Origin of the sequence: Sphingobium sp. DC-2, assembly GCF_000722555.1 — a bacterium.
Lineage (GTDB): Bacteria > Pseudomonadota > Alphaproteobacteria > Sphingomonadales > Sphingomonadaceae > Sphingobium > Sphingobium quisquiliarum.
In genome coordinates this window covers 170744-365968 of the sequence record NZ_JNAC01000114.1, presented here as the reverse complement: position 1 = coordinate 365968, position 195225 = coordinate 170744, and the positions used below count along the sequence as shown (strand labels likewise).

Genomic DNA, 195225 nt, shown 5'->3' with positions numbered 1-195225 from the left:
AATCTCCGCCAAGCATGCTCAAGCTTCACGATTTTTGCAACAGAGCCCGCGTGCCTATGCCCGCTGGGCGGGCAAGGCGCTGCCGACCGAGGCGGAATGGGAATATGCCGCGCGCGGCGGGCTGGACGGACAGGAATATGCGTGGGGGGATCAGCTCGCGCCCGAAGGACGCATGCTGGCCAATTATTGGCAGGGCGCCTTTCCCTTCGCGAACACGCTGGAGGATGGCTGGGAAAGGACCTCGCCCGTGCGCAGCTACCCGGCCAACGGCTTTGGCCTCTATGACATGATCGGCAATGTGTGGGAGTGGACCGCCGACTGGTATGCCCAGCCGAAGGTTGAGGCGAAGGCGCGAGGCAGTTGCTGCGTGCCCGCCAATCCGCGCGGCGCCACCCGGCACGAGAGCCTTGAAAAGGATTCTTCGCCCGTGCCGATCCCGCGCAAGGTGCTGAAAGGCGGATCGCATCTTTGCGCGCCCAGCTATTGCCAGCGTTACCGGCCTGCCGCGCGGCACCCGCAGGCGATCGATTCCTCTACCAGCCATATCGGCTTTCGATGCGTGGTGCGGGCGGCAGGCTGAACGCGTCCTTCCCAGTCAGTGCTGGCGGCATTCATGTCCAGCGCGCCTGCGCCTGCATCGCGAACGGGCCATCGGGCCTTGCGCTCCAAAGGTCCATTCTGTCCCCGGTGCGGGGTCCGGCATGCAGGCAAAGCGCCTCATTCGAATAGAGGGGCGAAACGCTTTTGAAGGTGAAGCCGTCAGGCGCGCGCCCGCCCTGTTCGCTCGCGGCAAGATGCAGGAGGAGGGTCGCCTGGAGCGGACCGTGCACCACCAGACCCGGATAGCCTTCGACCTCAGTCGCATAGGGGTGATCGTAATGAATGCGATGGGCGTTGAAGGTCAGCGCCGAATAGCGAAAGAGCAAGGTGGGTTGGGGGTCGATCGATTGGACCGTGCTTCCCGCCGGAGCCGTCTCTGCCGGGCGTGCCGGGGCCGATGTAGCTTCCCGGTAGACGATCGTCTGGCGGTCATTGATGCTGCCGCCTGATGCGCCGGTGATGCGATGATCCACAGTGACGAAGCAGAGGGTGCCCGTCCGGCCCGGCTTCACCGCGACGTCGCTGATCCGCGACACGCGCCGCACTTCTTCTCCGACGATCAGGTCGCCTGCAAATATGATATCGCTCCCGGCCCACATGCGGTTGGGCAGCGGTACGGGAGGCAGGAAGCCCCCGCGGGCGGGATGGCCGTCCTCCGCCAGCGTGCTCGTCGGCACGATGGGCTGCGCCAGGCAGAAATGGATCAATCGCGGAGCCGCGACGCCGGTTCGATATTCCTGTGCCGGAAGCCCCAGGGTCGCGCTGAAACGGCTGGCGAGACCAGGGGTCAGCATATCGTCCGCCGCCTCCTCCGTCCCGATCCAGCGGCGAAGATGGTCAATGTCGACCTGTTCGGGCATCCATTTTCTCCTTCACTCCGATTGGCGCGGAGATAATCTCCCCCGCCGGGGAAAGCGCAGCCTGTGAATGGTCATAGCGCCGCTGTGGGCAAACTCAATTTCGGATGTCTTTACGCGAAAAGTGATTCAGGGATGTCATTTTTGCAAAGTGGCTGTATGCCTACGGGGTAATGAGAGCCGCCGATGGTGCTTCGGCGGCGAGGGGATGTACATTTTACAAGGTGATGCATGAAGCGCTTGTACCAGTCGGCGTCCCGCTTAGCTGTCGCTCTGACATTCGCATTGCCCCTTGCCGGGGCCTCCGGCGTCGCGGCGCAGGGTGCGCCTGCTGAAACGGGCATGCCCGCGCCCCCCCCACGCCGGTGCTCGACAAGCTTGCGGCGGGCGGCGCGCGATACAACCGCTTTCACACCACGTCCATCTGTTCGCCTTCGCGCGCGGCGCTGCTGACGGGGCGCAATGCGCATCAGGCCGGTCAGGGATCGGTCGGCGAAATAGGTTATCCGGGCTATACCGGCATCTGGAGCAAGGATACCGTCTCCATGGCCGAAGTGCTGCGGCGCAATGGCTATGGCACCGCGATCTTCGGCAAGTGGCACAACACGCCGTTCCGCGAAATCTCCCCCGCCGGGCCGTTCGACCGCTGGCCCACGAACCTGGGCTTCGAGCATTTCTACGGCAATATGCTGGGCGCGGCGAGCCAGTGGACGCCGCTGCTCTGGAACGATACCCAGATGGTGCCGCAGCCCAAGAGCCGGGCTGAGGGCTATCATTTCACTACGGATATCGTCGACCGGTCGATCGACTGGATTCAGACCCGCAAGGGACTTGCGCCGGAAAAGCCCTATTTCCTCTATTTCGCGCCGCTCGCCGCCCATATGCCGCATGACGTGCCCGCCGAATGGATGGCGCGGTACAAGGGCAAGTTCGATGGCGGCTGGGACAGGCTGCGCGAGGAAATCTTCGCCCGGCAGAAGCGGCTGGGCGTCATTCCCAAGGATGCGAAGCTGACGCCGCGTCCCGCCGAACTCCCCGCCTGGGACAGCTTGCCGGAAAAGCAGCGCGCGGTGCTCGCCACGCAGATGGAAGCCTATGCGGCCTTCATCTCGCATACCGATCATGAGATCGGCCGTCTTCTGGACGCGGTGCGCAAGGCGCCGGGCGGGGAAAATACGATCGTCATCTACATTGTCGGTGACAATGGCAGCGCTGGCGAGATGGACACGCAGCGCGCCTTTACCATGGCGGCCCTGCAACCGCAGATGAAGGATTCCTTTTACGCCGCGGGCTGGGCCTGGGCGGGGAGTACGCCGTTCCAATGGTCGAAGGGCGTCGCTTCGCATCTGGGCGGCACGCGCAACCCCATGGTCGTGTCCTGGCCGGGCCATATCAAGAATAGCGGCGCGATGCGGACCCAGTTCACGCATCTCAACGACATCGCGGCGACCATCTATGACATCACCGGCATTCAGATGCCCGACATCGTGGATGGCGTGAAGCAGAAGCCGCTGGAAGGCAGCAGCTTTGCCGACAGCTTCGCCAATCCCAAGGCTTCTTCCCATCACCGGACGCAATATTTCGAAGTCTGGGGCAATCGCGCCATCTATCAGGACGGCTGGATGGCGTCCGCGCGGCATGGGGTGCCGTGGCAGATGAAGGAATATCACCAGCCGCTCGATCCGCAGGACTCTTTCGCGCGCGACAGGTGGGAACTGTACGACCTCGACCATGATTACAGCCAGGCGACCGATCTTGCCGCGCGCTACCCCGACAAGCTGGCGGCGATGAAGACGCTGTTCGATAAGGAAGCGCGGCGCAACAATGTCTATCCGCTGATCTCCAACAATATGTACGGCGCTTATCCGCCCGCGCCGGGCAAGCCCGCCAATGTCACCTTCGGGCCGGGCATGCCCACTATCCTGGCGCTTTCCGCTCCCGACTTCGGCGGCAAGTCCTTCGCCATCAAGGCCGATGTGGTCGTGCCGCCGCAGGGCGCGCAGGGGGTGATCTTCTCCCATGGCGGAACCTTCAGCCTGTATATGGACAAGGGCGACGTGGTGGTGGAAGGATTGCCGATGATGGGCACCAAGGCGTTGCGCGCGCCGCTCTCGCCCGGCGCGCACAGGATTTCCTATGCCTTCACCATCAATCCGGGGATGAAGCCGGGCGCCTATATGCCTGCTGCGGGCGTGGGCACGCTCAGCATCGACGGCAAGGCGGTGGATGAAGGGAAGATGGGCATTTTGCACTCATCGATGCAGGAGATCGACATCGGCAAGGACACGGCCGCCCCCGCCAGCCGAAACTATACCGCGCCCTTCCCCTTCACCGGAGAATTGTCCGGCGTGCGGATTGAAACACAGCCTGAAAAGTGAATGCCCCGGCAGGACGCACGCCTGCCCTGCCCCTCTTCTAAATGTCCTTGCGACCGAAAGTCTTCATCAACCGGCCTGAAAGGTCCCGCCATGATTTCCCGCGCTTTTGCCAAGTCCTTGCCGGTGGTGTTGACCGCCTTCGCCATTCTGCCCCCAGCAGCAGCGGAGCCCGCCCAGCCAGTGGCGCAGGGCATGTGCACGCAGAGCCGCTTCACCGGCGATCCCGACATTGCGGAGATGCGCGACGCCATCCTGTCGCCCGAAGGCCCGGCGGCGATGGCGAAGGCTGCTCCGAAGCTGCTGCCCAAGCTGGCGGACATCGGCAAGGAAATGCAGCAGCGCAAGGAACAGGATTGGCCGTTCCTGTGCCGTTACCGCGCCGAAAATGCGAAACTGCTCCAGTCGGGCGCGCGTCCCGCCGTGATCTTCCTGGGCGATTCCATCACCGAGTTCTGGAGCTATGGCGATCCCGTGCTGTTCGGCAAGGGTGTGGTCGATCGCGGCATCAGCGCGCAGACGAGCGGGCAGATCCTGTTGCGCTTCTATCAGGATGTGGTGGCGTTGAAGCCCGCCGTCCTTCACCTGAATGCTGGGACCAATGACATTGGCGGCAATGGCGGACCGGCGATCACTGACGATGACATCATCAACAATCTGAGCGCCATGACCGACATGGCCAAGGCGCACGGCATCCGCGTCGTGCTGTCGAGCATCTTGCCCTCGACCGCTTCGGCGCAATATCAGGGCGCGGGACAAACGGCGCGGATCGTCGCACTCAACAAGCGCATCCGCGCGCTCGCGGCGCAGCGCGGTGCTGGCTATGCCGATTATCACAGCGTTCTGGCCGACGCCCAAGGGCGCATACGGCCGGAAATGTCGAATGACGGCGTGCACCCCAACCGGCGCGGCTACGACGCCATGCGTCCGATCGCGCAGGCGGCTTTGGCCAAGGCAAAGCGATAAGGGCAGTAACAACTTCTGTCCCGGAGCCGGAATGCCGCGAGGTCCGGGACTATGATCAACATATGTCAGTAATGGGAGAGCATCATCATGGCGACTTCATCGGGCCAATCCTGCCTTGCCACCAAGCATCCTGAAATGGTGGCCAACCTGATGCGCAGCAGCGCCACGGCGATGATCGCCGCAGCGTTGATGGCGTCCACTCCGGCCAGCGCGCAAGATGCGCCCGTGGCGGCCGAAGGCAGCTTCGCCAATCCCGCCATGCCGGATCGCCCGATGTACCGTTTCTGGAACAATGGCGGCATGATGACGCCTACCTCCATCACGGAGCAGGTGGCGCAGATCAGGTCGTCGGGCGCTGGCGGTTTCGAAGCCAACCAGTTGAGCGGCGTTCCTTCGGTCAGCAAGGTTCCGGGCTATGATCCGCAGCGCCACGGGTTCGGCACGCCGGAATGGACCCGCGCCTGGACGCAATTGTTCAAGGCCGGGAAGGCGCAAGGGTTGCGCGTCGATCAGATCTACACGCCCGGCTGGTCGGCGGGCATTCAGGGCCTGTCGCCCGACGCGCCGGGGACGGCGAAGGAAATCACCTTTGGCTCCGTCTTCGTGAACGGCGGGGAAAGCTATGAAGGCGTGGTTCCTGAGGCCAAGCTGCCCGCCGGAGTCACCAAGCGCACCCTGCTGGGCGTGGTCGCCTATCGCTGCGACAGCAATTGCGAAGCGGGATCGAAATCGCCGCCGATGCTGGACGCGAGCACGGCCTTGGACCGCACGGCCAGCGTCAAGGACGGCCGCATCCGCTTTGCCGCGCCCGCCGGGCCGGGCCGCTATGTGCTGGTCGCGTCGTGGATGAACGGCACGGGTCAGGTGATCGAACTCGCCCAGACCCCCACGCCCAGCTACATGGTCGATCACTTCGCTTCCTCCGGCGCGCAGGCGATCGTCGATTATTGGGAGACGAAGGTCCTGAACCCCGAATTGCGGCAAGCGTTCAGGGATAGCGGCGGATCGCTATTCTTCGATTCCTTTGAACTCAACCGCCATGGTGAGGAGGTCCGCCATTGGACCGATAATTTCCTGAGCGAATTCCGCAAGCGGCGCGGCTATTCGCTGGTGCCGTATCTGGCGGCGATATCCAATTCGTCCAATCCCATGTTCGAATTCAGCAATGGCGTCGGCACGCGCATTCGCGAGGATTACCGCCAGACCCTGTCGGAACTGTTTGTCGGCAACCATATCCTGCCGCTCAAGCAATGGGCCCATTCCTACGGCATGACCTTGCGCGCGCAGGGCTATGCCGGGTGGGGTCCGACAGCGGTAAACAATTCCGACGCCGCGGCCGCTATCGACATACCGGAGCAGGAAGCGAACAACCGCAGCAAGCCGATGTTTTCCACCGATGCTTCCGACGCCTGGCGGCAGGTGGTGAGCGCGAACGCGCAGATGGGCAGGACCATCGTATCGAGCGAGATGGGCACATTCGGCCGCACGGATGGGCTTTCGCGCGTGTCGCTGGTCATGCGAATGAATGAGGTTATCGGCCTTGGCATGAACAAGGTCGTCTATCATGGCTGGCCGGACCAGACGCCGGGCGGTTCCAGCAGATGGCCGGGCTATATGCCCTTTGGCAATGCGGTGGGCGACAATTATGGCGTCCAGATCCCGACCTTTGCCGATGACGTGACGATCAACGACTATGTCGCGCGCCTGCAAACCGTCCTCCGCCGGGGCGAGCTTCGCAACGAAATCGCCATGTATTGGGGCGGCCCGGACGAAGCGCGCTATGGCGATCTGGGGCTGGAGCGTTCCGGCTATACCTACGGCTTCATGAGCGATGCTCTCATGGCGCACCCATCGGCGAAGATCGTGGACGGCCGCCTGACGAATATGGGCTACAAGGCGTTCGTGCTGGACGCCCAAGGGTCCGGCATTCCAATGAACCTCGCATCGGCCAGGCGGCTTCTCAGCTGGGCGCGCAGCGGCTTTCCGATCTTTGTCATCGGCGAGCTTCCGGCGCGGGTGAGCGGCTATCATCCCGCTGACGACGCCGCACTGCGCAAGGTCGTAGCGGCGCTGTTCGCCCAGAAATCGGTGACGCGGGTTGCGGATCGCGCGGGCGTCGTGAACGCGTTGAAAGCGGCGGGCATCGGTTCGGCCGCTTCTTACGACGCCAAGCCGCTCGTGACGTTGCACCGGCAGTCGGAGGACAGCGACTATTATTATCTGTTCAACGCGGCAGCGGACAGGACCAAGGCGGAGGTGACGCTGGAAGGAAAGGGCCTCCCCTACCGCTATGACGCCTGGACAGGTCAGGTGCGGCCCATCAGCCTGTTCACCCGGACAGACAATGGGGTGAAGATTGAGGTTGATCTGGCGTCGGGCGACAGCACGCTCATCGCCCTCACTCCCGGCAATCAGGACACGCCCAAGCCCGTCTGCAAAACCGCGGCGGTAAGCACGAACGCCGATGAGCTACTCAGCCTGGACGGCGGCGACCCGGTCCTGCGCGACACGGCGGCGGGCCGATATGCCACCACCCTGGCCGACGGGCGGCAGGTCAGCAGCGAGATCGCGGCGGTGGGCGCCAGAAAGACGCCTGCCTCCTGGACGCTCCAGGTCACATCCTGGCAGGCTGGCGCTGGCGTGAACGACATTGCGAAGGTCGCGCTCACGCCCATCACCCTGACCCCCGGCGCAGACGGAAAGCTGCCGGATTGGCAGCATGTGCCGGGCCTGGAAAACAAGTCGGGCACGTCCACCTACAAGGCTTCGGTCGATATTGGCTCTGGCTGGACCGGCGGCACGCGTGCCTATCTCGACCTTGGCGCTTTTTACGGCACCGCGCAGGTCAGCGTGAATGGAAAACGCCTGCCCCCCATCGATCAGGCCGATGTCAGCCGCATCGACCTGGGCGGTTATTTGCGGCCGGGCGTCAACGACCTTCAAGTGCATATCGCGACGCCGATCTACAACGCCGCCTACAAGACCAAGAGTCCCTATGGGCTGGTGGGCCCGGTGACCGTCATTCCCTATGGCCAGGTGACCGTTCCCATGGGATGTGGGGGCAATTGACGCCTTCGGCGTGATGGATCAGGGATGAGCCGAGATTGCCATCCGAGGCGTTGGGAGTGCACGAGTCAGCACTCCCAACGCCCTCGTGGCATGTCATTGAAAAGGCGCGTCGTTCTTCAACATCGATCCTGCTCTACAATGCCATGGACTGGGCGGGGCATGATGCCGCTCACCATTTCAACGTAAATGCGTCGGCCAGGGCCTGCTGCACCGCTGCTTCGAACCGCTGGGAAATGCCTGCCTTGGGAGCAGCGCCTTCGAAGCCGTGGAACGCGCCGGGAACCACGACAAGCTGGGTCGGAATGCCCTCTGCCATCAGGCGATTGGCATATTCCACATCTTCCTGCACGAACAGGTCGATCGAGCCCACGCCGATGAATGCCGGCGGCAATCCCTTGAGGCTCTCCACCCGCGCAGGCACCGCTCCCTTGGGCGGACGCGGCGAGCCAGCCTGCATGCCGAGGAAGGACGACCAGCCGAAGCGGTTGGCGGCAGCGTTCCAGGTGATCGCGCCCATAGGCGGCGGCACCGCGCGGCTGCTACCCGTGCGATCATCGAGCATGGGGTAGATCAGCATCTGGAAGAGGATAGGCACCTCCCCCCGGTCGCGCGCGGCGATGGCCAGCATGGCGGCGAGCCCGCCGCCCGCGCTGCCGCCCATCACGGCGATCCGGCCGGTATCGACGCCCAGCGTGCCTGCATTGCCGTGGACCCATTTGAGAGCGGCGTAGCAATCCTCAAGCGGGCCGGGGAATGGCGTTTCAGGCGACAGCCGGTATTCGACAGTCACGATCACGCAGTCGAGCGCCTTGGCCAGTTTCAGCAGCTTGCCCGTTTCCGAAGCCGCATTGCCCGCGATGAAGCCGCCGCCATGGATGTGAAGGATGGCAGGGCGGCCGGATGCGCCCGCCCGCTCGTTCAGGACATAGACGGGGACGTCCGGCGCGCCATGGCCGCCGGGAACGCGCACCATGCGCGCGGCAGGGTTGGCAGGGCCGCCGCCCAGCATCTTGCGCAAGCCGGGCAGCGCCGCGCTCGTCATTTCGCCTGCCGACTGATATTTGAGGAAAATCGGAACAAGGAAGCGGAGTTCGGGATGAACGAATGGCGTGATGTCGGCGGGCGTAGCAGGCCCGGCGGCGGACGTCGCCGCTTCGGCCAATTTGCCCTGCCCCGCCAGCGACAGCAGCCCCGCTCCCGCGAGCAGCCCCATTTCCCTGCGACTGAAGTTCATGAATCTGATCCTTGTGATAACTGGATGGAGCATCGTTAGAGATTAGTCAGCCGCCGCGTCCAGCGATCCCGGCAGCTTTTCGACATTGTTTCGAAAAGAGGCCGCGCATTCGGACGAAGAAGGGGACCGGAAGCAAGCTCCCGGTCCCCGAATGCGAAGTTATCGCAATGCTCAGTCGCTGCCGAAGACGAAACGGGCCGTGATCCCGATTTCCCGCGGTGCGCCGTAGCGGACTTCATGATAGCCGGTGTTGATCAGCGGGTCACTGGCTGACGACCCCGGAACGCTGGTAACGATATCGGAGCCCCTGAACGTCAGCTTCCGCGTATCGAACAGGTTTCTGGCGAACAGCGTGAGTTCCAGACCTGGAACGATTTCGCGAGCGCCGACATAGAGGTTCAGGATCGGTTCTGCGGCATAAGTATAAGCCCCGGACACATCGGACCTCTTCCCCTGATAGGTGAACAGTCCACGAATGAACCCTTCCGTGTTGCCGGAAAGGGGATGCGTATATTCCGACTGAACGGTGAAGTTCCACTTGGGGACTTCGGATATCGGCCCATTCGAGGTTTGGAAGAAGATCGGATTAGCGGCAGTCAGGGCACCCGCCAATTCGTCGTTGGTATCGGGTATGCCATCGGGAGTCCCGCTAGGACCGGTCAGGTCAGGGCGGTATGGCACTTGCGCATTTTTGAAGTTCGACTTGGCATAGGCCACAGTACCGGACGCTGTCCATCGGTCAGTGATATTGGCAGAAAGCTCCGCTTCGAACCCGCGGACACGAGCATTGCCAGAGAAGACAACCTGTCCAAAGCCTACGCCTGCCGGAGTTCCGCAGGTTCCTTGAGCTTGTCCTGAACCGGTGCAGAACGGAACGTCACCCACGACACTGTTAAAGCCCTTATAATCCTGCTGGAAGACGTCGAAGTTAAACCGGATGCGCCTGTCGAAGAAATCACCTTTGAAGCCGATTTCATAGGAGTCGCTCTTTTCCGGCGGCAGGACGCGGAGGAAATCGAGCGCTGGAAGGTCAACGCCGCGATTGGCTCCGGGGCCTCGAAAACCACGGCCGTAGGAAAAGTATATGATCTTGTCGTCGTCAAGATGCTGCACGACCTTGGCGTCATATACCCACGCCTTGATGCTTCTGCTTGAGGGAGAGTCGAGCAGCGGCTGGGTCGGCGTTTGAAGAACCAGCGGCGGCAGCGGCGGCGGCAGCGGAATGGCGAGCGTGTCGCGCACGCCATCCGTGGTCAGCCATAGCTGAAAGCCCTGATCGCGTTTAAAATGCAGTCGGCGGGCGCCAAAGGTAATGTCCGTGCGCGTCGGCAGGTGAAGAGTGGCGCTGGCAAAAGCCGACTTATCCACACGGTTTTCCGGGATCAGAATGTCAGTGCCCAGCAATGTTGCCGGGCCAGACGGCGGATTGACCCCCGGAATGACTGCATAGCCGCGATTGGACCCAACGTTGGTTGGCTTCCGATTTGCGGTTTTCAGATAATTCACGCCGATTGAATAGTCGAATAGACGGTCGCCACCCATGGAATCAAGGCGCAATTCATGCATTGTGCCCTTGCTGTCGGTATGGAAAAGCTGACCAGGAGAGTAATTGAGAACAGCGTTGCCGGTGTCAGTATCGCCGGAATTAAGACCGGTGAAGGACTTGAACTGGGAATAGCCGAAAATGTAGCTGAGCGAAGCCTCATCGGCGATGTTCAGCTTGGCATTGATCGAAGCATTGTTCGACATGAACTGCCGCAGTGTGACGTTTTCCTGAACGGCGATCCCATCACGGCCGTCCCTGATGACAGGACCATTATAGCCCGCCGGGAAAGGCTGATCCGCGGTCGGCACGAAGCCGGTTCCTTCGACACGGGTAAGGTCGTACCTGTTGGCGCGCATATATTGATAATAAGCGAAGATGCTGAGCGGGTTGATCGGCTGGAACAGCACCGAAGCGCGGATGCTCTTGGTGTCGGCGCGCGACTTCACGTCAGTTACGGGGTTATGAAGATCGCCATTACGGTTGACATCGAACAGTCCGGCGATACGGACCGCGAGCTTTTCCTTGATGATTGGCACGTTGACGGCCGCTTGGCCGTTGAAACTTGGTTGATCGGTGCCGGTTGCTATGAAAGTGCCGCCATAATCGTTGAGATCGGGCCGCCGCGTGCCGATGGTGATCGAACCGACCGGAGCCGCTACGCCGCGAAGCGTACCCTGGGGACCGCGCAGCACTTCGATCTGGCCTATGTCGTAAATGCCCTGGAAGGCCACGAAATCGTTGATCGGTACTTCGTTGAGGTAGATGACGACTGCGGCCGGGGCGGAGGTGGTCACCGTACTGCTGATGCCACGCAGCGACGTCACAGTACCTTGTGTGCCGGATTCGCGGAAGGACAGGCCGGGCGAAAGCACCTGGACATCCTGGAAATTCTTGATTTGCAGATTTTCGATCTGCGCGCTGGTGATTGCGGTGACCGTCACCGGAACATCTTGCAGACGCTCGTTCCGGCGGGTTGCCGTGACGATGATGTCGGAACTGGCAGTCTGATCCGAGGCAGAATTTACGGGTGCGACGTCAGCCCCGCTGGCGGGTTGGCCAACCTGGGCCTGCGCAGCCGCCGCAGACGCCAATGTCCAAAGCGCAACACCGGAAAGACGTGCTGCGGCTCTGCTTATTCCTATGGTCATAACATCCCCTCCTAATCGGCTGATTCAGCCGTCGATCTCCGCGAGATCGTGCCTCCAGAAAGCGGTGCAGCCGGTGGTCGGCTTTTCTCCCGCACAGTCAGAAATACTCTGACATAATAGAAAGGGCAACTCATTTAAACGGAACAGGTGCGTAGTAATTTTAGCCGGGTTGCCCGCATTCTGTAGGGAATGTTTCTGACCGTTAGTCAAATTCGTTAGAATGTCACCTTGGCCGCGTCCCGGATGGCAGCATCCGCATCGGCTTTCTGGAGAATGCCCTCCCGTTCCGCCTTGCGTGCTGATTCAGTGAATTTCCTCAAATAGTTACTGGGGGTGCCATAGAGGGATTTCAGCTTGGCCTTGTCGAACCAGAAAGTCCTACCGGCGGTGCCAAGACAGGTGCCGCCAATGTCATAGCGCGCGATAGGCACATCCACCCAGGGCGTTCGAATGCCGCCCGCCATATTGCCATGCTCATCCTCTTTACCGGCCTCGACCGGCGGGAAATGCGGCGCAGGCGGCCCCCCATTCATCCATCGATGCACCCACATGATTGCGCTGCCGGAAATATATTGCACCGGAAAATTATTGGCGAAGTCCGCTGCACAAGGCTGCGTATCGTTTGAGAGAGCGCCCGGAAGGTCGCGCGCACTGGTCTTCGCCACCCTTTGCATATAAGGTCCGGTGGTGTGGCCCGACCCAGCCGCATTCCATACGCGCAGCATTGGCCCTTCCGCTAGGGGAACATGGAGGGGTCCGGCTGCCCAGAACTGGATCACCGGCACGTTCACGTCGGTGCGAAGCTGCGCCTCCTTCATTTGTTCGGTGCCGCCGAGACGCAGAGGGTTCATCGCGTCCTTGATGACGAAACCGTTGATGGCGCGGGCGCTTTGCTGCACGCCGTTAATGTAGGTGGTCAGCCGGGCTCCCGCGATCGTGTCACCCACGGCCATGACATGGCGGACCTGCAATCCCTGAAATGGATCGACGCCCGTGCGCGGCCGATCCGGCCCGACCGCGCGCGCGACCTGGCTCAAAATGTCATAGGACATTTCGGAATCCGGGATGGACAGCGATCCATAGCGCGCCGGGTCCCATTTCGTCAGCGCCGGGCCGAGGGGGATCTTAATGCTCTGGTTCGATCCGGTATAGTTGGCGAATTCCACCCCCGGCGGCGGGCCGTTCACGCCCTCGCGATGCAGCGAGACCCCTACCCAGCCGAATCCGTTGCGCAGGAAGGTTTCGGCGTTCCACCGGAAATTGGTGTCGGCTTCGCGGCTGAAATATTCCTGCATGAATTCGATGACGACGGTGCCGTTGAACTTGGCCGCTGGCGGCCTCCGGACGATCATCCGCGTGCGATAGGGCTGGTCGGGACCGGCGGGGACGAATGTCCAGCGGCCGTCTGCCGTCAGGCTGGTGCCCGGTGCGGGTTGAAAGGCGTGCGCCTTGCCGGAGATGAGATATTCCTGTTCGGTGTAGCCATAGGGTTTGAGGTCCACTGCCGACGCCGCGAAGATGCGGCCGTTGCCGCCGGTGATCAGCCCTTCGACTTTCGCGGCGGGACCCGCCATCTCCTGCTGGGCCGGGGATGCGATGGACAGGCCAGCCGTTGCGGCGGCAGCGAAAACGAGGGAGGCGCCAAGGAACCTGCGGCGATGCTCAAAAATCATCTTCCTCTCCTATTTTCATGATCGGGAATGTCGTGTGGCCGCTAAGCCGGTATCTCCGAAGCGAACGCCTCCAGATCGATGATGGAGGAGATCGCAACCGAGCCGGGCGCTGGAAGGCTGTCGGGCAGGAATGTCCCATCCTTCGGCCAGATCATCACGACCGCCTCGCATATCGAGCCCACCGGCTTGCAGGCGAGAATGTCCTCGATCGGGCCGGATTGCATATAGAGGCTGATGCGGTCGCTTGCCGCACCGAAGCTCTGCGCCACTGCCGCCGCGAACTGGGCAGCTCCCTGGGCGAAGACGTCCGCAGAGGCGTCGACCGGCCGCCGCAGCAGGATCGCGCGCTTGAGCACCGGCCCTTTCTGGAAGGGCAATGGCGCGCCGGAGATCAGGGTTTCGCGGACCTCCATCACATGGCTGCTTTTCCAATTCGGATCGTTCGGCTTGCCGCACATGCTGGGCTTCGTCGCGCCGGGGCGGGAGCCGAATTCAGAAATGACGTCGAATGGCGGCCGGGTGCCCACCGAGCGGCGGACATAGTTCCGCTCATAATGAACGATGCCCCATTTCGCGAAGATGGCCACCGCACCTGGAGCATGCTGGCCCTCATAGCCCTGAAAGAGTTGGGTCGCGCTGATTTCTGGACGTTTGGCGATGAAGGACCAGCCGATCGTGAGATTGGGTTGCGCCACCCCCATCGCCGGGGCGGCCGCTGTCAGTCTGGACGCCAAGGGCAAGGTCGCGAGAGCCATTCCCCCGCGCAAGAACTGACGGCGCGTGCCATCCGGCAAAGCCCCTTCTTCCATTCCTCACTCTCCCCTATTTTCATGTGCTTACATTATCGGCACGGCAAGAGAATGCCGCCTAAAATAATAATTGGCCAGCATTATTCATATTCAGACTGAAAATATGAAGACGCAGGCAGGAGCGATGGAAGCAAAGGAACGGGATGAAGCCGTTACCGCGCAGCCCATGTCACAGCGCGGCTTGGCTCAATTCATAGCATCAGGGTTCCCCCGATCAGCCCAGTGTAACGCTCCCATCGCGCAAGCCCTTGGCGGAGACCCTTATGCTGACCCGCCCGGATTTCCCCTGCCCGCGCAGGATCGCAAGCGCCCGGCCGCGAAAAGCGGCAGTTTCGGGTGACTTGACCGATCCTGTCCATTTGGGGTCGGCACTGCCGAAAGCGAGAAGTTCGGCAGGCCCCTTGACGGTTATGGCAAGGCGGTCCTGCGCTACCGGAACGATCCTGCCTGAAGCATCGAGTATTTCGATCTGCACATAGGAAAGCTCATCCTGTCCGCCCTGCCATTGCCCTTGCTCGGCGGTGCAGCGTATCGCCGCAGGCGCGCCGGTCGTGGTGAGGCGGCGGCGGCCGATCACTGTTCCGCCGCGATAGGCGACCGCTTCGATCGTGCCCGGCGCGTAGGGAACAGCGTATTCCGCGCGCATCTTGTCAGGCGAAACCTTGGCCTCGCCGATCTTTGAGCCGTTGAGCAGCACCTCCACCCTGTCGCCGGGCGTATAGAAGCGCACCGTCAGCGGCTTGCCTTCCTGCCCTTCCCAGTTCCAGCTCATCCTCTCGTCGGGCCAGCCCCAGCTCGTCACATATTCATACATGCCTTCGGGCACGGGATAGTGGACCGTCATTTCCAGCTGGCTGAGCCCCCAGACGACATCGCGCGCCAGCGAAGCAGCCTTTTGATGGCCGATCAGGTCGATATCGCCGCACCATGCATTGACCCATGGCCAGCCCGTACTGCCGAAGGGCGGCGTGCCGTTCTTCAATTGAACGGTGGCGCCAATGCCCGCTTCGCCGATATAGTCCATCGCCGTCCACAGGAACTCACCCAGGAACCAGGGCTCCCGCTCCATCAGCCGGGCATAGTCCACCATGTTGCTGGCGAAGGTTTCGGAGGCATAGACGACGCGCTCAGGATACTGCTTGCGCTCGCGCTGGATATCGTTGAGCCGGTAATTATAGCCGGGGATGTCCAGGAAGATGGTGGAGGCATTGTCCACTTTCCCCGCCCTGCCCGGCCGCGCCGTTCCTTGGGCGGCGATCATCGGCGCGCCCAGTGACCCGTTAATGCCCGCAGTAACGGGCCGGGTGGCGTCGAGACGCTTGACCGCATTGGCGAGCATCCATTGCCACTTCACCCCTTCATCGGTCGACCGGTCCGGGATTTCGTTGCCGATGCTCCACATGATGACGGAGGGGCTGTTGCGCGCAGGCAGGACCATCGCGCGGATCACTTCCTCCCAATGGGCAGGGAATTGCGTGGCGAAATCCTGCGGCAGCTTCGCCACGTGCCAGGCGTCGAACGCTTCCTCGATCAGGAACATGCCCAGCCTGTCGCAGGCTTCGCGCAGATGAGGGGAGGAGGGATTGTGCGAACTGCGGATTGCGTTGAAGCCGCGCTCCTTGAGCAGGCGTACGCGCCGGTCCGCCGCGTCGGCGAAGCTGCATGCGCCCAGCAGGCCGTTATCATGGTGGACGCAGCCGCCGCGCAGCTTCACCGGATCGCCATTCACGCACATGCCGCGTTGCGTATCGAATGTGATGATACGGATGCCGAAAGGCTGCGTCACCAGATCGACGGTCTTGTCACCATCCAGCAGCACAGTTTCCAGTGTATAGAGCGAAGGCTGAGCCGCCGACCATAATTTCGGCCCCCGAACCGAAAGCGACTGTTCGACTTGCGCTGCGGCGGGCGAAATCGCCTGCGCCACCACCTTGCCATTGTCGTCGCGCAGGCGCGTCGCGACCTTCAACCTGGCATCGGGCTGATCGACGCGTGTCGAAAGGGCGATGTCTGCGCGCCCGCCGCTCAGGCTCCGCGTCCAGGCGCTTACCCCCCACCGCGCAAGCCGCGCACCGCCTGGCAATATGTTCAGCTTCACCGGCAGATAGATGCCGGACCCCGAATACCAGCGGCTGTTCTTGCCCGGATTGCGCACCCGTACAGCCAGAACATTGTCGCCGGTGCGGTCGAGGAAAGGCGTCAGGTCGAAGGCGAAGGGAATATAGCCGTGAACATTGCGGCCCAGATGCCGGCCATTCAGCCAGACATCGCTTTCCAGATAGGCGCCTTCGAACAAAATCTCGATCCGGCGGCCGGCCGGAAACTGATCGACACGGAAATGCTTGCGATACCAGCCCTCGCCGCCGGTGGTGAACCCTGTGGCCGTGCCTGCAAGGGCCTTTTTGTCGAAAGGCGTATCGCGGCCCGGCAGATCCTCGACGCTCCAGTCATGAGGCAAGGTGAGCTTGCGCCATCCGGCGTCATCCAGCGCGACGGCCTCCAGCCCCTGCCCTTCGCCCCGTTGGAACAGCCAGCCATCATCGAAGGAAAGCGCGCGCTCCGATACCTCCGGCCGGCGGCTGCGCGCCAGAGCCGCATGGGCCGCGCTCTCGACGCCGGCGGCAATCGCGACGCCACCCGCCGTCAGGGCCAGCGCGGTACGGCGGTCTGCCATCACCGGCCCGCTCACCGGCTTTTCTCCAGCGTGGCGAGTTGCTGGTCGATAGCGGAAATCCCATCCTCCTTCATCAGGCCGATATGCACCAGATCCCATAAGGTCAGATTGCCCAGATGGGGCTGCATGTCGGGGATTTTCATCAGGAAATTCATGGCGGGAATCTGCTTGAGGATGGTCTCCTTCACCCCGGCGATCGCCATCAGATCGGCAATGGCGACATCATGCGTATTGAGCGCTCGCGGCTGACGGATGGGCGCGGCGAACTGTTCCGCTGGCATGTAGATTGGGGCGTCCAAGCTGTTCTCCATCCGCAAGAAATGCGCTTCGCCTCCGGTCAGGCGATGCTGACGGCGGGAAGGTTATATTTCGATAACCTGCGGCATCGGAGCGGACCAGTGCCTTTTTGCGCATCTCCTATGCCGGGAGGCGCATCGCTCGGTGCGAATGGCCGCGCAGTTCACAGCAAGGCGCGGAGGAAGGGGATTATGGCCGCGTTGAACGCGCCGGGCTGCTCCTGCTGCACGAAATGCCCGGCGCCTTCGATAGGGACGATGTCTCTCAGGCCCGGAACCCGCCGCCGGAGCCGTTCCTCCCATTCAGGGAAGAAGCCGAAAGAGGGGTCCCGCGCGCCATAGACGAACAGGGTGGGCACAGTGACATCGGCATCCGCCCAGGCGTGCCCGATTTCCCAGTTGGCATCGGCAGTGCGATAGGAATTGAGGCCGCCGATGAAGCGGCGCGCCGGGTCGGGATGGTCGTAACCCTTCACTAACGCCGCGAACTCCTGCTCTGAAAGCCACGGCCATGGCAGCGGCGGCGCATCCGGCAGGGCGTCCAGATATCCATTCCCTTGCGAAGATACAGCCTTCCACGCCCAAAGATCGCCTTGCGCGCTCAAGGCATGGAACAGGCGCTGGAGGAATTCGGCGCTCCGTCCGGCGAGTTCCTCTTCGGCCGGACCGATCGTCTGGAAATAATGCAGGTGCAGGAAATGGTTGCGCGCCATCGCGGCGAAGCGATCGGTGGGCCGGTAGTCGGGAGACGCGGCTTCCAACGGAACGGGCGCTCCCGGCGGAAGGCGCTGCGCGCTGCCCAGCATGGCCCGTCCGGCCATATCATAATCATAGGGAATGGTAGCGATCAGGCCCCGAACCCGCTCAGGACTGCGCACGGCCATGTTCCAGGCATATTGCGCGCCGAAGTCCTGCCCGATGATGAAGGCCCGGTCCGCGCCATAGGCGTCGAGCAGGGCCAATAGATAGGCGTTCATGCGGTCAGCGGTGTAGCAGTGCTGCGCGGCGGGCCGGTCGCTGCCGCCATAGCCCAGGCTGTCGATCGCCACCGCGCGGAACCCTGCGGCGGCAAGAGGCGCCATCTGATGCCGCCAGGAATAGCCGAGACCGGGGAACCCGTGGATCATCAGGACGAGGGGCCCCTCCCCCTGCTCCATCGCGTGCAGCGTTACGCCGCCAGCATCGATCTTGCGCTCTTGCCAGCCCGGCTCGTCCATCATCCTCTCCCAGCATGTTGCGCGGCGCTTGTAGCAGCAGCGCAGCGGTTCCGCATGAGGATTTGGGAAGGGCGGACGGACGCCTTCACACCATCGGCTGCGAGACGCGCAGCCTCAACCGGCCCACCTTGCGGCGTATTTCCCTGGGATCGTGAAGCGCCACCTCGCCATTGCGCCAGCTAAGTTCGCCAGCCTGCCGAGCCTGTTGCAGGGTGCGGTTGACATGCACGGGGGTGAGGCCCAGCGCATCGGCCAGCATTTCCTGCGTGAGCGGCGTCGAAAACCGCCCGTCTTGCGCCATGCCTGCCAGTTCCAGCCGGTCAGACAGTTCCAGCAGCAGATCCTGAATCCGCTCATGCGCGCTCAACCGGCCCAGCCGCATGATCTGCCCCAGCAGATAGGCTTCATCGAGCGCATGGCTTACGGCATAGGCGGCCCTTAATGCTGGGAAGGCGGAAGGGTCCGGGGCGGCGCAGAACTTGCCGTCGGTAAGCGCGGTGACGGCCGATGATGCGATCGGCCGGTCAGCGGTGGCGACGGCGATGAAGTCCCCCGGCAGCAGGAAATGGATGATCTGGCGGCGGCCGTCTTCCAGGCAGCGGGTCCGCGCTGCCCATCCCTGCACGAGCAGGAGAGAGTGTTGAATTTCCGCCCCTTCGCGCACCAGTTCCTGCCGGGCGCTGAAGGATGCCGCGCCATCGACCGCCTCCTGCAAGGCCGTGACCGCAGGCCCATCCAATGGAGCAAGGGACCCAAGCCTGCGGATGACTGGCTCCACGGTGACATTGTTTTTGCCCAGCGGTTTCATAGCGGCCGCTCCAGGCCGGGCGAGGCTCGTCTTAAATAGGGCGGAAGACAGGGATTGCGTTTATGCAGGATGCGGGTTGCGGCGGCTTTATCGAACCTTGCATATGCGCCAGTCATGTCCGGCCTCATTCCGGGCGGGAGCGTGCCGCCCGGCCATGAAGCACAGCAGGGAAGAACACGCGTCCCGCCCCCACAATGTTCAATGCGACCATAGTTCAGGCGTCTGGATGCGCCGCCATCCGAAACGGCCAAGCGCGCCTGATCGATCCATCAGGCACGCAAAAAATATTGGGTTATCGCGGGATTGCCGGACGTGATCTCCTCCGCAGGCCTTTAGCTGCCAGCCTGCGTATTGACGGGCGGCGCAAGCGGATTGGGATCGCTATCTTCGCCCTTCTCCAGCTTTCTGCTTGCTTCGCCTGGAGCCATTTCCTCACCCTTTTGCGGTGATCCCTGTTCCGGCGCAGGGCTGTCATCATGTTCATCCTTGGGCTGATCAGGGGACCGGCGCTTTTCCTGTTCCTGGGTCATGAATGGCTCCGTCGCGGCAGGTGGTGCGGGTTCAACGCCCTGCCCAGCGGCAGGGTTTCGCTCGCCCCGCCTGTCCTGCGTCCGATCGCGCGACTTGCGCGTTCACCCGGACATGGCTCCGTCCCTGAAAGTGTTCCGCACGCCGATCGGCTTTCACGACGCCTATGTCGCCGCGCCGAGCCAGAAGGCCGCGCTTGAGGCATGGGGTGCGGACGCCAATCTCTTCGCGCGCGGCGTGGCGGAGCGGGTGACTGACGCCGAGTTGATCAAGGAGCCGCTCGCCCGGCCGGGTGTCGTCATAAAGCGGCGCAGGGCGAGCATGGCCGAACATTTCGCGTCGCTGGCCAAAGAGAAAGCACCCAGCCGGTCAGAGGAAAAGCCAAGGCCCGCCCGCCCGCGCAGGAAACCGCCTGCGCCCAAGCCACGGCCCAGCCGCGACGCTCTGGACAGGGCCGAACAGGCGTTGGCTGACGAGCAGCTTCGGGCAAGGGAAGAACTGGCCGTGCTGGAAAAGGAACAGGCGCGTATCCAGGCCGAAATCAGCAAGTTGCGGGCGAAGCAGGGGAAGCAGGCCGAGCGGCTGGAACGCCGTGTCGAGCAGGAGCGCCGCCGCCACGACGCCGCTCTTGACCGCTGGCGCGGATCGTGACCGGCTACGGCCGCTTCATCCAGATTTTTTCGGCGATGGTGCAGCAGCTTGGCACCAGATGGCGGCTGCATCGTTACCCGATCAGGAGGGTCGTCAATGGACACCCATGAAGATATTGTCGCCATCGGACTTTTGACGCAGGACGACATCCGCCGTCTGGGGAATAATTTTTCGCGCCTTTTTCCAGTGCCCCGCGATGGGGCCTTCGATGACCTCATCAAGGCGATCGATAACGCGGATCGCGAGCGGCAGCAGCGGGTTCCCGGCTGAGCGGTCTTGTCCAATTAACAGGCGGGTCCGGCTGTATGGCGCGGGGATATGGCGGGGCAGCCGGACCCGATCGCTTGACCTGGGGGGAGCCAGCGATAGCCGCCAGCGCCCCGAACGCCAGCGACTGACCTGATCCTATCGCGCCGCCGCTCACCCCGCATCTGCCCTTAATGCTGGCGGGCCTGCCATTAGGAGGAAGGTCTTGGCCCTTTAGGGTCATTGACGTCGATCTGGCTCATCTCCATGAAATTCCGGGGTAAAAGATCTGCGCGGCATTCGGGCGCTCGCAGTCTTGAGTTATCCCGCGCGCTCGCGTTATGGGCGGATGATGACCTTGCTTGCCCGCTTCACCCCGGTCCTTGCCTTGCTGATCGCCGGATGCGCCTCCTACCAGCCGGTCGCCGACAGCCCGGTGCGGATCGGGCCGCCCTACCGCGTCAAGGGGACGACATATGTCCCCGCCGACCAGCCCGGCTATGACGAGGTGGGCTATGCCAGCTGGTATGGATCGGAATCCGGCAACCGCACAGCGCGCGGAGAGAAGTTCCGGCCGAAGTGGATCACCGCCGCCCATACCACCCTGCCCCTGCCCAGCTATGTGGAGGTCACCAACCTGCTGACGGGACGAACCGCGCTGGTGCGGGTGAATGACCGTGGCCCCTTCGCCAGAGGACGTATCATCGATCTGTCGCGGGGCGCGGCCGATCTGCTGGGCATCAGGTCGCAGGGACATGCGCCGGTCCGCGTCCGCCACGTGGACCCGCCGGAAAAGGACCGCAAGAAGCTGCGCAAGGGAAAACCGGCGCGGCAACGCCCGGCCCTGACCGGCGAGGCGCTGGAAATGCAGCGCGCCCGCATCCGCTGACAGGCCGGTAAACGCCAGCAGCGTCGGGGCGGCCAGGTGCAAATAAGCGGTCGCTTGTCACGGCCAACGCTGTATACGATCCTATATGTTTCTTAAGGGGTCATCCGTGCGCCGGTACATTCATCTGCCCTTGCTCATGATAGCAGCCTTTGCCGCTGTTCCGGCGTCGGCGCGATCGAAGGGGCCCCTGGTGCTTGCCGCCGCCAGCCTTCAGGAATCGCTGAGCGCCGCCGCCGATGCCTGGGCAGCGATGGGGCATGATCGTCCCATCCTGTCCTTTGCCGCTTCCTCCGCCCTTGCCCGCCAGATCGAGGCTGGCGCGCCTGCCGACCTGTTCCTTTCGGCTGACGAGGATTGGATGAATGCCGTCGCGGCCAAGGGGTTGTTGCGGCCGGGAACGCGATCCGATTTCCTTGCCAACCGGCTGGTGCTGATCGCGCCTGCGGGCAGCAAGGGCGGCATGGTGATCCGGCGGGGGTTTCCGCTGGCGCGGGCGCTGGGCAAGGGGCGGCTCGCCATGGCCGATCCCGGCAGCGTTCCCGCCGGAAAATATGGCAAGGCGGCGCTGATGGCGATGGGCGTCTGGCCATCCGTTTCCAACCGGATCGCCGCCGCCGAAAATGTGCGCGGCGCGCTGGCAATGGTGGAGCGGCGGCAGGCGCCTTATGGCATCGTCTACATGACGGACGCGCGCGCCGCTTCCGCGGTTCGCGTGGCAGGTGTCTTTCCTGCTTCGAGCCATCCGCCGATCGTCTATCCATTGGCGATCCTTGCCCGATCAACCCATGCCGATGCGAACGGCTTCCGTCGCTTCCTGCTGTCCGCGCGGGGCAAGGCGATTTTCCGCCGCTACGGCTTTGGCGTGAAGTGACTTCGCCATGCTGCTGAGCGATGCCGATTGGGAGATTGTGCGGCTGTCGCTCAAGGTCAGTCTGGCCGGAGTGATCGTGATCCTGCCCTTCGCCTTCATGCTGGCGTGGTTGCTGGCGCGCGGGCGCTTTCCGGGCAAGCTGCTGCTCGACGCGGCGATCCATCTGCCTCTGGTGTTGCCCCCTGTGGTCATCGGCTGGCTGCTGCTGCTGGCGCTGGGGCCTGCGGGGCCAGTCGGCGCTCTCCTCGACCGCTGGTTCGGAGTCAGCGTCATGTTCCGCTGGACTGGCGCGGCGATTGCGGCCGCCATCATGGCGCTGCCGCTGATGGTGCGCGCTATGCGGCTGTCGATCGAAGCGGTGGATCGGCGTGTCGAAGATGCCGCGCGCACCTTGGGCGCGGGGCCGGGCTGGTGCTTCCTGACCATCCTGCTGCCTTTGTCGCTGCCCGGCATCGTCACCGGATTCATCCTGGGCTTTGCGCGGTCCATCGGCGAGTTCGGCGCGACGATCACCTTTGTGTCGAACATTCCGGGCGAGACGCAGACACTCTCCCTCGCAATCTACAGCGCCTTGCAGGTGCCGGGCAGCGATGCGGCGGTTTGGCGGCTGGCGCTGGTTTCCGTGGCTCTGTCGCTGGGCGCGCTCGTCGCATCGGAAGCGCTGAGCCAGCGGCAGCGCGCCGGGCGGAGCGGTCATGTCCTTTGAAGTTGAGGTGCGCAAGACGCTGGGCGACCGGATGATCGAGGCCTGCTTCGCCGCGCCCTCCGGCCTTACGGTCCTGCGCGGCGTGTCGGGGGCGGGCAAGACATCGGTGCTGAACATGGTCGCCGGGCTGCTGACGCCGGATCAGGGGCGCATCATCGTGAATGGGCAGACGCTGTTCGACGGAGCGGCGGGCACGAACCTGCCGCCGCATCGCCGCCGCCTGGGCTATGTCTTCCAGGACGCGCGCCTGTTTCCGCATATGCGGGTGCGGGCCAATCTGCTCTACGGCTATCGCCTCGCGCCAGTCGATGATCGGTGGATGACCTTGGACGAGGTCGTCGCCTTTCTTGGTATCGCGCCGCTGCTCGATCGCTGGCCGCGCTCCCTTTCGGGCGGGGAGGCGCAGCGGGTCGCCCTTGGGCGTGCACTGCTATCGGGCGCGCGCGCCTTGCTGATGGACGAGCCGCTAGCCTCGATCGATCCCGCGCGCCGCAGCGGCATCATCGAAGCGATTTTGCGTATTCGCAACGAGCTGAACCTGCCGATGCTCTATGTCACTCATGACCCGGCGGAGGCGGAGCAGTTGGCAACGCAACTGGTGACGATTGGCGGTTGAACGCCGCTGTCAGTTGCTTTGAAACATTCCAGAATGAGAAGAAGCCCGCCGCGATCCAGCGCGCCGGGCTTTCTCTCTTGTCCTTGAACCGCAGGGAATCAGTGCAGACCCGATCCGCCGCCGCTGAGTTCCTTGGCGATGGAGCCGACCATATCCTTGGCGTCGCCGAACAGCATCTGGGTGTTGCTGTTATAATAGATCGGATTGTCGATCCCGGCGAAGCCAGCGTTCATAGAGCGCTTGATGATGAAGACCGACTTGGCCTTGTCCGCTTCGATGATCGGCATGCCAGCGATGGCGCTCTGCGGATCGTCACGAGCAGACGGGTTCACCGTGTCGTTCGCGCCGATGATCACCGCCACGTCCGCCTGCGGCAGTTCGGGGTTGATGTCGTCCAGATCGACCAGCTGCTCATAGGGCACATTGGCTTCGGCCAGCAACACGTTCATGTGGCCGGGCATACGGCCCGCCACGGGGTGGATCGCGAACTTCACGTCCACGCCCTTCTTTGTGAGCGCCTGATAGAGTTCGCTGACCTTGTGCTGCGCCTGGGCGACGGCCATGCCGTAGCCGGGCACGATCACGACGCTGCTGGCGTTTTCAAGCTGCATCGCGGCTTCTTCGGCGGAGGCGGAGCGGACGACGCGGTCGTCCTTCCCGCCCGCAGCGCCAGCAACCACATTGCCGAAGCCGCCGAACATGACGTTGGCGAAGCTGCGGTTCATCGCCTTGCACATGATGACCGCCAGGATGAAGCCCGAAGCGCCGTCCAGCGCTCCCGCGACGATCAGCAGCTTGTTGCCCAGCGCAAAGCCCATGGCGGATGCGGCAAGACCGGCATAGCTGTTGAGCAGCGCGATGACGGTCGGCATGTCCGCGCCGCCGATCGGAATGACCAGCAAGATGCCGAACAGCAGCGCCAGCGCCACGAAAGCGGGGAACAGCCAGGTCTGTGTCGGGTCGAGCGCCAGCATGGTGCCGATCACCACTGCGCCCAGCGCCACCGCGCCGTTGACGATGCGCTGACCGGGGAAGGACACCGGACGGCTGCCCATCAATTCCTGTAACTTGGCGAAGGCGATGACCGATGCGGTGCAGGTGAGGAAACCCAGCAGCATTTCGAACATCAGCGCCCACATGATGAAGCCGCCCGCATATTCGGCATGGGCATGCTTGTAATATTCGGCGGCGCCGATCAGGCCGACGGCCAGCGCGCCGAAGGCGTGCGAGATGGCGGTCCGCTGCGGGATGGCCGTCATCGGCATCAGCAGCGCCATGGGAATGCCTACGGCCGCGCCTGCGATCATCGCGATGATGATCAGGTCGTAACTGACCACCTCATGCTGGACCAGCGCGCCGATAATGGCGATGACCATGCCGATCTCGCCCGCGCGCACGCCGCGCCGGGCAGTCGAAGGATGGCTCATCCACATCAGGGAGAGGATGAACAAAGCCGATGCGGCAATCGCCGCGAAGGGTACGAAAGCGTCCATCTGTTACTTCCCCCGCGGCTTGAACATCTTGAGCATGCGGTCCGTGATCATGAAACCGCTGACCAGATTCACCGTCGCGCAAAAAACGGCGATGAAGCCGAGGGTGCGGGCAAGCGGCGTTGCGCCTTCCTCACCCGTGATCGTAATCGCGCCGACAATCACCACAGCCGCGATCGCATTGGTCAGCGACATCAGCGGCGAATGGAGCAGCGGCGATACCTTCTTGATCAGCTGAAAGCCGAGAAAAGCCGCCAGAATGAAGACGAAAAGATAATCTGCATTAAGAGCGTTCACTGTTACATCCCCTGTTCAGGAGCCAGCATTCCGGCCCTTCCCGTGCCGAAATCTTCCAAGGTCGCGCACGCCGCACGCGGTGCGGCCGCATCATTCAGAATCGCTGATTCCCCTCAATCCCCTCCAGAATTGACCCTGCCCCTTATGGCCACCAGCCATTGCAGGCAAAGCAGAAAATGCATCGGGAAGGCATAGAGTGCAATTTTTCTATAGCGGAACGGCCGTCGAATGTTCGTTTCCAATAGTTTGCGCGTTTCATTTCTTGAGCGTCAGGGGAAGTCCCGCAGCCACAAGGACGGCTTCGTCGCACACCGCCGCCATCTGCTGATTCAGCCATCCGGCTTCGTCCCGAAACCGGCGGGCAAGCGCATTGTCCGGGACAATCGACAGGCCGACCTCGTTCGCGACCAGCACGAGCGGCACGGTACAGGAGCGCACGGCCTTCGCCAGTTCAGCGCTCCACGCCGCTATATCCTCATCGGCCAGCAGCATATTGGAAAGCCAGAGGGTGAGGCAATCCACCAGGATCGCGCCCGCCGTGCCAGCCGATGCCCGGATGGCGTCAGGCAATTCCAGCGGCGCTTCGATTGTCAGCCACCGCTCGCCCCTGTCAGCCCGATGACGGGCGATGCGGTCGGCCATCTCATGGTCATAGGCCTGCGCCGTGGCGATGTAGGCGAGTTGGCCGGAAATGGCTTCGCACCGCCCCTGCGCATAGCGGCTCTTGCCCGATCGCGCGCCGCCCAGCACCAGCAAATGATGGGCATGGTTCACAGGCTCAACTCCCACAATGCCGCCAGCACCCACAGCAAGGCGCAGGCGCGCAGGAAAATGCGCATCGCGCGGCGCACATCTACCGCACGGATGTGGCGTCCGCCTTCACCGATCCATGGCTTGTCGTTCAGCACGCCATCATAGCGGAGCGGACCGCCCAGGCGCACGTCAAGCGCGCCCGCCATCGCGGCTTCCGGCCAGCCCGCATTGGGGGAGGCATGCCGCCCATGGTCGCGCCACATCACCCGCCATCCCCCCTGACCCGCAAGGCAGATGAGCAGCGCCGCCAGCCGCGCAGGCACAAGGTTCATGACGTCGTCCAGCCGGGCGGCCGCCCATCCGAATGGACCATAGGGCTCCTCCCGATGACCGATCAGGCTGTCGGCCGTATTCACCGCCTTATAAGCCCAGATGCCCGGCAAGCCGCCCAGCAGCAGCCAGAAGAGGGGCGCGGTTACGCCGTCGCAGAAGCTTTCGGCGAGGCTCTCCACCGCTGCGCGCGCTACCCCCGCTTCGTCGAGGCTGGCCGTGTCGCGGCCGACGATCCAGCCAACGGCGCGGCGCGCCTTGCTCAATCTGCCAGCGTCCAGTTCCCGTGCGACCGCCAGCACATGCTGATAGAGGCTGCGCTGCGCCAGCGCGGGCCATGCCGCGAACGCCATGCCCGCCCAGGCCCACTGCCCCAGGCTCCACCGGATCAGTTTCTCGGCGGCGTAGCCGCATCCCGCGGCGGCTGCCAGCAACAGCAGCACGGTCGCGATGCCGCCTGCCCGCCGCACATAATTGCTGCAATGACGGCTGTTCCAACGCCGCTCGCAAAAGGCGATGATCCGCGCGAAGCCGCCCACGGGATGGCCGATGCGCGCATGCACGCGGGCGGGCCAGCCCAGTGCCGCATCAAGACCCAGCGCTCCCAAGGCGACCGGCTCAACCATCGGCAAGCGCCCTGTCCAGCCTTTCCATCGCGGCGTCATCTGCTGGCAGGCCGAAGCGGAGCCAGTCTGGCCGATATTCGAACGGCCGGGTAAGGATCGAGCGGCGGGCGAGGCGATCGAAGACCTGCGGCGCATCGTCATGCTCGATCAGGCGGAAAAGCGGACAATGCCCTTTCGCTTCCAGACCGTGGCGGGCGAGCAGCCTGTCCATCTGCCTCGCGCGTTCGCCCAATGCGTCTATGGCGGCATCGATCCACGTCCGATCGCGATAGGCAGCACTGCCAAAGGCGATCGCCGCTGCTGAAACCGGCCAGTCGCCCAGCATCCTGCGGCAAGCGGCGATGATGTGCGCAGGGCCAAGGATGAAGCCGAGCCTGACGCCCGCCAGCCCGAAAAACTTGCCGAAGGATCGCAGCACGATCAGCTTGCGTCCGTCCCCAATCTGGGATGCGACGCTGATATGCGGCATGCAATCGGCGAAGGCTTCGTCGACGATCAGCCATTGCGCACGATCCTCCCACACCCGCAATTGCTCGCGCATATGAATGCGCCCATCGGGATTGTTGGGATTGGCGAGCAGCATGATCGCGCCAGCGGGCGCCTGACCGGGATCAGTCACCGGCGCCGCCCGCGCGAAGGCTGCGCCATGGGTGCGATAACCGGGCGTCAGGTAACAGGCGGGCCCGTCCAGCAACTGCCCCATCATCCGCAACCCGGTCTCGCTCCCCGGCACGGCGCAGACATGCGCGGAAGCAAGGCCGAAATGCGCAGCGGCGGCATCCTCCAGTTCCGCCAGGGCGGACGGATCGGGCAAGGATCGCCAGTCCACGTTGATCGTGGACGCACCGGCCCATGGGACGGGGTTGATGCCGGTGGACAGGTCCATCCACGCTTCCGCGCCGCCGCCATAGTGCGCCCGCGCCGCGTCCAGCCTGCCGCCATGCCAATGAAAAGCGTCGCTCATCGCGCGACGATCAGCGCCGCCAGCAGGGCGCTCTCCATAATCTCTATTCCCGCGCCATGCCCGTCGCCGGAAATGCCGCCGACCCGCGCGCGCAGCCACCATGTCCATAAGGGGATCAGCGCCGCAGCCATCAGCAGGCCGGGCATCCACCAGCCGAGCGCCAAGGCCAGCGCGCTCCATCCCAGCAGGTGCATTGGTGTGACACGGCCGCGAAACCGGCTCGCCAGTCCTTCATGCAGCGGCGGGAGCCAGCGCGCCCAGAAGAGTGGTCCCATTCGCGCAATCATGGCGACGCCGATCAGCCACCAGGCCGGGAAAGAACCAACGCTCATCCGCAAAAGCACCAGCTTCGTCAGCAATTGCAACACCACCGCCACGACGCCGAAGCTGCCGACATGCGGATCGGCAAGCACCAGGGAAAGCCGCGTCTTGTCGCCATGCGCCGCGCCCGCCGCATCGGCGATGTCGGCAAGGCCATCCAGATGCAGCGCCCCGGTCACGCCTGCCCACAGCAGCAGCGCCAGCAGCGCCCCTGCCCACGGATCGACCCTGCCGCCCAGCGAAAGGCCGCCAGCGATGCAGGCGCCCACCACGATCCCCGCTGCGGGGAACCAGCGGATGGCGGCGGCGAAATCCTGCTCATCCGCCTTGACCTGCGGCAACGGCAGGCGGGTCATCAGCTGCATCGCCAGCACCAGCCGCCTCATGCCGCAAGGCCCGTGATCTGCGCCCCCGATCCGTCCGGCCAAAGCCGGAGGCTCAACAGTGCGCCATGGGGAAGGTCGAAGGTCCAGACCTGGCGATGATCCAGCCCGCACAGCACCGAAAGCGCTGCTCGCATCGCGCCCGCATGAGTAAGGACCAGTGCCGGGGCGTCGATCTCGCCCAAGGCCGCGCTGACGCGCGCGCGCAGGCTTGACCAGCACTCCCCGCCCGGCGGCGGGCTGCCATCCGGGTCGGCCCAGAAATCGGTGAGCGCCCCGGCGGGAAGATCGGCCGCATCGGCGCAATCCCACGCGCCGAAGTCCAGTTCCCGCCAGCGCGGATCGACGTGGAGAGCCGCCTGCTTTTCGGCGGCGATGAATTCAGCGGGAATGCGCGCCCGTGACAGATCGGACGTCAGGATGCGGCCGCAGTCGATGGGGCGCGCGCGATCGACGCAGAGCGCGACGCCATCCGGGTGCGGCGGCGCATCATGATGTCCCAGCAGCCGGCCCGTCATCCCGGTAATCCCGTGCCGCATCAGGTGGAGCGTGATGCCCGTCATAGGCCGCCAGCAACGGCCGCTTCGGCGAAGGTCGCCATGCCCGCATGCGCGGCAAGGGCGGACCGGACGATCTGCGCCGCCACCGCAGCGCCGCTCGCTTCGCCCAGCCGCATGTCCAGCCGCAGCAGCGGATCGAGACCCAATGCTTCGAGCAACCGGGCATGCCCTGCTTCGGCCGAACAATGAGCGGCAAGGCAATGGCCGGTGATTTCTGCATTGTCGCGCGCGAGGGGCACGACCGCCGCGCCGCAGATGAAGCCGTCCAGCAGCACCGGCACATGATCCATCCGCGCCGCCAGCACCGCGCCCGCAATGGCGGCGATTTCCCGACCGCCAAGGCGGCGCAGCGTTTCGAACGCGCCGCTGCATGCTTCCCCATGAAGCGCCAGCGCGCGACGCACCGCCTCCTGCTTGCGCTCCAGCCCGCGCGCATCGAGTCCGGTGCCCCGGCCTGCCCATTGCTTGGCTTCCCCGCCCAGTACCTGCGCGCAAATGGCGGCGGCTGGCGTCGTGTTGCCGATGCCCATCTCGCCCAGCAGCAGCAGGTCGATGTCTGGCCGCACCGCCGCCGCACCGGCATTTATCGCCGCCAGGCATTCCGCTTCGGCCATCGCCGGGCCGTCGCAAATATCAGCAGTCGGCCGGTCCAGATCGATCGGCACGATCACCAGCTCCGCCCCGCACGCGGCGGCGAGCGCATTGATCGCCGCGCCGCCATTGTGGAAATTCGCGACCATCTGCGATGTCACTTCCGGCGGAAAGGCGCTCACCCCGCGCGCCGCAACGCCGTGGTTGCCAGCGAACAGGGCGGCACGGATGCGCTCTGCCCGTGGCCGTTCGCGCCCCTGCCATCCCGCCATGAACAGCGCGATCGCCTCCAGCCGCCCTAGCGATCCCGCAGGCTTCGTCAGCGACGCCTGACGGCTCGCGGCCGCCTCCCTCGCCAGCATGTCGGGGCCGGGCAAGGCCGCCAGCGCCCGGTCGAATGCCGCGCGATCGCGAAAACGGGTCATGTGCAGACAAATCCCTCAGGCGGGGTCCGCACGATGAAGTGGCCCTTCACCCCTTGCGGCCAGTCGGCATAGCGCACCACGCCTTCGTCGCTGGCGGCATGGCGGATGGCATAGTCGAGTATCGCCCGCGCGGCTTCTTCATCCGGCGTGAAGTCACCCAGCACATAGCCCACCTTGCCAGGCGCGCGCAGATGCACCGTGCAGTGGCGCTGGCAGGCGAAGAGGCAGGGCATTTCCTGGACCTCCACGGCGGCATAGCTGCTGTCGCTTGCCTGGACGGAACGCAGCGCCTGCGCCAGCAAAGCGCCGCCGCGCCGCCCTTCCCCATCTTCCCTTTGGCCGGCGGACAGGCGGCAGGTCGAACAGACCACCACCGCCGCCCCGGCCTCAACCCGGCGCAGCATCAGCCGCGCCCCCGCGTCACATCATGGATCGTCATTTCCGGCTCCCCGCTTCGACCGCAAACAGCCTTGCGGACGGACGAAGCAGGGGCGCACAGCGATACGCGTCCTGCACGGCCGCACCGGCAAGGCGATGGCTGTCGCTCAGCGAGGGATATCCCCGTTCGTCCGGCACACCCTGTCCGGTCGAAGAACGACTGCGGCAGGCAGGTCTCCTGGCTCGCGGGTCGGTGCGTCCGGCCGCCTTCTCGGAAAGCCCCTGCGGGGGGTTCCAATGGCATGATGGCCGTACGCTCTCCGCTTACAGTTGCAGGGGCAGCGCGGGCTTTGACCCGACTTCCCTTTTCATCCCCTTGATGGGGAACCTGTCGCGGCGCTGCTGATAATGCGGACGGGCTGACGCCGCAAGCGGCTAGATGCGGGGCACGGGCCCTGCCCGGCCATGCCCCGCCGGATCAGAAGTCCAGTTCGGCGCGCCAGCCCACGACATTTGCGCTGTAATCGCGGTCGGTGCCCGCCGGAATGGCCGCATCGGTGTAGCGCAGATGGGCGTAGTTGAGGTTGAAGCGGAGATATTCGATCGGCGTCCATACCAGGCCCAAAATCCAGGCATTTTGGGTGCCGCCCACGATATCCTTGTCATTCAGGTCCAGATAGTCATAGCGCGCGGTGAGTTGCAGCGCGCCCATCCCGCCGTCGCCAAAGGCCTGCCTGGGCTTGGTGCTGCCGAAAATGCCGTTCTTGTAGGCGCGTGTCTCGCCGGTCAGGAAATAGCCGACCTCAGCATAGCCGCCGAAGAATGTCGGGTCCGAAAGGCCGGGCCGCTTCGTCCGCAGCCAGTGCGTTTCACCGGCCCAATAGAGCGGCCCGCGCGTCCCCGCGAGCTCCAGCCCATAATGGCTTTCGCCCGTAGCATCGATTGCTGGCGTCGCGAGGAAACGCGTGTTGACCGTGTGCAGATAGGGGCGCTGGCGGTAGCGCAGTGGCTCATCCGACAGACGGTTGAGGTCCCGCCAATGGCCGGATGCGCCGAAATGCAGCTGAGTCTTGCCGATGCGCGGCGCAAGCACGATCCGTCCGTCGACGCTGTAGCTGTCATTCTCGTCGCCATCCTCGTCATTGGTCAGCGAATCGGCGCTGTCGGAAAACAGGCCTAGCTGGGCCAGCAGAATGCCCGACTTATATTGCGCAGACAGGCCGATGCGGCGTTCGAAGTTGAAGGCGTCGGTGAAGGCAGCGCGCTCCATCACTGATCCCGTGGTGTCGCCGATCAGTTCGTCCAGCGACTGAAACTGGTTATGATTGCCCAGCGTGATCAGCCACTTGCCCTTTTCATAGGTGATGAACGTGTCGACCAGATCGACGCTGTTGTCCGACAGTTCGACCTCAAGCTTGTATCCAAAGCCCGCGCCCAATTGCCCTTCGGCCCCCAGCCGCAGGCGGCGAAGCTCGTTCGAATAGCCTTTGGCGCGATCCGATACACTTTCCGGCGCCATCAGCAGACCGGCGTCATATTGGATCCGGCCCTTCACCTTGAACTTGGCGTCGTCGCTGGCGAAAACCGGGCTGCCCTTCCAGCTGATGTCCGTTTCCGGCTTGGCCTTGTTCTCAGGCTTGGACGCAGCCGCCAGCGCCTTGGGCGCGGCGGCCGGAGCGGAACCCGAAGCTGCGGCGGGCGCTGCGGAATCGAGCCGGGCCTCCAGCATCTCCACCTGCGCCTTCAACGTGGCGATCTGCGCGCGCAACTGTTCGGCTTCGGCCTGGCTGATCGTCTGGGCGTTCGCCCATGACGGGGCGCTGATCTGGAGCATCGCGATCGCGATCGCCCAACGGCTGGCTTTCATTGCTTGATCCCTTCTCATGGGTGGCGCCGCTATGTCAGTTCAGTGACTATCGCGTGACGATAATATTACCATTTTATTTCATTCGGCGTTTCCAACCGCCCGCTTCCTTTTTGCCGCAGGCCGCTCTATGCACGTCGGCGAAGGCCTGCCCCAAGGGCGGTCTTCATTGATCGCGCCGGTGCCCCGAAGGGGGCTTGAATGGGAATGCGGTGCGGATGTCCTTTCCTTTTAGGGCGTCCAAATCCGCGGCTGTCCCTGCAACTGTGAGCGGCGAGCGAGACACATATCGACCTTCCATGACATGGGAGGGTCAGCCACTGGGCCGGACGCTAAATCCTGCGAGGCCTGGGAAGGCCATGTGCCGAGCGACGACCCGCAAGCCAGGAGACCTGCCGGCGTCTGGTCGCTCTTGCTTTGGTCCAGGGGATGGCCGGGGCACGGTGTTCCGTCTGAGCGACGCTTCGTGCGGCGGGAGCCGCACCGGCATGCGTGCCGGGCGCACTGGCGTCCGTCCGGCGCGCGCCGCCGGCCGCTTTGCGGAGGCTCCCGTTCCGGTTCGCTGACGCCAACGGACTGGCTCATGAATGCTCTTTCTCCAACTCTCGACCCTCCACCGCAGGGGTCCATACGCCGCCGCGCCACCTGGATGTTTGCCGGGCTGATCGCGGCCAACATCCTTTTGTGGATATGGGCTGGCCTTCTGTTCGCGGGCGACGTGGCGATGCTGGGCACGGCCCTGCTCGCCTGGAGCCTGGGCCTGCGCCATGCGGTGGACGCAGACCATATCGCCGCGATCGACAATGTGACCCGCAAGCTGATGCAAAATGGCGAGCGCCCGCTGACGGTGGGCTTCTGGTTCGCGATCGGCCATAGCGGCATCGTGCTGATCGGCGCGGTGCTGATCGCCACCGCCGCCAGCGCGCTCAGCCGGGTGGAAGCGGCTGGGGAGATTGGCGGCGTCATCGCCACCATCATCTCCGCGACCTTCCTCTTCGCCATCGCCGCCGTGAACCTGATCATCCTGAAATCGGTCTGGTCGGCTTTCAACCATGTCCGCAGGGGCGGCGCCTATACCAGCGAGGACATGGACATGCTGCTGGGGAACCGGGGACTGCTCGCCCGGATTTTCAAGCCGCTTTTCCGGCTGGTGACGCGCAGCTGGCACATGGCGCCGCTCGGTTTCCTGTTCGGCCTGGGCTTCGACACGGCGACGGAGATCGCCATTCTGGGCTTGTCCGCCGGGCACGCGGCGAGCGGCCTTGCGCTCTCCACCGTCCTTATCTTCCCGCTGCTTTTCGCTGCGGGCATGGCGCTGGTGGACACGGCTGATGGGGCGCTGATGATGGGGGCCTATCAATGGGCGTTCGTGAAACCCATCCGCAAGCTCTATTACAACATCACCATCACGCTGGTGTCGGCGATCGTCGCCATCGTCATCGGCGGGATAGAGGTGATCGCGCTTCTGGGGAACAAGCTCGGCTTTACGGGAGGCCTCTGGTCGCTGGCCGCCAGCCTTGGCGAGCATTTCAACAGCCTGGGCTTCTTCATCGTCGGCCTGTTCGCCGCCTGCTGGCTGATCAGCTGGGCGATCTACCGCTGGAAGCGCTTCGACGAGATCGATGTCCCCCTCGCACCGCAAGGAAGCATATCATGAACAAGATTCCCGCCACCGTCATCACCGGCTTTCTGGGCGCGGGCAAGACGACCCTGATCCGTCACCTCATCGAAAATGCGGGCGGCCGCCGCATCGCCCTTGTCATCAACGAATTCGGCGATGTCGGCGTGGACGGCGCGCTGGTGAAGGGCTGCGGCGATGAAGCCTGCCCGGACGACGATATAATCGAGCTTGCCAATGGCTGCATCTGCTGCACCGTGGCGGACGATTTCCTGCCGACCATGCAGCGGCTGCTCGACCGGCCTGTGCCGCCCGACCACATCATCATCGAAACGTCCGGGCTTGCCTTGCCCAAGCCTCTGGTGAAGGCGTTCCAATGGCCCGGCATCCGCACGCGCGCGACCGTGGACGGCGTGGTCGCGCTTGTGGATGCCGACGCGCTCGCCGCAGGGCGCTTCGCCCATGACGAAGCCGCGTTGGCCGCCGCCCGCGCCGCCGATCCCACGCTGGATCATGACAGCCCGATCGAGGAACTGTTCGAAGACCAGCTTGCCTGCGCCGACCTTGTCCTCCTCAACAAGACCGACCTCGTGGATGCGGCGCGGCTGGAGGAAGTGGAGGACGGGCTGCGGCAGGAAATCCGGTCCGGCGTCAGCATCGTGCGCACCTCCATGGGCCGCGTCGATCCGGCGGCTCTGCTGGGCATAGATGCCGCGGTGGAGGATCAGATCGATGGCCGGCCGTCGCATCATGACGGTGAGGAGGATCATGATCATGATGACTTCGACAGCTTCGTGCTGGACCTTGGCGAACTGGAGAGTGCGGAACCGCTGCTCGCCGCATTGAACCGGGCCATTGCGGAGCATGACCTGTTGCGCGTCAAGGGCTTCCTGGCGGTCCGGGGCCGTCCCGCCCGCCTCGTCCTCCAATCGGTGGGGCCGCGCGTGCAGCATCATTATGACCGCGCGTGGCAGCCGGACGAGCAGCGCGCTTCCCGGCTCGTCATCATCGGCCAGAGCGGTCTTGACCGCAATGCCATCGCTGCGATGCTCGGTGCAGGGCCGGTCCCCGCCTGATGCATCTGCTGACCGCCACGCCCGGCACCGTTTCGAACGGCGATGAAGCCATCGATCTTGGCCAATCGCCGGGTGATATCGTCGTGCTTACCGTGGCGGACAGCGACCTTGCCTGCCTCGCCAGCGCGGCGGCGGCATTGGGGGATGATGCTCCCTCAGTGCGGCTCGCCAACCTGCTCCAGCTGCGCCACCCCTATTCCGTCGACCTCTATGTCGAAAAGGTCATCGCCCACGCGCGCTTCGTCTGCGTCATCCTGCTAGGCGGCAGGAGCTATTGGCCCTATGGCATTGATGAAATTGCCAGAATGGCGCGGGAGAAGGGGATCGCCTTCGCCGCGATCGCCGACGGGCAGGAACAGGACCCCGATCTGGTTCAGGCCTCGACCCTCCCTCAAGCCAGTTGCGAGCGGCTGCGCGACTATATCCGTCAGGGCGGCATCGCCAATGCCGTCAGCTTCCTGAGGGAGGCCGCGCGCCTTGCCGGACTTGATGCAGGAGAAGCGGACGCTCCCGTCCCGGTGGCGGATGCCGGGCTTTATTGGCCCGGTGCGGAGCGCGTGACGCTGGACGAGGTGAAAAGCCGGTGGCGCGAGGGACAACCGACGGTCCTTTTCCTCTTCTATCGCGCCTTGCTGATCGCCGGGACGATGGATGCGGTCGATGCCATGATCTTTCAACTACAAGCCCATGGTCTCAATGTCTTACCAGTGCATGTTCGCGCGCTTCGCGAACCCTTTGCAAGGGATTTCCTGCGTGCGGCGATGACGCAGACGCCGCCGGATGTCATCCTCAATGCCACCGCCTTCGCCGCGTCGGCTCCGGGCGAACCGCGCACGCCGTCCATTCTTGAGCAAGCCGATTGCCCGATCCTCCAGACCGTCTTCGCCAGCGCCGAGGAGCAGGCATGGCAGGCGAGCGCGCGGGGACTTGGCCCCCGCGACCTCGCCATGCATATTGCGCTTCCAGAGGTGGACGGGCGGCTTTTCACCCGCGCCGTGGCGTTCAAGGCGGCCGCTCGCTTCGATGAACGCACCCAGTGCAGCATCATCGTGCCCCAAATTCTTGAAGATCGTGCGAGCTTCACTGCCCAACTCACTGTAAATTGGGCAAAGCTGCGCAAAACCAGCCCCGGTAAGCGCAGGATCGCCCTTATCCTCGCCAACTATCCGGGCCGGGCCGGACGTATCGGCAATGGCGTGGGGCTTGATACGCCTGCGAGCGCTGCCGCAATCCTGGATGCGCTCGCCGAAGCTGGCTACGATGCCGCTGGAGCGCCGGGCGATGGCGCGGAGCTGATGCAGCGGCTCACCGCAACCGCGCCGCCGGAACGACTGCCCCTGCCGGACTATCAAACAGCCTTTGCAGCTCTACCCCAAGCCGTGCAGGACGCGGTCATATCTCGCTGGGGCCCACCTGAGGCCGACCCGGCCCTGCGCGATGGAGCTTTTTCGATTGCCGTCCATCGCTTCGGCAAGCTGGCCGTGGCTGTTCAGCCCTCGCGCGGCTATGATGTGGACCCGAAATCCAGCTATCACGATCCGGCCCTGCCGCCGCCGCATGCTTATCTGGCCTTCCACTTCTGGCTGGCCAGTCGTTTCAAGGCGCATGCCGTCGTGCATGTCGGCAAACATGGAAATCTGGAATGGTTGCCCGGCAAGGCGATCGCCTTATCCGAAAACTGCTTCCCCGAAATCTGCGCCGGGCCGGTCCCGCAAATCTATCCCTTCATCGTCAATGATCCGGGCGAGGGCACGCAGGCGAAACGGCGCATCGGCGCTTGCATCATCGATCATCTGACGCCGCCCTTGACCCGCGCCGAAAGCTACGGCCCGCTCAAGGAACTGGAGGCGCTGGTCGATGAATATTATCTCGCCGCCGGCATGGACCCTCGCCGGTTGGAGACGCTGCGCAAGGATATATTGGCGCTCGCCGCGTCACAGGGGCTGGACAAGGATGCGGGCGCGGAAGGCGGCGGAGACGATGCCTTGGCAGCGATCGACAACTATCTGTGTGACCTCAAGGAAATGCAGATCCGCGATGGGCTGCATGTCTTCACCCGGTCGCCAGAAGGAACGCAACGCCGGGACCTGCTGATCGCGCTCGCCCGTTGCCCGCGCGGATTGGAGGATGGCGAAGGATCGCTGCTTACCGCATTGGCTGACGATCTTTCCCTTGGTTTCAATCCATTGGATTTTGTCATGGGGACGCCGTGGCAAGGTGCCCGCCCGCCGGAGCTTGGCTCTCTGACGCCAGCGCCCTGGCGAACAACGGGCGATACGGTGGAGCGGCTCGAACTACTCGCTATCCATCTGCTCGATACCAAGGGCGATGCGCCTGGTCCAAAAAGCGCCGCTATCATCGAGGCGTTGTACAGCGGGCTCGCCCCGCGCGTCGACGCCAGCGGACCGGCCGAGAAAGCGGCGCTTTTGGCGGCGCTTGACGGGCGTTTCGTCCTCCCCGGCCCTTCCGGCGCGCCCACGCGCGGGCGGCCCGATGTATTGCCGACCGGCCGCAACTTCTACTCGGTGGACACGCGCGCCGTCCCCACCGTAGCGGCCTGGAATCTGGGGCAGCGATCCGCCGAACTGCTGGTCCAGGACTATCTCCAGCGGCAGGGAGAATATCCGCGCGCGATGGCGATTTCCGCGTGGGGCACCGCCAATATGCGCACCGGAGGCGATGATATCGCCCAGGCGCTGGCATTGATGGGCGTGCGTCCGCGCTGGGAATGGTCATCGGGCCGGGTCATCGGCTTTGAGGTGATGAAGATCGCGGAACTCAATCGCCCAAGGGTCGACGTCACCCTGCGCATATCGGGCTTCTTCCGCGACGCCTTCCCTGAACAGGCCGATCTGGTCGACAGCGCCGCCCGCGCGGTGATGGCACTGGACGAGCCGGAGGAGGATAATCCCGCCGCCGCCCGCCACCGTGCCGAAACCGCCCTTCTGATGGCGGAGGGCGCGTCCGAAAAGGCGGCGCTCCGCCGCGCGGGGGCGCGTGTTTTCGGTTCCGCGCCGGGAACTTACGGCACGGGTTTGCAGGCGATGATCGATGAAAGCATCTGGCACGACCGGTCCGACCTTGCGAATATCTATCTCGATTGGGGCGGTCATGCCTATGGCGGCGGCGTGGAGGGAGAGACCGATCGCGCCCTGTTCGCGCGGCGGCTGGCCGAAGCGGACGCACTTATCCAGAATCAGGACAATCGCGAGCATGACCTGCTCGACAGCGATGATTATTACCAGTTCGAAGGCGGGATCGCGGCGGCGGTGGAGCATCTCTCCGGCAAGACGCCGCTCAGCTATCATAATGACCATAGCCGCCCGGAACGGCCGGTCGTACGCACGCTGGAGGATGAGATCGGCCGCGTCGTGCGCGCCCGCGTGACCAATCCCAAGTGGATCGCGGGCATGATGCGCCACGGCTACAAGGGCGCGTTCGAAATCGCCGCCTCGGTCGATTATCTCTTCGCCTTTGCCGCCACCACCCATGGCGTCAAGGATCATCATTTCGACGCCGTCCACGCCGCCTTCATCGAGGATGAAGCCGTCCGCGCCTTCATGGCGGAGGTGAACCCCGCCGCCCTGCGCGAAACCGCCGCCCGCCTGTCGGAAGCGCTTGATCGCGGCCTTTGGCGGCCCCGGTCCAATAGCGCCGCCATGCTCCTTTCCAGCCTCAAGGAAGACCGACCATGATCGAACGCACTCCGGAACAACATGCCGAGAAGATGAAGAAGAAGCAGGCCGCCCATGACAAGATCATGGCGACCAAGACGCAGGAAAAGGGCCTGCTGATCGTCCATACCGGCAAGGGCAAGGGCAAGACGACCGCCGCGCTCGGCATGGTGGTGCGCGCGATCGGCCATGGCAAGAAGGTCGGCGTCGTGCAGTTCGTCAAGGGTGCGATGACCACCGGAGAAAAAGCGGTGTTCGACGCGTTTCCCGATAATGTCACGTTCAAGCCGATGGGCGAAGGCTTCACCTGGAACACGCAGGACCGCACGCGCGATATCGCGCTCACCCGCGAGGCATGGGACGAGGTGAAGCGGATGATCGCCGATCCCGCCTATGACATGGTGCTTGCCGACGAGCTGAACATCGTGCTGCGGTACGACTATCTGCCGCTTGACGAAGTGCTGGAGGCCGTCGCAGGACGTGACCCGATGAAGCATGTCATTGTCACCGGCCGCAACGCTCCCGATGCATTGGTGGAGGCGGCCGATCTGGTCACCGAAATGACGCTGATCAGGCATCCTTTCCGCAGCGGGGTGAAGGCGCAGCCGGGGATAGAATTCTGACATGAGCGGTCCCGCCATCACGCCCATTGACAGCGCTGCGTTCGAAGCGCTGGTCCGGGCGCGGCGGGATGTTCGCCATTTCCGCACTGACCCGCTTGACGAGAGCGACGTGGAATGGCTGCTGAGCATGGCGCATCGCGCGCCGTCTGTCGGCTTGTCGCAGCCCTGGCGCTTCGTGCGGATCGAAACCGCCGGACTTCGCGAACGGCTCGCCCGCCACGTCGATGCTCAGGTCAGCGCGGCGGGAGAGGCGTATGAAGGCGATCAGGACCGCCTTTACCGCAGCCTCAAGCTGCACGGCCTGCGCGAAGCCCCGGTGCTGTTCGCCGTCTACTGCGACGACGGCACGGAAACCGGACACCATCTGGGCGCGGTCACCATGCCAGAAGCGCGGCGCTATAGCTGCGTAATGGCCGTTCATACGCTCTGGCTGGCGGCCCGGACCCGTGGCATCGGCATGGGCTGGGTATCCATCATGGAGTCCGAAGACGTAGACGCGATGCTGGATATTCCCGCGAACTGGGCTTGTCTTGGGTTGCTATGCCTGGGCCGCCCGGAAAGCGAAGAGGACGCGCCAGAGCTGGAACGGCGCGGCTGGGAACAGCGGACGGGTTGGCGTTCGGTGGTGATGAAACGCTAGGGATGCGCCGTGCTCCTGCACAGGCAGAAGCGCCAAGTCTCCGATCGCGCCAAGCCTGCCGAAGCCCCTTCCCTTTCACCGGCGAGCGCTCTAAGAGGCGAAGCGGACCGGCCTGCCGGTCCATCGATCGCGTCGGTGTCCCTTTTGGGGCTTAAATGGGAACGCGGTGCGGGAGCTTGCTCCCTAATCCGTGGCTGTCCCTGCAACTGTGAGCGGCGAGCGAGACATGGACGATCGTGTACCGGGCGATCAGCCACTGGAGCAATCCGGGAAGGCCCATGCTTCACGCATTGACCCGCAAGCCAGGAGACCTGCCGCCGCAAAGGTCGCTCTTGCCATGATCCAGGGGATGGTCACGGCTCGGTTCTCCGTTTGAGCGACGAATTTTCGTGCGGCTGCGGCCGTGCCCGGCTGCGTCTCATCACGCACGGGCGCACCGCCGCCATCGTTGCTTGACACCTGGAGGGCTTTAAAAGTGCAGGACTGGCCGGGGCGCGCGTCCGCTGATCAATCGCCTCATCCTGCGGTGCGGGGATGGTGTCCGACCGCATGGCGGCCGATGATGGCGGGAGACGGCCTGCTGGTCCGTGTCCGACCCCGCCTTGGCCGGATGAGCCGCATGCAAGTGCTTGGCCTGTGCGATGCGGCGCTGCGCCATGGCAACGGCCATATCGACCTGACCAATCGCGCGGGGCTACAGATCCGGGGCGTGAAGGAGCGTGACCACGGGGAGCTGGTGCAGGCATTGGCCGCGCTGGGCCTGGTCAATCCAGATGCCAGCCGGGAAGCTGCCGCGCCGGTCATACTGACGCCCGACTGGATGCCTGACGATGCGTCGGATATGATCGCCCGCGCGCTGCTGGACCGGATGGGCGAATTGCCCCCTCTGCCGCCCAAGGTGGGCATCGCCATCGACGCAGGCCCTGCGCCCGCCCTCGCCCACAGCCCCGCCGATTTCCGCATCGAACGGAGCGAGCACGGAGAATTGATTCTCCGGGCCGAGGGGCGGGACAAGGGCATGGCGACGAGCGTGGAAAAGGCCGTGGACAACCTGATCGCGCTCGCCCACTGGTTTGTCCGCAGCGGCGGCGTGAAGGCGGGCCGGATGGCCCGGCATACAGCGCTCCTTCCGCACCCTGCGTCCCATATTCCTGCCGGGTCCCGCTCCCCCTCCGCTGTGATCGAGTTTTGTCCTGGCCGCTTCCATGGCGTGCCCTTTGGCCGGATCGAGGCCGATGCCTTGCGCGGCCTGATGGACCGAGCACACCATGTCCGCCTGACGCCGTGGCGCGGCATCATCCTGGAAGGGGATGATGGACCATCGGACGGCCCCGCCGGTCCCTTGCTGAGCGCCGATGCCTGCCCCGGCGCGCCCGCCTGCCCGCAGGCGAGCGTCGGCACCCGCGATCTGGCGGCGCGGCTGGCGCCCTTTGCCTCTGACCTGCATGTGTCGGGCTGCGCCAAGGGCTGCGCGCGGCCGGGCCCGGCAGCCACGGTTCTCACCGGGCGCAATGGCTGCTTCGATCTGGCGTTCAACGCCCGTGCGGGATCGCCGCCCGCTCGCTCCGGCCTTGACCCTCAGCAGCTATTTACCCTCTTCGGAGCCTCCTGATGCCGCATGTCTATGAAACCGACGGAGCGGCCATTTACCGCCAATCCTTCCGCACCATCCGGGCGGAGGCGGATCTCGCCCGCTTTGCCGCGGAAGAGGAGCGCGTGGCGGTGCGGATGATCCACGCCGCCGGGCTGGTCGGCCTTGAGGCGCATATCCGCTTTTCTCCTGCCTTCACCCAGTCGGCCATCGGCGCGCTGAATGCCGGAGCGCCCATATTGTGCGACGCGCGCATGGTTTCGGAAGGGATCACCCGCACCCGGCTGCCTGCGGCCAACCCTGTCCTGTGCACGCTGCACGACGCGCGGGTGCCCGCCCTTGCCCAAGCCATGGACAACACCCGGTCCGCCGCCGCGCTGGAGCTGTGGCGGCCTCATCTGGCGGGCGCGATCGTCGCGATCGGCAATGCACCGACTGCGCTTTTCCATCTGCTCAACATGCTGGAGGACCTCGCCTGCCCTCGCCCGGCAGCGATCATCGGCTGCCCGGTCGGCTTCGTCGGCGCGGCGGAATCCAAGGACGCGCTGTGGCAGGCGCAGCCCGTTCCCTGCTGCATCGTCGAAGGACGGCTGGGCGGCAGCGCCATCACCGTGGCGGCCCTCAACGCACTGGCGAGCGCTGCCGAATGAGCGGGACCATCCATGGCGTGGGCCTCGGCCCCGGCGCGCAGGACCTGATGAGCGTTCGCGCGGATCGCCTGATCCGGCAGGCGCGTCACATCGCCTATTTCCGCAAGGCGGGCCGCCCCGGCCACGCCCGGCGCATCGTTGAAGGGATGCTGCGGCCCGACGCGGTGGAATTTGCGATGGAATATCCGGTGACGACGGAAATTCCCTTTTCCGATCCGCGCTACAATGCCTGCCTTGCCCCCTTCTATGCGGACTGCGCCGCGCATCTGCACGGCCTGGCGATGCAGGGAGAGGATGTGGTCGTCCTGTGCGAAGGCGACCCCTTTTTCTACGGCAGTTTCATGCATCTGCACAGCCGCCTTTCCGCGCGCGCGCCCGTGCAGATCGTGCCGGGCATCACCGGCATGTCGGGGGCGTGGACGGCCAGCGGCATGCCTATCAGCTGGGGCGATGACGTGCTGACCGTGCTGATGGCGACCCTGTCCGAAGAGGAGCTTGCCCGGCGCATCCGCGACACCAACGCGCTGGTCGTCATGAAGATCGGCCGCAACCTCGCCAAGCTCCGCCGTGCCGTCGAAAGCGCAGGCAGGCGGGACTGCGCCTGGCTGGTCGAATATGCCACCATGGCGGACCAGCGGGTCACGCCGCTGGCGCAGGCGGAAGCCGTCACGGGATATTTTTCCATCCTGCTGATCCATGGACAGGGACGGCGGCCATGAGCGGATGGGTGGCTGTCGCTGGACTTGGGCCCGGCGCGGACGCGCTGATCACGCCGGAAGTCACCATGGCGCTGGAGGAAGCGACCGACCTGATCGGCTATGCGCCCTATGTGTCGCGGGTGGCCGAGCGGTCCGGCCTGACGCGGCACCCGTCCGACAACCGCGTCGAGCTTGATCGCGCCGCGCATGCGCTGGAGCTTGCCGCAGCGGGGCATCGCGTAGTCGTGGCGTCGTCGGGCGACCCCGGCGTCTTCGCCATGGCATCGGCCTTGTTCGAAGCGCTGGAAGCTGGTCCCGCCGCCTGGCGCGCGATCGACATTCGCGTCCTGCCCGGCATTACGGCGATGCTCGCCGCTGCCGCGCGGGCGGGCGCGCCGCTGGGCCATGATTTCTGCGCGATCAACCTGTCGGACAATCTGAAGCCATGGGCGTTGATCGAGCGCAGGCTGCGCCTTGCCGTCGAAGCGGACTTCGCCATCGCCTTCTACAACCCCCGCTCCCGATCGCGTCCCGAAGGGTTCGCCCGGACCCTCGCCATATTGCGGGAAACATGCGAACCAGGCCGCCTGATCCTCTTCGCGCGTGCTGTCTCGACGCCTCAAGAGAAATTGCGCATCGTCCCGCTGGAGCAGGCTACGCCCGAAACGGCGGACATGCGCACGATGGTGATCGTCGGGTCCAGCCGAACCCGCATGATCGATCGCGCCGCCGGACCAATCCTCTACACGCCACGCTGGGCCGAATGAGCGAGCCAATAGAGTACATCAGCGACGCTGTGCGTTACCCTGACGTCCGGCAGGGGCGGCCGGTCGATCATCAGCACCGGGATGTCCAGCTCCCGCGCCGCATCCAGCTTGGCTCGCGCGCCCTCGCCGCCCGCGTTTTTGGCGACGACCAGCTCGACCTCATGCGCCCGCATCAGCGCAACTTCGCTCTCCACGGCGAACGGCCCCCGATCCACCAGCAGATGATGACGCGGCAGAGCAGGCGGAACAACGGGCCGATCGATGAAGCGCAGCAGATAATGATGCTGCGGCTGCGCGGCGAAGGCATCCACATGCATCCTTCCGAGCGCCAGCATCACGCGCTGCGCCCTCCCTGCCAGCGCGGCGACGGCCCCCGCAATATCCGCCACATGGCTCCATCGGTCGCCTTCCCCCGCCTCCCATTGCGGGCGAGTGAGCATGATATGGCCGATGCCCGCAAGCCGCGCCGCTTCGGCGGCATGGCGGCTCATCGTCGCGGCAAAGGGATGGGTCGCGTCGACCAGATGCGTCACCCCTTCCAGCCGGAGATAGCGCGTCAGCCCTTCAACCCCGCCAAAGCCGCCTATGCGGAGCGGCACCGGCTGGGCGCGGGGCCGTTCCGTACGTCCCGCATAGCTCAAGGTGGCGCGCAAGCCCCTTTGCGCCGCTGCGGCGGCCAGAGCGCTCGCCTCGGTCGTGCCGCCCAGGATCAGGATGTTGGTCATGGCCGCTGATACTCCCTGGCTGACGATCATCGGTATCGGCGAGGATGGCGTGACCGGCCTGCCCTCCATCGCGCGCGCGGCGCTGGAGGAAGCACAGTTCATCACCGGCGCGCCTCGCCACCTTGCGCTGCTGCCGCCCCTTAAAGCTGAATGCCATGCCTGGCCAGCGCCGTTCGAGGATGGCGTTGCGCCGCTGCTGACGCGCCGGGGACAGCCAACGGTCATGCTTGCGTCAGGCGATCCCTTCTGGTTCGGCGCGGGCGCCAGCATCACCCGCCATCTTGGGGCCGGAGAGTGGATCGCCTATCCCGGCCCTTCCACCTTCTCGCTCGCCGCCGCGCGGCTTGGCTGGGCCTTGCAGGACACGCTTTGCCATGGACTCCATGCCGCGCCTCTTGCGCGCCTGCGTCCCGATCTGGCGCCGGGGGGCCATGCCATAGTGCTGCTGCGGGACGGGGCGGCGGTGGGGGAGCTTGCGGCATTTCTGACGCGCGAGAGCTTTGGCGCTTCGACCCTCCATGTGATGGAAGCGCTGGGCGGTCCGCGCGAACGTATCCGGCAGGTTCGGGCGGATGACTATGACCTGTCAGATGTCGCTCATCCTGTCGCTGTCGGCATCGACATTGCCGGAGATGGCGGCGTCATGCCGCGCGCCAGCGGCATCGGCGACCAATGGTTCGACCATGACGGCCAAATCACCAAGCGCCCGGTCCGCGCGCTGACCGTGTCTGCACTTGCTCCACGGCCCGGCGAGACATTGTGGGACATTGGCTGCGGGTCCGGCTCTGTCGCGATCGAATGGCTGCTAAGCCATCCCTCGACACAGGCCGTTGCCTTCGAAGCCGATCCTGCCCGCGCCGCTCGCGCCCGCGTCAATGCGGACCGGCTGGGCGTGGACCGGCTGACGATCATCGAGGGCCGTGCTCCAGCGGTGCTCCACGGCCGCGCCCGTCCCGACGCCATTTTCATCGGCGGGGGGCTCAGCAATGAACTGCTGGAAAGGATCATGGATCTAAGGGGCAAACCCACGCGCCTCGTGGCCAATGCGGTGACGCTGGAATCCGAAAGCCTGCTGGCCCATTGGCATGCACGGATCGGGGGAGATCTGCTGCGGATAGAGCTTGCCACAGCCGTACGGCTCGGCACGCGTCGCGGCTGGCGGTCCTCCTATCCACTTGTGCAGTGGAGCGTCATCCTATGATCGTCGCCGGTTTCGGTTGCCGGGACAGCGTAAGCCCTGACGCCCTGCGCGCCGCGCTGGACCTCGCCATTGGAAAGGCTCAGCCTCCCACCGCCCTCGCGACCCTGACGCACAAGGCGGATCTGATCGCCCCGCTCGCGGAAGCGATGGGCCTGCCCCTCCTTTCCATCGATCCTTCCGCCATCACCGGCGTATCGACGCCCACATCTTCCGCCGCCAGCCTTGCCGCCTATCGCACTGGCAGCGTTGCCGAAGCGGTGGCGATGGCCGCTGCGGGCAACGGATCGCGCCTGCTTACACTGCGCGCCATAGCGCCCGGTGGCGGCGCGACATGCGCGCTCGCACAAGGATTTCCCGCATGACAATCCATTTCATCGGCGCGGGTCCCGGCGCGCCCGATCTCATCACCCTGCGCGGGCGCGACCTGATCGCCGCCTCGCCCATATGCCTCTATGCCGGGTCATTGGTCCCCCCCAGCCTGCTCGACCATTGCCCGCCCGGCGCGCGCATCGTCAACAGCGCGCCCATGACGCTGGACGAGATCACGGGCGTGCTCGCGCAGGCGCATGCCGATGGGCTGGATGTCGCCCGCCTGCATTCGGGCGACCTGTCCGTCTGGTCGGCGATGGGCGAACAATTGCGCCGGTTGAAGGCGCTCGGCATTCCCTACAGCATCACGCCCGGCGTCCCGTCCTTCGCCGCCGCTGCCGCCGCGCTGGGCACGGAACTGACTTTGCCCGGCGTCGGCCAGTCAGTGGTCCTCACCCGCACCTCCGGCAGGGCAAGCGCCATGCCGCCGCGCGAAACCCTGGCGGCCTTCGGCGCGAGTGGAGCGACGCTGGCCATCCACCTGTCGATACATGCGCTGGATCGGGTCGTTGCGGATCTTGTGCCGCTCTACGGTCGCGATTGTCCCGCCGCCGTCGTCTGGCGAGCAAGCTGGCCCGATGAAAAGATCGTCCGCGCCACTTTGGGCACCATGGTGGAGGCGGCTGAGGGCGGGCCTGAACGCACTGCCCTGATCCTGGTCGGACCAGTGCTGGACGACAGCGGCTTTGCCGACAGCAGCCTTTATGCGCCGGGCTATGACCGCCGTTTCCGCCCGGCGTCCACGGACTCGCGCTTTGCCGGTCCGCAGGAATGACTCCCGGCCTTCTCATCGCGGCGCCGCGCTCAGGCTCCGGCAAGACAGTCGTCACGCTGGGCCTGATCCGCGCCTTGACGCGAGCAGGCATCAGAGTGCAGGCCTATAAATGCGGGCCTGACTATATCGACACGGCCTTTCACTCTCAGGCAAGCGGCCGGCCCGCCTTCAACCTCGATAGCTGGGCGATGGACGGCCCGCTGATCCATTCGCTCGCCGCGCGGGCACAGGATGCAGACCTCGCCATAGCCGAAGGCGTGATGGGCCTGTTCGACGGAGCCGAGGCTCCCGGCATCAGCGGAAACGGCAGCAGCGCAGATATCGCCGCCATGCTGGGCTGGCCGGTCCTGCTCGTCATCGACGTGACCGGGCAGAGCCAGTCGGCCGCCGCCCTTGCCCATGGTTTCCGCACCATGCACCCGGACATAAGGGTCGCCGGAGTGATCCTGAACCGGGTGGGAAGCGATCGCCATGACCGCATGATCCGCCGTGCCATGGAAGCGATCGCCATGCCGGTGCTTGGTTCCATCCCCCGCGATGCCAGCCTCGGCCTGCCCGAACGGCATCTCGGTCTGGTTCAGGCGGGCGAGTTGGCTGAGTTGGAGGCACGCATGGACGCACTTGCCGACCACCTCGCCACCCATGTCGATCTTGCTGGGTTACGCTCCCTTGCTGGCGCACGTCCACTCGCTCCGGCGAGCGCTCTCTGCCCTCCACCGGGCCAGCGCATCGCACTGGCGCAGGACGCGGCTTTCTCCTTCACCTATGCCCATATGGTCCAGGGATGGCTGGAAGCGGGAGCGGAAATCCTGCCCTTCTCTCCCCTCGCCGACGAAGCGCCTGCTGCCCATGCCGATACGGTGTGGCTGCCGGGCGGCTATCCTGAGCTGCATGCTCCCGCGCTTGCCGGTGCTCATCGGTTCCTTGCGGGCCTGCGCCGCCATGCACAGGATCGCCCCATCCATGGCGAATGCGGCGGCTATATGGCGCTGGGCGAAGCGCTGATCGATGCTGATGGGCATGCCCATGCGCTGGCGGGACTGCTGGGCCTTGTCACCAGCTTCGCGCAACGCCGTCTGCACCTTGGCTATCGCCTCGCAAAGCTGCTCGCGCCGATGGGCGGCTATGCAGCGGGCACGCTACTGAATGGCCATGAGTTTCATTACTCAATGGTTATGGAACAGCCCGACGAACCGCTCGCCCATGTCACCGATGCTGCGGGAAAGGACATCGCCTCCACTGGATCGCGGCGAGGCCATGTCACTGGCAGCTTTTTTCACCTGATGGCAGGCGCGGCATGATCCGGCTGCTATTGATCGGCATCGGCACGGGCAATCCCGATCACCTCACGCGCGCGGCGGTCAAGGCGATGAATGAGGCCGACCTCATCCTCCTCCCCCGCAAGGGCGATGCGAAATCGGACCTGATCGATCTGCGCCGAGCGATCTGCGCGCAGGTGCTGACCGGCCCCACCCGGATCGTCGAATTCGACATGCCCGTACGCGCGGCGGAGCCTGCCTATCTCGACGCCGTTGCCGCCTGGCACGACGCCATCGCCGACCGATGGATGGAGCAGGCTGCGCTTCACCTGCCCGGCGGCGGCACGCTGGCATTGCTGGTCTGGGGCGATCCGTCCCTTTATGACAGCAGCCTGCGGATCGCCGCGCGTCTGGGCGGCCAGGTCAGCATCCGCGTCATTCCCGGCATCACCAGCATCCAGGCGCTGACGGCGGCCCATGGCATATGCTTCAATCGCCTCGCGGAGCCAGTGCTGATCTCAACGGGCCGCCGCCTGCGGGACGATGGATGGCCAGCGGGGGTGGACGACATTGTCGTGATGCTGGATGCGCATTGCGCCTTCCGCACGCTTCCGCCCGAAGGCATTCATATCTGGTGGGGCGCTTATCTGGGCATGGAGTGCGAGGAACTGGCGGAAGGACCGTTAAGCGAAACCGGCCCATCCATCATCGAAAGGCGCGCAGCGCTGCGCGAGCGCCATGGCTGGATCATGGACGTCTATCTGCTGCGCCGTGCCGGATTCAACTGACCGGCGAGCAGAGTTCGGCCATCGGCTTGTTGATGACGGCACGCGCCGCGTCGAACGATCCCATGACGGCGCGGCGGCGAAACTCGGCCGCCATCGCCTGATGCATGGTGCGGGCATAAGGGTCAGCCGTCGTCGCCGCCAACTGCTCGTGCATTCTGGCCCGCTCCAGACATTCCTGTGCGCTAAGGGCATTGGTCATGAACCGCACTCCTGCTGTCCTGCCGCCATGGGAGAGACTCGGAGGCCAGCGCCGACCGGACCACGAGCATCGCCATATCGCGCGGAATTTACGCCTCCCGCAGGACGATTGGAAATGGAATCTTGATGTGCCCGCGCCGCATGGCCGCATCCCGCACCGCTTCAACGCATCCAGTCGTCCTGCGGATTGCAGCGGTGGCTTTTCAGCTCCTTTCGCGTCTCCGCATCGACCTCGCTCAGCGCCACTTCATAGCCCCACAGATTGGCAAGGCTCTGCAAGACCAGCAACGCATCCGATGAGTCGAGCACCACACCATCATTCACCGCATGCTCCAGCATCAGCGTCCGGTCCCCGGCCAGGTCGACATCGACCACCTGGATATCCGGCTCCTGCCGCGCAATATCATATTCGCGGGCGAGCGCGCGGCGGATGCGCCTGTAGCCGCGCTCGTCATGAATGGCGTCGACCCGCACCTCTGCTTCGCCTTCATGGTCCAATATCTTGAACAGCCGCCACTGCCGGATCAGATGGGGGCTGAGGAACTGCGACACGAAACTTTCATCGCGATAATTGGCCCAGATATCCTTCAGCACCTCGACGGGATCGCCTGACCCGGCGATGTCGCCGAACCATTCGCGGTCCTCCTGCGTCGGATCGATGCAGATCCGCTCCACGTCCGACATGATGCCGAAACCCAGCGCATAGGGGTTGAACCCGCCAAATTGCCCGGAATCATAAGTCGGCTGATAGACGACATTGGTGTGCGACTGGAGAAACTCCATGAACGCGCCGTCAGTGATCCAGCCGCGATCATGCAGCGCCGTCATGATGCGGTAATGGGTATAGGTGGCCGCGCCCTCGTTCATCGCCTTCGTCTGGCGCTGCGGATAGAAATATTGCGCGATCAGGCGGACGATGCGCAGCACCTCGCGCTGCCAGCTTTCCAGGCGCGGGCCGGTCTTTTCTAGGAAATAGAGGATATTTTCCTGCGGCAGGCCGAGCGCGGCGCGGCGCTGGTCGGCGGGCACCGTATCGGCCCTAGTCCCAACCGGCACTGTCCGCCACAGATCATCATAGATGCGATCGCGATAGGCCTGCCGCTCCGCCTCGCGCGCGGCTTCCGCCTTCAGGTCGCGCGGGCGCACGCGGGGATAGCGGTGCACGCCCTGGTTCATCAGCGCGTGGGCGGCGTCCAGCACCCGCTCCACCGCCAACTGGCCATAGCGCTCCTCGCAACTGGCGATGTAGCGCTTGGCGAACTCCAGATAATCCAGAATGCCGTCCGCATCGGTCCACTGCCGGAACACATAATTATTCTTGAAGAAATGATTATGCCCGAATGCCGCATGGGCGATGACCAGCGTCTGCATGGTCGCGCTATTTTCCTGCATCAGATAGTTGATGCATGGATTGCTGTTGATCACCAGTTCATAGGCAAGGCCGCGCAGCCCCTTGCGATACAGCATTTCATTGGTCACGAACTGCTTGCCGAACGACCAATGCTTGTAGAAAAGCGGCATGCCGATGGACGAATAGGCGTCCAGCATCTGTTCGGCGCTGATCACTTCTATCTGGTTGGGATAGATGTCGAGCTTCATTTCCTGAAGCGCGATCGGTTCCACCGTGTCATAGATGCGGTTGATCAGCGTGAAGTCCCAGTCGCTGCCGGTAAACAGCGGTTCGGGCGCGATCGCCGCCTTCAACTCCGCGCCCTTTCGCTGACGCCCCTGCGCTGGAACAGCTCCCGGAACACGGGATAGATTTCGCGGCGGTGCGACACCTTGCGCATCGCGAAATGCGGATTCGCCGCCATGACGGGTGCATAGGCGTCCCACAGACCAGTGGTTGACGTCGCGCTTTCGAACGACGCGAACTCTTCGCGCCCGACTTCCAGATAGGCGACATATTGGGCGATCGGCAGGATTTCGTCCTGCATCAGGCTCACCACCCGCGCATTGTCCGACGCCAGCGTGTCGCCGTCAGATGCCTGCGCCACATAGATGTTCCAGTCGGCGGGATTATAGCGCTCCTTGATCACCTCCAGCAGCTTGTCGAGCGCGCTCGACACCAGCGTCCCGCCGGTGACGGTGCTGTAGAAGAAAGTCTGCTCGTCCACCTCCGCCGCACGGTCGGTATGATGGATGAACACCACCTCGACATGCTCATAGCAGCGCGACAGGAACAGGTGCAGCAGCGCGAAGAAGCGCTTCGCCAGATCCTTCATATGCGCCGTCATGGAGCCTGACACGTCCATCAGGCAGAACATGACCGCCTGCGCCACTGGCCGGGGGACTGGTTCGAACCGGCGGAAACGCAGGTCCACCGGATCGATATAGGCGATCAGGTTGCGGCGGCGGATGACATGGGCGCGCTCCTCGCGCAGCCGTTCCAGCGTCACCGCATCGTCGGGCAGCGGCGGTTTGCGTGCCTCGATTTCCGCAATCTCCTCGTCCAGCCTGCGCAGTTCGCCGCTGCTGGGCCGCCGCAGCGCCAGCCTGCGGGACAGGGCCTTTTGCATGGTGCGCGGGACGGACAGGTTGGACGGGTTGCCGATGGTCGAATAGCCAGCGCGCCTTATGCCTTCGATCTTGCCGGCCACCAGCCGCTTCTTGGCCATGTCCGGCAGTTCCAGATCATCGAGAAACAGGTCCAGAAATTCCTCGCGGGACAGGGCGAAGCGGAAATCATCCTCACCCTCTCCTTCGCCCGGCTGAGAACCGCCGCCCGATCCGCCGTCCGGCCGCTTGATCCTGTCGCCTTCCACGAATTCGCGATTGCCCGGCAGCACCCTTTCCCTGTTGCCGCCCTTGGCAGCGCGATGGAGCGTAGGTTCGTGGATGGCGTCGCGGCGGATGGTGATCTGGCCCTCCTTGGCCAGATCCTTGATGCTGCGGTCCTTCAGGCTCTCGCGCACCGCCTGACTGACATAGGCCCTGGCCCGCCGCAGGAAGCGTTGCCGGTTGACCAGGCTCTTGCCCCCAGGGTTCAGCCGTCTGTCGACTATGTGCATGCGCGCCCGAGCGCCTCCTTCAACCAGCCTGCTTGACGCGGATATACCATTCGACCAGCCGCCGGACCTGCCGCTCCGTATAGCCGCGTTCGACCATGCGGGAAACGAACTCGTCATGCTTCATCGCGGTTTCGCCGTCACGCTTCGACCCGAAGCTGATCACCGGCAACAGGTCCTCCACCTGGCTGAACATCCGCTTTTCAATGACTTCGCGGATCTTCTCGTAAGATGTCCAGCTTGGATTGCGCCCATCATTGCTGGCCCGCATGCGCAGCGCGAACTTCACTACCTCGTTACGGAAATCCTTGGGGTTGGCAATGCCTGCGGGCTTCTCCGTCTTCGTCAGTTCCTGGTTGATGACCTCCCGGTCGAGCAATTGTCCGGTGTCCGGGTCCTTGAAGTCCAGATCCTCTATCCACGCATCGGCATAGGCGACATATCGGTCGAACAGATTCTGGCCATAGTCGTTGTAGGATTCCAGATAGGCTTTCTGGATTTCATTGCCGATGAACTCGGCATAGCGTGGCGCCAGTTCGCCCTTGATGAACTCCAGATATTTGGCTTCGGTCTCGGCCGGGAACTGTTCCTGCCGCACCATGCCTTCCAGCACATACATGAGGTGGACGGGGTCGGCCGCGATCTCGCTGGTGTCGTGGTTGAAGGTCGCCGACAGGGCCTTGAAGGCGAAGCGGGTGGAAATGCCCGACATGCCCTCGTCCACGCCAGCGGCATCGCGATATTCCTGGATGCTTTTCGCGCGCGGATCGATCTCCCGCAGCATCTCGCCGTCATAGACGCGCATCTTCGAATAGAGGTTGCTGTTCTCATGCTCGCGCAATCGCGTCAGCACTGAAAAGCGCGCCAGCATGTCCAGCGTGCCGGGCGCGCAAGGGGCCTTGTTCAGGTCGGATTCGCGCAGCAGCTTTTCATAAACGTGCCGCTCCTCGGTCGCTTGCAGCGAATAGGGCACCTTGATCACATAGATGCGGTCGATGAAGGCTTCGTTATTCTTGTTGTTCTTGAAATTGGCCCATTCCGATTCATTGCTATGGGCCATGATGATGCCGGTGAAGGGGATCGCGCCGATATTCTCGGTGCCGATATAATTGCCCTCCTGCGTCGCCGTCAGCAGCGGGTGCAGCATCTTGATCGGCGCCTTGAACATCTCGACGAACTCAAGCATGCCCTGATTGGCGCGGTTAAGCCCGCCCGAATAGCTGTAGGCGTCGGGATCGTTCTGCGACAGCATTTCCAGCTTGCGGATGTCGACCTTGCCGACGAGCGAACTGATGTCCTGGTTGTTCTCGTCGCCCGGTTCGGTCTTGGCGATGGCGATCTGCCGCATGCGCGATGGCATCAGGCGGATGACCTTGAACTGGGAGATATCGCCGGAAAACTCGTCCAGCCGCTTGCGCGCCCATGGGCTGATCATGCCGGTCAGGCGGCGGCGCGGGATGCCGTAATTATCCTCGATAAACGCCCCATGCGTCTCCGCGTCGAACAGGGCGAGCGGACTTTCGAAAATGGGGCTGATCTCGTCCCCGGCCTTCAACGCATAGATGGGGTAGCTTTCCATCAGCGCCTTCAACCGTTCGGCCAGCGACGATTTGCCGCCACCGACAGGTCCGAGCAGGTAGAGGATCTGCTTGCGCTCCTCCAGGCCCTGGCTCGCGTGGCGCAGGAAGCTGACGATATATTCGATCGTCGCTTCCATGCCGTAGAAATTGGCGAAGCTCTTGTAGCGGCGGATGGTACGGTTCATGAAGATCCGTCCAAGCCGCTGGTCGCGCGATGTATCGATGATTTCCGGCTCGCCTATGGCAGCCAGCAATCGCTCCGGTGCTGATGCATGCATCAAAGGATCACTGCGGCATCCCAGCAAATAATCCTCGATCGACATCTCGGCCTGACGCCGTTCGTCAAAGTTCCGCGTGAAGCTCGAAAACAGTTCGTTTTTCGTCACTGACGACTCCCGCCGCAGTAGTCATATGACGAATATAATATGTATGGGCCTGTAAAAACAGGCCTATACGGAGAGAGGACCGGAAAAAATTATCCCTGCACATTCGAAGAGTTTGCGACAAAGGGGTAGGCGGTCCCGATTTCGGCTCCCTTCCGGCTTTGGTGTAAAAGCCGTTCACCCCGAATGCGAAAAAGGATAAGATAGGCGGCGAGGCCAAAGGGCATGGAGGCGCGTGATGACATCCATCCTGCTTCACATCCACGACGACAGCGGCGCGGAAAGCCGGCTTCAGGCGGCTTGCGACATCGCCCGCGCGGCGCATGCGCATATCAATTGCGTGCAGGTGACATCCATGCCGGGCCTGATCGCATCCGACCTTTATGGCGGCGCGTCGATGGCGCCCGCGATTGCGGCGGAACTGCAAGAGATCGATGCCCGGCTGCGTACCCGCATGGAGGACAGGCTGCGGCGCGAAGGCGTCAGTTGGGACTGGCGTCAGGCCGAAGGCGACCTGGTGCATGGGCTGCTGTCCGCCTCCGCGCTCAGCGACCTCATGATCGTCACCCTTCCGGCCGGGCCAAGGCGCGAGATGAGCGACCCGCCGCACATCGTCGATGATCTGGCGCTGGGCGGCCGCACGCCGGTGCTGGCGGTTCCGCAGGCGGCGCGAGGCATGGCGGTCACCGGCCGCGCGCTCGTCGCCTGGGACGGGTCCCAGCAAGCGTCCGCCGCGCTGCGCATGGCCGTGCCTTTCCTCAAGCTGGCGGAGGAGGTGAATGTCGTTACCGTGGAGGAAGCGGGCAAATATCCCTTTCCGTCCACCGATGCGCCGGAATATCTCGCCCGCCACGGCATCAAGTCGCAGCTTCATGTCTGGCCGCGCGAAGGGCGGTCCGTCGAGACGGCGCTCCAGGCCGCGATCGGCGTGCTCAGCCCCGACTGGATGGCGATGGGCGCATATGGCCACAGCCGCCTGCGCGAACTGGTCTTTGGCGGCGTTACCCGGTCGATGCTGCGGCAGGCGCGCGTTCCCCTGCTGCTCGCGCACTAAGGCTATTGCGGCGAACGCGCTCGTCAACTGCAACCAAAATGGATCGGCCATTTACGCCTTCGAACCGGCCCGTGGACCTTTGCGCCTTCGCGGGTGCGCAAAAAGGAGCCGGAAGCCGCGCATTTCCGCCCTTAATCGCGATTAATCTTCCTATCCTTCCTGGGACCAAAATGGCTTCATCTGCCGTCCCCTTATCCCTTCGGAATCTTTAGGAAATCTCCTTGTGGAGCGGTTGTGTCAAAAGTCCTGCCGCTCCGGGGCAAGCAGGGCTTTGCGTAGGCGCAAGCCCCAAGGGGATCGATATGCAATTGGGGGCGAAAGCCAGGCTGATGATGATCGCGGGAACGCTCGCCGCGCTCCTGTTCCTTGCGCTTGGCATCCGTGAGTTGCAGCGCGCCTCCGCTGCGTCCCGCCCGCCCCTCGCCGCTGCCGGAGCAGCGTCCAGCGCCGCCCCGGCCGCCGTGCTGGCCGCCGCCGCGCGCGCGATAGAGATCGGGGAGACGATCACGCCCGGCATGATCCGCAACATGACCGCCGATCCGGGCCGCCATCCCCTTGTCGCAACGCCCGCCGAACTGGTCGGCAAGGTCGCCACCCGCGCCATCCCTTCGGGAGCTCCCATCCCTCGCGACGCCATCGGCGGAGAGGCCAAGCTCGCCATCCGCGTTCCGGTCGGCATGCGCGCGGTCAGCATCGACACGACCGCAGAGATCGCCGTCGCAGGGCTGGTGAGGCCAGGGGACCGTGTCGACGTACAGGTCGTCTATCCCGGCGCCGATGCGATCAGCGGCGCGCGCGGCGCGGGGCGCAGCCGGGCCCAGACGCTGCTTCAGATGGTTCAGGTTCTGGCGGTCGGCGAAACCGTCGTCGGGACGCAGCCTGCCAGCAGCAGCGATCCTTCCACGCCCCCGCCCCCGGCGCGGACCGTCACCCTCGCCTTGTCGCCCGGCCAGGTGTCCACCCTTTCGCTCGCCAAGAGCACGGGCGCGCTCACCCTTTCGCTGCGCAACCCGGTGGACAAGGCGCAGACCGCGACCGCCGACGCGACATCGCGCGCGCCCGACCCTGCTCCGCAAACAATCGTCGCGGCGCCCGTGCGCAAGGTGTCCGCACCGCCCGTCCGCCACCCTTCCCACGCCATCCAGCTCGTCGTCGGCGACCGCCATGAAACCATCTATTCCGGGGGAGAAGCGCGTTGATCAGGACATTGGCCGCCGCCCTCCTGCTGGCCGCCTCGACAGGGTCGGCCACTGCGCAGGACGCTATCCTCCCGCTACAGGGAAAGCGCACCATGACCTTCCCCCAGCCGATCGGCCGCGTGGAAGTGGATCAGGACGACATCATCTCCGTCACCGCGCCCAGCGCGCGGTCCTTGCGCCTGACCGGCATCGGCGCAGGTTCCGCCACGCTCAGCGTCTATGGCGTGAACGGCGCGCTGATGACGGAAACCCAGGTCAAGGTCGGCCGCGCCTCATCAGCCTCCGCTGGCACCGAAGAAGGACGCCTGACCAGTGCCGATCGGGTCGTCGCTGGCGAGCAGGTGGTGGCGGTCGATGTGCAATTCGCCGCCATCTCCACCTCCACGCTCCAGGCGCTGGGCTTCAACTTCGCCAAGCTCAGCGGCGATTTGCAGGGAGCGGTCGTCTCGCCCAGCACGCTCAACAGCTTCAAATTCGCGCCGGGCGGCTCGTCCATCGACGCCAGCGCGCCGATCCAGAACGCGTTCAACCTGTTCCTCTCCTCCCCCAATCGCGGGATCAACGCGGTGCTGAGCGCCCTGTCCTCGAACGGCCTGTCGGAACTGCTCGCGCAACCGACCTTGCTCGTCCGGTCGGGCGAGCAGGCGAGTTTCCTTGCTGGCGGAGAGATACCCGTGCCGGTGCCGCAGGCATCCGCCGGGTCGGGCAGCGCCATTTCCATCCAATATAAGGAATTTGGCGTGCGCCTCTCCGTCACTCCCTTCGTGCTGTCCAAGGACAATATCGTTCTCAAGATCGCGCCGGAGGTCAGCGAGCTTGACTATGTCAATGGCGTGCAGTTGCAGGGCTATGTCGTGCCGGGCCTGCGCCGCCGGTCCGCCGAAACGACGGTGGAGCTGGGCAGCGGGCAGAGCTTCGTCATCGCGGGGCTCAGCTATTCCAGCCAGTCGGTCACGCGCGACAGGACCCCGCTGCTGGGCGACATTCCCGTGCTGGGCGCATTTTTTCGCCGCCAGCAGAGCCAGAAGGAGCGGCAGGAGCTGGTCATCGTCGCCACGCCGCGTCTGGTGGGACCAGTTCAGGCCGCCAGCATGCCGCCGCTGCCCGGCGCGTCGACGGATGCCGTGACGTCCAGCGCCCCATCCTTCGGCGTAGTGAGGCGGTGACCATGGCAAAGATCATCCTGCTGTCCGTGGACCGCAGCCTTGCCGAACGCATCGAACAGGCGATGAACGGCCGCGCCGCTGTCGAAATGAGCCAGTCGATCGCGCCGGACATGCTCGCCGGTCCGGCCGTGATCGTCATCGACCGCGACGCCATCGCGCCCGAACGCTCGCTCGCCGCCGCCATTTCGGCCGTCAGCGAAGGGGCAGGCGGCCGCTCCATCGTGCTGGCGACGCCGGATTACGGCGCTGACGATATCTTGCAGGCGGTGCGCGCTGGCGCTCAGGACATCATCCCCCGCGACGGACCGGGCGACGAGGTGGCGAGCATATTGTGGCGGCTGCTCAACGGAGCCGCCGCTGCTGGACAGGGCAATGGCGGACGCCTGACATTGGTGCTGGGCGCGGATCAGGAAGCAGCCGCCATGGCCGCCACCGACATGGCGATCACCCGCGCACGGGAACGCGCGCCCACGCTGCTGATCGATTGCACCATGCCGACCAGCGCCGCTCAGGCCTATCTTGATCTGCCGGTCAGCTACGGCATCGCCGCCGCCGTGGGCGACATGGACCGGCTGGACGCCAGCCTGCTGTCGAGCGCCCTTGCCCGCCATGGGCCAAGCGGACTGCTGCTGCTGACTTTTGACGGCGGCACGGGGACGGAGCCCGTGGGCGTCGGCCCCGGCGACATCGCCGGGCTCATCCGCCTGCTCCGCACCTGCTGCGCCGAAATCGTGCTCTGCGCCGGAAGCCTGCGCCATGCCGGGCTGCTGCGCGAACTCGGCGCGCAGGCCGACCGCATAGACCTGCTCTGCGCGCAATCCATCCGGGAGCTTGAAACCTCGCGCCGCCTGCTCGACCGGCTGGGAAGCGACGATGCCGTCAAGGCAAAAACGCGGCTGTTGGTGTGGGATCATCAACCTTCCGTGCTGCTCGACAGCCGCCGCATGGGGGATGTGCTGGGCATCTCCGCCGTCCATCCGCTGCCGGTCGATCATGCCCGCGCCCGCAACGCGCTGAACGCGGGCCAGCCGATCGCGATGGAGAAGGACGGCGGCCCCTATATGCAGGCGATCCGCAAGATAAGCGGTATTCAGCCGCCCGCGCCCCGCATGGCCTTCGCGGGCCTCGACCGCATGCGCCGCGCGGTCCGCCGATCGCTGGAGCGCACCTCATGAGCCTGCTCACGGAGGAAAGCCTCCCGCTCAGCCCCGCGCGCCCTGCTCCCGTCGCCCAGCCCGCGACCCAGCGGATGAGCGACAGCTATCAGGCGGTGAAGGCACAGATTTGCCAGCAGGTGATTGAGCAGTTGGAAGCGCGCGGCAGCACCGCCGACATGCTGGCCTTTCGCGCGCTGCGCGAAGAGATCGAGCAGGTCATCACCAGCCGCAGCAGGCGCGGCCAACTGGCGCTCAACGCTGCCGAACGCCTGCTGCTGATCGAGGATGTAGAGGACGAGGTCGCGGGCCTCGGCCCCCTCGCCCCGCTGCTGCGGGATCCCGGCATAGACGACATCATCGTCAACGGCCCGGCCTCCATCTATGTCGAGCGGAGCGGCCTGCTGGAGAAGGTCGACACGCGCTTTCGCGACAATGCCCATCTCATGAACATCATCCAGCGGATCGTCGGACCCATCGGCCGCCGCGTGGATGAAGCCAGCCCCTATGTCGATGCGCGCCTGCCGGACGGGTCGCGGGTCAACATCGTCATTCCGCCGGTCGCGCTCGACGGCCCGCTGCTCTCCATCCGCAAGTTCCGCATGCAGGCGCTCGGCATCGACGATTTCGTCGAGCGGCAGGTGATGAGCGCTGACATGGCCGCCTATCTCGCCGCTGCCGTCCGTTCGCGCCTGAACATCCTCATCTGCGGCGGCACCGGCGCGGGCAAGTCCACGCTGCTCAACATGCTGTCCACCTTCATCAGCGACCGGGAGCGCCTGATCACCATAGAGGACGCGGCCGAATTGCAGTTGCGGCAGGATCATGTCGTCCGGCTGGAAACGCGCCCGCCCAATGTCGACGGCAGCCGGGAAGTCAGCGCGCGCGAACTGGTTCGCAACGCGCTGCGCATGCGGCCCGACCGCATCATCCTGGGCGAAGTGCGCGGGATCGAAGTGGTGGAGATGCTTCAGGCCATGTCCACCGGCCATGACGGTTCGATGGCGACGCTGCACGGCAACAGCCCGCGCGACGCCTTTGCCCGGCTGGAAATGCTGCTGGGCTTTGCGGGGTTGCAGAACGACATCCGCGCCATTCGCCGCTTCATCGCCAGCAGCGTCCATGTTGTCGTCCACATCCAGCGCCTCGCCAATGGCAGCCGCCGCATCGTCAGCATTACGGAGGTTACCGGGCTGGAGGGTGAGGCCTATTCGCTCAACGAACTGTTCAGTTTTCAGGAACAGCCCGCCATGTCCGGCCTTGGCGAGTTCCGCACCCTCTCGCCCCGGCCTTTCTTCAGCGGCCGCCTGCGCGACTATGCGGGCGTAGCGGCGGAGCCATTATGCTGAGGGGCGCGGCTTTCCTGATGCTGGCCCTTCTGATCCTGCTGGCGGTGGCAGGGCATTGGCTGGCGCAGCGCAGTGCGGCGCATGCGCGGCTGGACCGCCGCCTCGCTGTCTTGTCGCGGGCCGGATCGGCTCCCCCGCGCCTCGCCCTTCCCCTTTCCGTGCCGGAACGGATGGCGCCCCTGCTGGCGCGCGCGCAGTTGGAGGTCACGCCCCGCTCCGCCGGAATATTGGCGGGCAGCCTCGTGCTGATCGCCCTTTTCCTGCTGCTGCTCTCCGGCCCGGTGGCGGTGCTGGCCCTGATCATCGGCGCGCCCTTGCTGCTGTTCGCCTGGATCAGGCAGCGTGCGCATCGGCGGATCGAGGCGCTGGTCGACGCCCTGCCCTTCTACATCGACGCCGTGCGGCAGATGCAAACGGTGGGTAATTCCCTCTCGCAGGCGCTGGAACGCGCCCTGGGCGACGCGCCCGCCATCGTGCGCGCCTATCTTGCGCCGGTGGGCCGCCGCCTTGAACTGGGCGCGCCCGTGGGCGATGCGATGCAGCAGCTGGCGGACCGGCTGCGCGTTCCTGAAATATCGATGCTCGCTGCCGCGATCCGCACCAATCTGCGCTATGGCGGCTCCATCACGGCCGTGCTGTCCAACCTCGCCACGATCCTGCGCGAACGCATCCGTATCAAGCGCGAATTGAGGGCCGCCACGTCCGAAGCGAAGGTCAGTTCGCGCGTCCTGATCGCCATGCCGCTGGTCGCGATGGCGCTGCTCATGTCGATGAACCCCTCCTATATCGATTTCTTCCTCGCCGACCCCCGCGGCCACAGGCTGGCCGTGGTGGCCATCGGCCTGCAAGCGGCGGGCATGCTGGTGATGCGGCGCGACATGAGGCTGGCCTTCTGATGCCTTCGCCGCTGATCTTCTTCTGCGCCGCCGTGTTTCTGGTGGCCGTGACCTTTGCGGCGCACGGTGTCCGGCTCCTGCGCGCGGACCAGCGGCTGGAAGCCCGTCTGTCGTCCCTTGCGCCCGCCGCGCCGCCCTCCGGCCTGCGCCTGCCCGCCTTCATCATCGCGAGAGGGCGTGACCGGTCGGAACTGGAAAGCAAGTTGCACCTTGCGGGATTCCGCGATCCGCGCGCGCTCAACCGCTTCGTCTGGCTCCGCCTTCTCGCCACGGGCGGGACGGCGCTGACGATCATGCTGCTGTCCCGCATCATCTGGGGCGGATGGCTCGCCCGGCCGCTGCTGATCATCATTGGCGGGGGGCTGGTCTATGTCGGCGCGAAGCAGGCGTTGCACATGCTGGCGTCATCCCGCGCGCGCCGGGTGACGGCGGAATTTCCCTTCTTCCTCGACCTCATGCTGATGATGCTGGAAAGCGGCGTGTCGCTCGACCAATGCTTCCGCTCGATCGCGCGCGACGAACAGGTGGCGGTGCCCGAACATGGGCCGATGATCGCGCTGCTGGTCGCCGATCTCGATCGCGGCATGCGCTACGAACAGGCGCTGGACCGCTGGGCGGCGCGCGTGGCGGTCAGTGGCGCGCGGGAACTGGCGGCGCTGTTCCGTCAGGCCATGTTCCAGGGGGTCGAACTCGCCCCCGCCCTGCGCGAATTTGCGCGCGAATTCACCCAGCGCCGCGTCGCTCGCGCCCGCGAAGCCATGGGCGGCATCACCGTGCGCATGGTGGTGCTGATGATCCTCTTCTTCATGCCCGCTTTGTTCATCGTGCTTGGCGGGCCGCCGGTCGTCGCGATCTTCGATACATTGCGGGGGGCAGCGCGATGATCCGCGCCGCCGCCGCCTTGCCCCTGGCCGCCGCGCTGCTGATCGCGGCCGCGCCAAAGGCCGACCCCACCCGCAACCTCTATCTCCAACTGATCGATCAGGCGCGCGCGGACGGCCGTCCGCGCGCCGCCATCGCCTATCTCGACGATTTCGACCGCCGCTATCCCGGCGATGTCCAGGCGCGGGTCCTGCGGGTGAACAGCCTGCTCGACCTCAACGACGTCAGCGGAGCCGAAGCGGCCGCGGCATCTCTGCCCGGCGGCCCGGAAAGCAGCGCCGTGCGCGGCCATCTGCTCTGTGCGCGCGGACGGTGGGCGGAGGCGGCGGCGCTCTACCGCCAGGCGATAGGGGCAAGCCCCGCCGACGCGCTGCTGCGCAATGCGCTGGGCTATGCCCTGCTGCGCGCTGGCGAAACCGCACCCGCAGTCGAGGCGCTGCGCGGCGCGCTCGACCTTGCGCCTGCCGACCGGGCCATCCGCAACAACCTGCTGCTGGCGCTCACCGTCAGCGGCCAGCGCGCCGAAGCGGACGCCATCCTCCGCCAGATCCGCGACGGCGGCGAGCAGGAAAGCCTGCGCCGCCATCTCGCCGCCGAAGCCGCCCGCATCATCAGGAAATAAGCCGATGTTTTCCCTGCTCCTTGCCGCCGCCGTTCCCGTCGCTCCCGCCGCTGACCAGGCTCGCCGCGTCATCGAATGGCAGCTACGCTCTCCCCCGCGCGAAGGCGACACCGCCGGGCTGTCGGCCGAAGAGGCGGAGGCCGTCCGCCAACGCTATCTCCAGTCGATCGGCGAGCGCCCGCCCCGGCCCGCCAGCGCCGATCGGGATGGCCGATGACCGCCATCCGCCGTCCCGCGCTCTGGCGTGACCGGCGCGGCGCGGTTGCGCCGATGATTGCCGCGCTGGGTGCTTCGCTCGTCGGCGCGGCGGGCTTCGCGCTGGATGCCGGGCTCTATTATACCGCCAATCGCGAATTGCGCGTCGCGACAGAGGCTGCCGCGCTCGCCGCCGCGATGAACCCTGCGCGGGCCACCGCCCGCGCCCGCGACGCGCTCAGCCGCAACGGCTATAATCCCGCGATCCTCCAGTCGGTCGAGCTTGGGCAATATTGCCCGGACGCCGCCCTTCCCTCCGCTCAGCGTTTCGATCCGGGCTTCACCCGCTGCCCCGGCAACGGCCGCGCCAATGCCGTGCGCGTGCGGACCGGAAAGCCCAGCCGCCAGTTCCTCACGCGCGTCCTGGGCAGCGCCAACCCCATTCCCGCGCTGGCCGCCACCGCAACCGCCGCCCGCATAGACGAGGCTGGCATCGGCATCTCGTCCGGCATCCTCACCGTCACCAATTCGCTGGTGAACAGCGTAAACGACCTGCTCGGCGCGCTGCTGGGCATCAAGCTCAGGCTCAGCACGGCGGATGTCGAAGCGCTGATGAGCAGCAACATCGACGCAGGCCGCTTCTTCGACGCACTGGCGGAGCGCGTAGGTGAAACCGGCACCTATTCGGATCTGACCGCGCGCACCGCCGGGCTTCGCGACCTGCTGCTCGCGGCGGCAAGCGCGGCGGATGATCCCGCGACGGCGGCGGCGCTGACGCTGGTGGCGGGGCAGATTGGCGGCGGCTATCCCGTGCCGCTCTCCGGCCTGTTCGGCCTTGGCGTGTGGAAGGACATGCCGGTGGGCGAAGCAGGCGACAGGCCCGCCCTGCGCGCCGGGATGAACGCCTATCAGCTTCTGACATTCGCCGTTCAATCGGGCGGCGGGGCGATCGACGCATCCGACGCGCTCAGCCGCGTGGTTTCCGGCACCACCGTCAGCATCGCCGCCGTCGCGACCGGCCCCATGGATCGCCCGCGCTTCTCCTTCGGCCCAGCGGGGGAAACCAGCGTCGGCACCTCCGCCCTCCGGCTGAAACTGGACCTGGGGCTGAACCTGTCCATCCTCGGCATCGGGGTCGAGCCGGTTTCCGTGCTGATCGACATAGCCGCCGCGCGCGCGGACATCAGCGCGATCGACTGCCCGGACACGGCCGAACAGGCGCGCGACACGCGGGTCAGCCTTCTCGCCAGTTCCGGGCTGGTCAACGCCTATATCGGCCGCCCGCCCGCCAATGCGATGAGCAAGCCCATGCCCCCTCTCTCCGCCGATGACATTGCTCCGGCGCGCATCCTGACGGTGCTCGGCCTCATAAACGCCGATGTGCGCGCCGTGGCCCAGCCAGTGATGGGAAATAGCGGCACCTTGACCTTCGGCCCCGGCGGCCAGGGCACCATCGGCAAACCCGGCATGCCGGGCATATCGGCCAGCATCGGCAATGGATCGCAACTCGGCACGCTCATCGCCTCGCTGACCAGCAGCCTTACCGCGTCGAACGGGCTTCAGGTGACCGTCCTGAACCTCTGCATCCCGCCGCTGTGCAGCGTGTCAGGCACCCGCTCGGCACTGATCGCCGCGATCACCGCGCCGCTTACGGGGCTTGTCGGCACCACCGCCGACCCGCTGCTCGACAATCTGCTCAGGGCGCTCGGCATCCAGCTTGGCCATGCGACCCTGTGGGTCACGGGCGCGCGCTGCGGCGTGCCCGTACTCGTCTAGCGAGCTTGGCGGCGCGGCTTGTCCCTCCCCCGCGCCGCCAAACCTTCAACGGGAGGAATAAGGAAATGACCATGATCACCAAAGCCCGGAACTTCATCAATCGTCTGAAGAACGATCAGAAAGGCCTTACCGCCGTTGAATATGCGGTGCTTGGCGCTGTCGTCGTCGCCGCCATCGCGGCGGTCGGTGACAGTTTCAAAACAGAGCTGACCGGCGCATTCACCGCCCTGTTCAACGAAGTGAACTGGTCGCCGGCATGCGCTCGCGCCCTATGCTTGCCTGCGAAAAGGGCATGGCAGCCCTGGAGTTCGCCCTCGTCGCTCCAGCGCTGCTGATGCTCGTCTTCGCCATCATCATCTATGCCTTCTGGTTTTCCGCGCTGATGGGCGTCCGCCACGCCGCCGCCGAAGGCGCGCGGGCGGCGATGGCGGGTCTGTCAACTGCCGAACGCACGACCCTCGCCCGCGACAGGGCGCAGGCGGTGATCGACGGCTATGGCTCGCTGCTCTCATCGGGCAGCGCGCCGCGAATAGAGGCCGCCGCTGATGGAACCGGCATGTTCAGGGTGCGCGTCCGCTATGACATGAGCGGATCGGCGCTGCTGCGCTATGCCGCCTTCATCCCGATGCCATCGACCAGCATCGACGCCACCGTTCTGGTGACGAACGGAAGCTATTGAGGGGGTTGCGCATACGCAATGCGCGGCAGTTCAGGCCGGGCGCGCCGCCAGCACCGCCGCGCGCACCTGGCCCAGCACATGGTCCAGATCGGCTTCGCCGGCGATGTTAAGGTCGACCGTCAAACCGCCCTCGCCGGTCTTCACCCGCCCGATCTGCTCGCCATTGATCACTATCGGCACATCGCCGCGTTGCTCGCGGCGCGGCGCGGCGGCATCGCGCAACCGCGCCAGCACGGCCGCTGACGGGATCATGCTCTTGTCCTGCGCCGCCAGCGCCTGTTGTTCGGCACCAATCTTCCGCGCCTCGGCAATCATGTCCGCCCGCTGCTCCGGCCGCCGCAGCAAGGGGGTCAGCAGTTCCGAATAGCGCACCTTCAATTCAGCGCGTGTGGCGAAGGCATCGATCACCTCAGCTGGCAATTGCGCCAGCGCGAGCAAGCGGCTCAATTGACTGTTGGACAGGCTGAGCGCTTCGGCCATGCGTGACTGGACGCCGCCATAGAATCGATCGACCGCCGCCTGATAGCTGCGGGCGCGGTCCAGGTCGCAAATATCGGCTCGCTCGCGATTTTCAATGTCGGCCAGCCGGAACGCCTCCTCATCGGGCATGTCGACGATCAGCGCGCTAAGGCGCAGTTCCGGCCGTCCATTATGGTTGAGCCAGTCGATCGCGAACCGCCGCCTGCTGCCGACCAGCAACTGGTAGGGCAGTTCCGCGTCCGGCGGGTTCAGGCGCACCAGCGCAGGAATCCGGTTTCCTCCCTCCGCCGCGATGGACTCGATCAGGGAGCGGCAGCTTTCAGCGGTAAGTCCCGGCTGATCGCGGGGATTGCCGTCCCATACCGCGCAGTCGGCGGCGCGGATCAGCAGGGGCGCTGCGCCCTGAACCCTGCTTTCGGCAAAGCTGGTCAGCCGCTCGTCCAGCCGGGTCAGCGCGTCCTGCTCGCCCCGCTCCGGCCGCGCTGGCTCATGGGAAAGGGTGGTCAAGATGTCGCGGATGAAGCTTGCCATCATCAATCCCTGATCAATGTCCAACCGCTGCTGCATAGCGGGTCAGGCGGACCGGCGCGCCAGCAACTAGGTTCGCTTCGGTGCAAACACGCAAAAAGGGCCTCTTGCGTGCACGCAACATCGTCAGTTCGGCAGGCGCTGTCCCCCCGAGTCCGCCGCCTGAAATGCGCTGTTGAACGCCGTCAGCGACGCGACCGTGGCGCTGTAACCGGCGTTCAGCCATCCGCGCCGCAGGCTGGGTCTGCCCAGATGCGATCCAGCGACCCATTGCGCCTCTTCCTCTCTGGCGATGTGCAGGTGCCAGGGCGATTCCACCCCGTCCAGTATGACGATGGGACTCATGGTCCGCGCCAGGCCGATCAGGTGACTGACGCGCGCGCGGTTGCGGCCGGACTGATAGGCGGTGTGCATGAACGCGCTGTCGATCTTTATCGCATCGGGTGACAGCGCCATCAACTGACCGATGGATGCATGGCCCGACCCGAACCGGCCGATGGCGATGCGCACGCCGAGTTCGCGCAGGCCGCGCACGAACGCGACGGCATCGCGAAAATGGGGCATGCCGCCATTGTCGGCAATCTCGATCACCAGCCTGCGGGCAAGGCCGGGATCGCGCTTCAGCCGCTCAATCATGTCATTCCACCCCGTCTCCTCGCCCAGCAGGTTCAGTGACAGGCTCTGGCTGGAAATGGCGACGTTCAGGCAGGCCGCGGGGTCGCCTTCCAGTTCATCGATCACATCCGACAGCATCCGCCGGTCGAGCAGATAGGCCATGCCCAGCCGGTCCAGCGCGGCATAGCCGTCCGCGCAATCGATCTGCTCACCCATATGGCCGACCCGGCGCAGCATCGCTTCATAATAGAGGATAAGGCCGGGGTCGTCAGGCTGCGCAACCGGACGCCAGGTGAAGAAGGCCGCGCCGCGCCGCACCAGCCGCATCAATCCGGCGGCGGCCGCCATATCCTTGCGATACTGCGCCACCGCCTCGTGCGAACGGCTGAAGATCTGCGCGCCTTGAAGGCAGGACAAGGCCAGCCGCCCTCGCGCCTCCGCCAGACTGTCGTCCAGCGGGTCCTCCATCGCGCTGACCGCCGCGCTTGCTGCCGACACGGACAATAATATCTCTTCGTCGCCCCATCGATATGGCTGCTCCATCAGCACGGAACAGAGCGTCTCCGCCGCCGATCCGCCGGGCAGGCATCGCAGCGGCGCATGGCTCACCAGCAATTGCATCTCATGCCGGTGGACGCTGCGCAGCGTGGCGCGTCCGAAATGCCGTTCCGCCGTCCGCCGCAGATGCTCCATCGCGCTGCGCGCGGCCTCCGCGCCATAGGCGGCCTCGACGGCAAGATAATTGTTGAGGCTGATGACCATCAGCTGGCCGGTGCGGTGTGCCGTCGCGGTCTGCAAGGCGATCCCTTTCCTGATGATATTGGCGCGCCGTCCCGCGCGCATGAAGAAGGGTTTGAGGAGGCGGCACCAGCCGCCCCCTCGCCCCGCCTCCGCCCTTTGGCCTCGCAAGGGCATGGAGGCTTGGAAAACGCGCGCGATCCTGTGGGGCAAGGCCGCGCGCGCCCTCGTCACTTGCCCAGCAAGCCGCCGAGAAGGCCGGTCACCGGCGCAGCCGGGCTGCTCCCGCCGCCGCCTGCTCCTCCGGTGATCGGTGCCAGCAGGCCGCCCACCACGCCGGTCACTGGCGCGAGCACGCCGCCCACAGGGCCTTCGGGGCTCAGCACCGGCTTGAGCACGCCCGTGACGGGCGCCAGCGGCGATTCGCCGGTCGCTCCTCCGGGCAGCGCCGGAGCCAGGCCATTGACCGCGTCCAGCACGGGCGAAACCACGCTGTCCACCACCGCCGTGGCCGTGGCGACGACTGGCGCGACGGCCGCCGACACCTGATCGACCGCGCTCCCGGCTTGCGGCCCCAGAAGCGCTCCGGCCAGGTTGCCCACGGGCGCAAGGCCCGCTTCCACCCCCGCCGCAGTCGTCGGCACGGTGACATCGACGATGGCGCTGGACGTCAGCACATCGGCGGTCAGCAGTTGGCCTTGCACCGGCTGCGCTGCGGACGGCAGCAGGTTGACGCCGATCACGCTGTCAGTGGAAGATCCGCCGCTCAGCACATTGCCGCCGATATTGGTGGCGACCAATGGGCCCGTCAGCGCCGATCCGGCCGCTCCTCCCCCCTGGAGCGATCCGGTGAGGCCGCCCACGACGCCCTCGACAAGGCCGGTGACAGGCGCCAGCGCGCCATTCTCTCCCACCAGCGGGGACAGGACGGGAGACAAGGCGCCGTTTACGGCTTCCAGCAGCGGCCCCGTCACCTGGTCGGCGGTCGAGGTGGCGGCCGCCACGACCGGCGAAACGCCGTTCGTGATCTGCGTCACGGCTCCGCCAACCTCGCTTCCCAGCAGCGCTCCGGTGAGCGTGCCGACGGGCGCCAGCCCCTGCTGAACCGCGCCGGGCGTCGTGGGCAGCGCGACCTGCACCACAGTGCCGTCGCCCGTCAGCAGATCGACGGTGGCGACCGTCCCGGCCGCTGGCGTCTGGCCCGGCAGGATATTGACGCCGATCACCGTATCCGTCCCGCTCGGTCCCGCAATGACCTGATTGCCCAGGTTCGCTCCGATCAATGGACCATTGAGGGTTGGACCAGCGGGATTCCCCGGCCCGCCGGGACCAGTCGGCCCACCCGGCCCAGTAGGACCTCCCGGACCGGTAGGACCACCCGGACCAGTAGGACCGCCGGGGCCCGTGGGACCGCTGGGGCCGGTCGGACCACCAGGACCGGCAGGGCCGCCAGGGCCAGTAGGACCACCAGGACCAGTCGGGCCTCCGGGTCCAGCAGGGCCACTCGGTCCGCTGGGACCATTCGGGCCGGACGGACCGCCCGGACCATCGGGACCGTTTGGACCAGCCGGGCCGGTGGGACCAGTGGGTCCTCCGGGACTTGTCGGGCCGGAAGGACCAGACGGACCAGACGGATTTTTCCCGCCGCCCGCGCCGATGTCGAACCCGACACCGTCAGCGCAGGCGCTCAGGAGGAAAAGAGGTATCGCCGTGGCGCATAAAAGGGTGCGCCGGACGGAGTGAATCGGCCCCACAAAGGACATGGAATAATCTCCCTGTTGCATCGCGAACGTCTCGCAATGCGCACAGGCTAAGCACGGCAATCCCTTCCCGCTCGTTCATAAAAGGCCGATCTGGTTACATCCGTTCAGGACCGTGCGCGGCAGCGGAAACGCCCTCCGCAATGCCCGCATCAGAACACGCAAAGCTCTATAACGGCCTCGGCAAACCCGCAATCACAGACATATACCGTGGGAACCCCAGCCGATCCGGGCGCTTCATACGCAACCGGAGCGAAATCGCCCAGATCAGGCTTTGATCCATAACGGTTATATCTCTATCGCCAGCGGGGACCTTCGACCCATGTCACCAGGCTCCGCCGCACCCCGCTCGTAACAGGCAGCACGCGATGCTGGAGGAAGGAGGGGAAGATCAGCAGGCTCCCGCGCGGCGCGAAGGTCATGCCGGGCTGCTGCACCTGATAAAATTCGAACGCGCCGCCCTCATAATCGCCCGGGTCGGAAAGCTGCACCACCACCGACAGCTTCCGGTCGAACGGCCGCGAGGATTCCAGCCAGACATCATGGTGCCAATCATATTTGCCATGCTGGTCGCCATGATATTCGGTGAACTGCACCTCATAGGGCGCAACGATGTCGATGCCGAAATTCGTCCGGTTGGACGCGTCGACAAATTGCATCAGCCGCTGGACGATATCCTTTTCGCGATGCGGGTCCAGCCAGCGGATGAGCGACGAACGATAGTGCGCATCGCTGCGGCTGCTATGGTCGAAACCGACGGTCGCCGCCTGATCCGCGTAAGCCGACGCGCGCTTGATGATGGCGTCGCATTCGGCCGGGGTCAGCGCGGACGGCCAGACCTCCCACACATTGTTCATGGCTGTCTCCTCTCAACCTCCGAACGGACTTCCCGCTCAAGCACGCGTAGCGCCGGCCATCGGCGGCGCAGCGGGAATCCATTTGCGCACACGCAAGATCGCGCTCGTCAGAAGGCGCGCCCCAATCCAAAGAAGAATTGCGCCCGGCCGCTATGGGCGCGATCGGGATGCTTCACCGGCACCGCCACTTCGGCGCTCGCCCGCCATTTGCCGCCCAGCGCCACCCGCACCCCGCCACCGGCAGACGCTAGCGAATAATCCTCCGCAGCAAGGCGGTAGAAGGGCCGCGCGACCGCATGAGCGACCGCGCCATCGGCATAGGCGAACAAGGCAGCCTCCTTGAACGGCACGGTCTTGGGCGGCAATGTCCAGTTCACCTCCGCCGATGCGGCAGCGGCTTGCTCCGCCGTGCGCACGCCAAGACGGAACGCCATGCCCGCGCCCCTGCCGCCCAGAGCGAAACGCTCCGTCACGGGCAGCCTGTCGCGGCTATATTGGCCCTTCACCGAAATCTTGACGGACAGCCGCTTCGACAGGCTGCGCACGGCAACCGCCTGCATGTTCGCCTTTGTAAAGCCGACCTCGGAAAATCCCGCAAACGCCTTCGCGCCCAAAATCCCCACGCCCTGGCTGACCACGGTGGAAGCGGCCTCTCCGCTGGCCCCATCGGCGTGGGACCAGGACGCGCCCAGCCTCACCGCGCGCGACTTATAATCGCCAAAGCGCACGTCCAGATAATAGTTGCTGCTGTCAACGCCATCGATGGAAGCGTTCACCGTCAGGTTGCTCTTGTTCGACCGGATGACCGGGTGGCTGATCGCAATCCCTGCCAGCGTCGCTTCCCCCTCTATCATGCCGTCGCGCTGGCGCGATTTCACATGCGCCGCATTGGCCGACAGGGTCATTCCGTTGGTGCCGATGGGCGTGCTGTGGCTCAACGAATAAAGCTGATAGCGTTCAGGATAGAAGGGCAGATATCCCGCGACGCGCGTGCTGTCTCCTTCGCGCAGCACGCCATTGGCGGTCACGGAAAGCTGCGCCTGCACGCCGTCCACCACATTGCTGACGCCGCTATTGTCGATCATCACGCCGATCTGCAACTGCTTGCGCTTGACGATCAGGTCGATGATCAGGTCGCCAGCCTTCACCCCCTGCCGCACACGCGCATCGACCGTCTGCCCCGGAATATCGCGCATCAGCGACAGGGCGCGCTCCAGCACCGACTTGCGCAGCGGCGCGCCCGCCATCACCCGCTTCATATGCGTGTCGATCAGCCTGACCGGCAGGCTGGGCGACAGGCCCGCGAGGCGATAGTCCGTCACCCGCCCTTCCACCACCCGCACGATCAACTGGCCAGCGGCGGGAATTTGCGCGGGGATAGACACGGCATAAAAGGCGATGTCGCTGCGCGCATAGGCCGCGCTGACCGCGCCTGCCACCCCCTGCAACGTCTCGCGCGTCAACGGCCGCCCCGTGAAGGGCGCGACCGCCTTGTCCAGTTCCGCAGCGGGCAGCGACGCGCCCATATATATGACGCGGGCCAGACGGACGCTGGCTGCGGGCTCCGCACCGGGTGAAAGGTTGACGGACGGCGCGGGCGGGCGCGGCGTGGCGGGCGGCGCTGACGGAATGCCGGGCTCGACGCGATCGGCCCGCTCCCGGTCAATCGCTGGCGCGCTCGCAGCGCCGGTTCCCGGATTGGCGATCTGCGCCCCGGCGGCCGGAGCAGCGGACAGCAGGCAAGCCGCCGCCGCCACGCTCAGCCAGTCCCACATTCGCCCCCATCGCATGCCTTGGCCCTGCCCCCTGCATATCACGTCCCTGAAGCAGCAGGCGTAGGCCAATCCCCTTGCGATTCATCCCGAACTGTAACCGCAACGGTGAGGTTTAAGGCCGAAAGCATCCCGAAAGGGGGCAATCTCCACCGAAATGGAGGGAGTAGGGCGCGTCAGAGCGCGATCAGGGCGTAGGGCCGCTCAAAACGCTCCGAAACGACGAATTGCGCGCAATTGTAAACGGGAATTCCGCGCGGCGTTTTTCCTTCGAAAGCGCCCCTGTGCGCATGGCCATGCACGGCGAAGCGCACATTGTCGAAACGGTCGATCGCTTCGGCCAGACGCGAAGATCCCAGAAAAGGAAAGATTTCGGGCGGCTCCCCCTGAACGGTGTCGGGCACGGGCGAATAATGCAGCACCGCCACGCATTTGTCGGTGCGCAGCGACCGCAGCGCATTTTCCAGCTTGCGCGCCTCATTGATCGACTCTTCGACAAATCCCTTGATGGCCTTTTCACCAAACGCGCCCAGTTCGCCCCGGCCAAAGCCGCCGACAAAACCCTTCACGCCCGCAAAGCCGATGCCCTTTATCTCCACCGCCTGATCGTCCAGCACGGTGACGCCAGCGCCATGCAGGATGCGCGCGACCTCTTCGGGCTGGCCGCATTCATAATCGTGATTGCCCAGCACGGCGACCGTGGGGATGCTGCATGCGTGCAGGTCCTCCGCCAATATCTCCGCCTCGCGCGTTTTGCCGAAATTGGTGAGATCGCCGCACAGCGCCAATATGTCGGCCTGTTGCGAAATCTCCTCGAACATTGCGCGGTAGCGATGCTCGGATGTGTCGGTCACATGCAGGTCGCCGATCGCCGCCAGCGTCAGGCCGCTGTGGCGCGGCGCGTCATTTGTTCCGGTCATGGCTCTCCTCAAGCCCTTTTCCAACCACGTCGGCAAAGCCCCATTCGGTGATGTCCACCAGATAATCGCGCGGGCTCAGCAATCTTCCCCGGCATACGCGGATGTTGGGCACCGGCAGTTCCGATCGCGTCTGCAACCGTCCCAGCAGTTCCTCGAACAGCCACAGGGGAACGCAATGCCGCTCCGTCGGATAGATGAAGCGGAAGTTCAGAAGATGGATCAGCAGCAATTCCCAATGCAGTTCCACCGCATCCAGCAATCTTTGCCAGTCGATTCGGTCATGCTGTTTCAGGATGACATGGACGACATCGGCCCCATCATAGCGGTAGCGATCCTGTATGAAGATCTTCGACAGGATGAACTCTGTCGGCGGGGTGATCCGAACATCCACGCCATAGACTTCGGCATAGGAGACATCGCGAAACCATTCTTCCGTGACCGGCAGGCTGGCCGAGGATATATTGTAGATGACGTCGAAGAAGTTCTTGTCGCGCCAGACTTTTCCGATCCAGCGCTCATCCTCGAACTCGACCTCATGCCCCAGATGCTTGAAATAGGCCAGGATGCGCGGCGCGTCGCCCGCCTTGCAGAAGACATCCAGATCCTTGGTCGGCCGCACGATGCCGGTATGGCACCCCAGCGCATAAGTGCCCGAAAGCATGAAGGGGATGCCGGAATCGACCAGATGCTGGAGGCTTTCCGTATAGAATGCGACCGAATCCGGCGGCGGGTCGAAAATGGCGGGATCGCTTATCATGAATTGATGGAACGGGTGAGTGACGGGACTGTTCCCCCCCCCCTCACCCGCGCTCCATCCGGCTTATTTCTTGTCCGATCCCGGTTCAGCCATATGCCGGTGCTGTTCGGCCAGCATGGATGCTGGCGCGACATGGGCGGCGGCGGCCTGCACCTTGTTCTTCCATCCTGAAATGATGTGCGCCTTGCCCGCCATCAGCGCGTCCCAGCCGTCTTGGGCAACCTTGGCCGGATCGTCCTTTTCCTGCTGCCCGACCTTGGTGTCCAGCATGTCGGCGCGTTCGAAAAATTCCGTATCCGTCGCGCCGGGCATCAATGTGGTGACGGTCACGCCTTCGCTGTCCTTTATCTCGTTGCGGATGGCGTCGGCGAAGCTGTCGATGAAGGCCTTGCTGCCATTATAGACGGCGTGGAACGCGCCGGGGATGAAGCCAGCGATCGACCCGGTGATCAGCACCTTGCCATCGTTCCGCGCCACCATCGGCCGCAGCACCTTCTGCAACAGATAGAGCGTGCCGGTGATATTCGTATCGATCACCTTGCGCCAATCCGCCACATCCTGTTCCAGAAAGGCATGGCCGACCCCGCGCCCTGCATTGGCGCACAGCAGGTCGATCTGCCGCCCGCCCGCCGCGTTCAGCAGCCGGTCGACGCCTTCCAGCGTGGACAGGTCGGCCTCCACCGCCTCCACCTGCGTTCCATGCTGCCTGAAATCCTTGGCGGCGGCCTCGATCAGCGGTTCATCCGCGACGACGATCAGGTCATATCCATCCTTCGCCGCGACATGGGCCAGTTCAAAACCAATCCCGGTCGACGCGCCGGTAACGATCGCCAGTTTTCCTGAAGTCATGATCCTCTTTCCTTTCAAGCCGCCGGGGCCTGATCCATGCCGGGTTTCAGCACGATCTTGGTCACTTCATTCTGCTGGTCGTGGAACATCTTATATCCTTCGGCCGCCTGCTCCAAAGGCATGCGGTGACTGATCAGGAAGGTGGTATCGACCTTGTCCTCCATGATCGCGTTCAGAAGGCCCGGCATATAATGCTGCACATGGGTCTGGCCGGTTTTCAGCGTCAGCCCCTTTTCCATGAAGGCGCCCAGCGGGAACTTGTCCACGAAGCCGCCATAGACGGCGGGCATGGACACGCGGCCGCCCTTGCGGCAGGCGATGATCGCCTGACGGATGGAATGGGCGCGGTCGGTGCCCATGAAGGTCGACACCTTGATCTGGTCCCACACATTGTCGGCGAAGAAACCATGCGCCTCCAGCCCGACCGCGTCGATGCAGGCGTCCGGGCCGATGCCGCCCGTCATCTCCATCAGCGCCTCATAGGTGCGGCTTTCCTCATAGTTGATCGTTTCCGCACCGAAACGTTTCGCCAGTTCCAGCCTGCGCGGGAAATGGTCGATCGCGATCACCCGCTCGGCGCCCATCAGGAAGGCGGACTGGACCGCGAACAGGCCCACAGGCCCGCATCCCCACACCGCGACCGTATCGCCCGGCTCGATCTCCGCATTCTCCGCCGCCATCCAGCCGGTGGGCAGAATGTCGGACAGGAACAGCACCTTGTCGTCATCCACGCCGTCCGGGATCACGATCGGTCCCACGTCGGAAAAGGGTACGCGCACATATTCCGCCTGACCGCCCGCATAGCCGCCGGTCATATGGCTGTACCCGAACAGGCCCGCCATGGGCTGGCCGTAGATCGGCTGGGCGATGTCCTGATTGTCGGCGGGCAGCCCATTGTCGCAGGCGGAATATTGATGCTTGCTGCAATGAAAACAACTGCCGCACGAAATGGTGAAGGGCACCACGACGCGCTGCCCTTTCTTCAATGTCGAACCGGGCCCGATATCGACTACTTCACCCATGAATTCGTGGCCCAATATGTCGCCCTTCTGCAATGTCGGGATATAGGCGTCATACAGGTGAAGGTCGGACCCGCAGATGGCGGTCGACGTGATCTTGATGATGGCATCGCGGGGGTTGACGATCTCAGGATCATCGACCGTTTCGACGCGGACGTCATGCTTGCCGTGCCAGGTGAGCGCGCGCATCAGTTCTGCTCCTCTTCATATTGCCGCCGGTTGCGGGCGGCCGTCGCGATTTCCCCGGTTTCCAGAAACTGCTTCAGGCGGCGCAGGTCGCGCCGCGCCTGGATCGCCGGTTCGCGCTGGAACATCTTGGCGATCACCTTGCCGATGAAACCGGCGGGCGGATCGTAGAGGATGGTCGCGCTGACCCATGTGCCGCGTCCGCCCGGAGCGTCGCGAAACTCTATGCTGCCGCTGTTCGGCACCTCCGCGCCCTCTTCGGAGGCCCAGGCGATCAGTTCGCCGGGTCTGTCCTCTGTGATCACCGATATCCATTCGACCGTGCCGCCGCCCGGTGCCTTCACCACCCATCGCGAACGCTGACCGTCCACGGCGTTGACCGACACCAGATTTTCCATCACCTTGGGCAGGTTGGTCACGTCACGCCAGAAGTCGTATATTTCCTGCCGCGGCCGGTTGATCGTGACCGTCTTGCCGGACACGGCATCGCCCTTGGCCTCGTCCAGGCCGCTCGCGGCCTGCTCTCTCCTGTCCGCTTGCTTCGCCGTTGCGAGGGGCGCGTCGTCATGCTCCCCTGGCGCGAGATGATCGGCCATGCTGACCTCCTTCATTGTCAGGCTTGTGTTGACGTGTGGCCAACCAGCAGCCGCGCGGGCCGTTCCGAACTTTGTCGCGAAACCATCGCAAAAACGCAGCTTGCTAACATGGGTAACTCTCTTCCCCGCCTTTGGCCGCGACGGGGAACAGCACCCGCTGGCGCTCGTTTTTCAAGGAAATATCTGCATTGGAGGATGACATTATGGGCGCACAGGCGACGTTCCACCGTATTACGCACAGCGGCAGCCGTGACGCGCTGATCGGCGCGGGCATTGGCGCTGGCCTTGCCCTGATCGGGGCTGTTGGCCGAAAGTTCGCCGTTCAGGCTCCGACCGCTCTTGCAGGCGATTGGGACAAGGCGCTGGCCCTTGAACATAAGATGGCACTGGCCCTGTTCGACAAGCTGCAACAGACCGGCCCCGAAGCCAATGGCCGCCGCGCCACGCTGCTGACCCAGCTCAAACATGCGCTGGGCAAGCACGCGATGGAGGAGGAGAATGCCATCTATGCCGCGATGCGCCTGGCAGGCATGAAGGAAGAGGCCGACACGCTCACCGGAGAGCATGGCTATGTGAAGCAGTATCTCTATGAACTGGGCGACCTGTTGAAGGACCATGCTGCCTTCCAGGCCAAGCTCGCCAGCTTCCGCGCGGATATCGAAGCGCATATGCGCCGCGAGGAGGATGAACTCTTCCCGCGGCTCAAGGAAGGGCTTGACCGCGCGGCTAACGGCACCCTGACGCGCCGGATGAACCAGGAAGGGCTGAAACTGGCCTGAGGAGAGGAAAATGACTGATCCTGATCGCAGCGAAAGGACGCTGCCGACGCAGCAGACCCGCAACCCCAACATCTCGACGGAAAATCAGCCGGAGGGTTCCGCCCGGCGGCCGAGCGATACGCTCGACCGCGAGCCTGATCGCGATCCGCTGAGTGGCGGCGCAATTCCGTCCAACTATAATCCGCAGACCATGACCCGGCGCGGAGAGGAAGACGACAGCCGCGCCGGACAGGAGGGCGCTGGCGAAAGAGGGCGCGGGTCCGATGAATGACAAGCGCTCGGATGACCTTTCCGCACCGATCTACCAGGGCGATGAGGACACCAATATCGCCAAAGCCAAGCCGCTGCCCCTTTCCACTGGACGCGACGATAATCGCGGCCACCGCGCCCGTGGCGGATCTGGCGTGGTCGAAGGCAGCGGCGCGGGAGCGGGTGGCGGCGGCAACCCGGAAGACTTTGACAGCGATCCGGTAGCAGGGGGACCGGCTCAGCAGCAACAGGACAAGGATGATGAACCAGCAAAACCGAAGTGAAGGCAGAGACGACAGCGACCTTCATGACGAACCGTCCATCGGCGGCCAGTCAGGGGCGGGCGGCGGCAACACCGCACACGACATCGGGTCGCGGGACGAGGAAAAGTCCGCGCGTGGCGGCGATCCCGAACCTACGCGCGCCACCAAGCAGGACAAGCCGCAGCCGGACACCGGCACCCGGTCAGATCATGAAGGCGCGCAAGGCCTGGGGAACAGCAAGTTGTGATCGCCGGTCAGGCGGCCATTCCCTGCGTGCGCAGGGCTGCCGCCTGTCGTAAGGCGCGCAGGTCCGGTATGCGCAGCCACTTCGCCTGAAGCTCGACCAAGCCGCGAGTCCGCATCACCTGGAGCGTCCGGTTGACATGAACAGGGGTTAGCCCGGTCAGATCGGCAATCTCCATCTGGGTGAGCGGCATCGCGCATTGCTGGCCATAAGTCAGGCCGGACATGCGCAGCCGTTCGAACAGTTCCAGCAGCAGATGCGCGACCTTTTCCAGCGCGGTCTTGCGGCCCAGCGTGACCAACCAGTTGGTCTGCCGCTCTATCATGTCGCTCAGGCTCCGCCAGAATGCCTGCTGACCTTCGCCGGATGTCGCAGACGGCGGAACGCAGGGCAAGCGAGTCGCCCTCACATTGGTCAAGGCAACGATGGGCTGAGACGGCTTTCCGCCCAACGCCCAATGCGGGTCGCAATAATCGCCCGGCAGATAGAGCGCTGTGATCTGGCGCCGTCCATCGGGCAACAAGCGATATCGGCAGGCCCAGCCTTCATCGATGCGAAAGATCGCGACAGGTTTCTCATCCTCCCGCGCCAGAAATTGATGCGGACGGAAATGGGCATGTAATTCGCTGGATGCGACTTGGCTCAACATGGACACTTCCCTGTTCAGCCCCCCGGCTCATCCTTCTCACTCAAATCTGTGTGAGTCCTCTTTTACCTATGTTGGCATTTCGCCCTGTGCGCGACGAAATGGCTTTTAGAAGCGGTGAACGTGCACTGCTGTTCATCATCGGTCCAGCCGCGCCGGTATGTCCGCTGATGCATGTTATGCTGTTCCCTCGCCTTGGCTGGAACCTGGGCTGATGGTGAGCGCTGAACGGAAGAGAGGAGAATTCCATGACTGCCAGAACATGCTTCATTGCCGTCTCGCTGCTTGCCGCGCTTCCCGCCGCTGCCGCCGCTCAGACCCCCAGTACCTATGTGGCCAGTGCGGGCGCGAGCGACCTGTTCGAAAAGACCTCCAGCCAGCTCGTGCTGCGGTCCACTAAGGACGCCAAGGTGCGTTCCTTCGCCACGATGATGGTGCAGGACCATAGTAAGAGCACCGCGATGGTGAAGGCTGCCGCCGCGAAGGCGCAGGTCAAGGCTCCGCCGCCGCAGATGACGCCCGACCAGCGCAGCAAGATCGCTGCGCTCACCAAGGCCAGCGGCGAAGCGCGCGACAAGCTTTATTGGGATCAGCAGAAAGCCGCGCACGCTCAGGCGCTGGCCCTGCATCAGGGTTATGCAACGTCGGGATCGTCCGAACCGCTGAAATCCGCGGCCGCGAAGATCGTGCCCGTGGTCCAGCATCATATCGACATGCTGAACGGAGGCGGCGAGGGCGCGATGCGCCATCAAGGCCATTGATCATCAGCAAAGGAGCCGAAGGCCATGATGAGCATGGACGTTCATCCTGCCGCGAACAGCGGGGAACCACCCGTTCCGCGCGACCTGAAGCATGTGGGGCTGAAGACGGATCTGGAGGTCCAATATTGGTCGCAGCGCCTGCAAGCGTCTCGCAGCCAGCTTGAGGAAGCCGTCGAAATGGTCGGCCATAGCGTCAGCGCCGTGACCGATTATCTCGATCGCAACCGCTGACCGGCAGAATGAACCGTGCCGATCCACCAACCCCGCGCAAACGCGGCAAGGCCGCGGCGATCATCATCGCCATCCTTGCCGCGATCATCTTCGTCATCTTCATTGCCCGCAATGTCTGGCATGGAGAGGAATTGCAGGAAAACCAGACCACCGGCAACAATGTCGCGGACAGCTATCAAGGCCAGCCCCAATATTAATGACAGGCATTCCCGGAAGGGATAAGCTCCCGCCACGCCGCGATCGTCTTCAGGACCAAGCGGCGTCACCGGGTTTGTCGCCCATCCTCGCGCCAGCCTTGCTCGCCGATCAGTGGCACGAACATGACCGCGCCCAGCGACTGCCCTTCATAGCCGTCCTGGCCCACCCGCGTGATCTTGCGCAGCTGCTGATTGCCCGGATCGCCGACCGGCATGAGCAGATGTCCGCCAATCGCCAGCTGCTCCTTGAGCGAAACGGGAACCACCGGTCCGCCCGCGGCCACCAATATCGCATCGAAGGGCGCTTCTTCCGGTAAGCCTAGCGTGCCGTCGCCAACCCTGATGTCGACATTGTCATAGCCCAGCATGGCCATCCGTTTGCGCGCGATTCTGGCGAGCGGCTCATGACGCTCGATCGCGAACACCTCGGCGGCGATCTGCCCCAGCACAGCGGCGGCATAGCCCGACCCCGCGCCGACCTCCAGCACCCGGTCACCCGCCACAATCTCCGCCGCCTCTATCATGGCGGCGACGATATAGGGTTGGGAAATGGTCTGCTGTTCCTCGATGGGAAGGGCCGCATCCTCATAGGCGAACTCTTCCATGCCTTCGCCGACGAATCGCTCTCTTGGCACTGCGCGCATCGCTTTCAGTACGCGCGGGTCGCGAATGCCGCGCCCGGCTATCTGGACATCGACCATCTGGCGGCGGCGCTTTTCATAGTCGCCCATCATCCTCTCCCTTCCCTTCCACAGGGACCGGGCCGCCGCAGTCGAGAAACGGCCGCATGGCGTTAGAACCGTGCGGGTATGAGGCGGATCGGCACTGGATCGTCGAGCGCATTCCAGCCGCGATCGGCGATCACGTCATTGCTTTCCACGGCCGCGCGGCCCCGGCTGCGGTCCAGCGACCAGGTGATGTGATAGGTGCCGCCATCGGGACGGCCGGTGGTGCCCCCGATGGCCACGATCAGCGCCTGAAGCCCGGCTCCGTCACTGATGCTGCCGACAATGTGGGCGCTGCTTTCATCGGGCAGCGGGTCCTGCTCGCTCGCCTTCGCGTCCAGCGTCACATGGTCGGCGATGATGTCGGGCCACAGGGGTGGAAAACGCTCCAGCAGCACCTTGCGCTCCTCCGCGTCCAGTTTCCAACCCGTGACCGGCATATCCTCTTCCTTGAGCGTTGTCTCGCTACACTCCCGGCGGATCATGCGGCGCGGGCATGGTGACGGGCCGCAGGCTCTCACGGTCGGACGCACTGACCGTAGCAGTCGGGTCAGGCCGGAAATGCTCGTCCGCTCGGCTTGAGCCGTCCGGGTGGCGATCGCCCGAAAGATCGGTCGGCCGGTGGCCCGGAGATGAGGCGGCCTTATCTTCGCGCGATCTGTCGAACAGCTTTTTGGCAAGGAAACCGGCGCCGGCGAGCAGGGCGAGTTTGCGAATCATAATATATTTCTCCTCCGGCTGGTGCCGTCAATGATGGGTCACTTCCGGCGCGCGGACAAAGGGCATGTCGTCCGGCTCGATGGTCGTGGCATGGCCAATGGATGACGGGTGCTGCTGCGCCATATGGCCATTGGCAGAGGATGCGCCGTCGCCGCGCCATGGATAGGCTCGGCCGGTCTGACGATCGAGCGAGCGCGCAACCAGAGCATCGATCACCGCCACGCCCGTGACGAATGCGATCGCACCCCACACCGCGCCCCGTCGTGGCGCACGGCCCGCAGCCAGTCCAAGCGCCGCAAGATCCAGCGCATCGCCCGCAACCCGGCCCCACATCAGCGTAGAGTGCGCAGGCGCTGCCACCAGCCCTGCTCCAGCCAACATCTCACGCGCGCCGAATGCGCGCAAAGTGGCGCGTCCAGTCCGATGATCATTGCCAAGGGCACGAGCGATGCGGCGTGTTGCCGCAATCTCCGCAATGCCCAGCGCGATCGAAAAAACGCCAAGGCCAAGGCTGATGCGCCTGGGGTCCATAAGAGCCTCCTGTGCTGCGTCCTTTCAGTCCAACGGTCGCGTCAGCCGCCCGTTCCCGCTCCCCGGCCGTCAACGGCAAAATGACGGGAAAGCGCGTCCGGCCGCAACGCAGAACTGCCTCATCAGGCCGGTTAGCCTTCCGCTCTCCTGCCAATGTCTCCCAGCGCTTCGTCCAGCTCATCCAGCCAGACCGTCGCCTTGCTGTCGGATGGCGCGCGCCAGTCGCCGCGTGGCGACAGGGCTCCGCCGGACGATACCTTGGGGCCGTTGGGAAGCGCCGATCGCTTGAACTGGCTGATCGTGAAGAAGCGGTAGAGGAAATTATCCAGCCAACGCCGGATTGTCGGCAGGTCATATCCTACCTTCGCGCTGTCAGGATAGCCGGGCGGCCATGCGCCTGCATCCGGGTCGCGCCACGCATGCCATGCCAGAAAGGCGACCTTCGACGGCGGCAGTCCCGCGCGGGTGATATGGTGAAGAAAAAAATCATTGAGCGCATAGGGACCGACGCGGCTTTCCGTGCTCTGCATCGCACCCGATGCATCGGCGGGCACCAGTTCGGGCGAGATTTCCGTGTCCAATATCGCCTGCAATATGGCGTCGGTCTGCGGATCGAACTGATCCGTCGCAATACACCAGCGGATCAGATATTGGATCAGCGTCTTGGGCACGCCGCTGTTCACGGCATAATGGCTCATCTGGTCGCCCACGCCATAGGTACACCAGCCGAGTGCCAGTTCGGAAAGATCGCCCGTCCCCACCACGAAGCCGCCATGCCGGTTGGCGAGACGGAACAGATAATCGGTGCGCAGCCCCGCCTGAACATTTTCGAACGTCACGTCATAGACCGGCTCGCCCCGCGCATAGGGATGATCCATATCGGCCAGCATCTGCCGCGCCGCAGGGCGGATGTCTATCTCCTCGCCCTTGACGCCCAGCGCATTCATGAGCGCCCATGCGTTGGACTTTGTATGCTCGCCCGTCGCGAAGCCCGGCATGGTGTAGCCAAGGATCGCCGATCGGGGCAGTCCCAACCGATCGCATGCCTTCGCCGCGACAATCAGCGCATGGGTGGAATCAAGGCCGCCCGACACGCCGATAACGAAATGCTCGCCCGCCGTTGCGCGAAAACGCGTGATCAGTCCCTCGACCTGGATATTGAATGCTTCATAACAGTCGGCGTCCAGCAACAGCGGGTCCGCCGGAACGAAGGGAAAACGCTTGACGGGCTGGTACAGCTTCTCCCGGTCGCCCTGCGGCGTGTAGGGAAAACCGACGCGGCGGAACCGCTGTTCGGGATGCCCCATCGCTGCCGCCGTGTCGTTGAAGGTGCCGTTGCGCATCCGCTCCAGCCGCAGTCTTTGCACATCTATGTCGGCATAGGTCAGTTCAGGGTCCTCGCCGAAACGGGTCGACTGCGCCAGCACCACGCCCATTTCATGCACCATTGCCTGGCCGTCCCAGGCCATGTCAGTCGTGCTTTCGCCCGGTCCCGCCGCCGAATAAGCGTAGGCGGCCGCGCAGCGGACGGACTGCGCCGCCGACAGCAGGTCACGGTCGCGCGCCTTGCCCACGGTGATGTTCGATGCCGAAAGATTGCACAGGATCAGCGCTCCGGCGAGCGCGCCCAGGGTGGAGGGCGGCACGGGTCCCCAATAATCCTCGCAAATCTCGACATGAAATATGAAGTCGGCGCGATTGTCTGCGGCAAAGATCAGGTCCGCCCCGAAAGGCGCCCGATGCCCGGCCAGGCTGATGTCCATTCCCGTCAATCCGGCGCCCGGCGCGAACCAGCGCTTTTCATAATATTCGCGATAATTGGGAAGATAGCTTTTTGGTACGACGCCCAGCAGCCTGCCGTCCGCGATCACGAGAGCGGCATTATAGAGCCGCCCCGCCCTGCGGACAGGCGCGCCCACCAGCATGACGGGCAGGCCCTTGCTCGCCTCAATCAGGCGGCCGGCCTCCGCCTCGACCCGTTCCAGCAGCGCATCCTGCAAGTGGAGGTCATCGATCGCATAGGATGAGAGGCACAGTTCAGGAAAAAGGATGATGTCAGCGCCTGCGGCAGCCGCTGCACGCGCTTGCCCCAATATCGCCTGGGCGTTGGCGGGTACATCGGCGACGCTTGCGAGTGGAGTGGCGCAGGCCAGCCGCACCAATCCCTGATTTTCGATCGCCATGAAGCGCTCCGCCGCTGTCATCCGTCATTCTCCCATCCAACGTCTTCCCAACGAAATGCTCGCATGTCGCGTTCCGCGAGGAAAGGCGCATCGAAGATGTTCGTGAAAGTCGTGCTTAACGGCGCGCTACCGACGTTGTTGCACGATTGGAAAAGGATGGCGGGGTAGAGCATCCCTTGGGGAAATGGAGGTTTTCTTGGTCAGCATCAATTCCAGCAGCAATGCCTGGGCTAACTGGAACAGTCGCAATCCCACACCGCCAGTGGACTCCACCAGTACCAGCGGCAGTACGGCTACGACACCGCCGGAAACCACATCTCCTGCGCCGTCGCCTGCACTGGCCGCTAACGACGCGTCACCTGTGATAACGGCAACGCCGCAGCCAGCTTTAGTCTATACTCCACACGCCCCGACTGAAATCGGGCAAGCCGTCAAGGCTAGCCAATCTCTGGACGGCCTGCTCACCAATGCGGGTTTCTTCACGCGTAGCGCCGCCGCACAGACAATGGATGCGGGACCCGCCAGCCAGGCGGCGGGCAGCGTGCTTCCCGCCGCGCTCAGCCAGTCGGAGGTAATAGCCCGTGCCGCCTATGCGCTGGTCGCCGAAGCAGGTACGGAAAGCTCCACCGCCTCGGTCATAAAACAGTTCGGCTGACTTCCTCCGCCTACCTTGCTTATGCAGCCTTCGCCAGCCTCATGAGTTGTGCGCAGGATGGAAGATATAGCAGGGTGGGTCGCGCCGGTTGCGACAATGATCGCCGCGATGATGACCGCCGCCAATCTGGGCGCTCGCATCACTGGCTGGGGGTTCGTGGTCTTCACGGTGGGCTCGATCGCATGGTCCACCGTGGGCTTTTCGACCGGACAGACCAATCTGCTCGCGACCAACCTGTTCCTCACGCTGGTGAACGCCGTCGGCATCTGGCGCTGGCTGGGGCGGCAACGCGCTTATGAGGATGGTGGAAAAGCCGCGCAGGAAGCAAGCCGCCGCTCATCCGCATCCACCCTCTTCACCGCCACCGGCGTCGCTGGCATGCCGGTACATGGCCAATCAGGCGAAGCCGTGGGCAAGGCGGTCGAAGCACTGGTCGAATGTGAGAGCGGCAATGTCAGCTATGTGGTCGTGGCCTCAGGCGGCATTGGCGGCATACAGGAAACGTTGCGCGCCGTAGCCCGCAACGACATTGGCTTTGAATGCGACAAGCTGACCCTGCGGATTGATGACGACACCTTCCAACGCCTGCCAGTGCTGGAGGATGACGCTTGGCCTGCCAAGGCTCCAGTCGCGCTCGCCGAAGCCTGCTGACGATCTTAGCGATCGCGATCTATATGCGCGATCCAGTCGTCCAGAGACAGGTCATCCGTCTTCGCCGTTTCAGCGCCCATGCTATTGGCCATGATCTCCAGCGCCCAGCGCCCCCGCTCGTCCGTCTCTGCCGCGACCGCATTCGCGGGCACCCATAGCTTGTAATCCCGCATATGCGCGTCCGCCGCCGTGAACAGCACGCAGATATCGGTGGCGATCCCGGTCAGGACCAGCTTGGTGACGCCCAGCTTGGGCAGCAAAACAGGGAGGTTAGTGGAATAGAAACCTGAAAATTGCGGCTTGATGATGAAAAAGTCGTCATCGTCCGGCCTCAGAAAGGCGGTGACCGGATTGTCATGTTCCAGCGCCCGTTCGACCAGCTTCGACCGTTCCGAATGCCACTCGCCGAAATTGTCGTTGACATAGATGACAGGCCAGCCACGCTGCTCCATCTGCTTCCGAAAGCGGGCGATCGCCTTCGCCGCCTCCAAAGCGCGCGGCCGAACGGCCTCGGCCCCGGCGAAATCAAAGCAGTTCACCATGTCGATGATCAGGAGGGCGGCACGATCCCCCTCCTGATCCCGGTCCGGCGCGGTCGGCGTCCTTTCGTTCACTCCATCCTCGTGCCTGTGTCAGGGCGCGCTGGTCGATGGGCGCGCTATGCTGGTCTTCTCCGCAAGCGTCTGCTGCACCATGCGGCGCTTCGACATGCGCCGGTAGGTGGCGAGCGCTTGTCCTACGACCTGGTCCATATTGTAATAGCGGTATGTGGCCAGCCGACCCACGAATGTCACGTCCGCCTGCACCATCGCCAGCGCTTCATAGCGTTTGAACAGCGCCTGATTTTCAGCCCGAGGGATGGGATAATAGGGGTCGCCCTCAGCCGCGGGATATTCGTAGGTGATGCTGGTTTTCGGCGCTTGCTGGCCAGTCAGATGCTTATATTCAGTAATTCGCGTATAGGGGACATCGGGCGATGGATAGTTCACCACCGCGACATCCTGAAACCGCTCCATATCCAGCCGCTCATGCTGGAAATGCAGTGAGCGGTAGGGCAGCTTGCCGAAGCGGAAGCCGAAATATTCGTCGATCGGTCCGGTGAACACCAGATGATCATGCGGATAGGCGTCCCGCGCCTCGCAATAATCGACGCCCAGCAGGACATCGATATTGGGATGGTCCAGCATGCGCTCGAACATGCGGGTATAGCCTTCCAGTGGCATCGCCTGGAACGTGTCGGTGAAATAGCGATCGTCCACATTGGTTCGGGTAGGCACGCGGGAAGTGACCGCCTTGTCCAACTCCGAAGGGTCGAGGCCCCATTGTTTGCGGGTATAGCCCTGGAAGAATTTCTCATATAGCTCACGCCCGATGGCGGAGATGACTACATCCTCCGATGTGCGCACCACCGAAACCGGCTCCGCCTTCGCCGCCAGGAAGGCGGCAACCTCTTCCTCCGTCTTCATGTCCAAGCCGTAGAGAAGGTTCAGCGTGGTGCGGTTGATCGGCATCGGCACCAGCATGCCATCCACCGACGCCAGAACCCGATGCTCATAGGGCCGCCATTTGGTGAAGCGAGACAGATAATCGAATATCTCTTCCGAATTGGTGTGGAAGATATGCGGACCGTAGCGGTGGATCAGCACGCCCGCTTCGTCATATTCGTCGAAGGCATTGCCGGCGACGTGTGGACGACGATCGACCACCAGCACTCGCTTGCCGCCATCCGCCGCCAGCCGTTCCGCCATGACTGCGCCTGCAAAGCCCGCGCCCACGACCATTACATCATAATGATCCGGCTGACTGCTTTTCCAGCAGGTCGGCGACACAATGGGATGTGCGTGCATTCCCTTGGAAATGGCTTCCTTGATCAGCGTGGACATCTGCTGGAAGCTCTTGTCCCATGACATGCCCGCCAGCACCTTGTCCGCCTGTTGCAGCCAATGGCCGCCGCCGGACCGCGCAAGGGCAAGCGCCTTATCGCAAGCGGCGATGAACGCGTCCCCGCGCTCGGCGATGCGAACCGCTTCGATCTCGCCATAATGGCGCACCACATCAGTGATCGGCGTCGAGACGACCGGCTTGCCCGCAGCCAGATATTCCGGCGTCTTGGTAGGGCTGATGAAGCGGGTCGCGTCATTGATGGCGAAGGGCATCAGCGCCACGTCCCATCCAGCGATGCAGGCGGGAAGCTCCTCATAGGCCCTGCCGCCCAGAAAGTGCAGATTGGGCCGCTGCGGCAGGTCATCCGGGCTGATCTTCACCACGGGGCCGATGATTTCCACCTGCCAGTCCGGCCGGGCATCGGCCAGGATGGAGAGCAGTTCCACATCCATCCGTTCGTCCACCACGCCATAGAAGCCCAGGCGCGGCAGGCCGTCCTCATGCCGCGGCCTCACCGGCCGGGCGGTGGCGAAATGCGCGGCATCGACGCTGGAGGGGAAAGGGTAGACATTGGCATGCTTCCCCTTCTTCGCCTCGTACAGACTGTATCCACCGGTGAAGACGAGGTCCGCCTGCGACAGCAGCCGTTGCTCCAGAGGCAGCAGTTCGGGCGGCGCGCCCTTGAAATTGGCAAGCTCATCCATGCAGTCATAGACGATGCAGTCGGCCATGACATGCTCGGAAAAGGGCAGCATCATCGGGGTATAATACCAGCGGACGACCGGCCCCGTTTCCCCGGCGAGATACAGGTCGAGCAGCTGCTTGAGTGTCTCGCCTTCCTGTTCGCGCGGCGCATCGGCGCGGATGCGGGGCGTGATCACCGTCACGCCGCTCTGCGCGCAATTTTCGACATGCAGGCCGGGGGCTTCCAATCCCTCAACATGGATCGGTTCTTCCCAGAACAGGACGCGGCCCTGCGCGGCGAAGCGGCTCATCAGATGCTGGGGGCGCTGGAAAACGAAATTCCAGCGAAGATGGCTAAAGCAGATCAGGGTGTGCGTCGAACCTTGTCCAGTTCCATGCCATGACGTTGAATGGGGCCGGACCATGAGCAAACCTTTCTGCTGTGTGAACGGCGTCTAAACCCGGCGCGGGGGTATAACGTTCCTGAAATAGCGGCTGATCTAGATTGCTTCGTTGCCGGAAATGGGAACGACCCGGGTTGAATATCCGTTCGGATGCGAAATAATTGTCCGCTGCGCTGCCGCAGGCGGCATCAGCAGACGCGGAGGACCCTATGTCGAAGCAGCCGGAGCTTTGGGGCGGGCTGGAATGCACGGTCAACCGGGTGGGAGAACGCTTTGGCGATCAGATCCATGCGACCGGACACCAGCACCGGGTGGAGGATATCGGCCATTTCGCCGCGATCGGGCTTCAAGCTATCCGCTATCCGCTGCTATGGGAGCGGATCAGCCCGGACAGCCCGGACCGGTGCGACTGGAGCTGGACCGACGAACGGCTCGCCCGGCTGAGGCAGCTGGACCTGCGCGTGATCGCCGGGCTTGTCCATCATGGCAGCGGTCCGCGCTATACCAGCCTGGTCGATGACGATTTTGCTTCCGGGCTGGCGGAGCATGCGCGCCGCACCGCCGAACGCTATCCCTGGATCAGCGACTGGACGCCGGTCAACGAGCCGCTGACCACGGCGCGCTTTTCGGCGCTCTATGCCCATTGGTATCCGCATGCGCGGTCGGAAAGGCTGTTCTGGCTGGCGCTGCTCAACCAGATCGACGGGACGCGGCTGGCGATGCGGGAGATCAGGCGCGTCAATCCGGCGGCCCGGCTGATCCAGACCGACGACCTTGGCCGCACCTACGCCACCGCGTCGCTGCGCGAGCAGGCGCGGTTCGACAATATACGGCGCTGGGCGGGCTGGGACCTGCTTTGCGGCATGGTGACGCGCGATCATCCCCTGTGGGATCGCATGGCCGCTTGCGGGCTGGGAGACAGGCTGAGCGCCATAGCGGACGACCCCTGCCCGCCAGACGTGATCGGCATCAATCATTATCTGACCAGCGACCGGTTCCTCGACCATCGCTTGCAGCGCTATCCGCATCATGTCCATGGCGGCAGCGAGGTACAGTTGTACGCCGATGTCGAGGCCGTGCGCGTGCTGGAACCGCCGCCGCAGGGGCTGGAAGGCGCGGTGCGGGAGGCGTGGGAGCGTTATCGCCTGCCCGTCGCCGTGACGGAAGTGCATAATGGCTGCACCCGCGAGGAACAGTTGCGCTGGGTCGCCCAGGCCTGGGACGTCGCCACGCGGCTGAACGGCGAAGGCATGTCCGTGGAGGCGGTGACGATCTGGTCGCTGCTGGGGAGCGTGGGATGGAACACGCTGCTCACCCGGCCCGGCCATTATGAACCGGGCGTCTGGGACGTCAGCAGCGGACGGCCCCGGCCAACGGCCATGATCCCCCTGCTCCGGTCCCTGCGCGGCATGGCGGAGCGGCCGCTGGCGGCGGCCGGCGCAGGATGGTGGCAGCGGCCCGAACGCATGGTGCATCCGCCGGTCGCGCGGCCAGCGCCGATGGCGCAGCATATTGGGCTTGGCCGCGAGGTTCGCGCCATCAAGCCCCTGCTGATCTGCGGCGCGACCGGCACGCTGGGTCAGGCGATCGCTGGCGCCTGCCGCCTGCGGAACATCCCCTATGTGCTGACGCACCGGGCCGACCTGGACCTGTCCGACGGCCGCAGCATAGAGGCGGCGCTGGACCGCATTCAGCCCTGGGCCGTCGCGAACGCGGCCGGATGGGTGCGCGTCGATGATGCGGAGGATGAGGAAGGCCCCTGCCTGACCGCCAACGCGGCCGGAGCGATCGCGCTCGCTAGGGCCTGTGGCGAACGGCGCATCCCCACCCTGTCCTTCTCCAGCGACCTGGTGTTCGGCGGGGACAAGGGCGCGCCCTATGTCGAAGGCGACGCCATCCGCCCGTGCAACAATTACGGGATCAGCAAGGCGCGGATGGAGGAAGGCATCGCCGCGCTGGACGGGGCGCACCTGATCATCCGCACCGCCGCCTTCTTCTCGCCGCACGACCAGTTCAACTTCGCCCATGCGGTGATCCAGACGCTGCGCAGCGGCAGGCCCTTTGCCGCCGCCGACGATCTGGTGATCACGCCCACCTATGTCCCGCACCTGACATCGACCGCGCTGGACCTGTTGATCGACGGCGAAACCGGCATCTGGCACCTGAGCAACGGCGAAGCGCTGTCCTGGGCGGAGTTCGCCCGGCGCGTGGCGCAGCGGTGCGGCCATGATCCCGCGCTGATCCAGGGCGTTCCGCATGCGGGCTTTGGCTGGAAGGCGGCGCGGCCAGCCAATGCCGCGCTGGCCAGCGACAGAGGCGCGCACCTTCCGCCCCTGTCCTGCGCCATCGATCATTTCGCCGATCATCTTGCGCCGCAGATCGCCTTGCAGGCCGCCTGATCGCATCACGGGGCAACCAGCGGGAAAGCGGCGCGTTGGCTTACAAGTCGTTGCGCCGGGGCAGCACGCTTGCGGGTGAAGCATCGCTATGGCCAATTTCATGTTCTGCACGGGGATCGAAAACAGCATCCCCACCATCAACGGCGGGCGGACTCGTGTCGACCAGATGGAGGCGTGCGGTCATTATGAAAGATGGCGCGAAGATTTCGATCTGGTCGAAGATCTGGGCATCCGCTATCTGCGTTTCGGCCCGCCATTGCACCGGACCTTGCTGGGCCCCGGAAAATATGACTGGGAATTTTCCGACCTGACGTTGAACGATCTGCGCCGCCGCGACATCACGCCGATCGTCGACCTTTGCCACTTCGGCGTTCCCGACTGGATCGGCAATTTCCAGAACCCCGACTTCCCTGAACATTTCGCTGGCTATGCGGCCGCCTTTGCCGAACGCTATCATTGGGTTCAGCTTTATACGCCGATCAACGAGATGTTCATCTGCGCGGTATTTTCCGCCCTTTACGGCTGGTGGAACGAGCAGATGACCAGCGACCGGGCTTTCGTCACCGCGCTCAAGCATATCGTCAAGGCCAATGTGCTGGCGATGCGCGCGGTGCTGGAGCGCAGACCGGACGCCATTTTCATCCAGAGCGAATCTTCGGAATATTTCCACGCCGACAGTCCCGCCGCCATCGGCCCTGCCGAAATCATGAATTCGCGCCGGTTCCTGAGCCTCGACCTCAATTATGGCCGCCGGGTCGACAGCGAGATGTACGAATATCTGATGGATAACGGCATGACGCGGGAGGAATATCATTTCTTCCTGGGCAACCGGCTGAAGCAGCATTGCATATTGGGCAATGACTATTATTGCACCAACGAACATCGCGTGCATCAGGACGGCCGCACATGGGCCGCCGGGGAAGTCTTCGGTTATAGCGAGATTACGCGCCAATATTATGGCCGCTACGGCCTGCCGGTCATGCATACGGAAACCAACCTGTCGGAAGGGCCGCGCGGCGACGAGGCGGTGAACTGGCTGTGGAAGGAATGGGCCAATGTTTTGCGCCTACGCAATGTCGGCATTCCGACGGTAGGCTTCACCTGGTATTCGCTGACCGACCAGATGGATTGGGACACGGCGCTGCGCGAACAGAATGGCCGTGTCAGCCCTGTCGGCCTTTACGATCTGGACCGCAAGATCAGGCCGGTGGGCAAGGCCTATAAGCAATTGATCGCGGACTGGCGCGACGTGCTGCCCGCGCAGAGCGTCTGCCTAGTCGTGCCGGTCGTGCCGCCGTCCCACAGCGGGCGGATCGACGCGCGCGAACAAGAACAAAGCGCGGGAGAAATGCTGGGGCGCACCCCTTCGCAAGCGCAGTCGAGCGAGGGCGTAGGCCGGTAATAGAAGAGGCACAATAAAACCGTTGACGTAACGATTTAAAACAAGCCGCCAATTGATGAAGAAATCTGATTACTCAGATCCGGTTAAGTATCTTGCCCTATAATTTCCTGATCCCTAATGGCCCGCCACGGGGGTGGGACAAAGGGGAATGGGGTCGTGAGCGGGATAGTTATGGGCGAACGTTGGACGCCGGAAGCGGCGCATGCTTGGTTCAAGGCGCAGCCTTGGCTGGTGGGGTGCAATTTCACCCCGTCAAATGCAATCAATCAGTTGGAAATGTGGCAGGGCAGCACATTCGACCTTGCCACGATAGACCGGGAACTGGCGCTGGCGGCGTCGGTCGGAATGAACTCCGTGCGCGTCTATCTCCATGATCTTCTGTGGCTTGAGGGGAGCGAGGATTTCCTCAGCCGGGTCGATGCCTTCCTGTCCGTCGCGGATGGTCATGGCATTCGCACCATGCTGGTGCTGTTCGATTCCTGCTGGCATCCCGAACCTTCGCTTGGGCCGCAGCCGCAGCCGCGCGAAGGCGTCCACAATAGCGGCTGGGTGCAGTCTCCCGGCATTCGCGCGCTTGAGAATATCGGCGAGCATAGCCGACTGGAGGAATATGTCCGCGGCGTCGTCAGCCGCTTTGGACAGGACCCGCGCGTGATTGCGTGGGACATCTGGAACGAGCCGGACAATGGCCCGGAGGTCGCGCTGTGCGATCCCGTCGCGCTCAAGGCGAAGGCCGATCTGGTGGTGCCATTGCTGGTTGCCGCGTTCGGATGGGCGCGGGAGATGAACCCGGTGCAGCCGCTGACCAGCGGTATCTGGCTTGGCGACTGGTCGGCCCCCGACCTGCTAAGCCCCATCCAGCGGGCGCAGACGGGCAATTCGGACATCATTTCCTTCCACAATTATGGCATTGCCGAAGATTTCGCCCAGCGCGTCAAATGGCTGAAAGCCATGGGGCGGCCTTTGCTGTGCACCGAATATATGGCGCGCCCGGCGGGAAGCACCTTCCAGTCGATCCTGCCGGTGGCGAAGGAGCATGATGTCGGCACCTTCTGCTGGGGACTGGTCAAGGGCAAGACGCAGACGCACCTGCCATGGGACAAGTGGGAGAACCCCAATCTGGAAGGGCTGAGGGAACGCTGGTTCCACGACATCTTCCATGAAGACGGCACGCCGCATGATGAGGATGAGGTGGAATTCCTGCGGCTGATCAGCCAGCTCGACAGGATCGCGGCCTGAGAAGAAAGGGACGCTGCGCGCTGGGTAACTGCGGCGTCATCTTTCCTGCGCCCAATATTCGAGTGTGCGCGCAGAGACTCCATTCGCGCATCTATGTTAGACGGCTCGCCGATTAACGGCTGATTGGCCGGAACCCTGCGTCCTCCCTGCTGTTCAGCGATGACCGTTGACACAGGGAGGACAGCTTATGCAGCCGGAAACATCGGGTGATTTGCGCGAGGAACTGCGCGACGACGCCCAGAAACTTTCAACCACGGCGGCCGAGCGCGTCCATAGCGAAGTGGATGCGCGCAAGAGCCCTGTCGTGGAGCAGGCGCGATCGGTTTCATCGGCGCTGGACAGTGCCGCACGGGAATTGTCGGGCGGTCAGACGCCCGGCTGGCTCAATTCCCTGTTCGAACAGGGCGCGCAGCAGATCCGGCAACTGGCCAATACGCTGGAGCAGAAGGATTCGCGCCAGTTAATGGACGATGTCCGCAGCATCGCGCGCAACAATCCGGGCACTTTCCTGGCCGCCTGCGCCGCAGCGGGCTTCGCCGCCAGCCGGGTGCTGCGGGCCGGGCCTGAGACGGGCAGCGGGAGCGTGCAACCGGGTGCGCAGCCGGGCGGATCGCCCCCGGCCCCCGCCTATGGCGACCCCCAGACGGCGGGCATCGGGGGCGCGCCATGAACGAGCAGGACATGCGCCCTTCCTCCCCGCCCATTGGTTCGCCGGGAGGAACCGGCAGCGGGAGGGACGATAATATCGTTTCCCTGATGCGCGACCTCGCCAATCAGGGATCGCACCTGGCCGAGCAGCAACTGGCGCTGTTCAAGGCGGAAGTGCGGGAGTCCGCCACCAGCGTGAAGGCGGCCGTGGGCGCCATGGCGGGCGCTGCGGTGGTCGGCATAGCGGGCCTGGGCGTGCTGCTCATGGGCCTTGCCTATCTGCTGGCGGACGCCATCGATCATCTGGGGCTTGCGACGCTGATCGTCGGCCTTGTGACGCTGGTGGCCGCCTACATCCTCTACAAGGGCGCGGCGGCCAAATTGCGGGCGAGCGAACTTGCGCCCGAACGGAGCCAGCACAGCCTTGAACGCACGCCCGCCGCGCTGCGCGGGGATCTCACATCGGAGCATAAACTATGACCGGCACATTCGAACGGGACCCCGACGCCATCGAGCGGGACATCCGCCGCACGCAGGAGGATATGAGCCGCACGATTGACAGGATCGGCGATCAACTGACTCCCCGCAACCTGTTCAACGCGCTGCTCGACAAGGCGGACGAGAGCAATGTCGATGCGCGCATGCTGCTGGACGGGGCGCGCCGCAATCCGATTGCGCTGGGGCTGATCGCCGCAGGTACGCTCTGGCTGATCAGCGACAAGGATTCTAGGATACCGTCCATGCCGTCCTTCCGGTCAGGCAAGGGGCAGGCGAACGGCCATGACGATCCGCATCATCGCGATTATGTGGACTATATGTCCTCGGTCGAGATGCGCGATGGCGAGGATGTGCTTGCCTATCAGCGGCGCCGCGACGCCGCGCGCGCCAACTATCTGATGGTGGAGCGCCGCCATGACGAGGATGAAGGCAGCTTCCGCCAGCGGCTTGACGATCTGACCGACAAGTTCCGGGAGAAACGGCATGCCTTGTCGGAGCGGTCGGGCGATGCGATGCACGCTACTTCGCAAAAGGCTGCGCAGACCTATTCGCGAGCGCAGGACCTGTATGACAGCAATCCTCTGGTCGGCGGGCTGATCGCGGCGGCGATCGGCGCGGCTGTGGGGTCGGCCCTGCCGCTCAGCCGGACCGAGCAGGAAAAGCTGGGGCAACTGGGCGAGAAGGCCCGCGCGATGGCAAATGAGCAGAAGGATAATCTGACCGGCACGCTGCGGGAAAAGAAGGACGAGCTTGTCAACAAGGCGGATGATCGTCTGCAACAAGGCGGGCAGTCGCAAGGCAGCGCACCGGCAGGTTCCGGGGCGCAGCCTCAGGTGACGGGATCGAATGTGGCGGAGGGTCAGCTTTTCCCGCCGCCTGAGGGAACGACCCCGCGCATGGGCTGAACAAGGTGCTGCGGCTCCTGCGGAGGCGGGAGCCCAGTCCAGTCCTGTACGATTCAAAAGCGGCGCAGGATATGTTCCACGCTGTCGTCGGCGGTGGCGGCCTTTCCCTGATGCCCTTCCACTTCCTTTTCTATGGCGGCGCGGATCGCTTCCACTTCGGCTACGGATCGATGTTCTATGCCGATGAACTGCTCGCGAGCGGTATCGAGCGCGCGGATGATCTCGTCCAGCTTCGCCTGCATGGCGGCGGCGTCGCGATTCTGGCTGTTCTGGATCAGGAACACCATCAGGAAAGTGACGATGGTCGTGCCGGTGTTTATGATGAGCTGCCATGTGTCCGAATAGGCGAACAGTGGCCCCGTGACGCCCCAGACGATGATCGTGCCAAGCGCCAGCGCAAAGGTCAGCGGCTGTCCCGCCGCGGAAGCGATCCGCGTCGCGATAAGCGTGAAAATGCGATCCATCATAGGCGTCGTCCTTATATCTGCTTGCGAAACGGAACCGGCAACATTCGGAAACATTTTACAAGGCGAAATGATCAGCAACGCATCGATAAAGACCGCCGGATACGCCATTTCGACATGCAGCGTCATATTGCTGGGCTTTGTGTCGCTGAAAACCGCGGAAACCGATCCCCTGCTGGCGCTATGCCTGATCATGGGCATGGCGACGTCGATCGCGGGCATGTTCCTGCGGTGGCTGTCCTATATCCGCAAGGAGGACCATGCCGACCGGCCTTCCCGTCAGCCTTCCAAGTCGACGTAAAAAGGATTGCCGTCCAGCATATCGGCAACCAGCATGGGCGACGGCATGGCCAACGCACTGTCGCCCCACCAGTCACGCGGCGGGGTAAGCGATTGCCCGCCAAGCAGCGCCGGGGCGGCGCGCAGTTGCACGACGCAGAGCAAGCGCGTTCCCTCATGAGACCGGGTGAAGGCGAGCACATGGTCCGCGCGATCGCCTTTCACGTCCACGGGAACATAATCGCCGTCTGCGAACAGTTCCGGCCTGTCCCGGCGCAGACCGAGCAGCCGGGCGATCAGGCGCAGCTTGGCATCGTGCGCGCCGCCGCCCGCCAATAGATCCTGCCGCGCCTGATAGTCCACCGGCCGCCGGTTATCGGGATCGACAAGGCTGAAATCCGGCAATTCCGTGCCCTGATAGATGTCAGGGACGCCCGGAATGGTCAGCTTGAGGCAGGTCTGAACCAGCATATTGGCTTGCGTTGCCGGATCGATCAGTCGCACGAAGCCGCTCACCGCGTCCCGGAACGCCCGGCCATCGAACAGCAGGCCCCGCAGCAGCGACACGCAGCTTTGTTCATAGGCGAGGTCAGGTTCTTCCCAGGATGACCGCAGCTTGGCTTCGCGGAGCATCTTGACGATCCACTGTTCCATCCGTCCCGCCAGATCCTCAAGGTCCGCTGGCATGCCCGCATCGGGCCATGCGCCGATCAGGCCCTGCATGATCTGATAGCGGTCCGCCGCCCGGACGCCCGCATCCCGCGCCTGCGCCAGCCGATCCCATTCGCGCCAGCGCTCCGCCCACAGATGGGGAATTTCGCTCAGAACCGCCAGCCGCGCGCGGGCATCTTCACCGCGCTTATGGTCATGGGTGGCGCTGGCCAGCATGGCGTGGGGAAATGCCGCGTGGCGGTCGAGAACCCGCTGATGGAAGGTGGCGGGGTCGATCGCGGGCTGATCAGGCGCGAAGCCCACATCATTGGCCGACAGCAGCACGCCGTGGCGATAGAAGGCGGTGTCCTCCACCCCCTTGGCCGCGACGGGAGCGCTCAATTGCTGGAAGCGGCGCGCGGCGTCCGCAGCAAGGGGAGGATCGCCCGCTCCTTTCCCGGCGAGCCAATCAAGGACGAGCCGCGCCACCCATGCCTCACCCGGAGGCAAATGGGGCCGAACATCGCGCCAGACCTGTTCCAGCACCGGCCTGTCCGTCGCAGCGCCGCCACCGGCCGCTGCGTAGGTCCGGTAAACCGGGAATACCCATAGCAGCCGCTCCATCGCGCGCCGCAGCATGGCGGGGGTGATCGCTTCCAGCGGCGGGTCTTCCGCTACGGCCTGCGCCAAGGCCTTCATGCCCGCATCCACGCAGGCGGAAAGTTGCCCTTCAAACTGCCATGCAAGCATCTGCTGGCGTGATCGCAAAACCTCTTCATCGAAGGAGAGCGCCTTCGGCTCCACCTCCCGCCACAAGGATTCCAGCGTGCCCATTCCCGTGGCGCTGTGGAGCAGGCCGGTGAGATCGCGCATCGCGTCATAGCCGCTGGTGCCGTCCACGTTCCAATCGCTGGCCAGATGCTCGTGAGCGCCAAGGATCTTTTCCACGACGACATAGGGCCTGCGTCCGCCGCCCGCAGCGTCCAGCCCGGAGCGCAAGGCGCGGCAATAGCTTGCGGGATCAGCGAGGCCGTCGACATGGTCGACCCGGACGCCATCGATCAATCCCTGCCCGAACAGGTCGAAATAAAGACTGTGGGTCGCGGCGAAGACCTGAGGGTCCTCCACCCTGACGGCGGCAAGATCGTTGATCGAAAAGAAGCGCCGCCAGTTCAAACTGTCATTGGCCGTCCGCCAGTGCACCAGCCGGTAATGCTGCGCATCGGCGAAGGCGCGCAGGCTGGCTGCATCGGGATCGGCAGGGAAGGAAGCGGCCGTCCAGCCGAACGGCTCGCCCGATCCCGGCCGCACGGGAAGGCGCTGTTCCCCGTAAAGTTGCAGGAACAGTTCGCCGCCTTCGCTGATCAGGCGCAGATCGCCCGCCGCGATAACCTCCCCCAGTGTCGCGCCCAGGATGGGCAGGACCAATGGCCCCGGCCAGTCGATGTCGAAGAAGGGCGCATAGCGGCTGTCCTGGCCCAGCCGCAGCACGTCGTTCCAATATGCGTTCTCACCGCCCGCCACGCCCATATGGTTGGGCACGATGTCGATGATGATGCCCATCTGATGACGGCGCAGGGCCTCGACCAGATCCCGAAACCCCTGATCGCCGCCCAGCTCAGGGTTGATCATCGTGGGATCGACGACATCATAGCCGTGGGTAGACCCCGTGCGAGCACGTGTGATGGGCGACGCATAGATATGGCTGACGCCGAGCGCCGCCAGATAGGGAATGTTCGCGCGCGCATCGGCGAAGGTGAAACCGGCGTGGAATTGCAGCCGGTATGTCGCGCGGGGGATCATTGGCTACGCTTCCTGTCGATCAGCGCCGTGCGATGCGTGATCGCTGGGTCGTCCAACATCTGGTCCACCGGAGCGGGCATCCGCCGCCGCCAGTTGGGATGCTCGTCCACCGTGCCCGGCAGGTTCGGCTGCTCCTCCAGCGCGGCGAGATCTTCCAGCGGAACGATCGCCAGCGATGCGGGCGAGGATGCGACATGCGCCAGCGCGGCGTCCACAACAGGGGCGGGATCGTTTGGAGCAGGCGGCGAATTGCCATCCCCTACGGCTCTCCACAGCGCTTCCCGTTCTTCGTCGCGACGCGCCTCATCCGCGCCGCTTCGCCCTAGCGCCCGGTTCCATTCGATGTCACGGCCAGTCCACCAGCCCGCCACGGTGGGCGTGTCGTGCGTGCCGGTCATCGCAACGCTGTCTTCCGGCACCTGCGCGGCGGAGCGGAAAGCGCCCGTCTCGTCCCGCTCGAACCACAGCACGCGCATGCCGTAGATGCCGCGCGCGGACATGGCGTCGCGGAAGCCCGGCGGCATGGTGCCCAAATCCTCCGCAATGATGGCCGCGCTCGCGCGGTGGGATTCGATCGCGATCACGCGCAGCAGATCGTCGAAGGGGAAAGAGACATAAGCCCCGTCCGCCGCGCTACCGCCCTGCGGTACGACCCACAGGCGCTTTAGCCCGAAGCCATGATCGATGCGCAACGCTCCGGCATGGCGCAGGGCGGTGCGCAGGGTTTCGATGAAGGGCTGGAAGGCGCTGCGCTTGAGGCCTGCGGGCGAAAAGCTGGTCAGGCCCCAATTCTGGCCGTCCGGCCCCAGCGGATCGGGCGGCGCGCCGATCGACAGGCCGGATAGCAGCAGGCCGGGCATGGCCCATGCGTCGCTCCCGGCCGGATCGACCCCCACGGCAAGGTCGGCGATCAGCCCGACAGCCATGCCCGCCGCCTTCGCTTCGCGCTGCGCTGCGTCCAGGCTTTGGTCAGCCAGCCATTGAACGAAGATGTGGAAATCCAACTCCTTCGCATATGTCCGGGCAAAGGCGCGGGTGGCGTCACTGTCTGGATGGTCATAGACAGTGGGCCATGCGCGGCCGAAATGCAGGTACAGGCTGTCGAACAAGGCATGGGTGGTGAGAGCCGTCCCTTGCTCATCCGCCCAGTGGCGGACGCGCGCGCGGAGTTCCGGCGTCAGGCCGTCGAACAAGGTCCGAAGATAGGCCAGCCGCTCCGGGATCGCGCGTTCCCAATCGATCAGCGGTCCGTCCTCGCCGAAGGGAGGACCGGGCAGGCCCAGCAATACGGGACTGGCCAGCGCGCCGTTCAGGAAGCGGCGGCTGGAGGGCGAATAGGGGCTGAAGCGCGATCCGTCGCCGGGATAGAGCGCATGGACCGGGCTGATCGCCAGCGCGTCCGCTCCGGCGCCTGCCAAGGTGCGTGCCGCCTGCGCGACATCGCCGAAATCGCCGTAAGATGTGGGTGTTTCGCCACGCAGCGCGGGAATCTGCACGGCAGCGCCCCATAGCCGCCCGTTCGCCGCCAGGGTAACGCATCGCGGCGGCGCGACCGCCAGGGTGAGCCGTTCCCCTTCTATGTTCAGCCGGTAATAGCCAGCCTGCCGCAAGGGCGACAGCGCACCGTTATCCACCGTCAGGGGGATGGCCGGGCCATCCTCTCCCACCGCCTCCGCACGCACGGCTGCGGCAAGGGACGGCGGCAGGGCGATCGCTGCGCCTGCCTCTGCCGACAGGAAGGCGGGAACCTCCAGCGCCTCCGCCTGTATCAGGGCGAGGCTTTCGGCGATGGCGCGCTCCGTGTCCGTCCGGTGGCCCAGCGCTTCCAATATCGCTTGCAGGGCGTCGTCCGCGACCGTCTGCGCGCGCCCTTCCGCATCCTGCCAGCAGCGCGCCACGCCTGCGGCCTCCGCCAGCTGGTGCAGCGCTCTCACGGCTCCAGGCACCATGCGGCGAAGCTGCCCGGCTCGCCGGTCACGCCTTCCAGATGGATCAACCTTCCCTGTCCGGGCGGTACGGTGACGGCCTGCTTTCCTAGGTTAATGGCCAGCGTCAGCATCGTCTTGTCCGAGAGGCACCAGCGGGCGCGCACCGCCCCCTCCCCCAGCACGTCCGCGCCCAGCGAGTAGGCCGACGACAGACGCGGCGCGAGCAGCCGGGCGCGCAACTGGAGCAGATGGCGATAGAGCGCTTCCCACTCCGCAGCATCCTCCGGCCTTTCCGGGCGGGAGGCGGCGAAGGTCGCATGCGCGTTTGGATCGGGAATGCGTTCGCGGGCCTGCGCGTCGCTGAACGCGGCGAACTTCGCGAACTCCCGCCGCCGCCCTTCCCGCACCGCGTCGGCAAGCGCATCGTGAAAATCGGTGAAGAAGAGGAAAGGCGTGCGCGCGCCATATTCGTCACCCATGAACAGCAGCGGCGTTTGCGGGCAGAGCAGCAGCAGCGCGGTGGCTGACCGCAGCCATGCGTGATCGGTGAGCAAGGTCAGCCGCTCGCCCAACGCGCGATTGCCGATCTGGTCGTGATTTTGCAGGAAGGACACGAAGCGCCATGGGGGAAGATGACCGCTGCGGCTGCCGCGCGGTTTGCCATTATGGTTGGCGGACGGCTCGCCCTGATAGATGAAGCCCTGCTCCAGGCATCGGGCAAGGCGCTGCGTCGGATCGTCGGCGAAGTCGCTGTAATAAGCGCTGGTCTCGCCGGTCAGCAGCACATGGACGACATTGTGGAAATCGTCATTCCACTGCGCGTCATACAGGGTGGGGCCTAGCCGCGCCGCATCATTTTCTTCATTTTCCAGGATCAGGTGGATTTCCCGATCACCCTTCACGCCTGCCCGGATCGACCGCGCCAGCCAGTCGAGGAAACCGGCATTGCCGATCGCGTGGACGGCATCGAACCGCAGCCCGTCCAGGTGGTAGTCGTTGAGCCACATCAGCGCATTTTCAAGGAAATAGGCGGCGACTTCCGGCCGGTCGACGGCCACGGCTCCGCCCCAGGGGGTCTGCGCGTCCGCGTGGAAGAAGCCCGGCGCATAGGCGGCGATATAATTGCCGTCGGGGCCGAAATGATTATAGACCACGTCCAGCAACACCATCATGCCCAGCCCGTGCGCCGCATCCACCAGCGCCTTCAAATCTTCCGGCGATCCGTAGCTTTCGGCCGGGGCGAAGGGCAGCACCCCATCATAGCCCCAGTTGCGATCACCGCTGAAGGCGCCGACAGGCATCAGTTCGATCGCGGTGATGCCCAGCTCCGCAAGGCGGGGCAGATCGTCCGCCAGCGCGCGAAAACCTCCGGCGAGCCCCACATGCACTTCCTGGATCACGGCGCTGGTCCAGGGAAGGCCCCGCCAATCACCGGCTTGCCAGGGATAATCGGCGGGCGGCACGATGCTCCAGCCATGGACGCCGCCCTGCTGCTGGCGGGATGCGGGATCAGGCACCGCAAGTCCGTCATCCAGCCGGAAGCGGTAGAGCGATCCGGGCGGCGCAGGCGCTTTCGCCTGGAACCAGCCTGCATCGCCGCGCTCCATCGGCAGGGTCTTGTCCGCCAGTTCAAGATCGACGGCCGACCGGGCGGGCGCCCATAGCCGGAACAGCGTTTCCCCCGACGGCAGGGGCTGCGGCCCCCACAGGCGGCCGGTCATTGCGGAAACTCCGCCACCGTCAGGATCAGGGCAGCGCTGTGCGCGGCGAGCTGATAATGCCCTTCGACCGGCTCGTCTCCGGCATCGGGCCGGGCGCTGTCGATCAACAGCGACCGTTCGACAAATTGCTCCGGCAATTCGAAATCGACAGGCGCATCGCCCGCATTCAGCAGCAGGTCGATCGCTTCCACCGCGCCGTCTTCACGGCGGATGGCGCGGCGCATGGCCAGCGCCCGCCCTTCGGGATTCTGCCAGTCGTCAGGCGATAATGGCCCGCGCCGTTCATCCCACCATTCGATATCGTTGATCCCCGCGCCCGGAGAATCCTGCCCATAGAGGAACGCAGGCGCGCGCAGCACCGCGTGATCCTTGCGCAGGGCGATCAGGCGCGACACGAAGTTCATGAGCGCGCTGCCTTCGGCGGTGTCCAGCAGCGACCAGTCGATCCAGCTGATTTCATTATCCTGGCAATAGGCATTGTTGTTGCCGCCCTGCGTGCGCCCGAATTCGTCGCCAGCCACCAGCATCGGCGTGCCAAGTGAGGCGAACAGCGTCAGCAGCATCGCCCTTTGCACATTCGCGCGTAGCTGGTTGACGCCTTCGTCATCCGTTGGTCCTTCCACGCCCCAGTTCCGCGACAGATTATTGTCATGGCCGTCGCGATTGTCTTCGCCATTGGCATCATTATGCCTCTGTTCGTAGGACACAAGATCGGCCAGCGTATAGCCGTCATGGCTGGTGAGGAAATTGACGCTGGCCCAGGGGCGGCGCGCCCGCCGGTCGAACAGGTCGCCGGACCCGGAAAGGCGCGCGGCAAGGTCGGGCCGCTGCCCCGGATCGCCGCGCCAATATCTGCGCACCGTATCGCGATAGCGGTCGTTCCATTCGGCAAAGCCCGGCGGGAAGTTGCCAAGCTGATAGCCGCCCATGCCCACGTCCCATGGCTCCGCGATCAGCTTGACGCGGCCCAGCACAGGGTCCTGCCGCAGCACGTCGAAAAAGCCCGCACCCGGATCGAAGCCATGATCGGTCCGCCCCAGCGTCAGCCCCAGGTCGAAACGGAAACCGTCTATGCCGAAGGATGTCGTCCAGTAACGCAGCGAGTCCGCCACCATCTGGATCACCCGCGCATGGCCCAGGTTGAAGCTGTTCCCCGTGCCAGTGTCGTTCAGGCAGTGGCGTGGATTGTCAGGTAGCAGCCGGTAATAGGTGGCATTGTCCAGCCCGCGCCAGCAAAGCGTCGGGCCAAGCTCGCTTCCTTCGCAGCTATGATTATAGACCACGTCCAATATGACTTCGATCCCCGCCGCATGCAGGCGGCGGACCGCGACGCGCAGTTCATCCTGCATGTCGGACGCAAAATAGCCGGGTTCGGGCGTGAAGAAGTTCAGGCTGTTATAGCCCCAATAGTTGCGCAGCCCCTTTTCCTGCAAGAAGCGGTCCTGCACGAAAGCATGGATCGGCATGAGTTCCAGCGCGGTGACGCCCAGCCGCTTCAGATGATCGATCACCCTGGGGTGGGCAAGCCCGGCGAATGTACCGCGTTCTTCCGGCGGAACATGCTCCATCAGCTTCGTCAGCCCCTTCGCATGGGCTTCGTAGATGACCGTTTCCGACCAGGGCGTGTTGGGGCGCACATCGCGCGACCAGTCGAATATGTCATGGGTGACAACCGCCTTGGGCATGGCGGGTGCGCTGTCCCGCTTGTCGAAGCCAAGATCGGCCCGCCTTCCGCGCACAGGATAGCCGTGCAGCGCGTCGGTCCATTTCAGCGTGCCCGCCAATTTGCGCGCATAGGGGTCCAGCAGCAGCTTGTTGGGATTGAAACGGTGCCCGCGTTCCGGCTCATAGGGGCCATAGGCGCGATAGCCGTAGAGCAGCCCCGGCCACGCATCGGGCAGATAGCCGTGCCACACCTCGTCCGTGCATTCCGGCAGCACGAAACGCGCGATTTCCCGCCGTCCGCCGGGGTCGAACAGGCAAAGTTCGATCTTTTCCGCATGCGCTGAAAAGACGGCGAAATTTACCCCCAGGCCGTCAAAGGTCGCGCCCAGGGGATAGGAAGATCCGCCGTCCAGGCGGTCAGGAAGCCGGTTCAAGCGCAGCCCTTTTCGTTCAGCTTGGCATCGTCAGGAAAAGGCTATTGGCTGGCAGGTCCTGCCTTGCGCCGGGGCGCCGCCTTCTGGGGGGAAGCTGCACTTCCTCCCTCCGGCACCGCTCCGGCCGCGCTTGAATCAGCGGGAGCGGTTTCTTCCGCTATCGCCTGTTCCGCGCGCAACCAATGGTCTTCGTCCCGGCCCGGCGGGCATCCCTCCTCCTCCCAAATTCTATAGGCGCGCGCCTTTACAGCTTCGTGCCGGTCGTCTTTTTCCTGACCCATGAGCTTCCTCCTGGCGGCCGGTTGGGAGGCCGCATGAAGAAATGCGCGAAGCCGCAATTGGATGCGCGTCTCCGGCATGAAAAATGATGGCGGATTTTCAGTCGAGAACAACGCTATAGGGCGGGTTACTGTCCTTTCCTTTTGCCTTCCGTAACAATCTTCCGGGAACCACAGCTTCCATACATCCGTTTGCACCATCTCTGGAGGAGGATTGTGATGGCTGAAGTGCATCGAGACCCTTATACTGGCGACCGCGTGGTCGTTCACAAGAACCGGACGGGCCGCACTCTTGCGATCGTCCTGGTCGTCATTCTGGCAATTGTCGGCATCCTGTTCGCCACCGGCTTCTGGAAGGCCGATGTCAAGGGCGGCGACATGCCGGAGGTCAGCGTCGATGGCGGCGCCCTGCCCAAGGTGGATGTCGATTCCAAGGAGGTCGTCGTCGGCACCAAGCAGGAAACCGTCGAGGTTCCCACCGTGGGCGTCAAGGATAATGGCGAGGAGTAAGCCCGGTCTGGCTTAGTTCCGCTGGAACAGGCAAATGAAAGTGGATCTCCGCCCAGGAGGTCCACTTTTTTCATGCCTGCTTTCCGTCACGAGCGCCTCATTTCGCCCTGTCGATACCCGAATATGCGACGGCGATGCCGATCTGATCTCCGCGTACGCCGGTGCGGCGTGACGCGCCGGAAGTGGGGTACAGCGCATTTTCCCCCTTGCCCCGGCGGCGATCCCATGCACAAAGCTTGCCAATTGCATGGCGGCGTTCCTATTTTATCGCGCTGAGCCATGTGGCGGCAAGGATGAGCGATGGACAATGTGACGATCCAGGACAGAACAGCCCCGGCATCGCGCCTTTCTCCCAAGGAGGTGGGCGAAGGGCTGTCCGTGATCTCGATTGCGAAAAGCTATGACAAGCGCGTCGTGCTGGCCGATGTGTCGCTGACGGTGGGCAAGGGCGAGGTGGTCGGCCTGCTGGGACCCAACGGCGCGGGCAAGACGACATGCTTCTATTCGGTGATGGGGCTGGTGCGCCCCGACCATGGCCGCATCATCCTGGACGGGCAGGATGTCACTGGCCTGCCCATGTATCGCCGCGCGATATTGGGCCTGGGCTATCTGCCGCAGGAAACCTCCATCTTCCGCGGCCTTACGGTCGCCCAGAATATCAGCGCGGTGCTGGAACTGGCGGAGCCGGACAAGGCGGCGCGCGAGGCGCGGCTGGCGCAACTGCTGGACGAATTCGGCCTGACGAAGCTGCGCGACTCATCGGCCATGGCGCTATCGGGCGGCGAGCGGCGGCGGTGCGAAATCGCGCGGGCGCTGGCGGCGGACCCGTCCATCGTGCTGCTGGACGAGCCTTTCGCGGGCATCGATCCGCTGTCCATCGCCGACATTCGCGACCTTGTGAAGCAGCTCAAGACACGCGGGATCGGCGTGCTGATCACCGACCATAATGTGCGCGAGACGCTGGACATCGTGGACCGCGCCTGCATCATCTATGGCGGCCAGGTGCTGTTTGCGGGCAGTCCGACCGAACTGGTCGCCGACCCCGACGTCCGCAGGCTCTATCTGGGCGAGAATTTCTCGCTCTGACATGACGGGCCGATCCTTCCTTCCTGCCGGTGGTGAGGGGAGAGGCTGATGGCGCTTGGGCCGCGCCTCGACATACGGCAGAGCCAGTCGCTGGTGATGACGCCGCAGCTTCAGCAGGCGATCAAGCTGCTGGCGCTCAGCAATCTGGAACTGGACGCCTTTGTGGCGGGGGAGCTTGAGAAGAATCCGTTGCTGGAAACGGGCGCGCCGGTCGATCCCGCGCCTGACGCCAGCGGGATCGACGCGCAGGCCGGGCCGCCGGTGCTTCCAGCCGAAACCGGCGGGGTGGATCAGCTGATCGGGCAAGGCCGGGGCGAAGCGGACGCGCCCCTGGATGTCGATCATGGCGCGGACATCTTCATCGACGATGGCCCGGCTGACCGGGTGGCGGCCGTTGGATCGGGCGGCATGGACCCGCTGCCTGGCGGCGGCGGGGAAGCGATCGACTTCGACAGCTTCGCCAACCCCGAACAGGGCTTGCAGGAACATCTGATGGATCAGGCGCGGGCCGCCCTGTCAGGCACGGACCTGCTGATCGCCACGCAGTTGATCGGCCAGATCAGCGAGGCCGGTTATCTGGAGGCGAACCTGCTGGAAACCGCCCATGCGCTGGGCGTGCCGCTCGCGCAGGTGGAGGCGGTGCTTGCGGTCATCCACGGTTTCGATCCTTCGGGCGTGGGCGCGCGGTCGCTGGCCGAATGCCTGGCGTTGCAGGCGAAGGAAGCGGATCGATACGACCCGTGCATGGCGAAGCTGCTCGACAATCTGGACCTGCTGGCGAAGGGCGCGCTGCCGCAGTTGCGCAGGATCTGCGGCGTGGATGAAGAAGATATGGCGGACATGATCCGCGAATTGCGCGGCTATGATCCCAAGCCGGGCCTGCGCTATTCGGCCGATCGCGCGCCGCCGGTCACGCCCGACCTGTTCGTCAATCCCGCGCGCGGCGGCTGGTCGATCGAGATCAATAGCGCCACCCTGCCGCGCCTGCTGGTCAACCGCAGCTATTATGTGGAACTGGCGTCCGGTCCGCAGAACCGAGCATCCAAGGCCTGGCTGGCCGATTGCTTCGCCAGCGCCAACTGGCTGGTCAAGGCGCTGGACCAGAGGCAGAAGACGATCATCAAGGTCGCCAGCGAAATCGTCCGCTGTCAGGAGGATTTCTTCAACAAGGGCGTCGCGCACCTCAAGCCCCTGACGCTCAGGACCGTGGCGGATGCGATCGGCATGCATGAATCGACGGTCAGCCGCGTGACGTCGAACAAATATCTGTCCTGTCCGCGCGGGGTCTATGAACTGAAATATTTCTTCACCAGCGGCGTGGCGGCGGCGGGCGGCGAAGGCGCTGTGTCGGCCGAGGCGGTCAAGAGCCACATCAAGGCGCTGATCGCGGCCGAAGCGCCCGAAGCGATCCTGTCCGACGATACGCTGGTCGACATGCTGCGCGCCAAGGGCATGGACATAGCGCGGCGAACGGTGGCCAAATATCGCGAGTCACTGGGGATAGGCTCATCCGTCCAGAGGCGGCGGCAGAAGGCGCTGCGGGGGAAAGCGGCTTAGGATTTCTGGCGCACTGCCACGGTCCCCGCCGCGCCGGACGCAGAGACACCTCACTGCGTTCGGTGGCGCCTTCGGCAGGCTCAGGGTGAACGGAAGTCTGGGGCGGCGGTGCGGGGATATTCCTCAAACCAATCCCAGCCGCGTCAGTTCGCCCAGCATGGCGCGGGGCATGGCGTCGAGGTCGTCCGCCTCCCCTTCGCCCAGGTCAGGCGGCACATCCTGTTCTTCCAGATAGCGCCAGCCCTGATGCGCGCGCTTGGGCGTGCCGCGCACGGCGATCAGCCGGGGTTGCAGCCTGATCCAGAAGCGGCCCTGCCCTGTTTCCTGAAATCCGATCAGCGGGCTGCGGCCGACCAGCCGGTGGCCGTGAATCCAGAACAGCGAGCCGCCCTCCATCTCGCTCACTCGCTTGGGCAGATAGCGGGTGGTCAGGCGCGCTTCGGTTTCATGACTTTCCAGCCATGCGCGCAGCGACGCAGGGCTTTCGCTCTGGAAGGCGATCTTGGCGAGGTGCAATGGCATCGGCGGGATAGATGGGCGGCGATGGCGGCCGGATCAATGCGTCACGTCAGGAAGATGGTCGCCAGCCCAAGGAAGGTGAGGAAGCCCAGGGAATCGGTCATCATTGTGACGAACACGGCTGATGAGACAGCCGGGTCGATATTGTTGCGGTCCAGCGTTATGGGGATCAGCACGCCCGCCAGCCCCGCGACCATATTGTTGATGAGGATCGCCGCGGCGAAGACGAGGGACAGTCCCAACTGGCCGTAGATCAGGTAGGAACCGATGCCGATCAACGTTCCCAGCACCGTGCCGTTGGTGGCGGCGATGCGGAATTCACGCGCGATCATGCGCAGCGTGTTCGAACTCGTCACCTGATTGGTGGCGATGGCGCGCACCATCACCGCCAGCGTCTGCGTGCCCGCATTGCCCCCCATTCCCGACACAATGCCCATCAGCGCCGCCAGCAGCGCCAGACGTTCGATCGTGCTTTCGAACAGGCCGACGACGGACGCGGCGATCATCGCCGTGCCCAGATTGACGATCAGCCAGACAAGGCGCGTGCGCACCGTCATCAGGATCGGCTGGTTGATATCGCCCTCGCCCGCGCCCGACAGGCGCAGGATGTCCTCGCCCGCTTCCTCGGAAATGATGTGGACGATGTCGTCGACCGTGATCATGCCGACCAGCCGCCCATTGCCGTCCACCACGGCGGCGGAGATCAGCGCATATTTCTGGAAGCGCAGCGCCACTTCCTCCTGGTCCATGTCGACCGGGATCAGCGTCTGTTCGCGCTTCATGAGGTCGGCCATGGCGATGGGGCGCGGGCAGGTCAGCAGCCAGCTCAACTGGCACGTCCCAATCGGCTTGTGCGCTTCATCGACCACGAAGATTTCCCAGAAATCCTTGGTCAGGTCCTGATTGTCGCGCAGATAGTCGATGACCTGCCCTACGGTCATATGCTCAGGCACCGCGACCAGGTCGCGCTGCATCAGGCGGCCGGCGGATTCCTCAGGATAAGCGAGCGCGCTTTCGATCGCGGCGCGGTCTTCGGGGTCCAGCGCATCGAGGACGGCCTGCTGATCGGCCTCCTCCATATCCTCGATGATGGCGACGGCGTCGTCGGTATCGAGTTCGGCGGCGAACTCCGCCACCTGCTCGGGCGCGAGCGAGTCGAGCAGGTCGTCGCGGACATAGTCATTAAGTTCGGAAAGAACCTCCGCCCCTACCAGGTCGCCCAGCGCCGCCGCCACTTCCCCGCGCCGTTCGGAAGGGGTCAATTCCAGAAGGTCGGCAATGTCGGCCGGGTGCAGCGGCGACACGAGATCCCGCGCGCGTTCCCGGTCGCCATCTTCCACCGCGTCCAGCACGGCGGAGACGAAATCGGGCTTTAGCCGGTCATCCTCATCATGGCGGGATTCGGCCTGATCGACGGAATTGCCGTCAAATTCTTCGTCCGGCCGGGGTTCGGCCGTATCGGCTCGCTCGCTCATCGCGTCCCCTACTGTCCGGTTCCTGTAACATTTCGCTGCTTTTGCCGATGAACGGGATAAATGCAATGCCTCAAGGGTTGATGAGGCGCTTCCATCCCTGACCTAACGCTTTATAGGGACGAACATCTCCACGCCCGGCAAGAGAGGACTTCCATGGCCGACGAAACGCTTACCCTCACCCTCGACAGCGGCGGCGACGTCGTGATCAAGCTGCGCCCCGATCTGGCCCCCGGCCATGTCGAACGCATCGCCCAGCTTGCCAAGGAAGGCTTTTACGACGGCGTGGTCTTCCACCGCGTCATCCCCGGCTTCATGGCGCAGGGCGGCGACCCGACCGGCACCGGCATGGGCGGCTCGCAACTGCCGGACCTGAAGGCCGAATTCAGCCGCGAACCGCATGTGCGCGGCGTCTGCTCGATGGCGCGCGCGTCCAACCCGAACAGCGCGAACAGCCAGTTCTTCATTTGCTTCGACGATGCGACCTTCCTCGACGGCCAATATACCGTCTGGGGTGAAGTGACGTCCGGCATGGAGCATGTCGACGCCCTGCCCAAGGGCGAGCCGCCGCGCACGCCGGGCAAGATCGTGAAAGCGACAGTTTCCTGATGGGGCCGGGGTCTGACTCCAAGGGTCGGCCCCCGCTTCTTCATTCGTCATGCTGAACTTTTTCAGCATTCATCCGCCTTCGGCATGATCCGAGCTTAATGGCACGATGGATGCTGAAACGAGTTCAGCATGACCAAGATTGATTACGGCTTTTCCGAAACATTCCCGGCAGCATTATCAGCCTCGCCCTCTTCAGGCGCGACATAGGGGCCGATCGATTCGATGTGCCAGCGGCGATCCGCCTCGCTTGAACCGGGCACGTCATTGGCGCGGCGCAGCGTCACCTGACGCAGCGCATACCAGGGCTTTCCATTGGCGGCGATGCGGCCATAGACCTGCACCGGCACCACGACATAGAGCGATCCCGCCGCGCCTTCCACTGCCCCCGGCGCGCCGACATTGGCGTGGATTTCGCTGAATCCGCGGAAGCGCCGGGCGAACCGTTCATCATCCTCCGCCCCGATCGCGCTTTCATCGTTCCAAAGGTCCTGCGCATCATCGAAGCGGCGTTCCTCCAGCAGGCCGTAATAGCCCTGCACGACCTTCGCCGCGCCCTGAGGTCCCTTGGGATCGACCGTCTCTTCCTCCTCAACGGGCTTGCTGTCGGCGGGAAGTCCGCCGGGCGTGCCGGGAGCAGGCGGCGCGAGCGGCTCCATCACCGATCGCGCCTCCGCGCGGAAGGCGTTTTCCACCTGCGCGGCGTTCGCGCCATTGGCGAGGTTGTCGATGGCGCTTTCCTCCCGCCCGTCACAAGCGGCGAGCGAGAGGCATGCGATAATGGCGGCGGCGCTGGTCCGTGCCCGCATCAGTTACGCCAGCCCCGCTGGCCATCGCGGCTGGTGCGCTCTCCGCTGCGTTGCGCGCCGGGCCACCAGTCGCGCACGCTGCGATCCGAACGGGATTCGTTGCGCACCACCGGAGGCCTGCTGGGCGGCGTCGCGGTGGCATTGCCTTCCCGCCGTCCGCGCCAGCCTTCGCGATTGGCGTCGCGGCTGCCCTGCCATTGACGTTGCTGGCCATCGCGCCAGCGCCGACCGCCATCTTCGCGGCGGGCCTGCCGGTAATTTTCCCAATAGCGGCGCTGACCATCGTTCCAGCGGTGGCGGCGGCCGCCCCGGTCATAGACATAATAGCCTGAACCCGGATAATAATAGCCGTTGTACCAGCCGCCATAGGAGCCCGGCGAATAATAGCCCGGACCCCAATAATCGTCATAATAGCCGCCGCCATAATAGCCGCTGCCGACGCTCACACCGCCATAATAGCCATCATCATAGGCGCAACCGCCCAAGGCGAGCGCGCCGGCAAGGCCTATCGCAGCCAGAAACCTGTGTCCGGTCCACGTCATCGCCTTTCTCCTTATCTCCATCTTCCTTGCACGATAACGCAGGCCGGTTGAATTGGTTGTGAATGAATGGCGGGGCGAGGCAGATGGGGCTTGTCCCGGCTCCCGCGCCCGGCCATGAAGGGCGCGGGTTCGGGGCGGCATCAGGACTGCGCCGCTCCGGGCTTCCCGCCTGCCGTGCCTGTCCTAGCCGCTGTTGCGCAGCGCGGTGGCGATGGCGTTGATGGACAATTCTATTCCTTCCTTGATGCGCGCATCCTGCTCCCCGCTCCGGTGGCGCTTGAGCAATTCGATCTGGAGCAGGTTCAGCGGCTCGATATAGGGCAGGCGCAGGCGGATGGACGCGTCCAGCTTCGGGCTCTTGTCCAGCAGGCGCGACTGGCCGGTCGCCTCCAGCAGGCCGTCATGGGTGAGGCTCCACCCCTCGCGGATGCGGTCGAAGATCGCCCGCCCCCTCTCCTGATCCTTGACCAGCGGCAGGTAATGGGCCGCGATGCCGAGGTCCGATTTCGCCAGCACCATCTCCAGATTGGCGAGCGCCGACCGCAGGAAGGACCAGCTTTGCGCCATGTCGGCCAGCAGCGCCTTGTCCTCGAACGCCGCCAGCGCATGGCCCACGCCATACCAGCCGGGCAACATCACCCGCGCCTGCGACCAGCTGAACACCCAGGGGATGGCGCGCAGATCCTCGATCCGCGTGCTCTTGGTGCGGCTGGCCGGGCGCGATCCGATCTTGAGGCCCGATATTTCCTGAATCGGCGTCAGCTCGCGGAAGAATTCGCGGAAGCCTTCCGTGCCGTACACCAGGTCGCGATAGGCGGCGAAAGCGGTCTGCGACAATTTGTCCATGCCATCGGCAAAGCGCGCGGCGTCGCGGTCGGAAATGCCTTCTGGCTCCAGCGTGGCGAGCAGGGTGGCGCTGGTCATCGCCTCCAGGTTGGTCATGGCGACATCGCGCGTGCCAAACTTGGCGGCGATCACTTCCCCCTGTTCGGTGATGCGGATGCGCCCCTGCACCGTGCCCTTGGGCTGCGCCTGGATTGCCGCGAAGGAGGAGCCGCCGCCGCGCCCCACCGCTCCGCCGCGCCCGTGGAACAGCTGCATCGCCGCGCCCGTCTGCGCGAATACGGGGGCAAGCGCCTTGCTCGCCTGATACAGGCCCCAGGTCGAGGTGATGTAGCCGCCGTCCTTGTTGCTGTCGGAATAGCCGATCATCACTTCCTGATGGCCGCGCTGCTTCACCACGCCCGCAATTTCCGGCAGCGCGAAATAGGCGGACATGATCGCGGGCGCGGCTTCAAGATCGGCGATCGTTTCGAACAGCGGCACGGCCATGATCGCGGCGCGCGGAGCGCCGCCGTCGCGGGCCGCGCGCCACAGACCGGCTTCCTTGAGCAGGATGTTCACCTCCAGCAGGTCGGACACGCTTTCCGCCTTGGAGATGATATAGTGGGTGATGCATTGCGGGCCGTAGATGCGGTGCGATTCCGCCGCCGCCTGGACGATCGCGAGTTCGGACGCGGTTTCTTCCGAATATTCCTCGAAACGGGAACCCAGCGGGCGGTTGCTCGCCAGTTCCCGGCGCAGCAGGGCGATGCGGGCAGGTTCGTCCAGCGCGGCATAGTCCGCCTCCACCCCGGCAACCTTCAACAGTTCGGCGACGACGCGCTGATGTACGTCGCTATTCTGCCGCATGTCGAGCGTGGCGAGGTGGAAGCCGAAGGTTTCGACGGCGCGGATCAGCCGCCCCAGCGCGCCGCCGCTCGCCAGCGCGCCATTGCCCTCGCTCGCCAGCCCCTGCGCGACGGTGACCAGATCGCGCCGCAGGTCAGCGGGGCTTGCATAGGCCTCCCCCCTCAATGGCGAGGGACGGGGCGGCTCCTTGCCGGTCAGGGCGCGGTAAGTGGCGGCAAGCCGGGCGTAGATGCCGGAAATCGCGCGGCGATAGGGCTCGTCCCTGCGGCTGGCGGAAAGGTCCCCGCTCCGGTCGGCAAGGTCCATCACGCTTTGCGGCACATGGGCAAGCTCGGTGGACAGCGACAGTTCCGCCCCCAGCGCATGCAGGTCGTCCATATAATGGGCCAGCGCCGCCTCGCATCCGCGCGCCAGCGCCGATCGCAGCTGCGGCGCCTGGACGAAGGGATTGCCGTCGCGGTCGCCGCCGATCCAGTTGCCCACGCGCAGGAAGCTGGGCGGGCGCGTGCCCAGCACCCGTTCCCATCGCGCGTAGAGCGCGGGCAGGACCGGCAGGAACACGTCGCGGAAATAGGTCAGGACATTGTCGATCTCATCCTGAACGAACAGCTTTTCGCGGCGCAGCGGCCGCGTCTGCCACAGCAGCGCGATCTGGCGGAAGATCGCCTCGTCCAGATTTTCGCCATCGGGCGTTTCGGCCTTCCCCGTATCCTTGAGCAGCATGAGTTCGGCGATGCGGTTGCGGTGATCGATCATGCTCTTGCGCCGCACCTCGGTCGGGTGGGCGGTGAGCACCGGGACGATCAGGGCGTGGGAGAGCAGGTCGGCCACGGCTTCGCGGCCGATGCCGTGCGCTTGCAACTGCTCCAGCGCGGAGGCGACGTCCGCGCCGGGCTCGGCGGCCACGCCCTGACGGTCCTCCGCCAGATTGGCGAGCATCGAAAACAGCATGAAGCCGCGCACGAAGGACAAGGTGTCGTCCAGGCTGAGCGCTTCCAGCCCCGTGTCCACCACATCGGCGCCATGCAGCCCGCGCGCCCGATCGACGGAGGCGGACCGGATATATTCGGTCTGGCGATAGAGGCTTTCCCCGCCATAGGCGCGGATGACATCACCCAGCAGCCGGGCGAGATAGCGGATATCCGGGTTCTGCGCGATCGCGGGCGCGCCGTTGGAAGCAGTGGCCATGGGGCGATGCTGCTCTGCAACAAAGCCGGGGTCAAGCGTCTTCAAATGGACAGCGCCCTTGCGCGAATCCCACCGGCTGGGCCAAAGGAACGGCGTGACCGCCAGCATCAGCATAGGGACCGACGGAAGCGGCAACGCCGTTCTGGTCGATGTCGAGGAATTGCTCGCCACCCGTCTGCTCGTCCAGGGCAATTCGGGGTCGGGCAAATCCCACCTTCTGCGCCGCCTGCTGGAGGAGAGCGCCGCGCTGGTCCAGCAGGTGGTGATCGACCCGGAAGGCGATTTCGTCACGCTGGCGGACGAATATGGCCATGTGGTGATCGATGCGGGCGACTATAACGAGCGGGAGATCGTCAAGATGGCGATGCGCATCCGCGAACATCGCGCATCAGTCGTGCTCAGCCTGGAGTCGCTGGAGCTGGAGGCGCAGATGAAATGCGCCGCCACCTTCCTTTCGACCCTGTTCGACGCGCCGCGCGATCATTGGTATCCCGCGCTGGTCGCGGTCGACGAAGCGCAGATGTTCGCGCCGGTCGCTGCGGGCGACGTGTCGGACGAAGCGCGGCGGCTGAGCCTGGCGGCGATGACCAACCTTATGTGCCGGGGGCGCAAGCGCGGCCTTGCGGGCGTGATCGCGACGCAGCGGCTGGCGAAGCTGGCCAAGAATGTCGCGGCGGAGGCTTCCAACTTCCTGATGGGGCGCACCTTCCTGGACATCGACATGGCGCGCGCGGCGGACCTGCTGGGGATGGAGCGGCGGCAGGCGGAGCAGATTCGCGATCTGGAGCGCGGCCGGTTCCTAGCGCTGGGCCCCGCCATCTGCCGCCGTCCGGTCGCGGTGAAGATCGGCGCGGTGAAGACCAGCACGCGCGGGGGAACCCACAAGCTGATGCCGCCACCCGTCGCGGCGACGGAGGACTTGCAGGAACTGCTGTTCGCCGCGGCGGGCGAGGAAGAGGCGCTTGCGCCCCCCGCTCCGCCCCGCGCGGAACCGCCGCCGCTGCCCGCCGAGGAATTGATGCGCGCGCTGGCCGCTGCTCCATCGGCCAAGCCAGCCGCGCCCGAACTGGACTTCGGGCAGAATGAGCCGGTCGTCATCGCCGTGCTGGAGGAGATCGTCGCCGATCTGGGGGAAGCGCAGCCGAGCCTGTCCACCCTGTTCCAGGATTTCGGCGTCCGCTGCCGCATGAAGGGCCTGCGGACCCCGCCGCTCGACCTGCCCGCCTTCCGCAAGCGCTTCGCCATGGCGCAGGCAGGCATGTTCGATGCCGCAGACCGCCGCTGGGAGGACGCGATGCGCGCGGCGGAACCGCTGCCCGAAGACATGCTCGCCCCCTTCCTGCTGATTGCCCGTGCGGCGATGGAGGGCCTGCCCTGCCCCGGCGATGCGTCGCTGGCGCGGGCCTATGGCACCAGTTCCCCCGGCCGGGTGCGGCGGCTGATCGATTATATGGAGAAACTTGGCGTGATCGTGGCGCGAACGGATTTCGGCGGCCGGCGCTCCATCGGCGTTCCCCAGCTTGGGCTCAGCACGGCGGCGGCCGAAGGATGAGCGCGTCGGTCCTGTTCGTGTGCCTGGGCAATATCTGCCGGTCGCCCATGGCCGAAGCCGCGCTGCGGGCAGAAGCAGAGCGCGCCCGGATCAGCATCGAAGTGGATTCGGCGGGCACGGGCGACTGGCATGTCGGCCGCCCGCCCGATCCGCGCGCGCAGGCCGTGGCGCTGCGCAACGGCTTCGACATTTCCGGCTATAGCGGCAGGCAGGTCACCGTGCAGGATTTCCACCGCTTCGACTTCATCTTTGCGCTGGACAGCGAAAACCTCGCCAACCTGCGGCGGTTGCAACCCGCGACGGGCAAGGCTGAACTGCGCCTGCTGATGGACCTCGTCCCCGGCCGCGAAGGGACCGATGTCACCGATCCCTATTTTGGCGACGCGGCCGGGTTCGACGTCACCTGGGACGATGTGACGCGGGCAGCGAGAGCGATCGTCCAGCGGCTGACGGCCTGAACCCGTCAGGAGGCGAACGCCGATCCCGCCCGCTTTGCCTGCGCGCGGAAGCGGTGCAGCAGCGGCTCGGTATAGCCGTTGGGCTGTGCCACCCCTTCGAAGATCAATGCCCGCGCCGCCTGGAAGGCCAGGCTCCTGTCCTCATTCCCACTCATCGGCTGATAGAGCGGATCGGCGGCATTTTGCGCATCCACCTTCGCCGCCATACGCCGCAGGGCCGCATCGGCATCCTCCGGCGAACAGACACCGTGCAGCAGCCAGTTGGCGATATGCTGCGACGAGATGCGCAGCGTCGCCCGGTCCTCCATCAATCCGATGTCGTGAATGTCGGGCACCTTGGAACAGCCCACGCCCTGATCGATCCAGCGCACGACATAGCCCAATATGCCTTGCGCATTATTGTCCAGTTCCTCGCGGATTTCGTCAGCGGACCAGTTGCGCCCGTCCGCCAGCGGCACGGTGAGCAGCGCGTCCAGGCTGGCGACGGGTTCGGACCGGCGCTCCTGCTGCCGGGCGAAGACATCAACCTTGTGATAATGGGTCGCGTGCAGCGTGGCGGCGGTGGGCGACGGCACCCAGGCGGTGTTCGCGCCGGTCAGCGGATGGCCGATCTTCTGTTCCATCATGTCGGCCATGCGATCGGGCGCGGCCCACATGCCCTTGCCGATCTGCGCCCGGCCGGACAGGCCGCAGGCAAGGCCGATCTGGACGTTGCGGTCCTCATAGGCCTTGATCCACGCTGCGGCCTTCATGTCGCCCTTGCGGATCATCGGCCCGGCCTGCATCGACGTGTGGATTTCATCGCCCGTGCGATCGAGGAAGCCGGTGTTGATGAAGACGATCCGGTCCCGCACCGCATGGATGCAGGCGGCAAGGTTGGCGGATGTCCGCCGTTCCTCGTCCATCACCCCGACCTTCAGCAGATGGCGCTCCAGCCCCAACAGGTCCTCGACCGCGTCGAACAGATCATTGGTGAACGCCGCCTCTTCCGGCCCGTGCATCTTCGGCTTGACGATATAGATGCTGCCCGCGCGGCTGTTGACGTAACGGCCGGTACGCTTGAGGTCATGCAGCCCGATCAGGCTGGTGACGATGCCGTCCAATATGCCTTCGGGCGCTTCCTCGCCGCCGGGCAGGAGGATGGCGGGGGTCGTCATCAAATGGCCGACATTGCGCACGAACAGCAGCGACCGGCCCGGCAGGGTGAAGCTGCCACCATCGGGCGCGACATAGCTGCGATCGCTATTCAGGCGGCGGGTCATCATCTCGCCATTCTTTTCGAAACTGTCCTCCAGATCGCCCTTCATCAGCCCCAGCCAGTTGGCATAGGCCGCAACCTTGTCAGCGGCGTCAACCGCCGCGACGGAATCCTCCAGATCGCAGATGGTGGACAGAGCAGATTCCAGAATGACATCGGCCAGATGCGCCGGATCGTCGCGTCCCACGGGATGATCGGGGTCGATCACCAGTTCGATATGCAGGCCGTTGTGGCGCAGCAGGATATTGCCGCCTGACCGGCCTGCAAGTTGCGCGGGATCGCGCAGGGCGGGAACGCCGCCGGTCCATTGAGTCCAACTGCCGCTCGAAAGGGGAACGGCGTTGTCCAGAAACGCCTTTGCCCAGGCAATGACCTGCGCACCCCGCGCCGGATCATATCCCTTGCCCGCCGCCGCACCCGCAATCACATCCGTGCCGTAGAGCGCGTCATACAGGCTGCCCCAGCGCGCATTGGCGGCATTCAGCAGGAAGCGGGCGTTGAGGATGGGAACGACCAGTTGTGGCCCGGCCAGCCGCGCCAGTTCATCATCGACCTTTGTCGAACCGATGGTGAAGGGCGCTGGCTCCGGCACCAGATAGCCGATTTCGGTTAGGAAAGCGCGATAGCCGTCCGGGTCCATCGGTTGACCGGCGCGTTCGCGATGCCAGCCATCGATCCGCGCCTGAATATCGTCGCGCTTCCTTAGCAATTCCGCGTTGCGTGGCGCGAAGCGGGCGAAAATCTCCGCGACGCCGGTCCAGAAGCGGCCGCTCTCCAGCCCCGTTCCGGGCAGCGCCTGCTCGTCGATGAAGCGCGCCAGCTCCGGCGCGACGTGCAAGCCAGCCTTTTCGATCCGCTCGTGCATTCCATTCTCCATCGTCACGCTGAGCCAAGCTATAGACCCGCCGCAATCATCGCACTAGAGGACAAAAGGGAGAGAGATATTTTCCTGTAAGGAAAAGATGGATGATGGACCCGGACTATGAACTGTTCGCCAGAGCGGTGGAGGCGGGAAGCCTTTCAGCCGCAGGGCGAATGCTGATGATCTCCCCCGCCATGATGTCGAAGCGGATCGCGCGGCTGGAGGCGAGGCTGGGCGTCCGGCTGGTCCACCGCACCACCCGGAGGCTTGCGCTGACGGAGGAAGGCGCGATCCTGCACCGCGACATCGTGGCAATCCTTGAAGCCATAGCGCAGGCTGAAGATCGGGTGACCAACCGCCTGCGATCCGCAATCGGGCCGCTGCGCGTTTCCGCTCCCACCTCCTTCGGCCGCCTGCATGTCGCGCCGCATGTCGGCGGCTTTCTGGCGGCCTATCCCGCCATTGAGCTGGAGCTGAACCTCACCGACGCCTATGTGGACCTGCTGGCGGAACAGATCGACGTTGCGATCCGCATCACCAGCGACATTCCCGCCAGTCTGGACGCGCAACTGCTCGCGGCCAACCGGCGGATATTATGCGCCAGTCCAGCCTATGTGGCGGAGCATGGCGCGCCGGAGCGGATCGAGGATCTGGCCCGCCACCGCCTGCTCGCCGCGGACGGGCAATTGCCCTGGCGGCTGGTCAACGGACGGGGACGCAAGCTGGTCGACGGGCGAAGCCATGTCCGCACCAACAGCAGCGAGATCGTGCGCGAACTCGCGCTCTCCGGCGTCGGGATCGCCCTGCGTTCCTTGTGGGACGTCGGGCCGCAACTGGCGGAAGGGCAGCTTGTCCGGCTGCTGTATGGCTGGGAGGGACCGGGCGACCTTGGCGTTCACGCCGTCTATCCCCGCGCTGCCTTCCGGCCGCCAGTGGTCGATGCGTTCGTCGGTTTCCTGCGCGACCGTTTTGAAGGCGCGCCCTGGAATGCGGCCGGATCGCGCGAGCGGTCTTAGCTCAACAGCTTCGGGCGAGCGCGAGCCGGGCCTCGGGCGTGATCGTGTAAACCGCCTCCCGCTGCGCGCCGCGATTGGGATGATCCACCCGGTAACCCTGATAATGCCGCCGCAGCAATCCCGCGCGCACCAGATCCGAAACCGCGCGGCTGATGTTGGTGCGGCCGGAACGCAGGATGCGGGATTGCACCTCTTCCTCCACCCGGCGCTCCGCCTCTTCGGTATCGAGCGGAGAGCCCAGCGCCAGCTCCGCCCGCACGGTTTCCACCATGGCGAGACGGCGGCAGTCCCGATTCGCGAGCGGCGCAAGCGCCTGGCACAGCCAGTCGCGGACCGGCACCAGCCCTCCGTCGCTGGCGACATAAGGACCCAGGCTGCCATTCGTCCCTGCCGCCTTGGCGATCAGATTGAGGACCAGCAGAGCATAGCGAGGCCTCTTTGAAACAAGCGAGATGCGTTCAACCATGGCGGGCAGATCGGGGGCCGGGGTGGCGCGGCGAGGCTGTTCGAAAAGATCGGGCTGGTGGAACATATCAGGAATCTAGCACATCGCGACTCGATGTGAATCCCTGTTGGAGCCGCCGCTTCACAAAAATCACCCATGTCACTTTACCCGGTTGACGAGGCGATGAGGGCCTCCTTCCCATCTGAACACTCTATGCATCGAGATGCGGAGAGAAGCACCAGTGTCACTTTGCCGCGAGGATGCTGGTAAAGTGACATGAATGGCACTTTTCATGTGGTTTCAGGACCGTCCGGCAGAGGCTTCTTCAAGCGGCTCAGCCGGACTGGATCATGTCCCGTATCCGCGTGGCCAGCGCTTCCATCGCGAAGGGCTTGGTGATCATCTCCATCCCCGGTTCAAGGAAGCCGGACGCCAGCGCAGCATTTTCCGCATAGCCTGTCATGAACAGCACCTTAAGGTCAGGGCGATGCGCGCGTCCACCGTCAGCGACCTGCCGCCCGTTAAGGCCGGGCAAGCCGATGTCGGTGACCAGAAGGTCGATGCGCCGCCGGGATTGAAGCACTTGCAGGCCGGATGGGCCGTCGACCGCCTCGATCGCGCGATAGCCGAGCTCGCTCAGCACTTCGACGATAAGGCCGCGTACGATCGGCTCATCCTCCACCACAAGCACCGTTTCGCCGGTTTCGGACACATGCTCGCCGCTCAGTTGCGGCACTTCTTCCTCATCGGCCGCCTCGCCGCGATGGCGGGGGAGGTAGAGCTTGATCGTCGTCCCCTTCCCTACCTCGCTATAAATTTTGACATAGCCTTCCGATTGCCGGGCGAAGCCGTAGATCATCGACAGGCCAAGGCCGGTGCCCTGCCCCAGCGGCTTGGTGGTGAAGAAGGGCTCAAAGGCGCGCGCCGCCGTGTCCGCATCCATGCCGACGCCGGTATCGCTGACGCAGATGCAGACATATTGGCCCGGCCGCACTTCCCGCTGGCGCGCGGCATAGGCGCTGTCGAGATGGGCGTTGCAGGTTTCCACGATCAGCTTGCCGCCCTGCGGCATTGCGTCGCGGGCGTTGATCGCCAGGTTCAATATGGCGCTTTCCAACTGGTTGGGGTCGCACTTCGTCAGCCACAGGCCGCCCGCAAGCACCAGTTCCAGCTCGATATTCTCGCCCAAGGTGCGGCGCAGCATGTCCTCCATCGACGCGACCAGCGGATTGGTGCGCACCGCGCGCGGGTCGAGCGGCTGGCGGCGGGAAAAGGCGAGCAGCCGGTGCGTCAGCGCGGACGCCCGGCTGGCTGAATTCGCCGCGCCCTTGATGAACCGCTCCAGCCCATCCAGGCGCCCCTGTTCCAGCCGGTGTTGCAGCAGTTCGAGATTGCCGGTGACGCCTTGCAGCAGATTGTTGAAATCGTGGGCGATGCCGCCTGTGAGCTGGCCCACCGCTTCCATCTTCTGGCTCTGGCGCAGTGCTTCCTCCGCGCCCCGCTGTTCGGTCACGTCGCGGCCGAAGCCATAGAGCGCGCCGCCTTCGGCGACGAAGTTCCAGGCGATCTGGCGCACCCCGCCCTCGCTGGTGCGGAAGGCATATTCCTCGTCCGTGCGCACGCCGCCCAGCATCAGCCTTTCCAGAGCCGCGCCCGCCGCCATGCTGTCGGTTTCGGCCACAAAGTCGATCAGGGGGCGACCGGATGTCTGCTCCTGCGTCCATCCCAGCGCATCGGTCCAGGCCGGGTTGATCTTCTCGATCGTCCCGTTGGGCTGGGCCACCAGCTTGAGCACAGGAGACAAGGTCCATATCCGTTCCTGATCGCGCGCGATCGAGCGGTTTTCCGTGATGTCGCGGCCGATGCCGTGGATGCGGTCGCCATCGGGCACCGCCGTCCAGTCAAGCAGCCGGTAGTCGCCCGATTTGGTGCGATACCTGTTTTCGAACGCAATCGTGGTCGCGCCGCTGCCCAGCCTTTCCATTTCCGCGCGGGAGCTTTCGCGGTCGGCGGGGTGGATGAATTCAAGGATGGGATGGCCGATCATCTCGGCCGCCTCCCATCCCAGCATGCGCGTGGCGGACGGGTTGACGTCCGTGATCACGCCGTCCCGATCGCATACGAGCAGCAGGTCCTGCGACATCGACCACATGCGGTCGCGATCGCGGGCATTTTCCACCTCCGCCTGCTTTTGTTCGTGGATGTCGGTGTTGGTGCCGATCCACCGCATGATCGCGCCACCGCCAGAGCGGATGGGAATGGCGCGGGAAAGATGCCAGCGATATTCGCCGTCATGGCGGCGCAGGCGGAATTCCGCTTCATAGGTTTCGCCGCTCGCCAGCGCAGACGCCCAGCGATCCTGGGCAAGCCCCACATCTTCGGGATGAACGATATTCGCCCAGCCCGTGCCCCTCAATTCCTCTTCCGTGCGGCCGCTATAGGCAAAGACGCGTTCGTTGAACCAATCGAGCTTGCCATCGGGTGGCGCGGTCCACACCTGGTTCGGCATGGATTGGGCGAAGGTGCGGAACTGCGCCTCGCTTTCCTCCAGTGCCCGCTGCACTGCCCGGCGCTCTGTGATGTCCAGAACGACGCCCACCATCCGCACGGGGCGGCCATTTTCGTCATGCTCATATTCGCCCTTCCGGGCGATGGTGCGGATTTCCCCCGTGTCCGCGCGCCTGATCCTGTATTCGACGTCCAGCGCAGCCGTGCCTTCCCGCCGCCGGTCAGTGTCCGAAATCAGGGTGGCATCTTCGGGAAGGACCAGTTTCTGCACCTCGGCCGCTGGCAGGTTTTCGCATTGATCCAATCCGAAGATGCGGCAGAATTCGGGCGTTCCGTGGATCAGGTCCTGATCGATATCGACGCTGAATATGCCGATGCCGCCCGCCTCCTGCGCGCGACGCAACCGCGCTTCCGATGCGCGCAGGGTTTCCTGCGACCGCACCCGCTCCACATGCACCCAGGACCGTTCGGTGACTTCGCGAATGATACTCAGTTCATAGTCGGACCATATGTGCGGCGCGCGGTCATGGATCGCCATCAGCGCGATCAGCCGCCCATCCTTGATCAGCGGCATGCAGATGGTCGCGGCGATCCCGATATCCTGGAACGTCTTCGCTTCCGCTGGCGGCAGTTCGCGCGCATTGTCGTTCACGATCAGCGGCCGCCCGGCATTCAGTTCCTGCACCGCCAGCGTTCCGAAATCGGCCAGGCTGTAATGGCCGACGATGGAGGGCGATCCCGGCGCGTGCCAGTCGCCGCGGATGGTGAAGCCGTCGCCATCCTCATCCATGTCGGCATAGGCGCAGTGGGAAACGCCCAGATGCTGGGCGGTCATCCGCGCCGTCACGCTCAGAACATCATCGGCGCTGCCCAGCGTCGCGGTGGCATTGTTCAGCCCATCGAGGAAACGCAGCCGCCGCTCGCTTTCCTCCAGCGCCTGCCGCGTGCGGTGAACGGCGGTGGTTTCCACGACGATGGCGATGACGCCGATCGGCTTGCCCTCATCATCCACGACCGGCGAATAATCCAGGTCCATCCATACCTGTTCGGGAATGCCGTTGCGATGCAGCGTCAGTTCATGACCCACATAGGTCAAGGTGCCGCCCGCCAGGCCCACCTTCATCACATTGTCGTTGAAGTCGGCGACTTCGGGCCATCCTTCCCGCACGTTGGACCCAAGCAGTTGCGGATGCCGCCTTCCGGCGAATACGGCATAGGCGTCATTGTAGATCATGACGCCGGGCTCTCCCCACAGGCTGACCATCGGGACCGGCGACCGCAGCATCAGGGCGACGGTCGCCTTCAGGTTTCGCGGCCATTGATCGATCGGGCCGATCGCCGTTCGCGACCAGTCCAGCGCCGCTATCAGCCGGGCAAGTTCGCCATCGGCGCGCAGAACAGGATCGGCAATGTCATCATGCACGCTGGGGCATCCATTTTCTTGATCAGGGCCAGTGCAGGCCGGGACTATGGGACTGGCTTCAGCCAGCGCTACAGGGAGATGGCGGTGGCCGCAAGGAGCCGGTCAGACCGGCGCGTCACCATGATTTGCTGTAAAGCCAGAACATATCCCCATGCATTCCCTGATCCCTTTCGCCACATAACCGGGCGAAACGATTTCAGGGCGAGACCGTTCCCGCCCGCCTGTCAGCCCGCTCCGGCTTAACGCCTGATAGGCAAAAGTCCGCAGGGACGAAGGAACCCGACCGGACCGCCGCCCATTCCCCCTTGCATGCGGATCATTCCAGGACCGCTGAACTTCAAAAAGGGGACAAGATGGTTGATGAAGGGCGTTCCGCCACAAGCCCATGGAAAATGCCAGCGCGCGCGTGGAAGGACGTGCTTGTCAGGACGTGGAAGGAAACGTCGCGCGACAATATCAGCCTGGTGGCGGCGGGGGTTTCCTTCTACGCCTTCCTGGCTTTGCTGCCGCTGCTGGGCGCGATCGTGCTGACCTATGGCCTGCTCGCCGATCCTCAGGCAGTGACGGAGAATATGACCGCGATCACGCGGGTCATGCCGCCCGACGCTGCGAAGTTCATCGGCGAACAGCTTATGTATGTGGTCCAGACCTCCGGCAGCAAGAAGGGGCTGGCCGTCTTCCTGGCTCTGGCGCTGGCTCTGTTCAGCGCCCGCAACGGCGCGGCGGCGATCATCACAGCGCTCAACATCGCCTATGAGGAGGAGGAGAAGCGCGGGTTCCTGACGGTCAATCTGCTCGCGCTTCTGATCACGGGCGGCGCTGTGCTCATGGCCGTGGCGGCGCTGCTTTCCGTCACCATCTTCGCCTATGTCGAGGCGCTGTTGCCGTCCATGCCGGTCATAGCGGCGCTGTCCAAAATCCTGTCCTACCTCATGCTGGGCTGCGCGGCGGCGGCGGTGGCGGCGACCCTGTTCCGCTACGGCCCCTCGCGCAGGAAGGCGCGCTGGGTATGGCTGACGCCCGGATCGCTGTTCTTCGCATTCGGGTGGGTGCTGCTGACACTGGGTTTCGCGGTCTATGTCTCACAGTTCGGCAATTACAATGCGACCTATGGATCGCTGGCGACGATCGTAATCCTGCTGACCTGGATATATATGACCAGCTACATTTTGATGTTCGGCGCGGAGCTGAATTCGGAACTGGAGCATCAGACGGCGCGCGACAGCACCAAGGGCGCGGAAAAGCCGATCGGCGCGCGCGGAGCCTGGGCGGCGGACCATGTCGCGAAGGGCACGAAGACCGAAGAGGACGGCAAGGCCGGGATCAATGATCGCCCATGACCGCGGGATCAGGAAAAATCGTGCCGCAGCCGAAATCCATGGCACCGCGCGGCTCGCGGCTGGTTGGTGCTGCCTGGAGCATGGCCATGGCGCGAAAACCCATATTGATCGGCAATCTTGCGCATCACGATCTGACGACGATCGGGAAGATGCTGCGCCGCAAATTCCCACTGGCCAAGGATGATCCGTTCCGGGGCGTGATGGAAAGGCTGAGCCAGGTGCCCTTCCCCGCCAGCGGAAGGGACAAGGGCCGTGGCTGACCTGCGGGCCAAGCGGAAATCCTGCCTGTTCGTCATCGCGATCCTGCTGGGACTGATCCTCCTCATCGGGGTGATCATCTATACCAGCGACAGGGCGCCCGATCCGGCGTCCCGCCCGCCGCGGGGCGCGATGCCGCCGCAAGGCGAGCCAATGCGTCCCGCTAGCGCAGAGGCCGACAGCCCGGAACCAGACGGGTAAGGAGCGCCTTGACGAGAGTGCTCCTCCACCGGAATTGCCTTTTCCCACCCCCGCGCTAAGGGCCGGACCATGATCGCCAGTCACCCCGCTTCATGACGCTTCCCCAATGGCTTTCCATAGCGACGCTGGCGGGCATGATGGGCCTCTTCATCTGGGGCCGCTTCCGCTATGATGTGACGGCGGTGATCGCCTTGCTGACGGCGCTGCTAATCGGCATCGTAAAACCCAAGGACGCCTTTTCGGGCTTTTCCGACGATATCGTCATCATCGTGGGATCGGCGCTGGTGCTGTCCGCGGCGGTGCAGCGGTCCGGGGCGATAGAGACGGCGCTGGGCTTCGTTTCCCAGCATGTCCGCCGCGTCAGTTCGCAACTGCTGGTGCTGACCGCGTCGGTCGGCGTCGCATCCGCCCTGATCAAGAATGTGGGCGCCCTGGCCATGCTGATGCCCGCGGCATTGCAGATGGCGAAGAAGAATGACGCCAGCGCATCGGTCTACCTGATGCCCATGTCTTTCGCATCGCTTCTGGGCGGCCTGATGACATTGGTGGGCACGTCGCCCAACATCATCGTCAGCCGCGTGCGGCAGGATATGACGGGCGAACCCTTTCATATGTTCGATTTCTTTCCCACCGGCTTCGGGCTGCTGCTGATCGGGCTGATCTTTCTGCGCTTCGGCTACAGGCTGCTGCCCCGGAACCGGCAAGGCGCGCCGACGATGGGCGAGGCGCTCAACATTTCCGACTATGTGACCGAAGCGAAGGTGCCCGAAGGCTCCCCCGCGATCGGCGACACGATCGAACAGTTTCTGAACCGCCATGAACAGCAGATTACGGTGACCAGCCTGTTGCGCGGCGACATGCACGGCGCGGTCGAACCGCAAGTCCATCTTCAGGAAGGCGACGTGCTGATCCTGGGCGGGGAACCCGACGCGCTGGAGCGGGTGATCGCGCGCGACAAGCTGGCGCTGACCGGAACCGATCGCGAAACGGACGATGACAGCGACGACATCGGCGTGATCGAAGCGGTGGTCACGACGGACTCGGCTCTGATCGGCCGCACGGCGGGCCGCCTTCAACTGCGGGAACGATTCGGCATCAACCTGATCGGGGTGGCGCGTTCAGGCGAGACGCTGACGCGCAAGCTGGGGCAGATCGTGCTGCGCGCGGGCGATGTGCTGGTGTTGCAGGGGTCGCTGGCGCAGTTGCCCAACCGCCTGAACCAGCTTGGCGCGCTTCCTCTGGCGCAACGGCCGATCCGGCTTGGCCTGTCGAAACAGGGATGGTTGCCGCTCGCCATATTGGCGATCGCGATGACGGCGACCGCGACGGGCCTCGTCCCGGTCGCCGTCGCCTTCTTCGCGGCTGCCGGAGCCGTGGTCATCACCGGCGCACTGCCGGTACGCGAAGCCTATGAGGCGGTGGAATGGCCCATCCTCATCATGCTGGGCGCATTGATCCCGGTCAGCGAGTCGCTTCAAGGCACGGGCGCATCGGACGTAATCGCGACCGGCCTGGCGCACACCGCTGCGGTGCTGCCGCCCTGGGGCGCGGTGGCGCTGATCCTGGTGACGGCCATGGCGGTGACGCCCTTCCTCAACAATGCGGCCACCGTGCTGGTCATGGCTCCCATTGCCGCCGTGTTCGCCCATGACCTTGGCTATCGGCCCGAAGCCTTTCTGATCGCCACCGCCGTGGGCGCGGGGTGCGATTTCCTGACGCCGATCGGGCATCAGTGCAACACGCTGGTGCTGGGGCCGGGAGGATATAAATTCAGCGACTATGCCCGGCTGGGCGCGCCGCTGTCGCTGCTGGTGGTTCTGCTGGGCACGCCGCTGATCCTCTGGGTTTGGCCGCTCTGAAAGGATAATCGGCCTCCCCTTTTGGCCCGCTTGCGTTCGGGCCGGTTTAGGAGGAACATCGCCTCTCCACACGGCCATCCCCGCCGAAGGGACGGATGAGTTGGAGGAGAGCCAGGATGAGCGGCAGCAGATTGCGAGCCGTCGCGCTCGCAGGACCCGCCGGAGCGGGCAAGACCAGCCTTGCCGAAGCCCTGCTGTTCGTCGCTGGCACCATCCCGCGTCAGGGATCGGTGCAGGCGGGCAGCAGCATCGGCGACTCAAGCCCCGAAGCGCGCGAGCGCGGCAGTTCGACCGAACTCAACCTGATGCAGTTCGAATGGATGGGCGATGGTTTCTGCCTGATCGACATCCCCGGCTCCCCCGGTTTCGCGGCCGATGGCGCGGCGGCGCTTCGCCTGGCCGACCTCGCCATCGTGGTGGCCGATCCCGATCCGGCCCGCGCGCCCCTGATCGAACCAGCGCTCAGGATGTTGGAACAGGCGGGCATTCCCCATGCCCTGTTCGTCAACAAGATCGATCAGGCGCGCGGCAGCATCGAAGAACTGCTCGCCGCGCTCGCGCCCATGAGCAAGGCGGCGCTGGTCGCCCGCCAGATCCCGATCCGCGATGGGGAACGGGTGGTGGGCTTCGTCGACCTCGCCCATGAACGCGCCTATCTTTATGGTCAGGGCAAGGCTTCCACGCTGGTGGCGCTGCCGCCAGAGCAGGCGGGGGAGGAAGCGGCGGCCCGTTTCCACATGCTGGAACAACTGGCCGATCATGACGACGCGCTGCTCGAACAGCTTTTATCCGATGAGCAGCCAAGGCTGGACACGATCTTCGCTGATCTCGCCAGGGAAACGGCGAGCGGGCTGATCGTCCCGGTGCTGTTCGGATCGGCCGCCAGCGGCTTCGGAATCAGGCGGTTGCTCAAGATGTTGCGGCACGACACGCCACATGAGGCGCAGACGGCGGCGCGCCTTGGACTGGATGGCGAATGCGCGCAGGTCTTCAAGATATCGCATGCGGCGGCGGTCGGGCGGCTGGCGCTGGCGCGGCTGTTCGGAGGGCCGCTTGCCGATGGGGCTGAGTTGATCGACGCTCACGGCCAGCCCATGAGAGCAGGGGGATTGTTCACTCTGCAAGGCGGATCGACGGCCAAGGCGGCGTCCGCCGCGCCGGGATCGATCACCGGCATCGCAAAGGTCGACACCGTCCGGGCCGGGGACACGCTGGGCACTGGTGGAAAGCCGGTCAAGGCAGACCTTCACGGCGAAAAGCCCGTGGCCAATTGCGCCATCGCCATCGCGGCCAAGGATCACAAGGACGAAGTGCGCCTGTCGGCCGCGCTCAACCGCCTGACCGAAGAAGATCCGGGGCTTGGCTGGGATCAGGACGCAATGTCGCATGAGGCGTTGCTCCACGGCATGAGCGAGGAGCATCTGGCGGTGGCGATCAACCGCCTGAAGCGCCGCTATGGCGTGGCGCTAAGCGTGCAGCGTCCGTCAATCGCCTACCGCGAATCCATCCGCAAGCCGGTGACGCAGCGCGGCCGTCACCGCAAGCAGTCGGGCGGTCACGGCCAATATGGCGACGTGGTGCTGGAGGTCCGCCCGCTCGAGCGCGGCGAAGGCATCATGTTCGAGGAGCGGATCACCGGCGGCGCTGTTCCCAGGCAGTGGATACCGGCGGTCGAAAAAGGCATGATGGATGCGCTGGCGAAAGGCCCCCTTGGCTTTCCGGTGGTGGACGTGGCGGCGGCGCTGGTCGATGGTTCATTCCACAGCGTGGACAGTTCCGAACTCGCGTTCCGCACCGCCGGGCGGATCGCCATGGCCGACGCGCTTGCCGCCGCCTCGCCCTATCTGCTGGAGCCGGTGGCGCATGTGACCATCACCACGCCCGGCAACGCGACGTCGCGCATCACCTCCGCCATCGCGAGCAGGCGCGGGCAGATGCTGCGGCTGGGTACGCTGGAGGGCTGGTCGAACTGGGAGGTGATCGAAGCACTGCTGCCCGAAGCGGGGCTGCACGGACTGGAAGCGGAAATCCGGTCGATGAGCCAGGGAATGGCCCATTATATTTCACGCTTCGATCATCTTGCCGAAGTCGCCCCGAAAGTCGCTGGCACGATCGTCCAGGCAGCGCGGCAGACCGCCTGACACGCTGGACACGGGCCGCTATGCAGCCTTCGGGAAAAGCAGTGGCCCTGACGGAATAATGGCCTACAATCGCCATCATGCCCTCCCCTGCTTCGCTCAAGATCAAGATCCAGATTATGTGCGGCAGCGAAATCGCCATGGGTCCGGGCAAGGCCGATCTGCTCGACGCTATCCGCGAGACCGGGTCGATTTCCGCCGCCGGCCGGGCGCTGGGCATGAGCTACCGCCGCACCTGGCTGCTGGTGGACGCGATGAACCGCTGCTGGCGCGAAAGGCTCGTGGTTGCGGTGCCGGGCGGCGGACGCGACAAGGGCGCGCATGTCACCACTGCGGGCGAGGCGGTGCTGGCTGCCTATCGCGCCATACAGGCGGCTGCGGCAGGCGCCGCGCAACCGGGCGCGGAACAGAGCCTGCTTCCGCTGCTTCGCGACGAGCCCCTATCTCCTGATCCTTGATCTACGCCGCTGGCCGCAGCGCCCCGGCGTCATCATCGCCGGGGCCGTGCCGCAGCGTCAGCGGCGGGCTTGCAGGCTCGCGCATCTGCTCGATCGACCGCCACCATTCGGCCACCGGCTGTTGCAGCGTGGTGACGGCGGCGTGGCGGCGCACGGCGATCCACCGTGACCCAACCCGTTCATAGCGCCAGCAAGGGTCGCAGTTCAGCGGCACCTGTTCATATTCAGGCGCGCCGCCCAACGGTTCACTCAAGGGTCGAAGCTGCGAGGGGACGTCCCGGCGAAAACCATTGGGAAATTCTACGCAAACCGCCATCCATCCCTCCGCGCAGTCCGCAAGGCGCGGCTGCATAAAGGGAAAACGCGCGAAAGCCGTTCAGGTTCATGAAAGCTGATGTGATTTCCATCCAGCGAGCGGACGGGCTCACGCACATCGCTTCAAAAGGCCAGTTCCTCAAAAGGATGCCGCGAGTCGCCATTTTCGAGGGCGAGCGCGTCGCGGGCCACCGTCACCCCCTTTAACAGGATGAACAACCCATATTCCCAGTTATGCTCATTCACCTCGCGGGAGAAGACGTTCAGGAACTGACGCAGCAGCGGCGCTTCCTCCGGCGTCCGGCTGAGCAGCGCCTTCTTCACCCCCGCAGCGCGCGGCCGCCCCTCCGCCCGCAGGTTCCTGTCACGCTTTGCCGCAGCCGCCGCACCGATCACGATATGCGATACCGCGCGGCGCAGTTGCAGCGCCTCGTCGCCCGAAAAGCCGCGCCGCGTCAGGACGGACAGCCATAATTCGCCCGCATCGACCTCCACGAAGGGCGACTGCCCCCCATTCAGCCAGGTTTCGAGAAGCTCTCCCTCCATCGTCATCGTTTCGAACAGCGCGCGGGCATATTCCAGCACCCAGGTCGACCAGGGCTGTCCTTCGTCCGAAGGGAAATCATGATGGCGCGAGGCAAAGGCGGCGGCCAGCCGCACCAGCTCCTCGCGGTTGGCCACATAGCCGTACAGCACCGCCTTCGCCACGCCCAGCCGTTCGGCCACGGCGGACATGGTCAACTGTTGCAGCCCCACCGCCAGCGCCGCCTTCAGCACTTGTTCCAGTTCAAGCCGCCTTGGCCGTCCGCGTTGCGGGGCGCGGGGCGTGTCCACCTTCATCGAAACATCGTCTCCTGCACGAGGCATCGCCATCCCCCGATCCTGCCTTGCCTACCGCTGATCGCAATAAGGGGCTTCCGTCAAGTCCAAGAGGCGATTTCGCCATCCGGGCAGCGGCTGTCCCGCTGACTGACTGGGCTGTCGGAACGCTACGGCAAGCTGGGCCGTTCACCAGCCTGTCGAATTTCATTCGACATGATCCTCTATTCCCGATTTATGCATTTCATGGAAAATCCAGCCACTCTCTTCCGGCGATTACCGGCCAAGCTCACGCACCATCTGGGCAGGTGGCCGCAGGCCGCACTGCCGGACGCGGTGTATCGCGACCTGGTGGAAACGCTGTTTTCCATGCGCCTGCCGATCCTTGGTCTTGGCATATTATATGTGCTTTCGGCCGCAGTGATTTTCGCGCAGGATCGTGATCCGGTCATCGCCGCGTTGATGGCGGCGGCGGCGGCGCTGACGGCGGCGCGCCTCGCCCTTCTGATCGCCTATCAGCGCAGGGCGGGCGCGATGCTGACCGTAGCCGAGCTGCGGCGGTGGGAGCGCAGCTATGCGATCGGCAGCCATGCCTTCGCCCTGCTGCTCGCCGGGTTCAGCGTCACCGTGCTGCAAAGCCATGCGCCGCTCAATCACCTGCTGGTGATCAGCCTGATCTTCACCTTCGGCGCGGGCATCGTGTCCCGCATCGGTGTCAGGCCAGCCATTTGCGTCACCAGCCTGCTGCTGGCCACGGTGCCTGCCATCATCGCCCTGGCGGTCCATGCAGGCACCCGTTATGGCACCGGCATCCATTCGGAATATTTTATCGTAGAGGCCTTTCTGCTGGCGGTGGTGACGGCGCTCAGCCTGGAGTCAGTGCGCCATCTGCACAGGACCGCAGTCGAACATCTGACCGTCAAGCATGATCTGGCGCATCTGGTGCGGCAGGATGCGCTTACCGGCCTGCCCAACCGCCTGATGCTGCGTGAACGGTTCCGCGACAGCCTGCCGTCCACGGCGTCGGGCTATCGCCAGCTTGCGCTTCACTTCCTCGATCTGGATGGCTTCAAGGCGATCAACGACCGCTACGGCCACCTGGCCGGAGACGCAGTGCTTCGCGAAGTCGCTCTGCGCCTGAACGCGATCGTCCGGTCAGGCGATACCGTCGCGCGCCTTGGCGGTGACGAATTCATCGTCATCCAGGCGGACGTGCGGCACGAAGGAGAAGCGGAAATGCTGGCTCGCCGCATCATCCGCAACCTCAGCGCGCCCTATCAGATCATGGATAAGACGATGCATATCTCGGTCAGCATCGGCATCGCCATGGCGCCCCGGCATGGGTTGAACCTGGAACATCTGACCGCTTGCGCCGATGCGGCGCTCTACCGGTCCAAGCGCGGCGGCAAGGCGCAGCTTTACTTCTGCACTCCCGAAGACGTGGCGAACGCTGCCCGCGCTGTAGCCTGACAAAGAGTCAGGCCTCCGGCAATCCGGGATCGATCCCCGTCAGTTCCACAGAAAGGTCCCAGAGGCGGCGGGCGTCGCCGCGATCGAGCGCATGCTTTTCGATCCGCGCCTTCCCCGATGCCCCGCGCATTTCCCAAATGCCCTGTGGTCCGAAATAGTCGCCGCCCTGCGCCTGCGGATCTGTTGCCGCTTGCAGCGCGGGCCACGCCGCTGCCGCCACCGGATTGAACAGCGGGCGGGCGAGCGGCAGCAACGACTGCGTCCAGGACGGCAGGTGCCGCATCAATTCGGTCAGCGACACGCCCGGATGGCAGCCGATCGCCTTCACCGGCGATCCCGCTGCGCGCAGGCGGCGGTCCAGTTCCAGCATGAACAGCAGGTTGGCGAGCTTGCTCTGCGCATAGAAGCGGCCGCTATTATAGCCTTTTTCCGCGTGCAGATTGTCCCACATCATCCGGCCCTGCCGGTGCGCGAGGCTGGCGGTCACCACCACGCGCGCGTCAGCGGTCTGCGCCAGCTTGGGCAGCAGCAGAGCCGTGAGCGCAAAGCTGCCCAGATGATTGACGCCGAACTGGGACTCCGCGCCTTGCGCCGTCCGGGAAAGCGGCGGGATCATCACCCCCGCATTGTTCAGCAGCACGTCCAGCCGGGGTTCCGCCGCGACCTGCCCGGCCGCACGGCGGATGCTGGCGATGTCCGCCTGATCCAGCGCGACATAGGCGAGGTCCGCGCCCGGCGTGGCGGCCTTGATCCGCTCCATCGCAGCCTGCGCCCGTGCGGCATCGCGGCACCCCAGCAGCACGCGCGCGCCCTTGGCCGCGAGCACCTTCGCAGCCTCCAGCCCTATGCCCGTGTTCGCGCCGGTGACAAGGATCGTGCGCCCCGTCTGACCGGGCACATCGGCGGCGGTGAAGCTCATCTGCCTTTTCCCCTCTTCCTCAAACTTGTCTTCCACCCGGCGGCAGATGGCCTTGCATGGGGAAAAGGCGGCTGAATGGCAACCAGCCTGCCTCTTGCGCTGCTCTCCAGACCTGTTTCAGGCATTTTCCGACTAGCGGTCGAAAAAAAGATTGAACCCCGTCTGCGCCCGGCATAATGTCCGTCCCGGATGCGATCTGCACAAGGGCAGACCCGATATTTCGCATAGATGAATGGAGCCCGGACGGCCATGCGCCGCAACCGGGCGGCAGAAGAGAGAGGATGGAAAATCTGATGACCGGCGATAGCTCCTTTGTGATCCGCCCCGTCGCGGAACCGCAGATCGTGGACAATGTCTACAGCGAGGATCAGGTGCAGCGGATGATCGACGTCATTCGCCGTCATGGACCGTGGAAGATGGTTCTGGCGCAGCATTTCAAGTCGGCAGAGGAAGTGGTCGCGACGATGTCGGGACAGATGCCGGAAGGCGTCGAACCGTCCTTCGATATGTTCCTGACCCCCAATTTCCGCGGCTATTTCGGCATCCACGGCATGTCCAACTATGCCGAGCTGGACGACATTTTCTATAATCCCGCCCATCTGGCGCATGTGCGCTCCTATTGGGACGCCGAGTTCGCCGCGCCTGAATCGATGAACTTCATCATCCAGGGCTCGTCCCGCAATCTGGACCCGGCGCATCTGGACGGCACCAGCTTCCGCGGCGTCGATGGGCGCAACTCGCCCGTATGGCTGCTGAACACCATGGCCAAGTCGGGCCTGTTCCAGCGCTGGATGATGAAGAAGGCGCAGGTCATCAGCTGGTTCTACAATGGCACGATCGGCGGCGGCTTCACCTATTGGCCCGATGGTCCCAAGGGCGCGCCGAAGCGGCTGGCCATGCCTGCCTGGAACCGGGGCGTGGTGACGCAGAATGAAATGATGTTCCACCGGGGCGAAGCCTGCGGCCCGATGGACAAGCGCATGCCGGAAGGGCTGGCCTTCCAGTCGCTATGGTCAGCCGACCCGGAAACGGCGGATGGCTGGCAGATCACCACCGATGGAAAGGTCATCGAGCGGGTTTCGGCGGAAGAAACGCGGCTGATGGTTCATTGGACGGCGCAAGTCTACAAGGACAAGGCGGAACGCGATCTCGTCTTCAATCATAGTGACGACATCACTCATGATCAGGTGTTCGATATTTTCGTCGCCGACCTGCGCGCGCGCGGCCTGACCTTCGCGATGCCGGGCGATCCGATGACCGATCGCGAGTTCATCCGGCTGCTGACGTCGACCTATGATTGCGGCCGCCCTTCGATCTACCCCGTCGAAGCGCCCGGACCGCATCAGGAACAGATCGCCGCCTGACATTCAAACCGCTAGACTGGCGAGAGACGATATATGGATATGAGAACGCAAACGTCGCCCCATAGGCTGGGCGACGACAGCCGGACGCTGCCCATGGCGGACGGCCCGGAACTACGCGCCGCGCTGGAGGCCGCCAACCTCCAGACGCTGCTGATGGTCTATGTGCACCTGACGCATGATGAATCCATGCTGGAAACCTTCAAGGTCCACATCCATCCGCCCTACACCAATCCCGATTATCAGATCCCGCAGGATTGCATCGAGGATTTGCGCGAAAAGCTCCTCTACGTGCTCACCACGCCGGGCGCGGCGCGCCCCGGCGATCCGCCGCTCGACCTGATGAAGAAGATGATGAGCGTGGGCGTCGGCGAGCCGGTGGAGGATGAGTTCATCCCCATGGTGATGGAGCAGGCGGGCTTTCAACGGACCCCTCCCCGCAAGGAGAAGCCCGGCCGCACGCCTCCGCCTCCCGGCTTCAAGGTGCTGGTGATCGGCGCGGGACTGACCGGGCTGCTCGCCAGCATCGAACTGGAGCGCGCGGGCTATGACCATGTCGTCATCGAAAAGAATGAAGAGGTGGGCGGAACCTGGTGGAAGAACCGCTATCCCGGCGTGGGCGTCGATACGCCCAGCCATTTTTATTCCTATTCCTTCGAAATCAGCCCCGAATGGAATCATTATCATCCGCATGGCGCGGACATGCGCGAATATTTCCGCAGCGTGGCGGACAAATATGACCTTCGCCGCAACATCCGTTTCCAGACGAAGGTGCACAGCCTGGAATATGATGAGAAGGACGCCGTCTGGAACGTCACCGTCGAAGATCTGAAAAGCGGGAAGCGCGACGTCATCCGCGCCAATGCCGTCTTCAACGCCTTCGGCACCGCCGATCGCTGGAGCCTGCCCGACATCAAGGGGATCGACAGCTACAAGGGCATCATCACCCACTCGGCGGGCTATGACGAGACTATCGACCTGAAGGGCAAGCGGGTCGCCGTGATCGGCACGGGCGCCAGTTCCGCCCAGATCGTGGCGACGATCGCCAGCGAGGTCAGCGAACTCGCCGTCTTCATGCGCACCAAACACTGGATGATCAACAATCCAGAGGTCACCAAGGAAGTGCCAGAGGCGGTGAAATGGGCGCTGCGCCACATTCCCCATTATAAGGAATGGTTCCGCTTCCGCGTCTTCTGGTTCGCCGCCGACGGATTGTATCCCAATGTGGTGAAGGACCCCAGCTATCCCGAAGACGGCATCGCCGTGTCGGCCCTGAACGAAGGGATGCGGCAATATGCGCTGTCGCACATGCGGCACAAGCTGGCGGGGCGGCCTGACCTGATGGAAAAGCTGACGCCCGATTTCCCCATCTTTTCCAAGCGGATCGTCATGGACGCGGGCTGGTATGACGCTCTGGTCATGCCGCACGTCACGCTGGAGGACAGCCCGATCACCGAGATCACGCCCACGGGCATTCGCACCGCCAATGGCAGGGACTATGAGGTGGACGTGATCATCTGCGCCACCGGGTTCCGCCATGGCAAGCTGGTAAAGGACCTCAAGATCACCGGCCGCGAAGGGCACGATCTGGCGGTCGATTGGGCCGACGAGGAGGAGCGCGCCTATATGGGCACGACGATCCCCGGCTATCCTAACTATTTCATGTCGGTGGGGCCGAACGCTGGTCCCAATCATGCGGGCGGCCTCAACATCGTCAGCGAGGCACAGGTCCATTATATGATCGAATGCCTGGACCATATGCTGGCGAGCGGCGCGCGGACCATCGAGCCGACGCAGGAGGCGTTCGTCCGCCATAATCGCCGGATCGACGACCGCATGAAACATATGATCTGGACCCATCCCAAGTCCAAAAGCTACTATCAGAACAGCAAGGGACGCCCCGTGGGCCCATGGCCTTTCCGCCTGGTCGATATGTGGAACGAAATGCGCGGGCCGGTCCGCGAAGATTTCCGGGTCGAATAGGAAGGCCGCGCTTTCCGGCCTCTGACGGACCGCTGCCCGATGGCGGCGGTCCTTTCCATTGCCCGCGTTACCGGGTTCGTAAACGGACGTCTTGAAGGGGAATCCGATGCACGCAGGCAATGAAGGCGCGGCGGTTCAGTCGTCCCACGGCCGGTCCTATGCCATCTACATGCTCATATTGCTGTTGCTCGCCAGCACGCTCAGCAATGCGGACCGTCACGTACTGTCGGTGCTGCTGCCGTCGATCAAGGCGGAGTTCGGCCTCAGCAATTCCATGCTGGGTCTGATCGCCGGTCCCGTATTCATCGTTCCCTATGTCCTCTTCACCATGCCGCTTGCCCGGCTGGCCGACCGCTGGTCGCGGCGGTCGGTGCTGGCGGGCGCCGTCTTCGTGTGGAGCGTAGCGTCGGCGGCTTGCGGCATGGCTGCCCAGACATGGCATCTCATGTGCGCGCGGCTGGTGGTAGGCATGGGCGAGGCAGGCGGCGGGCCAGCCTCGCAATCGCTCGTCGCCACTCTGTTCACCAAGCGGCGCAATCTGGCGATGGGCGTGCTGGCGTCGGGCATTTACTGCGGCATCGTCGTCGGGCTGACCGGAGGCGCTGCAATCGCGGAGGCTGCGGGCTGGCGCATGGCCTTCATCGCCCTTGCCCTGCCGGGCATTCCGCTCGCGCTGCTCATCTGGTGGACCGGCCCGAGGCGTCTGCGCAAAGTGGTCACGGCCGCGCCCGCGCAGGGCAAGCCCGCTGGCGTGCTGGCGCATTGCATGCGGATACGATCGCTGGTCCTGCTTGCGTTGGGGATGGGCATCTTCAACATCTACGGCTATGGAGCCGCGACATGGATGCCGTCCTATTTCACTCTGTCCCATGGCATGTCGATGGTGGAAGCTGGCGCCTGGATGGGCGTGGGCGCCGCGTGCGGCGGCGTGGTCGGCAGCATCGCCAGCGGCGTCATCGTGGAAGCGCTGGTGCCGCGTCACAAAAGCTGGCAGCTTCGGGTGCCTGCGCTGGGGCTGCTCCTGTCCTGGCCGCTATCCTTGATCGTCTTCAGCCTGCCGGGCGGGACCGCCCTGCCCATCGGCGGCTATCCGGTGCCAGCCGTGGCTCTGCTGTCCGTGACCACCAGTTTCCTTTCATCGCTGTGGATGGGTCCGTCCTACGCAGCGCTGGCCCGGCTGGTGCCAGCGGATTTGCGTGCGCAGACGATTGGGTTGCTGGGCGTCGTCATGAACGTGATGGGCAGCCTGCTCGGTCCGCCGATCGCCGGGCTGGTCAGCGATCTCCTGACCGAGCGTTTCGGGACGGAATCGCTGCGCTACAGCCTGCTGACCATGAGCAGCCTCATCCTGGTCGGCGGGCTGATGCTATGGCGGGCCGCTGATCATTATGGAAAGGAAGTCGTTGAAGTCTGAGGCGGTTACCCTTTCCTCAGGGCAAGCAGGCGCGGTCCGCTCCGGCAGTCAGCCGGTCGAACATCGCGGAAGGGGCATCACCCTGCGCGTCGGTGCGGTGACGGCGTTCGGCGCGATGATGGCGGCGATGAAATATGCCTCCGAACATGGCGTCGTTCCGATCGAGATCCTGTTTTACCGGAACCTCTTTTCCCTGCCGACGATCATCGCGTGGATTTTGTGGTCCGGCGGCTTTTCCGTCGTCAGGACCAGCCGCCCTGGCGCGCATGCGGCGCGGAGCATATTGGGCCTTGGGGTCATGTTCCTGACCTTCATGGCGCTGTCGCGGCTGCCGCTGGCGGAAGCGACGGTGATCAGCTTTTCCGCGCCCCTGTTCGCCACCATGCTGTCCGCCCTAGTGCTGCGCGAGACGGTGGGATGGCACCGGTGGAGCGCGGTCGCCATCGGCTTCATCGGCGTGCTGATCGCCGTCCAGCCCGGCGGGACGGAACTGCCGCTCGCGGGCGTGGCGATCGGCCTGACTGCGGCGCTTGGCACGGCCGTGGTTGTCATCACCCTGCGCCAGATCGGCCAGACGGAAAGCGCTGCCTCTACGGTGTTCTGGTTCAATATCGTCTGCATCACGGCGACCGCGCTGCCCATGCCCTTCCTGTTCAAGGTCCATGAACCGGCCATATGGATGGCGCTTGTCCTGGGCGGCCTGATGGGCGGGATGGCGCAGATCATGATGACGTCTGCCGTCCGCTATGCGCCCGTTTCGGTCCTCGCCCCGTTCGATTATCTGCAACTGATCTGGGCGATATTCTGGGGCTATATTCTGTTTTCCGACCTGCCCGCAGCCCCGGCGATCGCGGGCGCGGCATTGATCGCCAGCGCGGGCTGCTATGTCGTCTGGCGGGAAAGAAAGCTGAACCGTCCGATCAGCGGCACGCCGCAGCGCGTGGTCTAAAGCTCTCCCAGCAGGCGGCGAGTGGCCTGCACGGCAATGCGGGCGCGCTCGACCGGCGTCGCATCCTCGGCGGCGATGAAGGGCGCTTCGATGGCCACGGTGGCGGAGGATGGGATCAGAGGAACGAACGCTTCCAGCCCAAATTCCCCCTCACCCGGAGGCAAGCGCGCAATCGTGGCTTCGCGATAACGATCGGCGGGCGGTTCGCGCGGGCCGTCATTCAACTGGACATGAAATATGCGCTCCGGCGGCAGCGAGGCTATGTCGTCCCAGCTCCACCCGGATCGCACGACATGCAGCGTGTCGAGGCACAGGCCCACATGCGAACCGGCGGACATCGCCAGTTCCAGCGCATCGCCCTGCGTGACAACCGCCGACAAGGGAAAAGCCTCTATTGCCATTTCCACGCCTGCGGACTTGGCAAGTCCGGCCAATCGGCACATGGCATCCCGCAAGCGCGCGGAATCAGGATCGAAGCCCAGCGCATTGACGCGCCCGCCCAACTCCGCCGTCAGATCGACGGTGCGCTCCAGCTCCGCCCAATCCGTGTCCTCCTGTAGCATGAAGGGTTCGACGATCCCGGTGCGCAGCCCGCTCCGCCGCAGCGCCTGCACCACATCCCGGCGTGCCGCGCAGTCATGGATCAGGTCACGATAGGGGCCAAGCGGAAGCGGCTTGACGAACAGACTGACGCTGGAGCAGCCCGTCTCGCTAGCGACTTCGATCAGTTCCAGCGCCGTCAAATCCGATAATGTAAGATGATCCAGGCAGAGCTGGCGCATGGTCTTCCTCTCCACAAGCGCCGTCATTGCGGCTTTCGCCCGCTGGAATTGAATGTTTGGGGCCTCTGCTGTCAAGCGCGCCTCGCCGATTGTCGAGGCATATGTAGGATCGGCGGGGCTGCTCGGACGGATGACTTTGCCTGCTTAGATGTCGAAGTCCCTTGGCTGGATTGAAGCACGACATCCCACGAAGGCACTCGGACGAGACAAGCGGCTCATGAAAGCCGGTTCAAGCGCCGATCTTCAAAATCTAGGGAGTGTGAGAAGAAGTAAGCCTGATTGAGATATTTCGCGGGCTTCATACCCCTTCGCACTAAGCTATCGGAAGGCCATCTTCCGCCATATTCATAACCAAATGCTCATGCAAAGCACAGCGTCCCGGAGCGGGGGGGGGCGGGAACCGGGACGCTGTGCTTCTCTCCCATAGTGCGACCCGAGGGAGGTTTATGTGCGCGAACCACCTCGCGCTGATGCGAGCGATGCCACCGTCTGGAGCAGGTGCGAGAGGGAGGTCCACGGCCCTTCCCACCTGCCCGACGGGCACTTCATCATGTTACGGCTGGATGGCCCAATCACGGCCCGAAGCGCCTGTTCGTCGAACATCTGCGCCATGAGAAAAGACCATATGCCGCGCCATCGCTCGATCCCCTGTTTCGGCAACCCCGCTATCTCGCCAGAGACCGGAGGTTTTGCGTCCTGCCGTCACCGGCAGTTTGCCTTTTCGGTCAGGGCAGCTTGCTTGGGCTCGCTGCTCTTTCCTGGAGACTACTTAGCCGGATTCTGCCCAAAGGTCAAATGCTTGTCGGCAGTATTTGAAGTTCAGGCGAAGAGGGGCGGTTCAATAGGCGCTTTTCATAGGCGTCAACGGCATGCCCGCAGCCGCCATCATCAGCACGCTGCCGAATCTGCTTTTGACAAGCTGGCGCGACGACTCCCGCATCGGCCCATCCCTCCCGCTATGCGGGAAAAATTCAGGTGACGACCGGGTCCTCGTCACCGGGTTGCCGGGGCGTGACGAGCCGCGCCGCCTTGGGCGACAGCCAGCGTTCAAATCCGTCCACAATCTCGTAGATCACCGGCACGAAGATCAGCGACAAGGCGGTCGAGCTGATCAGGCCGCCGATCACCGCCAGCGCCATGGGCTGGCGAAACTCCGCGCCTTCACCGATGCCGAGAGCGGTCGGCATCATGCCCGCGGCCATGGCGACGGTCGTCATCACGATCGGACGGGCGCGTTCCCGGCAACTGTTGCGCAGCGCTTCGCCCATCGGCACCCCGCGCCGCTCATCCTCGATCGCGAACTCCACCAGAAGGATGGAGTTCTTCGCGCACAAGCCAAGCAGCATCAGCAGCCCGATCATCGCCGGAAGGTCCAGCGTCTTGCCGAAGATCAGCAGCGTCGCAAAAGCGCCCAGCAGCGACAGCGGCAGCGCTGCCAGGATGACGACCGGCTTGAAGAAGCCTTTGAACAGCAGCACCAGCACGGAAAAGGTGAGGCCAATGCCTGCCGCGATGGCGATCATGAAGCCGCCGAACAATTCCTGGATAGCTTCGGAATCGCCCTCGCGCGCCTGCTTCACCCCCGCGGGCAGGGTCTTCATCGCCGGAAGCGCCGCGACTTCTTCCAGAGCCTGGCCCAGCGTACGGCCGGACACCAGATCCGCCTCCACCGATACGCGCCGTTCGCGATCATAGCGGATGATCTTGCCGGGACCCGCGCGGAAGGTGATGTCGGCGACGGCCGACAGCGGGGTCGTGTTGCCGTCCAGCGTCGGCACGCGCAGCCCGGCGATGACGGACAGGTCCTGCCGCGCTCCTTCGGGCAGGCGCACGCGGATCGGCACGCGCTCATCACCATCGGACAGCTTGGCGACGTTGGCGTCGATATCGCCGATGGTGGCGATGCGCAGCACCTGCGCCAGCGTGCGGCTGTCGACATTCAGGCGCGCCGCTTCCGCCGGACGGGGCGTCACGATCAATTCCGGCCCGGCCGGGGGTGGCGCGGGACGCGGGTCGGAAATGGACGGCACGTCGCGCATCTGGCGCAGCAAGGCGGTCTGGGTCCGCTCCAGCGCCTGCCCGTCCTCACCCGCCAGGATGATGTTCACCGCCGCGCTGCCGAACGCCCCCTGGTTGGACAAGCGCACATCGGGCACGTCGCGCAGCTTGGGACGGATGATTTCGCGAAACTCGTCGGTCGTGATGTCCCGATCATGCTTCAGGAGGACGGTGATCGTGCCGGACCGCATGTCATCCGTGCCGCCGAAACCCGCGGTGGAACCGACCTGCGCGAAGACCCGCTCCACGGCTGGTTCCTTGAGCAGCAGGCGCGTCGCCTGGGTGACCGACTGTTCCATGTCGGCCCGCGTCGCGCCGGGCGCACCCTGCACCGCGATATAGAGATAACCCGGATTGCCGACCGGCTGGAATCCGATCGGCGTGGACACCGCCATCAGCAGCGACACCACCAATATGCCCGTTCCGATCGCCATCGTCGTCCAGCGATGCGCCAGCGCCCAATCCAGAATGCGGGTATAGCGCCGGTAGACCGCGCTATGCTCCTTGTCCGGCTGATGACCGCGATCGTGCAGCGGCGTCAGGAAATAGGCCGCCATGAGCGGCGTCAGCAGACGCGCGACCACCAGCGAGAACAGCACCGCCGCTGCGACCGTCAGGCCGAATTCCCGGAAAAACTGCCCCGCCTGTCCCGGAATGAGCGATACGGGCGCGAATACCGCGACGATGGTGAAGGTGGTGGCGATGACAGCGAGGCCAATCGCATCGGCACCGATCAGCGCCGCGCGATAAGGCGATTCCCCCGCCTCGATCCGCTTTTCGATATTTTCGACCTCAACGATGGCGTCGTCCACCAGGATGCCGATGACCAGCGTCAGCGCGAGCAGCGTGATACTGTTCAGGCTGAACCCCATCGCCGACATGAACACGAAGGTCGGGATCAGCGACAGCGGCATGGCGACGGCGGCGATGATGGTCGCGCGCCAGTTGCGCAGGAATACGTAAACGATCAGCACCGCCAGGAATATGCCTTCCACCAGCACATGCTGCGTCGACGAAAAGGTCCTGCGGGTCGAATCGACCGTCGATACCAGCCGGGTAAAGGTGACGCCGGGATGCTCCGCCTCCAGTTGGGCGATGGTGGCGACGACCTTGTCCTCGACGCTGATGTCGCTGACATCGCTGGTCTTGCTGATCTGAACGGCGGTGACGGGGCGGCCGTCCAGACGCGCGAAGCTGCGCTCCTCCGTCGCACCGTCACCCACTTCGGCGATGTCGGACAGGCGCACATAGCGGCCCGCCACCGGGATGGTGACGTTGCGCAGACGGGCGACGTCATTGTTGGAGCCCAGCACGCGGATCGTCTGTTCAACCTCGCCGATACCCGCGCGTCCGCCCGCCTCGTCCGTGTTGAACGCTGCCAGCGCATTGTTGACCTGCGGCGGCGTGACGCCCAGCGCCGCCATCCGCTCGGCGTCCAGGATGACGTTGATCTCACGGGTCGCGCCACCGATGCGGCTGACCTGCGCCACGCCGTCCTGCGCCTGGAAAGCGCGCGAGGCGACCTTGTCAATGAAGCGGGACAGTTCGGGTCCGCTCATCCCCTTGGCACTGACGGCATAGGTCAGGATGGGCGCATTATCGATGTCCAGCCGCTGCACCAGCGGCGGATCGATGCCCGGCGGCAACTGCACCCGCGTCCGCTCCACCGCCGTGCGGATATCGTCGGTCGCCTTCTGCATGTCGCTATGCAGTTCGAATTCGACCATCGTCGTGGATGCGCCCAGCACCACCGTCGAACTGATATGCTTGACCCCCGACACGGTGCTCAGCGAATTTTCGATCGGCCGGGTGATCTGGTTTTCCATCTCGCTCGGCGCGGCCCCGCTTTGCGTTACCGTCACCTGCACGACCGGCACAGTCACATTGGGGAACTGCTTGATGGGCAGGCCCACATAAGCAACGATGCCCGCGATCGTCAGCAGGATAAAGAGCGACACGACCGGAATCGGGTTCCGTATCGACCAGGCGGAGATCTGGAAGCTCATTTACGTGCCGCCTGCGCCTGAGCGATGCGGACCTTGTCGCCTTCCAGCACGAATGCGCCGCCGCTCAGCACCGCCCTTGCGCCCGGCTTCGCGCCGGAAAGGATCTCGGCAAAGCCGCCCGCTCGCCGCCCTGTGCGGACGCTGACGCGGTGCACCCGGTCATTCTTGTCCAGCAACAGCATGTAAGCGCCGTCCGCATCATAGTGCACCGCCTCTTCGGGCGCCACCGTCACCGGGGCGCTCGCCTTGACGAAGCGGGCCTGGGCGAAGCCGCCCGCGCGCAGGTCATCGCGCACCGGCAGCGCGATGCGGGCGCGAGAAAGCCCCGTCTGATTATCCACCCGCGCGCCCAGCAGCCGTACCCGGCCGTCGAGCGTGGTGCCGTCAGCCAGCGTCACCGTCACCGGATCGTTGATGGACAATGTGCCCATCGACGCTTCGGGCACTTCGGCGTCCAGTTCGATCAGGTTGCCGCGCGCGATGGTGAACATGACCTGCCCGGTGGACGAAGCGTCACCCGGCCGGGCCGATCGTTGCAATACGCGTCCAGCGACCGGCGTACGGACGGCCATGCGCTGCTGCCGCGTCAGAAGGTCCTGTAATTGCGCGCGGGCGACCTCCACCCCGGCGGCGGCGGTCCGGTCGGCGTTGCGGCGCTGCTCGATCGCTTCCTGCGAGAGCACGCCGCTATTGTCCAGTCCGGCGACGCGGCGGGCCTCGGCCCTCGCCTGGTCTGCCTGCGCGCGTTGCTGTGCCAGTGTGGCGCGCGCCTGGGCAATCTGCGATTCCAGCAGAGCATCGTCCAGCACCGCCAGCACCTGCCCCGCGCGAACGTTTGCATCCTCCTCCACCAGCACGCGGGCGATGCGATAGCCCGACACTTCCGGCGCAATCGCCACTTCCTCGCGCGGGATCAGGCGGCCGGATGCTGCAAAGCCACCCTCCAGCGGCTTTTGCTCGACGCGTGCGACGGTGACCGATGGGGGCGGCGGCGCCACCTTTTCCTCCGCATTTCCGCATGCGGCAAGCATCTGCACTGCGGCCAGCGCGGCTGCGGTCAAGGCAAGGAACGGCTTGTGCGTCACGGATTTTCCCTGAGCGAATGTCATGAGACGGGCGTTTGAATATTGGCAGGTGGATCGGCCGCTACCGGCAGTGGAACAGGCTCATGCCCCGGCGCGATAGCGGGCGCAGCCGGGTCCCACCCGCCGCCAAGCGCGCGGAAGGCACTCACCACATTGGTCAGCGCCTGCGATCGCGCGATGGTGAGCGCCGTGCGCGCGGCGCGCCAGCTGCGTTCCGATTGCAGCAGCGTGGTAAGATCGGTGAGGCCGATACGATATCCCTGCCGCGCTGCCTCAAACGCGAAGCGGCTGCGTTCCTCCGCGCGGGTCAGTTCGGCGAGACGCGGGCGATCGCTCGCCACGGTGAACAGCGCCGTATCCGCGTCGCGAAAGGCCGCCTGCACCGCTGCCTCATAGGCGATCACGGCCTGCTGTCCTTGCGCTTCGGTGGCACGCAGCCGCGCCATCAGCCGGGGCCGGTCCAGGATCGGCAGCGTGACGCCGCTGGCCAGCGACCATAATCCATTCGTGCCGCCCAGCATCCCCGTCGTGCGCGTGATGCTGCCGCTGCCCTGAAGGGTGAACTGCGGGAACAAGGCCAGCCGGTCGACTTTCACCTGCGCCGCTGCCGCCGCGAGCCGCGCTTGCGCCGACAGCACGTCGGGGCGGCGTGTCAGCAGGGTCGCTGGAAAGGCGGCAGGCACGGCAGGCGGAATGTCCAGCCGGGGCTCGATCGGCAGGCTGCTGACCGGTGCGTCCGCCCTGCCCGTCAGCACCAGCAGCGACCTTCGCGCATTATGCAGCGCCGCGTCCAGCCGCACCACTTCCGCCCGCGCCGTCGCCACGTCGCTTTCCAGGCGGGCCGTATCCGCGCCGGATACCAGTCCCCGCGCCAGTCCCAGCCGCGATGTCGCCGCCAATTCCTCTGTTATCCGCAGCGTCTCGGCCGCGTCATTCCGCTGCACGAGCAATCCCCGCGCCTCGAACAGCGCGCTCGCCACATCCGCAGCCAGACTGAGACGCGTGGCATGATAATCATAGGCGGCTGCAACATAATTGGCCCGCGCGCCCCGCCCGATCGCCGCCAGACGGCCGAACAGGTCGATCTCCCACGCGGGGGAGAAGGCGCCGGACAATGATTTGGCAGTCGCGGTCGATCCCATGAAATCGACGCCGCTGAACTGCTCACCCCCCTGTATGCGGGCGTTTCCGGTGAGGTTGCCGGTTGGCAGGCGCTGCGACAGGGACTGATCGCGGATCGCCCGCGCCTCGCGCAGGCGGAAATAGGCAGTGCGGGTGTCGGTGCTGTCCGCCAGCGCCCTGTCCACCAGTTCCACCAGCTGCGGATCGCCGAACCTGTCCCACCAGCGATCGATCGCCTCCGCTTCCTGAGAGGCGGATAGGGCCGTCTGCTCCGCATCGAAGGCGGCGGGCAAGGACGTCCTTGGCTGGTCCAGCCTGACGCTGGGCGCGCAACCACCGGCAGCCAACGCCGCCGCCGCAACCAGACAGAGGTGGAAACGGGCAATCGGCAAGAGAAGGCAGCTCCGTATCGCGCGCAAGGCGCTGGTTCAGCATTCGAATAAGCCCGGTCAAAAAAGGAAACAAGACTGTTTCTTTTGTCCCCGGAATTTTCTACATCTGCCCTATGAGCGATCCTTCTCCCCCCGCCCGCAGACCGGGCCGCCCGCGGCGTGAGGAAGCTGGCGACATCGAACGGCGGCTCACCGAAGCCGCTGTGCACATGCTGGTGCAGCATGGCGCGGGCGTGACGATGAACGCCCTGATCGCCGCGTCCGGCCTGTCGCGAAAAACGGTCTATGCGCGCTATCCCAATATGTCGGCGCTGCTGCTTTCCGTCCTACGCAAGCTGCTCCATTTCGAACATGCACCCTTTGCCGTGCCAGAGGGGCCGGATTGGCGATTGCGTCTGCGCGATTCCATCAGGGACCTTCTGGAGGAAGTGTCGCAACCGCATGCACAGGCTCTACGCCGCATATTGATGATGGATTCCAGCCTGTTCGAGGAGGTGAAACCGCAAATCGAGCAAGTGGTCGTCAAGCGCTATGTGGACCCGTTCAGCGGCTTTTTCACCAGCCTTATCGAAGATGGGCTCATCCCCCCGCAGGACACGGTCTTCGCGGCGGAAACACTGATGAACATCGTCCTTATGGAAGCGCAACGCCGCTTTTACGAAGGGGATGACAGCAAGGACCCGATGATCTTCGTCGGCAATGCCGCCCGCCTCTTCTGCGGCGGACTGGCAGCGGAACTGGACATGCTGGAACGATGACGTAGACAGAACGGACTTGCATCAGACGGATGCATGTTGGACAGCAACGGAGGAATGAACAAGCAAGCCAGCATAAGGCGCGCGGGCCGACCCAGGGCGGAGGAGTCGGAACAGAAGCGCGAACGCCTGATCACCACGGCGCTACAGGAATTCGCCCGCGCCGGGTTCCACGCTGCATCGGTCAGGGACATTGCGGAAAAGGCGGAAATCTCCAGCCGTACCCTTTATAATTATTACCCGGAAAAGCTCGCCTTGCTGGAGGCGTGCCTTGAATATTCGGCGCGCCAGTTCCGGCCCGTGCTGCCCGCCCTGAAAGGCGGCCTTCATTCGCAGTTGGTCACCTACGCCACGGAAATGCAGCGATATCTTTCCAGGCCGCTCAGCATGCAGATCGCGCGCCTGATCTTTCGCGAAAGCAGCGATTTTGAAGGGCTGCGGGAAATCGCCCGGCTGCAATTCGAGCGGCATCAGGTCGTGCCCGTGGCCGCCATATTGGAAAAGGGCGGCGTCGATCCCGCCAGGTCGCAACTGCTGGCGATGCAGTTCGTCGCCATGGCCTTCGGCGAATGGCACCGCCGGTTGCTCTATGGGCGCGACCCGCTCACCCGCGCGGAAATGGCGGAACAGGCCGAACTTACCGTCGGCATATTCCTGAACGGCATCGGCAAATCCTGATGCGTAGTCCGGCCCCTGACCCCAGCCGCCAAGGCAATCAATCAGCGGGTCCGGCCTTTGCCCCATAACGGCGGGCCAGAATAGCGCAGACCATTAGCTGGATCTGGTGAAATAGCATGACCGGCAGCAGCATCGGCCCCACCACGCTCGCCGGAAACAACACGCCTGCGATCGGCACGCCGGTCGCCAGACTCTTCTTCGACCCGCAAAATTGCAGTACCACCGCATCTTCGCGCGGCAGGTGGAGCAACCGCCCCAACGCCCAGGTAAACAGCAGCACCGCCGCTAATATGATGACGCATAGCACGGCCAGCACCACCAGTTCCATGCGCGAAACCTTGTGCCACAGCCCCTCGACCACGGCCGCGCTGAACGCCGAATAGACGATCAGCAGGATCGATCCCCTGTCCACCCGCCCCAGCATGGCGCGGTGCCGCGCGACAAAGCCGCCGATCAGCGGGCGGCTCAAATGGCCGAGCAGGAAGGGCAGCAGCAATTGCAGCACGATCTTTTCCACCGATGTCAGCGAAATGAGCGCGCCGCCACCGCTCTTGCCCATCAGCAGGGCGACGAGCAGCGGCGTCAGCGCAATGCCCAGCAGGTTGGAAAAGGACGCGCTCACCACCGCCGCCGCCACATTGCCGCGCGCGATCGCGGTGAAGGCGATGGAAGATTGCACGGTCGAAGGCAGCAGCGTCAGGAACAGCAGTCCCGCCCGCGTCGATGGCGCAATGCCTCCAACATGCTGCGTCGCCAGGCCGATGAGGGGGAAAAGCAGGAAAGTGGTGGAAAGCGTCGCCAGATGCAGTTTCCACGCCTTCGTCCCGCTCCAGATCGCCTCTCGCGATAATTTCGCGCCGTGCAGGAAGAATAGCAGAACGATCCCGGCATCCGCTGCCAGCGCAACGATGCGCGCGCCGTCCCCCCGCGCCGGAAGCACGGAAGCGAGCAGCACCATGCCGATCAGCAGGAGCAGAAAGGGATCGAGCAGTTCCCGGAGCCGGTTCATCCCCGCGCCTCTAAGGGGGATCGCCGAAAAAGGATAGACGCAAGGGCCGCTGCTGGCTCATCTGGGCAGAATGAAAGGACGTGAAATCCGATGAGCGAAGACATTGAGTGCCGCGAAAGGGACGGCGTGATGGAAATCCTGATCGACCGCCCGGCCAAGAAGAATGCGCTGACCACCGCCATGTATCAGCGGATGACCGCTGCGCTGGCCGATTGTTCGGCCCGGCCGGACATTGGCGCAGTGCTGTTCGCTGGCAAGGGCGACGACTTCTGCGCGGGCAACGATCTTCAGGATTTCACGCGCGGGCCAGAGGGCGGAGAGGCCGCGTTCGCCTTCATCCGCGCGCTTGCCGCCTTCGAAAAGCCCGTGGTGGCCGCGGTTCAGGGGCTGGCCGTCGGCATAGGGACGACCATGCTCTTTCACTGCGACCTGGTCTATGCCGCGCCGGACGCTCGCTTCGTCACCCCCTTCGTCAATCTGGGCCTGGTGCCGGAGGCTGGCTCCAGCCTGCTCGCGCCCGCCACATTGGGCCATGCGCGCGCGTCGGCCATGCTGCTGCTGGGTGAGCCGATCGACGCTGAGACCGCGGATAGAGGGGGCCTGCTCACCGCCATCGTGCCGGCCGGGGATTTGCTGGATCACGCTCGCGCCAAGGCGAAGGCGCTGCTCGCCAAACCGCCGCAGGCGCTCGCGGCGGCACGGCGGCTGATACGGGGCGACCTGTCGCATCTCCTGCAACGGATCGATGAAGAAGCGGCGCTTTTCCGTCAGATGCTGGGCTCTGCCGAAGCACAGGAAGCCTTTGCCGCCTTCTTCGAAAAACGTCCGCCGCCTTTCCCTCGCGCATAGCAACCAGCGGACGGCCAAAATGAGCTTAAGTGGAAGGGGGAAGATGCCCCCTTCCCGCCCTCATCGCTGCATGTCGTTTCCGGCGCGCTCCATCGCCGCGCCAGCATCGCGCCGCGCTTCCCTGGCCTCCCGGCCAGCCTCGCGCGCGGCATTGTCGGTCGCGGCGCCGATGCGGTCCACGCCATTGTCGATCGCACGGCCTGCATCATCCAGGCCATTGTCGATCCGGTCGCCCGCCCGGTCAGCAGCGCCGCTCACATCATTGCCGATGGCCGAACCGGCATTTTCAACGCTATCAGCCGCCTTTTCGGAACAGGCTGACAGGCCCGTGACGGACAGGATCGCCAAGGCTGGCAGATATGATATGTTCATGTGTCATCCTCATCACCGGTCAACAGTCCGTCATTAAGCGCGGCAGCGGCGATAAGGTTGCGCAAATGCTCACCGTCCGCGCAAGCCGAACACCATCGACCGGTCCGCATCCGGGATCAGCCCTTCCAGCACGCGCCAGAAGCCGGTGACCGACCCCTGCCCTGCCTGGGCATAGGCGGCGGCCATCTTCTCCCGCAGCGCGCGGAACAGCTCCGCTTCCAGTTCCTGCCCGGCGGGGCTGAGCCGCAGCAGCTTCTGCCTGCGATCGCTGGGACCCGGACGGGTCTCGATATAGCCGCGCTCGATCAGGTCGTTGAGGACGCGGCCCAGCGACTGCTTGGTGATCGCCAGCAGCCGCAGCAGGTCCTTGACTGCAAGATCGGGCTGCCGCGAAATGAAATAGAGCGCGCGATGATGCGCCCGGCCCAGCCCTTGCGCCGCCAGCCCTTCGTCTATCGAACGGGTGAGCGCGGAATAGCCGAAATACAGCATCTCGATCCCCCGGCGAATCTCATTTTCCCGCAGGAAAAGCGGAGAAGCCGGTGCAATCTGCGTGGATGCGGGGGTAACGGGTGAGCTATTTGCAGTCATGCCGGCGATTTCCAGAAAGGAGCGGATCGATCCCCGCATATTGCCGGTCACAAGAGGTGATGACTAGGCTTTCCTTTCGCGCCGCACACGCTATATGGCGGACCGCGCCCGGCCGGTCCGCGCGCATGCTGGGGCGTAGCCAAGCGGTAAGGCAGCGGTTTTTGGTACCGCCATGCGCAGGTTCGAATCCTGCCGCCCCAGCCAGTTTGATGTTCCTTTGATTTTGAGCGTGTAAGTCATAAGCTGCGGTGAATGTGGGGTCCGTCTGGGGGGTCCACTCGTGGGATGCGTTTCGGGCCCAGCGGGAGCATGCCGGAGCCGCGCATGACTCGCTTGTGATTAGTGCAACCGTAGCGTTATTTTTCTGCGAAAATGGGGGCTGGAGAGGCGAGAGGCCAGCCGCTGGACACTGAGCGCCTGCGGAGGACTGTCGCGCTTCCTTGCGCCAGTTTGGTGGGAGGCCGAGACGGTCCACGCTCCACGCTCCACGCTACCACCATGTCGAACTTGCGGCGCGTGGCATCCTTCAGCAGGCGGTCAAAGGCGGGGCGCTCGTCCCGGCCCCCTGGCTCCGCTGATCCCCGCATCCTCATACGCCTCACCCTCCGCGAAACCCGATCCCAGACAGGCCCTCCTGTAGAGTCGAGTGCAAATCCTTGAGCGCATGGAACTGCGGCCAGTTCACAAGCGGTTGATCTCTGCCCGTCAAGTTGCGGAGCGCAGGCTCATGAAGTGTAAGGAGACATGATGTTCAAAACCTTGACCGTTGCCGCGCGCGACCGCGCCCGGCTGGCCGAGATCATCAATGTCGCGTCGCGGCTGGGGTTGGGGCTGCTCCTTGCCCAGCTTGGCATCGAACCCAAGGGCAAAGGGGGGCAACAGGATTTTGAAGGCGCTGATCTGCCGCGCCGGGTCAGAATGGCGCTGGAGGCATTGGGGCCGACTTTTGTCAAACTGGGGCAAATTCTGGCGACGCGCGCGGACCTTCTTCCACCCCATTGGATCGCGGAATTGGAGGCGCTTCACAGCCAGGCGCCCATGATCGCGTTCGATGATCTGCGTCCCTCCGTGGAAGCCGCGCTTGGCGCACCGCCTGAAGAGGTGTTTGCCTCCTTCGATGAGACCCCTCTGGCGGCCGCGTCGATAGCGCAGGTTCATCGCGCGACGCTTGAAGATGGAACCGCCGTCGTGCTCAAGATCCGGCGGCCGGGCATCCGCCCGCCTGTCGAAGCGGACCTGAGGCTCGTGAGCCAGTTGGCCGCCCTTGCTGAAACGAGCAATCCGCAGGTCCGGCGTTTCCATCCGGTTGCGCTCGCCCGGCAGCTCGCCGACGCCATGCTGAGCGAACTGGATTTCACCCAGGAGGGACGCAACGCCGAGATGATCCGCGATGATTTCGCGGGCGAGCCGCAAGTGATCATCCCCGAAATCCACTGGCAATGGACATCAGAGAGCCTGCTTGTCATGGATTATGTCGAAGGGTCGCCGCCGCGCGACGGAGACATGCTGCGCGCCCAAGGGATCGATCCGGCGGCCATAGCGGCGCTCGGCGCCGACATGGTTCTGGACATGGTGCTGATCAATGGGCGGTTCCATGCCGATCCCCATCCCGGAAACCTCCTGTGCCTGCCGGGCAATCGCATCGCGCTGCTTGATTTCGGCATGATCGGGCATGTCTCGCCCCGCCGGCGCGAGGAGTTTCTGAGCTTCCTGCTGTCGCTCACCTGCGGCGATCCGGCGGCGCTTGCCGACACGCTGGCGATATGGTCCCAGGACGGCAACGTTCCGCGAGAGCGCGTGATGCTGGTGGCCGAACGCCTCGTTGCCCGACACAGCGGCGGACGCATCATCTTGTCCGCCATGATGACGGACTTCCTGGCCGTGCTGCGGGATGAGGAGTTGAGCTTGCCGCCTGACCTCCTCCTCATCCTCAAGGCCCTGATCACCATGGATGGCGTTCTCTCCCGCATCGAGCCGGACTTCGATCTCCAGGCGGCGATGCAGCGTTCCTGGCTTCGCGTGGCTCGCGCCCGTCTCTCGCCCGGCCGGTGGGAGCCGCTGCTGCGCAGCCTGGTGCTGGAACTCGCGCGGATTGGCGATGATGCGCCCCGGCTGCTGCGCGCACTGACCCGCCGGATCGAAGGAGAAGCGATCGCCGCCCCATCATTGCAGCCGGATATTCGAGGCTCAGCCCGGCTCATCGCGAGCGCGATTGTTGCTGGCGCGCTGATCATTGCCCTGGCTCTCCTGGGCAGGTGATGGGCGGCTGGCGGAGGTTGAAGTCCCTTGAAAAGGCTGAGCCGGCGAGCAGGCAACCGGCTCAGCATGTCATCAGAACCGGAAGTTTCCGCGAATTCCATATGTCCGTGGAGGCGCGTAGTTGGTGATGATGGTATTAGCGACTGAACTATTCAATTGAGTGATGGTGGGAACGGTGCGATTGGTGAGGTTGCGGCCCCATAGGGTGATCGCCCATGTTTCATCGGGATCGCCGAAGCTGATGGAGCCGTCGACCACAAAGTCCCGCCCGGAATAGCTTTGGGGCAGATAGTCGAAGCCGACGACCCGGTTCGAACGGTAACGTCCTTGCGCGGCGAAGGTGATGCGGTTGGGCCCAGCATCCACATACTGTTCGATGCCAGCGCTGGCCGACCATTTCGGCGAGTTGAAGCCGGGTTTGCCGCTGCAATCGACGTCATAGACGGTTTGACCAAGCGCATTCGTTCCCGGTGCATAGGGGCATCCTACCGCAGGAGGAAGGAAGGTCGCGCCTCGCGGCGTCTGGTAGGAATAATCGTCCAGCCTGTTTTCAAGATATTGGACCGATCCGCTCAGTAATGTTGAAGGGGTGGCCCTGAACTGTATGTCCACATCCACACCCTTGATGGTTGAACGACCGGCATTTTCGGTGAAGTAACTGTTAAGACCAAGAGCATCGAGACCGAAGTGGGAAACCTGCTGACCCGAATATCGCCAGTAGAAGGCTTCGATATTCAACTGGAGGCGATTGTTGAAGAATCGGTTCTTTAGGCCGACAGTTGCCGCCTTGATATATTCCGGTTCGAACGTTTCATGGCCCAGGGACAGCGAGAAGCCACCGGAACGATAACCCGTTTCATAGCTGGCATAGGCGAGCGAATTGGGCCCTGCGTCGAATTCAGCCGCAAGACGATAGGTGAAGCGGTTCTGCGTGACGGTGTCGTTCACAACAATCGGAGAATAGAAAAGGATATTCCCCGCCGACCCGAAAGGCCGGGCATTGGCCGGTCCAGGGGCAACTGGAAACCCCAGGGGAAGATCGCTGGCGGGGATCGCCGCGGCAATTTCAGCCAGGGAGCGGCCCACGGGGACGGAGGGCCCGGCAAGGCAGCCCGGTCCTAACGGAGGCGCTGCGTTCGTGCAGATGTTCAGCAATGTCGGCGCTGACCCGTCCAGCGACTTGCGGTCATGCGTATAGCGGCCTGCGGCGACCAGGCGGAAGCTGTCGGCAAGGTGGAACGTCAGGCGGCCAAATCCCGCCGTCGACCGCGTGCCGACATCATAAGATTGGATCGACGTCGCGATATACTGGTTGAAGACGGAACGGCCCCTGGTCGTTTCGTCAAAATAATAAGCGCCAAGCAGCCATTCCGCCGGACCGATGCGCTTGCCGTTCAGGCGCACTTCGGCGCTGAACTGGCGGTCGCGCTCATCGACACGGCCGCCGCGAAAGCCGGGCCCGTTGAAGAGGTCGTCGAGCCTGGACCGGCGGTAAGCCGAAATGACGGTAAGATCGCCGATCCCGGTTTCCACGCCGAGTTCGCCGGTCACGCCCCAATTGGTGTCGTTGATATAGGGCCTTTCCACCGGTGCGGGGAAGTTGAACGATCCCCCAATGACCAGTTGGCTGAAATAATCCCTTGCTTCCGGTGAGGTCAGGCCGCTGCGTCTGTCGAGGTTGGAAGGGACGAAGACATAGTTTGCGGGCGCGGCCGATGAAGCCGGTGCGCCCGGCACGAAGGCCAGGGAGCCCTGGTAGGAGCCCCCGGGCCCCATTCCGCCCACATGAGAATAGTCAGCCGCGAGGCGCAGGCTGACACCATCCGAAGGTTCGGTCAGGAACTGCGCGCGCACGCCCCGGGCCTTGGAATCGGCCGTACCGTCGTCATTATAACCGTCGGAATGCAGAACCTTGCCAGCGACGCGGAACGCGGAATTGTCACCGACCGGAAGGTTGATGGCGGCTTCGGCCTCCACATTGTCATAATTGCCGATGCCGATGGAGATCGCACCCCCCAGCTCGCCGATTTTCGGCTTGCTCGGCAGGACGTTGATCGCGCCGCCGGTTGCGTTGCGGCCGTAGAGCGTGCCCTGTGGCCCTTTGAGCACCTCGATCCGTTCAAGATCGAAGAAGGCGCCGTTGGTGGCAGTGGGGCGGCCGATATAAACGCCGTCATAGTTGAAGGCGACGGCTGAATCGCTATAGGCATTGTTGGTGAAGTTGCCGACGCCGCGGATGAAAAAGCTGGCCGTTGCGCCGCCACCACTCGCAACATTGAGCGAAGGCGCAACAGCATTCAACGTCGCGGCACTATTAACGCCTGCGCGGGTGAGTTCCGCCGGAGCGACGACATCGATAGCGATCGCAGCCTTCTGCGCGGATTCAACACGGCGCTGTGCCGTGACGACAATGTCCGCAAGACCTTGATCACCTGTCATCGGCTGCGGCGCCTGAACATCCTGCGCCAATGCAGATGTCGCGCCAAGCAGCACGGCTATCATGGCCCCGCCTGCTAATAAATTGGGCTTCATGGACTTCCCCTCCTTTTCAATATTATTATAGACAGAGGATCGATTATTGATCCTTTTGCCCACTGCATGATCGGACGGCTCAGGCCGCCTCGCCGTTATTTTCCTTTTCGATCATGTGAGCCAATATGCGGCGCGCCCTCACGGCGGCGTTGTCGATCGGCAGCAGCGCTGGATTGCAGGCCCAGAGATCGCCCGTCCCCATCCGCGCCTGCTGCGCCTCCAGCATCGGCTTGTCTTCGGTTGCGAAGATATTGTTGACGAACTTTCCAAGAGCTTCATTATAGCCGGGATCATCCGTGCGGAAATTGCGCGTCGACAGGACGAAATAATGCGTTTTCATTGCGCCTTCCGGCGTCATGATGTGCATCGTCACGGATTCGACAGGTGATCCATTCAGTGGGTCCACCGGCTCCACATGGACGCATAATTTCATCACGGCGGGCGGATACCATACCACCTCTGTAAATGTATTCGCTAGCGATCCGGGACGATCGAGTTCGCGATCGAGTGCCGGTGGAGCGACTTCATTGGGGTTTTCCCAACGAACCGTGACGATATTTCCTTCGACCTTCACCTTTTCCTTTGCACGAGTGAGGCCACCGCCGCCGAGCGTATCGGGGTGAAGGTAATCGGTGTGGGTGAGATCGAGTATGTTGTCGGTGCAGAGTTCGAAATTGGCCTTGGTTGGCAGATAGCCGGTGAACTTGCCGTGGGCAGGTGTCCGGTCGATGAAAGAAAGATCAGGGATGAGGCTGTCGTCGGCAGCCTTGATGTCGCCCATCCACAACCAGATGAGATCATGCCGCTCGACAGTCGCCCATGATCTGACGGACAGAGCATCCGTGATTTGCCCATGCGGGTTATGCACGCATTTGCCGCCCTTGCCGAAACGCAGGCCATGATACCGGCACATGACTTCGCCATCCTGATAAACGCCTGCCGACAGGGGCGCGAGGCGGTGAGAACAAGCATCCTTGATGGCGGTTGCATGACCGTCCTTGTCCCGGAAGAGTAGCATCGGGATGTCGCAGATGGTCCGCGGCAGCAGGTCACCGGCTTTCAACTCAGTTGGCAAGGCTGCAACATACCAACAGTTACGGGGATATATCATCCAGCCTCACCCTCTTCCCGATATATATTATCCTGAACTTGCACGCCGCTGTTTCAAAAGTGAAACTGATAAGGTTTATGGATTTGGATAGAATTTATGAATGGCTTGTCTTGTAGAACCTGGCATGCGCCTGACAGTTAGACGGCACAGTTGCGGTTAACCCTGCGCCCGCCGGGATTTTCTGAAGGGGCGGCAGGTTGCCAGATCGCTGATGCCAGAACTCCGCTGCCTTCCTTTCAGATGTCGATCGCGAGCGCGGCCTGTGCATGGGCCATGCGCCTGTTCAGTTCATCGGGATGGCCGCCCGCCTGCTGCAAATTACCGATGGCGACGGATTCCTCGACGACAAGGCGGCAACGCTCCCACCGGCGCCCCTCGAACCGGTCGAACATATCCTCCGGCGTGCCGCCCCCGGCGAGTATGTCCGCCAACACCATCGCATCCTCTATCGCGATCCCCGCGCCCGACGCGAGATGCGGCGTGGTCGCATGGCAGGCATCGCCGATCAGCAGCACCCTGCCCTTGTGCCACGGGCGCGGCAGAAGCAGCGCGTCGAGAGGCCGGGCAATGATCTGCGTCCCCGCCCGGATCGCGGCCCTCACCGCGTCCATCGCGGTCCCGCCAAAGGGCGTCAGCATCGCGCTCAGTTCCGGGGCCAGCCTGTCATCGTCCAACCGGCGGCGATCCGCGCTGGTTTCCAGCAGCCAGAGATACATTTGCGATTGGGATACAGGCATCACGCCGCATGTGACGTTCGCTCCCACATAGAAATGAGGCCGGTCGATCATTTCGGGCCGATCCGCCAGCAATCGCCAGCAAAATTGACCCGTGTAGCTGGGGACCGGCGCATCCGGGAATATTTGGGAACGTGTCTGCGAAAATGCGCCGTCAGCGCCGATGACAATGGGATGACCGACCACTTCTCCGTTGGACAGCCCGACCTCGACCGCATCCTCCAATATCGTGATGCTTTTCGCGGTGACGCCGAGCCTGACGGGAATGCCCAATTCCCGCACGCGTGCCGCCATGATGCGATGAAGTTCCGGCCGCAATATGCCGCCCGCTGTCGGCAGCCCCGGCTCCAGCGGCTGCATCGGCAATTCGATCAGCGTGGTTCCGTCAGCAGCGCAGATCAGCGCGCCCTTGTCGATGAAATAGCCTGCGGCCCTGACGTCATCGAGCAATCCCAGGCGCTTGAGCGCCCTGTAGGTGGGACCGGTGATGCTGATGCCGGCGCCTGCGACGCGCCAATGGGGATCTGCTTCGATGATTTCGGCCCTGATGCCCAGCTTCGCCGATTGGATGGCCAGTGCCATTCCGGCAATTCCGCCTCCCACGATCAGCATGGATGGCTGTTCCTCATCCGGAACGGCTTGAACATCATCACCTCCCCCCATGTCCGCGGCATTATGGAACACGACTTTAGCGGGAGTCCTGCATGCTCACGAACTGATTGAATTGATGTCCTTCGATAATATCTGTGAATAGTTGTGACGGGGTGAACCCCCAGCATCAGGAAGGATAACGGGCGGCCGCATCGTTCAAAGGGGTAATGCTGCATCCAGTTCGAATGCGTCGAGCTTTTCAGTCTGCTCTGCGGCGAGGCGCAACTGGTTTCGCAGCCAGAGCAGTCCATCATCCGAACTGCGGGCGCTATGATATTGCGCCATTTCGCGCATGATGGGGAATTTGAAGGGCATGGGCTGGAAGGCGATCGGGAATTTCGCCGCCATCAGCTTCGCCAGGCGGTGATGCATGATCGACAGGCGTTGCGTCCCGATCAACAGCCATGGAACCAGCGTGAAGGAAGGCGCGACGATCTCCACCTGCCGTTGCAGGCCCATGGAACTCAGCTGGGCGTCGCCATGGGCAAGCTTTCGATGGCGCCCGAAGGACACGGTAATATGGGGCGACGAAAACAGTTCATCCTTCGAAATCGGCCTGCTCATCAGGGGATTGCTTGCCCAACCGGCGATGACATGCCTTTCCTCGAAGAGAAGCTCGGCGGGATGGACGTTGGAGACAAATTCTTCCGGCGTGATGAAAATGTCTATGAAGCCTTCTTCAAGATCGCCCCACACATTGTCTTCCGGCAGGATGAGTTCAAGCTGCACGCCCGGCGCAATGACGGGAAGGCGATTGGCGAAGTAGGAAATTACAGCGGTCGATGCATAGTCGGACGCGACGATACGAAACCGCCTCTGACTGGTGAGCGGGTCGAAAGCCGAATTGGTGGTGATGAGGATTTCAGCTTCCCGCAGACAGGCGAGAACCTGCGGATAGAGGCCCTCCGCAAAGGCCGTGGGAAGCATCCGCTTTCCGTGGACGACCAATATCTCGTCCTTGAAATAGCTTCTCAGCCTGGCGAGGGCGGAACTGACCGCGGGCTGGCTGAGATTCATTTTCACGGCTGCGCGGGATACGCTTCGGGACGACATCAGGGCGTCGAAGGCCACCAGAAGGTTCAGGTCCAATCCTTTGAGCCGCATCTCTACGATCCGTTTTTCTTATTCAATGCTGAAACGATAAACGCATCTGTGAATAAAGCAATTTGCCGCCTTCATTGTGATCAGCGAGGCCAAGCTATCAGCGATTTGGATCGAAGATCATAAATATAAAGAGTTTTACATAGGCTGCGCATCAGCGGAAGGCTCTCGACGAACTGGTTAAAAGGGGTGACAATATGCTGAAGGTCGTTGCTGCCGTGCGCCGCCGCCCCGGTATGACCTATCGCGAATTCATAGATTATATCGTCAATGTCCATGGCGGGCTGACGCTCGCAAATCCGCTTGGCCTCGCGCGCTATGTTCAGAACCATGTCGTGGACGGCGCCTATTCCACCGGCGCATATGCCAGTTACGGCGGAGCGACGCATCGCGACAGCGTTACGGAACTTTACTTTCGCAGCCCGGACGATCTGAAGCGGACCTTCACCGATCCCTATACGATCACCGTGATCGCTCCCGATGGCGAGAAATTCTCCGAAACGGCGACCACGCAAATGGCTTTCACGCGGGAAACCTGCTTATCGGAGCCATACGGGACTGGTGATGCCGTCAAGATCATACACTTCCTGTTCCCGGAACATGGCTCAACCGCGCAGGATGTTCAGGCCCGCTGGGACGATATCCATGCCGCAGCCCTTGCCGCCGCTCCCGCTTTGGAAGCAGCACTGCGCGGTCTGACGAGATCCGACGCCCTGCCCCTGCCGGACCCGCAAATGGCCAGGCATTTCGGTGGCGCCGACGGGCCCGCCATCGCGCTCATGATCAGCTTGTGGGTGGCGCCGGATGCGCTGGAGCATTTCCGCGCCTATGAAAAATCAGTGTTAGCGTCCGGCCTCCTCCAGGCGGATCGCTGCTACTTCCTGATCTGCAAGGAACATCAGATCTATCCGCCAATGTGATGGCGGCGCATCATGCTGGACCATCGGGTGCAAGCCCTTGCTGATCGCGGCGCACCGACACCTGCACCCCCGCCATGCCGCGCGTGATCGCGAACGGCTTGTCGATGCTGACGTCCGCCTCAATCACATGGGTCCATGAAAGGCATTTCTGGGCAAGCATATAGGCAAAGGTTTCGATCAGGGGGATGTGCACCAGAGAAAGCGATTCCGCCGCCTTGACGATCCGGCGGTAATCGACCGTGTCCTCTATGCCGTTCACCGCCCCGGTGGACAGCAGCAACTCCACCGTGATGACGAGGGGCTGACGGCGGCCGATTTCGTCGGGGTTGATGCCGATGTCCGCCAGAAGCGGCAACTCCTTGACGCGAACCTTGGTAAGAACGGAATTCATCATCTTGGCTGGGCCCTCTCCGCCGCCTTTATCATATTGCTGAGCAGATATGCGATGGTCATCGGCCCTGCGCTGCGGGGACCGGGAAGCTGGCGCGCCATGGCGTCAGCTTTTGAACACGACCGTGCGCGACTGGTTCAGGAACACGCGGTCCTGAAGGTGCAGGCGGACGGCCTCCGCAAGGACGCGGCGCTCGATGTCCCGGCCCCTGCGGACAAGTTCGTCGGGCACGTCGGCATGGCCGATCATTTCGACATCCTGATGGATGATGGGGCCTTCATCAAGGTCGGCGGTGACATAGTGGGCGGTCGCGCCGATCATCTTGACGCCGCGGTCATAGGCCTGGTGATAGGGCTTGGCCCCCTTGAAGCCGGGCAGGAAGCTGTGATGAATGTTGATGCAGCGGCCGGACAGGAAAGCGGCCATGTCATCGGACAATATCTGCATATAGCGGGCGAGTACCACCAGCTCCGCCCCGCTATCGTTCACAACTTGCTTGATCCTGGCTTCCTGCTCCGCCTTCGTGTCCTTCGTCACCGGGAAATAATGATAAGGAACGTCGCCGATCAGCGATGTGTGCAGCAATTCGCGCGGATGGTTGGAAATGATCGCTACGACATCCATCGCCAGTTCGCCAATCCGGTAACGGTAGAGCAGATCGCCAAGGCAATGGTCCCATTTGGAAACCATCAGCACCACCTTTTTCGGAGTGGCCTGGTCCCGCATGACCCATTCCATCCCCGCGCCTTCGCTGACCGGCGCAAAGCCGTCACGCAGCGACTCCAGCGTCTCGCCCGCGCCGGGCTTGAACGCGATGCGCATGAAGAATTTGTTGTTCATGCTGTCGTCGAATTGCTGCGCATCGACGATGTTGCAGCCGCGTGAAGCGAGAAATCCGGCCACTTGCGCGACAAGGCCGGGCTTGTCGTCACATTGAAGCCGCAAGGTGTAGATGTCGGGCACGTCAGACTCCTCCTTTCTTTACTGCCGCGTCAGTGCGCGCGGTCATAGTCGTTGATCCAGGCGACGGTCTTCTCAAGCCCGCCAAAGGGATAGAAATGAAGCCGCACGCGCCCATGCTGAGGCCCCAGCTTTCGCGCGAAGGTGTCGACCAGCTTGTCCGGTCCCGCCGAACCGAACAGCTGCGTAATGGAAATGCCGTATTTCGCAAGGACCGAGGCCGACGCCCCGACGCCGCACCGTGCCGCGAAGCGCAGCAATGTCTTGATGCCCGCAGGTCCGGGAACGCCGATGCGGACCGGGGCGCCGATGCCGCGCGCCCGCAGATCGGCAAGCCAGTCCAGAACCGCATCCGCATCGAACACGAACTGGGTGACGATCAGCGGCGCCATTCCGCGGCTTTCAATGTCCGCCACCTTGTCTTGCAGTACGTCCCAGCATTGCTGCTTGCTCATATTGGGGTGCCCTTCGGGATGGCCGCCGATCCCGATCGCGGTGATCCCCGCCCGTTCGAAAGCGCCGCTTGAGATCAGCGCGCTGCTGTCGAAAAAGGGGCCTTCCGGTTCGGAAGGATCGCCCGCGATCACGAAGCAGCGCTTCACGCCCGCTTCCGCCACAGCCGCCGAAAGATAATCCTCGAACTCGCCAGCGGATTGGATGCGGCGCGCCGAAAAATGGGGCATCGGTTCAAAGCCCAGATCGCGCACCAGCCTTGTCGCGGCAATGCGAGCCTTGAATTCCTCGCCCGGCAGAAACGTCACCGCGACAGGCGTTTCCGGCCTGAGGGCAGGCGCGGCGGCACGCAGGGAGTCCACATCCTTCGCCGTCATTTCCAGGGAATAGCCATCCACCATATTGGCAGCGGCGCGATCCCAGTTCGGATGAATGATGGGCATTCCATTCCCCTCCAATGTCGCTGTGCGATTCTCTCTAGCGCGGCAGATTATCTTCGGATAGGTGAATTCTTCATGTTATTGAATATGGAGGGGTGCGACATCACGGAACGGCCGGTGATTCCATCGCCCGTTTCCCGGCAGGAGGAGACCGTCTCCTGCGTCGGCGGGGCGTAATTGCGGGTGATCGAAAATGCTGGCCGCATGGCGCCATCGGAAGAAACGCGAAGGTTCGATGAAGTCCTCAGGGAATGGCTGTCATTCCCATGAATATGTCCAAGACGCAAAAGTGAAAGGCAACGGCATGAGCGAGAAGACACTCCAGAATATTCTGGATGAACAAGGCAATATCGTTGAATTCCTGCGCAACCAGCAGGCCGGTCCCAATGTCTACCCCGGCGTTCCGGGCGAATATTCCAACTGGCGCGATGAACAGCGCAGCTGGGCGGAAACCGCGGTGCTGTTCAACCAGAGCTTCCACATGGTCGATCTGCTCGTCACCGGGCCGGGCGCTTTCGACATGCTGTCCTACCTCGCGCCCAACAGCTTCAAGGGCTTCGTTCCCAATCGCGCCAAGCAGTTCGCGCCGGTCACGCCGGAAGGCTATGTGATCGGCGACGTCATCCTCTTCTACCTCGAAGAGGAAAAGTTCGAACTGGTCGGCCGCGCGCCCTCGATCGAGTGGGTCGAATATTGGGCCTCGACCGGCAAGTGGGACGTCAAGGTGGAACGCGACGAGCGCACCGCCGCGCGCCCGCTGGACCAGCAGGGCTACCGCCGCAACTATCGCTTCCAGCTCCAGGGCCCCAACGCGATGAAGGTTCTGGAAAAGGCGATGGGCGAAACCCCGCCGGACCTGAAATTCTTCCACATGGCGCCCGTGAAGATCGCCGGCGTCGAGGTGCGGGCACTGCGCCACGGCATGGTCGGGCAGCCGGGTTACGAACTCTTTGGCCCCTGGAAGGATTATGACACCGTCCGCAATGCCCTGATCGAAGCGGGCAAGGATTTCGGCCTGACCCTGTGCGGCGGGCGCACCTATTCATCCAACACGCTCGAATCCGGCTGGATTCCTTCGCCCCTTCCCGCTGTCTACACCGGCGAAGGCACCAAGGGTTTCCGCGAATGGCTGGGCGCGAAATCCTATGAAGGCATGTGCTCGCTGGGCGGCAGCTTCGTTTCCGGCAATATCGAAGACTATTATCTGACGCCCTGGGATCTTGGCTATGGCATCATGGTGAAGTTCGATCATGACTTCGTCGGCCGCGAAGCGCTGGAGAAGATGAAGGACCAGCCCCATCGGACCAAGGTCACGCTGGCCCTGGACAATGAAGACATCGTCCGGGTCATGAGCTCCATGCTCCAGACCGGCGACAAGGCGAAATTCCTGGAATTCCCCACCTCCGTCTATTGCATGCACCCATATGATTCCGTCTTGAAAGACGGGAAGATCGTCGGCCTGTCGACCTGGATCGGCTACACGGTGAATGCTGGCCGCTTCCTTGCACTCGCCATGGTCGATGCTGAACTGGCGAAGCCGGGAACGGAGGTGACGCTGCTTTGGGGCGAGCCGGACGGCGGCACCCGCAAGCCCACCGTCGAGCCGCATGTGCAAACCGAAATCAAGGCGATCGTCGCGCCGGTGCCTTATTCCGAGGTGGCACGCGATTCCTATGCCGATGGCTGGCGCACCAGGGCGGCGAAGGCGGGCTGAGCCGGTTCATGTTCAGCGATCCGGCCGTGAAGCGCGGCCGGATCGCTGAACGGCGAGGGCGGCGGCGCGAAAGTGGGTTCCTTCCATGGCTGGTTCCAGCCTACAGCAGGCGTGCGCTTAGCGAGCGCGGGGCCCTGACGTTTTGAACGGAACATGATGACAGCGCAGACGAATATCCAATCCAAGGTCAAGTCCGCCTTGCGGACTCTCGATATTCTGGAACTGGTCGTCGCTTACAGGACCGGCATATCCGCGGTCGAGATTTCAGCAGCGCTGTCCATCCCGGAAAGCAGCCTTTCCTATCTGCTTTCGACGCTGACGGACCGCGCTTATCTGAACCGGGAAGGGCGGCTCTATTTCGCGGGCGCGCGGCTCGACCGGCTGCGCGAACCTGCCGAAGGGCAAAGCCTTGCCGACCGCGCCGCCCCGCTGGTGAAAGCCATATGCGGGCAGTTGAACGAGACCACATCGCTGTTCATGCTGACGGGATGGGAGGCGGAGGCTGTGATCACGGAAACCTCCTCCCAAAACCTGCGCTATTCGATCGACGTGGGCACGCGCACCCCATTGCATTGCATCTCGGCTGGCAAGGCCCTGCTCGCCGCGATGCCGCCCGACCAGTTGGAAAGCTACTTCACGGAAAGCGAGCGGTTGAGCTACACGCCCAACACGCGCTGCGACCGCCGGGATATTGAAGAGGAACTGGCGCGCGTGCGCTCCGGCGGGTTCGCCAGGACTCGCGATGAATATAGCCGGGGCATATCGGCGATCGGCATGGCAGTGCCATCCGATAGCGCGGTGACCTATGCCATCAGCGTCGCCGTCCCAACGTCGCGTTACGACGATGAGGTTGAGGGAAAGATCATCGAAATTCTACGCAAGACTACGACGCTCCTGAAGAACTAAGCGCCCCATGTGCCGATCACTCGTCGTCCGCGGGCACATGGGCCGCGCCCTCGCTTCGATCCCTGTACAGGGCCGCGCGCGCCAGCAGGATCAGCGTCACGGGCGTCGTCAGCGTCACGAACAGGATGATCAGCAGTTCATGAATGACGGGCCGGGTCTGCAACACCGTGAAGCAGATCATGGATGCGGTCGCGACGAGCACCGTGCCCAGCGATGCCCCAAGCGTCGGCGCATGAACGCGGTCGTAAAATGTCTTGAGGCGGATCAATCCCAATGTCCCAACCAGCGTGAAGGCCGCTCCGGCAAAGAGCAGCAGGCCCACGATGATCGCCGCCCAGCCGGGCAGGTCCGGCACCTGGATCATTCGATCACCTCCCCGCGCATCATGAATTTGGCCAGCGCGACCGTGCTGGTGAAGCCCAGCAAGCCTATGACGAGCGCCCCTTCGAAATAGAGGGTGCGGCCGGTCTGCACGCCATATGTGACCAGAAGCAGCATGGCGCTGACATAGAGCGTGTCCAGACCCAGCACCCGGTCCTGCGCGCGGGGGCCGCGCAGAACGCGAAAGCAGGCGCAGCCCATCGCCAGTCCCAGCAGGATCTGCGACAGGGTGATGACATAGGCCAGGGCCAGCGCGCTCATTCGAATATCTCCAGCAGCAGCCTTTCGTAGCGGTGCTTGATGAGGTCGATCCATTGCTGTTCGTCGATCAGGTCGAGCACATGGATGAGGATGACGTTGCGCCGTGGATCATGCTGCACCCACAAGGTGCCGGGCGTGGCCGTCAGGATGATCGCCAGCACCGCCAGCGCATAGGGATCGCGCAGCGCGACCGGCAGCTGGATGAAACCCGACTTGCGATCCGGCCTGCGCATCAGCACGATCTTGCCCACCGCTATGTTCGACCGGATGATATCGGCAATGACGATCCGCGCGAGCGTCAGCATCGCGCGGCAAAAGCGGATTTTCGGTCTCTCCCAGCCCAGCGGCAGCATCACGCGCGGCAGAAGCAGCGCCACGGCGGCCGCCACCAGCACATGGCCGGGCGAAAAGCCGGTCAGCAGCACCCACATCACGAAGAGGGAGAAGGCGAGGAGCGGAAAGGGAAAAAGCCTCCTCATCGCGCCGCCGCTCCCGCATCGGCGCCCGCGCGCGGCGCTGAAAGGACAGCTTCGATATAGATGGCCGGGTCGGCCAGGGCGGCGGCCGTCTGGTCGAAATAGCGCATCGCCGGGCCTGCCATCACCATCAGGCCGACGCATACCGCCAGCAGCAGTCCGATCGGCCCGACCTCGATGATGCTCAGCCGCGATGGCGAATCCTCGCCCGGCGTCCACAGGAGGTCGATGCCCGCGCGCGTCATCGCGACCATGGCCGCGAGTCCCGACAGGATCATGAGCGCAATCAACGCCACGTCCAGGCCGCTGATCCTGTCATGGCGGAAGAGGGCGTCGATGATGGCGAACTTGGCGATGAAGCCGGACAGCGGCGGCAGGCCGGACAGCAGCAGCGCGCAGAATATGAACCCGCCGCCCAGGATCGCGATGGTGCCGGGGATCACCACGCCGATTTCGCTTTCCTCCCCTTCCGGCGCGCCGACATATTCATCGTCGAACACCGGTTCGGCGATCCCGGCGATCATGTCCTCCTCATCCGCGTTGCGCTCCACGGGTTCTATGATCAGGTAGAGCGCGCCGACGGCCAGCGTCGAACTGACCAGATAGAAAAGCGTTGCCGCGATCAGCGCCTGTCCGCCGATCCCGATCGAGGTGAGCAGGATGCCGGACGATACCAGCACATAATAGCCCGCTATGCCGGTCAGCTGCCTGACGGACAGGATGCCGATGATGCCGAAAGCCATGGTCGCGAGGCCAGCGAAGCGCAGCCATTCGTCGGCGAACCCCGCCGCGCCCCCCGCGTCAGCCCCCAGCAGTGCGGAGGACAGGCGCAGGATGACGTAGATCCCCACCTTGCTCATGATCGCGAACATCGCGGCGACGGGCGGCGCGGCGGCGGCGTAGGTTCTGGGCAGCCAGAAGCTGAGCGGCCAGATGCCGGCCTTGATGAGGAAGGCGACGCCCAGCACGGCCGCGCCGCTTTCGAACAAGGCCAGGTCCGAGCGGGCGATGGCCGGTATGCGCAACGCAAGGTCGGCGATGTTGAGCGTGCCGGTCACGCTGTAGATGATCGCTATGCCGGTCAGGAACAGCAGCGACGCGGCGATGTTGATGGTAATGTAATGCAGGCTGGCGCTGGTCCGCTCCGTCCCCGACCCGTGCAGTATAAGGCCGTAGGAGGCGGCAAGCAGCACTTCGAAGAAGACGAAGAGGTTGAAGATGTCGCCGGTCAGGAACGCGCCGTTCACGCCCATCAGCAACAGCAGGAACAGCGGATGGAAACGCGGCCCCGACCTGTCCCAGCGCGCCAGCGCGTAGAGGAGAGTGGTCAGACCCAGGACGTTGGTCAGCAGCAGCATCATTGCCGACAGCCGGTCGATCACCAGCACGATGCCGAATGGCGCGGGCCAGTTGCCCAGCAGATAGGCATAGGAGCCTGAGGGAGAATCCGGGGAACCGCCCGCGACGCGCCAGAGCAATGCCGTCGAAACCGCGACCAGCGCCACCATGGTCAGGAAGCTGAGCAGCCGCTTGAGCGTGCGCCGCCGCTCGTCAAAGGCAAGCATGACCGCGCTGGCCAGCAGCGGCAGCAGGATCGGCAGGATGATGAGATGATGCGCCCACCCGGTCACTGGTCGCCATCCTCGCCATCGACATGGTCAGTGCCGGTCAGCCCGCGCGAGGCCAGCAAAACGACCAGCAGCAGCGCCGTCGTCGCGAAGGAGATGACGATGGCTGTCAGCACCAGCGCCTGCGGCAAGGGGTCGGCATAGAGAGCGGGGTCGCTTGCCGCATCGCGCGCGACGACCGGCGGCGCGTCCGTGCGGATGCGCCCGGCGGCCAGGATGAACAGATTGACCGCATAGGCCAGCAGGGAAAGGCCAAGGATGACCTGGAACGTTCGCGGACGGAACAGCAGCCAGAGGCCGGATGCCGTCAACGTGCCGATGGCGAGCGCAAGGACGATCTCCATCAGCCTTCCCCCTGCCTGACTGCCGGGCGGGGCGGAAGGTCGTCGGGCTTGCGCGTCCGGGGCGACCGGATCGATTGGTGCGCCAGCGCGATAAGGATCAGCACGGTCGTGCCCACGACAACGGCGAAGACGCCGATATCGAAGATCAGGGCGCTGGCAAGGGGGATCGCGCCGATCAATGGTACGGTCACGTAGCGCGCTTCGCTCGTCAGGAACGGATAGCCCAGCAGCAGCGAGGCGAGACCCGTCAGCAGGGCGCAAAGCAGGCCAAGGCTGATCCAGCGGACAGGCCGGACATTCAGCCGCGCCTCCACCGAGCGCGTCCCGCTGGCCATGTAGAGGATCAGGATCGCGATCGACACGGTGACGCCCCCGGCGAACCCGCCGCCCGGCAGGTCATGGCCCCGCATGACGAGATAGAGGCCGAAGGTCAGGACAACGGGGAACAACCATTCCATGATGACACGCGGTATGAAGAGATAATGCGCGACCGTATCCCCCATCTCGGCGCCGCTGCGCGCTTTGTCGGCGGCGTTTTGCTGGCGTTGCTGATGCGGCAGTTCGACGCTTTCGGGGGCGGGCCTGAACCGGCGCAACAGGGTGAATATCGTCAGCGCGACGATCGACAGGACGGTGATTTCCCCCAGCGTGTCGAAACCGCGAAAGTCCACGAGGATGACGTTGACCACATTGGTGCCGCCCCCCTCCGGGTAGGCTTTTTCGATGAAGGCGCGTGATATCGAGTCCGGTTGCGGGCGGGTCATCATCGCATAGGTGACGGCGGCTATTCCCCCGCCTCCCAGAAGCGCGATGGCAAGGTCGCCGCCCCGCCGCAGTTTGACGGACCAGGGGTTTGGCGTGCCCTGCCACATATCGGTCCGCCGCATCGGCAGCCAGCGCAATCCGAGCAGCAGCAGGGCAAGGGTGACGATCTCCACCAGCAATTGGGTGAGGCCCAGGTCCGGCGCGGACAGCCAGACGAAGCTGATGCAGGCCGCAAGCCCCGCCACGCCAGCCAATGTGAGCGCCGCGACCCGGTGGAACTTGGCCTGCCAGGCCGCCCCGGCCGCGCATGCGCCGCCTATCATCCACAGCACGGCGAAGACGGGATCTAGCAGCGTCGTTGCCTTGTCGCCCAATGTGAAGCCGAGCAGCAGGAAAGGGATCGCGCCGCCCGCCAGCGCCGTGCCGATGATCAGCCGCAACTGCACCTGCAACCGCGACGTGCCCAGGAGCCTGTGCAGCATGCGCGCGCCGTCGATGATCGTGGCCAGCGTGGCTTCGAACCCGCGCCGTCCCTTGATCCGGCCGATGATGGGGGACTGTTCGATGGCATTCAATCGGGAACCGGCGATGCGATACATGATCGCTCCGCCCAGCAAGGCGGCCATGCTCATGAGCAACGGCGCGTTGAAGCCGTGCCAGATGGCAAGGCTGTATTCCGGGGTGGCCGCGCCCAGCATCGCGCGGGCCGCCGCCGCCAGCAACGGTCCGATCGTCAGCGCCGGAATGATGCCGACCAGCAGGCAGAGCAGCACCAATATCTCGATCGGCAGGCGCATCCATGGCGGCGCTTCCTTCGGCTGGTGCGGCAGATCGCGAGGTTCCGGGCCGAAAAAGGTCTGATGGATGAACCTTATGGAATACAGCACGCTAAAGGCGCTCGCCAGCGTCGCGAGATAGGGCAGCAACTGGTCGATGATGGTCCCGCTATGCCCCTCCAGCGCTTCGGCCAGGAACATCTCCTTGGAAAGGAAGCCGTTAAGCAGCGGGACGCCCGCCATGGCCGCGGCCGCGACCATCGCCAATGTCGCCGTCACCGGCATGTAGCGTGCAAGGCCGCTCAACCGGCGCAGATCGCGCGTGCCGGTTTCATGATCGATGATCCCGGCCGCCATGAACAGCGATGCCTTGAACGTCGCGTGATTGACCGTGTGGAATATCGCGGCGACCGCCGCCAGCGGACTGCCCAGGCCCAGCAGCAGCGTGATGAGGCCAAGGTGGCTGATGGTGGAATAGGCCAGCAACCCCTTGAGGTCATGCTGGAATATCGCGGCCCAGGCCCCGATCAGCAGGGTGGCGAGGCCCGTGGTGGTAACGATCAGATACCAGGCGCCGGTGCCCGCCAGCACGGGCCATAGCAGGATGAGCAGGAAGATGCCCGCCTTCACCATGGTGGCCGAATGGAGATAGGCCGACACGGGAGTGGGCGCAGCCATGGCGTGCGGCAGCCAGAAATGGAACGGGAACTGTGCGCTCTTGGTAAAAGCGCCAAGCAGGATGAGGATGAGAGCGGGCAGGTACAGCGCGTCGGCGCGGATCTTCTCACCCGCCGCGAGCACCACGTCCAGGTCGTAGCTGCCCGCCATGCGGCCCAGCAGCAGCAGACCGACCAGCAGGCACACGCCGCCAAAGCCGGTGACGATCAACGCCATGCGCGCGCCGTCGCGGGCGCTCTGGTTATGATGCCAGTAGCCGATCAGCAGGAAGGAAAACAGGCTGGTCAGTTCCCAGAAGAACGCGATCTGGATCAGGTTCCCGGACAGGATGATGCCCAGCATCGATCCCATGAAGGCCAGCAGGAAGGAGAAGAAGCGCGGGACGGGATCTTCCGCCGACATATAATAGCGGGCATAAAGGCTGACCAGCGCGCCGATCGCCAGCACCATCCCCGAAAACAGCAGCGTCAGGCCATCCAGGCGAACCACCAGGTTGAGGCCGAGGATCGGCAGCCATTCATATTCCTGCCGCACCGTTCCGCCACCGGCCACGGCGGGATAGAAGAATGCGATCGCCACGAGCCCGGCCAGCGCGACCATCCCCGACATCGCCGCCGCCGTCGCGCGCGCCCGCACCGGCAGCCACGCAGCGCAAAGGCTGGCGAGATAAGGAGCGGCAAGAACGAACAGGAGGAGGCGCGGGTCGGGGGTCAAAATCAGATTATCTTCAATGGCGTAGACAGGGGATGACAAACCTTATGGTGGTGATTGGATGCTCAAGGCAAGCCGCTTGGCGAGAAGATCGCTCCAGCAGGGCCATAGACGCCTTTTCCCCCCAGGCGCAAACGGATAGCGGAACCCTTCCGCAACGGGCCGTGTTCCGGTCAGGGGAATATCTATCGGGAGCAGACTATGGCGAATGCAGCTGATCATGCGGTCATGCAGGCCGTGGGGGACCGGCTGATCGACACGGCCGAACTCTATGCCAGCGCCGCAAAGGTGGCAGACCAGCCCGCGCTCAAGTCACGGCTGGAGGAGACCGCGCATGACAGGATGCACATGGCCCGCGAACTGCTCGCGCGGATCGGCGTCACGGGACATGAAATGGAGGCTTCCGGGTCGCTCCTTACCCTGCTCCACCATCTGCGCCTGAAGATCGACCAATGGACCGGCGGCAATGACGACGCCGCCCTGTCGAACGTGCGGCAGGAAGATCAGGAACTGGCGAACATGATCCACGGCCATATGCGCGATCCCGAAATCACCCAGGCCATGCGCGCCCTGCTGGCGAAAGTCGCGTCCTGCCTGCCGCCTCCGTCCGAAGACACCGGGCTCAAGGGGCTGGCCACGCTATGAGTTCGCCGCTTCGCAACGGCGGTGCGGCATAACGGCTCCCCTGACGCAGGATCGAATGAAAGCCTTCGCCATCGGGCACAGGCTTCCGGCCGCCGGTTAAAGCCCCCGGCGGAAACGCTTTGCCCTTGGCCCGGATCGCTTCGCTGTTGTACCGGACCCCATCATCATGGGAGGCGATATGGCTGACGAGGACTATGTGTATGACGAGGACAGCGGCGAATGGCTGCCTGCGTCCGAACTGGCGGACCGGCAAGCCGCCGCTTCGCAGCCCGAAGTGCGCGATGCGGTCGGCAACCTGCTGGCCGATGGCGATCAGGTCACGCTGATCAAGGATCTGGAGGTCAAGGGGGCGGGCCAGACATTGAAGCGCGGCACGCTGATCAAGTCCATCCGCCTCACTGGAGACGCGCAGGAAATCGACTGCCGCTACGAAGGCATAAAGGGCCTCGTTCTGAGGGCCGAGTTCGTGCGCAAACGCTGACGCTCCGCCTGCACGGCCGCAAGCCCCTGCCCCGTGCAGGACGCCTGCGGCTGTACGCCGTTAGAAATCCACGGTGGCGGAGAGCCAGAGGCGGCGGCCTTCCTGATTGATCGAATAGGCAGGCGTATAGGCCGTGGCGGACGGGCTGGTCTGATAGGGAACATAGACCGCATAGTCCGTGTCGAGGATGTTATATATCGTCGCGGACAGGCGGAAAGCGGGCGTGATCTGGTAATTGCCGCCCAGATGGAAAACTTCATAGCTGCGGAAGTCGCCGACCGCCGCCTGCTGCGCATTGTTGCCGCGATAACGGCTGGAGCGGATTTCGGCGCGAGCCCAAAGGCTGGCCTTGTCGTCCAGTTTCCAGCGAAGATTGCCGTTCAGCATATGCTTCGGCATTCCGATCAGCGGCAATCCTTCGTCCGCGCCGCTCAACTGTTCGGTTTCGGTATAGGTGTAGTTGGCCGACAGCGACAGGCTGGGCGTGAAGACAAAGCGGGTCGCGACCTCGACGCCGCGGGTGCGCGCCTTGTCGATGTTGATCGACTGGCTGAACAGGTCGACGGTCGGGAATGGGCCGACATCCAGGCAGCCGGGCCGGTTCGGCGCGCCTGAAAAGCGGCAGTTGGGGATGCCCGGTCCGCTGGCGATCTTGTCGGTGAAGTCGTTGTTGAACAGCGTCACATTGCCGCTGAAAAAGCCGTTGCCGTCATAATAGAGCCCGGCTTCATAGCTGGTGCTGATTTCCGGCTTCAGCCCCGGCGTTCCGAGCAGGGGGATGCGGCCCTGCCCGCCGAAACCGATGATGCCTTCCGCAATCTGTTCGACGCGCGGGGTCTTGTAGCCCCGGCTGACCCCGCCTTTCAGCGTGACCGCATCGGTGATGTTCCACACGGCATAGGCGCGCGGCGACCATTTGTCGCCGAAGGTCGAATGATGGTCGTAGCGCGCGCCGCCGGTGACGTTGAACCCTTCCGCCAGGGTCAGCGTGGCTTCGGCGAAACCGGCCCATTGCGTGAACTTGAACGGCTCTGGCGCGACGCCCTCGACCATGCGCGCCTTCCAATATTGGCCGCCCACGGTGAAGGCGATCGCTCCTGCTTTCCCGGCGAAGCGGGAATCGATGATGTCGTTGCGCGCCTCCAGCGTGCGGGGGCTGCCGGGGACCGCGCCTGGCGTGCCGTTGGGGATCAGGCGGCCGATCGTTTCCGTTTCGTTGCGGGTCAGCGTCGTGTCGAGCTGGCCGAAGCCGAGCCGCCAGCTATGCGCGAGCACATAATTGCTGCGGTTGAAGCGCTGCCGCGGCGCATAGCCGCCCGAACCCAGCGTGCCCAACTGCCCTTCGCTATTGTCATAGCTTTGTTCGTTGCGGTCATATTCGATCCACAGGTCATGATCGGCATGGGGGGTGAAGCTCAACCGGCCGCCATAGGTGTAGATGTCGGACTTGACCGGATTGCGGCCGAGCGTGAGCGCCGGATCGCCGGGGATGTCGATGCTGGACGCCTCGCGGTGGAAGACGCTGCCGCGCAGGGTCAGGCCGATCAGGTCAGGGACCAGCGGCCCCTGGGCAAAGCCGTTCACCGACTGGATATTGCCGAAGCGGTCATCGCCCTGGATCGTGCTTTCGGCGGTCGCGGTGCCGACCCAGCGATTGCCGACCTTGCGCGTGATGATATTGACGACGCCGCCCATCGCGTCCGATCCGTAGAGGGTGGACATGGGCCCGCGCACCACCTCGATCCGGTCGATCGCCGAAAAGGGCGGCAGGAAGCTGGTGGAGGTTTCGCCAAAGCCGTTCGGCGTCACGCCGCCGGGCGCATTCTGGCGGCGGCCGTCGATCAGGACCAGCGTATAGTCGCTGGGCATGCCGCGTATGGAGATGTTGAGGCCGCCGGTCTTGCCCGCTTCGCCGCCGACATCGACGCCCTGCACATCCTGCAAGGCTTCGGCGAGGCTGCCGAAGCGCTTTTCCTGCAACTCCTCGCGGCCGACAACGGTGATGCTGGCGGGCGCTTCGATGATATCCTGCTCATAGCCCGCCGCCGTGACCACGATCGCGCCGCCGCTCTGGTCATCAGCCTCCGCCATAGCGCTATCAGCACCCAAAGCCGGGAAAGCAATGGTGACGCCCAGGGCGATGAGGCTGGCGCGCGACAGATAGCGGCATAGCGTGCTGGATGGCGTGACGGACATGAAGCAGACCCCCTGATAATAGTGCGACTTAGTCGCATTAGAATGAGGGGGTCTGTGGGAGTGTTGGCGGCGCCGGTCAATCAGCCTGACGCCACCCAGCCTTTGCAGCAATGATTTGTTACGGATAAGAGATGATCGTTATGCTTTTATGCTCCGTCAGGTCACAATGCGCCACCCGCAGCAACATCAGGGCGACTATGACTATCAGTAGCGCACCCGCAAATTGGCGAATAATGTCCGGCCCGGTTCGGGAAAGCCATCGGTCAACGTATAATAGTCGTCGAACAGGTTCCGCCCGCCCACGCCGATCTCGACATTGTCCGTCAACGCATAGTCCACGCGCAGGGCGGCGTTCACATAAGCGCCGGTGCGGTAATAGCGTTGCGGCTGCGACGCTGGCGTTGCCGTGAACAATGTCCAGCGATTGGAAGCAAGGTCGGCGCTGGGGATGATGTGCAGCCTTTCGACCGGCGACCAGTCCAGATACACAAAGCCCTTGTGCGTGGGGACGCCGGTGGGGCGAAACAGCGGATTGGCGGCATAGTCCAGCACCCGCTTGATGCCGGTATAGTTCGCCCCGATGTCCAGCCCCGGCAGGATGGTGGCGGATACGGACAATTCCACCCCGTAATAATGGCCTTTGCCGACGTTGCGGCTTTGTGACAGGTTGGTCAGCGCGCAGCCGGGCCGGGGCACGGCGGGCGGCGTCGTCGAAGCGGTGCAGGGATAGGCTGGCGTGGGCACGCTGAATATCGCATCGCGCACCCAGCTATAGAATAGCGCGCCTTCCACGCGGACCGGGCCGCTCGCCCAACTGCCGCCAATCTCCGCATTGGTGGCCCGCTCGGCTTTCAGCGCGGGGTTGGGAATGGCGGTGTTGAAGCGCTGGCTGAACCGTTCGAAAATGGTGGGGAAACGCGCGCGGGACGACAGGCTGGCATGCAGGTTGAGCGCTTCGCTTGCCCGCCAGTCGAAGCGGCCCTGAAGGTTCCATGTGTCGGCATCCCGGCGCGGATATTCGTAAAGAACGGACGCGCCCGACGTGCCCAGCGGCGCGCCATATTCCTGCGCCTTGATCAGGTTGCGCCAGTCGAAGCTGCCGCCCAGCGTGAAGCTGAGGTCCGGGCTCAGCTTCAGCTCATTTTCCAGCGCGGCCGAAAATGTCTCCTCCGTCTGGGTCTGGCGCGGTTCGGTGGTGGCGGCGCCTGCGTTGGAAAAGCTGGTCTGGAATTCGACGTGCCGGTCATGGCGGCAATGCCAGGCAAGGCGCAGCGTGTCGGCGTCGCTCGCCTGGAAATCCAGTTGCAGCGATCCGCCCCACGCCTTGTCCTCATAGGGACTGTCGAAGGCGTAGGGACGGCTTTGCGTCGTCAGCGTGCGGTCGTTGAAGGAACGCAGGATCGAATCGAACTGGTTGTAATAGGCCCGCGTCTTCAACGTCGCGCGATCGCCCAGAGCCGTGGTGGAAAGGAAATAGACGCTGGTGATGTTCCATTCCGGCCAATCCCAGAAGCGCGGCGCCGTCACCGTGTCGCTGATGTGCAGCGGCGCGCCCTTCGATCCTTCCTGATAGGTATAGCTCAGCGCATATTCGTCGGTGGCGTTGGGGGTGAAGCCGGCCTTGGCATTGACGCGCCAGTCTTCCGTGCGGGAAAAATCGCGCGCGCCGCCATCTTCCAGCGTCCGGTTGCGGGGCGTGAAGTCGTTGGGCAGGTCCCAATGGTCGGTGAAGCTGCGGGCGTAGCTGGCCTGCGCATACCATTTGTCCTGGCGCGTGCCGATCATGGCGGATGTCGAATAGCCCGCATAATCGGCGTCGTTGTCGAAATTCACCGTGCCGCGCACATCGATGTCGATCGCCTTGGCGGGCTTGCGCGTGACGAGGTTGATCGCGCCGCCCATCGCGCCCGGCCCGTCGAGGACGGAGGCATAGCCCTTGGCCACCTGCACCTCGGCTATGTCGGTGGTCAGGAAGCGGCCATAGTCCAGCCTGTTGTCGGCGGGCAGATAGACGCGGATGCCGTCGATCGACAGCGGAACCTGAAAGCGGTCGAAGCCGCGCACGAAGACAAGGCGTTCATTGCGGGTGCCGCCGCTGTTCCCCGCCGCGACGCCGGGCATCAGGTTGACGGCGTCGTCAAGCGCGGTGCGGCTGAACATATGGATGGCGTCGGACGAAAGCGTGCTGCCGTCGATTTCGATCCCCTGGGTACGCGGCGCGGTCACGATGATCTGGCCCAGCGAGAAACGGCCGGACTGGTCATCCTCCGGCGCCGTTTCCGCCTGCGCCTGGGCCGTGAAAACGCTGCCTGCCAATAGCAGTGCGGCGACATGGAAACGCATGAAACCCCCTTCCCCCGGTCGTTCGACTCGATATATCCGACCGTATATAGCTTTGAGTCGAAGAAGGAAGCCCGCAATGTCATTCCGCCGCGCTCCGTTGCCGCTTGCTATGGTGGCGGCCCTGTTTCCCACGGCGTCGATGGCGCAGATGGATCATGGGCAGCCCCAATGCGCGGCCGGGGCAGAACTGCCCGCCCCGCTCGCATCCTGGCGAAGCCCCACGCCCATGCGGGCTGCGGCGGACGCCAAGGCGGCGGCGCGCACCACGCTGACGCCCGGCCAGGCGGTGACGCTGACCCTGCGGCAGACGCCCACGGTGAGCTATCCCGTACGTCCGGCAAAACCGGGCGGCAGCGTCAGCTATGGCGGCCTGGCCAGCTTCACGGTCGCACAGTCTGGCACCTGGCGCGTGGCCCTGGGGTCCGGCGCATGGGTCGATGTGGTGAAAGACGGCAAGGCGGCGGAGTCCGTCGCCCATGGGCATGGGCCCAACTGTTCGGGCATTCGCAAGATGGTAGATTACTCGCTACATCCGGGTCGCTACACGCTCCAGATCGCGGCCAGTGGCGAGGAGAGGCTGACGCTGCTCGTCACCCCCTCACCTTGATGACGTCCTCTATTGCTTCCACTTCAAGGCAGGCTGTTCCGCGTCAGGCAGGGCTATGCCCATTATGTCCGCCAGCGTGGGCGCGATCGCCCGCATGTCGATTTCGCGCAAGTCCCTTCCCTTCGCCACGCCCTTGCCCAGCAGCATGAAGGAGGAGCGGAGGTTGAGCGGGCCGGGAAAATAGCCGTGCATGCCCTTGACGGGGGCCGGAGAGACGAGCGGCGCGTCCTTGCCCGCAAAAAGCCCCGTCACATAACCGGCGCGCAGATTGACGTAGAAGGCCGCCTGCGGATTGCCGCCCATCTTTGCAACGGCCTGCCGGTCGGCGACGCTGGCGATGCCGTTCGCGGGGTCGGCGGCCAGCCTGTCGAGCAATGCCTTGACCTTGGTAGCAAGCGCTTCATCCTGCGGCTGCGCCAGCATGATCGCGGCGGACCCGCCGGACAGCCACGGCATGGCGCGCCAGGACGCGATCTTGCCGTCTGCGCTCAGCGTGATCAGCCCTTCGTCGATGAAGGGGCGGAAAAGGTTGAGCGCGCTGTGGGTCGCTTCAAAGCCATGGTCGCTCGCCAGCGCGATCACGGCGCCGGGATGCGCCTGCTGTTCGGCAGCGATCAGCCGGCCGACGATCGCATCGATCTTTTCCAGCACCGCCTTCGCTTCCGGCGAGCCGGGCCCTTTCAGATGCTGCTCATGGTCGAGCGCCGTCAGATAGACCGTCACGAAATCAGGCTTGTGCGCCGCGATCAGGGCCACGGCCGCGCGGCCGCGATTTTCATCTCCGGGCAGGCTTTCGTCGATGCCCATGGCGTAGGGCTCGCCGGTCGCCTTCTCCACCTCCGCCTTTAGACCCGGCGTCGCGAGCGCATCCAGCAGCTTGGCGTCGTCGGCATGGCCCGTGCGCCAGATTTGCGGCAGGTTCCATGTCACGCCCTTCGCGGCGACGCTGACGGGCCAATGGACGTTGCCGGTGCTGAGCCCGGCTTTCGCGGCGGCTTCCCACAGGGTGGGCACCTTGATGTCGGATGCGTACCAGTACCAGCCGCCCTGGTTGATCTGCATCGGGTCGAAGCTGTTGTTCGAAACGATGCCATGGCGCGCGGGCGCGGCGCCCGTGATCAATGTCGTATGGCTGGGGTAGGTCAGTGTCGGCAGCACGCCCCTGACGCCAGAGGCATAGGCGCCCTCCTTCACGAAACGGCGCAGGTTGGGAATGGAAAGGCCGCGCTTTTCCGCCTCCAGCACGTCGCCGGGGCGAAGCCCGTCGACCGAGATCAGAAGGACGGGCTCGGCCAAAGCCGTTGCTGGCAAGGCGGCGGCGAGCAGGCAGAGGAAAGGCGCGGCCTTTTTCATTGTCAGAACCCCGCCTTGATGGTGGCAAAGAATTGCGAGGGCGCGCCGATCAGCAGCGTCTGGCCGTCGCCGCTATTGCTGAAACCGCCTGAACCGACGGTGCTGATATAGCGCTTGTCGAGCAGGTTGGTGGCGTTCAGTTGCAACTCCAGCCTGTCGGTGAAGCGATAGCCCACGGTCGCGTCCACGATCACGCGGCCGGGGACCGATTGATCGTTGGTGTAGGTGTAGTAGCGCCTGGACATATAGTTGACGCCGATGCGGCCGAAAGCGCCCTCCCGCTCATAATTGATTTCGCCGCGGGCAAGATGCCTGGGGCTGTCGACCACGGTCTTGCCCTCGATCGGCGCGACCGCGCCGCTGGCGTCCACGACATCGTCGCGATAGGTCGCGTCGGTATAGCTGTAAGAACCGAACAGGCTGAACCCGCCGCCCAGTTGCAGCGTGCCCGCCGCTTCGATGCCAATGGAGCGGACCTTGCCGACATTTTGCAGCGCCGCCGCGAAGCCCTGGATCGGGCTGCCCACCTGAACGGACAGGAGGCGATTGCGGAAGTTCACCAGATAAGCGCCGATCACGCCGTTGAACACGGAATTGTGGTAGCGCAGGCCAAGTTCGTAGGTGTCCGACTGTTCCGGCTTCAAATCATCCCGAATGGCGTCGAAGCCAAGCTGATTGGTGGAAAAGGGGCCCGCGGTCGTGGCGCTGGCGAAGGCGCGGGTCGCCTGCGTGAAACCGGCGAAGACTTCGGCTTCGGGCGATAGTTCGAAGGCGACGCCCGCATGGGGCTGGAACCAATCTTCCACCTTGATCTTGCCTTCGGGGAAAGTTGCCTGAACGCCGGCTTCGGCTTTGTTCGTGACCTTGAAGCCCTTCCACCCCAGGTTGATCGTCACCATCCCCAGGTCGATGCGATCCTGGACGTGATATTGGACCGTGTCGGTTGTGAAGTCGAACTCCCACTGGGTCGCGAAAGGGTTTTTCGGATAGTCGCGGAAGGAAAGGCCGGGGTCCGTGCGGCTGGCGAAGGCATAGAAGCGGCGGGCCTGGTTGAACTGGTTATTCTCATACCAGCCGCCCACGGTGAAATTCTGGATGCCGAGCGCAAAGTCGACGCTGCCGAACACGCCGATGCGGTCCATTTCATATTCGGTGGTGCGCACCGACATGGGAACCCCGTTCGGGCTGGGCTGGTAAGGCGTGGCCCACAGACCCATGCCCTTGTTATGATGGTAATAGCCCTTGATCTTCAGGCTGGCCTGTTCGCCCAGCGGCGCTGAAAGACCGATCGCGCCCAGCCAGTCCTTGCGCAGGCCAGCGGCGTCATAATAGGCGTCGTCCGGGCCGGTGACATTGCCGGGATAGACCTGGCCGCCTGCCACCGGAGCGCCGCTGTAATCGAAAAGGCCATCGGGGAAAGGCGAGCCGCCGCTGTTGCTGACCAAATCCACGTCATTCAACCGGCTGGCATAGTCGATCGCGCGGGCATAGTCGGGGAATGTGTTGTCCCAGTCCCAGCCCAGGCGCGCGATCATGGCTTTCGACATATCCTGATAATCATTCTCCCGCCGGTCGGAATAGCTGAGCCAGCCATCAACAGTGACATCGCCCACGGGAATGACGACCTTTGCATTGCCCATATGCTGGTCCTGCACGCCTTCGCCCCGGAACTTGTCGGTCGATCCATAACCATAGGAGGCATAGCCGCGAATCCCGTCGCGAGTGCCCAAGGCCAGGCGGGCGAAGGCGCGCCAGGTTTCGTTGCTGCCATAGGTCAGGTTGCCCTGCGCGCCCAGATTGCCGTTGGTCAGGTAATCGGCAGGATCGGCGGAGAAGGTTTCCACCGTGCCGCCCAGCGCGTTGGTCGCCTGCGTGCCGATGGAACCCGCGCCCTGGCTGACGCGCACGCTGCCGATATTTTCGGAGCTGATCGCGCGAGTGATGTGGAGCCCATTATGATTGCCATAGCTCATGTCGCCCAGCGGAATGCCGTCGAAGGTGAAGCCGAGCTGGTTCTGGCTGAAGCTGCGGATGGTTACGCGCTGCGACCATTCATAAGCGCCGAAGGGATCGGACGACTGAAAATTGACGCTGGGAAGCTTTTCAATGGCTTTCAGGGGATTGGTGCCCGGCGTCAAGGTCACGATATCCTGCGACTGGATTTCCTGCACCTGCCGCGTTTCGCCACGGCCGAAGACGACGATGTTCGCGCTTTCCGTGGCGTCTGTTTCAGCAGATGGCAATTCCTCTGCGAAAGCGGGTACGGCGGGCAGTATGATGGCGGTGGACGCCAGCAGCAGAGCGGTAGTGATACGCATGTTCAAGTCCCCCTTTTGGACCATTTGGCCGGGGGCGGACTAGCGGGGCGATGTTGCACTGCAATGTGCGTTAAGTGACGGGATGAGGACGGCTGAATGACAGGGATGCGACAACCGGGCGGCGCGGCGATCCGCAACGCTTGGGAAGGCCGCCCCTAGTCCAATAGCTGCGGCGGGAAATCCAGTTCGAAGTCCGAATAGCGGGCGGGCGTTCCAAAGGCCGCTTCGCCATTGCGCCCTGCATAGCGGCCGAGCAGCGTCGAATAGGTGCTGAAATGTATCTTGCGCCGGTCAGTGTCGAACTCGATGAAGCGCATCCAGCCCGCCCCGCCATTGGCCGAGCCAGCCACGCCATCCGGGCCGACCGTGTTTCCCTGATAATCCTGAAGCACCTGATAGACGGGATAGCCCGCATCATTGCGGTCGATCCGCAAATTCTGGCCGCGCGATACGCCCTGATCGGCCGGAGTCCAGTTGTGGCCGGAAAGGACAAGGAAGATGGCGGCGTTCTTGCGGATGAAACGGTCCCAGACGTCATCGGGCGGCAAGTGATCGCTGCCTTCGAAATAATGCCGGTGGTCGTTCGAACGTTCCACCTTGTCGGGATGGAGCCATTCATGCGTGGTGACGATGACGGGCAAGCGCGGATTGGCGTCGATCACCCTTTGCGCCCAGGCGAGAACGTCCGGCGCAGGCTGCATCTCCAGCGACAGGTGTAGGAAACGCTTTCCGCCTCCGGTGAAGAACTGATAGCTGTTGAGGCCCTGATTATAAGCGCCGCCATACCAGGGCTTACCCGCGAAATGGCGCGACTGCGGCCCGAAATAGAAGTCCCATGTTCGCCCGCCGGAAAGGGGACGGCTGGCTCCGGGACTGTTCGGCCCTTCCCACCAGCTGAAATTGTCATAGTCATGATTACCCGGCACCATGCCAAAGGGAATGCCCGACCGGCTGAGGATGGAAATGGCGCGATTGGCGATGTCCCATTCGGCGCGGGTGTCATGATAGGCAAAGCTGCCGGATGGAGCGCCCTCCATCTTCTGGCGGAACTGACCATCGCCATGCTGAACGATGTCGCCGGCGAAGGTGACGAATACCAGATTCCTGTCGTCGCGATTGTCCGCCAGATATTGCATCTGCTGGGTGAAGGTATCGGCTCCGCGCGGTTGAGGCAGGGTGATATCGGAGTAGTTTTGCGTGTCCGGCACCACCGCGATATTGAATTTTTCGGCCCATGCGGGGGCCGCGGCCATCAGAAAGGCCGCGCAAAGACTGATGGTGAATCGAAGACGGTTCATAGCTTTTCGTCAGCCCTCGCCATGGTGAAAAGGCTTCCTATGCGGCGTCTGTTGCCAGTCCATGACAAGCGCGGCGCAACTTCCGCCACCTATGAGCAGCCCGTCCGCGACTTGAGCAATGGTGAATAGAATGACGGCTGGCCAGCCTTTATCGGTTGCGCGGGCGGATAGCGGATTTCCCCGCCCGCTTCGTTGCATATGGCAACCAATAAATTTGCGCCGGACTTCACCGTCGCTGTCAATCATGGAAGAGGCGGGCCTGCTCGCGAAGGCGGCAGTCCCGGTCTGAATGGCTCAGACGGCCCAAAAGGGCACAAGGGGAGCCACCAATGCGCAATATTTTCCGCATCCGCCGCAGCGCCTTGCTGCTTGCCTGCTGTGCTGGCGCAGTTTCGCCAAATGCCGCTTGGGCGCAGGCGCCGGAGGGCGGCGATGCCGAAACCATCACCGTCACCGGCCGCCGCATTTCCCAATCTTCGGAAGCGATCGGCGAAGACAAGATCAGCAATGTCGTGGCCGTGACGCGGGAGGCGCTGCTGTCCGCGCCATCGGGCATATCCGGGCTCAAGATGCTTGAGCAGCTGCCCGGATTCAACGTGCAGACGGACGGCGCGCTGGGACTTTACGAGTTCGGCAACAGCGTCCAGACGCGCGCCTTCAATCTCGACCAGATCGGCTTCGTCGTGGACGGCATTCCCACCGGCCGCAGCGACGCCTTTGGCGGCAGCCCCGTCTTCCGTTATGTGGACAATGAAAATCTGGGCGTTGTCGAGGCCGCGGTTGGCGCGGGCGACGTCAGCCTGCCCAGCTATTCCACGCTCGGTCCCGTGGTGCAGTATAACAGCATCGCTCCACAGGAGGAGATGGGCCTGTTCGTCTCCCAGAGCTTTGGCGACTTCGACATGAAGCGCACCTTCATCCGGGCCAGCACCGGACGCATCGGACCGTTCAAGGCCTATGTCAGCCGCACCAAGCTGGATTCCGACCTGTGGCGCGGCCCCGGATCGGTCGACCGCGAACATTGGGAGGCGCAGGTCCATGCCGATCTGGGCGGCGATAGCTGGGCACGGTTCAAGTTCGTGTCCAACGACTTTTTCGACTATGACTCGCCAACGATCACGCGCGCGCAATATCAATGCTCGGCCAGAAATGCGCTCGGCCAGTGCGGGCGCGACTTTGCCTATATCGAAAATGTGCCGAATACGACTCCGGGTTTCGCTCCAACCGCCCCCGGCGTCTATTATTCCAACGCCGCCTATACCGCCGTTTACAACCTTGCCATCAATGTGCGGAAGGACAAGCTGTATGGCGCCACCGTCCATGCTGGCATAGCGGACGGCGTCTGGGCGGAATCGACCATCTACTGGGAAGACAAGGATGGTTATGGCGTGTCCCCGGACAGCTATTCCAACTCGCTTGGCCGTTACACGCCCCAAAGCCAGGCGGGGCTTCCCGTGGTAGCGCCCAAGGGCGTGCAATATGGGCTGTCGGGCGTGGGTGGCGACCGCTACGGCATCACGGGCAAGCTGCATTGGGAGGCCGGCAACAATGCTCTGGAGGCGGGCATCTGGGCCGAGACGGACAAATATCACCGTACCCAGGCGCGCTATAATACCATGGACGGCGCGCCTGACGGCCAGCCGAACCTCGACGAACTGGTCTATCTGCGGCGCGATTACCGGTCAAAGCGGGACACGCTCCAGCTCTTCCTCAAGGACACGATCAAGCTGGCGGATGAGCGGCTGATCCTGGATATCGGCTTCAAGGGCCTGATGATGGACTATGTCCAGCGCGGCTATCGCGATTTCGACGATTATTACCGCGTCGTTGGCGGCATCGGGGTTCCGGGCTGGGGGCCACAGGCGAACACCGCCCATTACAGGGATATGTTCCTGCCAATGGCCGGTCTGCTCTACAAGCTGGACGAGCGGACGCAGGTCTTCGCATCCTATGCGGAGAATATGGCGCTGCCCAAGGGGATGGATGACATCTATTCGGTGACGCGCCCTGGCTCGGCCGCGGTGGTGCCCCAGCCCGCGCCCGAACGGTCAAAGAACATGGAACTGGGCATCCGCACCAATCAGGGCCAGCTTTACGCTTCGCTGGCGGCTTTCTACACGAAGTTCGCCAACCGCATCCAGTCGATCACGACCTTCCTTGAGGGCGGCGGCTCCGCGACGGAAACATTCTATCAGAATGTCGGCCGGGTGCGCGCCTATGGAGTGGAGTTTGCGGGAACGTACAAACCGGCTTTCCTGGACGGGCTCGCCTATGGCAACATCAACGTCACCTACAATAATGCCAAGTTCAAGGACGACATCCTGGCTTCGACCGTCATTCCCATCGCGGGCAAGTTCCTGCCCGACAGCGCCAAGTGGATCGTCAGCGGGGGCGTGACGGTGGAACCGGCAAGCTGGCTGGTCGCCAATATTTCGGGCAAATATACCAGCCGCCGCTGGTCGACCTTCACCAACGCGCCAGGCTCCAGCATTCCGGGCTTCACTGTCTTCAGCGCCTATGCCGATATTGGCGACGGCTTCAGCTTCGGCCCGGTCAAGAGCATCAAGGCCCGGATCAACGTGGACAATATCTTCGACAAGGATACGCTTTCCTACATCTCCTCTTCCGTCACCGGCGACGGCTCGTTCCGGCCGCTTTCGCCGCGCACTTTCCAGTTCACCATCTCGGGCGAGATCTGATGCGGTTCGGACCATGGAAGGGAGCGGCATTGACGATGCTGCTCCCGCTCGCGGCGCAAGCGCAGGAAGTGCCCAAGGCAGCCGCGCAACTGCACCAGCGGCTGATCACGCTCGACAGCCATCTCGATACCCCTGCCTCGCTCGACCTGCCGGGCTGGTCGATCGAGGAAGGACATGAGGTTCACAGCGACTATACGCAGGTCGACCTGCCGCGCATGAAGAAGGGCGGGCTCGATGGCGGCTTCTGGGCGATCTACACGCCGCAGGGGCCGCTGACGCAAGAGGGTTTTCAGAACGCGCGCGACTTCGCCCTTCTTCGCGGCGTGTCCATCCGGGAGATGGTTGCGGCCGATCCCGCCAACTTCCAGCTCGCGCTGGAGGCGAAGGACGCCGCGCCGATCGCGAAGGCGGGCAAGCGCATCGTCTATATGTCGATGGAAAATGCCTATCCGCTGGGCGAGGATATTTCGCTGCTCAGGACCTTCCACGCCATGGGCGTCCGGGTCGCAGGCTTTGCCCATTTCGCCCATAACCAGTTTGCCGACAGTTCAACCGATCCATCGAAGAAGCCGCGCTATGGCGGCCTAAGTCCCCTGGGCAAGGAATTGCTTAGGGAGATGAACCGGCTCGGCGTCGTGCCGGACGCATCGCACAGCAGCGATCAGGTGCTCGACGACCTGCTTGCATTATCGAAGACGCCGGTTCTGCTCACCCATTCCGGCTGCAAAGCGATCTACGACCATCCGCGCAACATCGACGATGATCATCTAAAGGCGCTCGCGGCGAAGGGCGGCGTCATCCAGATGAACGCCTACGGAGCCTATCTGCGCGAGATCAAGCCCAATCCAGAACGGCAGAAGGCGTTGGCGGCCCTGTTCGCGCAGATGCGGGAGGATGCGAAGCTCTCACCCGAAAAGCGCGCCGAATTGCTGGCGAAAAGGCAGGAGATCGATCGCCTCTATCCCGAAGCCGACAGGGCGACATTCGACGATTTCATGGCGCACATGATGCATGCGCTGAAAGTGGTGGGGCCGGATCATGTCGGCATCGGCCTTGACTGGGACGGCGGCGGCGGCGTTGCTGGCATGGAGGATGTGCGCGACCTGCCGAAGATCACCGCGGCCCTCCTGAAGGCGGGCTATAGCGAGGCGGACATCCAGAAAATCTGGTCGGGCAATGTCCTGAGGGTGCTGGCGGCGGCCGAGGCGGCGAAGGAGAAGTAGCGGCCTCCTGCCCGCCGGGTTGAAAAATAAGGCAGCAGAAAACGGCCACTGGCATGGCATCCCGGCCCGGCGCATCCTATCTGGGCGGCATCCATCGCAAGAAAGGATTCCCCCAGATGCGCTATCGTCAACTTGGCCCCAGTGGCCTCTTTGTGTCCGAACTCTGCCTTGGCACCATGACCTTTGGCGGAAGTAACGATATGTGGGGGCAGATCGGCCAGCTGAGGCAGGATGAGGCCGACGCCCTGGTGAAGGCGGCCGTCGATGCCGGCGTCAATTTCATCGACACCGCCAATGTCTATGCCGCGGGTGAAAGCGAGCGCATCCTGGGCACGTCGATACGTAATCTGGGCCTCTCGCGGGACGATCTGGTGATCGCGACCAAGGTGCTTGGTCCCATGGGGGAAGGTCCCAACGCGCGCGGCGGGTCGCGCAAGCATATCCTCGACCAATGCAAGGCCAGCCTGCAACGGCTGCAACTGGACCATGTCGATCTCTACCAGATCCATGGCTTCGATCCCGCCACGCCGATCGTCGAGACGCTGGAGGCGCTGGATACGCTCGTGCGGCATGGGCATGTGCGCTATATCGGCCTCTCCAACTGGGCCGCATGGCAGATCATGAAGGCGATCGGCATCGCCGAAGCCCGCCGACTGGCGCCGATCCTGTCGCTGCAAGCCTATTATACGCTGGCCGGGCGGGATCTGGAGCGCGAGATCGTGCCGCTGCTCAAGTCCGAAGGATTGGGCCTGATGGTCTGGAGCCCGCTCGCTGGCGGCTTCCTGTCAGGTAAGTACAGCCGCGACGATGAGAAGGCCGGGAGCGGCCGCCGCGCATCATTCGACTTCCCGCCGGTCGACCGGGATCGGGGCTATGGGGTGATCGACGCGATGCGGCCGATCGCCGAACGTCACGGCGTCAGCGTGGCACAGATCGCACTGGCGTGGCTGCTGCATCAACAGGCCGTCACCAGCGTGATCATCGGCGCCAAGCGGCCGGACCAACTGGCCGACAATCTGGCCGCCATCGACGTCCGCCTGTCGGCGGAAGACCTGGCGGCGCTGGATGCCGCCAGCGCGCTGCCGGCGGAATATCCGGGCTGGATGCTGGAACGGCAGGGCGAATATCGCGCTCATGCGGCGCAGACGGGCCGGTAGGCGGCTCGCCGCATTCGGCATTGAACAGCGAACCGAATGCCGGGATGGAGTCTGATGGGTTCACTTGCTACATTTGGAGCAGGTGAAACCCGTCAGTCTACTTCAATCGCGGAACCCGCATCTCCAGCATGTTCCGGCCCTTGCGGCTGATGCCCCATAGGATGCCGGGCCGACTTTCGTCCCAATCGATGGCCTGACCCTCCGCCTCCATCGGCACAGTCGCGACATGGTCAAGCGTGGAGCCCCCCTTGGGGATGCGTACGACATAGAGTTCGGGCAGATCGTGGCCGGAAATCCACAAGCTGCCATCTTGCCTGAAGCCGCCGCCCGAAATGCTCATCGGCGCGATGCGTTCCAATATGGTTCTGGGCAGCGCCCAGCTTTCGGTACGCCGCCATTCAGCGTCGAATTTGACCAGGGCCGTGTGCCGGTGATCACGCGGCGTTTCACCCCCCTTGCCGTCATAATTGGCGAACATCGCCCACCAATGCCCTTCACGCCAGTCTACCCAGGTCAGCGATCCGGTGCCAAGACCGAGCGATACGCTACGCTTGTGCGCGAGCGTTATTGGATCGAAAAATTCGACAGAGCTTGCCTGCGGCACTGCCGGAAAGTTGGACGCCGCACATACCAGTTCAGCCTTGATAAGGGCGCAACTATTAATATGCGGATAACGTTCAGGCTCTCCTTCCCATATCGCACGGCGTTCGCCCGTTTTGCGATCGTAGCGCGCAATCGTCCAGTTGGCGACGGCGTATACATCGTTCGGCCCGGCCGCCACACCTTGCCGCGCTTCGGCGGCAGGAATGCGGCGGATCGTCTCTGCGGGCTCGCCCTGCACGATGGCAGGAGATGGAGTAGTCGCGGCCGCCGCCAAGAGGAGAAGCAGACCCGGCATCAAAAATTCGCCGCCACGCCGAACCAGAAGGTACGCCCATATTCAGCGGATTCCTGAAGATAGGCGCGCCCCGGCCCAACCAGTTCGCGTCGTCCCTGATCGGTCAGATTCTGGCCCTCCGCGTACAAGGTCAGATTCGGCGTGATCCGATAGCTGATGTTCGCGTCGAGGGTGCCGCGGCCTTTCCAATATTGGTCGGCATTGGGAATGGTGTCGTTGATCGTTTCCAGGAAGCCGCCAATATAATTATAGGACAGCCGCCCTTCGAACTTGTCCTTCTGATAATAGACCGACGCATTCCACACAGTATCGGGTTGCAGATAAAGGCCGGTCACACGCGGCCCGGCGCTGGTCAGAAACGTGAACTTCGTGTCTAGGAAGGTCGCGTTCGCGCTGATGCCCAAGCCATCAAACGGCGCTGGCAGGAAGGTCAGCGCCTGTTGCAGGTTAAGTTCCAGACCCTTGATGGTTGCGGTTTCCGCGTTGCGGGGTTCAGAGACAAGGACATCCTCTACTCCCCGGCCGACGTCCATCGACTCGACATTGGACAGTGTGAAGATCTCATTCTTGATCTTCTTGTGGAACAGCGCCGCTGAAACGAGGCCGTCCTTGGGGTAGAATTCGAACGACAGGTCGAAACCACGGCTCTCGCGCGGCTTCAATCCCGGATTGCCGCGTGTCAATGTTGGTTGGCTGCCATCGAAGCTCAGCGTCTCGGTAGCGGCGATCGATGCATAGTCGGCCCGGCCGATCGTGTTGGTATAAGCGCCGCGAACGACGAAGCGGTTGGTCACATTCCAGCGGATATGCGCGCTGGGTAGCCAATTGTCATAGCTGCCATCGGTCGTGATCTGGGTCAGCGTACCGTCGACGGCACGATAGGCATCTGACGAGATCTCGGTCCGTTCGTAACGCAAGCCACCAAGCAGCGTGACATTGCCGATCCGGGTGCTGCCTTGCAGATATCCGGCGTAGACATCTTCGCTGACCTCATAATTGCCCGCGACGGAACCAGCAGTTGCGGTGAAGCGGTCACGGTTAGCCTTGAAGAAGGCCGGGAAGGCATGAGCGTCGATGCGGATCGGGATATGGAACCGACTGCGGATCGCCTTTTCCGGGCCGTCGGTCACTACATTGTCGAGCGTGTAGTTAAACCCGGTAGCGGCGCGATAGTCGGTGCGAGGATTGCTGCTTTCGCGATTGGTCAGACGAAGCACGCCGCCGGTCTTGATCTTGATCCCGCCATTTTCGCTATCGTCGCCATAGGTCAGGTTGAGGCGGAACTGGCCGCTCTTTTCCAGCGATTTCTGTAAATCGTCCCGCTGCTGCTGCAAATAGAAGTTGCGCGGATCGACGCCCGCCGTCGCATCCCGCAGCGTGAAGACGGGATAAAAGTCCGAGCTGTCATAGTCGAACGCATAGCGCGCCGCGTCAGCGCTGCGCGTACGGAATTCGATGCTGCTGTTCGGCACGCGCAAGCGGCCGAGCGAGAAGACTGCGTCACCGTCCAGCTTCAACTGTTCGTTCGCATCCCATGCAAAAGCGGTGCGGCCGATCGCGACGAGGCGTTTGGTGATGGGCTGATTGAGTTGAACGATGATGCGGCCGCTGTCGAAACTGCCACTCGTCGGCGTCTGGTTGCTGATGTTGCCGACCGGCTCGATCCGGTACTCGATGCGCTCCTCATCGTCCTCGGTACGCGCCACGACGCCTGATAATTCCCAGCGGAAACGGTCCGACGGACGCCATTCGATCTTCACATTGCCGCCCGTGCGCTGCTTCGTGTTATTGTACCAGAAAAGGCGGTGCTGGGTCGGCACCTGAATGCCATTGCCTTCCGGCGAGCCCGAATCCACCGGCTTCCCGTCAGCCCTATATTCGCGCACAGAGGGGCTGGCGACTTCGATCTGGGGAATATCGTAGTCGAGCTGTTCCTGGCTCGCGCCGATCACGATGCCCCATTCGCCGTTCGCGCCAAAGGTCGTGCCTGCCGCAAAGGCGGCGCGATACGATGCCTTGCTGTTCCGGACGTCGCCATTCTGTTCGTAGATGCCATAGGACGCAATGCCGTTGAAGAAGGGGCGGCGGGCGTCGAATGCGCTGCGCGTGGCAATGTTGATGATGCCGCCGATCGCATTTGCGTCATTTTCCGGCGTCACCGTCTTGATGACCTCGATCCGTCCCGCCATCACCGAGGGAACGATATCAAGCGGCACGGTGCGGCCATCTGAGTCCACGCCGGAGACCAGCGCACCGTCGACGGTGGTGCGGTTATAGGTGGATTGCAGCCCGCGCAGCACGGGAAAGCGCGGCTCGCCCTGGTCTTCCTGCACCGACAGACCCGGAATGCGGCGTAGCGCGGCAGCCGTATTATGATCGGGCAGCTTGCCGATATCGTCTGATGAGATCGCGTCCATCACGACAAAGGCTTCCCGCTTTTCCGCCGTCGCTTCATATTGCGCGCGGCGCTGCCCGGTGACGACGATGGAATCGCCCTCCTTCGTCTTTTCGATTTCGGGGTTCGGTTCGGACTGCGCCATCAACGGCGTGGCGAAGAAGACGGCCGAGCACAGCAAAGCAGCCCGGGCATGCGGGAGAGACGGCTTCATTTGATGGTTCCCCGATGATCTGTAGTTATCGAGGGCGGCGAATAGGGGCAGGCCGCGTCAGTGGCATGACGCGTCTGTTTCGTTATGATGAAGGAATGATATCATAACGATGACGGCAGCGCCGGATGACATGCGCCGCGCTTTCGCGTTTCAGCTGAGCAGCGCGGGGAAGGCTTGCCAAAAAATGGCGAGGCTCGCGAGGGCGACGAGGGTGAGGGACAGGTGGCGCATCCATGCGTCGACATGGTCGCCGCGTTGCCGCCAGATGCGGGTGATCAGCCAGCCCTCTCCCGCAAGGCACAGCAATGTCATGAGGCCGGTCAGAAGCCGTGCGGTCATGCTGGAATGCCAGATGCTGCCGATGCCGTAGAGCGCGAAGAAGTGAAGCGCCCAGACTGCCATGCCGCCGAGGAGCAGGCGCCAGTTCATCAGAACGCGGTTCCCGGAAAGAGCCGGGTCAGCAGCGCTGAAACCACGCCTTGCGCGGCGGTGTAGACGGCAAAGAGGAATATCAGGTCATAGCTGTTGTCCGCCGGACGGTTGATCAGGCCACGGCTGTTCCGCGCGGCCATGTAGCAGGTCATGATGAAGACGATCGCGGCAAGAATGCCCTGGAGCGAGAGGAAGGCATAGACGGTCGCGCCCTGCCCGCTCGCGCTGGGAGACAGGCCGTGAAGACGCCAGCTCCAGATATCCGCCGCGAATGCCGCAGCCAGTGCGCCGCCGCCGGTCATCAGCAGGACGCCGGGGGTCCACAGGCGCGTCTTTTCACGGCGCAGCAGGCGGCGGCCCAGCCACGCGAGTCCCACGCCCGCGCCATTGCCCAGCAGGATCGGCACAAGCCATGCGGCATCGGGCGGAGCAACCCAGAAGCGCGGGTGGATGCCGTAGAGGTATAGATAGCTGAAGCAGGCCATAAGGAAGATCATGCCGATGACGGTCAGCAACAGCATCATCGCCCACCAGCCATGGGTGCGCGGTCCGGTGACATAGGTCGGCACCATGATCCCCGCGCCGATATCCACTTCGCGATCGGGCACGGGGCGGTCCGTTTCCCAGAGCCAGCGCAGGACGCACAATATGGCGGCGATGCCGCTTACCACGCTGGGCCAATAGGCCTGCACCGTCAGCAGCAGGAAGAATCCGGCGGTGAACAGCGCCGCGAAGAGGGGCCATGAAGATGGTCCCGGCATGATCTGGAGATATTCAGGCTCGGCACGGATGGGGCTGGTGATGATGGTCTCGCGCAATCCGGTGGCGCTGTTCGGCAGGAAATAGCGGCCCTGCTCCACATCCCTGGGCAGCGCGGGATCGTCCCACAGGGGATCGCGGCTGCGCACCACCGGGATGCTGCGCGAGGAATATAGCCCGGTGGGTAGCCATTCCAGCGTGCTTCCGCCATAGACGTTGCCTGCATCGTCATCGGTGGTGAAGCGGAAGTTGCGAGCGAGATCGATGAGGAAAAGGCAGATGCCCGCCGCCAATATGCCAGCGCCAATCGTGGACAGAAGATTCGTCGCGCCCCATTCGCGATCCGGCAGATAGGTATAGACCCGGCGCGGCATGCCCATGAGGCCGGTCAGGTGCATCGGCAGGAACGTCAGGTGCATGCCAGCGAACATCAGCCAGAAGACCCATTTGCCCATCCTTTCGGAAAGCGGGCGGCGGCTCATCATCGGCGCCCAGTGATAGAAGGCCGCGAACAAAGGGAAAACCATGCCGCCGATGAGCACATAATGGAGGTGGGCGACGATGAAATAGCTGTCGTGCGCCTGATAATCGAAGGGGACGAGCGCGACCATCACGCCGGTAAGGCCGCCCATCACGAAAATGATGATGCCGCCCACCAGAAACAGCGTCGGCGTGTTCATCCGTGGCCGCCCGCTCGCCAGCGTCGCGATCCAGGAAAAGACCTGAATTCCCGCGGGCACGCTGACGGCCATGCTCGCGGCGGAAAAGAAGCCCACGGAAAGGGTCGGCATGCCGGTCGTGAACATATGGTGCGCCCACACCCCGAAGCTGATGAAGCCGGTGGAGACGAGCGCCAGCACGATGAGGCGGTAACCGACCACCGGCGTCCGCGCGAGCGTGCTGGCCATCATGGTGACGAGCCCGGCGGCGGGGAGGAAGATGATATAGACTTCCGGGTGGCCGAAGAACCAGAAGAGATGCTGCCACAATATTGGATCACCGCCGCGCGTGGGATCGAAGAAGGGCCAGTTCAGCGCCCGTTCCAGTTCCAGCAGCAAAGTGCCCAGGATCACGGCGGGAAAGCCGATGATGATCATCGCCGCGAAGACCAGCATGGCCCAGGCGAAGATCGGCATCTTGTCGAGGCTCATCCCCGGCGCGCGCGTTCGCAGGACGCCGACGATGATCTCGATCGCTCCGGCAATCGCCGAAATCTCGATGAAGCCGATGCCGAGCAGCCAGAAGTCGGCATTGATGCCCGGCGAGTAGCTGATGCTTGTATAAGGCGGATACATGAACCAGCCGCCATCGGGCGCGAGGCCAACGAAGATCGACGCGAAGAAGGCGAGCCCGCCGACCAGATAGGCCCAGAAGGCATAAGCGGAGAGGCGCGGGAACGGGAGATCCCGCGCCGCCAGCATCTGCGGCAGGAGCAGCACGCCCAGCGCCTCCACCGCCGGAACCGCGAAGAGGAACATCATCACCGTGCCGTGCATGGTGAAGAACTGGTTGTACGTCTCCTGCGGCAGCATGCCGTTCAGCGGCCAGGCAAGCTGCACCCGCATGAACAGCGCCAGCACGCCCGCCAGCAGGAAGAACAGGAAGGCCGCGCCCACGTAGAACGCGCCGATATAATTGTTGTTGACGACGGTGAGCAGCCGCCAGCCCCTTGGCGCGCGCCAGACGCGTTCCAGTTCCTCCAGCTCGCCTTCGGGCCGTTCTCCGCGTGTCGGGAATCTTTCGTAAAGCGCCGGGTCGAAGCCGGTTTCCGACCTCACCGCCGCGTCTCCAGATAGGCAGCGATGGCCGTCAAGTCCTGCCCCGGAAGCGTGGAGTAAGCAGGCATGCGGTTGCCCGGCTTGAGCGATTGAGGATCGCCGATCCAGCCGATCATCGTGCCCCGGTTGTTGGGCAATATGCCCGCCCCCAGAGTCCGGCGCGAACCGACATGGCTGAGATCAGGTCCGGCGAGGCCGTTGGCCTCCGTGCCCGCGATGCGATGGCATGCGCCGCAACCGCTGTCCTGAAAAAGCTGGGCTCCCCGCGCGGCTTGACCGCCGGGCTGAGGCGCCGGGCGTGCCCGCGCGGCCATGAAACGGGCGTAATCGTCGGGATCATGGGCGACAACCATGAAACCCATCAGGGCATGAGCGCCGCCGCAATATTCCGCGCACTGCCCCGCATAGACGCCCGGCGCGTCCGCCTGCATGCGCAGCACGTTGCGGCGGCCCGGCACCATGTCGATCTTGCCCGACAGGCGCGGCACCCAGAAGCTGTGGATGATGTCCGAGGATTCAAGCTCGACAGTGACCGTCCGGCCAACGGGTATGTGAATTTCGTTGGCGTCCATCATCGCGACGCCGCCCGCCCGATCGAGATAGGCGACGCGCCACCACCACATTTCGCCCGTCACGCGCACGCGGATGTCGGACGGCTGCGGCGGGGTCCGCAATGTCCTGGTGAGGCTGAGCCCGTAGATGAGCAGCGCCGTCAGCACCACCACCGGCAGAGCAATCCCCGCAAGCCAGACCACGCGCGTTCCGCCAAGGCGGGACCGCAGCCGCTGCGATCCGGCGAGCGCCACCCACAGCGCCGCCAGCACCAGCGCGAGAACGGCCCCAGCCATGGCGAAGAGGATCCAGGACAGCGTGGTGATCGACGAGGCGAACGGACCGGCGGGATCGAGTACCGGCGGCGGCCAGCCCGACAGCGCCTGTTCAGTCGAGCGTGTAAAGATAGGCAGCCACGTCACGCGCCTCTCCCTCGTTGAGCGGC

General features: G+C 64.1%; 174 protein-coding genes, 1 tRNA gene and 4 riboswitches (1 of these 179 running past the window's edge). Of the genes, 84 read left to right on the top strand and 91 right to left on the bottom strand.

Translation table 11 applies throughout. The features are described 5' to 3' along the window. Positions 1–580 (top strand): SUMF1/EgtB/PvdO family nonheme iron enzyme (locus tag ET21_RS0120845; protein WP_156029316.1); only part of this gene is annotated, 580 nt, incomplete at its 5' end. A 31-nt stretch (positions 581–611) separates the two neighbouring features. On the opposite strand, the gene ET21_RS0120840 is transcribed toward ET21_RS0120845, so the two are convergent. Continuing rightward, on the bottom strand, positions 612–1460 hold the full coding sequence (locus ET21_RS0120840) for a MaoC family dehydratase N-terminal domain-containing protein (RefSeq protein ID WP_030541187.1): 849 nt from the start codon (positions 1458–1460) through the stop codon (positions 612–614). A 362-nt stretch (positions 1461–1822) separates the two neighbouring features. Between ET21_RS0120840 and ET21_RS0120835 the strand changes: the two genes are divergently transcribed. From ET21_RS0120835 to ET21_RS0120825, 3 genes are all read left to right on the top strand, one after another. After that, positions 1823–3835, top strand: coding sequence for an arylsulfatase (locus tag ET21_RS0120835; RefSeq protein WP_051768275.1), 2013 nt, complete (start codon positions 1823–1825; stop codon positions 3833–3835). Positions 3836–3925: 90 nt separating this feature from the next. Continuing rightward, on the top strand, positions 3926–4798 hold the full coding sequence (locus ET21_RS0120830) for a GDSL-type esterase/lipase family protein (protein ID WP_051585283.1): 873 nt from the start codon (positions 3926–3928) through the stop codon (positions 4796–4798). 87 nt (positions 4799–4885) lie between these two features. Next, positions 4886–7867: a glycosyl hydrolase gene (locus ET21_RS0120825; RefSeq protein ID WP_081856803.1), complete on the top strand. Its 2982-nt coding sequence runs from the start codon at positions 4886–4888 to the stop codon at positions 7865–7867. 169 nt (positions 7868–8036) lie between these two features. Here ET21_RS0120825 and ET21_RS0120820 read toward each other — a convergent pair whose 3' ends face one another. From ET21_RS0120820 to ET21_RS0120780, 9 genes are all read right to left on the bottom strand, one after another. Continuing rightward, a complete protein-coding gene (locus ET21_RS0120820; RefSeq protein WP_030541183.1) occupies positions 8037–9101 on the bottom strand; it encodes an alpha/beta hydrolase in 1065 nt (354 codons plus the stop codon). 171 nt (positions 9102–9272) lie between these two features. Then, a complete protein-coding gene (locus tag ET21_RS0120815; RefSeq protein ID WP_081796026.1) occupies positions 9273–11795 on the bottom strand; it encodes a TonB-dependent receptor in 2523 nt (840 codons plus the stop codon). Positions 11796–12010: 215 nt separating this feature from the next. Further along, complete coding sequence (locus ET21_RS0120810) at positions 12011–13468, bottom strand: alpha/beta hydrolase domain-containing protein (RefSeq protein WP_030541181.1); 1458 nt, start codon at positions 13466–13468, stop codon at positions 12011–12013. 41 nt (positions 13469–13509) lie between these two features. Beyond that, positions 13510–14223, bottom strand: coding sequence for a hypothetical protein (locus ET21_RS0120805; protein WP_156029315.1), 714 nt, complete (start codon positions 14221–14223; stop codon positions 13510–13512). Between the two features lie 268 nt (positions 14224–14491). Next, positions 14492–16951, bottom strand: coding sequence for a glycoside hydrolase family 2 TIM barrel-domain containing protein (locus tag ET21_RS0120800; protein ID WP_162180723.1), 2460 nt, complete (start codon positions 16949–16951; stop codon positions 14492–14494). An 11-nt stretch (positions 16952–16962) separates the two neighbouring features. Beyond that, entirely contained in the window at positions 16963–17250 is a 288-nt protein-coding gene (locus ET21_RS0120795; RefSeq protein WP_150113303.1) for a hypothetical protein, read from the bottom strand. A 161-nt stretch (positions 17251–17411) separates the two neighbouring features. Further along, positions 17412–18464, bottom strand: coding sequence for an alpha/beta fold hydrolase (locus tag ET21_RS0120790; protein ID WP_237751620.1), 1053 nt, complete (start codon positions 18462–18464; stop codon positions 17412–17414). Positions 18465–18549: 85 nt separating this feature from the next. Further along, positions 18550–19272: a Crp/Fnr family transcriptional regulator gene (locus ET21_RS0120785; protein WP_030541177.1), complete on the bottom strand. Its 723-nt coding sequence runs from the start codon at positions 19270–19272 to the stop codon at positions 18550–18552. A 332-nt stretch (positions 19273–19604) separates the two neighbouring features. Beyond that, entirely contained in the window at positions 19605–19802 is a 198-nt protein-coding gene (locus tag ET21_RS0120780) for a hypothetical protein (protein ID WP_030541176.1), read from the bottom strand. 112 nt (positions 19803–19914) lie between these two features. On the opposite strand from ET21_RS0120780, the gene ET21_RS0120775 reads away from it, so the two are divergent. From ET21_RS0120775 to ET21_RS0120750, 6 genes are all read left to right on the top strand, one after another. Further along, positions 19915–20451 carry a hypothetical protein gene (locus ET21_RS0120775; protein ID WP_030541175.1) on the top strand — a complete coding sequence of 179 codons (537 nt, stop codon included), beginning with the start codon at positions 19915–19917 and terminating at the stop codon, positions 20449–20451. 96 nt (positions 20452–20547) lie between these two features. After that, positions 20548–20721, top strand: coding sequence for a hypothetical protein (locus tag ET21_RS28230; RefSeq protein WP_193378984.1), 174 nt, complete (start codon positions 20548–20550; stop codon positions 20719–20721). 328 nt (positions 20722–21049) lie between these two features. Further along, complete coding sequence (locus ET21_RS0120765; protein ID WP_030541174.1) at positions 21050–21586, top strand: septal ring lytic transglycosylase RlpA family protein; 537 nt, start codon at positions 21050–21052, stop codon at positions 21584–21586. Between the two features lie 136 nt (positions 21587–21722). After that, positions 21723–22457, top strand: coding sequence for a molybdate ABC transporter substrate-binding protein (modA, locus tag ET21_RS0120760; protein WP_156029318.1), 735 nt, complete (start codon positions 21723–21725; stop codon positions 22455–22457). Positions 22458–22464: 7 nt separating this feature from the next. Then, positions 22465–23163 (top strand): molybdate ABC transporter permease subunit, encoded by a 699-nt coding sequence (gene modB / locus ET21_RS0120755; RefSeq protein WP_021238314.1) that lies wholly within the window; start codon positions 22465–22467, stop codon positions 23161–23163. Continuing rightward, positions 23153–23779, top strand: coding sequence for a molybdenum ABC transporter ATP-binding protein (locus tag ET21_RS0120750; protein WP_030541172.1), 627 nt, complete (start codon positions 23153–23155; stop codon positions 23777–23779). The genes modB and ET21_RS0120750 overlap by 11 nt, the downstream gene beginning before the upstream one ends. A 98-nt stretch (positions 23780–23877) precedes the next feature. On the opposite strand, the gene ET21_RS0120745 is transcribed toward ET21_RS0120750, so the two are convergent. The 10 genes from ET21_RS0120745 to ET21_RS0120700 all read right to left on the bottom strand — a co-directional run bounded on the left by ET21_RS0120745 (position 23878) and on the right by ET21_RS0120700 (position 32764). Beyond that, positions 23878–25272, bottom strand: a complete 1395-nt coding sequence (locus ET21_RS0120745) for an NAD(P)(+) transhydrogenase (Re/Si-specific) subunit beta (RefSeq protein WP_021238312.1) — start codon at positions 25270–25272, stop codon at positions 23878–23880. Between the two features lie 3 nt (positions 25273–25275). After that, positions 25276–25566, bottom strand: coding sequence for an NAD(P) transhydrogenase subunit alpha (locus tag ET21_RS0120740; RefSeq protein WP_021238311.1), 291 nt, complete (start codon positions 25564–25566; stop codon positions 25276–25278). Between the two features lie 255 nt (positions 25567–25821). Continuing rightward, the gene (gene cobU, locus ET21_RS0120735) at positions 25822–26322 is read right to left on the bottom strand and encodes a bifunctional adenosylcobinamide kinase/adenosylcobinamide-phosphate guanylyltransferase (RefSeq protein ID WP_030541171.1); all 501 of its coding nucleotides are present in this window, start codon (positions 26320–26322) and stop codon (positions 25822–25824) included. Positions 26323–26336: 14 nt separating this feature from the next. Then, entirely contained in the window at positions 26337–27275 is a 939-nt protein-coding gene (gene cbiB, locus ET21_RS0120730; protein ID WP_030541170.1) for an adenosylcobinamide-phosphate synthase CbiB, read from the bottom strand. After that, on the bottom strand, positions 27268–28239 hold the full coding sequence (locus ET21_RS0120725; RefSeq protein ID WP_030541169.1) for an aminotransferase class I/II-fold pyridoxal phosphate-dependent enzyme: 972 nt from the start codon (positions 28237–28239) through the stop codon (positions 27268–27270). Before ET21_RS0120725 ends, cbiB begins: the two co-directional genes overlap by 8 nt. Beyond that, positions 28236–28946 carry an adenosylcobinamide-GDP ribazoletransferase gene (locus ET21_RS0120720; RefSeq protein ID WP_021238307.1) on the bottom strand — a complete coding sequence of 237 codons (711 nt, stop codon included), beginning with the start codon at positions 28944–28946 and terminating at the stop codon, positions 28236–28238. Before ET21_RS0120720 ends, ET21_RS0120725 begins: the two co-directional genes overlap by 4 nt. After that, positions 28943–29506 (bottom strand): histidine phosphatase family protein, encoded by a 564-nt coding sequence (locus ET21_RS0120715; protein WP_030541168.1) that lies wholly within the window; start codon positions 29504–29506, stop codon positions 28943–28945. The genes ET21_RS0120720 and ET21_RS0120715 overlap by 4 nt, the downstream gene beginning before the upstream one ends. After that, positions 29503–30519: a nicotinate-nucleotide--dimethylbenzimidazole phosphoribosyltransferase gene (cobT, locus tag ET21_RS0120710; RefSeq protein ID WP_030541167.1), complete on the bottom strand. Its 1017-nt coding sequence runs from the start codon at positions 30517–30519 to the stop codon at positions 29503–29505. Before cobT ends, ET21_RS0120715 begins: the two co-directional genes overlap by 4 nt. Next, positions 30516–30923 (bottom strand): DUF1636 domain-containing protein, encoded by a 408-nt coding sequence (locus ET21_RS0120705; RefSeq protein WP_030541166.1) that lies wholly within the window; start codon positions 30921–30923, stop codon positions 30516–30518. The genes cobT and ET21_RS0120705 overlap by 4 nt, the downstream gene beginning before the upstream one ends. A 184-nt stretch (positions 30924–31107) precedes the next feature. Further along, positions 31108–31304, bottom strand: a riboswitch (cobalamin riboswitch). 71 nt (positions 31305–31375) lie between these two features. Further along, entirely contained in the window at positions 31376–32764 is a 1389-nt protein-coding gene (locus ET21_RS0120700) for an OprO/OprP family phosphate-selective porin (protein WP_030541165.1), read from the bottom strand. Positions 32765–32923: 159 nt separating this feature from the next. Beyond that, positions 32924–33176, top strand: a riboswitch (cobalamin riboswitch). 168 nt (positions 33177–33344) lie between these two features. Between ET21_RS0120700 and ET21_RS0120695 the strand changes: the two genes are divergently transcribed. The 9 genes from ET21_RS0120695 to cobJ all read left to right on the top strand — a co-directional run bounded on the left by ET21_RS0120695 (position 33345) and on the right by cobJ (position 44098). Next, entirely contained in the window at positions 33345–34418 is a 1074-nt protein-coding gene (locus tag ET21_RS0120695; RefSeq protein WP_030541164.1) for a HoxN/HupN/NixA family nickel/cobalt transporter, read from the top strand. Then, positions 34415–35455, top strand: coding sequence for a cobalamin biosynthesis protein CobW (cobW, locus tag ET21_RS0120690; protein WP_030541163.1), 1041 nt, complete (start codon positions 34415–34417; stop codon positions 35453–35455). The genes ET21_RS0120695 and cobW overlap by 4 nt, the downstream gene beginning before the upstream one ends. After that, positions 35455–39150: a cobaltochelatase subunit CobN gene (cobN, locus tag ET21_RS0120685; protein ID WP_030541162.1), complete on the top strand. Its 3696-nt coding sequence runs from the start codon at positions 35455–35457 to the stop codon at positions 39148–39150. The genes cobW and cobN overlap by 1 nt, the downstream gene beginning before the upstream one ends. Beyond that, positions 39147–39752, top strand: coding sequence for a cob(I)yrinic acid a,c-diamide adenosyltransferase (gene cobO, locus ET21_RS0120680; RefSeq protein WP_030541161.1), 606 nt, complete (start codon positions 39147–39149; stop codon positions 39750–39752). The genes cobN and cobO overlap by 4 nt, the downstream gene beginning before the upstream one ends. A 1-nt stretch (position 39753) precedes the next feature. Continuing rightward, positions 39754–40392, top strand: coding sequence for a 5,6-dimethylbenzimidazole synthase (gene bluB / locus ET21_RS0120675; RefSeq protein WP_081856801.1), 639 nt, complete (start codon positions 39754–39756; stop codon positions 40390–40392). A 116-nt stretch (positions 40393–40508) separates the two neighbouring features. Further along, positions 40509–40726: riboswitch (cobalamin riboswitch) on the top strand. A gap of 225 nt (positions 40727–40951) precedes the next feature. Continuing rightward, on the top strand, positions 40952–42004 hold the full coding sequence (locus ET21_RS0120670) for a cobalamin biosynthesis protein CobG (protein WP_030541159.1): 1053 nt from the start codon (positions 40952–40954) through the stop codon (positions 42002–42004). Continuing rightward, complete coding sequence (locus tag ET21_RS0120665; RefSeq protein WP_030541158.1) at positions 42004–42633, top strand: precorrin-8X methylmutase; 630 nt, start codon at positions 42004–42006, stop codon at positions 42631–42633. The genes ET21_RS0120670 and ET21_RS0120665 overlap by 1 nt, the downstream gene beginning before the upstream one ends. After that, positions 42630–43352 carry a precorrin-2 C(20)-methyltransferase gene (cobI, locus tag ET21_RS0120660; protein WP_030541157.1) on the top strand — a complete coding sequence of 241 codons (723 nt, stop codon included), beginning with the start codon at positions 42630–42632 and terminating at the stop codon, positions 43350–43352. The genes ET21_RS0120665 and cobI overlap by 4 nt, the downstream gene beginning before the upstream one ends. Then, complete coding sequence (cobJ, locus tag ET21_RS0120655; protein ID WP_030541156.1) at positions 43349–44098, top strand: precorrin-3B C(17)-methyltransferase; 750 nt, start codon at positions 43349–43351, stop codon at positions 44096–44098. Before cobI ends, cobJ begins: the two co-directional genes overlap by 4 nt. Here the strand turns inward: cobJ and ET21_RS0120650 are convergent. Next, on the bottom strand, positions 44074–44823 hold the full coding sequence (locus ET21_RS0120650; RefSeq protein WP_030541155.1) for a cobalt-precorrin-6A reductase: 750 nt from the start codon (positions 44821–44823) through the stop codon (positions 44074–44076). The genes cobJ and ET21_RS0120650 overlap by 25 nt on opposite strands. Here ET21_RS0120650 and ET21_RS0120645 point away from each other — a divergent pair. From ET21_RS0120645 to cobF, 5 genes are read left to right on the top strand one after another with little or no spacing between them, the layout of a single operon-like run. After that, on the top strand, positions 44822–46024 hold the full coding sequence (locus ET21_RS0120645) for a bifunctional cobalt-precorrin-7 (C(5))-methyltransferase/cobalt-precorrin-6B (C(15))-methyltransferase (RefSeq protein WP_030541154.1): 1203 nt from the start codon (positions 44822–44824) through the stop codon (positions 46022–46024). The genes ET21_RS0120650 and ET21_RS0120645 overlap by 2 nt on opposite strands. After that, positions 46021–46386 carry a cobalamin biosynthesis protein gene (locus tag ET21_RS0120640; protein ID WP_030541153.1) on the top strand — a complete coding sequence of 122 codons (366 nt, stop codon included), beginning with the start codon at positions 46021–46023 and terminating at the stop codon, positions 46384–46386. Before ET21_RS0120645 ends, ET21_RS0120640 begins: the two co-directional genes overlap by 4 nt. After that, the gene (gene cobM, locus ET21_RS0120635; protein ID WP_030541152.1) at positions 46383–47168 is read left to right on the top strand and encodes a precorrin-4 C(11)-methyltransferase; all 786 of its coding nucleotides are present in this window, start codon (positions 46383–46385) and stop codon (positions 47166–47168) included. The genes ET21_RS0120640 and cobM overlap by 4 nt, the downstream gene beginning before the upstream one ends. Then, positions 47165–48469 (top strand): cobyrinate a,c-diamide synthase, encoded by a 1305-nt coding sequence (locus ET21_RS0120630; RefSeq protein WP_030541151.1) that lies wholly within the window; start codon positions 47165–47167, stop codon positions 48467–48469. The genes cobM and ET21_RS0120630 overlap by 4 nt, the downstream gene beginning before the upstream one ends. Beyond that, positions 48466–49215: a precorrin-6A synthase (deacetylating) gene (gene cobF, locus ET21_RS0120625; RefSeq protein ID WP_030541150.1), complete on the top strand. Its 750-nt coding sequence runs from the start codon at positions 48466–48468 to the stop codon at positions 49213–49215. The genes ET21_RS0120630 and cobF overlap by 4 nt, the downstream gene beginning before the upstream one ends. Here the strand turns inward: cobF and ET21_RS0120620 are convergent. The 4 genes from ET21_RS0120620 to ET21_RS0120605 all read right to left on the bottom strand — a co-directional run bounded on the left by ET21_RS0120620 (position 49208) and on the right by ET21_RS0120605 (position 54387). Next, positions 49208–49414: a hypothetical protein gene (locus tag ET21_RS0120620; protein ID WP_030541149.1), complete on the bottom strand. Its 207-nt coding sequence runs from the start codon at positions 49412–49414 to the stop codon at positions 49208–49210. The genes cobF and ET21_RS0120620 overlap by 8 nt on opposite strands. A gap of 161 nt (positions 49415–49575) precedes the next feature. Next, on the bottom strand, positions 49576–51117 hold the full coding sequence (locus ET21_RS0120615; RefSeq protein ID WP_030541148.1) for a SpoVR family protein: 1542 nt from the start codon (positions 51115–51117) through the stop codon (positions 49576–49578). Beyond that, entirely contained in the window at positions 51114–52424 is a 1311-nt protein-coding gene (locus ET21_RS0120610) for a YeaH/YhbH family protein (protein WP_030541147.1), read from the bottom strand. The genes ET21_RS0120615 and ET21_RS0120610 overlap by 4 nt, the downstream gene beginning before the upstream one ends. Before the next feature lie 19 nt (positions 52425–52443). Continuing rightward, the gene (locus ET21_RS0120605; RefSeq protein ID WP_030541146.1) at positions 52444–54387 is read right to left on the bottom strand and encodes a PrkA family serine protein kinase; all 1944 of its coding nucleotides are present in this window, start codon (positions 54385–54387) and stop codon (positions 52444–52446) included. Positions 54388–54622: 235 nt separating this feature from the next. Between ET21_RS0120605 and ET21_RS0120600 the strand changes: the two genes are divergently transcribed. From ET21_RS0120600 to ET21_RS0120545, 12 genes are all read left to right on the top strand, one after another. Continuing rightward, positions 54623–55438, top strand: a complete 816-nt coding sequence (locus tag ET21_RS0120600; protein ID WP_030541145.1) for a universal stress protein — start codon at positions 54623–54625, stop codon at positions 55436–55438. Between the two features lie 302 nt (positions 55439–55740). Beyond that, on the top strand, positions 55741–56637 hold the full coding sequence (gene cpaB / locus ET21_RS0120595; protein ID WP_030541144.1) for a Flp pilus assembly protein CpaB: 897 nt from the start codon (positions 55741–55743) through the stop codon (positions 56635–56637). Further along, positions 56634–57803 carry a type II and III secretion system protein family protein gene (locus ET21_RS0120590; protein WP_150113304.1) on the top strand — a complete coding sequence of 390 codons (1170 nt, stop codon included), beginning with the start codon at positions 56634–56636 and terminating at the stop codon, positions 57801–57803. Before cpaB ends, ET21_RS0120590 begins: the two co-directional genes overlap by 4 nt. A gap of 2 nt (positions 57804–57805) precedes the next feature. Beyond that, positions 57806–58978 (top strand): hypothetical protein, encoded by a 1173-nt coding sequence (locus tag ET21_RS0120585; protein WP_030541142.1) that lies wholly within the window; start codon positions 57806–57808, stop codon positions 58976–58978. After that, on the top strand, positions 58975–60306 hold the full coding sequence (locus ET21_RS0120580) for a CpaF family protein (protein WP_030541141.1): 1332 nt from the start codon (positions 58975–58977) through the stop codon (positions 60304–60306). Before ET21_RS0120585 ends, ET21_RS0120580 begins: the two co-directional genes overlap by 4 nt. Next, positions 60300–61202, top strand: coding sequence for a type II secretion system F family protein (locus tag ET21_RS0120575; RefSeq protein ID WP_030541140.1), 903 nt, complete (start codon positions 60300–60302; stop codon positions 61200–61202). The genes ET21_RS0120580 and ET21_RS0120575 overlap by 7 nt, the downstream gene beginning before the upstream one ends. Beyond that, on the top strand, positions 61202–62086 hold the full coding sequence (locus ET21_RS0120570) for a type II secretion system F family protein (RefSeq protein ID WP_030541139.1): 885 nt from the start codon (positions 61202–61204) through the stop codon (positions 62084–62086). The genes ET21_RS0120575 and ET21_RS0120570 overlap by 1 nt, the downstream gene beginning before the upstream one ends. Further along, the gene (locus ET21_RS0120565) at positions 62083–62706 is read left to right on the top strand and encodes a tetratricopeptide repeat protein (protein ID WP_030541138.1); all 624 of its coding nucleotides are present in this window, start codon (positions 62083–62085) and stop codon (positions 62704–62706) included. Before ET21_RS0120570 ends, ET21_RS0120565 begins: the two co-directional genes overlap by 4 nt. 4 nt (positions 62707–62710) lie before the next feature. Continuing rightward, positions 62711–62923: a hypothetical protein gene (locus tag ET21_RS26115; protein WP_021237135.1), complete on the top strand. Its 213-nt coding sequence runs from the start codon at positions 62711–62713 to the stop codon at positions 62921–62923. Next, positions 62920–64677 (top strand): TadG family pilus assembly protein, encoded by a 1758-nt coding sequence (locus ET21_RS0120555; RefSeq protein WP_021237134.1) that lies wholly within the window; start codon positions 62920–62922, stop codon positions 64675–64677. Before ET21_RS26115 ends, ET21_RS0120555 begins: the two co-directional genes overlap by 4 nt. 65 nt (positions 64678–64742) lie before the next feature. Next, entirely contained in the window at positions 64743–65012 is a 270-nt protein-coding gene (locus ET21_RS0120550) for a Flp family type IVb pilin (protein ID WP_237751619.1), read from the top strand. Then, entirely contained in the window at positions 64934–65356 is a 423-nt protein-coding gene (locus tag ET21_RS0120545) for a TadE family protein (RefSeq protein WP_030541136.1), read from the top strand. Before ET21_RS0120550 ends, ET21_RS0120545 begins: the two co-directional genes overlap by 79 nt. A 30-nt stretch (positions 65357–65386) precedes the next feature. Here ET21_RS0120545 and ET21_RS0120540 read toward each other — a convergent pair whose 3' ends face one another. The 10 genes from ET21_RS0120540 to ET21_RS0120495 all read right to left on the bottom strand — a co-directional run bounded on the left by ET21_RS0120540 (position 65387) and on the right by ET21_RS0120495 (position 76433). Beyond that, positions 65387–66367, bottom strand: a complete 981-nt coding sequence (locus ET21_RS0120540; RefSeq protein WP_030541135.1) for a ParB/RepB/Spo0J family partition protein — start codon at positions 66365–66367, stop codon at positions 65387–65389. Between the two features lie 123 nt (positions 66368–66490). Beyond that, on the bottom strand, positions 66491–67777 hold the full coding sequence (locus ET21_RS0120535) for an EAL domain-containing protein (protein ID WP_162180722.1): 1287 nt from the start codon (positions 67775–67777) through the stop codon (positions 66491–66493). Positions 67778–67947: 170 nt separating this feature from the next. Beyond that, on the bottom strand, positions 67948–69000 hold the full coding sequence (locus tag ET21_RS27305; protein WP_237751618.1) for a hypothetical protein: 1053 nt from the start codon (positions 68998–69000) through the stop codon (positions 67948–67950). A gap of 773 nt (positions 69001–69773) precedes the next feature. After that, positions 69774–70334 (bottom strand): 2OG-Fe(II) oxygenase, encoded by a 561-nt coding sequence (locus ET21_RS0120525; RefSeq protein ID WP_030541132.1) that lies wholly within the window; start codon positions 70332–70334, stop codon positions 69774–69776. A 107-nt stretch (positions 70335–70441) separates the two neighbouring features. After that, positions 70442–72109 carry a ShlB/FhaC/HecB family hemolysin secretion/activation protein gene (locus ET21_RS0120520; protein WP_237751617.1) on the bottom strand — a complete coding sequence of 556 codons (1668 nt, stop codon included), beginning with the start codon at positions 72107–72109 and terminating at the stop codon, positions 70442–70444. A 173-nt stretch (positions 72110–72282) separates the two neighbouring features. Further along, positions 72283–73026 carry a metallophosphoesterase gene (locus ET21_RS0120515; RefSeq protein WP_021237126.1) on the bottom strand — a complete coding sequence of 248 codons (744 nt, stop codon included), beginning with the start codon at positions 73024–73026 and terminating at the stop codon, positions 72283–72285. After that, complete coding sequence (locus tag ET21_RS0120510) at positions 73010–73783, bottom strand: nucleotidyltransferase (protein WP_030541130.1); 774 nt, start codon at positions 73781–73783, stop codon at positions 73010–73012. Before ET21_RS0120510 ends, ET21_RS0120515 begins: the two co-directional genes overlap by 17 nt. Before the next feature lie 63 nt (positions 73784–73846). Beyond that, a complete protein-coding gene (locus tag ET21_RS0120505) occupies positions 73847–74632 on the bottom strand; it encodes an SDR family oxidoreductase (protein ID WP_030541129.1) in 786 nt (261 codons plus the stop codon). Between the two features lie 14 nt (positions 74633–74646). Next, positions 74647–75840: a zinc-dependent alcohol dehydrogenase gene (locus ET21_RS0120500; RefSeq protein ID WP_021237123.1), complete on the bottom strand. Its 1194-nt coding sequence runs from the start codon at positions 75838–75840 to the stop codon at positions 74647–74649. Beyond that, on the bottom strand, positions 75840–76433 hold the full coding sequence (locus ET21_RS0120495; RefSeq protein WP_030541128.1) for an SRPBCC family protein: 594 nt from the start codon (positions 76431–76433) through the stop codon (positions 75840–75842). Before ET21_RS0120495 ends, ET21_RS0120500 begins: the two co-directional genes overlap by 1 nt. A 188-nt stretch (positions 76434–76621) precedes the next feature. Between ET21_RS0120495 and ET21_RS0120490 the strand changes: the two genes are divergently transcribed. From ET21_RS0120490 to ET21_RS0120475, 4 genes are read left to right on the top strand one after another with little or no spacing between them, the layout of a single operon-like run. Beyond that, on the top strand, positions 76622–77212 hold the full coding sequence (locus ET21_RS0120490) for a hemerythrin domain-containing protein (RefSeq protein WP_237751616.1): 591 nt from the start codon (positions 76622–76624) through the stop codon (positions 77210–77212). 10 nt (positions 77213–77222) lie between these two features. Continuing rightward, complete coding sequence (locus tag ET21_RS0120485; RefSeq protein WP_030541126.1) at positions 77223–77483, top strand: hypothetical protein; 261 nt, start codon at positions 77223–77225, stop codon at positions 77481–77483. Beyond that, on the top strand, positions 77476–77745 hold the full coding sequence (locus ET21_RS0120480; RefSeq protein WP_030541125.1) for a hypothetical protein: 270 nt from the start codon (positions 77476–77478) through the stop codon (positions 77743–77745). Before ET21_RS0120485 ends, ET21_RS0120480 begins: the two co-directional genes overlap by 8 nt. Next, a complete protein-coding gene (locus tag ET21_RS0120475; RefSeq protein WP_030541124.1) occupies positions 77723–77971 on the top strand; it encodes a hypothetical protein in 249 nt (82 codons plus the stop codon). Before ET21_RS0120480 ends, ET21_RS0120475 begins: the two co-directional genes overlap by 23 nt. Before the next feature lie 7 nt (positions 77972–77978). Here the strand turns inward: ET21_RS0120475 and ET21_RS0120470 are convergent, their stop codons facing one another. Continuing rightward, entirely contained in the window at positions 77979–78617 is a 639-nt protein-coding gene (locus ET21_RS0120470) for a Crp/Fnr family transcriptional regulator (RefSeq protein ID WP_030541123.1), read from the bottom strand. 245 nt (positions 78618–78862) lie between these two features. Between ET21_RS0120470 and ET21_RS0120465 the strand changes: the two genes are divergently transcribed. Genes ET21_RS0120465 through ET21_RS0120455 form a run of 3 tightly spaced genes read left to right on the top strand, consistent with a single transcriptional unit; the run spans position 78863 to position 79803 of the window. Continuing rightward, the gene (locus ET21_RS0120465) at positions 78863–79375 is read left to right on the top strand and encodes a DUF4142 domain-containing protein (protein ID WP_030541122.1); all 513 of its coding nucleotides are present in this window, start codon (positions 78863–78865) and stop codon (positions 79373–79375) included. A 24-nt stretch (positions 79376–79399) separates the two neighbouring features. Next, positions 79400–79606 carry a DUF3606 domain-containing protein gene (locus ET21_RS26100; RefSeq protein WP_021237115.1) on the top strand — a complete coding sequence of 69 codons (207 nt, stop codon included), beginning with the start codon at positions 79400–79402 and terminating at the stop codon, positions 79604–79606. 8 nt (positions 79607–79614) lie between these two features. Further along, entirely contained in the window at positions 79615–79803 is a 189-nt protein-coding gene (locus ET21_RS0120455) for a hypothetical protein (protein WP_021237114.1), read from the top strand. A 65-nt stretch (positions 79804–79868) separates the two neighbouring features. Here ET21_RS0120455 and ET21_RS0120450 read toward each other — a convergent pair whose 3' ends face one another. The 5 genes from ET21_RS0120450 to ET21_RS0120430 all read right to left on the bottom strand — a co-directional run bounded on the left by ET21_RS0120450 (position 79869) and on the right by ET21_RS0120430 (position 83983). Then, on the bottom strand, positions 79869–80534 hold the full coding sequence (locus tag ET21_RS0120450) for a protein-L-isoaspartate(D-aspartate) O-methyltransferase (protein ID WP_081856810.1): 666 nt from the start codon (positions 80532–80534) through the stop codon (positions 79869–79871). Positions 80535–80596: 62 nt separating this feature from the next. Beyond that, a complete protein-coding gene (locus ET21_RS0120445) occupies positions 80597–80968 on the bottom strand; it encodes a hypothetical protein (protein ID WP_030541120.1) in 372 nt (123 codons plus the stop codon). A 25-nt stretch (positions 80969–80993) separates the two neighbouring features. Next, positions 80994–81248 carry a hypothetical protein gene (locus tag ET21_RS0120440; protein WP_030541119.1) on the bottom strand — a complete coding sequence of 85 codons (255 nt, stop codon included), beginning with the start codon at positions 81246–81248 and terminating at the stop codon, positions 80994–80996. Positions 81249–81275: 27 nt separating this feature from the next. Then, a complete protein-coding gene (locus tag ET21_RS0120435) occupies positions 81276–81779 on the bottom strand; it encodes a hypothetical protein (protein ID WP_021237110.1) in 504 nt (167 codons plus the stop codon). 131 nt (positions 81780–81910) lie between these two features. Beyond that, entirely contained in the window at positions 81911–83983 is a 2073-nt protein-coding gene (locus ET21_RS0120430; protein WP_030541118.1) for an NAD(+) synthase, read from the bottom strand. 175 nt (positions 83984–84158) lie between these two features. Between ET21_RS0120430 and ET21_RS27875 the strand changes: the two genes are divergently transcribed. Together ET21_RS27875 and ET21_RS0120415 are read left to right on the top strand one after the other, a co-directional pair. Continuing rightward, positions 84159–84617: a hypothetical protein gene (locus ET21_RS27875; protein ID WP_150113307.1), complete on the top strand. Its 459-nt coding sequence runs from the start codon at positions 84159–84161 to the stop codon at positions 84615–84617. A 96-nt stretch (positions 84618–84713) separates the two neighbouring features. Beyond that, positions 84714–85268: a PRC-barrel domain-containing protein gene (locus ET21_RS0120415; RefSeq protein ID WP_021237106.1), complete on the top strand. Its 555-nt coding sequence runs from the start codon at positions 84714–84716 to the stop codon at positions 85266–85268. 5 nt (positions 85269–85273) lie between these two features. On the opposite strand, the gene ET21_RS0120410 is transcribed toward ET21_RS0120415, so the two are convergent. Further along, the gene (locus tag ET21_RS0120410) at positions 85274–85882 is read right to left on the bottom strand and encodes a cysteine hydrolase family protein (RefSeq protein WP_021237105.1); all 609 of its coding nucleotides are present in this window, start codon (positions 85880–85882) and stop codon (positions 85274–85276) included. 18 nt (positions 85883–85900) lie between these two features. Further along, positions 85901–88147, bottom strand: coding sequence for a UDP-galactopyranose mutase (gene glf / locus ET21_RS0120405; protein ID WP_030541117.1), 2247 nt, complete (start codon positions 88145–88147; stop codon positions 85901–85903). Positions 88148–88449: 302 nt separating this feature from the next. On the opposite strand from glf, the gene ET21_RS0120400 reads away from it, so the two are divergent. The 6 genes from ET21_RS0120400 to ET21_RS0120375 all read left to right on the top strand — a co-directional run bounded on the left by ET21_RS0120400 (position 88450) and on the right by ET21_RS0120375 (position 95331). Next, on the top strand, positions 88450–90639 hold the full coding sequence (locus ET21_RS0120400) for a sugar nucleotide-binding protein (protein ID WP_030541116.1): 2190 nt from the start codon (positions 88450–88452) through the stop codon (positions 90637–90639). A gap of 88 nt (positions 90640–90727) precedes the next feature. After that, a complete protein-coding gene (locus ET21_RS0120395; RefSeq protein WP_030541115.1) occupies positions 90728–92041 on the top strand; it encodes a family 1 glycosylhydrolase in 1314 nt (437 codons plus the stop codon). Between the two features lie 156 nt (positions 92042–92197). Further along, entirely contained in the window at positions 92198–93280 is a 1083-nt protein-coding gene (locus tag ET21_RS0120390; RefSeq protein WP_237751615.1) for a cellulase family glycosylhydrolase, read from the top strand. 187 nt (positions 93281–93467) lie between these two features. Beyond that, the gene (locus tag ET21_RS0120385; protein ID WP_030541113.1) at positions 93468–93950 is read left to right on the top strand and encodes a hypothetical protein; all 483 of its coding nucleotides are present in this window, start codon (positions 93468–93470) and stop codon (positions 93948–93950) included. Next, on the top strand, positions 93947–94408 hold the full coding sequence (locus tag ET21_RS0120380; RefSeq protein WP_030541112.1) for a phage holin family protein: 462 nt from the start codon (positions 93947–93949) through the stop codon (positions 94406–94408). The genes ET21_RS0120385 and ET21_RS0120380 overlap by 4 nt, the downstream gene beginning before the upstream one ends. Beyond that, positions 94405–95331, top strand: a complete 927-nt coding sequence (locus ET21_RS0120375) for a DUF3618 domain-containing protein (protein ID WP_030541111.1) — start codon at positions 94405–94407, stop codon at positions 95329–95331. The genes ET21_RS0120380 and ET21_RS0120375 overlap by 4 nt, the downstream gene beginning before the upstream one ends. Positions 95332–95384: 53 nt before the next feature. Here the strand turns inward: ET21_RS0120375 and ET21_RS0120370 are convergent, their stop codons facing one another. Further along, entirely contained in the window at positions 95385–95795 is a 411-nt protein-coding gene (locus ET21_RS0120370) for a low affinity iron permease family protein (protein ID WP_037471578.1), read from the bottom strand. 70 nt (positions 95796–95865) lie between these two features. Here ET21_RS0120370 and ET21_RS0120365 point away from each other — a divergent pair, with 70 nt between their 5' ends. Further along, the gene (locus tag ET21_RS0120365) at positions 95866–96096 is read left to right on the top strand and encodes a hypothetical protein (RefSeq protein ID WP_021237096.1); all 231 of its coding nucleotides are present in this window, start codon (positions 95866–95868) and stop codon (positions 96094–96096) included. Here the strand turns inward: ET21_RS0120365 and treY are convergent. Genes treY through ET21_RS28940 form a run of 5 tightly spaced genes read right to left on the bottom strand, consistent with a single transcriptional unit; the run spans position 96075 to position 104557 of the window. After that, positions 96075–98528, bottom strand: a complete 2454-nt coding sequence (gene treY / locus ET21_RS0120360) for a malto-oligosyltrehalose synthase (RefSeq protein WP_051768274.1) — start codon at positions 98526–98528, stop codon at positions 96075–96077. The genes ET21_RS0120365 and treY overlap by 22 nt on opposite strands. Further along, positions 98525–100462, bottom strand: coding sequence for a 4-alpha-glucanotransferase (malQ, locus tag ET21_RS0120355; RefSeq protein ID WP_202807147.1), 1938 nt, complete (start codon positions 100460–100462; stop codon positions 98525–98527). The genes treY and malQ overlap by 4 nt, the downstream gene beginning before the upstream one ends. After that, positions 100459–102177, bottom strand: a complete 1719-nt coding sequence (gene treZ, locus ET21_RS0120350; protein WP_051768272.1) for a malto-oligosyltrehalose trehalohydrolase — start codon at positions 102175–102177, stop codon at positions 100459–100461. The genes malQ and treZ overlap by 4 nt, the downstream gene beginning before the upstream one ends. Continuing rightward, positions 102174–104276 carry a glycogen debranching protein GlgX gene (glgX, locus tag ET21_RS0120345; protein ID WP_030541107.1) on the bottom strand — a complete coding sequence of 701 codons (2103 nt, stop codon included), beginning with the start codon at positions 104274–104276 and terminating at the stop codon, positions 102174–102176. The genes treZ and glgX overlap by 4 nt, the downstream gene beginning before the upstream one ends. A 41-nt stretch (positions 104277–104317) precedes the next feature. Next, positions 104318–104557, bottom strand: a complete 240-nt coding sequence (locus tag ET21_RS28940) for a DUF2934 domain-containing protein (RefSeq protein ID WP_037471526.1) — start codon at positions 104555–104557, stop codon at positions 104318–104320. 216 nt (positions 104558–104773) lie between these two features. Here ET21_RS28940 and ET21_RS0120335 point away from each other — a divergent pair, with 216 nt between their 5' ends. The 3 genes from ET21_RS0120335 to rpoN all read left to right on the top strand — a co-directional run bounded on the left by ET21_RS0120335 (position 104774) and on the right by rpoN (position 107707). Beyond that, on the top strand, positions 104774–105064 hold the full coding sequence (locus ET21_RS0120335) for a hypothetical protein (RefSeq protein ID WP_021237091.1): 291 nt from the start codon (positions 104774–104776) through the stop codon (positions 105062–105064). A gap of 300 nt (positions 105065–105364) precedes the next feature. After that, positions 105365–106150, top strand: coding sequence for an LPS export ABC transporter ATP-binding protein (gene lptB / locus ET21_RS0120330; RefSeq protein WP_021237090.1), 786 nt, complete (start codon positions 105365–105367; stop codon positions 106148–106150). Positions 106151–106198: 48 nt separating this feature from the next. Beyond that, a complete protein-coding gene (gene rpoN, locus ET21_RS0120325; protein ID WP_030541105.1) occupies positions 106199–107707 on the top strand; it encodes an RNA polymerase factor sigma-54 in 1509 nt (502 codons plus the stop codon). 123 nt (positions 107708–107830) lie between these two features. Here the strand turns inward: rpoN and ET21_RS0120320 are convergent, their stop codons facing one another. Both ET21_RS0120320 and mgtE read right to left on the bottom strand, forming a co-directional pair. Then, positions 107831–108229: a DUF1489 family protein gene (locus ET21_RS0120320; protein WP_030541104.1), complete on the bottom strand. Its 399-nt coding sequence runs from the start codon at positions 108227–108229 to the stop codon at positions 107831–107833. Positions 108230–108270: 41 nt separating this feature from the next. Continuing rightward, positions 108271–109701: a magnesium transporter gene (gene mgtE, locus ET21_RS0120315; RefSeq protein ID WP_030541103.1), complete on the bottom strand. Its 1431-nt coding sequence runs from the start codon at positions 109699–109701 to the stop codon at positions 108271–108273. 153 nt (positions 109702–109854) lie between these two features. Between mgtE and ET21_RS0120310 the strand changes: the two genes are divergently transcribed. Then, positions 109855–110307, top strand: coding sequence for a peptidylprolyl isomerase (locus ET21_RS0120310; protein ID WP_021237086.1), 453 nt, complete (start codon positions 109855–109857; stop codon positions 110305–110307). Positions 110308–110450: 143 nt separating this feature from the next. Here the strand turns inward: ET21_RS0120310 and ET21_RS0120305 are convergent, their stop codons facing one another. From ET21_RS0120305 to ppc, 3 genes are all read right to left on the bottom strand, one after another. Further along, a complete protein-coding gene (locus ET21_RS0120305) occupies positions 110451–111113 on the bottom strand; it encodes a hypothetical protein (RefSeq protein ID WP_030541102.1) in 663 nt (220 codons plus the stop codon). Then, complete coding sequence (locus ET21_RS0120300) at positions 111113–111655, bottom strand: hypothetical protein (protein ID WP_030541101.1); 543 nt, start codon at positions 111653–111655, stop codon at positions 111113–111115. The genes ET21_RS0120305 and ET21_RS0120300 overlap by 1 nt, the downstream gene beginning before the upstream one ends. A 183-nt stretch (positions 111656–111838) precedes the next feature. Next, positions 111839–114535, bottom strand: coding sequence for a phosphoenolpyruvate carboxylase (gene ppc, locus ET21_RS0120295; protein WP_030541100.1), 2697 nt, complete (start codon positions 114533–114535; stop codon positions 111839–111841). A 94-nt stretch (positions 114536–114629) separates the two neighbouring features. Between ppc and ET21_RS0120290 the strand changes: the two genes are divergently transcribed. Next, positions 114630–116087: an ATP-binding protein gene (locus ET21_RS0120290; RefSeq protein WP_030541099.1), complete on the top strand. Its 1458-nt coding sequence runs from the start codon at positions 114630–114632 to the stop codon at positions 116085–116087. Continuing rightward, positions 116084–116545: a low molecular weight protein-tyrosine-phosphatase gene (locus ET21_RS0120285; RefSeq protein WP_030541098.1), complete on the top strand. Its 462-nt coding sequence runs from the start codon at positions 116084–116086 to the stop codon at positions 116543–116545. Before ET21_RS0120290 ends, ET21_RS0120285 begins: the two co-directional genes overlap by 4 nt. A 5-nt stretch (positions 116546–116550) precedes the next feature. Here ET21_RS0120285 and ET21_RS0120280 read toward each other — a convergent pair whose 3' ends face one another. Further along, on the bottom strand, positions 116551–118668 hold the full coding sequence (locus ET21_RS0120280) for a malate synthase G (protein WP_030541097.1): 2118 nt from the start codon (positions 118666–118668) through the stop codon (positions 116551–116553). 101 nt (positions 118669–118769) lie between these two features. Between ET21_RS0120280 and ET21_RS0120275 the strand changes: the two genes are divergently transcribed. Beyond that, the gene (locus ET21_RS0120275) at positions 118770–119681 is read left to right on the top strand and encodes a LysR family transcriptional regulator (RefSeq protein WP_030541096.1); all 912 of its coding nucleotides are present in this window, start codon (positions 118770–118772) and stop codon (positions 119679–119681) included. A 1-nt stretch (position 119682) separates the two neighbouring features. Here ET21_RS0120275 and ET21_RS0120270 read toward each other — a convergent pair whose 3' ends face one another. Then, the gene (locus ET21_RS0120270) at positions 119683–120213 is read right to left on the bottom strand and encodes a hypothetical protein (protein ID WP_030541095.1); all 531 of its coding nucleotides are present in this window, start codon (positions 120211–120213) and stop codon (positions 119683–119685) included. A gap of 247 nt (positions 120214–120460) precedes the next feature. Continuing rightward, on the bottom strand, positions 120461–123898 hold the full coding sequence (locus tag ET21_RS0120265) for a PAS domain S-box protein (RefSeq protein WP_237751623.1): 3438 nt from the start codon (positions 123896–123898) through the stop codon (positions 120461–120463). 512 nt (positions 123899–124410) lie between these two features. Here ET21_RS0120265 and ET21_RS0120260 point away from each other — a divergent pair. From ET21_RS0120260 to ET21_RS0120235, 6 genes are all read left to right on the top strand, one after another. Next, entirely contained in the window at positions 124411–125397 is a 987-nt protein-coding gene (locus ET21_RS0120260) for a YihY/virulence factor BrkB family protein (protein ID WP_051209594.1), read from the top strand. Positions 125398–125483: 86 nt separating this feature from the next. Beyond that, positions 125484–125657, top strand: a complete 174-nt coding sequence (locus tag ET21_RS0120255; RefSeq protein ID WP_156029314.1) for a hypothetical protein — start codon at positions 125484–125486, stop codon at positions 125655–125657. Beyond that, complete coding sequence (locus ET21_RS26095) at positions 125650–125856, top strand: hypothetical protein (protein ID WP_037471524.1); 207 nt, start codon at positions 125650–125652, stop codon at positions 125854–125856. The genes ET21_RS0120255 and ET21_RS26095 overlap by 8 nt, the downstream gene beginning before the upstream one ends. A gap of 92 nt (positions 125857–125948) precedes the next feature. Further along, positions 125949–127715, top strand: coding sequence for an SLC13 family permease (locus tag ET21_RS0120245; protein WP_030541091.1), 1767 nt, complete (start codon positions 125949–125951; stop codon positions 127713–127715). A 116-nt stretch (positions 127716–127831) separates the two neighbouring features. Then, positions 127832–129856 carry an elongation factor G gene (locus ET21_RS0120240; RefSeq protein ID WP_030541090.1) on the top strand — a complete coding sequence of 675 codons (2025 nt, stop codon included), beginning with the start codon at positions 127832–127834 and terminating at the stop codon, positions 129854–129856. Between the two features lie 77 nt (positions 129857–129933). Continuing rightward, on the top strand, positions 129934–130311 hold the full coding sequence (locus tag ET21_RS0120235; RefSeq protein ID WP_021236550.1) for a winged helix-turn-helix domain-containing protein: 378 nt from the start codon (positions 129934–129936) through the stop codon (positions 130309–130311). A gap of 1 nt (position 130312) precedes the next feature. Here the strand turns inward: ET21_RS0120235 and ET21_RS0120230 are convergent, their stop codons facing one another. Both ET21_RS0120230 and ET21_RS26755 read right to left on the bottom strand, forming a co-directional pair. Further along, positions 130313–130564, bottom strand: a complete 252-nt coding sequence (locus ET21_RS0120230; protein ID WP_156029313.1) for a hypothetical protein — start codon at positions 130562–130564, stop codon at positions 130313–130315. Positions 130565–130749: 185 nt separating this feature from the next. Beyond that, complete coding sequence (locus ET21_RS26755) at positions 130750–131499, bottom strand: TetR/AcrR family transcriptional regulator C-terminal domain-containing protein (protein WP_021236548.1); 750 nt, start codon at positions 131497–131499, stop codon at positions 130750–130752. A 192-nt stretch (positions 131500–131691) separates the two neighbouring features. Here ET21_RS26755 and ET21_RS26085 point away from each other — a divergent pair, with 192 nt between their 5' ends. Next, positions 131692–132915 carry a GGDEF domain-containing protein gene (locus tag ET21_RS26085; protein WP_272945225.1) on the top strand — a complete coding sequence of 408 codons (1224 nt, stop codon included), beginning with the start codon at positions 131692–131694 and terminating at the stop codon, positions 132913–132915. A gap of 7 nt (positions 132916–132922) precedes the next feature. Here ET21_RS26085 and ET21_RS0120215 read toward each other — a convergent pair whose 3' ends face one another. Next, complete coding sequence (locus ET21_RS0120215; RefSeq protein ID WP_030541087.1) at positions 132923–133834, bottom strand: oxidoreductase; 912 nt, start codon at positions 133832–133834, stop codon at positions 132923–132925. Between the two features lie 293 nt (positions 133835–134127). On the opposite strand from ET21_RS0120215, the gene ET21_RS0120210 reads away from it, so the two are divergent. The 4 genes from ET21_RS0120210 to ET21_RS0120195 all read left to right on the top strand — a co-directional run bounded on the left by ET21_RS0120210 (position 134128) and on the right by ET21_RS0120195 (position 139541). Beyond that, positions 134128–135198, top strand: coding sequence for a hypothetical protein (locus ET21_RS0120210; protein WP_152522018.1), 1071 nt, complete (start codon positions 134128–134130; stop codon positions 135196–135198). Between the two features lie 39 nt (positions 135199–135237). Next, on the top strand, positions 135238–137178 hold the full coding sequence (locus ET21_RS0120205; protein ID WP_051768269.1) for an NAD(P)/FAD-dependent oxidoreductase: 1941 nt from the start codon (positions 135238–135240) through the stop codon (positions 137176–137178). Between the two features lie 106 nt (positions 137179–137284). Next, a complete protein-coding gene (locus tag ET21_RS0120200) occupies positions 137285–138592 on the top strand; it encodes an MFS transporter (RefSeq protein WP_021236543.1) in 1308 nt (435 codons plus the stop codon). Further along, positions 138582–139541, top strand: coding sequence for a DMT family transporter (locus tag ET21_RS0120195; RefSeq protein WP_051768268.1), 960 nt, complete (start codon positions 138582–138584; stop codon positions 139539–139541). Before ET21_RS0120200 ends, ET21_RS0120195 begins: the two co-directional genes overlap by 11 nt. On the opposite strand, the gene ET21_RS0120190 is transcribed toward ET21_RS0120195, so the two are convergent. The 4 genes from ET21_RS0120190 to ET21_RS0120170 all read right to left on the bottom strand — a co-directional run bounded on the left by ET21_RS0120190 (position 139538) and on the right by ET21_RS0120170 (position 146986). After that, complete coding sequence (locus ET21_RS0120190) at positions 139538–140350, bottom strand: sugar phosphate isomerase/epimerase (protein WP_081856797.1); 813 nt, start codon at positions 140348–140350, stop codon at positions 139538–139540. The two genes, ET21_RS0120195 and ET21_RS0120190, sit on opposite strands and share 4 nt — an antisense overlap. A gap of 625 nt (positions 140351–140975) precedes the next feature. After that, positions 140976–141051, bottom strand: a riboswitch (cyclic di-GMP riboswitch). A gap of 243 nt (positions 141052–141294) precedes the next feature. Next, positions 141295–144387: an efflux RND transporter permease subunit gene (locus ET21_RS0120180; protein WP_021236539.1), complete on the bottom strand. Its 3093-nt coding sequence runs from the start codon at positions 144385–144387 to the stop codon at positions 141295–141297. Continuing rightward, positions 144384–145472 (bottom strand): efflux RND transporter periplasmic adaptor subunit, encoded by a 1089-nt coding sequence (locus ET21_RS0120175; protein ID WP_021236538.1) that lies wholly within the window; start codon positions 145470–145472, stop codon positions 144384–144386. The genes ET21_RS0120180 and ET21_RS0120175 overlap by 4 nt, the downstream gene beginning before the upstream one ends. Before the next feature lie 20 nt (positions 145473–145492). Continuing rightward, positions 145493–146986 (bottom strand): TolC family protein, encoded by a 1494-nt coding sequence (locus ET21_RS0120170; RefSeq protein ID WP_162180721.1) that lies wholly within the window; start codon positions 146984–146986, stop codon positions 145493–145495. Positions 146987–147099: 113 nt separating this feature from the next. Between ET21_RS0120170 and ET21_RS0120165 the strand changes: the two genes are divergently transcribed. Continuing rightward, positions 147100–147744 (top strand): TetR/AcrR family transcriptional regulator, encoded by a 645-nt coding sequence (locus ET21_RS0120165; RefSeq protein WP_021236536.1) that lies wholly within the window; start codon positions 147100–147102, stop codon positions 147742–147744. 54 nt (positions 147745–147798) lie between these two features. Then, positions 147799–148419 (top strand): TetR/AcrR family transcriptional regulator, encoded by a 621-nt coding sequence (locus ET21_RS0120160; protein WP_030541079.1) that lies wholly within the window; start codon positions 147799–147801, stop codon positions 148417–148419. 37 nt (positions 148420–148456) lie between these two features. Here the strand turns inward: ET21_RS0120160 and ET21_RS0120155 are convergent, their stop codons facing one another. Continuing rightward, a complete protein-coding gene (locus tag ET21_RS0120155) occupies positions 148457–149428 on the bottom strand; it encodes a bile acid:sodium symporter family protein (RefSeq protein ID WP_021236534.1) in 972 nt (323 codons plus the stop codon). A gap of 90 nt (positions 149429–149518) precedes the next feature. Between ET21_RS0120155 and ET21_RS0120150 the strand changes: the two genes are divergently transcribed. Beyond that, positions 149519–150277, top strand: a complete 759-nt coding sequence (locus tag ET21_RS0120150; protein WP_030541078.1) for an enoyl-CoA hydratase-related protein — start codon at positions 149519–149521, stop codon at positions 150275–150277. A gap of 60 nt (positions 150278–150337) precedes the next feature. Here ET21_RS0120150 and ET21_RS0120145 read toward each other — a convergent pair whose 3' ends face one another. Further along, on the bottom strand, positions 150338–150649 hold the full coding sequence (locus ET21_RS0120145) for a hypothetical protein (protein ID WP_021236532.1): 312 nt from the start codon (positions 150647–150649) through the stop codon (positions 150338–150340). 69 nt (positions 150650–150718) lie between these two features. Further along, a complete protein-coding gene (locus tag ET21_RS0120140) occupies positions 150719–151240 on the bottom strand; it encodes a MarR family winged helix-turn-helix transcriptional regulator (RefSeq protein WP_030541077.1) in 522 nt (173 codons plus the stop codon). Positions 151241–151369: 129 nt separating this feature from the next. Between ET21_RS0120140 and ET21_RS0120135 the strand changes: the two genes are divergently transcribed. Continuing rightward, positions 151370–151444: transfer RNA gene (locus tag ET21_RS0120135), tRNA-Gln, on the top strand. A 543-nt stretch (positions 151445–151987) separates the two neighbouring features. Beyond that, positions 151988–153499 carry an AarF/ABC1/UbiB kinase family protein gene (locus ET21_RS0120130; RefSeq protein WP_030541076.1) on the top strand — a complete coding sequence of 504 codons (1512 nt, stop codon included), beginning with the start codon at positions 151988–151990 and terminating at the stop codon, positions 153497–153499. 72 nt (positions 153500–153571) lie between these two features. On the opposite strand, the gene ET21_RS0120125 is transcribed toward ET21_RS0120130, so the two are convergent. The 4 genes from ET21_RS0120125 to ET21_RS0120110 form a co-directional block, all read right to left on the bottom strand. Then, complete coding sequence (locus tag ET21_RS0120125) at positions 153572–156031, bottom strand: TonB-dependent receptor (protein WP_030541075.1); 2460 nt, start codon at positions 156029–156031, stop codon at positions 153572–153574. Between the two features lie 79 nt (positions 156032–156110). Then, complete coding sequence (locus tag ET21_RS0120120) at positions 156111–157142, bottom strand: aromatic ring-hydroxylating dioxygenase subunit alpha (protein ID WP_030541074.1); 1032 nt, start codon at positions 157140–157142, stop codon at positions 156111–156113. A gap of 236 nt (positions 157143–157378) precedes the next feature. After that, complete coding sequence (locus tag ET21_RS0120115; protein WP_037471520.1) at positions 157379–158488, bottom strand: FAD-dependent monooxygenase; 1110 nt, start codon at positions 158486–158488, stop codon at positions 157379–157381. Between the two features lie 195 nt (positions 158489–158683). Continuing rightward, on the bottom strand, positions 158684–159631 hold the full coding sequence (locus tag ET21_RS0120110) for a LysR family transcriptional regulator (RefSeq protein ID WP_021236525.1): 948 nt from the start codon (positions 159629–159631) through the stop codon (positions 158684–158686). 194 nt (positions 159632–159825) lie between these two features. Here ET21_RS0120110 and ET21_RS0120105 point away from each other — a divergent pair, with 194 nt between their 5' ends. Continuing rightward, positions 159826–160548 carry an EthD domain-containing protein gene (locus ET21_RS0120105; RefSeq protein ID WP_030541071.1) on the top strand — a complete coding sequence of 241 codons (723 nt, stop codon included), beginning with the start codon at positions 159826–159828 and terminating at the stop codon, positions 160546–160548. Positions 160549–160558: 10 nt separating this feature from the next. Here the strand turns inward: ET21_RS0120105 and ET21_RS0120100 are convergent, their stop codons facing one another. The 3 genes from ET21_RS0120100 to ET21_RS0120090 all read right to left on the bottom strand — a co-directional run bounded on the left by ET21_RS0120100 (position 160559) and on the right by ET21_RS0120090 (position 162795). Further along, positions 160559–160942 (bottom strand): dihydroneopterin aldolase, encoded by a 384-nt coding sequence (locus ET21_RS0120100; protein WP_051585296.1) that lies wholly within the window; start codon positions 160940–160942, stop codon positions 160559–160561. A 102-nt stretch (positions 160943–161044) separates the two neighbouring features. Then, positions 161045–161902: a formyltetrahydrofolate deformylase gene (gene purU, locus ET21_RS0120095; protein ID WP_021236522.1), complete on the bottom strand. Its 858-nt coding sequence runs from the start codon at positions 161900–161902 to the stop codon at positions 161045–161047. 29 nt (positions 161903–161931) lie between these two features. Next, positions 161932–162795 (bottom strand): methylenetetrahydrofolate reductase, encoded by an 864-nt coding sequence (locus tag ET21_RS0120090; RefSeq protein WP_030541069.1) that lies wholly within the window; start codon positions 162793–162795, stop codon positions 161932–161934. A 301-nt stretch (positions 162796–163096) separates the two neighbouring features. Between ET21_RS0120090 and ET21_RS0120085 the strand changes: the two genes are divergently transcribed. Next, the gene (locus ET21_RS0120085; RefSeq protein ID WP_030541068.1) at positions 163097–164506 is read left to right on the top strand and encodes a glycine cleavage T C-terminal barrel domain-containing protein; all 1410 of its coding nucleotides are present in this window, start codon (positions 163097–163099) and stop codon (positions 164504–164506) included. Positions 164507–164662: 156 nt separating this feature from the next. Continuing rightward, positions 164663–165412, top strand: coding sequence for an IclR family transcriptional regulator (locus ET21_RS0120080; RefSeq protein WP_030541067.1), 750 nt, complete (start codon positions 164663–164665; stop codon positions 165410–165412). Between the two features lie 16 nt (positions 165413–165428). Here the strand turns inward: ET21_RS0120080 and mnhG are convergent, their stop codons facing one another. The 6 genes from mnhG to ET21_RS0120050 are packed head-to-tail and all read right to left on the bottom strand — an operon-like array spanning position 165429 to position 171435. Next, positions 165429–165776 (bottom strand): monovalent cation/H(+) antiporter subunit G, encoded by a 348-nt coding sequence (gene mnhG, locus ET21_RS0120075; protein ID WP_030541066.1) that lies wholly within the window; start codon positions 165774–165776, stop codon positions 165429–165431. Beyond that, positions 165773–166054, bottom strand: coding sequence for a K+/H+ antiporter subunit F (locus tag ET21_RS0120070; protein WP_021236515.1), 282 nt, complete (start codon positions 166052–166054; stop codon positions 165773–165775). Before ET21_RS0120070 ends, mnhG begins: the two co-directional genes overlap by 4 nt. Continuing rightward, the gene (locus ET21_RS0120065; protein WP_021236514.1) at positions 166051–166533 is read right to left on the bottom strand and encodes a Na+/H+ antiporter subunit E; all 483 of its coding nucleotides are present in this window, start codon (positions 166531–166533) and stop codon (positions 166051–166053) included. Before ET21_RS0120065 ends, ET21_RS0120070 begins: the two co-directional genes overlap by 4 nt. Continuing rightward, complete coding sequence (locus ET21_RS0120060) at positions 166530–168161, bottom strand: monovalent cation/H+ antiporter subunit D (RefSeq protein ID WP_030541065.1); 1632 nt, start codon at positions 168159–168161, stop codon at positions 166530–166532. The genes ET21_RS0120065 and ET21_RS0120060 overlap by 4 nt, the downstream gene beginning before the upstream one ends. Continuing rightward, positions 168158–168502: a Na+/H+ antiporter subunit C gene (locus ET21_RS0120055; protein WP_021236512.1), complete on the bottom strand. Its 345-nt coding sequence runs from the start codon at positions 168500–168502 to the stop codon at positions 168158–168160. The genes ET21_RS0120060 and ET21_RS0120055 overlap by 4 nt, the downstream gene beginning before the upstream one ends. After that, positions 168502–171435 carry a monovalent cation/H+ antiporter subunit A gene (locus ET21_RS0120050; protein WP_021236511.1) on the bottom strand — a complete coding sequence of 978 codons (2934 nt, stop codon included), beginning with the start codon at positions 171433–171435 and terminating at the stop codon, positions 168502–168504. The genes ET21_RS0120055 and ET21_RS0120050 overlap by 1 nt, the downstream gene beginning before the upstream one ends. 198 nt (positions 171436–171633) lie before the next feature. Between ET21_RS0120050 and ET21_RS0120045 the strand changes: the two genes are divergently transcribed. Both ET21_RS0120045 and ET21_RS0120040 read left to right on the top strand, forming a co-directional pair. Beyond that, the gene (locus tag ET21_RS0120045) at positions 171634–172077 is read left to right on the top strand and encodes a DUF2383 domain-containing protein (RefSeq protein WP_030541063.1); all 444 of its coding nucleotides are present in this window, start codon (positions 171634–171636) and stop codon (positions 172075–172077) included. A gap of 178 nt (positions 172078–172255) precedes the next feature. After that, a complete protein-coding gene (locus tag ET21_RS0120040; protein ID WP_030541062.1) occupies positions 172256–172558 on the top strand; it encodes an alkylphosphonate utilization protein in 303 nt (100 codons plus the stop codon). Between the two features lie 60 nt (positions 172559–172618). Here the strand turns inward: ET21_RS0120040 and ET21_RS0120035 are convergent, their stop codons facing one another. Together ET21_RS0120035 and ET21_RS0120030 are read right to left on the bottom strand one after the other, a co-directional pair. Then, positions 172619–174754, bottom strand: coding sequence for a TonB-dependent receptor (locus ET21_RS0120035; RefSeq protein WP_021236508.1), 2136 nt, complete (start codon positions 174752–174754; stop codon positions 172619–172621). 204 nt (positions 174755–174958) lie between these two features. Then, positions 174959–177097 (bottom strand): TonB-dependent siderophore receptor, encoded by a 2139-nt coding sequence (locus ET21_RS0120030; RefSeq protein WP_030541060.1) that lies wholly within the window; start codon positions 177095–177097, stop codon positions 174959–174961. Positions 177098–177173: 76 nt separating this feature from the next. Here ET21_RS0120030 and ET21_RS0120025 point away from each other — a divergent pair, with 76 nt between their 5' ends. Then, complete coding sequence (locus tag ET21_RS0120025; protein WP_037471518.1) at positions 177174–177704, top strand: hypothetical protein; 531 nt, start codon at positions 177174–177176, stop codon at positions 177702–177704. 9 nt (positions 177705–177713) lie between these two features. Here the strand turns inward: ET21_RS0120025 and ET21_RS0120020 are convergent, their stop codons facing one another. The 3 genes from ET21_RS0120020 to ET21_RS0120010 form a co-directional block, all read right to left on the bottom strand. Beyond that, entirely contained in the window at positions 177714–179057 is a 1344-nt protein-coding gene (locus tag ET21_RS0120020) for an alkaline phosphatase family protein (RefSeq protein WP_030541058.1), read from the bottom strand. Positions 179058–179059: 2 nt separating this feature from the next. Then, positions 179060–181375 carry a TonB-dependent receptor gene (locus ET21_RS0120015; RefSeq protein WP_030541057.1) on the bottom strand — a complete coding sequence of 772 codons (2316 nt, stop codon included), beginning with the start codon at positions 181373–181375 and terminating at the stop codon, positions 179060–179062. A gap of 155 nt (positions 181376–181530) precedes the next feature. Further along, positions 181531–182673, bottom strand: a complete 1143-nt coding sequence (locus tag ET21_RS0120010; RefSeq protein WP_030541056.1) for a metallophosphoesterase — start codon at positions 182671–182673, stop codon at positions 181531–181533. A 329-nt stretch (positions 182674–183002) separates the two neighbouring features. On the opposite strand from ET21_RS0120010, the gene ET21_RS0120005 reads away from it, so the two are divergent. The 3 genes from ET21_RS0120005 to ET21_RS0119995 all read left to right on the top strand — a co-directional run bounded on the left by ET21_RS0120005 (position 183003) and on the right by ET21_RS0119995 (position 187752). Then, positions 183003–185372, top strand: coding sequence for a TonB-dependent receptor (locus ET21_RS0120005; RefSeq protein ID WP_030541055.1), 2370 nt, complete (start codon positions 183003–183005; stop codon positions 185370–185372). Positions 185373–185407: 35 nt separating this feature from the next. Then, positions 185408–186595 (top strand): dipeptidase, encoded by a 1188-nt coding sequence (locus ET21_RS0120000; RefSeq protein ID WP_237751622.1) that lies wholly within the window; start codon positions 185408–185410, stop codon positions 186593–186595. A gap of 116 nt (positions 186596–186711) precedes the next feature. Then, entirely contained in the window at positions 186712–187752 is a 1041-nt protein-coding gene (locus ET21_RS0119995) for an aldo/keto reductase (protein ID WP_030541053.1), read from the top strand. A 97-nt stretch (positions 187753–187849) separates the two neighbouring features. Here the strand turns inward: ET21_RS0119995 and ET21_RS0119990 are convergent, their stop codons facing one another. The 6 genes from ET21_RS0119990 to ET21_RS0119965 all read right to left on the bottom strand — a co-directional run. Continuing rightward, on the bottom strand, positions 187850–188650 hold the full coding sequence (locus tag ET21_RS0119990) for a hypothetical protein (protein WP_037471516.1): 801 nt from the start codon (positions 188648–188650) through the stop codon (positions 187850–187852). Further along, positions 188650–191259, bottom strand: coding sequence for a TonB-dependent receptor (locus tag ET21_RS0119985; RefSeq protein ID WP_030541051.1), 2610 nt, complete (start codon positions 191257–191259; stop codon positions 188650–188652). The genes ET21_RS0119990 and ET21_RS0119985 overlap by 1 nt, the downstream gene beginning before the upstream one ends. Before the next feature lie 150 nt (positions 191260–191409). After that, complete coding sequence (locus ET21_RS0119980; RefSeq protein WP_030541050.1) at positions 191410–191688, bottom strand: hypothetical protein; 279 nt, start codon at positions 191686–191688, stop codon at positions 191410–191412. Further along, positions 191688–194228 carry a cbb3-type cytochrome c oxidase subunit I gene (locus ET21_RS0119975; protein WP_030541049.1) on the bottom strand — a complete coding sequence of 847 codons (2541 nt, stop codon included), beginning with the start codon at positions 194226–194228 and terminating at the stop codon, positions 191688–191690. The genes ET21_RS0119980 and ET21_RS0119975 overlap by 1 nt, the downstream gene beginning before the upstream one ends. Beyond that, positions 194225–195202: a cytochrome c oxidase subunit II gene (coxB, locus tag ET21_RS0119970; RefSeq protein ID WP_021236498.1), complete on the bottom strand. Its 978-nt coding sequence runs from the start codon at positions 195200–195202 to the stop codon at positions 194225–194227. The genes ET21_RS0119975 and coxB overlap by 4 nt, the downstream gene beginning before the upstream one ends. After that, on the bottom strand, positions 195168–195225 hold the final stretch of the coding sequence (locus tag ET21_RS0119965) for a cytochrome c family protein (RefSeq protein WP_021236497.1). 299 nt of this gene lie beyond the right edge of the window; the window shows 58 of its 357 coding nt (coding positions 300–357); its start codon lies off the right edge, out of view; the stop codon is at positions 195168–195170. The genes coxB and ET21_RS0119965 overlap by 35 nt, the downstream gene beginning before the upstream one ends.

Coding starts and splice junctions, on each gene's coding strand:
- ET21_RS0120260 (WP_051209594.1), top strand. CDS start 124,411: ATGGTTGATGAAGGGCGTTCCGCCACAAGCCCATGGAAAATGCCAGCG.
- ET21_RS26085 (WP_272945225.1), top strand. CDS start 131,692: ATGGAAAATCCAGCCACTCTCTTCCGGCGATTACCGGCCAAGCTCACG.
- ET21_RS0120805 (WP_156029315.1), bottom strand. CDS start 14,223: ATGGCTCTCGCGACCTTGCCCTTGGCGTCCAGACTGACAGCGGCCGCC.
- cbiB (WP_030541170.1), bottom strand. CDS start 27,275: ATGGTTGAGCCGGTCGCCTTGGGAGCGCTGGGTCTTGATGCGGCACTG.
- mnhG (WP_030541066.1), bottom strand. CDS start 165,776: ATGATCCAGGTGCCGGACCTGCCCGGCTGGGCGGCGATCATCGTGGGC.
- ET21_RS0119990 (WP_037471516.1), bottom strand. CDS start 188,650: ATGCCGGGTCTGCTTCTCCTCTTGGCGGCGGCCGCGACTACTCCATCT.
- ET21_RS0120515 (WP_021237126.1), bottom strand. CDS start 73,026: ATGACCGGAACAAATGACGCGCCGCGCCACAGCGGCCTGACGCTGGCG.
- ET21_RS0120265 (WP_237751623.1), bottom strand. CDS start 123,898: ATGGTCAGCCTGTGGGGAGAGCCCGGCGTCATGATCTACAATGACGCC.
- cobI (WP_030541157.1), top strand. CDS start 42,630: ATGAGCGGGACCATCCATGGCGTGGGCCTCGGCCCCGGCGCGCAGGAC.
- ET21_RS0120240 (WP_030541090.1), top strand. CDS start 127,832: ATGAGCGGCAGCAGATTGCGAGCCGTCGCGCTCGCAGGACCCGCCGGA.
- ET21_RS28940 (WP_037471526.1), bottom strand. CDS start 104,557: ATGGGTCAGGAAAAAGACGACCGGCACGAAGCTGTAAAGGCGCGCGCC.
- ET21_RS0120215 (WP_030541087.1), bottom strand. CDS start 133,834: ATGAGCTTCACCGCCGCCGATGTGCCCGGTCAGACGGGGCGCACGATC.
- ET21_RS0120810 (WP_030541181.1), bottom strand. CDS start 13,468: ATGATTTTTGAGCATCGCCGCAGGTTCCTTGGCGCCTCCCTCGTTTTC.
- ET21_RS0120165 (WP_021236536.1), top strand. CDS start 147,100: ATGAGCGATCCTTCTCCCCCCGCCCGCAGACCGGGCCGCCCGCGGCGT.
- ET21_RS0120280 (WP_030541097.1), bottom strand. CDS start 118,668: ATGCACGAGCGGATCGAAAAGGCTGGCTTGCACGTCGCGCCGGAGCTG.
- ET21_RS0120830 (WP_051585283.1), top strand. CDS start 3,926: ATGATTTCCCGCGCTTTTGCCAAGTCCTTGCCGGTGGTGTTGACCGCC.
- ET21_RS0120670 (WP_030541159.1), top strand. CDS start 40,952: ATGATGGCGGGAGACGGCCTGCTGGTCCGTGTCCGACCCCGCCTTGGC.
- ET21_RS0120210 (WP_152522018.1), top strand. CDS start 134,128: ATGACCGGCGATAGCTCCTTTGTGATCCGCCCCGTCGCGGAACCGCAG.
- ET21_RS0120750 (WP_030541172.1), top strand. CDS start 23,153: ATGTCCTTTGAAGTTGAGGTGCGCAAGACGCTGGGCGACCGGATGATC.
- ET21_RS0120020 (WP_030541058.1), bottom strand. CDS start 179,057: ATGAAAAAGGCCGCGCCTTTCCTCTGCCTGCTCGCCGCCGCCTTGCCA.
- ppc (WP_030541100.1), bottom strand. CDS start 114,535: ATGGCCACTGCTTCCAACGGCGCGCCCGCGATCGCGCAGAACCCGGAT.
- ET21_RS0120115 (WP_037471520.1), bottom strand. CDS start 158,488: ATGCTGATCGTGGGAGGCGGAATTGCCGGAATGGCACTGGCCATCCAA.
- ET21_RS0120030 (WP_030541060.1), bottom strand. CDS start 177,097: ATGCGTTTCCATGTCGCCGCACTGCTATTGGCAGGCAGCGTTTTCACG.
- ET21_RS0120745 (WP_021238312.1), bottom strand. CDS start 25,272: ATGGACGCTTTCGTACCCTTCGCGGCGATTGCCGCATCGGCTTTGTTC.
- ET21_RS0120610 (WP_030541147.1), bottom strand. CDS start 52,424: ATGCACATAGTCGACAGACGGCTGAACCCTGGGGGCAAGAGCCTGGTC.
- ET21_RS0120070 (WP_021236515.1), bottom strand. CDS start 166,054: ATGAGCGCGCTGGCCCTGGCCTATGTCATCACCCTGTCGCAGATCCTG.
- ET21_RS0120275 (WP_030541096.1), top strand. CDS start 118,770: ATGATGGACCCGGACTATGAACTGTTCGCCAGAGCGGTGGAGGCGGGA.
- cobN (WP_030541162.1), top strand. CDS start 35,455: ATGCATCTGCTGACCGCCACGCCCGGCACCGTTTCGAACGGCGATGAA.
- ET21_RS0120045 (WP_030541063.1), top strand. CDS start 171,634: ATGGCGAATGCAGCTGATCATGCGGTCATGCAGGCCGTGGGGGACCGG.
- ET21_RS0120800 (WP_162180723.1), bottom strand. CDS start 16,951: ATGGCAGACCGCCGTACCGCGCTGGCCCTGACGGCGGGTGGCGTCGCG.
- ET21_RS26100 (WP_021237115.1), top strand. CDS start 79,400: ATGATGAGCATGGACGTTCATCCTGCCGCGAACAGCGGGGAACCACCC.
- ET21_RS0119995 (WP_030541053.1), top strand. CDS start 186,712: ATGCGCTATCGTCAACTTGGCCCCAGTGGCCTCTTTGTGTCCGAACTC.
- ET21_RS0120335 (WP_021237091.1), top strand. CDS start 104,774: ATGGCTGAAGTGCATCGAGACCCTTATACTGGCGACCGCGTGGTCGTT.
- ET21_RS0120270 (WP_030541095.1), bottom strand. CDS start 120,213: ATGTTCCACCAGCCCGATCTTTTCGAACAGCCTCGCCGCGCCACCCCG.
- ET21_RS0119985 (WP_030541051.1), bottom strand. CDS start 191,259: ATGAAGCCGTCTCTCCCGCATGCCCGGGCTGCTTTGCTGTGCTCGGCC.
- treY (WP_051768274.1), bottom strand. CDS start 98,528: ATGATCCCCCGCGCGACATACCGGCTGCAATTCCACGCCGGTTTCACC.
- ET21_RS0120705 (WP_030541166.1), bottom strand. CDS start 30,923: ATGCTGCGCCGGGTTGAGGCCGGGGCGGCGGTGGTGGTCTGTTCGACC.
- ET21_RS0120040 (WP_030541062.1), top strand. CDS start 172,256: ATGGCTGACGAGGACTATGTGTATGACGAGGACAGCGGCGAATGGCTG.
- ET21_RS0120380 (WP_030541112.1), top strand. CDS start 93,947: ATGAACGAGCAGGACATGCGCCCTTCCTCCCCGCCCATTGGTTCGCCG.
- ET21_RS0120520 (WP_237751617.1), bottom strand. CDS start 72,109: ATGTGGGACTGGCTGAGCGTGGCGGCGGCGGCTTGCCTGCTGTCCGCT.
- ET21_RS0120720 (WP_021238307.1), bottom strand. CDS start 28,946: ATGAGGCGGCTGGTGCTGGCGATGCAGCTGATGACCCGCCTGCCGTTG.
- ET21_RS0120415 (WP_021237106.1), top strand. CDS start 84,714: ATGATCGCCGCGATGATGACCGCCGCCAATCTGGGCGCTCGCATCACT.
- ET21_RS0120200 (WP_021236543.1), top strand. CDS start 137,285: ATGCACGCAGGCAATGAAGGCGCGGCGGTTCAGTCGTCCCACGGCCGG.
- ET21_RS0120480 (WP_030541125.1), top strand. CDS start 77,476: ATGAATGACAAGCGCTCGGATGACCTTTCCGCACCGATCTACCAGGGC.
- ET21_RS0120600 (WP_030541145.1), top strand. CDS start 54,623: ATGACATCCATCCTGCTTCACATCCACGACGACAGCGGCGCGGAAAGC.
- ET21_RS0120565 (WP_030541138.1), top strand. CDS start 62,083: ATGATCCGCGCCGCCGCCGCCTTGCCCCTGGCCGCCGCGCTGCTGATC.
- ET21_RS0120815 (WP_081796026.1), bottom strand. CDS start 11,795: ATGACCATAGGAATAAGCAGAGCCGCAGCACGTCTTTCCGGTGTTGCG.
- ET21_RS0120495 (WP_030541128.1), bottom strand. CDS start 76,433: ATGGCCGATCATCTCGCGCCAGGGGAGCATGACGACGCGCCCCTCGCA.
- ET21_RS0120620 (WP_030541149.1), bottom strand. CDS start 49,414: ATGACCAATGCCCTTAGCGCACAGGAATGTCTGGAGCGGGCCAGAATG.
- ET21_RS0120555 (WP_021237134.1), top strand. CDS start 62,920: ATGACCGCCATCCGCCGTCCCGCGCTCTGGCGTGACCGGCGCGGCGCG.
- ET21_RS0120395 (WP_030541115.1), top strand. CDS start 90,728: ATGGCCAATTTCATGTTCTGCACGGGGATCGAAAACAGCATCCCCACC.
- ET21_RS0120630 (WP_030541151.1), top strand. CDS start 47,165: ATGACTCCCGGCCTTCTCATCGCGGCGCCGCGCTCAGGCTCCGGCAAG.
- ET21_RS0120575 (WP_030541140.1), top strand. CDS start 60,300: ATGCTGAGGGGCGCGGCTTTCCTGATGCTGGCCCTTCTGATCCTGCTG.
- ET21_RS0120775 (WP_030541175.1), top strand. CDS start 19,915: ATGGCTCCGTCCCTGAAAGTGTTCCGCACGCCGATCGGCTTTCACGAC.
- ET21_RS0120715 (WP_030541168.1), bottom strand. CDS start 29,506: ATGACGGGCATCACGCTCCACCTGATGCGGCACGGGATTACCGGGATG.
- ET21_RS0120150 (WP_030541078.1), top strand. CDS start 149,519: ATGAGCGAAGACATTGAGTGCCGCGAAAGGGACGGCGTGATGGAAATC.
- ET21_RS0120580 (WP_030541141.1), top strand. CDS start 58,975: ATGAGCCTGCTCACGGAGGAAAGCCTCCCGCTCAGCCCCGCGCGCCCT.
- lptB (WP_021237090.1), top strand. CDS start 105,365: ATGGACAATGTGACGATCCAGGACAGAACAGCCCCGGCATCGCGCCTT.
- ET21_RS0120665 (WP_030541158.1), top strand. CDS start 42,004: ATGCCGCATGTCTATGAAACCGACGGAGCGGCCATTTACCGCCAATCC.
- ET21_RS0120300 (WP_030541101.1), bottom strand. CDS start 111,655: ATGACGTGGACCGGACACAGGTTTCTGGCTGCGATAGGCCTTGCCGGC.
- ET21_RS0120235 (WP_021236550.1), top strand. CDS start 129,934: ATGCCCTCCCCTGCTTCGCTCAAGATCAAGATCCAGATTATGTGCGGC.
- ET21_RS0120650 (WP_030541155.1), bottom strand. CDS start 44,823: ATGACCAACATCCTGATCCTGGGCGGCACGACCGAGGCGAGCGCTCTG.
- ET21_RS0120765 (WP_030541174.1), top strand. CDS start 21,050: ATGACCTTGCTTGCCCGCTTCACCCCGGTCCTTGCCTTGCTGATCGCC.
- cobT (WP_030541167.1), bottom strand. CDS start 30,519: ATGACCCGTTTTCGCGATCGCGCGGCATTCGACCGGGCGCTGGCGGCC.
- ET21_RS0120700 (WP_030541165.1), bottom strand. CDS start 32,764: ATGAAAGCCAGCCGTTGGGCGATCGCGATCGCGATGCTCCAGATCAGC.
- cobW (WP_030541163.1), top strand. CDS start 34,415: ATGAACAAGATTCCCGCCACCGTCATCACCGGCTTTCTGGGCGCGGGC.
- ET21_RS0120475 (WP_030541124.1), top strand. CDS start 77,723: ATGAACCAGCAAAACCGAAGTGAAGGCAGAGACGACAGCGACCTTCAT.
- cobM (WP_030541152.1), top strand. CDS start 46,383: ATGACAATCCATTTCATCGGCGCGGGTCCCGGCGCGCCCGATCTCATC.
- mgtE (WP_030541103.1), bottom strand. CDS start 109,701: ATGAGCGAGCGAGCCGATACGGCCGAACCCCGGCCGGACGAAGAATTT.
- ET21_RS26755 (WP_021236548.1), bottom strand. CDS start 131,499: ATGGCGATGCCTCGTGCAGGAGACGATGTTTCGATGAAGGTGGACACG.
- ET21_RS0120550 (WP_237751619.1), top strand. CDS start 64,743: ATGACCATGATCACCAAAGCCCGGAACTTCATCAATCGTCTGAAGAAC.
- ET21_RS0120085 (WP_030541068.1), top strand. CDS start 163,097: ATGAGCGAGAAGACACTCCAGAATATTCTGGATGAACAAGGCAATATC.
- ET21_RS0120450 (WP_081856810.1), bottom strand. CDS start 80,534: ATGGGCGACTATGAAAAGCGCCGCCGCCAGATGGTCGATGTCCAGATA.
- ET21_RS0120025 (WP_037471518.1), top strand. CDS start 177,174: ATGTCATTCCGCCGCGCTCCGTTGCCGCTTGCTATGGTGGCGGCCCTG.
- ET21_RS0120645 (WP_030541154.1), top strand. CDS start 44,822: ATGGCCGCTGATACTCCCTGGCTGACGATCATCGGTATCGGCGAGGAT.
- ET21_RS0119980 (WP_030541050.1), bottom strand. CDS start 191,688: ATGAACTGGCGCCTGCTCCTCGGCGGCATGGCAGTCTGGGCGCTTCAC.
- ET21_RS0120375 (WP_030541111.1), top strand. CDS start 94,405: ATGACCGGCACATTCGAACGGGACCCCGACGCCATCGAGCGGGACATC.
- ET21_RS0120785 (WP_030541177.1), bottom strand. CDS start 19,272: ATGAAACCGCTGGGCAAAAACAATGTCACCGTGGAGCCAGTCATCCGC.
- ET21_RS0120015 (WP_030541057.1), bottom strand. CDS start 181,375: ATGCGTATCACTACCGCTCTGCTGCTGGCGTCCACCGCCATCATACTG.
- ET21_RS0120505 (WP_030541129.1), bottom strand. CDS start 74,632: ATGACTTCAGGAAAACTGGCGATCGTTACCGGCGCGTCGACCGGGATT.
- ET21_RS26115 (WP_021237135.1), top strand. CDS start 62,711: ATGTTTTCCCTGCTCCTTGCCGCCGCCGTTCCCGTCGCTCCCGCCGCT.
- ET21_RS0120035 (WP_021236508.1), bottom strand. CDS start 174,754: ATGTCCGTCACGCCATCCAGCACGCTATGCCGCTATCTGTCGCGCGCC.
- ET21_RS0120500 (WP_021237123.1), bottom strand. CDS start 75,840: ATGCGCGCGCTCACCTGGCACGGCAAGCATGACGTCCGCGTCGAAACG.
- ET21_RS0120110 (WP_021236525.1), bottom strand. CDS start 159,631: ATGCGGCTCAAAGGATTGGACCTGAACCTTCTGGTGGCCTTCGACGCC.
- cobO (WP_030541161.1), top strand. CDS start 39,147: ATGATCGAACGCACTCCGGAACAACATGCCGAGAAGATGAAGAAGAAG.
- ET21_RS0120470 (WP_030541123.1), bottom strand. CDS start 78,617: ATGTTGAGCCAAGTCGCATCCAGCGAATTACATGCCCATTTCCGTCCG.
- ET21_RS0120525 (WP_030541132.1), bottom strand. CDS start 70,334: ATGAACAATGTGTGGGAGGTCTGGCCGTCCGCGCTGACCCCGGCCGAA.
- ET21_RS0120840 (WP_030541187.1), bottom strand. CDS start 1,460: ATGCCCGAACAGGTCGACATTGACCATCTTCGCCGCTGGATCGGGACG.
- ET21_RS0120310 (WP_021237086.1), top strand. CDS start 109,855: ATGGCCGACGAAACGCTTACCCTCACCCTCGACAGCGGCGGCGACGTC.
- ET21_RS0120190 (WP_081856797.1), bottom strand. CDS start 140,350: ATGACGGCGCTTGTGGAGAGGAAGACCATGCGCCAGCTCTGCCTGGAT.
- ET21_RS0120445 (WP_030541120.1), bottom strand. CDS start 80,968: ATGCCGGTCACGGGTTGGAAACTGGACGCGGAGGAGCGCAAGGTGCTG.
- ET21_RS0120725 (WP_030541169.1), bottom strand. CDS start 28,239: ATGAGCGACGCTTTTCATTGGCATGGCGGCAGGCTGGACGCGGCGCGG.
- glf (WP_030541117.1), bottom strand. CDS start 88,147: ATGAGCCGCTTCGCCGCGCAGGGCCGCGTCCTGTTCTGGGAAGAACCG.
- ET21_RS0120285 (WP_030541098.1), top strand. CDS start 116,084: ATGAGCGCGTCGGTCCTGTTCGTGTGCCTGGGCAATATCTGCCGGTCG.
- ET21_RS0120695 (WP_030541164.1), top strand. CDS start 33,345: ATGAATGCTCTTTCTCCAACTCTCGACCCTCCACCGCAGGGGTCCATA.
- ET21_RS0120825 (WP_081856803.1), top strand. CDS start 4,886: ATGGCGACTTCATCGGGCCAATCCTGCCTTGCCACCAAGCATCCTGAA.
- ET21_RS0120140 (WP_030541077.1), bottom strand. CDS start 151,240: ATGACTGCAAATAGCTCACCCGTTACCCCCGCATCCACGCAGATTGCA.
- ET21_RS0120435 (WP_021237110.1), bottom strand. CDS start 81,779: ATGGACCCCAGGCGCATCAGCCTTGGCCTTGGCGTTTTTTCGATCGCG.
- ET21_RS0120820 (WP_030541183.1), bottom strand. CDS start 9,101: ATGAACTTCAGTCGCAGGGAAATGGGGCTGCTCGCGGGAGCGGGGCTG.
- cobJ (WP_030541156.1), top strand. CDS start 43,349: ATGAGCGGATGGGTGGCTGTCGCTGGACTTGGGCCCGGCGCGGACGCG.
- ET21_RS0120105 (WP_030541071.1), top strand. CDS start 159,826: ATGCTGAAGGTCGTTGCTGCCGTGCGCCGCCGCCCCGGTATGACCTAT.
- ET21_RS0120780 (WP_030541176.1), bottom strand. CDS start 19,802: ATGACCCAGGAACAGGAAAAGCGCCGGTCCCCTGATCAGCCCAAGGAT.
- ET21_RS0120205 (WP_051768269.1), top strand. CDS start 135,238: ATGAGAACGCAAACGTCGCCCCATAGGCTGGGCGACGACAGCCGGACG.
- ET21_RS28230 (WP_193378984.1), top strand. CDS start 20,548: ATGGACACCCATGAAGATATTGTCGCCATCGGACTTTTGACGCAGGAC.
- ET21_RS0120180 (WP_021236539.1), bottom strand. CDS start 144,387: ATGAGCTTCCAGATCTCCGCCTGGTCGATACGGAACCCGATTCCGGTC.
- ET21_RS0120585 (WP_030541142.1), top strand. CDS start 57,806: ATGGCAAAGATCATCCTGCTGTCCGTGGACCGCAGCCTTGCCGAACGC.
- ET21_RS0120255 (WP_156029314.1), top strand. CDS start 125,484: ATGGCGCGAAAACCCATATTGATCGGCAATCTTGCGCATCACGATCTG.
- ET21_RS0120125 (WP_030541075.1), bottom strand. CDS start 156,031: ATGAAGCCCAATTTATTAGCAGGCGGGGCCATGATAGCCGTGCTGCTT.
- modB (WP_021238314.1), top strand. CDS start 22,465: ATGCTGCTGAGCGATGCCGATTGGGAGATTGTGCGGCTGTCGCTCAAG.
- ET21_RS0120370 (WP_037471578.1), bottom strand. CDS start 95,795: ATGGATCGCATTTTCACGCTTATCGCGACGCGGATCGCTTCCGCGGCG.
- ET21_RS0120430 (WP_030541118.1), bottom strand. CDS start 83,983: ATGACAGCGGCGGAGCGCTTCATGGCGATCGAAAATCAGGGATTGGTG.
- ET21_RS0120010 (WP_030541056.1), bottom strand. CDS start 182,673: ATGAACCGTCTTCGATTCACCATCAGTCTTTGCGCGGCCTTTCTGATG.
- ET21_RS0120055 (WP_021236512.1), bottom strand. CDS start 168,502: ATGGAGATCGTCCTTGCGCTCGCCATCGGCACGTTGACGGCATCCGGC.
- cpaB (WP_030541144.1), top strand. CDS start 55,741: ATGCAATTGGGGGCGAAAGCCAGGCTGATGATGATCGCGGGAACGCTC.
- ET21_RS0120440 (WP_030541119.1), bottom strand. CDS start 81,248: ATGATTCGCAAACTCGCCCTGCTCGCCGGCGCCGGTTTCCTTGCCAAA.
- ET21_RS0120540 (WP_030541135.1), bottom strand. CDS start 66,367: ATGGCAAGCTTCATCCGCGACATCTTGACCACCCTTTCCCATGAGCCA.
- ET21_RS0120145 (WP_021236532.1), bottom strand. CDS start 150,649: ATGAACATATCATATCTGCCAGCCTTGGCGATCCTGTCCGTCACGGGC.
- ET21_RS0120160 (WP_030541079.1), top strand. CDS start 147,799: ATGAACAAGCAAGCCAGCATAAGGCGCGCGGGCCGACCCAGGGCGGAG.
- ET21_RS0120120 (WP_030541074.1), bottom strand. CDS start 157,142: ATGATATATCCCCGTAACTGTTGGTATGTTGCAGCCTTGCCAACTGAG.
- ET21_RS0120130 (WP_030541076.1), top strand. CDS start 151,988: ATGTTCAAAACCTTGACCGTTGCCGCGCGCGACCGCGCCCGGCTGGCC.
- ET21_RS0120090 (WP_030541069.1), bottom strand. CDS start 162,795: ATGCCCATCATTCATCCGAACTGGGATCGCGCCGCTGCCAATATGGTG.
- ET21_RS0120000 (WP_237751622.1), top strand. CDS start 185,408: ATGCTGCTCCCGCTCGCGGCGCAAGCGCAGGAAGTGCCCAAGGCAGCC.
- treZ (WP_051768272.1), bottom strand. CDS start 102,177: ATGACCGGCCGCCTGTGGGGGCCGCAGCCCCTGCCGTCGGGGGAAACG.
- ET21_RS0120245 (WP_030541091.1), top strand. CDS start 125,949: ATGACGCTTCCCCAATGGCTTTCCATAGCGACGCTGGCGGGCATGATG.
- ET21_RS0120790 (WP_237751620.1), bottom strand. CDS start 18,464: ATGGACGAGCCGGGCTGGCAAGAGCGCAAGATCGATGCTGGCGGCGTA.
- ET21_RS0120385 (WP_030541113.1), top strand. CDS start 93,468: ATGCAGCCGGAAACATCGGGTGATTTGCGCGAGGAACTGCGCGACGAC.
- ET21_RS0120400 (WP_030541116.1), top strand. CDS start 88,450: ATGTCGAAGCAGCCGGAGCTTTGGGGCGGGCTGGAATGCACGGTCAAC.
- modA (WP_156029318.1), top strand. CDS start 21,723: ATGATAGCAGCCTTTGCCGCTGTTCCGGCGTCGGCGCGATCGAAGGGG.
- ET21_RS0120005 (WP_030541055.1), top strand. CDS start 183,003: ATGCGCAATATTTTCCGCATCCGCCGCAGCGCCTTGCTGCTTGCCTGC.
- ET21_RS0120155 (WP_021236534.1), bottom strand. CDS start 149,428: ATGAACCGGCTCCGGGAACTGCTCGATCCCTTTCTGCTCCTGCTGATC.
- ET21_RS0120320 (WP_030541104.1), bottom strand. CDS start 108,229: ATGCCATTGCACCTCGCCAAGATCGCCTTCCAGAGCGAAAGCCCTGCG.
- ET21_RS0120100 (WP_051585296.1), bottom strand. CDS start 160,942: ATGATGAATTCCGTTCTTACCAAGGTTCGCGTCAAGGAGTTGCCGCTT.
- ET21_RS0120510 (WP_030541130.1), bottom strand. CDS start 73,783: ATGATAAGCGATCCCGCCATTTTCGACCCGCCGCCGGATTCGGTCGCA.
- cobF (WP_030541150.1), top strand. CDS start 48,466: ATGATCCGGCTGCTATTGATCGGCATCGGCACGGGCAATCCCGATCAC.
- ET21_RS0120365 (WP_021237096.1), top strand. CDS start 95,866: ATGATCAGCAACGCATCGATAAAGACCGCCGGATACGCCATTTCGACA.
- ET21_RS0120080 (WP_030541067.1), top strand. CDS start 164,663: ATGACAGCGCAGACGAATATCCAATCCAAGGTCAAGTCCGCCTTGCGG.
- rpoN (WP_030541105.1), top strand. CDS start 106,199: ATGGCGCTTGGGCCGCGCCTCGACATACGGCAGAGCCAGTCGCTGGTG.
- ET21_RS0120465 (WP_030541122.1), top strand. CDS start 78,863: ATGACTGCCAGAACATGCTTCATTGCCGTCTCGCTGCTTGCCGCGCTT.
- ET21_RS0120640 (WP_030541153.1), top strand. CDS start 46,021: ATGATCGTCGCCGGTTTCGGTTGCCGGGACAGCGTAAGCCCTGACGCC.
- ET21_RS0120305 (WP_030541102.1), bottom strand. CDS start 111,113: ATGCGGGCACGGACCAGCGCCGCCGCCATTATCGCATGCCTCTCGCTC.
- bluB (WP_081856801.1), top strand. CDS start 39,754: ATGAGCGGTCCCGCCATCACGCCCATTGACAGCGCTGCGTTCGAAGCG.
- ET21_RS0120455 (WP_021237114.1), top strand. CDS start 79,615: ATGAACCGTGCCGATCCACCAACCCCGCGCAAACGCGGCAAGGCCGCG.
- ET21_RS0120570 (WP_030541139.1), top strand. CDS start 61,202: ATGCCTTCGCCGCTGATCTTCTTCTGCGCCGCCGTGTTTCTGGTGGCC.
- ET21_RS0120065 (WP_021236514.1), bottom strand. CDS start 166,533: ATGAGGAGGCTTTTTCCCTTTCCGCTCCTCGCCTTCTCCCTCTTCGTG.
- ET21_RS0120545 (WP_030541136.1), top strand. CDS start 64,934: ATGCGCTCGCGCCCTATGCTTGCCTGCGAAAAGGGCATGGCAGCCCTG.
- ET21_RS0120485 (WP_030541126.1), top strand. CDS start 77,223: ATGACTGATCCTGATCGCAGCGAAAGGACGCTGCCGACGCAGCAGACC.